Source organism: Microvirga sp. jy35, assembly GCF_056148915.1.
Window position 1 is genome coordinate 55,494 of the sequence record NZ_JBWBEW010000003.1, and the last position, 228,227, is coordinate 283,720.

Annotated in this window: 208 protein-coding genes, 2 tRNA genes and 2 pseudogenes (2 of these 212 cut by a window edge); 137 read left to right on the forward strand and 75 right to left on the reverse strand. The window is 63.9% G+C overall.

Translation table 11 applies throughout. The features are described from left to right. The 9 genes from AC0QTX_RS03590 to AC0QTX_RS03630 all read left to right on the forward strand — a co-directional run. Positions 1–1,157, forward strand: partial view of a chemotaxis protein CheW gene (locus tag AC0QTX_RS03590; protein WP_474602457.1) — the 3' portion only. Its footprint begins 292 nt before the window's first position; 1,157 of the gene's 1,449 nt are visible here — the last part of the coding sequence; its start codon lies off the left edge, out of view; the stop codon is at positions 1,155–1,157. Beyond that, positions 1,154–2,254 carry a chemotaxis-specific protein-glutamate methyltransferase CheB gene (cheB, locus tag AC0QTX_RS03595; RefSeq protein WP_474602458.1) on the forward strand — a complete coding sequence of 367 codons (1,101 nt, stop codon included), beginning with the start codon at positions 1,154–1,156 and terminating at the stop codon, positions 2,252–2,254. The genes AC0QTX_RS03590 and cheB overlap by 4 nt, the downstream gene beginning before the upstream one ends. Then, positions 2,251–3,138: a CheR family methyltransferase gene (locus tag AC0QTX_RS03600; RefSeq protein ID WP_474602459.1), complete on the forward strand. Its 888-nt coding sequence runs from the start codon at positions 2,251–2,253 to the stop codon at positions 3,136–3,138. The genes cheB and AC0QTX_RS03600 overlap by 4 nt, the downstream gene beginning before the upstream one ends. Next, on the forward strand, positions 3,131–5,137 hold the full coding sequence (locus tag AC0QTX_RS03605; protein WP_474602460.1) for a chemotaxis protein CheA: 2,007 nt from the start codon (positions 3,131–3,133) through the stop codon (positions 5,135–5,137). The genes AC0QTX_RS03600 and AC0QTX_RS03605 overlap by 8 nt, the downstream gene beginning before the upstream one ends. After that, the gene (locus AC0QTX_RS03610; RefSeq protein ID WP_474602461.1) at positions 5,134–5,403 is read left to right on the forward strand and encodes a hypothetical protein; all 270 of its coding nucleotides are present in this window, start codon (positions 5,134–5,136) and stop codon (positions 5,401–5,403) included. The genes AC0QTX_RS03605 and AC0QTX_RS03610 overlap by 4 nt, the downstream gene beginning before the upstream one ends. 100 nt (positions 5,404–5,503) lie before the next feature. After that, positions 5,504–5,887, forward strand: coding sequence for a response regulator transcription factor (locus AC0QTX_RS03615; RefSeq protein ID WP_474602462.1), 384 nt, complete (start codon positions 5,504–5,506; stop codon positions 5,885–5,887). A 5-nt stretch (positions 5,888–5,892) separates the two neighbouring features. After that, positions 5,893–6,528 carry a chemotaxis protein CheX gene (locus tag AC0QTX_RS03620; RefSeq protein ID WP_474602463.1) on the forward strand — a complete coding sequence of 212 codons (636 nt, stop codon included), beginning with the start codon at positions 5,893–5,895 and terminating at the stop codon, positions 6,526–6,528. 131 nt (positions 6,529–6,659) lie between these two features. Next, on the forward strand, positions 6,660–9,335 hold the full coding sequence (locus AC0QTX_RS03625) for a hybrid sensor histidine kinase/response regulator (protein WP_474602464.1): 2,676 nt from the start codon (positions 6,660–6,662) through the stop codon (positions 9,333–9,335). A 205-nt stretch (positions 9,336–9,540) separates the two neighbouring features. Continuing rightward, positions 9,541–9,744, forward strand: a complete 204-nt coding sequence (locus tag AC0QTX_RS03630) for a hypothetical protein (protein ID WP_474602465.1) — start codon at positions 9,541–9,543, stop codon at positions 9,742–9,744. Positions 9,745–9,914: 170 nt separating this feature from the next. Here the strand turns inward: AC0QTX_RS03630 and rpmG are convergent, their stop codons facing one another. From rpmG to parE, 6 genes are all read right to left on the reverse strand, one after another. Continuing rightward, positions 9,915–10,082 carry a 50S ribosomal protein L33 gene (rpmG, locus tag AC0QTX_RS03635; protein WP_009491004.1) on the reverse strand — a complete coding sequence of 56 codons (168 nt, stop codon included), beginning with the start codon at positions 10,080–10,082 and terminating at the stop codon, positions 9,915–9,917. A gap of 167 nt (positions 10,083–10,249) precedes the next feature. After that, positions 10,250–10,975, reverse strand: coding sequence for an NUDIX hydrolase (locus tag AC0QTX_RS03640; protein ID WP_474602687.1), 726 nt, complete (start codon positions 10,973–10,975; stop codon positions 10,250–10,252). Continuing rightward, positions 10,953–11,435, reverse strand: coding sequence for a DUF983 domain-containing protein (locus AC0QTX_RS03645; RefSeq protein WP_474602466.1), 483 nt, complete (start codon positions 11,433–11,435; stop codon positions 10,953–10,955). Before AC0QTX_RS03645 ends, AC0QTX_RS03640 begins: the two co-directional genes overlap by 23 nt. Before the next feature lie 15 nt (positions 11,436–11,450). After that, positions 11,451–13,709 (reverse strand): ribonuclease R, encoded by a 2,259-nt coding sequence (gene rnr / locus AC0QTX_RS03650; RefSeq protein WP_474602688.1) that lies wholly within the window; start codon positions 13,707–13,709, stop codon positions 11,451–11,453. A gap of 542 nt (positions 13,710–14,251) precedes the next feature. Beyond that, entirely contained in the window at positions 14,252–14,656 is a 405-nt protein-coding gene (locus tag AC0QTX_RS03655) for a VOC family protein (protein ID WP_474602467.1), read from the reverse strand. Between the two features lie 104 nt (positions 14,657–14,760). After that, complete coding sequence (gene parE, locus AC0QTX_RS03660; RefSeq protein WP_474602468.1) at positions 14,761–16,821, reverse strand: DNA topoisomerase IV subunit B; 2,061 nt, start codon at positions 16,819–16,821, stop codon at positions 14,761–14,763. A gap of 245 nt (positions 16,822–17,066) precedes the next feature. Between parE and AC0QTX_RS03665 the strand changes: the two genes are divergently transcribed. Then, complete coding sequence (locus AC0QTX_RS03665) at positions 17,067–17,255, forward strand: hypothetical protein (RefSeq protein ID WP_474602469.1); 189 nt, start codon at positions 17,067–17,069, stop codon at positions 17,253–17,255. Here the strand turns inward: AC0QTX_RS03665 and AC0QTX_RS03670 are convergent. From AC0QTX_RS03670 to AC0QTX_RS03680, 3 genes are all read right to left on the reverse strand, one after another. Further along, a complete protein-coding gene (locus AC0QTX_RS03670) occupies positions 17,244–17,750 on the reverse strand; it encodes an MgtC/SapB family protein (RefSeq protein WP_474602470.1) in 507 nt (168 codons plus the stop codon). The genes AC0QTX_RS03665 and AC0QTX_RS03670 overlap by 12 nt on opposite strands. 5 nt (positions 17,751–17,755) lie before the next feature. Next, positions 17,756–20,461: a type I DNA topoisomerase gene (topA, locus tag AC0QTX_RS03675; protein ID WP_474602471.1), complete on the reverse strand. Its 2,706-nt coding sequence runs from the start codon at positions 20,459–20,461 to the stop codon at positions 17,756–17,758. A gap of 139 nt (positions 20,462–20,600) precedes the next feature. Next, positions 20,601–22,235, reverse strand: coding sequence for an isovaleryl-CoA dehydrogenase (locus tag AC0QTX_RS03680; protein ID WP_474602472.1), 1,635 nt, complete (start codon positions 22,233–22,235; stop codon positions 20,601–20,603). A 110-nt stretch (positions 22,236–22,345) separates the two neighbouring features. Here AC0QTX_RS03680 and AC0QTX_RS03685 point away from each other — a divergent pair, with 110 nt between their 5' ends. Genes AC0QTX_RS03685 through dprA form a run of 4 tightly spaced genes read left to right on the forward strand, consistent with a single transcriptional unit; the run spans position 22,346 to position 26,396 of the window. Beyond that, the gene (locus AC0QTX_RS03685) at positions 22,346–23,293 is read left to right on the forward strand and encodes an aspartate carbamoyltransferase catalytic subunit (protein ID WP_474602473.1); all 948 of its coding nucleotides are present in this window, start codon (positions 22,346–22,348) and stop codon (positions 23,291–23,293) included. An 8-nt stretch (positions 23,294–23,301) separates the two neighbouring features. Then, positions 23,302–24,594 carry a dihydroorotase gene (locus AC0QTX_RS03690; protein WP_474602474.1) on the forward strand — a complete coding sequence of 431 codons (1,293 nt, stop codon included), beginning with the start codon at positions 23,302–23,304 and terminating at the stop codon, positions 24,592–24,594. 10 nt (positions 24,595–24,604) lie between these two features. Continuing rightward, a complete protein-coding gene (gene plsY, locus AC0QTX_RS03695) occupies positions 24,605–25,207 on the forward strand; it encodes a glycerol-3-phosphate 1-O-acyltransferase PlsY (protein WP_474602475.1) in 603 nt (200 codons plus the stop codon). Positions 25,208–25,211: 4 nt separating this feature from the next. Then, on the forward strand, positions 25,212–26,396 hold the full coding sequence (dprA, locus tag AC0QTX_RS03700; RefSeq protein WP_474602476.1) for a DNA-processing protein DprA: 1,185 nt from the start codon (positions 25,212–25,214) through the stop codon (positions 26,394–26,396). Here the strand turns inward: dprA and AC0QTX_RS03705 are convergent. Next, on the reverse strand, positions 26,393–26,635 hold the full coding sequence (locus tag AC0QTX_RS03705) for a hypothetical protein (protein WP_474602477.1): 243 nt from the start codon (positions 26,633–26,635) through the stop codon (positions 26,393–26,395). The two genes, dprA and AC0QTX_RS03705, sit on opposite strands and share 4 nt — an antisense overlap. Positions 26,636–26,741: 106 nt before the next feature. Further along, positions 26,742–27,668, reverse strand: coding sequence for an AEC family transporter (locus AC0QTX_RS03710; RefSeq protein ID WP_474602478.1), 927 nt, complete (start codon positions 27,666–27,668; stop codon positions 26,742–26,744). Between the two features lie 157 nt (positions 27,669–27,825). Between AC0QTX_RS03710 and arfB the strand changes: the two genes are divergently transcribed. Beyond that, positions 27,826–28,248, forward strand: a complete 423-nt coding sequence (arfB, locus tag AC0QTX_RS03715; RefSeq protein WP_474602479.1) for an alternative ribosome rescue aminoacyl-tRNA hydrolase ArfB — start codon at positions 27,826–27,828, stop codon at positions 28,246–28,248. 7 nt (positions 28,249–28,255) lie between these two features. Here the strand turns inward: arfB and AC0QTX_RS03720 are convergent, their stop codons facing one another. The 3 genes from AC0QTX_RS03720 to epmA all read right to left on the reverse strand — a co-directional run bounded on the left by AC0QTX_RS03720 (position 28,256) and on the right by epmA (position 30,797). Next, on the reverse strand, positions 28,256–28,624 hold the full coding sequence (locus tag AC0QTX_RS03720) for a hypothetical protein (RefSeq protein ID WP_474602480.1): 369 nt from the start codon (positions 28,622–28,624) through the stop codon (positions 28,256–28,258). Positions 28,625–28,686: 62 nt separating this feature from the next. After that, positions 28,687–29,736 carry a lysine-2,3-aminomutase-like protein gene (locus AC0QTX_RS03725; protein WP_474602481.1) on the reverse strand — a complete coding sequence of 350 codons (1,050 nt, stop codon included), beginning with the start codon at positions 29,734–29,736 and terminating at the stop codon, positions 28,687–28,689. Beyond that, positions 29,733–30,797: an EF-P lysine aminoacylase EpmA gene (epmA, locus tag AC0QTX_RS03730; protein WP_474602482.1), complete on the reverse strand. Its 1,065-nt coding sequence runs from the start codon at positions 30,795–30,797 to the stop codon at positions 29,733–29,735. The genes AC0QTX_RS03725 and epmA overlap by 4 nt, the downstream gene beginning before the upstream one ends. Before the next feature lie 141 nt (positions 30,798–30,938). On the opposite strand from epmA, the gene efp reads away from it, so the two are divergent. The 5 genes from efp to AC0QTX_RS03755 all read left to right on the forward strand — a co-directional run bounded on the left by efp (position 30,939) and on the right by AC0QTX_RS03755 (position 35,803). After that, a complete protein-coding gene (gene efp / locus AC0QTX_RS03735) occupies positions 30,939–31,505 on the forward strand; it encodes an elongation factor P (RefSeq protein WP_474602689.1) in 567 nt (188 codons plus the stop codon). 204 nt (positions 31,506–31,709) lie between these two features. Next, positions 31,710–32,894, forward strand: coding sequence for an aminotransferase (locus AC0QTX_RS03740; RefSeq protein WP_474602483.1), 1,185 nt, complete (start codon positions 31,710–31,712; stop codon positions 32,892–32,894). A 228-nt stretch (positions 32,895–33,122) separates the two neighbouring features. After that, positions 33,123–34,130, forward strand: coding sequence for a Ppx/GppA phosphatase family protein (locus AC0QTX_RS03745; protein ID WP_474602690.1), 1,008 nt, complete (start codon positions 33,123–33,125; stop codon positions 34,128–34,130). Next, positions 34,127–34,825, forward strand: coding sequence for an RlmE family RNA methyltransferase (locus AC0QTX_RS03750; RefSeq protein WP_474602484.1), 699 nt, complete (start codon positions 34,127–34,129; stop codon positions 34,823–34,825). The genes AC0QTX_RS03745 and AC0QTX_RS03750 overlap by 4 nt, the downstream gene beginning before the upstream one ends. Positions 34,826–34,867: 42 nt before the next feature. Beyond that, positions 34,868–35,803, forward strand: coding sequence for a Gfo/Idh/MocA family protein (locus tag AC0QTX_RS03755; protein WP_474602485.1), 936 nt, complete (start codon positions 34,868–34,870; stop codon positions 35,801–35,803). 137 nt (positions 35,804–35,940) lie between these two features. Here AC0QTX_RS03755 and AC0QTX_RS03760 read toward each other — a convergent pair whose 3' ends face one another. Continuing rightward, positions 35,941–36,798, reverse strand: coding sequence for a dienelactone hydrolase family protein (locus AC0QTX_RS03760; RefSeq protein ID WP_474602486.1), 858 nt, complete (start codon positions 36,796–36,798; stop codon positions 35,941–35,943). 37 nt (positions 36,799–36,835) lie between these two features. After that, positions 36,836–38,293, reverse strand: a complete 1,458-nt coding sequence (locus tag AC0QTX_RS03765) for a DHA2 family efflux MFS transporter permease subunit (protein ID WP_474602487.1) — start codon at positions 38,291–38,293, stop codon at positions 36,836–36,838. 282 nt (positions 38,294–38,575) lie between these two features. Here AC0QTX_RS03765 and guaB point away from each other — a divergent pair, with 282 nt between their 5' ends. Both guaB and AC0QTX_RS03775 read left to right on the forward strand, forming a co-directional pair. Further along, positions 38,576–40,069 carry an IMP dehydrogenase gene (gene guaB / locus AC0QTX_RS03770; RefSeq protein ID WP_474602488.1) on the forward strand — a complete coding sequence of 498 codons (1,494 nt, stop codon included), beginning with the start codon at positions 38,576–38,578 and terminating at the stop codon, positions 40,067–40,069. 21 nt (positions 40,070–40,090) lie between these two features. Then, on the forward strand, positions 40,091–40,522 hold the full coding sequence (locus tag AC0QTX_RS03775; protein ID WP_474602489.1) for an MAPEG family protein: 432 nt from the start codon (positions 40,091–40,093) through the stop codon (positions 40,520–40,522). Between the two features lie 150 nt (positions 40,523–40,672). Here the strand turns inward: AC0QTX_RS03775 and AC0QTX_RS03780 are convergent, their stop codons facing one another. Continuing rightward, positions 40,673–40,822: a hypothetical protein gene (locus tag AC0QTX_RS03780; RefSeq protein WP_474602490.1), complete on the reverse strand. Its 150-nt coding sequence runs from the start codon at positions 40,820–40,822 to the stop codon at positions 40,673–40,675. Positions 40,823–40,945: 123 nt separating this feature from the next. Here AC0QTX_RS03780 and AC0QTX_RS03785 point away from each other — a divergent pair, with 123 nt between their 5' ends. The 4 genes from AC0QTX_RS03785 to AC0QTX_RS03800 all read left to right on the forward strand — a co-directional run bounded on the left by AC0QTX_RS03785 (position 40,946) and on the right by AC0QTX_RS03800 (position 45,852). Beyond that, positions 40,946–42,250 carry an RsmB/NOP family class I SAM-dependent RNA methyltransferase gene (locus tag AC0QTX_RS03785; RefSeq protein ID WP_474602491.1) on the forward strand — a complete coding sequence of 435 codons (1,305 nt, stop codon included), beginning with the start codon at positions 40,946–40,948 and terminating at the stop codon, positions 42,248–42,250. Positions 42,251–42,489: 239 nt separating this feature from the next. Next, positions 42,490–43,716 carry a calcium-binding protein gene (locus tag AC0QTX_RS03790; protein WP_474602492.1) on the forward strand — a complete coding sequence of 409 codons (1,227 nt, stop codon included), beginning with the start codon at positions 42,490–42,492 and terminating at the stop codon, positions 43,714–43,716. Between the two features lie 216 nt (positions 43,717–43,932). Beyond that, a complete protein-coding gene (gene guaA / locus AC0QTX_RS03795; protein ID WP_474602493.1) occupies positions 43,933–45,489 on the forward strand; it encodes a glutamine-hydrolyzing GMP synthase in 1,557 nt (518 codons plus the stop codon). 3 nt (positions 45,490–45,492) lie between these two features. After that, positions 45,493–45,852 carry an ArsC family reductase gene (locus AC0QTX_RS03800; RefSeq protein WP_474602494.1) on the forward strand — a complete coding sequence of 120 codons (360 nt, stop codon included), beginning with the start codon at positions 45,493–45,495 and terminating at the stop codon, positions 45,850–45,852. Positions 45,853–46,231: 379 nt separating this feature from the next. Here AC0QTX_RS03800 and AC0QTX_RS03805 read toward each other — a convergent pair. From AC0QTX_RS03805 to AC0QTX_RS03815, 3 genes and pseudogenes are all read right to left on the reverse strand, one after another. Beyond that, positions 46,232–46,922, reverse strand: a pseudogene (locus AC0QTX_RS03805) (DUF4336 domain-containing protein). 308 nt (positions 46,923–47,230) lie between these two features. Continuing rightward, positions 47,231–49,126, reverse strand: coding sequence for a TRAP transporter large permease (locus AC0QTX_RS03810; protein ID WP_474602495.1), 1,896 nt, complete (start codon positions 49,124–49,126; stop codon positions 47,231–47,233). 38 nt (positions 49,127–49,164) lie between these two features. After that, positions 49,165–49,794, reverse strand: a complete 630-nt coding sequence (locus AC0QTX_RS03815; protein WP_474602496.1) for a TRAP transporter small permease subunit — start codon at positions 49,792–49,794, stop codon at positions 49,165–49,167. Between the two features lie 296 nt (positions 49,795–50,090). Between AC0QTX_RS03815 and AC0QTX_RS03820 the strand changes: the two genes are divergently transcribed. The 3 genes from AC0QTX_RS03820 to der all read left to right on the forward strand — a co-directional run bounded on the left by AC0QTX_RS03820 (position 50,091) and on the right by der (position 52,819). Beyond that, on the forward strand, positions 50,091–50,681 hold the full coding sequence (locus AC0QTX_RS03820) for an NnrU family protein (protein ID WP_474602497.1): 591 nt from the start codon (positions 50,091–50,093) through the stop codon (positions 50,679–50,681). A gap of 83 nt (positions 50,682–50,764) precedes the next feature. After that, a complete protein-coding gene (locus tag AC0QTX_RS03825) occupies positions 50,765–51,439 on the forward strand; it encodes a tetratricopeptide repeat protein (protein WP_474602498.1) in 675 nt (224 codons plus the stop codon). Between the two features lie 30 nt (positions 51,440–51,469). Then, positions 51,470–52,819 (forward strand): ribosome biogenesis GTPase Der, encoded by a 1,350-nt coding sequence (der, locus tag AC0QTX_RS03830; protein ID WP_474602499.1) that lies wholly within the window; start codon positions 51,470–51,472, stop codon positions 52,817–52,819. 40 nt (positions 52,820–52,859) lie between these two features. Here der and AC0QTX_RS03835 read toward each other — a convergent pair whose 3' ends face one another. Both AC0QTX_RS03835 and AC0QTX_RS03840 read right to left on the reverse strand, forming a co-directional pair. Further along, on the reverse strand, positions 52,860–55,259 hold the full coding sequence (locus AC0QTX_RS03835; RefSeq protein ID WP_474602500.1) for a bifunctional diguanylate cyclase/phosphodiesterase: 2,400 nt from the start codon (positions 55,257–55,259) through the stop codon (positions 52,860–52,862). Positions 55,260–55,544: 285 nt separating this feature from the next. Then, positions 55,545–56,447 carry a DMT family transporter gene (locus tag AC0QTX_RS03840; protein WP_474602501.1) on the reverse strand — a complete coding sequence of 301 codons (903 nt, stop codon included), beginning with the start codon at positions 56,445–56,447 and terminating at the stop codon, positions 55,545–55,547. A gap of 104 nt (positions 56,448–56,551) precedes the next feature. Here AC0QTX_RS03840 and AC0QTX_RS03845 point away from each other — a divergent pair, with 104 nt between their 5' ends. Beyond that, positions 56,552–57,961, forward strand: a complete 1,410-nt coding sequence (locus AC0QTX_RS03845; RefSeq protein ID WP_474602502.1) for an aminotransferase-like domain-containing protein — start codon at positions 56,552–56,554, stop codon at positions 57,959–57,961. Between the two features lie 8 nt (positions 57,962–57,969). On the opposite strand, the gene AC0QTX_RS03850 is transcribed toward AC0QTX_RS03845, so the two are convergent. Beyond that, positions 57,970–59,973 carry a transcriptional regulator gene (locus AC0QTX_RS03850; protein ID WP_474602503.1) on the reverse strand — a complete coding sequence of 668 codons (2,004 nt, stop codon included), beginning with the start codon at positions 59,971–59,973 and terminating at the stop codon, positions 57,970–57,972. Between the two features lie 123 nt (positions 59,974–60,096). On the opposite strand from AC0QTX_RS03850, the gene AC0QTX_RS03855 reads away from it, so the two are divergent. Then, entirely contained in the window at positions 60,097–60,942 is an 846-nt protein-coding gene (locus AC0QTX_RS03855) for a class I SAM-dependent methyltransferase (RefSeq protein ID WP_474602504.1), read from the forward strand. Positions 60,943–61,021: 79 nt separating this feature from the next. Here AC0QTX_RS03855 and AC0QTX_RS03860 read toward each other — a convergent pair whose 3' ends face one another. The 3 genes from AC0QTX_RS03860 to AC0QTX_RS03870 are packed head-to-tail and all read right to left on the reverse strand — an operon-like array spanning position 61,022 to position 64,448. Then, complete coding sequence (locus AC0QTX_RS03860) at positions 61,022–62,515, reverse strand: type IIL restriction-modification enzyme MmeI (RefSeq protein ID WP_474602505.1); 1,494 nt, start codon at positions 62,513–62,515, stop codon at positions 61,022–61,024. Further along, positions 62,497–63,561: a DNA methyltransferase gene (locus AC0QTX_RS03865; RefSeq protein ID WP_474602506.1), complete on the reverse strand. Its 1,065-nt coding sequence runs from the start codon at positions 63,559–63,561 to the stop codon at positions 62,497–62,499. The genes AC0QTX_RS03860 and AC0QTX_RS03865 overlap by 19 nt, the downstream gene beginning before the upstream one ends. Beyond that, the gene (locus AC0QTX_RS03870) at positions 63,558–64,448 is read right to left on the reverse strand and encodes a type IIL restriction-modification enzyme MmeI (protein ID WP_474602507.1); all 891 of its coding nucleotides are present in this window, start codon (positions 64,446–64,448) and stop codon (positions 63,558–63,560) included. The genes AC0QTX_RS03865 and AC0QTX_RS03870 overlap by 4 nt, the downstream gene beginning before the upstream one ends. 551 nt (positions 64,449–64,999) lie before the next feature. On the opposite strand from AC0QTX_RS03870, the gene AC0QTX_RS03875 reads away from it, so the two are divergent. Next, the gene (locus AC0QTX_RS03875) at positions 65,000–65,260 is read left to right on the forward strand and encodes a hypothetical protein (RefSeq protein WP_474602508.1); all 261 of its coding nucleotides are present in this window, start codon (positions 65,000–65,002) and stop codon (positions 65,258–65,260) included. A 102-nt stretch (positions 65,261–65,362) separates the two neighbouring features. On the opposite strand, the gene AC0QTX_RS03880 is transcribed toward AC0QTX_RS03875, so the two are convergent. Continuing rightward, positions 65,363–65,923: a hypothetical protein gene (locus tag AC0QTX_RS03880; RefSeq protein WP_474602509.1), complete on the reverse strand. Its 561-nt coding sequence runs from the start codon at positions 65,921–65,923 to the stop codon at positions 65,363–65,365. Between the two features lie 191 nt (positions 65,924–66,114). Here AC0QTX_RS03880 and AC0QTX_RS03885 point away from each other — a divergent pair, with 191 nt between their 5' ends. Next, a complete protein-coding gene (locus AC0QTX_RS03885; protein ID WP_474602510.1) occupies positions 66,115–67,419 on the forward strand; it encodes an NAD(P)H-dependent oxidoreductase in 1,305 nt (434 codons plus the stop codon). On the opposite strand, the gene AC0QTX_RS03890 is transcribed toward AC0QTX_RS03885, so the two are convergent. From AC0QTX_RS03890 to AC0QTX_RS03910, 5 genes are all read right to left on the reverse strand, one after another. Further along, entirely contained in the window at positions 67,420–68,163 is a 744-nt protein-coding gene (locus tag AC0QTX_RS03890) for an SDR family NAD(P)-dependent oxidoreductase (protein WP_474602511.1), read from the reverse strand. 6 nt (positions 68,164–68,169) lie between these two features. Continuing rightward, complete coding sequence (gene purF, locus AC0QTX_RS03895; RefSeq protein ID WP_474602512.1) at positions 68,170–69,657, reverse strand: amidophosphoribosyltransferase; 1,488 nt, start codon at positions 69,655–69,657, stop codon at positions 68,170–68,172. Between the two features lie 154 nt (positions 69,658–69,811). Continuing rightward, the gene (locus AC0QTX_RS03900) at positions 69,812–70,420 is read right to left on the reverse strand and encodes a CvpA family protein (RefSeq protein WP_474602513.1); all 609 of its coding nucleotides are present in this window, start codon (positions 70,418–70,420) and stop codon (positions 69,812–69,814) included. A gap of 150 nt (positions 70,421–70,570) precedes the next feature. Continuing rightward, entirely contained in the window at positions 70,571–71,587 is a 1,017-nt protein-coding gene (locus AC0QTX_RS03905) for an NADP-dependent oxidoreductase (protein ID WP_474602514.1), read from the reverse strand. 190 nt (positions 71,588–71,777) lie between these two features. Next, positions 71,778–72,467, reverse strand: coding sequence for a hypothetical protein (locus AC0QTX_RS03910; protein ID WP_474602515.1), 690 nt, complete (start codon positions 72,465–72,467; stop codon positions 71,778–71,780). A gap of 21 nt (positions 72,468–72,488) precedes the next feature. Between AC0QTX_RS03910 and AC0QTX_RS03915 the strand changes: the two genes are divergently transcribed. After that, a complete protein-coding gene (locus tag AC0QTX_RS03915) occupies positions 72,489–72,986 on the forward strand; it encodes a hypothetical protein (RefSeq protein WP_474602516.1) in 498 nt (165 codons plus the stop codon). 219 nt (positions 72,987–73,205) lie between these two features. Here the strand turns inward: AC0QTX_RS03915 and radA are convergent, their stop codons facing one another. From radA to rpsF, 7 genes are all read right to left on the reverse strand, one after another. Next, complete coding sequence (gene radA, locus AC0QTX_RS03920; RefSeq protein ID WP_474602517.1) at positions 73,206–74,618, reverse strand: DNA repair protein RadA; 1,413 nt, start codon at positions 74,616–74,618, stop codon at positions 73,206–73,208. Then, positions 74,618–75,784: an alanine racemase gene (gene alr, locus AC0QTX_RS03925; protein WP_474602518.1), complete on the reverse strand. Its 1,167-nt coding sequence runs from the start codon at positions 75,782–75,784 to the stop codon at positions 74,618–74,620. Before alr ends, radA begins: the two co-directional genes overlap by 1 nt. Further along, positions 75,781–77,274 carry a replicative DNA helicase gene (locus AC0QTX_RS03930; RefSeq protein WP_474602519.1) on the reverse strand — a complete coding sequence of 498 codons (1,494 nt, stop codon included), beginning with the start codon at positions 77,272–77,274 and terminating at the stop codon, positions 75,781–75,783. The genes alr and AC0QTX_RS03930 overlap by 4 nt, the downstream gene beginning before the upstream one ends. Positions 77,275–77,699: 425 nt before the next feature. Then, on the reverse strand, positions 77,700–78,266 hold the full coding sequence (gene rplI, locus AC0QTX_RS03935; RefSeq protein ID WP_474602520.1) for a 50S ribosomal protein L9: 567 nt from the start codon (positions 78,264–78,266) through the stop codon (positions 77,700–77,702). Positions 78,267–78,289: 23 nt separating this feature from the next. Beyond that, positions 78,290–79,252: a DUF2232 domain-containing protein gene (locus tag AC0QTX_RS03940; RefSeq protein WP_474602521.1), complete on the reverse strand. Its 963-nt coding sequence runs from the start codon at positions 79,250–79,252 to the stop codon at positions 78,290–78,292. Positions 79,253–79,379: 127 nt separating this feature from the next. Next, the gene (gene rpsR / locus AC0QTX_RS03945) at positions 79,380–79,640 is read right to left on the reverse strand and encodes a 30S ribosomal protein S18 (protein WP_036353512.1); all 261 of its coding nucleotides are present in this window, start codon (positions 79,638–79,640) and stop codon (positions 79,380–79,382) included. Positions 79,641–79,642: 2 nt separating this feature from the next. Beyond that, the gene (gene rpsF / locus AC0QTX_RS03950; protein WP_474602522.1) at positions 79,643–80,044 is read right to left on the reverse strand and encodes a 30S ribosomal protein S6; all 402 of its coding nucleotides are present in this window, start codon (positions 80,042–80,044) and stop codon (positions 79,643–79,645) included. A 563-nt stretch (positions 80,045–80,607) separates the two neighbouring features. Between rpsF and AC0QTX_RS03955 the strand changes: the two genes are divergently transcribed. The 5 genes from AC0QTX_RS03955 to era all read left to right on the forward strand — a co-directional run bounded on the left by AC0QTX_RS03955 (position 80,608) and on the right by era (position 84,354). Beyond that, complete coding sequence (locus tag AC0QTX_RS03955) at positions 80,608–81,366, forward strand: pyridoxine 5'-phosphate synthase (protein WP_474602523.1); 759 nt, start codon at positions 80,608–80,610, stop codon at positions 81,364–81,366. Further along, positions 81,363–81,761 carry a holo-ACP synthase gene (gene acpS, locus AC0QTX_RS03960; protein ID WP_474602524.1) on the forward strand — a complete coding sequence of 133 codons (399 nt, stop codon included), beginning with the start codon at positions 81,363–81,365 and terminating at the stop codon, positions 81,759–81,761. The genes AC0QTX_RS03955 and acpS overlap by 4 nt, the downstream gene beginning before the upstream one ends. Positions 81,762–81,959: 198 nt before the next feature. After that, positions 81,960–82,736 carry a signal peptidase I gene (gene lepB, locus AC0QTX_RS03965; protein WP_474602525.1) on the forward strand — a complete coding sequence of 259 codons (777 nt, stop codon included), beginning with the start codon at positions 81,960–81,962 and terminating at the stop codon, positions 82,734–82,736. A gap of 3 nt (positions 82,737–82,739) precedes the next feature. Further along, positions 82,740–83,450, forward strand: coding sequence for a ribonuclease III (gene rnc / locus AC0QTX_RS03970; RefSeq protein WP_474602526.1), 711 nt, complete (start codon positions 82,740–82,742; stop codon positions 83,448–83,450). Continuing rightward, positions 83,437–84,354 carry a GTPase Era gene (gene era, locus AC0QTX_RS03975; protein WP_474602527.1) on the forward strand — a complete coding sequence of 306 codons (918 nt, stop codon included), beginning with the start codon at positions 83,437–83,439 and terminating at the stop codon, positions 84,352–84,354. The genes rnc and era overlap by 14 nt, the downstream gene beginning before the upstream one ends. Here era and AC0QTX_RS03980 read toward each other — a convergent pair. Next, positions 84,351–86,096 (reverse strand): methyl-accepting chemotaxis protein, encoded by a 1,746-nt coding sequence (locus AC0QTX_RS03980; protein ID WP_474602528.1) that lies wholly within the window; start codon positions 86,094–86,096, stop codon positions 84,351–84,353. The two genes, era and AC0QTX_RS03980, sit on opposite strands and share 4 nt — an antisense overlap. Positions 86,097–86,414: 318 nt before the next feature. On the opposite strand from AC0QTX_RS03980, the gene AC0QTX_RS03985 reads away from it, so the two are divergent. Further along, a complete protein-coding gene (locus AC0QTX_RS03985; RefSeq protein ID WP_474602529.1) occupies positions 86,415–88,190 on the forward strand; it encodes an adenylate/guanylate cyclase domain-containing protein in 1,776 nt (591 codons plus the stop codon). Between the two features lie 51 nt (positions 88,191–88,241). On the opposite strand, the gene AC0QTX_RS03990 is transcribed toward AC0QTX_RS03985, so the two are convergent. Next, a complete protein-coding gene (locus AC0QTX_RS03990) occupies positions 88,242–90,242 on the reverse strand; it encodes an OmpA family protein (protein WP_474602530.1) in 2,001 nt (666 codons plus the stop codon). Between the two features lie 198 nt (positions 90,243–90,440). Here AC0QTX_RS03990 and recO point away from each other — a divergent pair, with 198 nt between their 5' ends. From recO to AC0QTX_RS04005, 3 genes are all read left to right on the forward strand, one after another. Continuing rightward, a complete protein-coding gene (recO, locus tag AC0QTX_RS03995; protein ID WP_474602531.1) occupies positions 90,441–91,172 on the forward strand; it encodes a DNA repair protein RecO in 732 nt (243 codons plus the stop codon). A gap of 66 nt (positions 91,173–91,238) precedes the next feature. Next, positions 91,239–93,485 (forward strand): DNA topoisomerase IV subunit A, encoded by a 2,247-nt coding sequence (gene parC, locus AC0QTX_RS04000; protein ID WP_474602532.1) that lies wholly within the window; start codon positions 91,239–91,241, stop codon positions 93,483–93,485. A gap of 9 nt (positions 93,486–93,494) precedes the next feature. Beyond that, positions 93,495–94,106 carry a glutathione S-transferase family protein gene (locus tag AC0QTX_RS04005; protein WP_474602533.1) on the forward strand — a complete coding sequence of 204 codons (612 nt, stop codon included), beginning with the start codon at positions 93,495–93,497 and terminating at the stop codon, positions 94,104–94,106. Here AC0QTX_RS04005 and AC0QTX_RS04010 read toward each other — a convergent pair. The 6 genes from AC0QTX_RS04010 to hemB form a co-directional block, all read right to left on the reverse strand. Then, positions 94,088–94,249 (reverse strand): hypothetical protein, encoded by a 162-nt coding sequence (locus AC0QTX_RS04010; RefSeq protein WP_474602534.1) that lies wholly within the window; start codon positions 94,247–94,249, stop codon positions 94,088–94,090. The genes AC0QTX_RS04005 and AC0QTX_RS04010 overlap by 19 nt on opposite strands. Then, positions 94,246–94,992, reverse strand: coding sequence for an arginyltransferase (locus AC0QTX_RS04015; RefSeq protein WP_474602535.1), 747 nt, complete (start codon positions 94,990–94,992; stop codon positions 94,246–94,248). The genes AC0QTX_RS04010 and AC0QTX_RS04015 overlap by 4 nt, the downstream gene beginning before the upstream one ends. Before the next feature lie 363 nt (positions 94,993–95,355). Further along, complete coding sequence (locus AC0QTX_RS04020) at positions 95,356–95,835, reverse strand: RDD family protein (protein ID WP_474602536.1); 480 nt, start codon at positions 95,833–95,835, stop codon at positions 95,356–95,358. Positions 95,836–96,042: 207 nt separating this feature from the next. Then, on the reverse strand, positions 96,043–97,284 hold the full coding sequence (locus tag AC0QTX_RS04025; RefSeq protein ID WP_474602537.1) for a threonine ammonia-lyase: 1,242 nt from the start codon (positions 97,282–97,284) through the stop codon (positions 96,043–96,045). 29 nt (positions 97,285–97,313) lie between these two features. Further along, positions 97,314–98,663 (reverse strand): branched-chain amino acid ABC transporter permease, encoded by a 1,350-nt coding sequence (locus AC0QTX_RS04030; RefSeq protein ID WP_474602538.1) that lies wholly within the window; start codon positions 98,661–98,663, stop codon positions 97,314–97,316. 443 nt (positions 98,664–99,106) lie between these two features. Beyond that, positions 99,107–100,150, reverse strand: a complete 1,044-nt coding sequence (gene hemB, locus AC0QTX_RS04035; RefSeq protein ID WP_474602539.1) for a porphobilinogen synthase — start codon at positions 100,148–100,150, stop codon at positions 99,107–99,109. 359 nt (positions 100,151–100,509) lie between these two features. Here hemB and AC0QTX_RS04040 point away from each other — a divergent pair, with 359 nt between their 5' ends. The 12 genes from AC0QTX_RS04040 to AC0QTX_RS04095 all read left to right on the forward strand — a co-directional run bounded on the left by AC0QTX_RS04040 (position 100,510) and on the right by AC0QTX_RS04095 (position 113,617). After that, positions 100,510–101,562 carry an enoyl-CoA hydratase/isomerase family protein gene (locus tag AC0QTX_RS04040; RefSeq protein ID WP_474602691.1) on the forward strand — a complete coding sequence of 351 codons (1,053 nt, stop codon included), beginning with the start codon at positions 100,510–100,512 and terminating at the stop codon, positions 101,560–101,562. Beyond that, a complete protein-coding gene (locus AC0QTX_RS04045) occupies positions 101,562–102,020 on the forward strand; it encodes a DUF6163 family protein (protein WP_474602540.1) in 459 nt (152 codons plus the stop codon). The genes AC0QTX_RS04040 and AC0QTX_RS04045 overlap by 1 nt, the downstream gene beginning before the upstream one ends. Before the next feature lie 267 nt (positions 102,021–102,287). Beyond that, positions 102,288–103,559 carry a L,D-transpeptidase family protein gene (locus AC0QTX_RS04050; protein WP_474602541.1) on the forward strand — a complete coding sequence of 424 codons (1,272 nt, stop codon included), beginning with the start codon at positions 102,288–102,290 and terminating at the stop codon, positions 103,557–103,559. Between the two features lie 385 nt (positions 103,560–103,944). Further along, the gene (gene glyA / locus AC0QTX_RS04055; protein ID WP_474602542.1) at positions 103,945–105,249 is read left to right on the forward strand and encodes a serine hydroxymethyltransferase; all 1,305 of its coding nucleotides are present in this window, start codon (positions 103,945–103,947) and stop codon (positions 105,247–105,249) included. Between the two features lie 120 nt (positions 105,250–105,369). Further along, positions 105,370–105,879, forward strand: a complete 510-nt coding sequence (gene nrdR / locus AC0QTX_RS04060; RefSeq protein ID WP_474602543.1) for a transcriptional regulator NrdR — start codon at positions 105,370–105,372, stop codon at positions 105,877–105,879. A gap of 187 nt (positions 105,880–106,066) precedes the next feature. Then, positions 106,067–107,194 (forward strand): bifunctional diaminohydroxyphosphoribosylaminopyrimidine deaminase/5-amino-6-(5-phosphoribosylamino)uracil reductase RibD, encoded by a 1,128-nt coding sequence (ribD, locus tag AC0QTX_RS04065; protein ID WP_474602544.1) that lies wholly within the window; start codon positions 106,067–106,069, stop codon positions 107,192–107,194. Beyond that, on the forward strand, positions 107,194–107,829 hold the full coding sequence (locus AC0QTX_RS04070; RefSeq protein ID WP_474602545.1) for a riboflavin synthase: 636 nt from the start codon (positions 107,194–107,196) through the stop codon (positions 107,827–107,829). Before ribD ends, AC0QTX_RS04070 begins: the two co-directional genes overlap by 1 nt. Positions 107,830–108,006: 177 nt before the next feature. Beyond that, positions 108,007–108,495, forward strand: coding sequence for a 6,7-dimethyl-8-ribityllumazine synthase (ribH, locus tag AC0QTX_RS04075; protein WP_474602546.1), 489 nt, complete (start codon positions 108,007–108,009; stop codon positions 108,493–108,495). 2 nt (positions 108,496–108,497) lie between these two features. Next, entirely contained in the window at positions 108,498–108,980 is a 483-nt protein-coding gene (nusB, locus tag AC0QTX_RS04080; protein ID WP_474602547.1) for a transcription antitermination factor NusB, read from the forward strand. Positions 108,981–109,138: 158 nt separating this feature from the next. Continuing rightward, entirely contained in the window at positions 109,139–110,125 is a 987-nt protein-coding gene (gene thiL, locus AC0QTX_RS04085) for a thiamine-phosphate kinase (RefSeq protein WP_474602548.1), read from the forward strand. Then, positions 110,100–111,341, forward strand: a complete 1,242-nt coding sequence (locus AC0QTX_RS04090; protein ID WP_474602549.1) for an MFS transporter — start codon at positions 110,100–110,102, stop codon at positions 111,339–111,341. Before thiL ends, AC0QTX_RS04090 begins: the two co-directional genes overlap by 26 nt. 149 nt (positions 111,342–111,490) lie before the next feature. Then, positions 111,491–113,617 (forward strand): sodium-translocating pyrophosphatase, encoded by a 2,127-nt coding sequence (locus AC0QTX_RS04095; RefSeq protein ID WP_474602550.1) that lies wholly within the window; start codon positions 111,491–111,493, stop codon positions 113,615–113,617. Positions 113,618–113,734: 117 nt separating this feature from the next. Here AC0QTX_RS04095 and AC0QTX_RS04100 read toward each other — a convergent pair whose 3' ends face one another. Further along, entirely contained in the window at positions 113,735–114,190 is a 456-nt protein-coding gene (locus tag AC0QTX_RS04100; RefSeq protein ID WP_474602551.1) for an outer membrane protein assembly factor BamE, read from the reverse strand. 103 nt (positions 114,191–114,293) lie between these two features. On the opposite strand from AC0QTX_RS04100, the gene AC0QTX_RS04105 reads away from it, so the two are divergent. The 45 genes and pseudogenes from AC0QTX_RS04105 to lpxB all read left to right on the forward strand — a co-directional run bounded on the left by AC0QTX_RS04105 (position 114,294) and on the right by lpxB (position 160,224). After that, on the forward strand, positions 114,294–114,824 hold the full coding sequence (locus tag AC0QTX_RS04105; RefSeq protein ID WP_474602552.1) for a ubiquinol-cytochrome C chaperone family protein: 531 nt from the start codon (positions 114,294–114,296) through the stop codon (positions 114,822–114,824). A gap of 12 nt (positions 114,825–114,836) precedes the next feature. Then, positions 114,837–115,352: a YceD family protein gene (locus tag AC0QTX_RS04110; RefSeq protein WP_474602553.1), complete on the forward strand. Its 516-nt coding sequence runs from the start codon at positions 114,837–114,839 to the stop codon at positions 115,350–115,352. Positions 115,353–115,492: 140 nt separating this feature from the next. Continuing rightward, positions 115,493–116,527, forward strand: coding sequence for a phosphate acyltransferase PlsX (gene plsX / locus AC0QTX_RS04115; RefSeq protein WP_474602554.1), 1,035 nt, complete (start codon positions 115,493–115,495; stop codon positions 116,525–116,527). A 92-nt stretch (positions 116,528–116,619) separates the two neighbouring features. Next, positions 116,620–117,597: a beta-ketoacyl-ACP synthase III gene (locus AC0QTX_RS04120; protein WP_474602555.1), complete on the forward strand. Its 978-nt coding sequence runs from the start codon at positions 116,620–116,622 to the stop codon at positions 117,595–117,597. A gap of 125 nt (positions 117,598–117,722) precedes the next feature. Next, positions 117,723–118,034 (forward strand): integration host factor subunit alpha, encoded by a 312-nt coding sequence (locus tag AC0QTX_RS04125; RefSeq protein WP_474602556.1) that lies wholly within the window; start codon positions 117,723–117,725, stop codon positions 118,032–118,034. 20 nt (positions 118,035–118,054) lie between these two features. Further along, positions 118,055–118,558 (forward strand): MerR family transcriptional regulator, encoded by a 504-nt coding sequence (locus AC0QTX_RS04130; protein WP_474602692.1) that lies wholly within the window; start codon positions 118,055–118,057, stop codon positions 118,556–118,558. Positions 118,559–118,714: 156 nt separating this feature from the next. Continuing rightward, positions 118,715–118,791 (forward strand) — tRNA-Asp (locus AC0QTX_RS04135). Positions 118,792–119,072: 281 nt separating this feature from the next. Then, positions 119,073–119,438, forward strand: coding sequence for an NADH-quinone oxidoreductase subunit A (locus AC0QTX_RS04140; RefSeq protein ID WP_199049922.1), 366 nt, complete (start codon positions 119,073–119,075; stop codon positions 119,436–119,438). Then, positions 119,429–120,013, forward strand: coding sequence for a NuoB/complex I 20 kDa subunit family protein (locus tag AC0QTX_RS04145; protein WP_474602557.1), 585 nt, complete (start codon positions 119,429–119,431; stop codon positions 120,011–120,013). Before AC0QTX_RS04140 ends, AC0QTX_RS04145 begins: the two co-directional genes overlap by 10 nt. Positions 120,014–120,027: 14 nt before the next feature. After that, on the forward strand, positions 120,028–120,630 hold the full coding sequence (locus tag AC0QTX_RS04150; RefSeq protein WP_474602558.1) for an NADH-quinone oxidoreductase subunit C: 603 nt from the start codon (positions 120,028–120,030) through the stop codon (positions 120,628–120,630). A 20-nt stretch (positions 120,631–120,650) separates the two neighbouring features. Further along, the gene (locus AC0QTX_RS04155) at positions 120,651–121,841 is read left to right on the forward strand and encodes an NADH-quinone oxidoreductase subunit D (protein WP_474602559.1); all 1,191 of its coding nucleotides are present in this window, start codon (positions 120,651–120,653) and stop codon (positions 121,839–121,841) included. Between the two features lie 113 nt (positions 121,842–121,954). Further along, positions 121,955–123,013 (forward strand): NADH-quinone oxidoreductase subunit NuoE, encoded by a 1,059-nt coding sequence (nuoE, locus tag AC0QTX_RS04160; protein WP_474602560.1) that lies wholly within the window; start codon positions 121,955–121,957, stop codon positions 123,011–123,013. Positions 123,014–123,027: 14 nt separating this feature from the next. Further along, positions 123,028–124,329 (forward strand): NADH-quinone oxidoreductase subunit NuoF, encoded by a 1,302-nt coding sequence (gene nuoF / locus AC0QTX_RS04165; protein WP_474602561.1) that lies wholly within the window; start codon positions 123,028–123,030, stop codon positions 124,327–124,329. 8 nt (positions 124,330–124,337) lie between these two features. After that, positions 124,338–126,416, forward strand: a complete 2,079-nt coding sequence (gene nuoG / locus AC0QTX_RS04170; protein WP_474602562.1) for an NADH-quinone oxidoreductase subunit NuoG — start codon at positions 124,338–124,340, stop codon at positions 126,414–126,416. A gap of 12 nt (positions 126,417–126,428) precedes the next feature. Continuing rightward, positions 126,429–127,454, forward strand: a complete 1,026-nt coding sequence (nuoH, locus tag AC0QTX_RS04175; protein WP_474602563.1) for an NADH-quinone oxidoreductase subunit NuoH — start codon at positions 126,429–126,431, stop codon at positions 127,452–127,454. A 12-nt stretch (positions 127,455–127,466) separates the two neighbouring features. Then, positions 127,467–127,955 carry an NADH-quinone oxidoreductase subunit NuoI gene (nuoI, locus tag AC0QTX_RS04180; RefSeq protein ID WP_474602564.1) on the forward strand — a complete coding sequence of 163 codons (489 nt, stop codon included), beginning with the start codon at positions 127,467–127,469 and terminating at the stop codon, positions 127,953–127,955. Between the two features lie 139 nt (positions 127,956–128,094). Continuing rightward, a complete protein-coding gene (locus AC0QTX_RS04185) occupies positions 128,095–128,709 on the forward strand; it encodes an NADH-quinone oxidoreductase subunit J (RefSeq protein ID WP_329796393.1) in 615 nt (204 codons plus the stop codon). A gap of 11 nt (positions 128,710–128,720) precedes the next feature. Next, complete coding sequence (gene nuoK, locus AC0QTX_RS04190) at positions 128,721–129,029, forward strand: NADH-quinone oxidoreductase subunit NuoK (protein ID WP_036353841.1); 309 nt, start codon at positions 128,721–128,723, stop codon at positions 129,027–129,029. Positions 129,030–129,058: 29 nt separating this feature from the next. Beyond that, a complete protein-coding gene (gene nuoL / locus AC0QTX_RS04195) occupies positions 129,059–131,101 on the forward strand; it encodes an NADH-quinone oxidoreductase subunit L (protein ID WP_474602565.1) in 2,043 nt (680 codons plus the stop codon). Beyond that, positions 131,101–132,612: an NADH-quinone oxidoreductase subunit M gene (locus tag AC0QTX_RS04200; protein ID WP_474602566.1), complete on the forward strand. Its 1,512-nt coding sequence runs from the start codon at positions 131,101–131,103 to the stop codon at positions 132,610–132,612. Before nuoL ends, AC0QTX_RS04200 begins: the two co-directional genes overlap by 1 nt. Positions 132,613–132,619: 7 nt before the next feature. Further along, a complete protein-coding gene (gene nuoN / locus AC0QTX_RS04205) occupies positions 132,620–134,059 on the forward strand; it encodes an NADH-quinone oxidoreductase subunit NuoN (protein WP_474602567.1) in 1,440 nt (479 codons plus the stop codon). Positions 134,060–134,061: 2 nt separating this feature from the next. Continuing rightward, positions 134,062–134,892 (forward strand): biotin--[acetyl-CoA-carboxylase] ligase, encoded by an 831-nt coding sequence (locus AC0QTX_RS04210; RefSeq protein WP_474602568.1) that lies wholly within the window; start codon positions 134,062–134,064, stop codon positions 134,890–134,892. Next, positions 134,892–136,565 (forward strand): ribonuclease J, encoded by a 1,674-nt coding sequence (locus AC0QTX_RS04215; RefSeq protein ID WP_474602569.1) that lies wholly within the window; start codon positions 134,892–134,894, stop codon positions 136,563–136,565. Before AC0QTX_RS04210 ends, AC0QTX_RS04215 begins: the two co-directional genes overlap by 1 nt. Positions 136,566–136,592: 27 nt before the next feature. Continuing rightward, on the forward strand, positions 136,593–136,997 hold the full coding sequence (mce, locus tag AC0QTX_RS04220; protein WP_474602570.1) for a methylmalonyl-CoA epimerase: 405 nt from the start codon (positions 136,593–136,595) through the stop codon (positions 136,995–136,997). A gap of 10 nt (positions 136,998–137,007) precedes the next feature. Continuing rightward, positions 137,008–137,343, forward strand: coding sequence for a DUF1467 family protein (locus tag AC0QTX_RS04225; RefSeq protein WP_474602571.1), 336 nt, complete (start codon positions 137,008–137,010; stop codon positions 137,341–137,343). Between the two features lie 392 nt (positions 137,344–137,735). Further along, positions 137,736–139,064: a proline--tRNA ligase gene (gene proS / locus AC0QTX_RS04230; RefSeq protein WP_474602572.1), complete on the forward strand. Its 1,329-nt coding sequence runs from the start codon at positions 137,736–137,738 to the stop codon at positions 139,062–139,064. Between the two features lie 6 nt (positions 139,065–139,070). Further along, positions 139,071–140,360, forward strand: coding sequence for a lipoprotein-releasing ABC transporter permease subunit (locus AC0QTX_RS04235; protein WP_474602573.1), 1,290 nt, complete (start codon positions 139,071–139,073; stop codon positions 140,358–140,360). A gap of 2 nt (positions 140,361–140,362) precedes the next feature. Next, positions 140,363–141,058, forward strand: a complete 696-nt coding sequence (locus tag AC0QTX_RS04240; protein WP_474602574.1) for an ABC transporter ATP-binding protein — start codon at positions 140,363–140,365, stop codon at positions 141,056–141,058. Between the two features lie 7 nt (positions 141,059–141,065). Next, positions 141,066–141,269 (forward strand): hypothetical protein, encoded by a 204-nt coding sequence (locus tag AC0QTX_RS04245; protein WP_474602575.1) that lies wholly within the window; start codon positions 141,066–141,068, stop codon positions 141,267–141,269. 12 nt (positions 141,270–141,281) lie between these two features. Then, positions 141,282–141,554 (forward strand): annotated as a pseudogene (locus tag AC0QTX_RS04250) (hypothetical protein); the annotation flags it as partial. 393 nt (positions 141,555–141,947) lie between these two features. Continuing rightward, positions 141,948–145,421, forward strand: a complete 3,474-nt coding sequence (dnaE, locus tag AC0QTX_RS04255) for a DNA polymerase III subunit alpha (RefSeq protein WP_474602576.1) — start codon at positions 141,948–141,950, stop codon at positions 145,419–145,421. A 184-nt stretch (positions 145,422–145,605) separates the two neighbouring features. Further along, positions 145,606–146,628 carry a 30S ribosomal protein S2 gene (locus tag AC0QTX_RS04260; protein ID WP_474602577.1) on the forward strand — a complete coding sequence of 341 codons (1,023 nt, stop codon included), beginning with the start codon at positions 145,606–145,608 and terminating at the stop codon, positions 146,626–146,628. Between the two features lie 105 nt (positions 146,629–146,733). Beyond that, positions 146,734–147,663 (forward strand): translation elongation factor Ts, encoded by a 930-nt coding sequence (gene tsf, locus AC0QTX_RS04265; protein ID WP_474602578.1) that lies wholly within the window; start codon positions 146,734–146,736, stop codon positions 147,661–147,663. Positions 147,664–147,843: 180 nt separating this feature from the next. Next, positions 147,844–148,557: a UMP kinase gene (gene pyrH, locus AC0QTX_RS04270; RefSeq protein ID WP_474602693.1), complete on the forward strand. Its 714-nt coding sequence runs from the start codon at positions 147,844–147,846 to the stop codon at positions 148,555–148,557. 70 nt (positions 148,558–148,627) lie between these two features. After that, positions 148,628–149,188 (forward strand): ribosome recycling factor, encoded by a 561-nt coding sequence (frr, locus tag AC0QTX_RS04275; protein WP_474602579.1) that lies wholly within the window; start codon positions 148,628–148,630, stop codon positions 149,186–149,188. 89 nt (positions 149,189–149,277) lie between these two features. Next, on the forward strand, positions 149,278–149,985 hold the full coding sequence (locus AC0QTX_RS04280; protein WP_474602580.1) for an isoprenyl transferase: 708 nt from the start codon (positions 149,278–149,280) through the stop codon (positions 149,983–149,985). 2 nt (positions 149,986–149,987) lie between these two features. After that, entirely contained in the window at positions 149,988–150,842 is an 855-nt protein-coding gene (locus AC0QTX_RS04285; protein ID WP_474602581.1) for a phosphatidate cytidylyltransferase, read from the forward strand. Positions 150,843–150,848: 6 nt separating this feature from the next. Continuing rightward, positions 150,849–152,030 carry a 1-deoxy-D-xylulose-5-phosphate reductoisomerase gene (gene dxr / locus AC0QTX_RS04290; RefSeq protein WP_474602582.1) on the forward strand — a complete coding sequence of 394 codons (1,182 nt, stop codon included), beginning with the start codon at positions 150,849–150,851 and terminating at the stop codon, positions 152,028–152,030. Positions 152,031–152,051: 21 nt separating this feature from the next. Beyond that, a complete protein-coding gene (rseP, locus tag AC0QTX_RS04295) occupies positions 152,052–153,215 on the forward strand; it encodes an RIP metalloprotease RseP (protein ID WP_474602694.1) in 1,164 nt (387 codons plus the stop codon). Between the two features lie 167 nt (positions 153,216–153,382). After that, positions 153,383–155,779, forward strand: a complete 2,397-nt coding sequence (gene bamA / locus AC0QTX_RS04300) for an outer membrane protein assembly factor BamA (protein WP_474602583.1) — start codon at positions 153,383–153,385, stop codon at positions 155,777–155,779. A 38-nt stretch (positions 155,780–155,817) separates the two neighbouring features. Beyond that, positions 155,818–156,882 carry a UDP-3-O-(3-hydroxymyristoyl)glucosamine N-acyltransferase gene (lpxD, locus tag AC0QTX_RS04305; RefSeq protein ID WP_474602584.1) on the forward strand — a complete coding sequence of 355 codons (1,065 nt, stop codon included), beginning with the start codon at positions 155,818–155,820 and terminating at the stop codon, positions 156,880–156,882. Positions 156,883–156,922: 40 nt separating this feature from the next. Then, positions 156,923–157,387, forward strand: coding sequence for a 3-hydroxyacyl-ACP dehydratase FabZ (fabZ, locus tag AC0QTX_RS04310; RefSeq protein ID WP_474602585.1), 465 nt, complete (start codon positions 156,923–156,925; stop codon positions 157,385–157,387). Next, positions 157,387–158,196, forward strand: coding sequence for an acyl-ACP--UDP-N-acetylglucosamine O-acyltransferase (lpxA, locus tag AC0QTX_RS04315; RefSeq protein ID WP_474602586.1), 810 nt, complete (start codon positions 157,387–157,389; stop codon positions 158,194–158,196). Before fabZ ends, lpxA begins: the two co-directional genes overlap by 1 nt. Further along, complete coding sequence (locus AC0QTX_RS04320; RefSeq protein ID WP_474602587.1) at positions 158,193–159,059, forward strand: LpxI family protein; 867 nt, start codon at positions 158,193–158,195, stop codon at positions 159,057–159,059. Before lpxA ends, AC0QTX_RS04320 begins: the two co-directional genes overlap by 4 nt. Continuing rightward, a complete protein-coding gene (gene lpxB / locus AC0QTX_RS04325; RefSeq protein WP_474602588.1) occupies positions 159,052–160,224 on the forward strand; it encodes a lipid-A-disaccharide synthase in 1,173 nt (390 codons plus the stop codon). Before AC0QTX_RS04320 ends, lpxB begins: the two co-directional genes overlap by 8 nt. Before the next feature lie 100 nt (positions 160,225–160,324). Here lpxB and gltA read toward each other — a convergent pair whose 3' ends face one another. Next, a complete protein-coding gene (gltA, locus tag AC0QTX_RS04330; protein WP_474602589.1) occupies positions 160,325–161,617 on the reverse strand; it encodes a citrate synthase in 1,293 nt (430 codons plus the stop codon). 169 nt (positions 161,618–161,786) lie between these two features. Next, positions 161,787–163,217: a glutamate--tRNA ligase gene (gene gltX, locus AC0QTX_RS04335; RefSeq protein WP_474602590.1), complete on the reverse strand. Its 1,431-nt coding sequence runs from the start codon at positions 163,215–163,217 to the stop codon at positions 161,787–161,789. Positions 163,218–163,356: 139 nt separating this feature from the next. Here gltX and AC0QTX_RS04340 point away from each other — a divergent pair, with 139 nt between their 5' ends. Next, entirely contained in the window at positions 163,357–164,016 is a 660-nt protein-coding gene (locus tag AC0QTX_RS04340; RefSeq protein ID WP_474602591.1) for a DUF4131 domain-containing protein, read from the forward strand. A 5-nt stretch (positions 164,017–164,021) separates the two neighbouring features. Further along, positions 164,022–165,632, forward strand: a complete 1,611-nt coding sequence (locus tag AC0QTX_RS04345; protein WP_474602592.1) for a ComEC/Rec2 family competence protein — start codon at positions 164,022–164,024, stop codon at positions 165,630–165,632. Here the strand turns inward: AC0QTX_RS04345 and lexA are convergent. Further along, entirely contained in the window at positions 165,610–166,314 is a 705-nt protein-coding gene (gene lexA / locus AC0QTX_RS04350; RefSeq protein WP_474602593.1) for a transcriptional repressor LexA, read from the reverse strand. The genes AC0QTX_RS04345 and lexA overlap by 23 nt on opposite strands. Positions 166,315–166,477: 163 nt before the next feature. After that, a complete protein-coding gene (locus AC0QTX_RS04355) occupies positions 166,478–166,732 on the reverse strand; it encodes a hypothetical protein (RefSeq protein WP_474602594.1) in 255 nt (84 codons plus the stop codon). Positions 166,733–167,488: 756 nt separating this feature from the next. Between AC0QTX_RS04355 and AC0QTX_RS04360 the strand changes: the two genes are divergently transcribed. Together AC0QTX_RS04360 and AC0QTX_RS04365 are read left to right on the forward strand one after the other, a co-directional pair. Next, the gene (locus tag AC0QTX_RS04360) at positions 167,489–169,402 is read left to right on the forward strand and encodes a calcium-binding protein (protein ID WP_474602595.1); all 1,914 of its coding nucleotides are present in this window, start codon (positions 167,489–167,491) and stop codon (positions 169,400–169,402) included. Beyond that, positions 169,386–169,829 (forward strand): hypothetical protein, encoded by a 444-nt coding sequence (locus AC0QTX_RS04365; RefSeq protein WP_474602596.1) that lies wholly within the window; start codon positions 169,386–169,388, stop codon positions 169,827–169,829. The genes AC0QTX_RS04360 and AC0QTX_RS04365 overlap by 17 nt, the downstream gene beginning before the upstream one ends. Before the next feature lie 230 nt (positions 169,830–170,059). Here AC0QTX_RS04365 and AC0QTX_RS04370 read toward each other — a convergent pair whose 3' ends face one another. The 8 genes from AC0QTX_RS04370 to AC0QTX_RS04405 form a co-directional block, all read right to left on the reverse strand. Then, the gene (locus AC0QTX_RS04370; RefSeq protein WP_474602597.1) at positions 170,060–171,361 is read right to left on the reverse strand and encodes a calcium-binding protein; all 1,302 of its coding nucleotides are present in this window, start codon (positions 171,359–171,361) and stop codon (positions 170,060–170,062) included. Between the two features lie 193 nt (positions 171,362–171,554). Further along, positions 171,555–172,811, reverse strand: a complete 1,257-nt coding sequence (locus tag AC0QTX_RS04375) for a molybdopterin molybdotransferase MoeA (protein WP_474602598.1) — start codon at positions 172,809–172,811, stop codon at positions 171,555–171,557. Continuing rightward, positions 172,808–173,284, reverse strand: coding sequence for a cyclic pyranopterin monophosphate synthase MoaC (gene moaC / locus AC0QTX_RS04380; protein ID WP_474602599.1), 477 nt, complete (start codon positions 173,282–173,284; stop codon positions 172,808–172,810). The genes AC0QTX_RS04375 and moaC overlap by 4 nt, the downstream gene beginning before the upstream one ends. Before the next feature lie 37 nt (positions 173,285–173,321). Continuing rightward, on the reverse strand, positions 173,322–174,122 hold the full coding sequence (gene trpC, locus AC0QTX_RS04385) for an indole-3-glycerol phosphate synthase TrpC (RefSeq protein WP_474602600.1): 801 nt from the start codon (positions 174,120–174,122) through the stop codon (positions 173,322–173,324). Positions 174,123–174,133: 11 nt separating this feature from the next. Further along, positions 174,134–175,147, reverse strand: coding sequence for an anthranilate phosphoribosyltransferase (gene trpD, locus AC0QTX_RS04390; RefSeq protein WP_474602601.1), 1,014 nt, complete (start codon positions 175,145–175,147; stop codon positions 174,134–174,136). 5 nt (positions 175,148–175,152) lie between these two features. After that, positions 175,153–175,782 carry an anthranilate synthase component II gene (locus AC0QTX_RS04395; protein WP_474602602.1) on the reverse strand — a complete coding sequence of 210 codons (630 nt, stop codon included), beginning with the start codon at positions 175,780–175,782 and terminating at the stop codon, positions 175,153–175,155. A 58-nt stretch (positions 175,783–175,840) separates the two neighbouring features. After that, positions 175,841–177,361, reverse strand: coding sequence for an anthranilate synthase component I (trpE, locus tag AC0QTX_RS04400; RefSeq protein WP_474602603.1), 1,521 nt, complete (start codon positions 177,359–177,361; stop codon positions 175,841–175,843). Positions 177,362–177,364: 3 nt separating this feature from the next. Continuing rightward, the gene (locus AC0QTX_RS04405) at positions 177,365–179,248 is read right to left on the reverse strand and encodes a peptidylprolyl isomerase (RefSeq protein WP_474602604.1); all 1,884 of its coding nucleotides are present in this window, start codon (positions 179,246–179,248) and stop codon (positions 177,365–177,367) included. A gap of 148 nt (positions 179,249–179,396) precedes the next feature. Here AC0QTX_RS04405 and tpiA point away from each other — a divergent pair, with 148 nt between their 5' ends. The 5 genes from tpiA to AC0QTX_RS04430 all read left to right on the forward strand — a co-directional run bounded on the left by tpiA (position 179,397) and on the right by AC0QTX_RS04430 (position 183,816). After that, positions 179,397–180,164 carry a triose-phosphate isomerase gene (tpiA, locus tag AC0QTX_RS04410; protein ID WP_474602605.1) on the forward strand — a complete coding sequence of 256 codons (768 nt, stop codon included), beginning with the start codon at positions 179,397–179,399 and terminating at the stop codon, positions 180,162–180,164. A gap of 120 nt (positions 180,165–180,284) precedes the next feature. Next, the gene (gene secG / locus AC0QTX_RS04415; protein WP_474602606.1) at positions 180,285–180,701 is read left to right on the forward strand and encodes a preprotein translocase subunit SecG; all 417 of its coding nucleotides are present in this window, start codon (positions 180,285–180,287) and stop codon (positions 180,699–180,701) included. A 105-nt stretch (positions 180,702–180,806) separates the two neighbouring features. After that, entirely contained in the window at positions 180,807–182,435 is a 1,629-nt protein-coding gene (locus AC0QTX_RS04420; protein WP_474602607.1) for a CTP synthase, read from the forward strand. A 59-nt stretch (positions 182,436–182,494) separates the two neighbouring features. Further along, a complete protein-coding gene (locus tag AC0QTX_RS04425) occupies positions 182,495–183,358 on the forward strand; it encodes a VOC family protein (protein ID WP_474602608.1) in 864 nt (287 codons plus the stop codon). A 56-nt stretch (positions 183,359–183,414) separates the two neighbouring features. Continuing rightward, complete coding sequence (locus AC0QTX_RS04430; protein WP_474602609.1) at positions 183,415–183,816, forward strand: DUF350 domain-containing protein; 402 nt, start codon at positions 183,415–183,417, stop codon at positions 183,814–183,816. Between the two features lie 24 nt (positions 183,817–183,840). On the opposite strand, the gene AC0QTX_RS04435 is transcribed toward AC0QTX_RS04430, so the two are convergent. Further along, positions 183,841–184,110: a helix-turn-helix domain-containing protein gene (locus tag AC0QTX_RS04435; protein WP_474602610.1), complete on the reverse strand. Its 270-nt coding sequence runs from the start codon at positions 184,108–184,110 to the stop codon at positions 183,841–183,843. A gap of 325 nt (positions 184,111–184,435) precedes the next feature. On the opposite strand from AC0QTX_RS04435, the gene kdsA reads away from it, so the two are divergent. Further along, positions 184,436–185,284: a 3-deoxy-8-phosphooctulonate synthase gene (gene kdsA, locus AC0QTX_RS04440; RefSeq protein ID WP_474602611.1), complete on the forward strand. Its 849-nt coding sequence runs from the start codon at positions 184,436–184,438 to the stop codon at positions 185,282–185,284. 119 nt (positions 185,285–185,403) lie between these two features. Beyond that, entirely contained in the window at positions 185,404–186,573 is a 1,170-nt protein-coding gene (locus tag AC0QTX_RS04445; protein WP_474602612.1) for an MFS transporter, read from the forward strand. Here the strand turns inward: AC0QTX_RS04445 and queF are convergent. Further along, the gene (queF, locus tag AC0QTX_RS04450; RefSeq protein ID WP_474602613.1) at positions 186,558–187,007 is read right to left on the reverse strand and encodes a preQ(1) synthase; all 450 of its coding nucleotides are present in this window, start codon (positions 187,005–187,007) and stop codon (positions 186,558–186,560) included. The genes AC0QTX_RS04445 and queF overlap by 16 nt on opposite strands. Before the next feature lie 146 nt (positions 187,008–187,153). Here queF and eno point away from each other — a divergent pair, with 146 nt between their 5' ends. The 10 genes from eno (at position 187,154) to AC0QTX_RS04500 (ending at position 196,496) form a co-directional block, all read left to right on the forward strand. Continuing rightward, on the forward strand, positions 187,154–188,437 hold the full coding sequence (eno, locus tag AC0QTX_RS04455) for a phosphopyruvate hydratase (protein WP_474602614.1): 1,284 nt from the start codon (positions 187,154–187,156) through the stop codon (positions 188,435–188,437). Between the two features lie 190 nt (positions 188,438–188,627). Then, entirely contained in the window at positions 188,628–188,942 is a 315-nt protein-coding gene (locus AC0QTX_RS04460; protein ID WP_474602615.1) for an FtsB family cell division protein, read from the forward strand. A gap of 172 nt (positions 188,943–189,114) precedes the next feature. Continuing rightward, complete coding sequence (gene pdhA, locus AC0QTX_RS04465) at positions 189,115–190,176, forward strand: pyruvate dehydrogenase (acetyl-transferring) E1 component subunit alpha (protein WP_474602616.1); 1,062 nt, start codon at positions 189,115–189,117, stop codon at positions 190,174–190,176. Between the two features lie 150 nt (positions 190,177–190,326). Next, complete coding sequence (locus AC0QTX_RS04470; RefSeq protein ID WP_474602617.1) at positions 190,327–191,772, forward strand: pyruvate dehydrogenase complex E1 component subunit beta; 1,446 nt, start codon at positions 190,327–190,329, stop codon at positions 191,770–191,772. Positions 191,773–191,775: 3 nt separating this feature from the next. Beyond that, positions 191,776–192,072, forward strand: coding sequence for a DUF5076 domain-containing protein (locus AC0QTX_RS04475; RefSeq protein ID WP_474602618.1), 297 nt, complete (start codon positions 191,776–191,778; stop codon positions 192,070–192,072). 29 nt (positions 192,073–192,101) lie between these two features. After that, positions 192,102–193,547: a pyruvate dehydrogenase complex dihydrolipoamide acetyltransferase gene (locus AC0QTX_RS04480; protein ID WP_474602619.1), complete on the forward strand. Its 1,446-nt coding sequence runs from the start codon at positions 192,102–192,104 to the stop codon at positions 193,545–193,547. A gap of 86 nt (positions 193,548–193,633) precedes the next feature. Continuing rightward, positions 193,634–194,062, forward strand: a complete 429-nt coding sequence (locus tag AC0QTX_RS04485; protein ID WP_474602620.1) for an endonuclease domain-containing protein — start codon at positions 193,634–193,636, stop codon at positions 194,060–194,062. Next, positions 194,063–195,499: a dihydrolipoyl dehydrogenase gene (gene lpdA, locus AC0QTX_RS04490; RefSeq protein ID WP_474602621.1), complete on the forward strand. Its 1,437-nt coding sequence runs from the start codon at positions 194,063–194,065 to the stop codon at positions 195,497–195,499. A gap of 194 nt (positions 195,500–195,693) precedes the next feature. Beyond that, the gene (locus AC0QTX_RS04495; protein WP_474602622.1) at positions 195,694–195,939 is read left to right on the forward strand and encodes a hypothetical protein; all 246 of its coding nucleotides are present in this window, start codon (positions 195,694–195,696) and stop codon (positions 195,937–195,939) included. Between the two features lie 101 nt (positions 195,940–196,040). Next, positions 196,041–196,496, forward strand: a complete 456-nt coding sequence (locus AC0QTX_RS04500) for a GFA family protein (RefSeq protein ID WP_474602623.1) — start codon at positions 196,041–196,043, stop codon at positions 196,494–196,496. Between the two features lie 31 nt (positions 196,497–196,527). Here AC0QTX_RS04500 and AC0QTX_RS04505 read toward each other — a convergent pair whose 3' ends face one another. Next, entirely contained in the window at positions 196,528–198,483 is a 1,956-nt protein-coding gene (locus AC0QTX_RS04505) for a PAS domain S-box protein (RefSeq protein WP_474602624.1), read from the reverse strand. Between the two features lie 258 nt (positions 198,484–198,741). Between AC0QTX_RS04505 and lipA the strand changes: the two genes are divergently transcribed. From lipA to AC0QTX_RS04520, 3 genes are read left to right on the forward strand one after another with little or no spacing between them, the layout of a single operon-like run. After that, complete coding sequence (lipA, locus tag AC0QTX_RS04510) at positions 198,742–199,701, forward strand: lipoyl synthase (RefSeq protein WP_474602625.1); 960 nt, start codon at positions 198,742–198,744, stop codon at positions 199,699–199,701. A 31-nt stretch (positions 199,702–199,732) separates the two neighbouring features. Then, entirely contained in the window at positions 199,733–200,257 is a 525-nt protein-coding gene (locus AC0QTX_RS04515; RefSeq protein WP_474602626.1) for a P-loop NTPase family protein, read from the forward strand. Between the two features lie 3 nt (positions 200,258–200,260). Next, positions 200,261–200,728, forward strand: coding sequence for a type II toxin-antitoxin system RatA family toxin (locus tag AC0QTX_RS04520; RefSeq protein WP_474602627.1), 468 nt, complete (start codon positions 200,261–200,263; stop codon positions 200,726–200,728). Here AC0QTX_RS04520 and AC0QTX_RS04525 read toward each other — a convergent pair whose 3' ends face one another. Together AC0QTX_RS04525 and AC0QTX_RS04530 are read right to left on the reverse strand one after the other, a co-directional pair. After that, positions 200,729–201,217, reverse strand: coding sequence for a CinA family protein (locus AC0QTX_RS04525; protein WP_474602628.1), 489 nt, complete (start codon positions 201,215–201,217; stop codon positions 200,729–200,731). It abuts the gene before it with no gap. Then, positions 201,214–202,407, reverse strand: a complete 1,194-nt coding sequence (locus AC0QTX_RS04530; RefSeq protein WP_474602629.1) for a bifunctional 2-C-methyl-D-erythritol 4-phosphate cytidylyltransferase/2-C-methyl-D-erythritol 2,4-cyclodiphosphate synthase — start codon at positions 202,405–202,407, stop codon at positions 201,214–201,216. Before AC0QTX_RS04530 ends, AC0QTX_RS04525 begins: the two co-directional genes overlap by 4 nt. A 112-nt stretch (positions 202,408–202,519) precedes the next feature. Between AC0QTX_RS04530 and dusB the strand changes: the two genes are divergently transcribed. From dusB to hflX, 7 genes are all read left to right on the forward strand, one after another. Continuing rightward, a complete protein-coding gene (gene dusB, locus AC0QTX_RS04535) occupies positions 202,520–203,539 on the forward strand; it encodes a tRNA dihydrouridine synthase DusB (RefSeq protein WP_474602630.1) in 1,020 nt (339 codons plus the stop codon). Further along, a complete protein-coding gene (locus AC0QTX_RS04540; protein WP_474602631.1) occupies positions 203,536–204,639 on the forward strand; it encodes a two-component system sensor histidine kinase NtrB in 1,104 nt (367 codons plus the stop codon). The genes dusB and AC0QTX_RS04540 overlap by 4 nt, the downstream gene beginning before the upstream one ends. Positions 204,640–204,648: 9 nt before the next feature. Beyond that, entirely contained in the window at positions 204,649–206,115 is a 1,467-nt protein-coding gene (ntrC, locus tag AC0QTX_RS04545; RefSeq protein WP_474602632.1) for a nitrogen regulation protein NR(I), read from the forward strand. 100 nt (positions 206,116–206,215) lie between these two features. Next, entirely contained in the window at positions 206,216–208,468 is a 2,253-nt protein-coding gene (locus AC0QTX_RS04550) for a sensor histidine kinase NtrY-like (protein ID WP_474602633.1), read from the forward strand. Next, positions 208,465–209,835 (forward strand): nitrogen assimilation response regulator NtrX, encoded by a 1,371-nt coding sequence (gene ntrX, locus AC0QTX_RS04555; protein WP_474602634.1) that lies wholly within the window; start codon positions 208,465–208,467, stop codon positions 209,833–209,835. The genes AC0QTX_RS04550 and ntrX overlap by 4 nt, the downstream gene beginning before the upstream one ends. Positions 209,836–210,069: 234 nt before the next feature. Continuing rightward, positions 210,070–210,324 carry an RNA chaperone Hfq gene (gene hfq / locus AC0QTX_RS04560; RefSeq protein ID WP_009491222.1) on the forward strand — a complete coding sequence of 85 codons (255 nt, stop codon included), beginning with the start codon at positions 210,070–210,072 and terminating at the stop codon, positions 210,322–210,324. Position 210,325: 1 nt separating this feature from the next. Continuing rightward, positions 210,326–211,720 carry a GTPase HflX gene (gene hflX, locus AC0QTX_RS04565; protein WP_474602635.1) on the forward strand — a complete coding sequence of 465 codons (1,395 nt, stop codon included), beginning with the start codon at positions 210,326–210,328 and terminating at the stop codon, positions 211,718–211,720. On the opposite strand, the gene mazG is transcribed toward hflX, so the two are convergent. Continuing rightward, positions 211,715–212,560, reverse strand: coding sequence for a nucleoside triphosphate pyrophosphohydrolase (gene mazG / locus AC0QTX_RS04570; RefSeq protein WP_474602636.1), 846 nt, complete (start codon positions 212,558–212,560; stop codon positions 211,715–211,717). The genes hflX and mazG overlap by 6 nt on opposite strands. 243 nt (positions 212,561–212,803) lie before the next feature. Here mazG and AC0QTX_RS04575 point away from each other — a divergent pair, with 243 nt between their 5' ends. Then, positions 212,804–213,244 carry an OsmC family protein gene (locus AC0QTX_RS04575; protein ID WP_474602637.1) on the forward strand — a complete coding sequence of 147 codons (441 nt, stop codon included), beginning with the start codon at positions 212,804–212,806 and terminating at the stop codon, positions 213,242–213,244. 212 nt (positions 213,245–213,456) lie between these two features. Here AC0QTX_RS04575 and AC0QTX_RS04580 read toward each other — a convergent pair whose 3' ends face one another. The 9 genes from AC0QTX_RS04580 to AC0QTX_RS04620 form a co-directional block, all read right to left on the reverse strand. Continuing rightward, positions 213,457–213,822: a hypothetical protein gene (locus AC0QTX_RS04580; RefSeq protein WP_474602638.1), complete on the reverse strand. Its 366-nt coding sequence runs from the start codon at positions 213,820–213,822 to the stop codon at positions 213,457–213,459. Beyond that, on the reverse strand, positions 213,819–214,619 hold the full coding sequence (locus tag AC0QTX_RS04585; protein ID WP_474602639.1) for an MBL fold metallo-hydrolase: 801 nt from the start codon (positions 214,617–214,619) through the stop codon (positions 213,819–213,821). The genes AC0QTX_RS04580 and AC0QTX_RS04585 overlap by 4 nt, the downstream gene beginning before the upstream one ends. Beyond that, positions 214,616–215,425, reverse strand: coding sequence for a TatD family hydrolase (locus tag AC0QTX_RS04590; RefSeq protein WP_474602640.1), 810 nt, complete (start codon positions 215,423–215,425; stop codon positions 214,616–214,618). Before AC0QTX_RS04590 ends, AC0QTX_RS04585 begins: the two co-directional genes overlap by 4 nt. A 63-nt stretch (positions 215,426–215,488) precedes the next feature. After that, positions 215,489–216,820, reverse strand: coding sequence for a family 1 glycosylhydrolase (locus tag AC0QTX_RS04595; RefSeq protein WP_474602641.1), 1,332 nt, complete (start codon positions 216,818–216,820; stop codon positions 215,489–215,491). Positions 216,821–216,867: 47 nt separating this feature from the next. Further along, positions 216,868–218,418, reverse strand: a complete 1,551-nt coding sequence (metG, locus tag AC0QTX_RS04600; protein ID WP_474602642.1) for a methionine--tRNA ligase — start codon at positions 218,416–218,418, stop codon at positions 216,868–216,870. Positions 218,419–218,476: 58 nt separating this feature from the next. Further along, on the reverse strand, positions 218,477–219,541 hold the full coding sequence (locus AC0QTX_RS04605; protein WP_474602643.1) for a DNA polymerase III subunit delta': 1,065 nt from the start codon (positions 219,539–219,541) through the stop codon (positions 218,477–218,479). Beyond that, the gene (gene tmk / locus AC0QTX_RS04610; RefSeq protein ID WP_474602644.1) at positions 219,531–220,220 is read right to left on the reverse strand and encodes a dTMP kinase; all 690 of its coding nucleotides are present in this window, start codon (positions 220,218–220,220) and stop codon (positions 219,531–219,533) included. The genes AC0QTX_RS04605 and tmk overlap by 11 nt, the downstream gene beginning before the upstream one ends. Further along, positions 220,220–221,431 (reverse strand): D-alanyl-D-alanine carboxypeptidase family protein, encoded by a 1,212-nt coding sequence (locus AC0QTX_RS04615; RefSeq protein WP_474602645.1) that lies wholly within the window; start codon positions 221,429–221,431, stop codon positions 220,220–220,222. The genes tmk and AC0QTX_RS04615 overlap by 1 nt, the downstream gene beginning before the upstream one ends. Positions 221,432–221,556: 125 nt before the next feature. Further along, complete coding sequence (locus tag AC0QTX_RS04620; protein ID WP_474602646.1) at positions 221,557–222,573, reverse strand: septal ring lytic transglycosylase RlpA family protein; 1,017 nt, start codon at positions 222,571–222,573, stop codon at positions 221,557–221,559. Between the two features lie 536 nt (positions 222,574–223,109). On the opposite strand from AC0QTX_RS04620, the gene AC0QTX_RS04625 reads away from it, so the two are divergent. The 5 genes from AC0QTX_RS04625 to AC0QTX_RS04645 form a co-directional block, all read left to right on the forward strand. Further along, a tRNA-Ser gene (locus AC0QTX_RS04625) sits at positions 223,110–223,199 on the forward strand. 397 nt (positions 223,200–223,596) lie between these two features. Next, positions 223,597–225,063: a dihydropyrimidinase gene (gene hydA / locus AC0QTX_RS04630; protein ID WP_474602695.1), complete on the forward strand. Its 1,467-nt coding sequence runs from the start codon at positions 223,597–223,599 to the stop codon at positions 225,061–225,063. 72 nt (positions 225,064–225,135) lie between these two features. After that, positions 225,136–226,584 carry an amidohydrolase family protein gene (locus tag AC0QTX_RS04635; RefSeq protein WP_474602647.1) on the forward strand — a complete coding sequence of 483 codons (1,449 nt, stop codon included), beginning with the start codon at positions 225,136–225,138 and terminating at the stop codon, positions 226,582–226,584. Between the two features lie 7 nt (positions 226,585–226,591). After that, positions 226,592–227,260: an aspartate/glutamate racemase family protein gene (locus AC0QTX_RS04640; protein WP_474602648.1), complete on the forward strand. Its 669-nt coding sequence runs from the start codon at positions 226,592–226,594 to the stop codon at positions 227,258–227,260. 44 nt (positions 227,261–227,304) lie between these two features. Beyond that, positions 227,305–228,227: the 5' portion of an amidohydrolase family protein gene (locus AC0QTX_RS04645; protein WP_474602649.1), read on the forward strand. It continues 529 nt past the right edge of the window; 923 of the gene's 1,452 nt are visible here — the first part of the coding sequence; its start codon is at positions 227,305–227,307; its stop codon lies beyond the right edge, outside the window.

The window sequence follows — 228,227 nt, forward strand, 5'->3', positions numbered from 1 at the left end:
CGTCTCTAGGGGCAGCGACGAACGATGATGTCAATGGAGAGGCATCTGCGCAGCGGATCGATCTGGAGACGCTTCTGGCTAAGGACTTCGGCGGCCTCATCCGCCGGGGGCAGCACAAACAGTTTGCCGCCCCTCAAATGCTTCGGGAGCAGGCCGCTGCCGATAGCCATGACATTGCCCTCGTGTGCTTCGCCGTGGCAGGGCAGGATTTCGCGCTCCCCCTCACGTCGGTCCATGAGGTGGTGGCGCTTCCGGATGACATCGCGGCTGTTCCCCAGACGGATGGAGTCATGCTCGGCGTGATGACCCTGCGCCGACACCTGCTTCCGCTGGTTTCACTTCACGGACTTCTTGGTCTTAAGACCGGCGTACATGGGAACGGCAGATCCCGGGTCGTCGTGGCGCGGATCGGGCAGGGGCTGGTGGGCCTTGCCATCGATGGCATGAGGGAGATTCTGCGCGTCTCCCCCCATATGATTGATCCCGTCCCGATCATCCTCACGCGGGGACAGGCCGAGGCCCAGATCCAAGGCATCTGCCGACTCGAGGGCGGACAGAGGCTGGTCTCGATCCTGTCAACGGAGCATCTGTTCCGCGACCAGACATCGGTCGAGCGGATTTCGCCTCAAACGGAGGAGAGCCACGACATGGACGCAGCCGATGGATTGTCGACTGCCGGCGAACAGTTCATCGTCTTTCAGCTCGGTGGCGAGGAATACGGGCTGCCCATCGCGGCCGTCGACGAGGTGGTGCGCGTACCTGATGCCCTGACGCGGCTGCCCAGGGCTGCCGCCTTCATCGACGGGGTCATGAACCTGCGGGGCCGCGTCGTTCCGGTCATCGACCAGCGCCGCCGGTTCAAGTTCGGCAAGCAGGGGGAGAGGCGGCGGGAACGCATCATAGTCGTCAGAATTGACCACATGACCGCCGGCTTCGTCGTCGACGGCGTGTCGGAGGTGCTCAAGATCCCCCAGAGCCAGCTTCGCCCGACCCCCGACCTCGCCGCGGACGGAAGCCAGGTCATCGATCGCATTGCCAATATCGAGGTTGAAGGGAGAATGATCCTCCTTCTCAACCCGCGCGAACTGCTGAACCGTGCAGAAAAGGATCTGCTCGCAGCGATGGGCGACGGTGATGCGGAGCAACCCGCTTCGTGATCCGGCTGCTCATCGTCGATGACTCTCCCCTGATGCGACGTCTCCTCGGCGGTGTCTTCACGGACGAGGGAGATTTCGAGATCGCCTTCGCCCGCAACGGCGTCGAGGCCCTGGAGCAGCTGAGCGCTTTCAAGCCGGACGTGATCACCCTTGATGTGAACATGCCCGAGATGGATGGCCTTGCCTGCCTCGACCGCATCATGCTGGAGAGGCCCTGCCCGGTGGTGATGGTCTCATCCCTCACCGAAGCAGGTGCGAGCATCACGCTGGAAGCCTTCGGTCTGGGAGCGGTCGACTTCATCACGAAGCCTGATCGTGCGGTCTCTCTCGAGATGGAAACCCTTGCGCCCCAACTTGTCGAGAGGGTCAGGGCGGCGTCGAAGGCCCGTCTGCCGAGCAGCTTGCGACTGGCTGAACGCGTGCGGCTGCGCAGCGGGCTGGCAAACCAGGCACCGGTTGCCGCGCCACGAAGGCGCATGGCTTCCCCACCGGCGAAGCGACCAATCAAGGCCGCGCCCGCCCTTGGAGTCGTGCTGATCGGAACCTCCACCGGGGGACCGCCGGCATTGGATGCTCTGCTGTCCCGGGTGCCCGCGGACTTTCCCTGGCCGATCGTGGTGGCTCAGCACATGCCGGGCTCGTTCACGGGGCCCTTGGCGCGCCGGCTCGACAAGCTATGCGCCCTTGCCGTGACGGAAGTGACCCATGCAATGCCGCTCGCGCCAGGCAACGTCTATATCGGCAAGGGGGATGCGGACGTCATCATCAGCCTTCGACCGGACGGTCCCGTGGTGATGGCGGCCCCTTCGCTGCCGGAGCATCGCTGGCATCCGAGCGTGGATCGGCTGGTCGACAGCGCCATGCAGCACTTTTCGCCCGAGAGCCTGATCGGCGTGCTGATGACCGGGATGGGCAGTGACGGGGCCGAGACCATGGCCAGGCTCCGCGAGAACGGCGGCCGCACCATTGCGGAAGCGGAAGAGAGTGCGGTCGTCTGGGGCATGCCCGGCGAACTGGTTCGTCGCGGTGGCGCCGAGGTCGTCGCGCCTCTGGAGCGGATTGCCGACCGGATCCTGAGCATGGTTGGGCGCTCATGAGCAGAACTCCCGGCGCGACGGACAAGACCGCCAACACCCGTAAGGCGCGCGCGCTCTCCGCCGATGAGCTCCGTCATCTCTGCACCTTTCTTTATCGCCGCACCGGGATGAACTTCGGAGAAAGCAAGCGCTACTACATCGAAAGACGTGTCGCCGACAGAATGGCGGCAACCGGGATGCGTCCTTTCCCGGTCTATCTCTCCCATCTCGAAACCGACGAGAGCGAAGTCGAGCACCTGATCAACATCTTCACGGTCAATGAAACCTATTTCTACCGGGAGGAGCACCAGCTGCGTTGTCTGAGCCGCTCGCTCCTGCCGGGCATCGTGCAGAACAAGAAGCCGGGCGACCTCGTGCGGATCTGGTCCGTGCCCTGCTCGAGCGGCGAGGAGCCCTATTCGATCGCCATCTGGCTCCTCGAGAACTGGCCCCTGGTCGACGCGTATCACATCGAGATCGTCGGCTCCGACATCGATACGCGGGTGCTGCTGGAGGGGCAGGCGGGACATTATGGCGAGCGGGCCCTTTCGCGCCTGCCGCCGGATGTTGTCGAGCGCTACTTCGAACCGGCCCGGGACGGGCAGCGGCAACTGATCCAGGATCTGCGGGAATCCGTGAAGTTCACGTCGGCCAATCTCATCGATACTCCATCCGTCGCCGCGCAGGGCCGGTTCGATATCGTTTTCTGCCGAAACGTCCTGATCTATTTCGACGATGCTTCGCGCCTCCTGGCGGCAAACAATCTCTACAACTCCCTGCACCCGGGAGGGTACATCTGCCTCGGCCATACCGAGTCGATGACCCGGATCTCGAAACGTTTCGATCTTCGCCGCTTCGAGGATGCGATCGTCTACCAGCGGCCAGGGAGTGACCGCGATGGATGATCTCCTTCAGCACTTCATCGTCGAGGCACACGAGCTGATCCAGCAGGCTACGGACGACCTCCTCGCCCTGGAGCGCGAGCCTGGCCGGGCCGCACACCTGGACAGCGCCTTTCGGGCCGTACACACGCTCAAGGGGTCGGTCGGCCTGTTCGACTTCGCCCCGATGGGGCTTGCTCTGCACGCGGCCGAGGATCTGCTGGGAGCCCTCAGGGCCGGCGAGGGGCGCATCGATGGCGACGTGATCGACAGCCTCCTTGAATGCATCGGCCAGACGGAGCGTTGGGTCGTCACGATCGAGCAGACGGGTCAACTGCCGTTGGATGCTGCCGAGGAAGGATATCGCCTGGCACGGCTGCTGCGGTCGCAGCTCGATGATGGTCCCGCCAGTGCAGCTTCCGCAATTCCCGAGGAGGACATGAATTGGATCGGGGAGCTGATGGCCCGGGCCCATGTTCCGGCACCATCGGGGCCACACGGCAAACCTCTCGTGGCTGTCCGGTACACGCCGCGTGCTGATTGCTTCTTCGCCGGCGACGACCCGATCGCACTGCTGCGCTCAGTGCCGGAGCTTGTGGCCGTCCGCCTCTCCAGCCTGGATCCGTGGCCCCCTGCGGCAGAGATCGATCCGTTCGTCTGCAATCTCAGGATCGAGGCGCTTTCCGGTGCGGGGCTCGATGCGGTGAAGGCCGCATTCCGCTTTGTCCCGGATCAGGTGACGATCCATGAGATCGCTCAGGGTCCTGGCGATCGTGCTCTCGCGGCGGAAGCGGCCGATGAGGCTGTAGGGCCGGCCGTAGGCACCGCGGCAGGAGCCAGCGCGCGGATGCTCCGGGTCGATGCGGCGCGGATCGACCGGTTGGCGGACCTTGTCGGTGAGATGGTCGTCGCCAAGAACGCCTTGGCGCACGCCTTGGCGCACTTGGCGGCCCGCACGGGCGACGGATTTGACGGCAAGGATCTTGCCCACGGCCTGCTCGCGAGCCAAGCTGCCATCGACCGTCTCGTGGCTGAGATGCACAGGGCCGTCATGGATGTCCGCATGATGCCCATGAGGGACATCTTCCGGCGCTTTCCCCGTGCCGTTCGCGATATCGCAGGTCAGCTGGGCAAGGCCATCGACTTCTCCATGGACGGGGAGGATGTGGAAGCAGACAAGGCGGTTGTGGAAGGCCTGTTCGAGCCTCTGCTCCATGTTCTGCGCAATGCGGTCAGTCATGGCGCCGAACCGGTAGAACTGCGTCTGGAGGCCGGGAAGCCTCCTAGAAGCAGGATCGTTCTCCGGGCCCGTCGCAATGGCGAGCGGGTCGTGGTTGAGGTCGAGGATGACGGTCGCGGCATCGATCCTGCCGCGATCCGGCGGGCTGCAGCCGAGCGCGGCGTTGCCTCGGCCGATGATCTCGAGCGCATGAGCGATGCCGAGGCCGTTGAGCTGATCTTTGCCCCTGGTTTCTCGACGGCCTCAGAGGTGACGGACCTGTCGGGCCGGGGGGTCGGCATGGATGCCGTGCGCTCCGCCGTGGAGCGCCTGGGGGGGCTGGCCAGCGTTCGAAGCTCACGGGGCCGGGGCACGACGGTTCACATCTCCCTGCCTCTGACGGTCGTCATGACCCAGGTGATGGCTGTCAGGGTCGGTGGAGAGCTCTATGGCATTCCCCTCGACGGGATCGTCGAGACGGCTTTCGTGCCGGCCTCCCGCATCGTTCCTGTCCGGGATGCCGAAGCCTTCGTTCTGCGTGACAGGACGTTGCCGTTGGTCAGGCTCGCCGACCTGCTGGACATCCCGCGTGCGTCAGAGCCGCGTTCAGGGATGAAGGTGGTGGTGATGACGATGGGCGACGAGCTGGTCGGGATTGCCGTGGACGGGTTCGCTGAAAGAATGGACGTTCTGATGCGGCCCATGACGGGGATCTTGGCCGGCATGCCTGGTGTCATGGGCACAACCCTCCTGGGCGACGGCAGCGTTCTCATGATTCTCGACATCCCGGAGCTGATCGGATGAGCGTGCGCCGCGACGGCAATGTCATCGTTCTGGAGGGAGCATGCCGCGTCGAGGACGCGGAACCCTTGCTCGGGTGGCTTCAGGCAGATACAGGCCTCACGGTCGACCTGACCGAAGCGGAACATCTTCACACGGCCGTTCTTCAGGTCCTGATGGCTCTGAGGCCGGCCCTCAGGGGAACCGCCAGGGATGCTTTCATCCGAGAATGGCTTACCCCGGCTTTGTCGGAGCCAGACCCCGTGGGCATGGCTCCCCATGAGGGCTGAGCGGTTGTCATTCTCCTGGCATACTCTAAAAGAGGCGAATAGCCTTCCTCCAAACAGATCCGGTCGTTCCGGGCGGACTTTCCCCTAGCGGAGTACCTGAGTGGCGATAACCGTTCTGATCGTCGACGACAGCAAGCTGGCTCGCATTGTCGCAGGCAAGACCCTGGCGGCTTTGCAGCCCGAATGGGAGAAGGTCGAGGCCGGCAATGCTCACGAGGCCCTCAACATTCTCAGCGAGCGGAAGATCGACGTATCCATGATCGACTTCAACATGCCGGAGAAGGACGGGCTCGAACTGGCGTCCGAGATCCGCTCCACCTACCCGACGATGCCGATTGCGGTGATCACCGCCAACATTCAGGACGAGGTGATCGCCCGGGCCAGGGAGGTGAATGCCACCTTTGTCAGCAAGCCTCTCACGGAGGAGGGCCTGAGAGGGTTCATCTCCGGAGCGGCCCTGCGCCTGCGGGCAGGCGGCGCGTAGCGATCATGGCCCAGGAAATTGCTCTGACGGACCTTGAGCGCGATGCACTGACAGAAGTCGTGAATATCGGCGTTAGCCGGGCCGCTTCGAGCTTGCGCAAAATGATCGGAGAGGAGGTCATCCTCTCCGTGCCGGACATCGAAATCATGGACCCGCAGGATGCCGCCCGGCTGATCGGGGAACGGGAGACGGATGAGCTGGTCGCCATCCAGCAGCAATTCGAGGGTGCGTTCTCAGGCCGGGCCTTGCTGATCTTTCCCAAAGAAACCAGCCTCGATCTCGTTCGCGCCATCATGGGCGAGGATGTGCCGCCCGACGAGATCGCCGAGATGGAGCAGGAGGCCCTGGCCGAGACCGGCAACGTGATCCTGAACGGCTGTCTTGCCACCATGGCGAATATGCTGAATCGCTCCCTCGACGTCTCCCTGCCGGAAGTGCTCCGAGGAGATGGGGCTCGATTGTTCGTCTTTGAAAAGGAGCAATCGGCCAACGGCCTGGTGCTCTTCCTGTACATCAACTTCTCGGTGCGCAACAGGGATATCCGAGGCTACATCGCCATGCTCATGGACCTGCCGTCGCTGACGGCCCTGCAGGCACTCATCGCCGGCTTCATCCACCGCGTGATCGGAGATGAGACTTAAGCCATGTCGTCAGAAAGCAACTCAACCGAACTTTGGCGGGCATGACCGGCCGGATCATTCCATACGCTACGGTCGAACAGACTGTCGAAGCGGCAGCTCATGAACTTCGGCAATTGGCAGGACCGATCTTTTTGGCGCTTGAGCGCTCGGGCTTGTCCATGGTCGCAACAGATCCGCGTCTGCCCGACAATCCCATCGTCTTCGTCAACGAGGCTTTCAGCCTGACGACAGGCTATTCCGCCCAAGAGGCAGTCGGCCGCAACTGCCGATTCCTTCAGCCGCCCGAGCCGGATGAAGAAACCATTTCGCAGATCCGTGACGCGGTCAAAGATGCGCGCGCCATTTCAGTCGAGCTCCTGAACCAGCGCAAGGATGGGGTTCTTTTCTGGAACCATCTTTTCATCACCCCTGTGAGCGACGAGAGCGGCAATCTGCTCTTCTTCCTCTCGACCCAGGTTGATGTCACGCGGATGCATCAGGCGGACGAGATGAAGTCTGCCCTCCAGGCGAGCCAGCAGGAGCTCGACCAAACCAACGAACGGCTGCGCCAAACTCTCACCGTGGCCGGAACCGGCGGCGCCTGGGACTGGGACATCCCTCACGGGCGCTTTACCGCTGACGCACGCTTCGCTGCGCTCCATGGCCTCGATTCGGCCGAGGCCGCGAAGGAATTGCCGGCAGAGGCTTTCTTCAAGGCCATTCACCCTGAAGACCGCATGAGGGTCCGCCTTGCCGTTGCGGGCATCCTCAATGGGGCTGAAATCTTCTCCAAGGAATATCGGCTGCTGGCCTCCGACGGGTCGATCCATTGGGTTCAGGCACGGGGACGCTGCCACTTCGGCCCCGATGACCGGCCACTGCGATTTACCGGTGTGGTTCTCGACGTCACTGAGCAGAAGCACGTCGAGGAGCGACTGCGGATCGCGCAGAGCGCCGGGGGTGTCGGAACGTTCGAGTATGTGCAGGGGTTCGCAACGGTCAGCGTCTCGGAAGAGTTCTGCCGGCTCCTCGGATTGCATTCCACCAACGTTCTGCCGGTCCGCACGATCAACACGCTCGTCATGCCGGGGGATCCGCCCATCATCGGGCAGGATACGGGCGCCGATAGTCCGACCTATGCGGAGTGCCGAATTCAGCACGCAGGCAGCAGGCATCTTCGCTGGCTGGCTCGCAGAGGCGAATATGTCCGCGACATGGAAACAGCGGGCCTGCGCTTCATCGGCGTGATCTATGACATCACCGCCGCGAAGCAATCCGAACAGAGATTGCAGGTACTGAATGAGAGGTTGGAGAGCCGGGTCGAGGAGACGACCCGGGAGCGTGACCGGCTCTGGAGTCTCTCGAGCGATCTCTTCAGCGTGTGTGACGCCGACGGCACTCTCAAGGCCGTCAACCCCGCATGGTCAGATCTGCTGGGCTACCGCGAGGATGAGGTTGTCGGCACCCATTTCGAGGCTTGGATCCATCCCGAAGATCGGGACTCGGGCCGACATCGGCTTCAGGTGCTGAAGCAAGGGGAGCCGATCAAGGACTTCGATGTTCGCATTCGGGCAAGGGACGGATTCTATCACTGGATCAGTTGGACCTTCGCGCCCGCCGGGGACGTGTTCTACAGCGTCGGACGCGATGTCACGCAGCGCAAACACCTGGAGGACCAGCTCCGACAGAGCCAGAAGATGGAGGCCGTGGGTCAGCTCACCGGAGGCATCGCGCACGACTTCAACAATCTCCTGACCGGCATCGTCGGTTCTCTCGACCTCCTGCAAACGCGCATGAAGCAGGGCCGGCTGGAAAGCATCGGTCGTTATATCACGGCAGCGACGACCTCGGCCAATCGCGCAGCTGCCCTGACCCATCGTCTTCTTGCCTTCGCGCGACGGCAGCCTCTCGATCCGAAGCCTGTCGACGCCAATCGGCTCGTCACATCCATGGAGGATCTTCTTCGGCGAACCATCTCCGAATCGATCGAGCTGCAGATCGCACCGTCCGAGAATCTGCCGTTGACCCTGTGCGATCCCAACCAGCTGGAAAGCGCGATCCTCAATCTTGCGATCAATGCCCGGGATGCCATGCCGGAGGGCGGCAAGCTCATCATCGAAACTGGAGTATCGCAGCTGGACAGCCCCCACAGGGCCGCGCAGCAGGACATGAAACCAGGCCGGTACGTGACGATCTGCGTCTCCGACACGGGAACGGGCATGCCGACCGATGTCTTGGCTCAGGTGTTCGATCCATTCTTCACGACCAAGCCGATCGGGGAGGGGACGGGCCTGGGTCTTTCCATGGTCTATGGCTTCGCCAAGCAATCGGAGGGACATGTCCGGATCGACAGCGAGGTTGACCAGGGCACCACCGTGAGGATCTATCTGCCGTCCCATGAAGGCGAGCTGTCCGATGCGGTCGTCGAGCAGCCCTTGATCCAGTCGCACCGGGCGGAAGCAGGCGAGACCGTCCTTGTGGTGGAGGACGAGCCGGTGGTCAGGTCGCTGATCCTGGAGGTTCTGGCCGATCTCGGGTACCAGGCTCTTGAGGCGGTCGACGGCCCGTCCGGTCTCAAGATCCTGGAGTCGAAGCAGCGCGTCGATCTTCTGGTCACCGACGTTGGCCTGCCGGGTTTGAACGGTCGCCAGCTGGCGGACCATGCGCGCCTAGTGAGGCCCACCCTCAAGGTTCTGTTCATCACCGGCTATGCCGAGCAGGCCGCCATGGCGTCCGGGTTTCTGGCAGACGGGATGGAGATGATTACGAAACCCTTCGCCATCGAGGATCTGGCGGCCCGGATCCGCGAGATGATCGAGCGGGATTAGACGGACGGGATGCCTCCGGCAGTCCAGAAGGCGCCGCTGCTGGCATTGGGGCTGCAGAAGGAGAGGCATCATCTGCGCCGCGCCCTCCACGGAAGCCCCAGCCGAGGGATCTTAACGATCTGTTAACCATGTTCAAACATGATCTTAAGACAATACTAAAAGGCTTGCGGCAGGTGCCGTAGGGGCGAGTGCAACAGGGAGCCCAATGAGTACAGAGGGAAATCCGGATCAGAAGGTCATGCGTCCGCGGCTCGACCCGGACGCACGGGAGCACATTGGAGCTCACCTCCAGGCTGTCTTCGCGGAGATCGAGGGGCAGCCGATCCCCGACGATCAGATCAACCTGCTGCTGGCCTTGAGGCGGGTCGAGCGCGAGCTGGGGCGTCAGCAGCCGCCACCCCCTCCATGAGGGATGCGAGACAGTCCATGCCGGCCATGCCCTGAACCCGCTGCTTCCTTCCTCGCAGCGGGTCTGCCCTCTCGAGCGCTCGGGCTCGCTCGCCTTCTGCACCCAAAAGAAAAGGCCGCCTCGCTAAGGAGGCGGCCTTCTGAATAGTCTGAAGCTTGGATGGAAGCCGATTACTTGATCTTGGCTTCCTTGAACTCTACGTGCTTCTTCGCGACCGGGTCGTACTTCTTCAAGTTGAGCTTCTCGGTCATCGTGCGCGAGTTCTTCTTCGTCACGTAGAAATAGCCCGTGTCGGCGGTGGAGACGAGCTTCACTTTGATCGTTGCGGCTTTGGCCATGGTCGGACCTCTTGTTCGGTTCAGTCGCTCGGTTCGCCTGAAGGCTTCGCCGAAACGCAAAGGCCGGGCGAACCCGGCCGGAAAATCGTGCGGTTCCCATGCCCGATTATCGGGAGCCCGTCAAGGGAGAAGGGCGGAACGGGGCGGGATTCCCGCTCCTAAAGGCCTTATAGTTCTTCTCTCACGAAACGGCCGCGCTGCTGGTGGAAGAACGGGACCGGGAGCCGGGGGGCGAATCCGGCGGCGATGCGGGCTTCCAGCTCGCCCAGGATCACCGTGGTGATGGGCGGCAGGTCCAGGGCCTTAGCCTGATCGATCGTCACCCAGGCCAGTTCCACAAGCTCGGCATCCGGCCCGATGACGCCCTCGACCTCGTCAGCGATGGCGGTGCGGTCCACGGCGAAGAATCGGGTGTCGAAGCGCCTGACGCGCTTCGGCGGAGTGATGGCCCGCCCGATGAAGTGCAGGGCTTCGAGGTCCGGATGGACGCCCCGCTCCTGAAAAGCCGTCCAGGCGGTGCCGGCCGGCGCGCGTTCCGGGCTGCCGTATTCCTTGGTGCCGAGCAGGAGGCCCGTCTCCTCGAAGGTTTCCCGGATGGACGCGAGCGCCAGGGCCCGGCACCTCTGGGCAGAGGGACGCGTCACCCTGGCCATGAGAGCCTGCTCGGCGCGGGGGTGGAGAGCGCCTGTCACGGACATGGAGCGGTCGCCGGCCTCGATGCGGCCTCCCGGAAACACGAACTTGCCCGGCATGAACTTGAGCCCCGCATGGCGCTTGCCCATGAGCACCTTCGGGGTCTTCGGCTTGCGGTCGATGATGATGAGGGTCGCGGCGTCGACGGGGCGGAGGACGGGGGTCTTGGGGTTGGTCTCAGCGGAAACGAGGCGATCCATCTTCGCCAGGGTTTCGATATCCGTCACTTGCATTGTCCTCGTCGGCTTCCTGCTTGGCCCGGGCTGCGCCGAAGCCATGCATACCTAGCGCGTATTGCAGCCCCACGACAGCGCCTTTCACCGGCTGAAGCAACGCAAGGCACAGGATGACGGTGAGTGCCGGCCATGTGGCCAGATGCACCCACATGGGCACCTCAAGCCTGGTTTCGGCCATCAGGATCCCGTAGCCGATGAGATGACTGACGATGAAGATCACAAGATAGGGCGGCAGGTCGTCTGCGCGGTGGTGGTGAAACTCCGTCCCGCAGGATTCGCAATGATCGACGACCTTCAGGAAGCGCCCGAAGAGGCGGCCGCGGTTGCAGGCCGGGCAATGGTTCATGAAGCCGCGCCGCATGGCGGGAATGACCTTCACGTCGTCCGTGGTGCTGGCCGCCGCACTCTTGATCGTCAAAGACATCCCTCGTCCTTTCCGTCAGGCGCGCCCGCGCCGCTTGACCTTCACCCTCGTCGGGGAGCGGGCGGAGGCTTCAGCCGCCTTGGCCCGGCGCGCCGGCCGCTTGCCGCCCTTCCTGCCGCCGCCGGTCTTGGCCGTGAAGCGGCCCTTGGTGAGCAGCTCGAACCGAAGCGCGCCCGCCACGGGCGCCGCCTCCACCAGCTTCACCTCCACCTTGTCGCCGAGGCGGTAGGTCTCGCCGGTATCCTCGCCGCGCATCGAGTGGGTGGTCTCGTCGTAGCGGTAGTAGTCGTTGCCGATGGTGGCCGCCGGGACGAAGCCGTCCGCGCCGGTCTCGCTCAGCTTGATGAAGAGCCCCGCCTTCGACACGCCCGAGATCTGCCCATGGAATGTGGCCCCGATCCGGTCGGCCAGGAAGTGCGCGATCAGGCGGTCGATTGTCTCACGCTCCGCCGCCATGGCCCGTCGCTCGGCCGCCGAGATCTTGGCGCTGATCTCGATCAGCTCCGCCCGGGTGGTGCCCTCGGACAGGCCGTCCTTGCCGAACTTCAGGGCCGAGACGAGCGCCCGGTGCACGATGAGATCCGCGTAGCGCCGGATGGGGGAGGTGAAGTGGGCGTAGCGCTTCAGATTGAGGCCGAAATGGCCGTAATTCTCCGCCGCGTATTCGGCCTGCGACTGGGAGCGCAGCACCACCTCGTTGATGAAGAGCTGGTGCTCGGAGCCGTCGACGCTGCGCAGGATGCGGTTGAACAATTCCGGCCTGATCGGCCCCTGTCCGGGGATCTTGAGGCCGATGGAGGCCAGCACCTCGCTCAAGGAGCGCATCTTCTCCAGGGAAGGCTCATCGTGGACCCGGTAGATCAGTTCGGACTGCGCCTGCTCCAGAGCCTCCGCGGCCGCCACATTGGCGAGGATCATGAACTCCTCGATCAGCCGGTGTGCCTCCAGCCGCTCCGGCACGAAGACCCGGTCCACGGTGCCGTCGGGTTTCAGCACGATCTTGCGTTCGGGCAGGTCGAGGAAGAGCGGCTCGCGAATGTCGCGGGCTTTTTTCACGAGCTCGTAGGCGGCCCAGAGGGGCTTAAGGATCGTGTCGCGGATCGGCGTCGTGACCTCGTCCGGGCGGCCGTCGATGGCGGCTTGAGCTTGGCTGTAGGAGAGCTTTTCGGCAGAGCTCATCATCACCCGGTGAAAGCTGTGGCGAAGTTTTCGTCCGTCCGGGCCGATCACCATGCGCACGGCGAGCGCCGGGCGGTCCTCCCGCGGCCTCAGGGAGCAGAGATCGTTGGAGATGCGCTCCGGCAGCATGGGCACGACCCGGTCCGGGAAATAGACCGAGTTGCCGCGCTCCTGCGCCTCCCGGTCCATGGCGGAGCCGGGGCGCACATAGGCGGACACGTCGGCGATCGCGACCGTGACGATGAAGCCGCCGGCATTGTTCGGGTCGTCGTCCGGCACCGCATGGACGGCGTCGTCGTGGTCCTTGGCGTCCGGCGGGTCGATGGTCACGAGGGGCAGGTCGCGCCAATCGTCGCGGCCGTCCAGGGTGGCGGGCTTAGCAGTTGCGGCTTCGTCCAGCACCGCCTTCGGGAACTCGTTAGGAATGTTGTGGGCGAAGATCGCGATGAGGCTCACGGCCTTCTCGGATTTCACGGAGCCGAGGCGCTCCTTCACCTTCGCGGTCGGCAGGCCGAAGCGGCCGTGCTTGATGATCGAGACGGCAATGAGGTCGCCGTCCTGGGCCTCGCCTTCGTCGCCGGGCCTGATCTGCAGTTCCTGATCGCGCGACTTCTTGTCGACGGGGATCAGCCGTCCGCCGCCGTCGGGCAGGCTCCGGAAGATGCCGAGCACCTGGGCCTGCTTCTTGGCGATGATCTTGGTCACGCGGCCGGAATAGCGGTGGATATCGCCAGGGCGGAGCGGCTCGACCCGCAGGAGCGCCCGGTCGCCGACGCCGGCCACCGGCATGCCGGGGCGCGGCTTGCGCGGCGCCACGATGATGATCGTGGGAATCGAGCCGTGCTCCTCCTCGTCCCACTCGGTCGGAACCGCAATCAGCTCGCCATCGCGGTCACGCCTGGTGATGTCGGCCATCACGACCGGCGGCAGCTGACCGGCCTTGTGGACGGTCTTGCCCCGGCGGTCGACAATACCCTCGATTTCCAGATCCTTGAGGATCTGCTTCAGCCAGATGCGGTCGTTGCCCTTGATGTTGAAGTGCTGGGCGATCTCCCGCTTGCCCACCTTGCCCTGGGCTTGGGTGATGAAGGACATGACATCGTCGCGGGAGGGCAGGCTGGTCGGGGTATCGTTACGTTTGGCCAAGGGAGGAGCTCACCAGGTTGATTGGGTCTTGTGGCATGCAAGCTTGGACGCGGCTAGCCGGGCGGCCGTCATTGTCATGACGCATGGAAGCGCCAGGAAGATCCATGCCGGGGGTGAAGCGCGGCTCGGACAAAAAATAAGGCTCCCGATGGGGAGCCTTGAGGGACCGGCCCGTGGGGGCAGATTGAGCCGGTGAGCTTGTACAACGTGCTGGCTAGAGGATGGTTCCAACTTTTTTGGAAAAGTTTTGAGGTCTCTAAATTTACCGTCATGGCCGGGCTTGTCCCGGCCATCCCGATTCGGAAATGCGCTGCGCTCCTCTGATCGGGATCACCGGCACGAGGCCGGTGATGACGGGACGCGTGTCATCCCGGCGAGCGTAGGGAGCGAAGGGGATCCATAACGTTGAGTGCCTGAGTGGATTCCCTTCCCCTCCACTCACACACTCCGGCCGGGAGTGACACTGAGAGTTCTTCCTGTCGGACGCACCGTCACCCCTGGCCACCCGTGAACTGAACCAAGTCCCAGAGGTTGCCATACAGGTCCTCGAACACCGCGACGGTGCCGTAGGAGGCCTGCTTCGGCTCCCGAACAAATCTGATTCCCGCCTCGATCATAGCGGCGTAATCCCGCTCGAAGTCATCCGTCTGGAGGAACAGGAACACGCGGCCGCCGGCCTGATTCCCGATGAAGCTCTCCTGATGGGGGGAGGACGCCCGCGCCAGCAGCAATGACGTCGTGCCGTCGCCTGGAGGGCGGACGATCACCCAGCGTTTGTCCTGCTCCGGCTGGTAGGTATCCTCGACGAGTTCGAACCGCAGCTTGTTGACGTAGAAGTCGATGGCTTCGTCGTAGTCGCGAACCACGAGCGCGATATGGGCAATGCTTTGCTTCAATGTGCCCCCCATGCCTGACACGCCGCAGGCTCATCCGAAAAGTCCCAGCCCATCGTCGTGCCTTCTGCTGACGGTTTCGGGCCGGGACTCTATGGGTGCAGTGCTCAGATATCCAGATCCGCCTCGTCGGCGAAGGCGGCGCGCTCCTGGATGAAGGCGAAGCGGGCCTCTGGCTTGTTGCCCATCAGGCGCTCCACGGCATCGCTGGCTTCGGGCCTCTCGTCGTCCGCCACCACCACCTTCAGAAGCAGGCGCTTCTTCGGGTCCATGGTGGTTTCCTTGAGTTGCCCCGGCAGCATCTCGCCGAGACCCTTGAAGCGGCTGACCTCGACCTTGCCGTTGCCCTTGAACACCGTTTTCATGAGGCGCTCCCGGTCGGCCTCATCCCGGGCATAAGCCGACTTTGACCCCTGCGTCAGCCGGTACAGCGGCGGGACCGCCAGGTACAGGTGCCCATTATCGATGAGCTTCGGCATCTGCCGGTAGAAGAACGTAATCAGCAGGGTGGCGATGTGAGCGCCGTCCACGTCCGCGTCGGTCATGATGATGACCTTCTCGTAGCGCAGATCCACCTCGCGGAACTGGGAGCCGTGGCCGCAGCCGAGCGCCTGGACGAGGTCGGAGATCTGCTGGTTCTGGTGCAGCTTGTCCTTTCCGGCCGACGCCACGTTCAGGATCTTTCCGCGCAGCGGCAGAACCGCCTGACTGGCGCGGTCGCGGGCCTGCTTGGCGGAGCCGCCGGCCGAGTCGCCCTCGACCAGAAAGAGCTCGGAGCCCTTGGCGCCGGCATTGGAGCAGTCGGCGAGCTTGCCGGGCAGGCGCAGCTTGCGGGTCGCCGTCTTGCGGGCGACCTCCTTCTCCTGGCGGCGGCGCAGGCGCTCCTCGGCCCGGTCGATCACCCAGTCGAGCAGCTTGTTGGCCTGCTGCGGCGAGGCGGCAAGCCAGTGGTCGAAGGTGTCGCGGATCGAATTCTCGACGATGCGGCCGGCCTCCACCGTCGCCAGCTTGTCCTTGGTCTGGCCCTGGAATTCCGGCTCGCGGATGAAGACGGAGAGCATGGACGCGCAGGTGGCCATTACGTCGTCGGTGGTCACCGCCGCCATGCGCTTGGCCTGGTTCACGCGCTCGGCGTGCTCGCGCAGGCCGCGCAGCAGGGCGATGCGCAGGCCGTTCTCGTGCGTGCCGCCCTCAGGGGTGGGCACGGTGTTGCAGTACGAGGTCGAGAACCCGTCCTCGTTCGTCATCCAGGCGACCGCCCATTCGAGCGACCCGTGGCTGCCGGGCCGGGTGATCTTGCCGGAGAAGATCTGGTCCGTGACCAGTTCCTTGCCCTCGATGTCGTGGAGCAGGTAGTCCTTCAGGCCGTTGGGGAACTTGAAGGTCGCTTCGGCCGGAACGTTGGCCACACCCTCGACCAGCGACGGGGCGCATTTCCAGCGGATCTCGACGCCGCCGAACAGATAGGCCTTGGAGCGGGCCATCTTGAACAGGCGGCGGGGCTGAAAATGAGCCTCCTTGCCGAAGATCTGCCAGTCGGGCTTGAAGCGCACCTTGGTGCCGCGCCGGTTGAGCACGCGGCCTACGGTCTCGATCTTCCCCTGCGGAATGCCCCGGGAGAAGATCTGCCGGTACAGGGTCTGGCCGCGGGCGACCTCGACCTCGAGGATCTCGGACAGGGCGTTCACCACCGACACGCCGACGCCATGCAGGCCGCCCGAGGTCTCGTAGACCTTCGAGTCGAACTTGCCGCCCGCGTGCAGGGTGGTCATGATCACTTCGAGGGCCGACTTCTTCGGGAACTTGGGGTGCGGATCCACCGGGATGCCGCGCCCGTTGTCGGTGACCGACAGCCAGCCGCCTTCCTCCACCTCCACCTCGATGAAGGTGGCGTGGCCGGCGACCGCCTCGTCCATGGAGTTGTCGATCACCTCGGCGAAGAGGTGGTGCAGGGCCTTCTCGTCCGTGCCGCCGATATACATGCCCGGCCGGCGGCGGACGGGCTCCAGCCCCTCCAGCACCTCGATGGCCGACGCGTCATAGCCGGCCTCTCCCGGCGTGCCCTGTGGGGGCGCCTGGCGGGAGACCTTGACGGCGGCGTTGCGGGCCGTGGCAGGCGCGGCGCGCTTGGCCGCGGCGCCCCCGAAGAGATCGTCGTTGTCTGTCATTGGGACCTTCGTCCGGGATGATGATTCGCGCTTCTTTACACTATTTCTCATCCCGTTTTTATACGAGAACAAAACGGAAACGTGAAGCTGATTTTGGTTCGTAGGCTCTAAAAGTGCCGGTGAGGCTAGCCTGTAAAGGTTACCAACGAACTCCCCCTAAAGGCTGTCTTACGCCCGTCATCCGGAACTGTTTAAATTCCATTCACGTTGAATGGTTAAGCATGAGCTTGACGGGAGATTTAGGCGTGACGACGCGGACAACTTTGGCACCGGCTCAGAAGCTTCACCTCGACCGCGCTGCGCGCAACGCGGGCGAAGCCTTCGCCTTCGACGAGCCCGACAACATTCCGGCCGCGCCGCGTTCATTCAGCGCGAGCCTCGTTTGGCTCGGCATGGCGGCCGTGGCCGTTCTGGGGCTCAGCCTAGTCCTCTAAATCGCTGTCGCGAACGCTTTTACTGCCGCCGAAGACCCGGATGAGCTTTCGTTCGAGCCGCGTTCCATAGGTCAGCAGGAACAGGGTGACGAGAGTGCCCGCGACGGTGATGAACCACGCCCCCAATCCGGCCGTTATTCCCAGGGCGGCCGCAATCCAGACGGTGGAGGCCGTCGTCAGCCCCTGAACCTCCGTCCCGTCCTTGGCTCGCAGGATCGAGCCTGCACCCAGAAAGCCCAGCCCGGTCAGGATGCCCTGCACGACGCGGCTCACCGCATCCTGGGCGAAGTGAAGTCCCTCATAGACCGATCCAGACAGGATCACGATGGCGGAGCCGAGCGCCACCAAGCCAAGCGTCCGCATCCCGATGGGTTTGTTGTGGATGTCCCGGTTGATGCCGATCACCATCCCGGCGATGGTCGCTCCGCAGAGGCGGAGCATGATCTCGACCTGATCGCCGTGTTCCTCCATGAGCCAGAACAGCCATTGATCCATTGCACTCAGCCCGCCTTGGCAGTCTTCTTTGCGGCCGTCTTGGCGGCGGCCTTCTTCGGAGCCGCCTTTTTGGCCGGGCTCTTCTTGGCGGCGGTCTTGGCCGCCGTCTTCTTCGCAGCGGGCGCTTTCGAGGCCGCTTTCCTGGCCGGCGCCTTGCGGCCGCGGGCTGGCTTCTTCGACGGACCGGCTGTCCGGCGCGCCTTCAGGAGCTCGACTGCATCGACCAGCGTCACCGCCTCCGCAGCCATTGTCCGAGGCAGGGTGGCGTTGGTCTCGCCGTCCGTCACGTAGGGTCCGAAGCGTCCGGCCTTCACCACGATGGGCTTGCCCGATTCCGGATCCTCACCCAGGGGACGTCCGGGGTCGGCCGCGCCGCGACGGGCGCCGCCTCCGCCGCTCTCCTTGGTGACGATCAGGTCGATGGCCCGGTTCGCGCCGATCTCCAGCACGTCGTCGCCCGCGCCCAGGTTGGCGTAGGTCTTGCCGTGCTGAACGTACGGCCCATAGCGGCCGATGCTCGCCAGGATCGGCTCGCCCGATTCCGGATGCGTCGCCACCTGACGCGGCAGTGCCAAGAGCTTGAGGGCTTTTTCCAGATCGACCTGGGCCGGCGTCAGCCCCTTGGGCAGGGAGGAGCGCTTGGGCTTTTCACCTTCGCCGAGCTGGACGAAGGGGCCGAAGCGGCCATCGCGCAAGGTGACCTCCAGGCCCGTCTCCGGGTCCTGGCCCAGCACCTTCACGCCAGGCTGGCCGCCGTTCTCGGACGAGCCCTCGCCGTCGCCGTCGACGCCCGTGGCGGCAAGCTGGCGGGTGAATTTGCACTCTGGGTAATTGGAGCAGCCGATGAAGGAGCCGAACTTGCCGAGCTTGAGCGACAGCTGGCCCGTGCCGCAGGTCGGGCATGTGCGCGGGTTGGAGCCGTCTCCCTTGTCCGGGAAGATGTGCGGGCCGAGGAGTTCGTTCAGGGCGTCGAGCACTTCCGTGGTGCGCAGCTCCTTGGTCTCGCCGATGGCGGCCGAGAAGTGGTCCCAGAACTCGCGCATCACCTGCTTCCAGTCGATCTCGTTGTTCGAGACCCGGTCGAGCTGCTCCTCCAGGTCCGCGGTGAAATCGTATTCCACGTAGCGGCGGAAGAAGCTCTCCAAGAAGGCCGTTACGATGCGGCCCTTATCCTCAGGGACAAGGCGCTTCTTCTCGATCTTGACGTATTCGCGGTCGCGCAGGGTCTGGAGCACGGCGGCATAGGTCGAGGGGCGGCCGATACCGAGCTCCTCCATGCGCTTGACCAGCGAGGCTTCCGAATAGCGCGGCGGCGGCTCGGTGAAGTGCTGGGTGGCAGCGATGCGGCGCCGCTCCAACGGGTCGCCCGCCTTCATCGGCGGCAGGCGGCCCTCGTCCTCGTCCGCCTCGTCATCCTTGCTCTCGTTGTAGAGCGTCAGGAAGCCGTCGAACTTGATCACCTGGCCGGTAGCACGCATGTCGAGCTTGCGCGGTCCCACCTGGGCCGTGATGTCGGCGGTGGTGCGCTCCAGCTCGGCCGATTCCATCTGGCTGGCGATGGTGCGGGTCCAGATCAGGTCATAAAGCCGGGCCTGCTCAGGCTCCAGATACTTCGCGACCTGCTTCGGCAGGCGGCCCATATCCGTCGGGCGCACGGCCTCGTGCGCTTCCTGGGCGTTCTTGGCCTTGGTCGTGTACTTGCGCGGCGCGCCGGGCACGTAGCGGTCGCCGTATTCCTTGCCGATCACCCGGCGGGCGGCCTGCACGGCTTCCGGCGCCATGTCGACGCCGTCCGTTCGCATATAGGTGATGAGGCCCACCGTCTCGCCGCCGATGTCCACACCTTCATAAAGGCGTTGCGCGATGCGCATGGTCTGGGCCGGAGCCAGCCCCAGCTTGCGCGAGGCCTCCTGCTGCAGGGTCGAGGTGGTGAAGGGCGGGTAGGGGTGGCGCTTGGCGGGTTTGGCCTCGATGTTGGCCACCGAGAAGGTGGCCAGCTCCAAGTCCTTCTTGAAGGCCTCGGCGTCCCGGCCGTTGCCGATGTCGAGGCGCTGGATCTTCTTGCCGTCGGCTCCCACGAGGCGTGCATCGAACACGCCGCCGTCCTTGGTGGCGAGCGTCGCGATCAGCGACCAGTATTCCCGAGGCTTGAAGGTCTCGATTTCGAGCTCGCGGTCGCAGACAAGGCGAAGCGCCACCGACTGCACGCGTCCGGCCGAGCGGGCTCCGGGGAGCTTGCGCCACAGAACCGGCGAGAGGGTGAAGCCGACAAGGTAGTCGAGAGCCCGGCGGGCGAGATAGGCATCGACCAGGGCCTGGTCGATCTGGCGCGGGTTGCGGAGCGCCGTCTGCACGGCATCCTTGGTGATGGCGTTGAAGGTCACGCGCTCCACCGGCAGGTCCTTCAGCACGCGCTTCTCGCGCAGGGCCTCCAGCACGTGCCAGGAGATCGCCTCGCCCTCGCGGTCCGGGTCGGTGGCCAGGATCAGCTTCTCGGCGCCCTTGATCGCCTTGGCGATATCGGAAACCCGCTTCGAGCCCCTGTCCTCGAGCGTCCAGATCATGCGGAAATCGGCATCCGGGTCGACCGAGCCGTCCTTGGCGGGCAGATCGCGGATATGCCCGAAGGAGGCCAGGACCTCGTACTCCTTGCCGAGATACTTGTTGATCGTCTTGGCCTTGGCAGGCGACTCGACGACGAGGACTTTCATGAACGGACTTCCTAAAAGCGGCAGCGGACCGGTGCCCTCCTGCCAAGACGACAGACGGCGGCCAGAGGCTGACCGCCGCAGGGCGCGATAAGTGGGTGATGAACGCGGACAAGTCAAATCGGACCTGTCCGCACGGTGCTCATATGGCCACGAATGCTCTCTCCAGCAAGGGATTCACGGCTGGCCCGAGATCGTTGGCGCCGATCATCCGGGACGGGGCAGCGAGGCGGGTGAGGGCATAGGTCTCGGCGATGGCAGGGGGTGCGGAGCGTGCCAGCGCGGCCGTGGCAGCCAGGACGAACAGCCGCTCGGCGATGAAACGGGCTCTGGCCTCGGCCTCCGGGGAATGGAGTGCCATGATGAGATCCCGCGCAGCATGGGAGGCCCCCGGAAGGTCCCGGATATCGGCCATTAGGCGTTCCAGCACGGCGGTGGCAGCCTCCGGCTCGCGGGTCTCCGCCCGCAGGATGTCCAGGGCGATCACGTTGCCCGAACCCTCCCAGATCGCGTTGACCGGAGCCTCACGGTAGAGCCGGGGCAGGGCGCTCTCCTCCACATAGCCGTTGCCGCCGAGGCATTCCATGGCCTCGTAGAGAAGGCGCGGCGCCGCCTTGCAGATGCCGAACTTGGCCGCGGGCGTGACGACGCGGGCATAGGCGGCCTCGGGGTCGTCCGTCCCCTGGAGGTCGAAGCTGTGCGCGGCCCGCAGGGCGAGGGCGGTCATGGCCTCGCTCTCAAGGGCAAGGTCCGCCAGCACCATCCGCATGGCGGGGTGGTCGATGAGCTTCTTCTGGAACACGCTGCGATGCCGGGCATGATGCATGGCCAGCGCCAGCCCCATCCGGACGAGGCCGGCGGATGCCACCGCGCAGTCGAGGCGGGTCAGCTGCACCATATCGATGATGGTGCGGATCCCGCGTCCTTCCTCGCCGATCGGCCAGGCGAAGGCCTCGTGGAACTCGACCTCTGAAGAGGCGTTCGAGCGGTTGCCGAGCTTGTCCTTCAGGCGCTGAAGGCGAAGGGCATTGAGGGTGCCGTCTGGCCGGAAGCGCGGAACGAGGAAGCAGGTGAGCCCGCCGGGCGCCTGAGCCAGCACCAGGAAGGCATCGCACATGGGCGCCGACATGAACCACTTGTGGCCGGTCAGGGCGTATGCGTCCCCGGCCTTCGGGTCGGCCCGGGTGGTGTTGACGCGGACATCCGTCCCGCCCTGCTTCTCGGTCATTCCCATGCCGAGGGTCACGGCGCTCTTCTCCCAGAACGGGATGAAGCGGGAATCGTAGGCCCGCGAGCGGATCTTCGGCAGCCACTCGGACAGCCGGTTCGGGGCGGCGGCGAGGGCTGCCACAGAGGCATGGGTCATGGTGATCGGGCAGACATGGCCGCTCTCGACCCCCGCCGCCGTGTGGATCCGTGCGGCCCGCGCCACATGGGCGCGTCTCGACGCCGGCTCGTCCCAGGCGGAGGCGTGGAGCCCGTCCTCCATGCTGGCGCGCATGAGCGCGTGATAGGCCGGGTGGAACTCGACCGCATCGATCCGGTAGCCTCTTGCATCATGGGTGCGCAGCCGCGGCGGGTTCTCGTTGGCGAGGCGCCCGAGATCGAGCCGCTCCGCCGAGCCCCAGGCGGCACCGAAGGCCAGGAGGCCTTCCGCTTCCGGATCGACGCCGTTCGCCCTGAGCGCATCGAGCAGGGGCTGGTTGCTCGCCACGAGGTTGACGTCCCCGAAGGGCGGCGTCTGGTTGAGGACGTCATGGGTTTCGAAAGGGAGCATGCCACCAGCCCTCGCGATAATATCCTTGTATATTCTAGCGCGAGGCGGCCTCCCGCGAAGAGAGCCTGCTTGCCGCCGTTTCCCGGAGCGCCTATAGCCATCGCTTTAAGATGACAGACGCCCCCCGATCCGTTTTCCCCCACCGGCATCTCCTCGGCATCGAGGGGCTGTCTCATTTGGACATTCAGGCGCTGCTCGACCTCGCCGACGAACAGGTCGAGGTGAGCCGGCAGGTCGAGAAGCGGAAGACGACCCTCAGGGGCCGGACCCAGATCAACCTCTTCTTCGAAGCCTCGACCCGCACCCAATCCTCCTTCGAGATCGCCGGCAAGCGGCTCGGCGCCGACGTGATGAACATGCAGGTCGGCTCCTCCTCGGTGAAGAAGGGCGAGACCCTGATCGACACGGCCGTGACGCTGAACGCCATGCGGCCGGACATCATCGTCGTGCGCCATCATGCGGCCGGGGCGGTGCATCTGCTCGCGCAGAAGGTCGACTGCTCGGTGGTCAATGCCGGCGACGGCGCGCACGAGCACCCGACCCAGGCGCTTCTCGACGCGCTCACCATCCGCCGCAACAAGGGCCGCATCGAAGGCCTCACGGTGGCGATCTGCGGCGACATCCTGCATTCACGGGTGGCGCGCTCCAACATGATCCTGCTCGCCGCCATGGGCGCACGGGTGCGCCTCGTGGCGCCCTCGACCCTGTTGCCCCCGGGCATCGCGCGCCTCGGCTTCGAGACCTTCACCAGCATGAAGGAGGGCTTGAGGGACGCCGACATCGTCATGATGCTGCGCCTGCAGCGCGAGCGCATGAACGGCTCCTTCGTGCCCTCCGTGAAGGAGTATTTCCGCTTCTACGGGCTGGATCAGGAAAAGCTCAACTTCGCCAAGCCCGATGCCCTCGTGATGCATCCCGGCCCCATGAACCGGGGCGTGGAGATCTCGTCCGACGTGGCGGACGGGGCGCAGTCGCTCATCCGCGAGCAGGTCGAGATGGGCGTCGCCGTGCGCATGGCGGTGCTGGAGGCTCTGGCGAGCCATCTGCCGAACCGGTGAGAGGCGTCATGAGCAACCAACCCATCCTCTTCAAGAACGCCCGCCTCATCGACCCCGCCAGCGACCGCGAGGAGCGCGGGAGCGTGTTGGTGCGCGACGGCGTCATTCAGGCCGTTGGTCCGCAGGTCGCCGTCGCCGAAGACGCGCAGGTGATCGATTGCAACGACCAGGTGCTGGCACCCGGCCTCGTCGACATGCGCGCCTTCATCGGCGAGCCGGGCGGCCCTTACCGCGAGACCCTGAAGAGTGCCGGCGAGGCGGCCGCCGCCGGCGGCGTCACCACCGTCGTGTCGATGCCGGACACAAGTCCGGTTCTCGACGATCCGGCGGTCATCGATTTCATCGTGCGCCGCGCCCGCGACACCTCCATGGTCAACATCTGCCCGGCGGCGGCCCTCACGAAGGGATTGCAGGGACTGGAGATGGCGGAGATCGGCCGCCTGAAGGAAGCCGGCGCCATCGCCTTCACCGACGGGGCGCGGTCCGTCACGAACGCCCAGGTGATGCGCCGGGCGCTCACCTACGCCCGCGATTTCGACGCGCTCATCATCCATCACGTAGAGGACCCGGACCTTGTCGGGCAGGGCGTGATGAACGAGGGCGAGTTCGCCTCGCGGCTCGGGCTGCCCGGCGTCCCGCGCGAGGCCGAGACGGTGATGCTGGAGCGCGACATCCGCCTCGTGCGCCTCACGGGCGGGCGCTACCACGCGGCGATGATCTCCTGCGAAGACTCGGCCGAGATCGTGCGGGACGCGAAGGCGAGGGGGCTGCCCGTCACCTGCGGGGTCTCCATCAACCATCTGGCGCTCAACGAGAACGACATCGGCGACTACCGCACCTTCCTGAAGCTCTCACCGCCGCTCCGCCACGAGGACGACCGGCAGGCGATGATCGAGGCGCTGGCGGACGGCACCATCGACGTGATCGTCTCGGACCACAATCCACAGGATGTTGAGAACAAGCGCCTGCCCTTCGCGGAGGCAGCCGACGGGGCGGTGGGGCTCGAGACCCTGCTGTCGGCGGCTCTGCGCCTCGTGCATTCGGAACGCATTACCCTGCCGCGGCTGCTGAGGGCCCTGTCGACGAAACCCGCCGAAATCTTGGGGTTGCCGGGCGGGCGGCTGGCGGTCGGCGCCCCGGCCGACCTGATCGTGTTCGATCCGGAGGCCCCTTATGTGCTCGACAAGCGCCGGCTCAAGTCCCTGTCCAAGAACTCGCCCTTCGATGAAGCGCGCCTCGATGGCCAGGTGACCATCACGATGGTGGCCGGCCGGGTGGTTTTTCAACGCGAAACGATGTAACGAGAAGTGAATGTCTGACGAGGCCAATCTCTTGTACCTGCTGGCGGCTCTGCTTTTCGGCTATCTCCTGGGCTCGATCCCGTTCGGCCTGATTTTCACCCGCATGGCCGGCTTGGGCGATGTGCGGAAGATCGGATCCGGCAATATCGGGGCCACGAACGTCCTGCGCACGGGCCGAAAGGGCCTCGCGGCTGCCACGCTCCTGGCCGACGCCCTGAAGGGCACGGCCGCCGTGCTCATTGCCGCGCAATGGGGCCCTCAGTTCGCCATGCTGGCCGCCCTGGGTGCCTTCCTCGGCCACCTCTTCCCGGTCTGGCTCGGCTTCAAGGGCGGCAAGGGCGTCGCCACCTTCATCGGCGTGCTGATCGGCCTCAAGCCCCTGGCGGCTGTGATCTTCTGCCTGATCTGGCTCGGGGTCGCCTTCGCGTCCAAGTATTCCTCGCTCTCGGCCCTGGTTGCCAGTGCGGCGACGCCGATCATCCTGTGGCTCTTGGGCGAGCCCGGCATGGCCGGGATCGCCGTGGTGCTCGTGGCTCTCCTGTGGTGGAAGCATGGCCAGAACATCAGCCGCCTTCTTGCCGGGACCGAAGGCAAGATCGGCCAGAAGGGATAGGCCCATGATCCTGACGGATGAGCAGCGTCTCGACTGGCTTCGCCTCATCCGCTCGGAGAACGTAGGCCCGCGCACCTTCCGCGCGCTGATCAACAAGTATGGCGGGGCCGCGGCAGCCCTCGACGCCCTGCCGGATCTCGCCCGTCGCGGTGGGCGCCTGATGCTCAAGGTGTATAGCCGGGCCGAGGCCGAGAAGGAAATGGCTGCCGCCTCCCGTCTCGGCGTGCGCTTCATCGCCATGGGCGAGCCGGATTACCCGAAGACCCTCCAGGCCGTCGATACCGCGCCGCCTATGATCGGGCTGCGCGGCAGCGCTGCGGTGCTGGCCAAGCCATCCGTTGCCATCGTCGGCTCGCGCAACGCCTCCGCGTCGGGCCTGACCTTTGCCGAGCGCCTCGCGCGCCAGCTGGGCGAGGCCGGCTACGTGGTCGTATCGGGGCTGGCGCGGGGCATCGACACGAGGGCGCACAAGGCGGCCCTGGACACCGGCACCGTCGCGGTGCTGGCCGGCGGACACGACCGGGTCTATCCGGCCCAGAACGAGCCGCTGCTGCAGGCGATCCTCGATCAGGGCGGTGCGGTGATCTCCGAAATGCCCATGGGCTGGGAGCCGCGCGGACGCGACTTCCCCCGCCGCAACCGCATCGTGTCCGGCCTGTCCTACGGGGTCGTGGTGGTGGAGGCCGCCCGCCGTTCTGGCTCGCTGATCACGGCCCGCTTCGCCTTGGAGCAGGGCCGCGAGGTCTTCGCCGTTCCGGGCTCGCCCCTCGATCCCCGTGCCGAAGGCACCAACGACCTCATCCGCGACGGCGCGACCCTCTGCGCAGGCGTCGAGCATGTGACGAGCGTTCTGGAGCCGCTGCTCGCCTCGGGGCCGCGCCTCGACCGGACCGTCGAGGAGCCCCATCATACCCTCGGTTCGGAAGAGCTCTGGGACGAGCTCGATCTGCCGGAGATCGCCCGCGCTCCGGTTCGGCCCATCATGCCCGATGCCGGGATCGAGGAAGAGGCGGAAGAGGAACAGGCCGATCTGATCACGTTCCTTGGTCCGTCGCCGGTCGCGATCGACGATCTCGTCCGACAATCCGGCCTGTCGATCCGCTCGGTTCAGACGGCCCTGCTGGAGCTCGAGATAGCCGGTCGGCTCGAGCGTCACGGCGGCAACGCGGTGTCGCTGCTCAGGTCCTAGCCGCCCTTGTCGCCGGCCTGCACCGTTCGGATGGCCTCCAGCCGCGCCATGTCGAGCAGGTAGGCCAGGAGGTCGAGATTGGCCTTGCGGGCGAGATAGGACAGTTCCGCCGAGAACTCGGCCACATACTGGGCCGTCTCCTCCGGACTCATCCTGCTGCCGATGCGCTCGCCGTCCTCTGCCTCCGGCAGGTCTTTAGCGGACGGGTCTTTACCGGAGGGGCGCAAGGCTTTGGTCATGAGGAATGGGGCTGTCTCACTGTTGCAATTCTCATATTTAGCAGCACAACCGCTAATAAGACAAGTCGTATCATTATACTTGTAATTGCAAAAGATCGCTTGTCCATCAACCCAGAAGGGAGATGAGCACCGGCATGGTGAGCATGGCGAGCAGGGTCTGCAGCGTCAGGATCTCGGCCATGAGCCCGGCATTGCCTCCCATCTGGCGCGCGAGCACGTAAGCCGCACTGGCGGAAGGCACGGAGGCGGCGATGATGGTCACCGTCATGTCGCTGCCGGAAACGCCCATGAGGCCTGCGAGGGCTCCGGCCATGACCGGCATGAGCACGAGCTTGAGGCACGCTGACAGGGCGTGGGGCAGGCCCGGTCGGGCGAGGCGGCGGATGTCGAGGCCGGCGCCGACGATCAGGAGACCTGCCGCGAGCGCCGCCCGGCCGATGAGTTCGATATAGGCCGCGAGCGGCTTCGGCAGGGGAGGCGCCAGCAGGTTGAGGGCAAGCCCCACCGCGCAGGACCAGATGAACGGGTTGGTCACGAAGGAGCGCAGGATGTCCCAGGGGCTCCAGCGCGGCTGGCCGGCAAAGCGGATGAAGACGTAGAAGGCGAGCAGGTTGAGGAGCGGCACCATGGCGGCTATGGCCACGGCGATGAGTGCAATGCCCCGCTGGCCGAACAGGCTGCCGGCGACCGCAAGACCCACGAAGGTGTTCCAGCGCGTCGCACCCTGGAAGATCGAGGTGAAGCTGGGGCCGTCGATGCCGAAATGGCGCTCGAGGAGAGGACGCAGGGCCAGCACGATCACCGCCATGGTGAGGATCGCGCCGACCAGCGCGCCGCCGACGCCAAGGACCGGCACGGAGGACAGGTCCGCCCGCGACAGGGTATCGATGATTAGCGCCGGGAAGAAGATCACGTAGGTGACGCGCTCCAGCCCGGACCATTGCTGCTCGCCCACGAAGCCGGTGGCCCGGCACAGCCAGCCGGTGGCGATGATCAGGAAGGTCGGGATCAGGCTGGCGAGGACGGCGGACATGGGAATCCGGAGCGGGTGGGAGCGGGCAATCCGGCAAATGCAGGGTGCATGAGGGGCTTAAAGCCTGCCGATACGCTCGACAAGCACCGGATAAGCTTGCATTGGAATCCGGTCCCGATACTCCACTTGTCTTTGTTCGCGCTCCGCCAGAGGCCCCATGATCCAGGTCACGAACTCCATCGCGCTCGACGAAGCGGAACTCCAGGAAAGCTTCATCCGCGCCTCCGGCCCGGGCGGGCAGAACGTCAACAAGGTGGAGACCGCCGTCCAGCTGCGCTTCGACGTGCGCAACTCGCCCTCACTGCCGGATTACGTAAAGGAAAAGCTGGAGCGGATCGCCGGCAGTCGCATGACCAACGACGGCGTGCTGATCATCACGGCGCAGCGCTTCCGTTCGCAGGAGCGAAACCGGGAGGATGCGGTGGAGCGCCTCGTGGAGCTGGTCCGCCAGGCCACCGAGCGGCCCAAGCCGCGCCGACCGACGCGGCCGACGCTCGCTTCCAAGAAGCGCAGGCTTGAGTCGAAGGGAAGGCGCGCCGAGATCAAGAAGGGCCGCAGCGGCAAGCCGGCCTTCGACTGACCTTGGATCAGCCCTGAAGAACAATTCCACCGAAGCCGAGAAGATCGGCAAAGACGGCAAACACGACGCCAAGACCCACGAGGACAAGGCCAATCAGAAAGAAGCGGATCGAGCGGTTGTAGCGCTTGAGCTCTAGGGACGAGACCAGCAGCAGATTGGCCAGGGACTTGACCTGAAGAGCAAGGCCAAGGGTGATCAGGGCAACCGAGACCAGATCGGTGTGCATCCATTCTCCAGGAAGAGCCGACCAGCGGCTCAGGAACCCCAGAGAGAAACCGACAACGACGCCGATAGCCGTGACCGAGCCGTTGCGGAACGTGGAGTCGATGCGCTGCGGCTCTTCGCGCCGAACAGTCTCACCCGGATCTCCCGTCATCGTCCGGCTCCCATCCAGAGCGTTTCCTGAGGTGATCTTATCTCAGGATGCGGTCAGCTCCATCACTCCGAGGGAGGATAGACGTGCTCGCCACCTCTGAAGTCTAAAACCGTGTGGCAGCCTCCATTCTCCCGAATGGCATCCGGTCCGATCACGGCCTTCCCATGCCCGCCTGGAATGTCGAGGATGTAGGTCGGCTGGCACAGGCCCGAGATCCTCCCTCGTAGGCCCGCCACAAGGGTGCGGCCCTCCTCGATGGAGAGGCGGAAGTGGCTCGTGCCCGGAGCGAGATCGGGGTGGTGGAGATAGTAGGGCTTGACCCGCGTCTCCACGAAGGCGCGCATCAGGTCGGCCAGCGTGTCGGGATCGTCGTTGACCCCCCTCAGGAGCACCGACTGGCTGATCATCACGATGCCTGAATCCACCAGCCGGGCGCAGGCGGCGCGTGCATCCGCAGTCAGCTCCCGCGGGTGATTGGCGTGAAGCGCCACGTAGGCCGTCTTGCCGCTCGCCTTCAGGGCCGCGATCAAGGCTTCATCCACCCGCTCCGGCTCCACCACCGGCACCCGGGTGTGGAAGCGGACGATCTTGACGTGATCGATGGCGGACAACCGCTGCATGATCTCGGCGAGGCGCCGCGGGGAGAGCACCAGCGGGTCGCCGCCGGTGAGGATCACCTCCCAGATCTCCGGATGTGCGGCGATATAGGCAAAGGACTTGTCCATGGCCTCCGGTGACAAAGTGCCGAGCCCCTGCGGCCCCACCATCTCGCGGCGGAAGCAGAAGCGGCAATAGACCGGGCAGACATGCACGGCCTTGAGCAGCACCCGGTCGGGGTAGCGGTGGACGATGCCCTCGACCGGGCTGTGCGCCAGATCGCCGATGGGATCGTCCCGCTCCTCGGCTGTGGTCACGAGCTCCGACGCATCCGGCACGAACTGGCGGGCGATGGGGTCGTTCAGATCGCTCGGGTCGATCAGGCCGGCCATGGCGGGGCTGATGGCGATGGCGTAGCGCTCGGCCACCGCCTCGATCCCGGGCAGTTCCTTGGGCGGGACCAGACCGGCTTCGACCAGCTCGGCCGGGGTCCGGAGAGGGCGCAGGGCATTCACCGGCCTGTCTCCGGCACAGGCGCCCAGAGCACCTGATCGATCCGGGAGGCGCCTGTGGCGAGCATCGCCAGCCGGTCGAAGCCGAGCGCGATGCCGCTGGCCTCCGGCATGTGGGCGAGAGCCGTCAGGAAGTCCTCGTCCACCGGGTAGCGTTCTCCATAGACCCGCATCTTCTCCGCCATCTCTCCTTCGAAGCGGCGGCGCTGCTCGGCCGCGTCCGTCAGCTCGCCGAACGCATTGGCGAGTTCCACCCCGCAGGCATAGAGCTCGAACCGCTCGGCCACCCGCGGGTCGCGGGCGGTCGGTCGGGCGAGTGCCGCTTCCGCGACCGGGTATTCGTCCAGGATCGTGGCGCGCCCGAGGCCGAGATTGGGTTCGACCCGCTCCACGATGACGCGGCTGAAGAGATCGGCCCAGGTGTCGTCCTCCGCCACGCGAAGGCCTGCGGTCCTCAGGCTCGCGGCGAGCCGATCCCGGCCGGTCCCGCCTTTTCGGTCGATGGAGGCGAGGAGGTCGATCCCGGCGAAGCGCTCGAAGGCTTCCGCCACGCTCAGGCGCTCCGGCTCCAGGAACGGATCGGTCTCGCGGCCGCGATAGGTGAGGGTGCGGGTGCCGGCCGACTCGGCCGCCAAGGCCAGGATCTCCCCGCAATCCCTCATCAGCGTCTCGTAGTTCTCGCCGGCCCGGTACCACTCGACCATGGTGAATTCCGGGTGGTGCAGGGGACCCCGCTCCCGGTTGCGATAGACATGGGCGAAGCACGCGATCCGGGGCTCGCCTGCGGCCAGCAGCTTCTTGCAGGCGAATTCCGGCGATGTGTGCAGGTATAGGGGCACCCTGGACCCGTCGAGGCCGATGGCCTCCGTCACGAAGGCATGGAGATGCGCCTCGTTGCCGGGCGATGTCTGAAGCGTGGCGGTGTCGACCTCCACGAAGTCCCGTTCCGCAAAGAAGCCGCGCAGGGCCGCCTGGATGCGGTTGCGGCCCAGGAGGAAGGGGCGGCGATCCGTGTGGACGTGGGGTCTCCACCAGGGGGAGGGAGCGGCGACAGGCTTATCCATTCCAAAGAGTTCCGCGAGGTCGGACTGGCGATTTGCGCCAAGATAGGCTACTTGCGGCACCGAAAGCGTTTTCGGTGCCACTGGGGCTCGGGCGACCCGACCCTCACGACGCGCCTCTATCTGTCACAAGGAAAGCCTCCCGTGAAGGTCATCGCCTCTACGCTCCGCAAAGGCAACGTCGTCGATATGGACGGCAGGCTCTATGTGGTTCTCACCGCCCAGAACATCCACCCCGGCAAGGGCACGCCGGTCACCCAGCTCGACATGCGCCGCATCTCCGACGGCGTGAAGGTCTCCGAGCGCTACCGCACCACCGAGCAGGTCGAGCGCGCCTTCGTCGAGGACCGGGAGCACACCTTCCTCTATCAGGATGGCGAGGGCTATCATTTCATGAACCCGGAGACCTACGATCAGGTGGTCGTGCCGGAGGACATCATCGGCGACCAGAAGGCCTACCTTCAGGAAGGCATGGCCGTGATGCTCTCCATCCACAACGGCATCGCGATCGCCATCGAGCTGCCGGCCCGCATCACCCTCGAGATCACCGAGACCGAGCCGGTGGTGAAGGGCCAGACGGCCTCCTCGTCCTACAAGCCCGCCATGCTGTCGAACGGCGTGCGCACCCTCGTGCCGCCCCACATCCAGGCCGGCACCCGCGTGGTGATCATGACGGAAGACGGCTCCTATGTGGAGCGCGCGAAGGACTGAGCTTCGTTCTCTCATTCTTGTCATCACCGGCCTTGTGCCGGTGATCTCGACTGGAAGAGCACGGCGCCTTTCAGGATAGGGATGGCCGGCACAAGGCCGGCCATGACGTCCCGCGAGTCCAAACACACCTTGCAGGGCAGGAGGTTTCGGTGAAGGCTCGCCGGGCGTCCTGCCCTTTCTCATTCTGCGGAGTCGAGCGGTTCCATGACCAGCGGTCCTGCCCATCCCATCAACCCTCTCGTCGCCGATGTCGGTAGCCCGCCGATCCCGGAGGCGCAGGCCTGGACCAGACGCTATGACGGGTCGTACGGGCCGCTGATCAACCTCTCCCAGGCGGTGCCGGGCAATGCGCCCCATCCGGAACTCCTGGAGCGGATGGCGGCCATCGCCGGCTCACCCACAGGCTCGCAATACGGCCCGATCAACGGCGATGCGCCGCTTAAGGAAGCCTATGCGGCCGAGATGTCCCGCACCTACGAAGGCCTGATCGCCCCGGAGGACATTGCGGTGACCGCGGGCTGCAACATGGCGTTCTTTGCCGCCATGATGCTGCTCGCCCATCGCAATGAGGCGGTGCTCCTGCCCACCCCCTGGTACTTCAATCACCAGATGAGCCTGGACATGCTCGGCATCGAACCGCGCCCGCTGCCCTGCCGGGCGGAGAACGGATTCGTGCCGCGCATCGAGGATGCGGAGGCGCTGATCGACGGGAAGGTCAGGGCCATCGTCCTCGTCACGCCCAACAATCCGACCGGCGCCGTCTACCCGGCCCATGTGATCGAGAGCTTCGCCCAGCTATGCGCCAGGCGCGGCATTTATCTCGTGATCGACGAGACTTACCGGGATTTTCTGCCGCAAGGCATGAACCGCGCTCATGGGCTCTTCAGCCGCGAGGACTGGCGCGACACGGTCATCCAGCTCTATTCGTTCTCGAAATCCTACGCGATCCCCGGCCATCGCACGGGCGCGATCACGGCGGACATCAAACTCGTCGGGCAGATCGCCAAGATTCTCGACTGCATCCAGATCTGCGCCCCGCGCACCGCTCAGGGCGCGCTGCCCTGGGCCATCGACGGCTTGCGCGACTGGCGCGAGAGCAACCGGGCCGAGATCAACCGCCGTGCACAGGTTTTTCAGGATGCGCTCAAGCCGCTGCCGGAATGGACGATCGAGTCGGTCGGCGCCTATTTCGCGTATCTGCGCCACCCGTTTCCCGAGGCGACCGCGCAGCAGGTCGCGGAGAGGATCGCGACCGAACGGGGCGTCCTGTGCCTGCCCGGAAGCTATTTCGGTCCCGGTCAGGAACGGCATCTGAGAGTCGCCATCGCCAATGTGAGCGCGGATGTTTTAAGTACGCTGACGGAGCGTTTCCGAGGCTTGACCCTCTAGTACCTCCTTGGAGGCAAAACCATAAACTCCGGGGGGCACCCTTGGCAGGACCATGGGGCGATGGTTACTCTCTTGGTCAAACAGGCACGCGAACCGGGTGCCGCGGGGACTTGAGTTTTGACCGTCAAAGCGGACGTGACAGCAGAAGGTGACCGACTGGCCGAGCCGCTCAACGGCTCTTCCAACGGCGCCTCCTGGGCGGCTGACTGCCCTGCGCCGACGGCCAGGATGGAGGCGCGGCGGCGCCATTCGAGAAGCTATGCCGCGCTCGATCTCGGCACGAACAATTGCCGCCTTCTCATTGCGGAACCTGCGCATTTCGGTTTCCGGGTCGTGGACGCATTCTCGCGCATCGTGCGACTGGGCGAGGGGCTCGGCCTCGGCAACCGTCTCAGCGACGGGGCGATAGATCGCACCCTCGATGCGCTGCGGGTGTGCCGCGAGAAGATGGCCGCGAAGGACGTGAGGCGCGCGCGGCTCGTGGCCACCGAAGCGTGCCGGCTCGCCGAGAACGGTCCCGCCTTCATCGAGCGGGTGCGCGAGGAACTCGACCTCGACCTCGAGATCGTCGACCGCAAGACGGAGGCGTATCTCGCCGTCACCGGCTGCGCGTCCCTCGTCGATCCCAAGGCGCAATCCGTCATCGTGTTCGACATCGGCGGCGGCTCCACGGAGATCGCCTGGCTGGACGGCCGGGCACCGCATGCTTTCGCGGATCCGTGCAAGCGGATCCGGGCGTGGGATTCGCTGCCCGTCGGCGTGGTGACCCTCGCCGAACGACATGGCGGGATCGATGTCACGCCCGAGACGTTCGAGGGCATGGTCGAGGAGGTATCCGAGCTTCTCATGGACTTCGCCCTCGTGGCGGCGCAAGCCGGACGCGCCCACAACTTCCACCTGCTCGGAACCTCGGGAACCGTCACCACGGTCGGCGGCATTCACTTGGGACTGGCGCGCTACGACCGGCGCCGGGTCGACGGGATGTGGATGCGCAACGGCGAGATCTCGACGGTGATGCAGAACCTGCTGCATTCCGATTTCAGGCAGCGGGCCGAGAACCCATGCATCGGCAAGGAACGGGCCGATCTGGTTCTGGCCGGCTGCGCCATTTTGGAAGCGATCCGGCGGGCCTTCCCGTCGGAGCGCCTGCGCATCGCAGATCGCGGACTGCGCGAAGGAATATTGATGAACATGATGCGAGAGGATTCTGTGTGGCGAGGGGGCAGCCCACGGTGAGTGCAAAGTCCGGTTCGGGTGTCCGCAATCTTAAGCAGCGCGTGAAGACCGCCAACAAGCGGACCCTCTCTTCCCAGAAATGGCTGGAGCGCCAGCTCAACGATCCTTATGTCGCCCGCGCCAAGCGCGAGGGCTACCGCTCGCGCGCAGCCTACAAGCTTTTGGAGATCGATGAGAAGTACCGCGTCCTGAAGCCCGGTCAGCGGGTGGTCGATCTCGGCGCCGCACCCGGCGGCTGGTCGCAGATCGCCGCCAAGGTGGTCGGCCCTAAGGGCAAGGTGGTGGGCATCGATCTTCTGCCCATCGATCCCATGCCCGGCGTCGAGTTCATCGAGCTCGACTTCCTGGACGAGAGCGCCCCCGGCAGGCTGATCGACATGCTGGGCGGTCCCGCCGACGTGGTGATGTCCGACATGGCGGCCAACACAACCGGCCACAAGAAGACCGATCACCTGCGGATCATCGGCCTCGCCGAGGCCGCGATCTACTTCGCCCGCGAGATCCTGGCCCCCGGCGGCGCCTTTATCGCCAAGGTGTTCCAGGGTGGCACCGAGAACCAGCTTCTGGCCGATCTCAAGCGCGACTTCGCCGTGGTGCGCCACGTGAAGCCGGCAGCAAGCCGGGCCGACTCGGCGGAACTCTATGTGATGGCCACCGGTTTCCGGGGACGGGCGGACGAGACCCCTTCCGCCTGAGGGAAGGCTTTTGCTAAAGCCCTGGATGGAAGGAGCCCTATCATGGCAGTGCATCGGATCGGCATCATCGGCCTCGGCAAGATCGCGCAGGATCAGCATCTGCCGGTGATCAAGGCAAACCCGGATTTCGAACTCCTGGCCGTGTCGAGCACCCGAGGGCTCTCCCATGAGGATGCCAAGTACACCTTCCAGGACTACCGCGAGCTTCTGAAGCTGCCGGACCTGGATGCGGTGTCGATCTGCACTCCGCCGCAGGTTCGGCATCAGATCGCCCGCGAGGCGCTCTTGGCCGGCAAGAGCGTGCTGCTGGAAAAGCCCCCGGCCGCGACTTTAAGCGAGCTCGAGGATCTGAAGGCGCTGGCCGCCAAGACCGGAAAGGTGGTCTTCACCTCCTGGCACGCTCAGTACAACAAGGCCGTCGAGGAGGCCAAGAAGGCGCTTGCCGGCTGGTCGATCAAACGCCTTCTGGTGACCTGGAAGGAGGATGTCCGGCACTGGCATCCGGGCCAGCAGTGGATCTGGGAGGCGGGCGGCTTCGGTGTCTTCGACCCCGGCATCAACGCGCTGTCCATCGTGACCCGCATCATGCCGGAGCCGGTCTTCATCAAGACGTCCAGCCTGGAATTCCCGGCGAACCGCGACGCGCCCATCGCCGCGAACCTCGCCTTCTCCATGAGCCACGGGCAGGGCGATCTCCAGGCCGTCTTCGACTGGCGCCAGACCGGCCCGCAGACCTGGGACATCGAGGTGGAGACGGAAGCCGGCCTAAACCTGAAGCTCACCCATGGCGGCAGCTGCCTGGAGATCGGCGGTCGCCTGATGGTGCAGGAGGAGCCTGCCGAGTACCAGGGCATCTACAGGCGATTCGACGCCCTGCTGACCATCGGCCACTCCGAGGTCGACGACGCCCCCTTCCGCCTCGTAGCCGACGCCTTCATGGTCGGCAAGCGGGTGCAGGTGGACGCATTCGAGGATTAGCTGACCTGACATGGCCGGGCTAGTCCCGGCCATCTCGGTGCGGAAAGGTGCTGCGCCCCAATTCAACGAGATCACCGGCACAAGGCCGGTGATGACGACGAGGGGCAACCGCCCCGGAATGACAGTGGTGTGAGGTTTCAAGCCAAGTTCTTCTTCAAGAACGCCACCGTCCGGCTCCACGCCAGATCCGCGGCCGTCTTGTCGTAGCGCGCCGTGTTGGTGTCGTTGTTGAAGGCGTGGTTGGCGCCCTCGTAAAGGTGGATCTCGTAGGTCTTGCCCGCCTGCTTTAGGGCCGCCTCGTAGGCCGGAATGCCCGCGTTGATGCGCTCGTCGAGGCTCGCATAGTGCAGCATGATGGCAGCGTTGATCTTCGGCACGTCCTCCGCCTTCGGCTGGCCGCCGTAATAGGCGACCCCCGCGTTCAGGTTAGGCTCGTTGACCGCGAGGTTGTTCACCGCGCCGCCGCCCCAGCAGAAGCCGATGGCCCCGACCTTGCCGTTGCCGTCCGGGCGGCCTTTGAGATAGGCCACCGCCGCCTTGCCGTTGGCGATAACGTCGGGCTGCTTCAATTGGCCGATCATCTCGCGGCCCTTGTCCTCGTCGGCGGGCGTGCCCCCCATGGGCGAGAGATAGTCCACACCCAAGGCGATGAAGCCTTCGGTGGCCATGCGCCGGGTGACGTCCTTGATATGCGGGTTCAGGCCGCGGTTCTCATGAATGACGATCACCGTCGGCAGCCTGGCCGAGGCATCCTTCGGCTTCACCAGATAGCCCTTGAGGCCCTGAGCGCCGGGGATGTCCACGGTCTCCGTGGTGATCCGCGGGTCGGTCTCCGGCACGGTCTGGGCCTGGGCGTAGTTGTTCTGCAGGATCGGCAGAAGGGCCGTTGCCGCCGCCGTGCTGCCGGCGAGTGCCGCAAGCTTGTCGATGAAGGAACGGCGGCTCATGCCGCCATGGGTGAAGTCGTCGTAGAGGTCGATGATGCGCTGATCCATGGGAGCCTCCTGGGCGAGAAGCCATGGTAAAGCAATCCTATCGCCGTTCTACCTCCTCACCGAGATTTGTAGTGCCGTCGCCGAGGCCCGTTGCGGGGGGCTTCCGTTCCACGGCCCGGTGCCCCGACATCTCTGCGCCGGCCGTCGGGGACAGGCGGGTGAAGACGAAGCCGGACAGAGCCGAGATGGCGGCGACGGCCCAGAAGGCCGGGCCGAAATCGGCCGCGCTGATCCCGGGCGTGCCGTCCGCCGAAGAGGCCATTTCCAGCACGAAGGCGCCGAACGCGACGCCGATGCTGAGCGAGACCTGCTGCAGGGCGCTTCCCAGGCTGGTGGCGTAGCTCATCTCCCGGTTGGAGATTTCCGCATAGCCGATGGCGTTGAGGCTGGTGAACTGGAGCGAGCGGAAGCAGCCGCCGACGAGCAGGACGATCATGATGAGCCAGTGCGGCGTCTCGGGGGTGAAGAACCCGTTGGCTGCGACAAAAGCGGCCCCGATGAAGGCATTGATCGTGAGCAGCCGGCGGAAGCCCGTCCATTCGAGGATGCGCTTGGCCATGGTCTTCATGAACAGCGCGCCCACGGCCCCGATGAAAGTGAGCGAGCCCGAGGCGAGGGGGCTCAAGCCGAAGCCCACCTGCAGCATCAGCGGCAGGAGGAACGGGATCGCCCCGATGCCGATGCGGAAGAGCGAGCCTCCCACGACGCTCGCCCGGAAGGTGGGCACCTTCAGAAGACTCAGGTGCAGGACCGGGTAGGCGGTACGCTTGGCATGGAAGACGTAAAGAACCAGGCTGGCGGCTCCGATGGCCATGCATCCGATAGACACATCGATCGGGACGAGATGCTGCCCGGTGGTGGAGAAGCCGAGCATCAGCAGGGAGAATCCGACTCCGGTGAGCAGGAAGCCGATGAGGTCGAGGGGCGGCGTGTCGTCTTCCTTGATGTTCGGCACGAACCTCAAGGCGCATACGATCCCGAGGATCCCGATCGGGATGTTGATGAAGAAGATCCAGCGCCAGTGGGCAAATTCCGTGATGAGACCTCCGAGCGGCGGCCCGATGATGGGGCCGATAAGGGCTGGGATCGTGAGTGTTGCCAGCGCCTGCACCACCTCGCTGCGGGCGACGCTGCGCAGGAGCACGAGGCGCCCCACCGGCACCATCATGGCTCCGCCGGCTCCTTGGACGAAGCGGTAGAATACAAAACCTTCGAGGGAATTGGCCCAGGCGCAGGCGAGCGAGCCCGCCATGAACACGCCGATGGCGGCGGTGAAGATCGTCCTCGCCCCGTACTTGTCGGCCATCCAGCCCGAGATCGGGATGAAGATCGCGAGGCTCACCAGATAGGAGGTCAGCGCGAGCTTGAGGGCGATGGGTTCCGTTCCCAGATCCTGCGCGATCATCGGCAGGGACGTGGAGATCACGGTCGAATCCATGTTCTCCATGAACAGGGCCGTCGCGATGATCAGCGGGAGAAGGCGGGATTGACGCATGACCGCCGGACATAGCGCATCGTGCGAAAAAGTGGACCCGGTTTTTCGCTCCAACGATGCGCTGCTTAAAAATTGAGCATTGGACCCAAAAGTGCAAGTCCACCTTTGGGTCCAATGCTCTGGCGCTCGGCAACCTTCTTGCAAAGGCCCAAGGCGCGCATTGCAGATCTTCTGTGGATGCGGCGCTCGGCCCTTTGCGAAAACGAAACCCCGTGCTACGGACCCGTGCCAACTCGCCAAAGCGTTATTTTCTCATCCGCGCAGCACCTCAAGGAGTTGGCCATGGCCTCTGTATTCGCCGATAAGATCATCGAGGGACTGACCTTCGATGACGTGCTGCTCCGGCCCGGCCGCTCCGAAGTTCTGCCCAGCGATGTGGACGTCGCCACCAAGCTCACCAAGACCATCCGTCTCAATATGCCGATCATCGCCTCCGCCATGGACACGGTGACGGAAGCCCGCATGGCCATCGCCATGGCCCAGAACGGGGGGCTGGGCGTCATCCACCGCAATCTCGAGCCTGAGGCCCAGGCCGAGCAGGTGCGCCTCGTCAAGCGCTACGAGTCCGGCATGGTGATGAACCCCATCACCATCCACCCCGACGAGACACTGGCCGATGCGCTGTCCATGATGAAGCATCACGGCATCTCGGGCATCCCGGTGGTCGAGCGCGGCCCCGCGGGCGCCAAGGGCAAGCTCGTCGGCATCCTGACCAACCGCGACGTGCGCTTTGCCAGCAATCCCGGCCAGAAGGTCTCCGAACTCATGACCAAGGACCGGCTGATCACGGTCCGCGAGGGCGTGAGCCAGGACGAGGCTCGCCATCTCCTGCACCAGTTCCGCATCGAGAAGCTCTTGGTGGTCGACGATCACTTCCGCTGCATCGGCCTGATCACCGTGAAGGACATCGAGAAGCAGGTGGCCTATCCGAACGCCGCCAAGGATTCTCAAGGCCGCCTTCTGGTGGCGGCCGCCACCACCACGGGCGAGCAGGGCTTCGAGCGTGCCGAGCGTCTGATCGACGCCGGCTGCGACGTGGTGGTGGTCGACACCGCCCATGGGCATTCCGTGAAGGTGCTCGAGAGCGTCACCCGGGTGAAGAAGCTCTCCAACGCCGTTCAGGTGATCGCCGGCAACGTGGCGACCCGGGAAGGCGCCCAGGCGCTCATCGATGCCGGCGCTGATGCGATCAAGGTCGGCATCGGACCGGGGTCCATCTGCACCACCCGCATCGTGGCAGGCGTCGGCGTGCCCCAGCTCACCGCCATCATGGAGGCCGTCGAGGCGGCGGCAGGGGCCGACATCCCGGTGATCGCCGACGGCGGCATCAAGTTCTCGGGCGACCTCGCCAAGGCGCTGGCCGCCGGCGCCTCCTGCGCCATGGTGGGCTCGCTCCTCGCCGGCACGGACGAGACCCCCGGCGAGGTTTTTCTCTACCAGGGCCGCTCCTACAAGTCCTATCGCGGCATGGGCTCGGTGGGCGCCATGGCCCGTGGCTCGGCCGACCGCTACTTCCAGGCGGAAGTGCGCGACACCCTCAAGCTCGTGCCGGAGGGCATCGAAGGGCAGGTGGCCTACAAGGGCCCCGTGTCGGGCGTCCTGCACCAGCTCACCGGCGGCCTTCGCGCCTCCATGGGCTATGTGGGCGCCGCGACCCTGCCGGAATTCCGCGACAAGGCGCAGTTTATCCGCATCACCTCTGCGGGCCTGCGCGAAAGCCACGTCCACGACGTGACGATCACGCGGGAAAGCCCTAACTACCCGACTCGCAGCTAAGCTTTACGCGAGTTCCGACACATGAGCATCTCCGCCGTCATCCTGCCCGTCCTCGTCCAGGTCGGGCTTACCCTCATACTGCTGTTCTGGATGGGCCGCTCGCGCTTAGCGACGCTCAGATCCGGCGAGCTGAAGGTGAGGGACATCGCGCTGGGCGAGCGCGTCTGGCCCAACCGCATTCTGCAGTTCCAGAACTCGTATCAGAACCAGTTCGAGCTGCCGGTGCTGTTCTATGCCCTCGTGGCCCTGGCGCTGATCACCCGCAAGGCCAATATGCTCTTCGTGGTGATGGCCTGGATGTTCGTGGTAAGCCGGCTGGTCCATGCGGGCATCCACGTCACCTCGAACAAGGTTTCCTGGCGCTTCATGGCCTTCGTGGTCGGCGTGCTGATCCTGGCCGCCATGTGGGTGATCTTCGGCATCCGCATCTTTACGGCGGAGGCTGGCGTTTAGCGGCAGGGGAGTTATAGAAAGCTCTCCAGGAGCCCTCATCCTGAGGAGGACCGTCAGGTCCGTCTCGAAGGACGAGGGCGTCTCCAGTGTTCTCTGGACCCTCCTTCGAGACGCCGCTTCGCGGCTCCTCAGGATGAGGTTGCGAGAGGTTTAGTACTTCCGGCCGCTCTCGAGCTGCGTCTTGGCGTCGAGCTGCTTCATCGGAGGCGGCTGGATGTCGGCAGCCGGGGCCGTGGCGCAGGCGGCGATCGCGAGAGTGAGGCCGAGGGCGACAAGGCCGCGGGTCAGGCGGGTCAACATGAGGTTGGTCTCCAAAAGAGGAATCGTGCGGAATGCACGTGCTCTCTCAAGTCACGTTTGATCCTGACGGAAAATAGGAAACTTTGTGTCGTATCTACGGCCAAGCTCGAGTGTGCTTTTCTCATGACACCTGCCGCCCGCATCTCCGCCGCCATCGAGGTCCTGGCCGATATCGACGCCCGGCGTCGCCCGGCCACCGACGCTCTCAAGGATTGGGGTCTTTCGCACCGCTTCGCTGGGTCCAAGGACAGGGCCGCCATCGCCAGCCTCGTCTACGACGCCCTGCGCCGGAAGGCCTCCGCCGCCTGGATTATGGGCGAGAATACGCCCCGGGCCGTGGTGCTCGGCATGCTGCGGCTGCAGCGCGGGCTCGACGTGGGGGCTGTCGCGGCGCTCTGCTCGGGCGAGCGCTTTGCTCCCGAGGCGCTTTCCGACGACGAGCGTTCCCGGCTGGACATGGCCGATCTCTCCGGCGCACCGGCTCACGTGGCCGGTGACTTCCCCGACTGGATCGCGCCCTCGCTCCAGCGCCTCTTCGGCGATGATCTCGTGCCGGAGATGCAGGCGCTTGCCACCCGGGCGCCCCTGGACCTGCGGGTGAACACCCTGAAAGTGTCATCCCGCGAGGAGGCGCACGATGCCCTGCCGCATCTGGGCGCCGTCGAGACGCCACTCTCACCGCTGGGCCTGCGGATTATGCCGGGCGAGGACGGGCGCGGGCCGGCCGTACAGTCGGAGCCGGAATTCCTGAAAGGCTGGGTCGAGATCCAGGACGAGGGATCGCAGCTCGTGGCCCTCATGTCGGGGGCCAAGCCCGGCGAGCAGGTGGTCGATCTCTGCGCAGGCGGCGGCGGAAAGACCCTGGCGCTCGCCGCCCTGATGGAGAACCACGGGCAGATCTACGCGACCGACAACGATGCGCGCCGTCTCGCGCCGATCCATGAACGCTTGACCCGAGCCGGTGTTCGCAATGTCCAGGTCCGCACGCCCCGGAACAAGGCCGACGCGGTGTCCGATCTCGACGGGCGCATCGACTGCGTCCTCGTGGACGCGCCCTGCACGGGTGTCGGCACCTGGCGGCGCAACCCGGATGCTAAGTGGCGCCTCCGGCCGGGAAGCCTGGAAACCCGGCGCAAGGAGCAGGCGACGGTGCTCGACCGGGCGGCAGGTCTGGTGAAGCTCGGCGGCCGCATCGTCTACATCACCTGCTCGGTGTTGCCCGAGGAGAACGACGATGCGCTCTCGGAATTCTTGGAACGTCATGACGGATTCAAGGCCCTGCCACATCACGAGTTGCCCGGTTCCGCCAGCCTCGGCGCTCTCGCCGATCAGGTCCGCATCACGACCCATGGACTTCAACTGACGCCCCGCCTGACCGGCACCGACGGCTTCTTTGTCGCGATCCTCCAGAAAGGCTCCCGGCCCTGAACCGCGAACTCTCCGGAATTACTCCTGAAGTGCTGCTCAAAGAGGTCAACCGGCAGTATTCGTGCTTAGGACAGGAGGAGGATGAGAAGTAATTCTGGCCACATGATGAATTTGCCTAAGGCTTTGCCAGGTGACTGGCAGGTCTAGGCATTAAGAGACATTGCTGCTCTTCCAAATGCATCTAAGCTCGCCGCAACAAAACAATTCAAAGCGGGGGCGACTGCCAGGGAGATACAACAGTGGCGGTACGCATAGGCACAAATCGTGACGATGCCCTGAGGGGAACGAGATCGAGAGACACCCTCAATGGCCTCGGAGGAGACGACACCATTGTCGGCGGGCGGGGAAACGACGTCCTAAACGGCGGATTGGGCGATGACCTCCTGCGCGGCGGCCCAGGTCGTGATCGCATCAATGGCGGACCCGGAGAAGACTGGGCCGATTATCGGGATGCAGCAACTTCGGTGACGGTGAGCCTCAGCAATCCGGCTGTGAACACCGGAGAGGCCGCAGGCGACCGATATTCGCTTATCGAGCGCATCAGGGGCGGTCGTTTCGACGACGATCTCACGGGCAACTCCCGCGGCAACGTTCTTGAAGGCGTCGCCGGTGCGGATGTTCTCAACGGAGGCCGCGGCTTCGACTTCGCGCGCTACAAGGCGGATCCCACCGGCGTGACAGCCAGCCTCGCGGATCCTTCCTTGAACACGGGGCATGCAGCGGGCGACACCTATATCTCGATCGAGGGCCTCCAGGGGAGCGACTTTGCCGATACGCTTATCGGCAATGCTGCCAACAACGTCCTGGTCGGCGGACGCGGTGCCGATATCCTCAATGGCGGTGACGGGTTCGACTTCGCCCGCTACGATGTCTATCACGACGGCCGTCTCGGCGTGACCGCGAACTTGGCGGATCCCGCATTGAACCAGGGCCGCAACGCAGCCGGTGACAGCTATGTCTCAATAGAAGGTCTTGTCGGCACCCGCTTCGGCGACAGGCTCATAGGCGATGAGGCGTCAAACAACCTGCAAGGGCAGGCGGGAAGCGACAGGCTCAGCGGCAATGGCGGGAATGATACGATCTTCGGCGGTTCGGGAAATGATCGGATCAACGGCGGCTACGGCAACGATGTGTTATGGGGAGATGCGGGGCGGGATTCATTCCAGTTCGACAGCGCTCTGAATGCCGCAGAGAACGTGGACCGGATTAGAGAATTCTCCGTCAAAAACGATACGATCCGCCTCGACGATGCGATCTTCACGGAAGTAGGGCCCACAGGCCGTCTCGCACAGGCGGCCTTCTACAGGGGAGCCGAGGCCCATGACGGCAACGATCGCATCATCTACAACCGCGCGACGGGCGCGCTTTATTACGACCCCGACGGCGACGGGGCTGCCGCCCAAATCCAATTCGCCCAACTGAGCCGAGGGCTTGGACTGAAGAACAACGATTTTATGGTGTTCTAGAAGGCCAGTCTTCCCAGCAATGACCAGAGCCCCGGTTGTCTTCGCGGCAGCCGGGGCTCCTGCTTGACGAGGCCGCGTGTCCGCAACCGGGCCGCCAAGCCATCAAAATCGTGGGACGTGGGAGCCTCAAGCCTCAAAAGGCATGACATCCGCAGCGATATGGGGGTAAAGCACGGGGGCTTTCCGCTCCTTCCCTCAGGGCCCACGCGAGAGACCATGACCCAGACGCACGACAAGATCCTGATCATCGATTTCGGCTCCCAGGTGACCCAGCTCATCGCCCGGCGCGTGCGCGAGGATGGGGTCTATTCTGAGGTGGTTCCGTTCCAGAAGGCGGCGGAAGCGATCCGGACCATGAAGCCGAAGGGCGTGATCCTCTCGGGCGGACCGGAATCGGTCACCACGGATGCATCGCCCCGGGCGCCGAAGGAGGTCTTCGAGGCAGGCTTGCCCGTCTTCGGCATCTGCTACGGCCAGCAGACCATGGCGGCGCAGCTCGGCGGCGAGGTCGAGGGCGGCCACCATTCCGAGTTCGGCCGGGCCGAGATCGAGGTTCTGACTGAGAGCCCGATTTTCCAGGGCGTCTGGCAGGTCGGCAAGAAATATCCCGTCTGGATGAGCCATGGCGACCGGGTGACCAAGCTGCCCGAGGGCTTCGAGGTTCTGGCGGCCTCCGAGAATGCGCCCTTCGCCGTCGTGGCCGACGAGGAGCACAGGTTCTACGGCGTCCAGTTCCATCCGGAGGTGGTGCACACCCCGCAGGGTGCCCAGCTCATCCGCAACTTCGTGCGCGACATCGCCGGGTGCCGGGGCGACTGGACCATGAAGGCCTTCCGCGAGGAGGCCATCGAGCGCATCCGCGCCCAGGTCGGCACCGGCCGGGTGATCTGCGGCCTGTCCGGCGGCGTCGACTCGGCGGTGGCTGCGGTCCTGATCCACGAGGCCATCGGCGACCAGCTCACCTGCGTGTTCGTCGATCACGGCCTGCTGCGCGCAGCGGAAGCCGAGCAGGTGGTGACGCTGTTCCGCGACCACTACAACATCCCGCTCGTCCACGTGCAGGCGCAGGACCTGTTCATCGGCGCGCTCGAGGGCGTGTCCGACCCGGAGGTCAAGCGCAAGACCATCGGCCGGCTCTTCATCGACGTGTTCGACGAGGAAGCCAGGAAGATCGGCGGCGCCGACTTCCTGGCGCAGGGCACCCTTTACCCGGACGTGATCGAGAGCGTCTCCTTCACCGGCGGCCCCTCCGTCACCATCAAGAGCCACCACAATGTGGGCGGCCTGCCTGAGCGCATGAAGATGAAGCTCGTGGAGCCCCTGCGCGAATTGTTCAAGGACGAGGTGCGCGTGCTCGGCCGCGAGCTCGGCCTGCCCGACGCCTTCGTGGGCCGCCACCCGTTCCCAGGTCCGGGCCTCGCCATCCGCGTCCCCGGCGAGATCACCCGCGAAAAGCTCGACATCCTGCGCAAGGCCGATGCGATCTACCTGGAAGAGATCCGCAATGCCGGCCTCTACGACGAGATCTGGCAGGCCTTCGCGGTGCTGCTCCCGGTGAAGACCGTGGGCGTCATGGGCGATGCGCGCACCTACGACCATGTCTGCGCGCTGCGCGCCGTCACCTCTATCGACGGCATGACGGCGGATTTCTACCCCTTCGACATGACCTTCCTCGGCCGCGTCGCCACCCGTATCATCAACGAGGTGAAGGGCATCAACCGCGTCACCTACGACATCACCTCGAAGCCGCCCGGCACGATTGAGTGGGAGTGAGCGATGGCGTCCAAAGGCGCCGTCACCCTCTACGGCATCAGGAACTGCGATACGATGAAGAAGGCTCGCGCTTGGCTTGACGCCAAGGGCGTGGCTTATGCATTTCACGACTACGCGGCCGACGGCATTGACCGGGCGCGGCTCGAGGGCTGGGCGCGAAGCGTCGGCTGGGAAACGCTGCTCAACCGCGCCGGCACGACCTTCCGCAAGCTGCCGGATGCCGACAAAGCAGGTCTCGATGAGGGCAGGGCGCTGGCGCTCATGCTGCACCATCCCTCCATGATCAAGCGCCCGGTGCTCGATTTGGATGGTCGGATTCTGGTTGGCTTCAAGCCGGAGCAATACGAAGCAGCAGTCCGCTAAGGCACCCCTGCTCCCGCCCGTCATCTCTGCTTTTCCCCGTCATGCCCGGCCTTGTGCCGGGCATTTACGTCTTTGCCGCGGTTGAAGACGTGGATGGCCGGGACGAGCCCGGCCATGACGCGCGGTGGGTGTCATCCCCGGCGGCCCACAGGGCCGGGAAGGGGATCCATAGCCCTGAGCTTGTCAATGGATTCCCTTCCCCTCCGCTGGCGCTCCGGCCGGGAATGATACCAGGTCCCGAAGGGCGTGACTCGGGGCTGAGTTTGAGTGGGCTGGCTAGATCGGCTCGGACCAGCGGGACCAGGCTATCGCTCTGGCATTGGACTATGCCGTTGACATATAAAATTGCGCAGCCGAGATATCTCAGCGTGATACGGCTTCACACTACCAGCCATTTGAATGCGCGCCGTAGAAGTGCTTGGCCGTCATTCGTCACAGGCGTCCCATGCGCCATCAACACCTTTTCAACCGGCCATGCGAGGATGCGTTCGACAGCCGTGCGGGCTGCATGACGATTGGTAAAGGCAATACGAAATTTGCGTGGGACGGACGGTTCGGGGCCAATCATCAGGTCCAATTTCGCGACGACCGCGCCAACCTGAAAGCCAACTGGACGGGAGTTGCTGGAGCAGATCAGTGAAGAGTGCGGTGCCGCTCCGGCGGTGAAAGAACACTGCCTCAGTTGTTATCGCGTTGCCCGGCACCACGATATAATCGATCTCTCCCGACCACTCGGGAACAGGAGTTCCGTCCAATATGCCGTCAAACGCGATGTCCTTGCGCTTCTCCCGCAATCCGGGAGCGGCATAGACCCGTGCGTTCGGATAAGCTTCCTTCCAATCGGCGATAAACAGGTGATGCAGCGAGTTGGGTGCAACGAGATAGCGAACCTCGCCGAGCGCATCGACCTCGGCACGAAGGTCCTCGGTTAAAGCGACGGGCGACCATATTAAAAGGTCTCTACTAGGCAGCTTTATGATAGCCATACGGGTCGGATAGTGAAATCCCAGCGTGGCCACCACCTCAGGACCCTCAGCTGTCCATATTTCCTGTCCAAAATCTTTCAGCATGACCGCTCCTGCGTCGAACTCGTTAAATGGTTGGAGACCGGGGTTGCTCGCCGATACCTTCAACAAGGATACGGACAAGGTGCCTTATGTCGTCCTCGCTGAATGGCTCGCCCGAGAGGGCCGTCAGCATGGCTTGGGCGTAGATTCCAAGCAGGATGAGCGACATGCCCATCGGATTGCGCGAATAAGCGCACAGGTCGTGACCTCCGAGGCTTGGTATGACACCCGAGCTGCGCATAGGACTCTCCCCTCCCAAACGAAAAGGCGGGCCGCAAAGCCCGCCTTTGTCTTGTCTCGCGTGAACCGCCTTACTGGATCTTCGGCGGCTCGTCGAAGTTCAGGCCGGGGAGGCCGCCGGGTTCGCTGCCGGGGGCGCCGAGGCCGGGCACGAGGAGCTGGTCGAGCTTCTGCTGCACGGCCGCCGGATCGACCACCGGGCCGGCCGACTTGTAGTGCATCACGATGTTCGGGAAGAGCACGACGATCGCCACCATGATGAGCTGGATCACCACGAACGGAATGGCGCCCCAGTAGATCTGGCCCGTGGTCACCGGCTCCATGCGCTTGCCCGTGAGTCGGTCGGTATACGGCACCTTCGGGGCCACCGAGCGCAGGAAGAACAGGGCGAAGCCGAAGGGCGGGTGCATGAACGAGGTCTGCATGTTCACGCCCAGCATGACGCCGAACCAGATCAGGTCGATGCCCAGCTTCTCGGCCGCGGGGCCGAGCAGCGGCACCACGATGAAGGCCAGCTCGAAGAAGTCGAGGAAGAAAGCCAGCAGGAACACCAGGATGTTGACCACGATCAGGAAGCCCACCTGACCGCCCGGAAGCGAGGTCAGCAGGTGCTCGACCCAGATGTGCCCGTTCACGCCGTAGAAGGTGAGCGAGAACACGCGGGCGCCGATCAGGATGAAGAGCACGAAGGCCGAGAGCTTCGCGGTCGCCTCCGTGGCCTGACGCACGATGGTGAAGTTGAAGCGGTTGGGGTTGTTGTCGAGCCGGCGCTTGATCGCCGCCAGGATGACGGAGCCGAGCGCGCCCATGGCGCCGCCTTCGGTCGGCGTGGCCAGACCGATGAAGATGGTGCCGAGCACGAGGAAGATCAGCAGCAGCGGCGGCACCATGACGAAGGTGGTCTGCTGGGCCATGTTCGACATGAGCCGAAGACCGGTGAACCGCTCGACGATGCCGACGATGAGCGCATAGACGGCGCCAGCAATGACCATCTCCAGCGTCAGCGCCAGATTCTCGTAGCCCTGGTTGTTCAGAGCCACGTAGGCGCCGACGAGAAGAACCGTCAGCACCGCGGACATGGCGATGCGCTTGGCGCCCAGCATCTTGTTCATGAGGGCGCAGATGAGCGCCACCACGGTGCCGACGCAGATCGTCAGGATAACGAAGTCCGCACCGGCCTTGGTGTTGGTCTGCGACAGGACATAGTAGCCGACGAGGCCGGAGAAGACGACCAGGACGCCGAGCTGCCACACGCCCCGCGAGCCGTTGGGTTCGCGAAAGCCCACCGCCTCCAGCGGCAGGCCGGGAGCGGCCTTCGGGTCGATGAGCGAGGCGATGAGCACATAGCCGGCATAGAGGCCCGCGAGGATGATGCCGGGCAGGAACGCGCCCTCGTACATGTCTCCCACCGAGCGGCCGAGCTGATCGGCCATGACGATGAGAACGAGCGAGGGCGGGATGATCTGAGCGAGCGTTCCGGAAGCCGCGATCACGCCCGAGGCGAGGCGCCGGTCATAGCCGTAGCGCAGCATGATCGGCAGGGAGATGAGGCCCATGGAGATCACCGACGCCGCCACGACGCCCGTAGTGGCGGCGAGCAGCGCGCCCACGAAGATCACCGCATAGGCGAGACCGCCGCGAAGCGGTCCGAAGAGCTGGCCGATGGTGTCGAGCAGGTCCTCGGCCATGCCGGAGCGTTCGAGGATGTAGCCCATGAAGGTGAAGAACGGGATCGCGAGCAGCACCTCGTTCGACATGGTGCCGTAGACACGGTCCGGCAGGGCCTGCAGGAGCGGCCATGACAGGTTGATGTTGGCCGGCGCATAGGGAGCGAGCTCGACGGCGATGAAGAAGAACAGGAGGCCGTTGGCCGCGAGGGCGAAGGCGACCGGGTAGCCGAGGAGCAGGAAGATCACCAGCGCGCCGAACATGATCGGTGCGAGGTTCTGGGCAATGAATGCAGCCATGGACGTGAGACTCCGGAATTCTGATCAGGCGAGGGGCGTCAGCGGATGCCGTCGCCCGGAGGCTCGCCGCCCTTGGTCGTGGTGGTGTCGGCCAGCTCCGCGATCAGCCGCTCGGCCTCGGCCTCGGCGGCCGCATGGGCGCCCACATGATCATGCTCGTCGACCAGCTGGCCATTCATGATCGCCACGCGCTTGATGAGCTCGCTCAGCCACTGGAAGGCAAGCGAGATGAAGCCCAGCAGGATGAGGCCCTTGGCCGGCCAGATCAGCAGGCCGCCGGCATTGGAGGAGACCTCGCCGGAGCGATAGGAATTGAAGAAATACGGGAAGGACAAGTACAGCATCAACGCCACGAAGGGGAACAGGAAGAAGAGATGGCCGATCAGGTCGATCGTGTCCCGCCCGCGCTTCGTGAGCTTGTTCGAGATGATGTCGATGCGGATATGCTCGTTGGCCTTCAGGGTCCAGGCGGCGCAGAGCATGAACACGGCACCGAACAGGTACCATTGCAGCTCGAGCCAGGCATTGGACGAGACGCCGAAGATGCGCCGGATGATGGCGTTGATGGCCGAGACCAGAACGGCGACCACGATGGCCCAGGCGGCCACCTTGCCGATGCGTTCGTTGATCGAGTCGATGACACGGGATAGCCCAAGAAGTGCCGTCACCTGTCTCCCCCTTAGAACCTGTTGGTTGAAATGTTGCGGCCTAGCTATCGAACTTGAAGCGGCGCTGCTAGTGCCGTTTAAGTCGTATGCAAGGTTTTGACGGGTCCTAGCCGGGAAATTTTCGTGCCGCAAGGGGCCTGCTGTTAAAAGTTCAAGCAGGCTAAGGCTTTGTGTACGATCTGAAACTTGCGGCCTATGGCCTATGGGCATCTTTGCCGCGTCCCTGGCTTCGCAACGGTCAAGATTGGTTTTCCCGTGGGATCTGGCTATAAGTTCCTACCCTCCGGAGGCTCATCGTGACCCTGCTCATCCTCGGACTTGTGCTCTTTCTCGGCATCCATTCCTTCAGCATGGCGAGAGGGCCCAGGGCCGCTGTCATCGGGAGGATCGGGGAGGGGCCGTACAAGGGGCTGTATTCCCTCCTGTCCCTCGCGGGCATCGTTCTGGTCTCCATCGGCTACGGGCAGTACCGCGCCAACGGGTACATCCCTGTCTGGGACCCGCCTGTCTGGACCCGCCACCTTGCGCTGCTGCTCGTCCTCGTGGCCTTCATCTGCTTCGTGGCCGCCTACCTGCCCGGCCACATCAAGGCCCGTCTCAAGCATCCCATGCTGGCGGGCGTGAAGATCTGGGCGTTGGCGCATCTTCTCGCCAACGGCGACCTCGGGTCGATCCTGCTCTTCGGCTCGTTCCTCGTCTGGGCGGTGCTCGCCCGCATCAGCGCCAAACGCCGGGACGTGGCGGCCCAGCACGGCGGCACTGCGGCGCCGGCAGGCTGGCGCAACGACGTCCTGGCCGTGGTGATCGGCACGGTCGCGTATCTCGCCTTCGTGTTCTGGCTCCATCCCTGGCTGATCGGCGTATCCGTTCTCCCCATGCGGGCATGAAGCCTCTCGCCATGTGCGGTCGTCTATGTTAGGCGACCCTCTTCTATGGAAGGAGGCGGCCCCCGAGCCGCATGAGAGACACGATGGCCCCGAACGACGAGTTCATTCGCGAAGTCGATGAGGAATACCGCCGCGACCAGCTCGCCCAGATCTGGCAGCGCTACAACGGCATCATCATTGCGGTGATCGTTCTGGTCGTGGCCGGCGTCGGCGGCTGGCGCTTCTGGCAGTACCGGCAGCAGAATCTCGCCCAGGAGGCGGCCGTTCGCTACGAGGAGGCTCTTCGCCTCTCCTCCGAGGACAAGGGTCAGGAAGCTCAAGGAGCCCTCAAGAACGTCCTGAAGGAGGATGCCGGCACGGGCTATGCCTTGCTCGCCCGCTTCCGGCTTGCCGCCGAACTCGGCAAGCAGAACGCGGAGAACGGCGCCTCGGCCTATGACGCGCTCGCGGGCGACTCCACCGTGCCCGCGCTCTGGAAGGACCTCGCGCGTCTTCGCGCCGCGTGGCTGCGCCTCGACACCGCCGAACCGGCCGCCCTGCGGCAGGCGGTCGAGCCGCTCGCGGCACCCGCCAATGCCTGGCGCCATTCCGCACGGGAACTCTTGGGGCTATCCGGTCTTAAGGCCGGTGATATGGATTATGCCGGTCGCTGGTTCGACCAGATTGCCGCCGATCGCGAGACGCCCTCAGCCTTGAGGCAGCGCCTTGCCGTCTACACGGCTCTCGTGGCCGGCGGTCCGGTCCAGGTGACCCAGTAAGACAACCGACCCATTAAGATAGGACAAGACATGACGCCCACCGTCGCCATTGTCGGGCGGCCGAATGTCGGCAAGTCGACTCTGTTCAACCGTCTCGTGGGCAAGAAGCTCGCGCTCGTGGACGACCGGCCGGGCGTGACCCGCGACCGGCGCGAGGGCGAAGCGCGCCTCGGCGATCTCGAATTCCGCATCATCGATACGGCGGGGCTGGAGGAGTCCACCGAGGAATCGCTCCTGGGCCGCATGCGCGCCCAGACCGAGGCCGCCATCGTGGATGCCGACGTGATCCTCTTCGTGGTCGATGCCCGCGCCGGGGTTCTCCCCGCCGACCGGCCCTTCGCCGAGATGGTTCGCCGCTCCGGCAAGCCCGTGATCCTCATCGCCAATAAGGCCGAAGGCGGCGCCGGCATGGCCGGGGCCTACGATGCCTTTTCGCTGGGCCTCGGCGATCCCGTGCCGCTCTCGGCCGAGCACGGCGAGGGCCTGGCGGATCTGTTCGAGGCTCTGATGCCTCACTTCCCCCATCCCGACGAGATGGAGAACGAGGAGGATGATCCGAACAAGCCCCTGCAGGTGGCCATCGTCGGCCGCCCGAACGCGGGCAAGTCCACCCTCATCAACCGCATGGTGGGCGAAGACCGCATGCTCACCGGCCCCGAGGCCGGCATCACCCGCGATTCCATCTCCCTCGACTGGGAATGGCGCGGGCGCTCCATCAAGCTGTTCGACACCGCAGGCATCAGAAAGCGCGCCCGGGTCGAGGACAAGCTGGAAAAGCTTTCCGTGGCCGATGCGCTGCGCGCCGTGCGCTTCGCCGAGGTCGTCGTCATCCTGCTCGACGCCACGATCCCGTTCGAGAAGCAGGATCTCACCATCGTCGATCTGGTGGAGCAGGAGGGCCGCGCCCTCGTGATCGGCCTCAACAAGTGGGACCTCGTGGCCGACCAGAAGGGCCTGCTGACCGACCTGAAGGAAAAGGCCACCCGCCTGCTGCCGCAGGTGCGCGGCGCCCCGGTCGTCCCCCTGTCTGGCCTTGCCGGCAGCGGCATCGACCCGCTCATGAAGGCGGTGCTGCACGTGTACGAGAAGTGGAACACCCGCATCTCGACCGCGCGGCTCAACCAGTGGCTATCCGAGGCCATCGATGCCAACCCGCCGCCCGCCGTGTCCGGCCGCCGGATCAAGATCCGCTACATGACGCAGATCAAGTCGCGCCCGCCGCATTTCGCCATCTTCGGCAATCAGCTCGATGCCCTGCCGAAGAGCTACTCCCGCTACCTCGTCAACGGCATCCGCGAGGCCTTCGACCTGCCGGGCACGCCGATCCGCATGTCCCTGCGCATGGGGTCGAACCCGTTCGACAAGGACAAGCGCGGGTAGGGCAGCCGCTGCTGGCGCGGCACGGCTGGTCCGGTCGGGCTCAGTCGCGGGCTGCCCGGAGATGGGGCTTCGGAAGCACCACCACGTTCTTCGAGATCAGCGGCACGAACTCCTCGATGGGCGCCGGCCGGCCGAACAGATAGCCCTGGGCCTCGGTGCATCCCTCCATGTTGAGGAAGCTGAGCTCCTCGGAGGTCTCGACCCCCTCCGCAATGACGGGCAGACCGAGGCCACGCCCGAGCCCGAGCACCGCGCGCACGATTGCGGCAGCCTGCGGATTGTCATGGACCGCATGGATGAAGGATCGATCGATCTTGATCTTGTCGAAGGGAAAGGCCCGCAGATTGGACAGGGAGGAGTAACCGGTCCCGAAATCGTCCATGGCGATGTTGACCCCGAGGGCCTTCAGCTTCTGGAGGGTCTGAAGTGCGCGGTTGGGATCGCGGATCAACGCCGTCTCGGTGATTTCGATTTCCAGCCTTTCGGGCGGAAGCTTCGACTCGTCCAGGGTCTGCCGAACGAACTCCACGAAGCCGTCACTGGTCAGCTGCAGGGCCGAGACATTGACCGCGACGGTGAGCGGCCTCATCCAGCCTGCCGCCTCGCGGCAGGCCGCCCGCATCACCCATTCGCCGATCTTCAGGATCAGCCCGCTTTCCTCCGCGATCGGGATGAAGACGGCGGGTGAGACATTGCCTCGCGTCCGGTGGTGCCAGCGGAGCAGAACCTCGAAGCCGTTCACCTCGCCCGTTCCGACCTGTGCCTGTGGCTGGTAGGCCAGGCTCATCTCGCCGTGCTCGATGGCGTGGCGCAGATCGTGATCGATGCTGCGGCGCTCCCTGATCTGAACGCCCATCGACGCCTCGAAGAAGCGATGGATGCCTTTTCCCTCCGTCTTGGCGCGGTACAGAGCCGTATCTGCGCTGGACAGGAGCTCCGTGCGGTCCCTGGCATCGGACGGGTAAAAGGCGATCCCGATGCTGACCGAGACGAGCCCGGCCGGGATGCCGACCCCCTCGACACCCTTGAGGCTTTTGACCAAGCTGTCGGCAAGATGCTCGACGACGGCAGGGTCGGTAACCTGCGGAACGATGATGGCGAACTCGTCTCCGCCCAGGCGGGCCAGCATCTGGCTGTCCGACAGCACGGAGGAGAAGTTCCTGGCGATGGTCTGGAGCAGCTGATCCCCGGTCGCATGACCATAGAGATCGTTGACCTCCTTGAAACCGTCGAGGTCGAGGCAGAGCAGGGCCAGCCTCTGCCCGGCCCTGCGGTGCAGGCTGATCTCGCGATCCAGCCGCTGGTCGAAGCTCACCCGGTTGTCGAGGCCGGTCAGGGTGTCGTGGTGCGCCAGGAAGCGAATTTGGGCCTCCGCATTCCGGCGGTCGCGGAGATCGCGGAAGGCAACGACGTTGTGGGGATGATTGTTGTAGCTGATCGACCGCGCGATCAGCTCCACGGGAATCAGGGCGCCGCTGCTGTGCCGCAGCTCAGTCTCGACCGGGCTCCCGAAGCTTGCGAACACCGTCTCGCGGGTGGCGCTGTCCGGAACCCACGCGGCGAGGGCCTGCCCGCAGATCTGCTCCGGGCCAGCTCCGGCAAGCCGGGCGAAGCTCTGATTGACGGAAACGATGGTTTCCCCGTCGCAGAGAACCAGTCCCTCGACTGCCGCATCGGTCAGGTCGCGCATTCTCTCCATTTCGAGAAAGCTGCGCCGGCGCTCCCGGATATCGAGGCTCAGCGCCACGAAGGCCAGCAGGAGAATGGCGAGGCTGACGAACGCCACGCCGATGGCGAGCCACTCGGACGGAATGGCCGACGGCGGAATTTCGATGGCGCTGTCGGGTGCGATCGCGACCGCGCCCATGGCCGTGAAGTGGTGGCTGCAGATGGCGAGCGTCAGCAGCAGCGCTCCTGCCAGGCGCGCCGGAGCCGACAGCGTGCGCAGTCCCGTCCACAGGGCGGCAGCGCCAAGCACCCCTCCCAGCAGAATGGACGTGGTCACGAGGGCCGGGTCCCAGGTCACCGTGCCGGCAACCTCGAAAGCCGCCATGCCGGTATAGTGCATCACGGCGATGCCGCCGCCGACGATGGCTCCGCCCAGCCATGGAGCCGCCGGGAGCGGCAGGAGCGCCACGCCGAAGCCGATGCCGGTCAGCATGACCGCCGCCAGCAGGGAGATGACCGTCAGGGTTATGTTGTAGGCGGTAGGCAGGGCGGGCGAGAACGCCAGCATCGCGATGAAATGCGTGGCCCAGATGCCGAAGCCGATCGACGCGGCGGCAATGGCGAGCCAGACCACCTGCCTGTTGTGATCCGATCTGCGAACATGGTGGAGCAGGTTGATGGCCGTCAGGGACGCCAGCGCGCAGACCAAGGCCGCCAGAGCGACGAGGCGCAGGTCGTGCTCCGTAACGATGCAGTTGTAGACGGTCAGCATGGTCAGCCTTCGCGACCCGTCCGCTGCGCGGGGCCATCGCCACCTGCGGCAGCCCGGACGGAAGTCGATTGAAAAGATCGGATTGAAACGGGAAATACCGGATTCTCACCGATACGGCGGGGCGGCATCATGCCTTTGGCCAGCCTCGCCGAAGCAAGCGCCAATCCGCCGTGTCTCTAGGGACAGCGTCCCTGCCGCAGAGTGAAAGATTTCCCCTGCAAGTCAATGAATCCGTCGCCGCCGCGAGAAGCCATACGGATACAGGGTTAACGGGGACGCAACACGTCAGGCTCGCGCATTCCTTGAACGAAGGCCTGCCGTTCCAGGCGTTGCAAAACGCTTCGCCCCCGCCACGCAGGCGATGACCGCCACGTTGACGGCGACCATTCCCCAGCCGACCGTCTCGTTCAGAAGCACTGCCGCCAGCATGAGTCCGAAGAAGGGCTGCAGCAGCTGCAGCTGGGACACGCCCGCGATGCCGCCCAGTGCCAGGCCGCGATACCAGAAGACGAAGCCGATCAGCATGGAAAACAGGGACACGTAGCCAAGCCCGACCCAGGCCGGCATGCCGATCCCGCTCCACGAGGCCGGCAGGTTGAGCAGCATCAGGCCCGCGGTCAGCGGCAGGGAGAGAACGAGCGCCCAGGAGATCACCTGCCAGCCCCCTAAGTGTCGCGACAGCTTCGCGCCTTCCGCGTAGCCGAGCCCGCACAGCACGATGGCGGCGAGCATGAGGAGGCTGCCGACAGGGGACGTCGCCGAGCCCTGCAGCAGGGCGAAGCCCGCCACGAGGCCGGCGCCCAGGCAGGAATAGATCCAGAACGCCGCCCGCGGCCGCTCGCCGCCGCGCAGGATGCCGAAGATCGCCGTCGCCAGCGGCAGCAGGCCGACGAACACGATGGATTGCGCCGAGGTGATGTGCTGAAGCGCCAGCGCCGTCAGCAGCGGAAAGCCGACCACCACGCCGAGCGACACGATGGCGAGGGGCAGGAGATCGCCCCTTGCCGGCCATTTCTGACGCAACCCCATGAGCAGTGCCATCCCGAGGAGCCCGGCGATCGTGGCCCGCGCCAGGGTCAGGAACACCGGGTCGATGTCGAGCACGGCCACACGGGTCGCCGGCAGCGAGCCGCTGAAAATCAGCACCCCGAGAAAACCGCTGATCCACCCCTCGGTCGTCCTGTCCATGCGCCATCCTCCGCCACGTTGCAGTCTCAGGCAGAACGGCATGGCTTTTCCAGAGACAGTGCAGTACGGTTTGGCCGAACTGTCATGGAAAGACGGCCGGTACAGTGGACGATCTCACCCTCACCAACCGCAACGGCACCCTGGTCGAGCGCGTCATGGCGGCGATCCGCCACCGGATCGCCAGCCGCTCCCTGGCGCCGGGCGGCAAGCTCCCGTCCATCCGGGCGCTAGCGCAAACCATGCAGGTGTCGAAATCCACCGTGGTGGAGGCCTACGAGCGGCTCGCCGCCGAGGGCGTCATCCGCTCGCGGCCCGGCTCCGGCTTCTACAGCGCGGCGGCGCTTGCGCCCCTGTCGCTCGCCGAGCTCGCCCCGCGCCTCGACCGGGCGGTGGATCCGTTCTGGGTCTCCCGGCAATCCCTGGAGGCGCGCAGTGAGGTGCTCAAGCCCGGCTGCGGCTGGCTGCCGGGCGCCTGGATGCCCGAGGATGAGATCCGCCGCGCCCTGCGCGGCCTGGCCCGCACGAAGGACGTGACGAGCCTCACCGACTACGGCACGCCGCTCGGCCTCGCCCCATTGCGCGCCTTCCTCTCGCGCCGTCTGGCGGAACAGGGGATCGTGGCCGCGCCCGACGGGATCCTCCTGGCCGATTCCGGCACCCAGGCCATCGACCTCGTGTGCCGGCTGCTGCTCCAGCCCGGCGACACGGTGCTGGTGGACGACCCCTGCTACTTCAACTTCCTGGCCCTGCTGCGCGCCCATCAGGTCACCGTGGTGGGAGTGCCCTTCACGCCGTCAGGCCCGGATCTCGCTGCGTTCGAGCAGGCGCTTGGCCTGCACAAGCCGCGCCTCTACATTACCAATTCCGGCCTGCACAACCCGACGGGCGCCGCCCTCTCCACCGTCACGGCGCACCGCCTCCTGAAGCTCACCGAGCATCACGGCCTGACCGTGGTCGAGGACGACATCTTCGCCGATTTCGAGCACGAGCCCGCGCCACGTCTGGCTGCCCTCGACGGCTTCGAGCGGGTGGTGCGCATCGGAAGCTTCTCCAAAACCCTCTCGGCCTCATTCCGCTGCGGCTACATCGCCGCGAGACCGGACTGGATCGACAAGCTTACGGACCTGAGGATCGCGGCCGGATTTTCCAGCCACCGCCTGTCGGAGGAGCTGGTCGTCGGCGTCCTCGGCAGCGCCGGCTATCGCCGGCACCTGGATGCCTTGTGCGCGCGGCTCGCCAAAAGCATGGCGTCCGTCATCCCGCGCCTTGGGCGGCTGGGCATCGAACCCTGGATCGTCCCGAAGGCCGGCATGCTCCTCTGGTGCCGCCTGCCCGACGATCTCGACGCCGCAGCAATCGCCCGCCACGCGCTCGACGAGGATGTCGTGCTCGCCCCCGGCAACGTCTTCAGCCCCGCGCAATCGGCGAAAAGCTTCATGCGCTTCAACGTGGCCCAATGCAGGGATGAGCGGGTGTTCGCGGTGCTGGAGCGGGCGATGCGGCGGGCCGGGTGACGGCGTTCCTAGCCGTCCATGCCGATCCGGCGGGCGGCCTCGCGGAACAGGGCCTGGTCGTCCGGTCCGAGCTGCATGGCGCTCAGGAAATGGCTTAACCCGTAGCCGGGCAGGGTGGCGCGGATGCCGGCGAGAGTGTCCCGGGCCTCATTGAGCCGCCCGGCGAACGAGAGGGCGAGCGCCGCGATCGCCGCGATGTGAGCGTGCGCGTTCGGCCGGCTCGCCGCGTTCATCCCGCAGACAGCCGCTTCCTCGAACCGGCCCAGCCGGATGAGGGCCATGGCGCGGGAGCCCAGCATGCCGAACAGCAGCGGATCGTAGGGGCTCAAGCGGCGCGACTGGTCCGCGGCCGCAATCGCCGTCTCCGGATCTCCCGCCTGGGAGTGGACGAAGCCCAGGGTGTAGTGGCCCTGGGCGAAGTTCGGGGAGAGATCCACGCTGGTCTCCAGCTCCCGGAGGGTCTGCTCGAAGCTTCCGCGCAGCCACAGGGCCCGCCCCATTGCCCAGTGGGCGGCGGGATCGCGGTCGTCGATCATCAGGCCCTGGCCTGCGGCCCTGAGCGCGTGGTCGACTTCCGACTTGCGCTCGGCCCAGCCCTGGAAGGCGTTCTGGAAATGCGTGAACGACAGGCCCGCATAGGCGCGGGCGAAGGTCGGGTCGATGGCGAGCGCCTGCGCGAAGAAGGCTTGAGCCGCATCGTTGTCCGGTTTGTTGAACCGGTACATGTGCCAGAGGCCGCGATGATGCGCCTCCCAGGCATCTAGCGAATTGGGGGCTTTAAGGATGGCGCGGTTGCGCTCCACCGTCTCGATCTCGCTGGCGACCGTTGCCACGATCCGGTTGCCGATCTCGTCGAGCACCAGAAAGGCGTCGTCGATGGAATGGCTGAGGATGTCTGCCCAGACGATCCGCCCGGTGCGCACCTCGGCGAGCTCCACCTGCACGGCGAGATGGCCCGCGCTGCGGCGGATCGAGCCGCTGACCACGTAGTCCACGTTCAGGAGCCGTCCGGCCTCGTCCGGGGCGACGTTCCGCTCGTGCAGCGCGAAGGTCGAGCCCTGCGAGATGACGAAGAGGCTGCGGAGTTTCGCGAGCCGCGTGATCACGTCGTGCACGAGGGCGTCCGCCACGCCGCCGCGCATGCGCGGCGCGGCGGATTCGTCCGCGAAGGGCATGACCGCGATGGAGCCGTGACGCGCCGGAGCGGGCGCCTCGTCGACAGCCGGGGGCGTGGCCGCGACGATCGCCTGGGCCGGAACCGGGCGAGGGGGCTCGGCCAAGGCCTCCCGCCAGGCCTGACGCAGGGGCGCGCTCTCAAGCCCTTCCGCATGGAACAGCCGGGTGACGGCCTCGAGATGGTCCTTGCCCTCCTGAACCCGCTGCTGGCGCGCGAGCATGCGCAGAAGCCGCCCGTGGACGCGCTCGTCGAGGGGGCAGAGCGCCGCCCACAATTCGAGATAACGCCCGGCCTCCGCCTCGGAGAGGTGATCGACGAGATGCTCCAGCACCCCGGTCTGGATGCTCCTGAACCGGCGGCGCTGCGCCACGAGCCAGGCGCTGAAGGCGGGGCTGCGGTCGAGCTCGAAGCCGTCCAGAAGCTCGCCCGCGAAGCCGTCGGCCATGCGCCACAGGGCCGGCAGGGGCTGGGCCGCGACGCCCTGCGCGGCAATTCCCTCGAGCTGCAGGGCGTCGACGGAGCAGCCCGCCAGGTCGAGGCTCACCGTGTCCCTGTCCGTCATGATCTTTCCGGCTTGTCCCACGAGGCGCCGGATCTTGCTCAAGGACCAGCGCAGCTCGCCGCGCGGATCGTTCGGCACGTCCCAGAGCAGCTCGCAGAGATGGCTGCGCGTGACCGCATGGGGCGCGAGAGCGAGATAGGCGAAGAGGGCGCGCACCTTGCGCGAGGCCGGGAGCGGGATCGGCCCATCGCCGCGCGTGACGGTGAGCGGCCCGAGCATCCGCACGGTGACGGGCGCAGCGCTGGCTATGTCTGCGGTCTGCGTCGATTCCACGGACGCTCCCACGCTGCCTCCCACGTTCTCCTCCACGTGTGGCCGCTACGGTCTCGCCAATGGATCGGTCCTCGCGGTCACAGACACCGAAGGACAGGCCCATCCAACCCCAGGGAGGCCGTCATGGCTGATGCCGCTGTCACGATAAACCAGGAAACCCAACCCGTCCAACCGGACCTCGCCGCCATCAAGGCCCGCCAGCAGGGCGCGTGGTCGTCGGGCGACTACGCCGTCGTCGGAACGACCCTTCAGATCGTCGGCGAGGAATTGTGCGAGGCCATCGACCTGCGCGCCGGACAGCGCGTGCTCGATGTGGCCGCCGGCAACGGCAACGTGTCGCTCGCCGCAGCCCGCCGCTGGTGCGACGTGGTCGCCACCGATTACGTGCCGGCGCTCCTCGTCCGCGCCCGGGAGAGGGCCGAGGCCGAACGTCTGCCCCTGACCGTCCAGACGGCGGACGCCGAGGCCCTGCCGTTCGCGGATGAGAGCTTCGACGTGGTCGTGTCCACCTTCGGGGTGATGTTCACCCCCGATCAGGAGCGCGCGGCCTCCGAGCTGATGCGCGTGTGCCGGAAGGGCGGCAGGATCGGCCTCGCCAACTGGACGCCCGACGGCTTCATCGGCCAGCTGTTCAAGACCATCGGCCGGCACATGCCCCCGCCGGCCGGCATGCGCCCGCCCTCCCTGTGGGGTCAGCGCGAGCACCTCGACCACCTGTTCGGCGTCGGTGCGGCCTCCATCCAGGCGCGCCGGAAACACTTCGTGTTCCGCTACCGCTCCCCCGAGCATTGCCTTGAGGTGTTCAGGACCTTCTACGGCCCGGTCCTCAAGACCTTCGCGGCGCTCCAGCCCGAGGCCCAGGCGGCGCTGAGCAAGGACATCCTCTGGCTCATCGCGGAGTTCAACCGCTCGGGCGACGACACCATGGTGGTGCCGAGCGAATATCTCGAGGTGGTGATCACGCGATAGGCGTGGCGGGGAGGGCGCCTACGCGGGCGCCTTCCGGGGATCATCCGTTCGCGAGAACGCCCCTCCGGGCCAGGAGGGCTTAAGCCACACGCCTGAACTGGAAGGTCCTGCCCCCGTCCAGGGTTGAGACTTCGCCGATGCGAGCGGCGGCGGTGAGGATGGCGGCGATCTTCGGCTCCGCCTTCTTGCCCTGCTTGTAGGTGGCGGCGATCGTCGCAGCGTCCACCGGGCCGCGCGCGGCGGCAAGCGCCGCGAAGACCTCCGCGGCCTGTTCGATGGCGCTGGCAGGGAAGGAGCGCTTCTGCCCCTTCTCCGGCACGACCAACTCGACAGTGGTCTGTGCACCGGCTTCGGCAGCCGCCTGCTTGTCCGCGCCGCGTCCGAAGCGGGGGATCTGGTAGTCGGGCCGCAGCCAATGAACGATCCCGCGCCTCTCCTCCGCCGCGCGCTCGGCGTTCAACGCCACGAGGCGGGACAGGATCTCTTCGTCCGAGAGGTCCTGCGGCCAGCCATAGGCTTGGAACACGAGGGCATCGAGCTTCTCGTGCAACTCCTTTAGGATCAGGATGAACCCGTCGTTCTTGATGCGCTCCTCGTCCGCATCCAGAGCTGCGCCGGCTTTCAGCTTTTCCAGCACATTGTACATCTGTGTCAGCGTGAGCTTAGGTTGCTCTTCCTGGCGAGCTTTACGGAATGCGTCTAGCTCTTCAGCGACTGTGCGGACGCGTATCTTCAACGCATTTTCGCAGATTGGGAAGGGAAAGGGATCGAAGCAACGGGATTTGAGATAGCGTGGTGTCGGCCCAAGGTCCGCACCTTGTGCTAACGCCCACAGTGCATGAATGCTCGATGATAAAATCCCGAGATGATATGCATCAGCAGTAGCGATACATATCAGAGCGTCGTCCGATAAAATCTCTTGTTCCAAAAACTGAAATAGGCGGTGCTTAGAAGTAACCGGTGTGGCAAGAAAGCGGGAAAGCTCAGCAAGGGCTGGACGCATTTCACGACGAGGTTCGCCGAAGAGCCACCAATTAGTGCGGTAGGCTTCGCGATTGTTCAAATCCCGCTCAGGCTTCACCGATGCGAGCACATGCTGGTAGACTTCGGGATATAATCTGCGCACCTCATCGGCCTCGAGGCCGAGAAGATCGATCACCATCATGCCACGCGGGGCCGCCATCAGATCGCGACCGTTGCGATAAGGTCGAATATATTTGTGTAGATCGGGGCGTTTGCCACGTCCAAGATGCTCAGCTTCATGTGGCGTGATAATGAAACCTGCGCCATGGAGCTTCACCCCAGGAGAGCTCAACCCCTCATTAGCACGTAGTGGCACTGATAAGGTGAGATCTGTTCCAATCGATAAATCAGCATTTACGCGGCCTATGCGCTCCGTGAATTCCACCAATGGTGTATCTGTATCGAGCCCCTCCTCCCGTACCACTTTGCGCAAGGCGCCATCGTGCTTCCCTCTTGCCGCTACTGTCATAGCAATACGGACAGACGCCGCATCTTTAGTTGCCTTAGTCCAGGGGTGATCCGGAACCGCCATCAAGAGCGAAAGGGGCACCTTAGCCTCCATGCGCTTCTTGATGACACGATACGAAACGAAAATTCTTGTGTGATTGAGTTCGTGGTAATGAATCCGAAGCGGCGCAATCGCGTGCTCTTGGAAATGAGGATTTCCGCTGCACGGTCCCACCAGTACATCACAAAATCCGCACTCTCGTTGACATGCTTGTGTGCTGCCCAGAGCGCTTCAATATATGGATCGCCTAGTCGAGCCCGAAGAAACTTGCCACCAATAAACGGCGGATTACCGACAATGAAATCCGCCTCTGGCCAGATGGGACGGCGCGGGTTCGGATAGCTCTCCATCCCGTCGCGCACGACGGGCAGCGGGTAGCCATCCCAGGTGAGCACAGCGTTCTTGACCTCGATATTTTTGAACGCCTTCAGGATCGGCTCTGACGGCACACCACCTTTCGTGCGGAAATGCCATTGCAGATAGCCGATCCAGAGCACGAGTTCAGCAATCGCCGCAGCGCGCGGGTTCAACTCCAGGCCGAGGAACTGGTGCGGGTCGACATTGTGCGCCTCAAGGCCTGTGAGCACCTCCTGCCCGCCGAGATCGACGAGGGCTTCCAGCACTTCGCCTTCCAACCGCTTCATCAGCTCAAGCGAGACATAAAGGAAGTTGCCAGTGCCGCAGGCAGGGTCGAGCACTTCGATCTTGCAGAGCCTGGCGTGGAAGGCGCGCACCTCCTCCGCTGCGCCCTTGAGGTCACCGGCCTCGCGCTTGGCTTCGGCGATGGATTGCACCTGTCGCCAATCCTCCCGCAGGGGCTCGATGACGGTGGCGACGACGAGACGCTCCACATAGGTGCGGGGCGTGTAATGGGCGCCGAGGCGCCTGCGCTCGTTCTTGTCGAGGGCCTGTTCGAGGAGCGTGCCGAAGATCGCGGGCTCCACCTCGCGCCAGTTCTTGCCGGCAGCGACGGCGAGTTCGCCAATTTCTTCGACCGCCAGGGGCAGGGCGCGTGCATCGGCAAAGAGATTGCCGTTGAAGCGCAGCACCCGCTCGCGGATCGAGGCGGCAAACACACCTGCATTCATGCTGCGCGAGAGATCCTCCACCAGGGCACAAATTTCTTGGGATCCTTGCGGCATTCCTCCAGCAGCCCCTTGAATGAGTCCTCCGGCAGGAGACCCACATCCTCTGCAAACATCGTGAAGAGGCAGCGCATGAGGAACAGCGCCACGTCCTCCGCCGGATAGCTCTTCGCTTCAAGCGCCTTTGATACGGCGGCCAGCCGCTCGGCGATTTCGCGCGTGGCCTTGGCGGCGATGCGGGTGGGGTCGAGTGAGTGCGGGTCGAGCCAGATGCGCTGCAACCGCTCGCGCACCTCGGCCTTGCGCAGATCCTCCAGATAAATGCGAAAGCCCTGGCGGTCGGGGAACTGCGTGTAGTTCTTGCCCTGGCCCGAGAAATCCGCAAACACCTCGATGCAGTGGCCGACGTCGCAGACGAGGATGAAGGGCGGCCATCCGTGGGACGTAGGTAGCGCCCGGGCGTAATCCTCCGCCTGGCGCTTGGCATTCTTCATCAACGCGTCCCAAGCGCGGTCTGCGCCGCGCTTGCCGCGCTCACCGTCCGGCAGTTCGAAGCCGAACAGATCCGCAGTTCCGGCCACTTCCTTCTTGCCACCCTTCAGGCGGCTCTGCTTGGCCTCCAGCACGAAGGAGCCGCGCCTGTAGAGATCGATGCGTCCAAGGCTTTTCTCGTCATCGCACTGCTTTCGCACCACGCGCTCGAACACGTAGTCGTTGTTCTCGTGTGTCGCGTCGGCAGCCTCGGGCTCCGGCAGATTCAGCAGGCGGCAGAGTCTGATCAGAAAGAGCTGGTAATTGGCACGCTCCTGCCCGCCTTCGCGTCCCTGCCAATAGGCGATGAACTGGTCTACGTTTATTAGAGAAGGATCAGGCGGAAGAGCTAAGGACATTTTATTATATCACGTTTTAAACGTAATATCATTTGCATGCGCGTTAAGGTTGTATGCAAGCGGTTTTACGCCACCTTCGACCTTTCACTAATTGCCAATGCTGGTGCCCTTCAGGAGTGCTGTTCTTATTTTGTTCTTGACAATCCTCCTAACCCCAGCTATATCATTGCCCTAGACCTGCCTCTATCGAGGGGCGCGCTCGCGAGGCGTCGCAGTGTGGAGGCAGGCACGGTCCTGTGGTGCAGCCTCGCAAGCGGCACCGACAGGAGGCCCAGGCTGTGGGCCGGTAGTCGGAATCGGCTCCAGGCCCCGGTCGAGCAGACGGACCCCGCCTGGAGCGGTTACCGGGCTGGTCTCGCCTGAACGCCTAAACAAGCCGTGCGCGAAGAGGCATCCTGGCTCTTCCCTTCACCATCACACATCGAGCCGGGCTGCCCATCGCGCCACCCTCGATTGCCTCAAAGGCTCGGAGCCGAAACGGCTCCTGGGCCCGAAAGGTCATGCCTTTTCCCAAACATTTCAGATAAGCCATTTCTGCACGAGGTTTCATCATGAGCCGTGTTCGCACCATCCTTGAGCGCATGCCCGATGCCGACGATGCCTTAAGGCGCCTCGCCGACGTCATCCAGGTGCCGTCCACCTGCCGCCGGCGCCGGTGCCGCGACCAGGGCCGCTGCCAGGGCGGCTATGGCCCGCCGTGCTATTTCGAGGACCGCAAGCGCTTTGCGGACGCGGTGCTCGAGGACATGCACCAGCACCGGGAGTTCTGGATCGCCCAGCGCACCAGCTTCGAGGCGATCCTGAGGCGGTGAGGCAAGGATTTGGGCCGGCTGTCGTGCGTCCTTCGCTGCGAGCGTCCAACAAAAAAGCCCCTCCGGCACCGGAGGGGCTTGTCCCATATCCTTTCGGACGCGTCAGACGATGGAGAAGTCGTCGTGTGCGATGGTGGTTTTGTTGGCCAGGATAGCGAACTTGACCTGCGAAGCGCCGCCGATGCCGTCCTTGTCGTAGTAAAGGGAGCCGGTTTTTTTGTCGTAGATGATCCGGTCATCCTTGTCGTGAGCCTTCGCGCCGAGATGGAACGCGGTCTCCTTCAGCGCGCCACGGGCGATCTTGGAAAAGACTGCACGGGACAGGCTGATCGTATCGTCCGCCGCCTTGAAATCCATGATCTTGTCGACATTGGTCCTGGCGTTCAGCTTGGTGTCGAAAAAGAAGCCGTCCGGGCCGGTGCCGCCATAGAGCTTGTCGTTGCCGGCACCGCCCGCAAGGGCGTCCCTGCCGCCTCGGCCGTAGATCACGTCGTTGCCTCCTTGGCCGTAGAACCCGTCCATGCGGCTGGTGCCCTTGAGGATGTCGTTTCCGGGCGTTCCGAAGGGAGGGAGAGCCGCTGCGGCTGCACCCCAGAGGGCATCTTGTCCTGCGCCGGCGCTCGGGAGTGTCCAGCCGGTCCGGGAAATCATCTTGGTGCTCATGTGGTCGTCCTCAAATGGATTCTGCCCCTTGGTCGAATCAGCATCGAATAAGAGCGGATGGTGATTAACATAATGCTATTACCTAACGAAAGCGGCGAAGCCATGCGCGTTAGGGTTAGCCTGTTGACAGAGGGGGCGGCAGCTTCGAGCCTTGACGACCGAGGAAAGCCCGAGACGAGAGGCCACGCCCCATGAACCTGTCCGCATTGCTTCGCCAGCGCTCCGACACCGGCAGACCCGTTCGCGTGGCCCTGATCGGCGCGGGCAAGTTCGGCTCCATGTTCCTCGCCCAGGTGCCGACCATTGCGGGGCTGGAGGTCGCGGTGATCGCCGATCTCGACCCGGACCGGGCCAGGCAGGCCTGTCGCACCGTCGGCTGGGACGAGGCGCGGATGGCCGGCACGCGCTTCGTGGCCGAAGGGCTCGAGGCCTGCGGGGCGGATGACGTCGAGGTTGTGATCGAGGCCACGGGACATCCGGAGGCCGGCATCCGCCATGCGCTCAGCGCCATCGAGGCGGGCCGGCACATCGTCATGGTCAACGTTGAGGCGGATGTGCTGGCGGGGCCGCTGCTGGCCGAGAAGGCGCGGGAGCGGGGCGTGGTCTACTCCATGGCCTATGGCGACCAGCCGGCGCTGGTGGCCGAGATGGTCGACTGGGCCAGGGCTGCCGGCTTCACCGTGGCGGCGGCCGGCAAGGGCACCAAGTACCTGCCGCACTACCATCAGGTCACGCCGGACGATGTCTGGACCCATTACGGCCTCACCCCTGAACAGGCCAAGGCCGGGGGCATGAACCCGCAGATGTTCAACTCGTTTCTGGACGGCACCAAGTCCGCCATCGAGATGGCGGCCATCGCCAATGCCTGCGACCTTGACGTGCCGGAGGAGGGCCTGCGCTTTCCGCCCTGCGGGGTCGACGATCTCGCCCAGACCCTGCGCCCCCGCGGCATCGGCGGGCAGCTCGACCGCGACGGCATGGTGGAGGTGGTGTCCTCCCTTGAGCGGGACGGGCGGCCGGTGTTCCGGGATCTGCGCTGGGGCGTCTATGTCGTGCTCAAGGCGCCGAACGACTACGCAGCGGCCTGCTTCAGGCAGTACGGCCTGCCGACGGATTCAACCGGCCGCTATGCGGCCATGTACAAGCCCTTTCACCTGATCGGCCTGGAGCTGTCGATCTCCGTGCTCAGCGCGGCCCTGCGCGGGGAGCCGACGGGCTCGACCCGATCCTGGCGCGGCGACGCGGTGGCGGTGGCCAAGCGGGACCTCAAGGCGGGCGAGATGCTGGACGGGGAGGGTGGCTACACGGTCTATGGCCGCCTTGCAGCAGCCTCCCGCAGCAAGTCGGCGCGCATGCTGCCCATCGGCCTCGCCCATGGGGTGCGCCTCACCCGCGACGTGGCCGCGGGCGCGGTGGTGACGGAGGGCGACGTGGCCTTGGATGCGGAGAGGCTTGCCGTCCGGGTGCGCCGGGAGATGGTCGGCCGCTTCGGGTGATCAGGCCGGCGGCTGCGGCTCGATGACTTTGCCGTCCTGTGTGAAGTCGTAGATCCTGCCTGTCTCGGCCCAGGCGGGCAGGGCGAGCTTCACGATGTGCGGCGCGAGCTCTTCCGGCGTCTTGAGGGTCAGCGGATCCTCTCCCGGCATGGCGGCGCGGCGCATGTTGGTGCGCAAGGGGCCGGGGTTGAGGAGCATGACCTTGACCGGCGTCGTCACCGTCTCGGCCGCGTAGGTGCGCACCAGGGCCTCGAGCGCTGCCTTCGAGACCGCATACACGCCCCAATAGGCCTTGTGCTTGTGGGCGGCGCCAGACGTGATGAAGATCGCACGGCCGGCGTCGGAGGCGCGCAGCAGCGGGTCGAGGGAGCGGATCAGGCGGTAATTGGCCGTGACGTTCACCGCCATCACCTCGTCCCAGACCGGCTGGTCGATATGGGCGATCGGCGCCAGCTCGCCGAGCTGGCCCGCATTGCCGAGCAGGATGTCGAGCTTGCCCCAGCGCTCGTGGATCGCAGCACCCAAGCGGTCGAGTGCCTCGAGGTCCTTCAGGTTCACCGGCACCAGGGTGGCCGAGCCGCCCTTGGCCCGGATCTCGTCGTCGAGGGATTCGAGCGCGCCCTGGGTGCGGGCCAGCGCGATCACATGCGCGCCGGCCTCGGCCAGGGCGAGCGCCGCCGCGCGGCCGATGCCGCGCGAAGCGCCGGTGACGACCGCGACGCGGTTCTGGAGAGGCTTGTCCATGGTTCCTCAGTCGGCTTCGGCGAGAACCGCGAGACGGCGCGGGGTGGCGACGGTGAGGTCCGTCAGCGGCGTCGGGTAATCGCCCGTGAAGCAATGGTCGGTGAACTGGGGCTGTGCGGCGTTGCGGCCCGTCTCGCCCATGGCCCGGTAGACGCCCTCGATGGACAGGAAGGCGAGCGTATCCGCCCCGATGTACTGGCGCATCTGCTCCAGGTCATGGGTGGCGGCGAGCAGCTTCTCCTTCTCCGGCGTGTCGATGCCGTAGAAGTCCGGGTGCGTGATCGGCGGGCTGGAAATGCGGAAGTGGACCTCCTTGGCCCCGGCCTCGCGCATCATGCGGACGATCTTCACCGAGGTGGTGCCGCGCACGAGGCTGTCGTCCACGAGCACGATGCGCTTGCCGGCGATGGCCGCGCGATTGGCCGAGTGCTTCATGCGAACGCCGAGCTCGCGCACCGACTGGGTCGGCTGGATGAAGGTGCGGCCGACATAATGGTTGCGGATGATGCCGAGCTCGTAGGGCAGCCCGCAGGTCTGGGCATAGCCGAGCGCAGCCGGCACGCCGGAATCCGGCACCGGGATCACCACGTCCGCATCGGCAGGGGATTCGAGGGCCAGCTCCCGGCCCATGCCCTTGCGGATTTCATAGACGCTGCGGCCGTTCACGACGGAATCGGGCCGGGCGAAGTAGATGTACTCGAAGATGTCGGGGCGGGGGGGCACCTCCGGCGCGTAGCGGAAGGACTCGATGCCTTCATCCGAGATCACCACGCATTCGCCGTTCTCGATGTCGCGGACGAAGCGGGCGCCGATGATGTCGAGGGCGCAGGTCTCGGAGGCGAGGATGTAGCGGCCGTCGAGCTCGCCCAGCACCAGCGGGCGGATCCCCAAGGGGTCACGGGCGCCGATCAGCTTCTTGTTGGTGAGCGCCACCAGGGCGAAGGCGCCCTCGATCTTCTGGATCGCCTCGACGAAGCGGTCGATGACCCGGTCCTTGCGGCTGCGGGCCACGAGGTGGACGATCACCTCCGTATCCGTGGTGGACTGGCAGATGGCGCCGTCGCGGATCAGGTTGCGGCGCAGGGTCAGGCCGTTGGTCAGGTTGCCGTTGTGGGCCACCGCGAAGCCGCCGCCGTCAAGCTCGGCGAAAAGCGGCTGCACGTTGCGCAGCACCGTCTCGCCGGTGGTCGAGTAGCGGGTGTGGCCGATGGCCGAGATGCCTTCCAGGCGCTCGATGGTCGCCCGGTCGGAGAAGTTGTCTCCCACGAGGCCGAGCCTGCGCTCGGAATTGAAGACCGATCCGTTGAAGGTGACGATGCCGGCTGCTTCCTGCCCGCGGTGCTGCAGGGCATGGAGGCCAAGCGCCGTGATGGCCGCTGCGTCCGGGTGCCCGTAGATGCCGAAGACGCCGCATTCTTCGCGCAGGGTATCGCCGTCGAGGTCGAGGTTCACCTGCTTCGGGGTGACCTGCCACGTCTCAGACAAAGCAGACATCGATCATACCTTTGGGATTCGCGCCTGCACCGGCGCTGCCCTTATGTAGTCGCCCTCGCGCCAAACGCCAACGGCTTTTCTGACGCTGCCGGAAACGTGGTGCCAAGCCCATCGGATGGGTCCCAACAGCGCATTTAACGTGTGGTTTCGATGCTTAGCTGCGCCGCTGGGGTGCCTGCGGCGCGGCCGGAGCGGCGGGTGCCGCAGGGCGCTGAGGATCGGGCTCGGCCGGCTCGGCCGCTTCCGGGGCAGCGTCCTTGTTGCGCAGGCGCTGGATCAGAGCCTCGGCATTCTCCGGCAGCATGGCGATGATATTGTCGCGGGCGTTCTCCATGGCCGGACGGGTCTTGGACTCCGTGGCCCACGGGGGCTCCTTGCCCTGGAGCAGCCAGCTCAGGAAAGCCCAGCCGATCACGCAGATCAGGAAGCCCCGCGCCGCACCGAAGAACAGCCCCAGGGTCCGGTCAAGGGCGCCGATCCGGGAATCGAGGATCAGGTCCGAGATCTGCACCGTGATGATGGAGACGATGATCAGGGTGATGACGAAGATGGCCCCGATGGAGGCAACGAGCGCGACCGTGTTGCTGCTGATGTATTGCTGGGCAATCGGCAGGGCGGTCGGATGCAGGTACCAGGCGGCTGCGGCTGCAACCACCCACGCCACGATGGCGAGAACCTCGCGGGTGAAGCCGCGCACGGCAGCAAGAAGAGCCGAGATCAGGACGATACCGATCACGACGAGGTCCAGAACGGAAAAGGGCATGAGCCGGGCCTACGCAGATGAACAGGAGTGGAGCCGCCTTTGCGGGTTCGAAGCCTGGCTCTATAGCGTTAAGAAAGGCTTTCGTCACCCCAGGGAAGTTGAGCCTGCACGGGAAGGTGGCGGGTTGCCGCCTCCGGCAGGCCTTCGGGCTCAGGCCACCTGCACGATCAGCTTGCCGAAATTCCGGCCCTCGAGCAGGCCGATGAAGGCATCAGGAGCGCTCTCGAGCCCCCGGACGATATCCTCCCTGTGCCTGACGCGCCCCTCGGCGATCCATTGCCCCATGTCCCGGAGGAAGGCGGGACGCTGGTCGCTGAATTCGCGCTGGATGAAGCCGCGGATGGTGAGGCTCTTGGTGAGGACATCGCGCATGAGGACCGGCAGGCGATCCGGCCCTTCGAAGGGGCCCGTGGCGTTATATTGCGCGACGAGGCCGCAGACCGGGATGCGGGCGAAGGTGTTGAGCAGGGGAAAGACCGCATCCCAGACCGTGCCGCCGACGTTCTCGAAATAGACGTCGATCCCGTCCGGGCATGCCGCTCGCAGTTCCTCGGCGAGGGTGGGCGAGCGGTGGTCCAGCGCGGCGTCGAAGCCGAACTCATTTTGGATGAATGCGCATTTCTCAGGCCCGCCGGCGATGCCGACCGCCCGGGCGCCCTTGATCTTCGCGATCTGCCCGACCGCCGAGCCGACAGGTCCGCTCGCTGCAGCCACGACCACGGTCTCGCCCGGCTTGGGCTGTCCGAGGGTCAGCAGACCCGCATAGGCCGTGAAGCCCGGCATGCCGAGCACGCCCAGCGCGGTGGTCACCGGCGCCTGGTCGGGATCGAGCTTGCGCAGGGCCTTTCCGTCGGCGACGGCATGGGACTGCCAGCCGGAATGGGAGAGGACGATATCGCCCGGCTTGTAGTCGGGATGCCGGCTCTCCAGAACCTCGCCGACCGTGCCGCCCTCCATCACCTGACCGATTTCAACCGCCGCCGCGTAGGATCTCGCGGCGCTCATGCGACCCCGCATGTAGGGGTCGAGCGAGAGGTAGCGAACTTTCAGCAGCACCTGACCCTCGCCGGGAGCGGGAATGGGCGTCCGCACAAGCTTGAAATTATCCTGGGAAGGGCGGCCGGTGGGCCGTGAGGCAAGGAGGATCTGGAGGTTCTGTTCGGACAAAGTCGGAACTCCTGGGGTTGGGGCTCGCACGCCGCTCTTCTTTTCTTCTTTGGGCGTGCTCGTGTCGTTTCATTAGGTCGATGCGCCGCCCTGCTCCGTCAAGTCTCAGAGCTTCATTCCGAAGGGCCATACAACAAGAAAGGCTCCGGCGTTCCCGCCGGAGCCTCTCGGATTCTCATAAGAAAGCGTCTTACATGAACAGGAAGTCGTCGGCGGTGAGCGTGGTGCCGGGCTTCACCTTGAGGATCTCGATGCCCTTGCCCTTGCCGGATCCGTCCACGTCCAAGTAAACGAAGCCGTTCTTCTTGTTGTAGAACACGTAGTCGTTCGACCCGTCCGGGGTGTCGTTGATCTTGGTGCCGACGTTGAAGAACTTCTTCTCGAGCTTCTGACCCTTCTTGAAGATCTTGTCGAGGCCGACGGATTTCGTCGAACCCTTGTCGGGCCGACCGCCACCCTTGTCGTCCGGCTTGCCCTTGTCGTCGTCTGCGCCTCTCTTCGACTGCACATCGCTCGTCTTCGGACCCTTCACCTTGAAGGCTTTGAGAGCCGCCAGGCTGATCTGGATCGTGTCCTCGGACTTGAAGTCCTCGATCTTGTCGAAATGACCCTTCTTCACGGGGGTGTTGAACACGAAGGTATCCGCACCGATTCCACCGTAGAGCTTGTCTTTTCCGAGCCCGCCGTTCAGAACGTCGTTGCCCGCATCACCCCAAAGAGTGTCGTTGCCGGTTCCACCGTTCAGCGCGTCGTTGCCCGCTAAACCATAGATCTTATCGTTGCCGCCGTTGCCGCTGATGACATCAGCCCCGGTCGTTCCGGTGACCTTGTTGCCGCGGTCCGAGTCATCCTCCGTCTCGACCTCGTCGGTGACGGTCAACGTGACTTCCCTCACTATCGATTGCAGCTGTCCATCGACCGTTGCAGTCGCTTTAATGAAGACCTTGTAGCTGCCGATATCCTCATCATCGAGAGAGGCCTTCAGCATAATTTTGTCGCCAACAACATCGAAAAAGGCGTGAGTCGTCGGAGTTGCACCATCCAGACCAGTCACGAAGCTGTAGGTGTAGACATCACCTGCATCTTCGTCGACAGCCGCCAAGGTGGCAACTTCCGCTCCTACGTGGTCATCTTCGGAAACAGTTCCGCCCGTTACCAAAATCCCAGTCGGAGCCTCGTTCATATCCGTAACATCAACTCTGACATTGGCAGGCGTAACTTCGGTGTCTTGGGTTCCTATCGCGATGATGTTCAAGTTGAACGATGTGAGACTGCTTTCAAAATTGAAGAGGCAAGCCGTCTTCACACGGATTTTGTCGCCGTCGATCTCAAAACGGCCGTCAAAATCATTAGTGAGCTTGTAGGTGAAAGTTTCACTATTTGCTCCGCCAGTAACTGAGAGGGCTGCAACGACGTCGCTGGGTTTTGGGTTCTCTGCAATCGTGATGACGGATAAAGTATTAATCGTAGCCATAAATGCCCCTTACTAAATCCATTGACTGCTTAATACCTCGTTGAGGGTGCCTTGAAGGAGCAGTCAGAGACGCACTGTTGTAGAATGGCTCTAAGGTGTCAATCTACCTGAACGGCCTAGACGCTTGCATGTATGCAAGTCAGCCTACGATGCCTTCCGCCGCCGCGCCGCGATATTGGCCACGAGATCGGTGATGTGGCCGATGGCCGAGGTGGCCAAGGGGAGCCGTTCGCCCTTCGAGCCTTTGGCCTTGTCCAGTCTCGGCTGCGGAGAGACGGCGCTCGAGAAGCCGAGCTTGGCCGCCTCCTTCAGCCGCGCCTGCTCCTGGGCCACCGGCCTGATCGCCCCGGACAGGCCCATCTCACCGAAATAGACCGTATCCGGCGGCAGGGGATTGCCCGAGAGAGAGGAGACCAGGGCGGCGGCTGCCGCCAGGTCTGCCGCAGGCTCGGTGATGCGCAGACCGCCGGCGACGTTGAGGTAGACGTCGTGCATGCCGAGCTTCAGCCCGCCATGGGCCTCCAGCACCGCGAGCACCATCGAGAGGCGGCTCTGGTCCCAACCGACCACGGCGCGGCGGGGCGTGCCGAGGGACGAGGGGGCGACAAGGGCCTGGATCTCGACGAGCAGCGGGCGCGTGCCCTCCATGCCGGCGAACACGGCCGTGCCGGCCGTCGCCATGTCGCGGCCGGCGAGAAACAGTTCGGAGGGGTTGGGCACCTCGCGTAGGCCTTGGTCGGACATCTCGAACACGCCGATCTCGTCGGTCGGTCCGAAACGGTTCTTCACGGCGCGCATGATGCGGAAATGGTGGCCAGTATCGCCCTCGAACGAGACCACGGCATCGACCATGTGCTCGACCACGCGGGGGCCGGCGATCTGACCGTCCTTGGTGACGTGACCCACGAGAATGACGGCCGTGCCGGTGGTCTTGGCGAAGCGGATCAGCGCCTGGGCAGAGCCGCGCACCTGGGTGACGGTACCGGGCGCGGATTCCACCGTCTCGGTCCACATGGTCTGGATCGAGTCGATGATGGCCAGCGCCGGCGGGCGGCCCTGGCTCAGGGTTGCGATGATGTCCTCGACGTTGGTTTCGGAGGCGAGCTCGACGGGCGCCTGGCCGAGGCCGAGGCGCTCGGCCCGCAGGCGCACCTGGGCCACCGCCTCCTCGCCCGAGATATAGGCTACGCGCTCGCCGCGCATCGCCAGTGCGGCGGAGGCCTGCATGAGGAGCGTGGACTTGCCGATGCCCGGATCGCCGCCGAGCAGGATGATCGACCCATGCACGAAGCCCCCGCCGGTGACCCGGTCGAGTTCGGCGATGCCGGAGGGAGTGCGCGGCGCCTCTTTGGTCTCGCCCTGAAGGCCTTCGAGCGGAAAAATCCGCCCCTTGGCACGGGAGGGGCGCGTGGCGGCCGGTCCTGCCATCGGGCTTGCGGCGCCTGCTTCCTCGACGATGGTGTTCCAGCCGCCGCAGGCCTCACACTTGCCTTTCCAGCGGTTGTAGACCGCGCCGCATTCCTGGCACGTGAAGGCGGGGTGACGCTGCTTGGCCATCAGGCTTCTCCCCCGCGATAGGCACGGGCGTAGCGCACACCGAGATTGGTCAGGATCTCGTAGCCGATGGTGCCGGCGCGGCGGCCGACCTCGTCGATGGTGAGATCGCCGCCGATCAGCGTGACCGTGTCACCGCGTTTCACTTCTGCCTCCGGCACATCCGTGACGTCGATGGTGATCAGGTCCATGGAGACGTTGCCGGCGAAGGGGCAGGGGTGTCCGGCGACCCGTGCCATGCCGGCGAGCAACTCTTCGCCGCTGCTGCCCCGAGCGCTCGCCGAGCGCGGATAGCCGTCCGCATAGCCCACGGAAAGCGTGGCGATGCGGCGCCTCGTTAGTGCAAGCCAGCGGCCGTTATAGCCCACTGTGTGCTCCGCCTCGACCCAGCGCAGCTGCACGATGCGGCCTTCGAGGCCCACCACCGGACGCATTGGGTTGTCCTTATCAGGAGTTGGATTGCCGCCATAGAGGGCATAGCCGGGGCGCACCAGATCGTAGCTGGGCTTGTCGCGCAGAAAGATGCCCGAGGAATTGGGCAGCGAAGCCGGGATCCCGGGAAGGGTCGAGCGGATGGCTTCGAACGCTTCGATCTGCTGGCGGTTGAGCGGGTTGTCGCTCTCCTCGGCGCTCACGAAGTGGCTCATGAGCAGGGCTGTCTCGAAGCTCTTTAGTTCCTGGCGATCCTTCAGTGTCATGCCCTGCGGTACCGTGAGCCCGAGGCGGTTCATGCCGGTGTCGACATGGATGGCGGCCTTCAGCTTCTGCGATTGTGCCCGGCAGAACCCGGCCCATTCCTCGATCTCCTCGAAGGAGCCGAGAACCGGACGCAGATCGAATTGCGCGTAAGTGGGGCAGGTGCCGGCGAAAAGCCCGTTGAGCACATAGATCGTCGCCTCAGGAGCAACCGCTCGCGCGCGGATCGCCTCGCTCAGATGCGCCACGAAGAAGGTGCGGCAGTCGGTGTGTGTGAGAGCCGGCACGGCCTTCTCGATCCCGGTGCCATAGGCATTTGCCTTGACGACGGCGGCCGTCTCCGCGCCGCCCGCATGGTCGCGCAGGGTACGCCAGTTTGCCGCGAGGGCGTCGAGGTCGATGTGGAGAACACCGCCGGCGGCCTGCTCGGGAATGCCGCCGGTGCTGCTGTTCTGAGAGGTATGCCTGGTCAATCGCCAATCCGTTCGGGAAGTTTGTCTTCATCCGCAAGGTCGGTGAAGCGGGTGATGTCGGCCTGGAAGGCCAACTGCACGGTGCCGGTGGGTCCGTGACGCTGCTTGCCGACAATGACCTCGGCCTTGCCGTGAACCTGATCCATTTCCGACTGCCACTTGAAATATTCCTCGGTGCCGGGCTTCGGCTCCTTGTTCTTCAGATAGTACTCGTCGCGGTAAACGAACATGACCACGTCGGCGTCCTGCTCGATCGAGCCCGATTCACGCAGGTCGGAGAGCTGCGGCCGCTTGTCGTCGCGGGATTCCACCTGACGGGAGAGCTGGGACAGGGCGACCAGCGGAACCGACAGCTCCTTGGCGAGGGCCTTGAGGCCGGTGGTGATCTCGGTGAGCTCCTGCACGCGGTTCTCGCCTTTCTTGGAGGAGCCGGAGAGGAGCTGAAGGTAGTCGACGATCAGCACGTCGAGGCCGCGCTGGCGCTTGAGGCGCCGCGCACGGGCGGCGAGCTGGGCGATGGAGATGCCGCCGGTCTGGTCGATGTAGAAGGGGATCGACTGCATCTCGCGGGCAGCCTCGGTGATCTTGTAGAAGTCGTCCTCGCGCATGTCGCCGCGGCGGATCTTGTAGGAGGGCACGCCCGACTGCTCGGCGATGATACGGGTGGCAAGCTGCTCCGCCGACATTTCGAGGGAGAAGAAGCCCACGATGCCGCCGTTGACGGTCTTCAGGTTCCCGTCCTGCTGCTTCTCGGCCCGGTAGGCCTTGGCGATGTTGAAGGCGATGTTCGTCACCAGCGAGGTCTTGCCCATGGCCGGGCGCCCGGCCAGGATCACGAGGTCCGAGGGCTGCAGCCCGCCTAGGGCCTTGTCGAGGTCCTTCAGGCCCGTGGATATGCCCGACAGGGCACCCTCTCTCTTGTAGGCTGCAGCCGCCATGTCGATGGCGGCGGTGAGCGCATCGGAGAAGCGCTGGAAGCCGCCGTCGTATCGGCCGGTTTCAGCAATCGCATAGAGCCGCCGCTCCGCCTCCTCGATCTGGTCCCGAGGCGAGGAGTCCACAGGGGCGTCGAAGGCGGCGTTGACCATCTCCTCGCCGATGTTGATCAGGTTGCGGCGGATCGCGAGGTCGTAGATGGCGCGGCCGTAATCCTCGGCATTGATGACGGTGGTCGCTTCGGCCGCGAGGCGCGCGAGATATTGCGACACGGTGATGCCGCCGAGATCCTGGTCCCCCAGGAAGGTCTTCATGGTGATCGGTGTCGCGACCTTGCCGGCCTTGATCAGGCTCGTGGCGACCTCATAGATCCGCCGGTGCAGATCCTCGATGAAATGAACGGCTTCGAGGAAATCGGAGACACGGTAATAGGCATCGTTGTTGACCAGGATCGCGCCCAGCAGTGCCTGTTCGGCCTCGATGTTGCTGGGAGGCGTCCGAAACTGCGGCTCGGCGGTTTCGAGACGGGCGATCAGGGCGTTGGCGGTGGCCATCCGGCGCTCCGGGAAACAGGAGAAGGGTTAGAGTCTCTTAGACTGCAATTGGTGTCCTAAACGTTGCCTTGCGGACACGAAGTGGGACAAGCATCCGAACTGTCCTCGCTGTCCTCGATTCTCACACCATCCATCTTTTCGCAGGCGTCCTGGCTTGACTCTCCCGCAAGCCTGAAACCCAAAGAAAAAACGCTCCCCGTCGAATCGACGGAGAGCGCCATTTTAGAACAAAACAAGAACTAGAGCAACCGCTCGAGCTTGGTTGCTGCGCCAACGCATCCTGGCGAACGGCAGCTGCGATGGTACCTGCCCGTCATCACCGGCCTTGTGCCGGTGATCCCGAACCGTGGCTCATCGCTCCTCCAATCGAGATGGCCGGGACTGATCCCCGGATCAAGTCCGGGGACGGCCATGACGTGGAGGTCTTAGAGCTCGTCGTCGCCGCCAGCTTCGGCCAGGGCCGCGCCGACCTCGAGGCCGAGGTCGTCGAGGTTGGTCTCCTCGCGGGTCGTGACCGCTTCGCCGCGCGCCTGACGCTCGGCTTCCTCGGGGCTGCGGGCGACGTTGATGGTCACCTTCACCTCGACCTCCGGATGGAGGGCGACCGGCACATTGTGCAGGCCGATGGTCTTGATCGGCTGGTTGATGGCGATCTGGTTGCGGTCGACCGTGAAGCCGTTCTGGGTCATGATCTCGGCGAGGTCGCGGGTGGAGACCGAGCCGTAGAGCACGCCGGTCTCACCGGACTGGCGCAGGATGATGAAGCTCTGGCCGTTCAGCTTCTCGCCGACGGCTTCCGCTTCCTTGCGGCGCTCGAGGTTGCGGGCCTCGAGCTGGGCGCGCTGAGCGTCGAAATGCTTCTTGTTGCCCTCGGTGGCGCGCAGAGCCTTGCCGCGCGGCAGGAGGAAGTTGCGGGCGTAGCCCGAGCGGACCTTCACGGTCTCGCCCATCTGGCCGAGCTTTGCGACGCGCTCGAGAAGAATCACATCCATGGTTGTCTCCTTTAGGTTCGTGATCAGGTGGAAAGGGTTGGTGGTGGATTCGGCCGCGTGCCGAAGCGGCGACGCAGGCCGAAGGTGGAATCGGCAAGGCCGAACAGGGCCAAGGCGACCATCAGGATGCCCTGGGTGACGAAGATCAGGACGTAGAGGGCCGACAGCAGGAACGAGCGGCCGGACCGGCCCCGCGTGCGGTCATGGATGGCGGCCAGCCCCTGCAGGGCGAAGGCCATCAGGAAGGCACCCGACAGAGCCATGCCCAGCGCGCCGATGAAGCCGCCGAAATTCGCCATGATGAGGGCGCCGATCAGGATCAGCCCGGCGGAGCGGGGCATCACCAGCTCCGGCACCGGCGGCCAGGGGCGCGGCAGGCGCTTGGACGCCAGGACGATCCGGGCGGCGGCCCAGAGATAGAGGGCCAGCACCGTGACGAAGCCCTGGGCCGACAGGAAAGGCGTGAGGCGGGCGAAAAGGGAAATCAGCTGCTCCCGGGTCTCGGCTTCGAGAGCTCCTTCGCCCGCGGCTGCGAACTGGGCGTTCACGAAGGCCTCGGCCACGTCGCGGGTATTCTGAGCGAAGGCGCCATAGTCTCCGCCCGTGGAGATCACGCCCGCGGCAATGATGGTGAGCGCGGCCGTCGCCGCGGCCCAGGCCAGCAGGCGCCCGACCGGATACCATTCCATGGTGCCGTCCGGCCCGGGGCGCCCGAGAAGGGCCAGGTAGGACAGCCACCAGGCGGGCAGGGCTGTGATAAGCGCAAAGCCGAGACCGCTCAGCGGCGACAGGATCAGCGCGATCGCGAGGCCGCCCACGAGGGCCGCCACGAGGCCGGAGCGGTGGTCCCAGCCGAGGGACACGATCAGGACGGGAATGGGGGCAAGCAGATACAGCATGGCCGCCAGCGGGGTCGCCTTGACGATCACCGCGGTCAGAAGGGCCGATACGAGGCCCGCGCCTATGCCTGTAGCAATAAAATTCATCGTCTCGCTGTCCCGCTGCTCACCGGCAGGGTTAGAGGCATCCGCCTCAACTGACCCGGCGGGGTTTCACCGCTGGGCGATCTGGTTGGAGAATGGCTGCCCGACGGATCGGGCAGCCGGAGAATTTTTAGCGGATCACGTAGGGCAGCAGGCCTAGGAAGCGGGCGCGCTTGATCGCCTGGGCGAGCTCACGCTGCTTCTTGGCCGACACGGCCGTGATGCGGGACGGAACGATCTTGCCGCGCTCGGAGATGTAGCGGGACAGGAGCTTCGTGTCCTTGTAGTCGATCTTCGGCGCGTTGGGACCCGAGAACGGGCAGGTCTTGCGACGACGGAAGAACGGACGACGGCCGCCGCCAGCGGCGCCACCGGTTGCACCAAATGCCATGATTAAGCCTCCTCGCCTTCGCCGGCGCCGTCAAAGCCGGTGTCGCGCTCGCGGCGCTCACGGTCCTTGCGCTCGTCGCGGTCACGCTTCTGCATCATCACGGACGGCTCGGTCTCGAGCTCTTCCACCTTGATGGTCATGAAGCGAAGGATGTCTTCGTTGATGCGCATCTGTCGCTCCATCTCGGCCACGGCCGGAGCCGGAGCGTTGAGGTTGAACATCGTGAAATGCGCCTTGCGGTTCTTCTTGATGCGGTAGGCGAGGGACTTCACGCCCCACATCTCGGTCTTGTCGACGCTGCCGCCGTTCTGCTCGATGACGCCCTTGTACTGGTCGACCATAGCCTCGACCTGCTGCGGGGTGACATCCTGGCGAGCCATGAAGATATGCTCATAGAGAGGCATAATGGGCCTTTCTCAGGGTTTGAGGACAAGCCTGGCACTGTTTTGACGAGTGTCTCGGCCGTTTCGCGCATCCGATCGGCGCCAAGCCCTTCGAGCCTGCAAGGCCCGAGCGATTGTCGAAGGCGGAGACACGGGACGACGGTTTCGTAAAAACCCTGCATGGCCAAGCCATACCGTCCGTTCAGCCCCCGGCCGGAGCGAACGCGAAGCGGGGGCTATAGTCGATTTGCTTTCTGAATGCAAATGCAAATGGATTGGCACAGTCGTCATCACCGGCCTTGTGCCGGTGATCCCGGTCTGTGAGGCGCAGCGTTCATCACATCGGGATGGCCCGGACTGGTCCTCGGATCAAGTCCGGGGACGGCCATGACGTGAGAGGGTGTCATCCCCGGCGAGCCGCAGGCGAGGGAAGGGGATCCACTTGCACGCTTGGCGCTATGGATTCCCTTTCCCTCCGTTACGCTCCGGCCGGGAATGACACTGCGCCGTGTTTTGCCGTTGATAGCCTCCCCGGCTGACCGGATGACTCTGGTCAAAGGGCGGCCTTAAGCTAAAACACCTTTATGAACGCTCCTCCCCTACGCCTCGGCGTCAACATCGATCACGTCGCCACCGTCCGGAACGCCCGCGGCGGCGCCCATCCCGATCCGATCCGGGCCGCCCATCTGGCGGTTCTCGCCGGCGCAGACGGGATTACGGCCCATCTGCGGGAGGACCGGCGGCATATCCGCGACCAGGACATGGAGCGTCTCAAGCGCCAGCTCTTCGTGCCGCTCAACTTCGAAATGGCGGCGACCTCCGAGATGGTGGGGATTGCCACCCGGCTCCATCCCCACGCGGCCTGCCTCGTGCCGGAAAAGCGCGAGGAACGCACCACCGAAGGGGGGCTCGACATCATCGGCTCCCATGCCCATCTGCGTCCGGTGATCAAGGAACTGAAAGGCGAGGGCATCCGCGTGTCCCTGTTCGTCGAGCCTGATGTGGACGTCATGGATGCCGCCTGTGAACTGCAGGCTCCCGTGGTCGAGCTCCATACCGGCACCTATTGCGAGGCCGTGGTCGAGGGTGACGAGGCGAGGGTCGCGCACGAGCTGGAGCGCCTGCGCCGGGCGGCCGCGCATGGGGCAAGGATCGGCCTTGAGATCCATGCCGGCCATGGGCTCGACCTCAGGTCGGTCCGGTCTGTCGCGGCCATTCCGCAGATCGTGGAGCTCAATATCGGCCATTCCCTCATTGGGGATGCCATCTTCATGGGGCTCGACGAGGCCGTGCGGGCCATGCGCGCCGCCATGGACGAGGGCCGGGCACAGGTGCCGGCATGATCCTTGGCATCGGGTCCGACCTCTGCGACATCCGCCGGATCGAGAAGTCCATCGAGCGCTTCGGCGACCGCTTCACCCACCGCATCTATACGGCGGGCGAGCGGGCGAGAAGCGACCGGCGGGCCGCGCGGGCTCCCTCCTACGCCCGGCGCTTCGCCGCCAAGGAGGCCTGCGCCAAGGCCCTGGGAACAGGCCTGAGCCATGGCGTCTTCTGGCGGGACATGGAGGTGGTGAACCTTCCTGGCGGGCGCCCGACGATGCGCCTGACCGGAGGAGCCCTGCAGCGCCTCCAGGCCATGACGCCCGAGGGGCACAAGGCGGTCGTCCATGTGTCCCTGACGGACGATCCACCCATGGCCCAGGCCTTCGTGATCATCGAGGCGCTGCCGGCCTGAAAGGGGGCTGCGTTGCGGCAGGGCGCGGCTTAGGTTAGAGCATGGCGCGGCAAAGCGGCCTTCCCGGTCGCAAGCAGGTGCCGCAACGACGATATCGAGAGAGGTTTGCACCCGGGGCTGAGTGCAAACCTCTCTCGACTGTCACAGCAGAGGGTGGCGGCAGCCGCTACCCTGTTCAAAGAGCATAGGTCGAGCGACGTGAGCGACAAAACCAGCAAATACGTGGGTAGCACCGTGAAGAACGAAGAAGGCGGCCTCTGGGAAACGATCAAGGTCATCATCCAGGCCCTTTTGATCGCGGTGGTCGTGCGCACCGTGCTCTTCCAGCCCTTCAACATCCCGTCGGGCTCTCTCATCCCGACCCTGCTGATCGGCGACTACCTGTTCGTCTCGAAGTATTCCTACGGCTATTCCAAGCACTCGATCCCCTTCAGCCCGGGCATCTTCTCCGGCCGCATCTTCGGCTCCGAGCCCAAGCGCGGCGAGATCGCGGTGTTCAAGCTGCCGAAGGACAACTCGACGGATTACATCAAGCGCGTGATCGGTCTTCCCGGCGACAAGATCCAGGTGATCAGCGGCGTGCTGCACATCAACGGCCAGCCGGTGCAGCGCGAGCGCGTCGAAGACTACAAGACCACCGACCTTTACGGCCGCACCATCAGCGTTCCCCAGTTCCGGGAGACCCTGCCCGGCGGCGTCACCTATAACGTCATCGAGCGCGACGGCGACCGCGGCTATTGGGACAACACCAATGTCTACACGGTGCAACCCGGCCACTTTCTCATGATGGGCGACAACCGGGACAACTCCACCGATTCCCGCGACGAGGCCAGCGTCGGACAGGTGCCCTTCGAGAATCTGGTGGGTCGCGCAGAGATCATCTTCTTCTCGATCGACGAGACCGCATCCCTCTGGCGGCCCTGGGAATGGCCGCAGAAGATCCGCTGGAACCGTCTCTTCGAGGGGATCCGCTGACCCGTGCCGCGCCGCAAGCCGAACCTCGATGAGCTTCTGAACAAGCTCGGCTACCGCTTTGAGAAACCTGAACTCCTGGACGAAGCGCTGACCCATGTCAGCGCCCCAAAGGCAGCCGGCCAGAGCTATCAGCGGCTTGAATTCCTTGGGGACCGTGTGCTCGGCCTGGCGATCGCCGAGCTGCTCTACCGCACCTTTCCAGGCGCTCCCGAGGGCGAGCTCTCCCGGCGTCTGGCGGAGCTGGTGCGGCGCGAGAGCTGCGCCGAGATCGCCATCGCGTGGGATGTCGGGCCTTATCTCAAGCTCGGCGCCGGCGAGGTGCATTCGGGCGAGCGGCGCAACCAGACCATCCTGGCGGATGTGTGCGAGGCGATCATCGGCGCCGTGTTCATGGATGGCGGCTACGAGGCTGCCCGCGATCTTGTGGCGCGCGCGTTCCAGCCGCTGCTGGAGGCGCCCCGGCGTCCGCTCCGGGATCCCAAGAGTGCCCTTCAGGAATGGGCGCAAGGGCGCGGCCTGCCGCCGCCGACCTATTCAATCGTCGAGCAGACCGGGCCGGACCACGCGCCCAGGTTCCGGGTGATGGTGAAGGTCAAGGGAGCGGAGACCGAGTTCGGTCTCGGAACATCGAGGCGCATCGCGGAACAGGCGGCGGCGCGAAGCCTTCTCTTGAGAGAGGGCGTCTGGACGGAGGAAGAGCATGGAACAGCCTGAGCAAACCAAGACAAAGGCCGGTTTCGTCGCTCTCATCGGCGCCCCGAACGCCGGCAAGTCGACGCTGCTGAATTCGCTCGTCGGCTCCAAGGTCTCTATCGTGTCCCGCAAGGTGCAGACCACGCGGGCGCTGGTGCGCGGCATCGCCATCGAGGGCGAGGCGCAGATCGTGTTCGTGGACACTCCCGGCATCTTCAAGCCGAAGCGCCGCCTCGACCGGGCCATGGTCACCTCGGCCTGGGGCGGTGCGGGCGACGCGGACGTGATCGCGCTCCTGCTCGACGTGCGCAAGGGAATCGACGAGGAGGCCGAGGCCATCCTCGCCAAGCTTTCCGACCTGAAACGCCAGAAGGTCCTGATCCTCAACAAGATCGATCTGATCGAGCGCTCCAGGCTCCTGGAAATGGCGTCCAAGCTGAACGAGCAGGTGCCCTTTATGCACACCTTCATGATCTCGGCGCTCAAGGGCGACGGCATCGAGACCATGAAGCGCCAGCTCGCGCAGATGATGCCGGAAGGTCCCTGGCTCTATCCGGAGGACCAGATTTCCGACGCGCCCCTGCGCATGCTGGCGGCCGAGATCACCCGCGAGAAGATCTACGAGCGCCTGCACGAGGAGCTACCCTACGAGTCGACGGTCGAAACGGATCAGTGGCAGGTACGTCCCGACGGTTCGGTACGGATCGAGCAGACCGTGTTCGTGGAGCGCGACAGCCAGCGCAAGATCGTGCTCGGCAAGGGCGGCCAGACCATCAAGGCCATCGGCCAGGCGGCCCGCAGGGAGATCGCCGAGATCGCCGAGACTCCCGTTCACCTCTTCCTCTTCGTGAAGGTGCGCGAGAACTGGAGCGACGATCCCGAGCGCTACCGCGAGATGGGCCTGGAGTTCCCGCGAGGGGGCTAAGCCCTGTACGCGGTTCTCAGCCCGCCCCAGTGACGGCCGAGAACGCGGATGGGGGCGTCGACCTCCTGCATCATCACGATCTTGCCGCCGCCCATGTCGCGGGCATAGGCCTGAACGATGAACGGACGGGTCGAGCGGGCGGCCGTGATTCCGGCGCGGTCGTCGAAGATCCGCTTGTTGCGAGCGTTCGCCGCATTCCACACGGGATCGCCAACCCGCTGCGACTGCGAGTAGATCCTGTTGTGAACCGGGATATAGCCGTTACGGTCGATGGCCAGACAGAAAGCCATCGTGGAATCCGCGGTCAGGACCTTCTCGAGGATCGGGGGCAGGAGCTTTTCGAAGACCGGGAGGTAGGCCGTGCCGTACTGGACCGGATCCGTGCCGGGAAGCAGGCGGTAATCCGTGTCGAAGACGTCGTCCCGCGAGACCCTGTGGTCGGCGACGGCCTGTTCGATCAGCATCTCCACCTGACGGGCGGTCTCCTGAGCGAGCAGGATGCGGGGACGGTAGCTTGCCTCCACCTGCGCGACGAAACCGTCGATGCGGACACGCGCCTCATCGTTGAGCCTGTCGAAGCTGCAATGCATCCCCATGGAGCTGAGCGCGACGATCTTGGCGCTGACGCGTCCCAGGTGCTGGATATCGATCTCCACCGGCTGACCGGGCCTTGCATCGACATCCGGAGCCGCCGCCATGAGAAGGCCACCGGAGCCGACGTCGATCAGCCGTGAGGAAACGCTGCGCTGGGAGATCCAGAGCGTCGCCGAGCGTTCGACGGGAAACCGGTCCGACCGGCGCCTGTCGCCGATTTCGCTCTGGCGGATGACGGTGACGAAACGCTGCCCGAGGGCCTTCGCCAGCCCGTCCGCTTTCCGGGTCGCCTGATCGGCCTCGTTTGCCCTGTTGCTTGCGTTCAGAGAGATGAAATCCACGTCCCCCGCACGGTCGCTCACCTTGGCGACGCTGGAGGAGGTCACGCCGGCCAAGCGGGATGCCTCGCCGATAGCGGCGTTCTGCTCCCCGACGGCGTTGCGCACCGTGTCGAAGACGGGGCGAACGCCCTGGACTGTCTCCACCACCTCCGTGACGGCGCCCGTCGAAGCCTGGGCCGTTTCGCGCAGGCGGTCGATGCGCTGGCGGATGTCGTCGGCGGCCTTGCCGGTCTGGGTGGACAGCACCTTCACTTCGCTCGCCACCACGGCAAAGCCCTTGCCGGCCTCACCGGCCCGCGCAGCCTCGATGGTGGCGTTCAGCGCCAGCAGGTTCGTCTGGCGGGCCACGGCCGAGATCGTATCCACGATGCCGACGATTTCCGCCGTGGCGGCCGATAGTTGCATGATCAGGCCGCTGGCCTTCTGGGCGGCCTCGATCGCGTTGTCGATCCGCGTGCTGGCATGCTCCATGGAGCGGCCGATCTCGGCCGATGTAACGGAGAGCTCTTCGGTCGATGACGCCAGCGAGAGGCTTTCCGCCGACGCCGTTTTCCCCGAGGAGGCAAGCTCACCGGCATGGTTGCGGATCTCGGCCAGATCCTTCTCCACCGCTGCCACGTCGGACGCCGCGACCGCGATCGCCCGTGTGACGCCCGCAATGGCCTTCAGAACGTCGGCCTCGAGCGAGTCCACCACCTCGGTGTCGAGGCGGCTCTCGCGCAAGACCTGGGGCGTTTCCTCCGATGCAGGCTGAACCGTCTCGTCCAGAGCATCTGCTTGTGGAGCGCGCCGCAGAATACCAAACATCGCCGGGCTTCCATTCTTATCGTGCTTAACCCAGCGTCACTCGGAAACGTTAATGAAGGGACAATGCAGAACGATATTCCTTCGCTGATGGCCGCGCCCCGTACCCGGTCATTCGAGCCTTGACCGCCGCTTTGATCAGGAATCGACGGATGAGAGCGAAAAATCCTTGAATTTGCAGGGTTTCAAGCACTTTCGCGACGAAACCAGATGAGCCGTGGGGCTTTATCATAGAAGGTGAGGGAAAGCCGGTTCGATCCCGGACTCAGCCTTCCTGACGTTGCGTTCCAGCTGTTTCAGCGTCGACGTCCTGGAGAGGCCATGAGCAGCCCTTCTGATCACACGGCGCAAAGACGTCTCGCTGCTGTCCTTGCCGCTGACGTGGTGGGCTATTCCGATCTCATGTCCAAAGACGAGGAGGGGACGCTCAGCCGCCTCAGGGATCTTCGACGGCAGGTCATCGAGCCCCGGATTCGCTCTCATCATGGGCGGCTGGTGAAAACCATAGGGGATGGATTCCTGATCGAGTTTGCAAGTCCCGTCGATGCGGTGCGCTGCGCGGTCGAACTTCAGGAGGCCGTCGCCAAGCCTTCAGGGAAGGCAGATGCCGGTCCCCTTCAGCTTCGCGTCGGCATCAACCTCGGCGACATCATGGTGGAGGAGGATGGCGACATCTTCGGCGACGGAGTGAACATTGCGTCCCGGCTGCAGAAACTCGCGCTGCCCGGAGGCATCTGTCTCTCGGGAAAAGTCTACGACGAGGTGAAGGGCAAGCTTTCCTACGCATTCGAGGATCGGGGGGAACACCAGTTCAAGAACATCGGTCGGGCGATCAGGGTCTTCTGCCTGCTCGAAGGGATGGATACGGCACAGCGGTCGGGCGGGCGGAGGTCCTCGGGCTCCCATAGCGAGGGGCCCTCCATCGCGGTCTTGCCCTTCGTCAACATCAGCAAGGATCCCGAACAGGAATACTTCGCCGACGGCATCGTCGAGGACATCATCGCTGCCCTGTCGCGCTTCAAGTCGTTCTTCGTCATCGCCCGGAACTCGACCTTCGCCTACAAAGGCCGTGCCGTCAGCGTCCAGCAGATCGGTCGGGAGCTTGGCGTGCGCTACGTGCTGGAGGGCAGCGTCAGGCGCTCCGGCTCGCGAATTCGGATTACGGCGCAGCTTGTCGATGCGAGCACCGGGATGCATCTCTGGGCCGAGCATTACGACGGTGTCGCGGAGGACGTGTTCGATCTCCAGGATCAGATCACGGCCAGTGTCGTGGGATCGATCCAGCCATCGATCAGGTCGGCCGAGATCGAGCGGGCCAGGCGCAAGCGACCGGAAAACCTCGATGCCTATGACCTCGTGATGCGAGCGCTACCTTATGTCTGGGCTTTGGAGTACGAAGCCAACAAGGAGGCGGCCCGGCTCCTGGACAAGGCGCTTCTCCTCGATCCGGGTTATCCTCTCGCCATAGCCCTAGCTGCCTGGTGCCGCGGCCAGCGGATCGTCTACAACTGGTCGAAGAACCTTCAGGAGGACAAGCGCGAGACCCTGCGGCAGGCCCAGCTGGCGGCAGGCCTAGCCCACGAGGATCCATTCATCCTCACGGTGCTCGGCGCGGCCCTGACGATCACGCAGGAGTTTCAGCGCGCGGCATCGATGCTGGAGCGGGCGCTGTCGCTGGACCCCAACTCGGCCTGGGCCTGGAACCGCAGCGGCTGGCTGCACAACTACCACGACGATCCGGAGGTCGCGATCCAGCATTTCGAACGGTCCCTGCGTCTGAGCCCGTTCGATCCGATGGCATTCAACTGTGAAATGGGCATAGGCTGTGCGCACTTCATCGCAAAGCGCTACGATCTTGCCGCGCAATGGCAGGAAAAGGCGCTCATGAGCAAGCCGAACACCGCCTGGATCCATCGCACGCTCGCGCCGGCCTATGCCTTGGCGGGTGAACTCGACAAGGCGCGGGAAAGCGTCGGTGAACTGGTGAAGGGGTATCCCGGGATCCGGCTTCTCGACATTCTCCAGGCGATGGCCTTCAGCAAGGAAGCCATGAGCCGGTTCGCCGAGGGGCTGCGGCAGGCGGGCCTGCCGGAATAGAAGGTTCACGAACGGAAACCGGGAGGATGGGCATCCTCCCGGTATTTGGCGTTACTGCTGCTGGTTCTGGCCCTGCAGAAGCGGGGTGATCCGGCGCAGGGTCACGCGGCGGTTCTCCCGTTCGGGAGCCTGCGTGGCCACTTTCAGATACTGTTCGCCGTAGCCCTGTGTCGTCAGGTTCTCTGCCGCAATCTGGAAGCGCTCCGTCAGGATCGTCGCGATGGTCTCGGCACGGCGGTCGGAGAGGGTCAGATTGTCCTCGTCCGCGCCGACCGCATCCGTGTGACCCTCCACCAGGAAGATCTCGTTCGGGTTGCGGGAGATCGCCTCGCGCAGGCCCTCTGCGATCGCGCTGAGGGCATCGATCTGGTCAGGGGGCAGCTCCCAGGAGCCGAACTCGAAGGTGATCGCGTTGAGATCCACCCGGCGCATGCGCTCGCGCAGGGGCTGGCTGCGGCGAACCTCGTCGAGGGTATAGGCCCGCTCGACGCGCTCCACCGGCGGAGCCGTGAAGGCCTCGACGATATCGGCCCGCGATGCCCGCTCGGTCTCGACGATGTATTCCTCGCGCGGGATGGTCACCCTTGCAGGCGGCAGGCGGATGACCTCCTCCTCCATATAGCCGTACCCCGGACGCCGCTCGACGCCGCTGCGCCGGTTCTCGATCAGGACGACCTCGCGTCCCGCAGGCTCGCGCCTCACGCGGCGGATCAGGTTCCCATCCTCGTCGCGCACGGTCAGGATCTCGGAGCCGTCGGGACGGCGCACGATGGTGACCTCCTCGTTCCCGCCGCGCCGCTCCACGCGGACATCGGCATCCCGATAGGCCCGGCGGAAGCGCTGCGTCTCATCGTGGCGGATGATGACCTCATCGCCTTGGCGGATGATCGTGCGGTTGCCCGGCTCCTCAATGATGACTCGGCCACCTTCGCGGCGCTCCCGGCGCTCGCGCCGCAGGTCCTCGATGCGAACGCGGGATGCATCCAGCGGTTGGCCCGCGGCAGGAGCTGCCTGCTGAGGCACAGTCTGGGCCGGTGCAGCAGGAGCCGTTGGCTGGGCTCGCGTCGCAGGCGCAGGGGCCGCGGGAGCTGTGGGCGCAGCGGTCGCCGGAGCGGCGGGAGCAGGTGTCGGAGCTGCCGGTGCAGCCGTTGGTGCTGTGGTCGGAGCAGCGGGTGCTGCAGGGGCGGCTGTCGGGGCCGCAGGCGCCGGAGCCGTCGGGGCCGTGGTCGTGGTGGGCGTGTCCTGCTGACCCGGACGCTGACCGCGCTGGCGGTCCGGTCGCTCGGTGTCACCCTGCCGGGTGGGCCGCTCCGCGTCGCCCGGGCGGGGAGCGCCGGCGGCGGGCCGCTGCTGGGCCGGAGCCGGAGGCGTCGCCGGCTGAGCCGCCGGTGCGGGCGTGGTCGACGGGGTTTCGGCCGCAGGCGCTTGCGGCCGGGGACGCTCGCGCTCGGCCGCAGGACGGTCGCGGTTACGATCACGCTCCCGTTCACGTTCCTGGGCTGCCGGGCGTGCAGGCGTGGCAGGGGTCGCGGGAGTTTCCGCGGCAGGCCGCGTGCGCTCGGCCGGAGCCTGCTGCGCCGGACGTACAGGTTCTGCAGGGGCCTGCTGCGCCGGGCGCGCGGGAGTGGCCGGTGTGGTGCCGGAGGGCGGCGTGGGCCGCTCGGCCGGTTGAGCCGCCCCACGACGCGGAGGCGGAGCATCCTCGGTTTCGGTTGCGCGGGAGCCGCGTGGCGCATCGGGACCGCCACGTTCCGCCGGGCCTGCGCCGCGCGGCGGACGCTGACCACGTTCTTCGGAGGCGCCAGCGGGGCCGCCGGCATCCTGTCCGCCCTGCCTGCGTTCCTGGCCCTGGCGGCCGCCACGGGGCGAGTCGCCTTCCTGCTGTCCCTGCCGCCTTGGACGTGCGCCGGGCGGGAGTTCCTCCTCGGCGCTCGGTCCGGCCTGGGCTACGACAAGGGGCGTCGCGGCTTCCGGCTGGATGGCCGACACGTTCGCCGGCAGCAGCATCAGGGGAAGGGCGGTGCTTGCAAGAAACAGGCTGGAAAGTTTCATGGCTCTCAATTCATCACTAGACACACTAAGGTGTTCGACAATGTGAAGGGGGCAGTTTGGTTCCCCCCGGCGGGCATTCCGGCTTCTGCAACAGAATTTTAGAAGATCGCCGATATCCTTGAAAAACATGGCTGAATGACTGCTGAATGCTTACATCAGGCACTCGGGCGAACCTCTATTCAAAGGCCGTTGGGACTGATGCATTGGACTGACGAAGGCGTCGTTCTCGGCGCCCGCAAGCACGGGGAGTCGAGCATCATTCTCGAGCTGATGACGCGCGAGCACGGCCGGCATCTCGGCCTCGTCCATGGCGGGCGTTCCAAGACCCTCCAGGCCGTGCTGCAGCCCGGGAACACCGTGCAGGCGACCTGGCGTGCGCGGCTCGACGAGCATCTGGGCACCTATCAAGTAGAAGGCCTGAACCTGCGAGCCGCCCGGCTGATGGGATCGTCCATGGCTCTCTATGGCCTGTCGACGCTAGCCCATCTCATGCGCTATTTCCCCGAGCGCGACCCGCATTTCGCTCTCTTCGAGACCCTCACCGTCCTGGTCGATCACTTGGACGACTCCGATCTCGCGCCGGCGCTGTTCGTGCGCTTCGAACTCGCCATGCTCACCGAGCTCGGCTTCGGCCTCGATCTGACCAGCTGCGCCGCCACCGGGACGGACCGGGACCTGACCTATGTGTCGCCCCGGAGCGGCCGGGCAGTCTCGGCGGCGGCCGGGGAGCCTTACAAGGACCGGCTGCTCAAGCTGCCGGGCTTCCTGATCGGCCAGACCAGAGAGAACCGGCCGCGCGAGGAGGACATCAGGGCCGGATTTGCGCTCACCGACTTCTTCCTGCATCAGAACGTCTTCGGCCCCCAGGGGCAGCGGGCGCCGGAGGAGCGGGCGCGTTTCGTCGCACTGGCCACGGCTGGGGACGAATGAGGTTTGTTTCTGTTATGTTCTCTTTTCAGATGATAAGAAGCGATTCGCTATTAAGGAATTCGGGTCATGGGTAAGCCGGTCAATCCGCCGTCAGGGGGCGAGATCGAGAACATCAATCTCAAGGACGCCCTGGAGGAGCGCTATCTCGCCTACGCGCTCTCGACCATCATGCACCGGGCGCTGCCGGACGCGCGCGACGGTCTGAAGCCCGTCCACCGACGCATCCTGCATGCCATGCGGCTCCTGCGGCTCGATCCGAAGTCGGCGCCGAAGAAATGCGCCCGCATCGTCGGCGACGTGATGGGTCAGTTCCACCCGCACGGCGACCAGTCCATCTATGAGGCGCTGGTGCGCATGGCGCAGGACTTCGCCCAGCGCTATCCGCTGGCGGACGGGCAGGGCAATTTCGGCAACATCGACGGCGATGGCGCGGCCGCCATGCGCTACACCGAAGCGCGCATGACGGAAGTGGCGCGCCTGTTGCTGGAGGGCATCGACGAGGACTCGGTCGACTTCCGCGAGACCTACGATCAGGCCAACGAGGAGCCGATCGTGCTGCCGGCCGCCTTCCCGAACCTGCTGGCCAACGGCTCGCAGGGCATCGCGGTCGGCATGGCGACCTCGATCCCGCCGCACAACGCCGCCGAACTCTGCGACGCGGCCCTGCACCTGATCGCGAAGCCGGGCGCCACCTCCGAACAGCTGATGCAGTATGTGCCGGGGCCGGACCTGCCCACAGGCGGCATTATCGTCGACACGCCGTCCGCCATGGCCGAGACCTACCGCACCGGCCGCGGCTCGTTCCGCGTGCGCGCACGATGGGCGAAGGAGGATCTGGGGCGCGGCAACTGGCAGATCGTCGTCACCGAGATTCCTTATGCGGTGCCCAAGTCCCGCCTGATCGAGAAGATCGCCGAGCTGCTGCAGGAAAAGAAGCTGCCGCTTCTGGCCGACGTGCGCGATGAATCGGCGGAAGACATTCGCGTGGTGCTCGAGCCCCGCGCCAAGACCGTCGACCCGATCATCCTGATGGAATCGCTGTTCAAGCTCACGGAGCTCGAGAGCCGCGTTCCGATGAACGTGAACGTGCTCGCCGGCGGCAAGGTGCCGAAGGTTCTAAGCCTTGCCGAGTGCCTGCGCGAATGGCTCGACCATCGCCGCGAGGTGCTGATCCGCCGCTCGGGCTTCCGCCTGGCTGCCATCGACCGGCGCTTGGAGATCCTCGGCGGCCTGCTCATCGTCTATCTCGACCTCGAACGGGTGATCAAAATCATCCGAGAGGAGGACGAGCCGAAGCAGGAGCTGATGCGCGTCTTCAAGCTCACCGAGGTCCAGGCCAACGCCATCCTCGACACGCGCCTGCGCTCCTTGCGCAAGCTGGAGGAGATGGAGCTCAAGCGCGAGCAGAAGAACCTGCAGGACGAGAAGGCGAAGATCGAGGAGCTGCTGGGCTCCGAGAAGGTGCAGTGGAAGACGATCTCCGCCGAGATCAAGGAGGTCCGCAAGACCTTCGGACCCGACACACCGTTGGGCAAGCGCCGCACCACCTTCGCCGAGGCACCGGACACCTCCGACATCGATTTCGCCGAGGCCATGATCGAGCGCGAACCGGTCACGGTCATCGTGTCCGAGAAGGGCTGGATCCGCGCCATGAAGGGCCACCAGGCCGATCTGTCCGCCGTGCAGTTCAAGGGTGACGATGCGCTGAAGACGGCCTTCTTCGCCGAGACTACGTCCAAGATCGTCGTGGTGGCGGACAATGGCCGCTTCTTTACCCTGGAGGCCTCCAAGCTTCCCGGCGGCCGGGGCTTCGGCGATCCGATCCGCCTCATGGTCGACCTGGAGGAGGGCGCCGACTTCATCGCGGCCTTCCCCTACAAGGCCGGCTCGAAGCTACTGGTCGTCGGCACGGACGGCCGCGGCTTCGTGGTGCCGACGGAGGAGATCACGGCGAACACCCGCAAGGGCAAGCAGATCCTCAACCTGGACGCGCCCGCCAAGATGGTGGTCTGCACCGAGGCCGAGGGCGACCACGTGGCGATCATCGGCGAGAACCGTAAGCTCCTGATCTTCCCCATGAAGCAGGTGCCGGAGATGACCCGCGGCAAGGGCGTGCGCCTCCAGCGCTACAAGGACGGCGGCGTCTCCGACGCCAAGGTCTTCAAGCTGAAAGAGGGCCTCACCTGGAAGGACACCTCCGGCCGCACCTGGACGGTTGCCAAGGAGGACCTGCGCGACTGGATGGGCGATCGCACCGAGGCCGGCCGCCTGCCGCCGAAGGGCTTCCCGAAGTCAAACAGGTTCGGGGAATAGGCGGCCGCTATGTCGAGGCTCGTGTTCTACGGCAACAGGGAATCGGGGCATTCATACAAGGTGAAGCTGGCGCTCACCCTGCTGGGCCTCGAACACGAGTATCGACCTGTGGACCTCAGCCTCGAGCGCTGCGACAGGCCTCCCGATTTTCGGGAGGTCAGCCGCTTCGGCGAGGTTCCGGTGCTGGTCGCGGATGGCGAACCGCTCGTCCAGTCGAACGGCATTCTCATGCACCTGGTCCGAACGACAGGGCGGCTGCGGGGCGAGTGCGATCCGGATCGGACGGTCGAATGGCTCTTCTGGGAGGCGAACCGGATCGGCTTCTCGATCTCCAACCTGAGGTTCGCAAGGCACTTCAGGACCGGCACGGCTCCAGATGTCATCGCATGGCTGGAGAACCGCGCCCGGGCCGATCTCGACCGACTGAATAAGGAGTTCAGGAAGAGCGACGGATTTCTCCTCGGCTCATCGATCTCCATTGCGGATATCGCATGCTGCGGCTATCTGTTCTGGCCGGAGCAGACAGGGCTCGATTATAAGAGCTGGCCGCATGTGAGCGCCTGGCTTGACCGCATCCGTGCCGTACCAGGATGGGCGCATCCCTATTCGCTCCTGTCCTGATCGTCCTCGATCTGGATTTCGCCGAACGATCCTGCATCGCTGTCATAATCAAGCGTCAGAACCCCGACGCCGTCATTCCCGCGAAGGCGGGCATCTATAAACATTGTGAGTGCAAAATCGAGTGCTGCAGCGTTCAGGTTCACTCCACCCGCGCCCAGCCCTGCGCCAGCAGCCGCTCCTGCGGCTTGAAGCGGGCCTTGTAGCCCATCTTCTTCGAGCCTTCGACCCAGTAGCCGAGATAGAGGTAGGGCAGGCCCATCGCCTTGGCGCGGCGGATGTGGTCGAGGATCATGAAGGTGCCGAGGCTGCGGTCGTGCTGGTCCGGCTCGTAAAACGAGTAGACCATGGAGAGGCCGTCGCTCATCTCGTCGGTGAGGCAGACGGCGATCAGATCGCCCGAGCCCTTGCCGGTGATGCCGCTGTCGATGCCGCGCCGGCGGTACTCGATGAGCTTCGTGTCCACATGGCTGTCCTCGATCATCATGGAATAGTCGAGCACCGTCATGTCGGCCATGCCGCCATCGGCATGGCGTGTGTCCACGTAGCGGCGGAACAGGGAATATTGCTCGGAGGTCGGGCGGTTGGGCAGCGGTGAGCCGATGAGATCCGCATTATCCTTCAGGACGCGCTTGAGATTTCCCGACGGCTCGAATTCATCCACCAGAACCCGCACCGACACGCAGGCCCGACAGGTGTCGCAGGCGGGCCGGTAGGCGATGGTCTGCGACCGGCGGAAGCCCCCTTGCGTGAGGATCTCGTTCAGCTCCCTCCCGCGCCGTCCCACGATATGCGTGAAGACTTTCCGCTCCTCCTTGCCCGGCAGGTAGGGGCATGCGGACGGGGAGGTGAGATAGAACTGCGGGGCGTCGCGGGGCTGGCTCGTCAATCGGGAAAGCCTTGTGGAGAAACCTTGAGCGCTTCGTCAACGCTTGAAGGATAACATTGGTGTCCCGCACGTCCAGGAAAAGAGGGCGTATGTCACAGGGGTGTGTTTTCAGAACGTTCCGGCCCTGTTGTCATCCCCGGCGCACGAAGCGCGGGAAGGGGATCCATGGCGCTGAGCCTCTGAGTGGATTTTCCTCCCCTCCGCTGCGCTCCGGCCGGGAATGACACTCTGCTGATGGTAACCCCTCACCGTCATGGCCGGGCTTGTCCCGGCCATCCCGATCAGAATTGCGCTAGGGCTCACATGATCGAGATCACCGGCACAAGGCCGGTGATGACGGGGGCGGGTTTCAACTCCGACGGCTCAAGCCCGCACCACCATCATTCCCGTGAGCAGGTCGCGCAGAAAGCGCCGGTCGTCGCGCACGAAACCGACGAACACGTCGCAGGCCCAGAGCAGGAAGGTCGAGATCGCTACGTAGAAGAACAGGGCATGCACGGCAGCCGAGAGCGGGGAGGCGCCGCGTCCGGTGCGCGGATCGATCACGCGCAGGCCCATGTAGCGCATGCCGACCGTAGCCTGGGAGGCGCCGCCGATGGTCACCGCGTTGTAGACGATGAAGATCAGCGCCGTGAGCGGAAGCGCGAAGAACAGCCCCCAGCCGAGGCCCAGGGTGATGATGCCGAGGAAGAAGATCCCGATGGAAATCAGCACGACCCAGAGGGCGATCACGACAAGGTCGATCAGATAGGCCCAGAAGCGCCGGCTGATGACGCCCTCCGTCACCCGGTCGACCTCGTAGGACGGGTAGTTCAGGGTCGGCGGGTAGGGGCGGTTGACCATTATAGTCTCCTTGAAGTTCAACTCATCATTCGTCGTGTGTCTCAGGCCCTTCTCCCTCCCCCTTGTGGGGAGGGGCAGGGGTGGGGGTGCCGGTGCTGGACTAGACCAGCGTGGCGCTCACACCCCCACCTCCAACTCCTCCCCACAAGGGGGAGGAGGGCTCGCTTGTGCCCGATCAACTCCCCACTACCTTCCTGATCCTGACTATCAGAAGGCAGTCGCGGGCAGGCTGCGGGACACGATACGCTGTGGAGCGAGTCCCTCGGCGGCCAGAGCCTCGAACACCTCCAATGTATGTTGTCTGTCGCGCGTTTCGATAGTGATGTCGATGGAAACGCCCTTGGCCGGCACGTCCAGGAACAGGCGGCCGTGCGACACCTCAAGGATATTGGCCCCAAGCTGGCCAAGAAGGCTCGCCACGCGCCCGAGCAGGCCCGGCCTGTCGTTGGAGGTGATGCGGAAGGAGGTGATGCGGTCGTCCCTCTCCAGCTCCCGCACCATCACGGACGCCAGGATCCGGGCGTCGATGTTGCCACCGCAGAGCACGAGGCCCACGCGCTTGCCCTCGAAGCGTTCGGGCTGAGCCATCATGGCGGCGAGACCCGCGGCACCCGCGCCCTCCGCCATGGTCCGCTGCAGGGTGGCATAGGCGTTGACCGCGCGCTCTATCACGGGTTCCTCCACGGCGATGATGTCGGACACGAGATCGCGCACGATGGGCAGCGGCAGCTGCCCGACGGTCTTCACCGCGATGCCCTCGGCCAGCGTCGCGCCGCCGATGGGCTGGTTCTGGCCCAGGATAGCATTGCGGAAGGAAGGGTAGAGGGCGGCCTCCACGCCGATGATCTCGATCGCTGGCTTGAGCGCCTTCGCGGCGACCGCGATTCCGGAGATCAGGCCCCCGCCGCCGATCGGCACGACGATCTGGTCGAGATCCGGCGCGTCGGCCAGCATCTCCAGGCCGATTGTGCCCTGGCCGGCCATCACCTTCGGGTCGTCATAGGGGTGGACAAAGACGAGGCCCTCAGCTTCCGCGATCTCGCGGGCGCGGGCTGCCGCCTCATAGAGCGTCTCGCCGAAGAGGATGACCTTGGCCCCGTAGGAGCGGGTGTTCTCTGCCTTCACCAGAGGCGTGCCCTCCGGCATCACGATGGTCGCCGGGATTCCAAGGCGCCGCGCATGGTAGGCCACAGCCTGGGCATGGTTGCCGGCCGACATGGCGATGACCCCGCGGGCGCGCTCGTCGGATTTCAGGCCTTCCAGCTTCGTTACCGCCCCGCGCTCCTTGAAGGAGCCGGTCGGCTGCATGTTCTCGTGCTTGACGCAGACCGTAGCGCCGGTGAGCTGCGACAGGCGGGGCGCCGGAACGAGGGGCGTTCTCAGAACCTGCCCCTGAATGGTCTGCGCGGCCCGTTCGATATCCTCGATGGTGATGGCGTGATCGGCCACATTCTCCTCCGGAGAGCTATTATACGCCCTTAAACGGGTCTTGGGGTTGGATCTTGGAAACCCAGCAGGCCGCCGGGCCGGAATATGAGGAACACGACCAGCGCCGCATACAGCGCCATGTCGCGCACCTCGATAGGCAGATACGCCGACCACAGGGTCTCGAACAAGCCCACGGCGAAACCTCCTAACATCGCACCGGGGATGGAGCCAATCCCGCCGATGATGGCGGCGATCAGCGCCTTGAGCCCGTACTGGAAGCCGCCGGCGAAGCCGAGGCCGCCGTATTGCGCCACGATCAGCATGCCGGAGAGCCCTGCCATGGCTCCGGCCAAGGCCAGAGTCTGGACGAGAAGGCGAGGGCCGTTCACGCCCATGAGCGCCGCCGCCTTCGCGTCGTCCGCATAGGCCCGCCAGGCCCGTCCGAATCCGGTCGCCTGGACGAGCCAGAGGAGGCCCAAGGCCACGATGAGCCCGATGCTGCTGGTGATGGCGGTGATCGGTGTCAGGCTCACGAGAAAATCCTGTGCACGGGCGAGAGGCCAGGCCTCGGACCAGATCGGCGGCAGCCAGACGGTTACGGGACTCTGCACGAGCCGCAGGTACTCCATGAGGAACAGGGAGAGGCCGACCGTGGCGATCAGGCTGGGCTGCGGACTCTCGGCAGTGATGCGGCCGATGGTAAAGTACCCTCCCACCGCGCTGTGGATAGCCCCGGCGAAGAGCGCGGCGGCAAGACCCGCTGCAAGCCCGAGCACGGGCGCGCTGGTGCCCGAGGCCAGCACGATCGACGCGCCGGCAATGGTGGCGGCCGATCCGATGGCCGCGAGTTCTCCGAACGCGAGATTGATGCGGCCGCTCAGACCGAACACCAGGGCGAAGGAGACGGAGAGCAGGGCGTAGATGGCGGTTCGCGGCAGGCTCACGAGGATCTGCTGCAGCCAATAGGCGGCCGCCATGGGGATCTCGGCCACATCCGCATCCGGCCGGCCGCCGGGATCTCCGGCCGCGCCCTCCGGTGTGTCGAGATAATACCGTTTGAGCATGTAGAGGCTGGCGCCGGAGAGCGGACCCTCCTCGGTGCCGAGGCCCGTGAGCTCCGCCTTGTTGGGCGAGAGTCCCTCGGCGGCGAACTGGCAGATGGCGAACCGCTCCAGCACCGGGCGGTCGGGATATTGCGCGACGTAGTCGATCCGCAGGCTTCGCGCGACCGGCCCCGCGCGCACCCGTTCGACGGTGATCACCGCACCGGGATTCAGAGCCGGCAGGGTCGAGCGGCAGACCCGCGTCTGCTCCGCATCGATGGCGATTCCACAGGCGGCGAGGAGGCTGAGGACCAGCAGGAGAAAGGCGTACAGAGCGATCCTCAGAGGCTGGCTCATCGAATATATGCGCCGCTTTTCCCCTCCCCCTTGCGGGGAGGGGCAGGGGTGGGGGTGGTGCGACCGGGTGAAACCTTCCCGTCATGGCCGGGCTTGTCCCGGCCATCACAATCGGAAGCGAGCAGCGCTTTTCGGATCGGGATCACCGGCACAAGGCCGGTGATGACGAGGTGTGAAAGGCCTCGCCGATCTCCATCGAGCGTATCACTCCGACTGTCCGACTCCCACCCGGCCGCTACGCGGCTGCCCCTCCCCGTCACAAGTCGGGTGTTCCCGAATTGTGCAAGAGCAAGCCCATCTCGGGCAGGCCCGAGCTGGGTGGGGAGGGAAACACCCATAGCCCACTTCATGGGCGAAGTTTTCGGGCTGCGTGAAATGCCCATGAACCAGCCTCTGAAAAGCGGTGAGCCTGACACGGGGCGAAGTCTATGCAGGGTTGTTCGTCAGCCCTGGCTCTTCAGCTTCTCTGCGACCCGGGGAGCAAAGTAGGTGAGGATGCCGTCCGCGCCTGCACGCTTGAAGGCCAGAAGGCTTTCCATCATCGCCCGCTCCCCGTCGATCCAGCCATTGTGGGCCGCGGCCTGGATCATGGCATACTCGCCGGAGACCTGGTAGGCGAAGGTCGGCACGGCGAAGGTGTCCTTCGCCCGGCGCACGATGTCGAGATAGGGCAGGCCGGGCTTCACCATGATCATGTCCGCGCCTTCCTCGAGGTCGAGGGCGATCTCGCGCAGAGCCTCGTCGGAATTGGCCGGATCCATCTGGTAGGTGCGCTTGTCGCCCACGAGGCAGGCGCTGGTGCCAATGGCGTCCCGGAACGGACCGTAGAAGGCCGAGGCGTATTTCGCCGCATAGGCCATGATCTGCACGTCCTGGAAGCCTGCCCCATCGAGGCCTTCGCGGATCGCCGCGACGCGGCCGTCCATCATGTCGGAGGGTGCGATGATGTCGGCGCCGGCCTCGGCCTGGAGCAGGGCCTGGCGCACCAGCAGGGCAACCGTCTCGTCGTTGAGGATCTGCTCGCCTTCCAGCACCCCGTCATGGCCGTGGCTTGTATAGGGATCGAGGGCCACGTCGCAGATGATGCCGATATTCGGCACAGCCTTCTTGATCTCGCGCACCGCCCGGCAGACCAGATTGCGGCTGTTCAGCGACTCGGATCCGGTCGGATCGCGCAAGCTCGGGTCGGTATAGGGAAAGAGCGCGATGGCCGGGATGTTGAGCGATGCGGCCCGCTCGGCCTCGCGCACGGCCTCGCCGATGGTGAGCCGCTCGACGCCCGGCATCGAGCCGACCGGGGTGCGGCCGCTCGCGCCCTCGACGATGAAGACCGGCCAGATCAGGTCGTTGGCCGTCAGCACGTTCTCGCGCACCAGCCGCCGCGCCCACTCGGCCTTGCGGTTGCGCCGCGGGCGGTGAGACAGGGTCAGAGAGGGCGAAAGGGCTTCCTCCGAGGAGGGGCGGGGGAACGGCGACAGCTTCGACATGATCCTCATCCCAGTGCCGGCTTCGCTGCGCCGGCGGCTTTCGAGAGGGGTAGCACATTTAAATCGCTCTAAAAAAGGGTTCGAGGTCGCAGTTCGGCAGGATCCGTGGGAGATTGGGCACGATCCAGCTCTGCAATCAGGGCCGCGCTGCTCTGTCATGCCCTCCACGTGATGGCCGGGCCTGTCCCGGCCATCCCGATCGGAAAGGCGCTACGCTTCTGCATCGGGATCACCGGCACAAGGCCGGTGATGACGAGGTGGGTGTCACGTTCCGCTGCGCTTCGGCCGGGAATGACATGAGCGCATTGACGGCCGGCCCCGGCCTTGTTTTAAGCCTCATCGAGATGAAGGAGTGGTCCATGGACGAGAGCGTCGAAGTCGTCTGCGAGAAGCAGGGGGAGGCCGGGCTCATCACCCTCAACCGTCCCAAGGCGCTCAATGCCCTCAACCTCACCATGGTCCGCGAGATGCGCCGGGCACTCGACGCCTGGGAGCAGGATCCGGCCGTCACCCGAATCGTCGTGCAGGGAGCCGGCGAGAAGGCCTTCTGCGCCGGCGGCGACATTCGGCAGCTCACCGAGGACCTGAAGGCCGGCAGGCGTGAGGAGGCGCTCGCCTTCTGGCGCGAGGAATACCAACTCAACATCCGCATCAAGCGCTACCCCAAGCCCTACGTCGCTCTCATCGACGGGATCGTCATGGGCGGCGGAGTCGGGGTGTCCCTGCACGGCTCCCACCGGGTGGCGGGCGAGCGCTACCTCTTCGCCATGCCGGAGGTCGGGATCGGCTTCTTCCCCGACGTGGGCGGCACCTACGCCCTGCCGCGCCTGCCAGGCCAGACCGGCATGTACCTCGCGCTCACCGGTGAGCGGGTGAAGCGGGCCGATGCCGTCATGCTGGGGCTGGCGACGCACTCGGTGGCGAGCGCGAGCATTCCCACCTTACGGGACGCGCTCATCGCCGGCGAACCGGTGGACGGGGCCCTGGACCGGGCCGCGGCCGACCCGGGCCCGGCGCCGGTCGAGGCTCATCGGGCCGTGATCGATTCCTGCTTCTCGGGCGAGACCGTCGCCTCGATCCTGGAGCGCCTCGACGAGGCTGCCGTGAACGGCTCTGACTTCGCCGGCAAGACCGCCGCCGGCATGCGCACCAAATCGCCGACCAGCATGAACCTCGCCTTCGAGCAGGTGCGCCGGGGCGCATCCCTCGATTTCGAGGAGGCCATGAAGGTGGAGTTCCGCATCGTCTCCCGCATCGGCGACGGCCACGACTTCTACGAAGGGGTCCGGGCGGTCATCATCGACAAGGACAACCAGCCCCGCTGGCTGCCCGCCTCCCTCGATCAGGTGGACAGGGTCGCCATCGAGCGTCACTTCGCGAGCCTTGGGCCGCATGAGCTGGAGGTCGCCTGATGCCCCGCGGCGGCAGCCAGTCGTCCGGCCACGCGGCCCGGGAATATCTCTCCGACAGGATCGAGGAGCGGCCGGCCCCCCAGGGCTTCATGCGCTGGAGCTTCGTGCTCACCTGCTTCATGCGCATCCTGGCGATTCTCTGGATCATGAAGGGCCTGAGCGCCTGGGCCGTCATTCTCGGAATATGGACCCCTGTCGGCCAGTTCGAGGCCCGCTCCACGGGCTATCAGGCAACGATCATCTACTTCGCCCTGATCGACCTGATCGCCGCCGTGGGCCTGTGGATGGCGAGCACCTGGGGGGGAATCATGTGGCTTCTCGCCCTCATGAGCCACCTGATCCTGGCGGCCTTCTTTCCGGGCATCGTCTCCAGCGGGGTGACGACCGTGGCCTTCTTCCTCACGCTCATGGCCGTCTATCTGGCCATATCCTGGCTCGCAGCCCGGGAAGAGCACTGATCCGGCCGAGGCCGGCCCAACGGCCAGGCTCCTCACGCAGAAGTGTATCCGCAGGACAACAGTTCAAGGTTACATCGTCCTCAGGAGCGGTTCGGAGGGGCGAGGGGCGGTCGGCTGTCCCCTTTGCCATAAAACGGCCCCGATGTTCCTCGTTTTCGATACCGTTCTTTAATCCAATCCCGGCACTTATCGCTGGGAGAGGGGGGAGCCGGGCGTCTGTCCGCCACTCCCGCCATGACCACTTCTAACCGGGAAGAGCCTGCGCTCATGTTGTCTCGCCGTACCCTACTGACTGGATCGCTCGCCCTGATCTTCACGCCGGCCACCGGAGCCCTGGCGCAGCAGTTTGCCCAGAACCAGGCCGAGTGGTCGCAGAATTACGAGGCGGTCTCCCGCACCCGCGTTCAGCGGACTTCGACCCCGATGCTCTCGGCAGAGTCGCTCGCCGCCACCGAGCAGATGATCGACTACTACCGCAATATCGCCGCCCGCGGCGGCTGGCAGCCCGTGCAGGGCGTCCAGGGCCTGCGGGTCGGCTCCAAGAGCCCGGCCGTGATGGCCCTGCGCCAGCGCCTCATCGTCACGGGCGACCTGGATCAGGCCGCCGGCGAATCACCCATCTTCGATTCCTACGTCGAAGCAGCCGTTCGCCGCTTCCAGGCCCGCCACGGCATCAGCTCCACGGGCACCGTGACGCCCCCGACAGTCGCCGCCATGAACGTGCCGGTCGAGGTGCGCATCCGCCAGCTCGAGATCAACGTGGCCCGCCTTCGCAGCCTTGTCGGCTCCGGGCTGCCCGGCCGTTATGCGGTTGCCAACATCCCGGCCGCTCTCGTCGAGGCGGTGGAGGGCGGCGTCGTCCACTCACGGCACGCGGCCGGTGTCGGCAAGATCGACCGCCAGTCGCCCCTGCTGAACTCGAAGGTGGTCGAGGTCAACTTCAACCCGTTCTGGACGGCTCCTGCCTCGGTGGTGAAGAAGGACCTCATCCCCAAGATGCAGAAGGAGCCGAACTACCTCTCCGAGAACAAGATCCGCATCTTCAATGCGGCCGGCCAGGAGATTCCCTCGAGCCAGATCAACTGGTTCTCGGACGAGGCGACCCGCTACCGCTTCCGTCAGGATCCGGGCGGGGACCTGAACTCCATGGGGTTCGTGCGCATCAACATCCCGAACCAGCACGGCGTCTACATGCACGATACGCCCTCAAAGGGCATCTTCGGCGACGACTTCCGCTTCGTCTCCTCCGGCTGCATCCGCATCCAGAACGTGCGCGACTACATCGAGTGGCTCCTGAAGGACACCCCCGGCTGGACCCGCGAGCAGATCGACGCAACCTTCAAGTCCGGGGAGCGCATCGACGCCCGTCTGGCTCAAGCCGTTCCGATCCACTGGATCTACGTGACCGCCTGGGCGACACCGGACGGCCTCGTGCAGTTCCGCGACGACATCTACAACAAGGACGGCCTCGGCAACGCCATCCCGGTCGCAAGCCGGGTGCCGACCGAGCCGGACCAAGAGATGTTCCTGCAGAACTGATCCTGTAGAGCCAGCTTCAAACTACACGTCATCACCGGCCTCGTGCCGGTGATCTCGTTTCTGAGAGGCAATGCCCTTCTGATCGGGATGGCCGGGACGAGCCCGGCCATGACGTGGTGGGTGTCATCCCCGGCGGCCATAAGGCCGGGAAGGGGATCCATAGTGCGGAGTGTAGGGGTGGATTCCCTTCCCCTCCGCTGACGCTACGGCCGGGAATGACACTGGAACCGGCCGCGCCTCGACTCGGCGGGCCGTTGCATTCCTGAAGCCTAGTAGGCATGTCCTGTGAGCGGGTTGGCGCGGCAAAGCCCGCCATGTTAAAGGCCAAGGCAGTTAGGATCGAGCGGCCCGTGTCCGGCGGGCACACAGGAAGGCGAGGGTACTCATGAGCGCGAGTGAAGCGGCACACAGCCATCTCTCCAACAGCTTTTTCTCGGCAAGCCTCGCCGACAGCGATCCCGAGATCGCCCGCGCCATCGGGCTCGAGCTCGGCCGCCAGCGCGACGAGATCGAACTGATCGCCTCCGAGAACATCGTCTCCCGCGCCGTCCTCGAAGCACAGGGCTCGGTGATGACCAACAAATACGCGGAGGGCTATCCGGGCCGCCGCTACTATGGCGGCTGCCAGTTTGTCGACATGGCCGAGGAGCTCGCCATCGAGCGCGCCAAGCGCCTGTTCGACTGCCGGTTCGCCAACGTCCAGCCCAATTCCGGCTCCCAGGCCAACCAGGCCGTTTTCATGGCGCTGATGAAGCCGGGCGATACCTTCATGGGTCTCGACCTCGCCTGCGGCGGTCACCTGACCCACGGCTCGCCCGTGAACATGTCCGGCAAGTGGTTCAACGTGGTGAGCTACAAGGTGCGCGAAAGCGACCAGATCATCGACATGGACGAGGTCGTGCAGCTGGCCCGCGAGCACAAGCCGAAGGTGATCGTCGCCGGCGGCTCGGCCTATTCGCGCTTCTGGGATTTCGCCCGCTTCCGCGAGATTGCCGACGAGGTCGGTGCCTACTTCATGGTGGACATCGCGCATTTCGCCGGCCTCGTGGCCGGTGGCGCCCACCCGTCGCCGTTCCCGCATGCTCATGTGGTCACCACGACCACGCACAAGACCCTGCGCGGCCCCCGCGGCGGCATGATCCTCACCAACGAGGAAGACCTGGCGAAGAAGTTCAATTCGGCCATCTTCCCCGGCCTTCAGGGCGGCCCGCTCATGCATGTGATCGCGGCGAAAGCTGTCGCTTTCGGTGAGGCCCTGCGCCCTGAGTTCAAGCTCTATGCCCGATCCGTGGTGGAGAACGCCAAGGTGCTGGCCGACACCATGCTGGCCGGCGGCTATGCCATCGTGGCCGGGGGCACGGACAACCATCTCATGCTGGTGGATCTGCGTCCGAAGAAGCTCACCGGCAAGGCAGCGGAAGCAGCCATGGGCCGCGCCCACATCACCTGCAACAAGAACGGCGTGCCCTTCGATCCAGAAAAGCCGATGGTCACCTCCGGCGTCCGCCTGGGCACCCCGGCCGCCACCAGCCGCGGCTTCGGCGTGGCCGAGTTTAAGCGGGTGGGCGAGCTGATCGTCGAGACCCTGGACGGCTTGGCGAAGAACGGCGACGAGGGCAACACATCGGTCGAGGAATTGGTCAAGACCCGCGTTCACGAGCTGACCCGCCGCTTCCCGATCTATGGCTGAACGAGAGGCTGTAGTGTGTAGCCGGACATTCACCTCCTACGTCATCACCGGCACGAGGTCGGTGATGACGAAGCGGGTTGTGCGAAACAATCACGACTTCGAACTTCGAGTGGAAGGCTAATGCGTTGCCCCTATTGCGGGAGCCTGGACACCCAGGTGAAGGATTCCCGCCCCACGGACGATTCCTCGTCCATCCGCCGCCGCCGCATCTGCCCGGATTGCGGCGGTCGGTTCACGACCTTCGAGCGTGTGCAGCTGCGCGAACTCACGGTGGTGAAGCGCTCCGGACGGCGCGTTCCGTTCGACCGGGACAAGCTCCAGCAATCGGTGGACGTCGCCCTGCGCAAGCGGCCGGTGGAACCGGAGCGCGTGGAGCGCATGATCAACGGCATCGTGCGCCAGCTCGAGAGCATGAGCGACGGTGAGGTGTCGAGCGAGCAGGTGGGCGAGCTCGTCATGGAGGGGCTGAAAGGCCTCGACGACGTGGCCTATGTACGCTTCGCCTCCGTCTACAAGAACTTCCGCGAAGCCAGGGACTTCGAAGAGATTCTTGGCAAGCTGGCCGAAGGCGAGACCGAGGACGACCTCCCTCCGCCGCCGAAGAAAAAGCGCGCCGCGAGCGAGTCATGAACCACCCCGGCGCCAACGGGCGGCAATCTGATAGGATTTCTGAGGATTTGGCCGAAAAAGAATGGAGCGCAGGTTTCCCTCCCCCTTGTGGGGAGGGATCAAGGGTGGGGGTGTTGGCGCCTGACCTTCATAGGCACTCGCTCACACCCCCACCTCCAACTCCTCCCCACAAGGGGGAGGAGGGCTAATGGGGCTTTCTTCGTCAGACCGTCAACACGAGCGCTTCATGCGCCTCGCGGTTGCGCTCGGGTCCCGCCATCTCGGCCTGACCTGGCCCAACCCGTCCGTCGGGGCTGTGCTGGTCGACGAGAGCGGCGAGGTACCCGTCATCGTCGCGCAGGGCATCACCCAGGCGGGAGGTCGGCCCCATGCGGAACGCGTGGCGTTGGAGTCCGCCGGAGAGCACGCCAGAGGCGCGACGCTCTACGTCACCCTCGAGCCCTGCGCCACCCGCAGCAGTCGGAGCCACGGTCCCTCCTGCACCGACCTCATCGTGGAGGCCGGCATCGGCCGGCTGGTGGTGAGCGTGCCCGATCCCAGCCCCCATGCTGCCGGGCAGGGGTCGGAGCGGTTCGGCCTTGCTGGCATACCGATGATTGCTGGCTGTTTGGCCCAGGACGGCGCGAGACTCCATCGCGGGCACACCACGCGCATCACAAAGGGGCGCCCTGCTGTGACCGTGAAGCTCGCCCGGAGCACGGAAGGGTTCGCCGGGGCACGGCATGGCCCTCGTCTGATCCTCACGGGAGAGACAGCACAGGCGAAGGTCCACCTGATGCGCGCCCATGCGGACGCCATCATGGTCGGCGTCGGGACGGTGCTGGCGGACGATCCGCTCCTGAACGTGCGCTTGGCCGGCCTGGAGAGCCGTTCGCCCGTCCGTATTATCGTTGATTCTCAGCTGAGGACGCCGACGACGTCGAAGGTCGCAGCCGGTGCGCGCGAGATTCCAACCTGGATCGTGACGACGGGGGATGCCCCCGCCGACGCCGAAAGGGCGCTCACGGGGCAGGGAGTCGAGGTCCTGCGGGTCTCAAGGGATGAACTCGGCCGCGTTTTCGTACCCGAGGCCCTACAGCTTCTCGGCACACGTGGCATCACGCAGGTGTTCTGCGAGGGCGGCCCGGATCTGGCGGACGCCTTGGCGAAAGACGATCTCATCGACGATCTGGTCCTGATCACGGGCCGCTCCGCGCGGGGACGGGGCGACATTCCGGCGCTCGGCGCGTCGCTGCAGGACCGAATGGATCATCTTAGCTTATGGGCCGAGGAGCAGATCGGCCCCGATCTTTTCATGTTTTGGGAGAGACCCTGATGTTTACGGGTATCGTCACCGATGTCGGTGAAGTAGCGACGGCGGAGGGCTCTCAAGGCACCCTCAAGCGCCTGCGCATCCATGCGTCCTACGACCCCGCCACCATTGCGCTCGGCGCCTCCATCGCCTGCGGCGGGCCCTGCCTCACGGTGGTGGCGGTCGGCCCCCGCGAGGAGGGCTGCTGGTTCGACGTGGATGCCGCCGCCGAGACCCTGGAGCGCACCACCGTCGGCGATTGGCAGGCGGGCACGAAGGTCAACCTGGAGCGCTCCCTGAAGATCGGCGACGAACTCGGCGGCCATATCGTCACCGGGCATGTGGACGGTGTGGCCACCATCGTGGCCAAGGAGGCGATCACCGCCGGCGACGATCCGTGGGGGCCGACAGCCCGCTTCACCCTCAAGGTGCCGCCGGCGCTCGCCCCGTTCATCGCCGAGAAGGGCTCGGTCTGCCTCGACGGCACGTCGCTCACCGTGAACTCCGTCAATGAGGACATGTTCTCCGTGCTCATCATCCCGCACACGCTCAGCGTGACCACCTGGGGCGACCGGCAGGTGGGCGACAAGCTCAACCTGGAGGTCGACCTCATGGCCCGCTACGCGGCGCGGCTTGCGGACGCGCGCCGGGCGGGGTAGGGGAACGCTTAACGTTTCCCGCATTCCATACTCAGCCCTCATCCTGAGGAGGCCGCCAGGCCGTCTCGAAGGATCAGGGCGTTTCCAGTTCTCTCTGGATCCTCCTTCGAGACGCCTGCTCCGCAGGCTCCTCAGGATGAGGGCAGAGAGGCTGTCAGAGTTCTGAACGGATTTCTCATGGTCGCCCATTTCGCCAAGCCGCAAGGCCCCCGTCCGCCGGTTCCCGGTGCCCGCATCCTGGTCGTCGAAGCCCGCTTCTACGACGACATCGCCGACGAGTTGCTGCGCGGCGCCCAAGGGGCCGTCGAGGCCGCGCAGGCCACCATGGACGTGCTGACCCTGGACGGGGCTCTCGAGATCCCGGCCACGATCGCCATTGCGCTCGACGCGGCCGAGAAGGCGGGCAAGCCCTATGACGCCGTCGTGGCCCTGGGATGCGTGATCCGCGGCGAGACCGGCCACTACGACATCGTGGCCGGCGAGAGCGCCCGTGCCCTCATGGACCTGTCGGTCGAGCGCCGCATTCCGCTCGCAAACGGCATCCTGACGGTCGAGAATGATCAGCAGGCCTGGACCCGCGCGAGCGTGAATGAATTGAATAAGGGCGGGGGCGCAGTCGAAGCAGCGCTCGCCGTCCTGCGCATCAAACAGAAACTGGAGGCCTGATCATGACGAAGCCAGCAGAGCGCTCGGCCGCTCGCCTCGCTGCGGTCCAGGCCCTCTACCAGATGGACATTTCCGGCAAGACCGTCATCGACGCGCTCGCCGAGTTCGAGGCCTTCTGGATCGGCCGCGAGGTCGAGGGCATCGAGTTCAAGCCGTCGGACACCACCTTCTTCCGCGACATCCTGTCGGGCGTGGTCAAGAACCAGCGCGACATCGACGTCAGGATCGACAACGCGCTGGCCACCGACTGGCCCCTCAAGCGCGTCGAGGCGGTGCTGCGCGCCATCCTGCGCGCCGGTGGCTACGAGCTGATGTTCCGCAAGGACGTGCCGGCCCGCGTGGTCATCACCGAGTACGTGGACGTGACCCACGGCTTCTACGGCGACGATGAGCCGGGTCTCGTCAATGCGGTGCTCGACAAGGTCGCCCGCGAGGTTCGCCCCGGCGAACTGGAGAAGAAGGCCGCCGGCCAGGGCGGGCGATAAGCGCCAAAACCCACTGGTATTCGTGATGAAGGCCCTCCTCCCCCTTGTGGGGAGGAGTTGGAGGTGGGGGTGTGAGCGAGTGCCTATGAAGGTCAGGCGCCAACACCCCCACCCTTGATCCCTCCCCACAAGGGGGAGGGAAGGAGCCGGGTCTAATTATGAGTGTTCAACGACCTTCGGAAGACAGCCTCATCGCGCGATTCTTCGCTCCCATCGCCGGAGATGGCGCCTTAGGCCTCAAGGACGATGCTGCCCGCCTGACGCCCAAGCCCGGCCATGACCTCGTCCTCACCACGGATGCCCTTGTCGAGCGCGTCCATTTCCTGCCCGAGGACGCCCCCGGCTCCATCGCCCGCAAGGCGCTTGGCGTCAACGTCTCGGACCTCGCCGCGAAAGGGGCGGAACCGGCTGGCTTCCTCCTCAGCCTCGCCCTGCCTGACGGCTGGACGGAGAGCTGGCTCGCCGACTTCGCCGCCGGTCTCGGAGAAGCCTCCCGCGATTTCGCCTGCCCGCTCCTCGGAGGCGATACCGTTAAGGCGAGGGGGCCGCTGACCCTCTCCGTCACGGCGGTCGGGCAGGTTCCGACGGGCCGGATGGTCCTGCGCACAACGGCGCAGGCTGGCGATCTCATCTGCGTCACGGGCACCATCGGTGACGCGGCCTTGGGACTCAAGCTCCGCTTCACCCCAGCCTGGAGCGATGGCCTCGCGCCGGACGAGAAGGCGCATCTCGCCGACCGCTACCTCCACCCCCAGCCAAGACACCCGTTGGCGGGTGCCCTGCGCAACCACGCCAGTGCCGCCATGGACGTCTCGGACGGGCTTGCGGGCGATCTCGCCAAGATGATGAAGGCCAGCGGCGTCTCGGCCATCGTCGAAGCGGATCAGGTGCCGCTCTCGCCTGCGGCGGCCAAGGCCATTCAGGCGTCGCCGGAACTGCTCCACTTGGCCCTCACCGGCGGCGACGATTACGAGATTCTCTGTACCGTTCCGGAAAAGACCCTCGACAGCTTTCTCCAACAGGCCGATAGCATCGGGATCCCCCTGTCCGTCATCGGCCGAGTCGTCCCAGGGCACGACCGGCCGGTCTTTCGGATGAACGGTCTCGAAAGACGCTACGATGTCGGCTCCTACCAGCATTTCTGACACTTCGTTCCATCCGCCTGCCAACAACGATGCCGTCGCCAAGCACAATGCCGTGGTGCTTGCCGTCGCTATGGCGCTGGGCGGGTCGAGCCCTGCGATCGTGGTGTCGCTCGGCGGCCTTGTCGGTCAGGCGCTCGCCTCTAACAAGGAGCTGGCGACCCTTCCCGTGAGCCTGCTCAATCTCGGCTTGGCGCTCGGCACGATCCCGGCCGCCATGCTCATGCGCAAGGCGGGACGCCGGATCGGCTATGTCGTCGGCGCGGGGATCGGCCTCGTTGGCGGCTGCCTGGCGGCTTTCGGCATCGCCTCCTACAGCTTCGTGCTCTTCTGCCTCGGCACCCTGATCATCGGCAGCTACGGCTCCTTCAACCAGAGCTACCGCTTTGCTGCAACGGATGCGGCTTCGGACATCTTCAAGCCCAAGGCAATCTCCTGGGTCATGACCGGCGGACTTGTCGCCGGCGTGGTCGGACCCCAGACCGTCATCTGGACCCGGGATGCGGTCGAGGGGGCTCCCTTTGCCGGAGCCTTCCTGGGGCAGGCGACCCTGGCCTTTCTCTCGATGATCGTCGTGTGGTTCCTGCGGCCTGCGCCGGTGAGCATTGCGTCCACCAAGGCTGGCGGCGGCAGGCCCCTGCTCGAAATCGTGCGGCAGCCTCGCTTCGTCGTTGCGGCAGTCACGGGTCTGGTGTCGTACAGCCTCATGACTTTCATGATGACGGCCGCCCCCTTGGCGATGATCGATTGCGGCCATTCGGTCGGAGCCGCCGCTCTCGGCATCCAGTGGCATATCCTGGCCATGTTCGGCCCGAGCTTCTTCACCGGCGGCCTGATCGCGCGCTTCGGCAAGGGCCCCGTGACGGCGGCCGGGCTGGTGCTGATCGCCCTCTCGGCCGTGATCGGCCTGTCCGGCATCACCATCGCCCATTTCTGGGTCACGCTGATTCTCCTCGGCCTCGGCTGGAATTTCGGCTTCATCGGAGCCACGGCCCTCGTGACCGATTGCTACCGTCCGGAGGAGCGCGCCAAGGTTCAGGCGACCAACGACTTCCTGATCTTCGGTTCGGTCGCGCTTGCTTCGTTCTCGTCAGGAAAGCTTTTGAGCGCCAGCGGGTGGGAGAGCGTGAACTGGCTGGTCTTCCCGCCGGTCGTGATTGCCCTAGCTCTTCTGGCTTGGCAGCAGAGAACGAAGGTGGGCGCACCCGCTAAAGTATAAAGGGCTTCCTGTGGGTTCTTTCCGCAGGATTGTTGCGAACTGCCTAGTTTTTTGCCACCAAATATGAAGTTCGCTGGGGGTAGGGGCCGCTCAAGGCCAGAAAACGAGCCTTGAGGAGCGGCTTTCTGCTTTCCCATAACAAGGATGGCATGATGGCACTCACCCTAATTATCTTGGGCGGGCTTCTTTCGATCGCGTATGGCTTCTGGGCCATCAGCGACGTGATGAAGCGTGACGCCGGTTCTCAGCGCATGCAGGAAATCGCCGGGGCGATTGCCGAGGGCGCAAAGGCTTACCTCCGCCGGCAATACCTCACCATTTCAATCGTGGGCGTCGTCCTGTTCGCAGTGATTGCCTATTTCCTCGGTATTCGCGTCGCCATCGGTTTTGCCATCGGTGCCATCCTGTCGGGCGTTGCGGGCTTCATCGGCATGAACGTGTCCGTACGGGCCAACGTTCGCACAGCCCAGGCAGCCACTCAGTCCCTTGGGGGCGGCCTCGATGTGGCCTTCAAGGCGGGTGCCGTGACCGGAATGCTCGTGGCCGGTCTCGCCCTCCTTGGCGTGGCGCTCTACTACGGCTATCTCACCCGGGTCGACGGTCTGGCCCCGTCCGACCGCGTTGTCATCGACAGCCTCGTGGCGTTGGGCTTCGGCGCCTCGCTGATCTCCATCTTCGCCCGTCTTGGCGGAGGCATCTTCACCAAGGGCGCCGACGTGGGCGGCGATCTCGTGGGCAAGGTCGAAGCCGGCATTCCGGAGGACGATCCGCGTAATCCTGCCACCATTGCCGACAACGTGGGCGACAATGTCGGAGACTGCGCCGGCATGGCGGCCGACCTGTTCGAAACCTATGCGGTGACCGTGGTCGCTACCATGGTTCTGGCAGCGATCTTCTTTGCCGGACAGGCGAATCTCGACACCATGCTGATGTATCCGCTCGGCATCGGCGCCGCCTGCATCGTCACCTCGATCATCGGCACCTTCTTCGTGAAGCTCGGTCAGAACGAGTCCATCATGGGCGCGCTCTACAAGGGGCTGATCGTCACCGGCGTCCTCTCCGCCGTCGCCATCGGCCTCGTGACCTGGCAGATGATCGGCTTCGGAACCATCCCGGGATCGGAGTTCACCGGCCAAGACCTGTTCTGGTGCGCCATCATCGGCCTTGCCGTGACGGCTCTCATTGTCGTCATCACCGAGTACTATACCGGCGTCGGGTTCCGCCCCGTGCGGTCCATCGCCCAGTCCTCGGTCACCGGCCACGGCACGAACGTGATCCAGGGCCTCGCGGTCTCGCTCGAATCCACCGCGCTGCCGACCATCGTCATCATTGCGGGCATCATTGTTGCCTTCAAGCTGGCCGGTCTGTTCGGAATCGCCATTGCGGTGACGGCGATGTTGGGCGTTGCAGGCATGATCGTGGCTCTCGACGCCTTCGGTCCTGTGACGGACAATGCGGGCGGTATCGCCGAGATGGCCGGTCTGCCGAAGGAGGTCCGCAAGTCGACGGATGCCCTGGACGCGGTCGGCAACACCACGAAGGCGGTGACCAAGGGCTACGCCATCGGTTCCGCGGGCCTTGGTGCCCTGGTGCTCTTCGCGGCCTACACCTCGGATCTGAACTACTTCACCCAGAATGCGGCGCAGTATCCCTACTTCCAGGGCGTAGCGCCGAACTTCTCTCTGACCAATCCCTACGTGGTGGTCGGTCTCCTGTTCGGCGGTCTCATCCCCTTCCTGTTCGGCGGCATCGCCATGACGGCGGTGGGCCGGGCAGCCGGTGCGGTGGTCGAGGAAGTGCGCCGTCAGTTCCGCGAGAAGCCGGGCATCATGGCCGGAACGGATCGTCCCGACTACGGACGCGCCGTCGACATGCTGACCCGGGCGGCGATCAAGGAAATGATCGTGCCGTCGCTCCTGCCGGTGCTGGCGCCGATCGTGACCTACTTCGTGGTCTACTGGGTGGCGGGCAAGTCCGAGGCGTTCTCGGCCGTCGGCGCCATGCTGCTGGGCGTGATCGTGACGGGCCTGTTCGTCGCCATCTCGATGACCTCGGGCGGCGGTGCCTGGGACAATGCCAAGAAGTCCTTCGAGGATGGGTTCACGGATGCCTCCGGCACCACCCACCACAAGGGCTCGGAGGCCCACAAGGCGTCCGTCACCGGCGACACCGTCGGCGACCCCTACAAGGACACGGCTGGCCCTGCCGTGAACCCGGCGATCAAGATCACCAACATCATCGCCCTGCTGCTCCTGGCCATCCTGGCCCACTCCTAGAAGCGGCAGTTCTGAATGCAAGAAACCTGCGGCGCGAGCCGCGGGTTTTTTCGTGAGACGTTCGATATGAAAATGGCCGGGATAAGCCCGGCCACCGAGGTTTCCGGAATTTCCGGCTCAGGTCCCGAACGGGTTGAAGCTGCCCACGCCGCGGAAGATCTGTCCGAGGAAGCTCGATTCCTCGCCGCCGGCAGGAGTGGTGCGGCTGATGAAGTCGAAGACCCTGCCATCCTGCAGGCCGTAGAGCGCCACGCGCTCGACCCGGAGTCCACTGTCGAAATAGACTGCCGTCACCTGCTGATCGACGACCTGCTCGCCCATGAACTGAAGGGAGCGACGGGACTTCTGGCTGATGTAGTACCAGTTCCGGTTGCCGACGGTGGATACGGTCGAGGGGGTTCCGAGGGTCTGCAGAACCTGCTCGGCGCTCATTCCCTTCCTTACCTGTGAAATGGCGCGCTCATCCACCACGTAGCCGCGTTGGAATTCCTCGCCCACCGTGCAGGCGGCGACGGACGAAGCGAGAAAGGTTGCTGTAGCCAGGCGCACCAAAAGAGGATGATATCGACGCATCGTACGGTTCTTCCAGAAATGCGGCGCGGATAAGCTTGCGCCTATGGACCGTGATGGCGTAACCCGAGGCTATGATTTTGACAAGCTTTGGAAGGGCAGGGCTTTGATCTTCAGTCTCTTCCGCAAGGATCCCCGGCGCACGACCATCGCAACTCTCTATAAGAGGATTGCGACGGCATCCCGTGAGCCGGGGCTCTACGCGTCACTTGCTGTGCCGGACACTCTCGAGGGACGGTTCGAGGCACTCTCGCTCCACATGATCCTGGTGCTCCGGGCCCTGCGCGAATTGCCGCCGCCAGCCGATGAAGTGGCCAAGGACCTGACCGACGCTTTTTTCCGGGACATGGATGCTTCCCTGAGGGAGATGGGAGTAGGCGATACGGTCGTTCCCAAGCGGATGAAGAAAATCGCCGAATCCTTCTACGGGAGGGCCCAGGCCTATGACGGGCCGCTCAGCGCTTCCGACGAGGCGGATCTCGCATCGGCTCTCGGCCGGAACGCCTATGGCAGCGAGGCACCGGCTAATGCCCTCGCGCGTTATGCTCTTGCGGCTGATCGGGAATTCAAGACGGTCGCTTTCGACGTGATTTTGGAAACGGGGCCCGTCTTCCCCAAGCCCGAAACCTTCGCATAAGGAGGGAAGCTAATGACACCTGAAACCGTGGGCCCGTTGTCGCGGCTCATCGACGTCATGAAGATCCCGCCTCGGGGGCAGGACGTGCATGTGGAAGCAACCGCCGAAGAATGTGCCGCGCTCGCTCAGGACTTCGGGCTTCCGGCAATCCAGTCGCTCAGCGGCGATTATCACCTGAAGACCTCGGCCAAGGGGATCAACGTGACAGGGATGATCAAGGCCTCGATCACCCAGATCTGCGTCACGACCCTGGAGCCGTTCGACTCCGCCATCGAGGAAGAGGTGGAGGTGGACTTCGCCGAGCCCTCAGGAATGCCGGCAGAGCCGCCGACCGACATCCATGAGTATGAACCCCCGGATGAGATCGTTAATGGCCAGATCGACCTGGGCGCTCTCACGGCCGAGTTCCTGGCCCTCGGGCTCGACCCTTACCCGCGAAAGCCGGGTGTCGACTTCACCTATCGGGATCCTTCCGACGAAAAGGATTCGCCCTTTGCAGCCCTGAACAAGCTCCGGGAAGGCAAATAGAGGGCGGGCCGAAGCTCCGTGCGTCACGATTCTTCGCCTCCCGCTGACCTTCCCCAGGGCTCAGAATTCAGTTGCGGAGCCCCCGCAAACCGCTATTTTCCGCCCCCTGTTGAATGACTTAAAAGAAAGAACAACCGTTCATGCCGAAGCCGGTGCGTATTTCGCTTGATGCGATGGGGGGCGACCATGGCCCATCCGTTGTTATCCCAGGCGCTGCCTTGGCCTTGGAGCGTCACCCCGACTTGCGCTTCCTGATGTTCGGCAACGAGGCGGTGATAGCCCCCCTGTTGGATGCACACCCCCGCCTGAAGGCCGCCACGGAGCTGCGTCACACTGAGATGGCAATCTCCATGGACGAGAAGCCGAGCCAGGCGATCCGGATGGGGCGGGGCAAGTCCTCCATGTGGCGGGCCGTGCAGGCGGTTCGCGACGGGGAGGCTGATGCCACGGTCTCGGCCGGTAACACCGGTGCCCTCATGGCTACCGCCAAGGTCTGCCTGAAGACGATGGCGCACATCGAGCGTCCGGCCATCGCCGCCATGTGGCCGACCATGCGGGGCGAGAGCATCGTGCTCGATGTCGGCGCGACGATCGGGGCTGACGCGGGACATCTCGTCGATATGGCCATCATGGGCGCTGCCATGGCCCGGATCGTCTTTGATCTGGAGCGCCCGACCGTCGGGCTCCTCAATGTCGGAACCGAAGAGATCAAAGGGATTGAGGCGGTCAAGGAGGCTGGCCGGATCCTCAAGGAGACAAGCCTTCCGAACCTCGACTATCGCGGCTTCGTCGAGGGAGACGACATCGGCAAGGGAACCGTCGATGTGGTCGTAATCGAGGGGTTCACGGGCAATATTGCCCTGAAGACCGCCGAAGGCACCGCGAAGCAGATCGGCCAATATCTCCGTTCGGCCATGAGCCGGACCCTGATGGCCAAGATCGGCTATCTCTTCGCGAAACAGGCTTTTAACGCTCTTCGGGACAAGATGGACCCGCGCAAGGTCAATGGCGGCGTGTTCCTGGGGCTCGAGGGGGTTGTGGTGAAAAGCCACGGCGGAACCGACGATCTCGGCTTCGCCAGCGCCATCGACGTCGCCTATGACATGGCGCACTTTGAACTGATGAACACAATCCGGAGCATGCTGGAGCATGATCCGGTCGGGCAGACTGCTTAGAGCATGTCCATGCTCTTAAGCTTTTGGAATGGCATGAACTTTTCGGACAAACGGTTTCCAATTGTCCGGATCATGCTGTAGGAAGGCGCATCTTGAAACGCACCCGTTCCATCGTACGCGGCATCGGCTCCTATCTGCCGAGGCGCAAGCTGACGAACCAGGACCTCGAGAAGCTGGTGGATACCTCGCACGACTGGATCGTGCAGCGGACCGGCATCGAGGAGCGTCATATCGCGGAGGACGACGAGACCACCTCGGTGCTCGGCATCAAGGCGGCGGAGGCCGCCTTGGCCGATGCCAGACTGACCGCTGATGACATCGATCTGGTGATCTGCGCGACCTCGACGCCCGACTACACCTTTCCGTCGACCGCGACCATGATCCAGACCGGTCTCGGCATGACCCATGGCGCGGCCTTCGATCTGCAGGCGGTGTGTACGGGCTTCGTCTATGCGGTGGCCACGGCCGATAAGTTCCTGCAATCCGGCTCGCACAAGCGCGCCCTTGTGGTGGGGGCCGAGACCTTCTCCCGGATCCTCGACTGGAACGACCGGACCACCTGCGTGCTCTTCGGCGACGGCGCAGGCGCCCTCGTGCTCGAGGCCCAGGAGGGAGAGGGCACCTCCGCCGATCGCGGGGTTCTGACGTCTCACCTCAGATCCGATGGGCGCTACCGGGACAAGCTCTACGTGGATGGCGGTCCGGGCTCTACGAAGACCACCGGCGTCCTGAAGATGGAAGGTCGCGAGGTCTTCAAGTTTGCCGTCGGCATGGTGGCGGACGTGGTGCAGGACGCCTTCAAAGCCACGGGGACCAGTTCAGAGGAGCTGGACTGGTTCGTGCCGCACCAGGCGAACAGGCGCATCATCACGGCAAGCGCAGACAAGCTGGGGATCGCGCAGGAGAAGGTTGTCATAACCGTCAACAAGCACGGCAACACCTCGGCCGCTTCGATACCGTTGGCTCTGGACGCTGCCCGAAAGGACGGCCGGATCAAGGACGGAGACCTCGTGATGATCGAGGCGATCGGGGGTGGCTTCACCTGGGGAAGCGCCTTGATCCGCTGGTAGGATCAAGGCAATTGAACTCTGGTGGTATCGGTCACTCGTACCTTGGCGGTTGACCGTAGGGTGCCATCTGCATAGCGTCATCACACGACGCAAGACTAACGAACTCAAGTGCGCCGGGGAGCTCAATGGCTGGCAAAACGATAACGAGAGCGGATCTAAGCGAGGCGGTTTATCAGAAGGTGGGCCTGTCGCGGACGGAGTCAGCGGAGCTGGTGGAGCGGGTGCTGGCTGAAATCTGCGATTCCCTGGCCGCCGGCGAGACGGTCAAGCTCTCCTCCTTCGGCTCGTTCATCGTGCGCAGCAAGGGCGAGCGCGTGGGCCGCAATCCCAAGACGGGAGTCGAGGTTCCGATCGATCCGCGCCGGGTCATGCTTTTCAAGCCTTCGAATGTCTTGAAGGCGCACATCAACGGTGAGACCTTCGAAGGCGAGGATTGATCCGGATGGCAAGCGGCGTCATGGACAAGAGCCCCGACGCATTCCGCACGATCAGCGAGGTCGCCGACGACCTCGATATGCCCCAGCATGTGCTGCGCTTCTGGGAAACCCGTTTCAACCATATCAAGCCTCTCAAACGTGGAGGCGGGCGCCGCTACTATCGCCCGGACGACGTCGACCTGCTCAAAGGAATTCGCCACCTCCTCTATAGCGAAGGTTATACGATCAAGGGGGTTCAGCGAATCCTGAAGGAGGAGGGTGTTCGCTTCGTCCAGGGGATCGGCCGGGGAGAGCAGTCCCTAGCCGAGCTTCGTCCCGACCGCGACGTGGTACATCCCGATGAGGAGGGTTCGGCCGCCGAGAGTTCATTGCCGGAAGTGGATGATCTCCCTCCAGCGCCAACCCGCCGCGAACTGCCCAAGGAGGCGCTCCGGGAACTCCAAGGAGCCCTGCAAGAGCTCTATGAATGCGATCGGGTTCTCGCGTCCTTGAGGAGCCACGGAGATGTTGCAGCCGTGGAATAGCCATTCAGGCGGGACGGTCGCAGCCTGAGCTTCTTTTTCGACCTCACCTCCTCGTACGAGGTTTTGATGCAGCAATGGAAAATGAGTGCGTTGCACCCTTGACAGGGGGATAGGGGGCTCTTAAACCGCACCCACACCGCTTCGGCGGTCGATTGCGCGGGCGTAGCTCAGTCGGTTAGAGTGCCGGCCTGTCACGCCGGAGGTCGCGGGTTCGAGCCCCGTCGCCCGCGCCACTCTTCCTCCTAAAATCGATCCGATACGGACCCTCAGGGTTCGTGTGCCTGCCTGAGGCTCGGAGCCAGCTGATGGGCTGGCGCCGGACGGCCGGGGGCTGCATCCTAGTTTGGAATGGTTCTTTTTGCGGCAGTGCAAACACTTGTCACGGAAGGGGATCTCGGCTAAGGCTCCGGCGCAATCAGCGTGATGTCGCAGGGGGGTGTTTTGGGCCTTTCTGAGGCTTAAATGCGTTGCAGACTGCCGGCCAGGGCCGGATTCCTGTCCTTCTAGGTGTCGTATGACGAATCTCCTCGCCGACTACCTGCCTCTTGTCATCTTTATCGGCGTCTCGCTCCTGATCGGGGTGGCGCTGCTCGTGGCGCCGTTCATCGTCGCCTACAGCCGTCCGGACCAGGAGAAGCTGTCCGCCTACGAGTGCGGCTTCAACGCGTTCGATGACGCCCGGATGAAGTTCGACGTGCGGTTCTATCTCGTGGCCATTCTCTTCATCATTTTCGACCTCGAAGTGGCGTTCCTGTTCCCCTGGGCCATTACGTTCGGGAATCTAGGCTGGTTCGGCTTCATCTCCATGATGATCTTCCTTGGAGTCCTGACGGTCGGCTTCATCTACGAGTGGAAGAAGGGTGCCCTCGAATGGGATTGATCTCAGACAATCAGTCGACCCTGGTCGCTCCTGCCCCCCGCGGCATCATCGACCCGAACACCGGCAAGCCTGCCGGTTCGACGGACCCGTACTTCGTCTCCATCAACGAGGAATTGTCCGACAAGGGCTTCCTCGTCACCTCGACCGAGGATCTGATCACCTGGGCGCGCACCGGTTCGCTCATGTGGATGACCTTCGGCCTGGCCTGCTGCGCCGTCGAGATGATGCAGATGTCCATGCCTCGGTACGATGCTGAGCGCTTCGGTTTCGCGCCGCGCGCTTCGCCACGCCAGTCCGACGTGATGATCGTGGCCGGAACGCTCACCAACAAGATGGCTCCCGCGCTTCGCAAGGTCTATGACCAGATGCCGGAGCCGCGTTACGTCATCTCCATGGGCTCCTGCGCCAATGGCGGAGGCTACTATCATTACTCCTACTCCGTGGTTCGTGGCTGCGACCGCATCGTGCCGGTCGACATCTACGTGCCGGGCTGCCCGCCCACGGCTGAGGCACTCCTCTACGGCGTTCTGCTTCTTCAGAAGAAGATCCGCCGCACCGGTACCATCGAGCGCTGAGCAAAGGTCATTGCATGAGTGCTGAGCTCCAAGCCCTGAGCGATCACATCGCCTCGTCCCTCGGCGCGGCTGTCGTGGATCGGGCCATTGCCTATGACGAGCTGACCATCGTCGCCCGTCGTGAGGATATCGTGGGGGTGGCGACCTTCCTGCGGGACGACCCGCAGTGCCGGTTCGTCTGCTTCATCGATATCTGCGGCGCGGATTACCCGGCGCGCGAAGAGCGCTTCGATGTGGTGTACCACTTCCTGGCACCACACCATAACCGCCGTATCCGGGTAAAGGTCATGACCGATGAGGCAACGCCGGTTCCCTCGCTCGTGGGCCTGTTCCCGGCGGCAAACTGGTACGAGCGCGAGGCTTACGATCTCTACGGAATCCTGTTCTCGGGACACCCGGATCTGCGCCGCATCCTCACCGATTACGGCTTCGAGGGGCATCCCCTGCGCAAGGACTTCCCGATGACCGGCTATGTCGAGGTTCGCTACGACGACGGGCAGGGCCGCGTGGTCTACGAGCCCGTCAAGCTCAGCCAGGAATTCCGCAACTTCGACTTCCTCTCGCCCTGGGAAGGCACGGATTACGTGCTGCCGGGCGACGAGAAGGCCAAGGCTTAACGGAGCGGAAAGGGCGACCCATGGGCGAGCATAACATCCGCAACTTCACCATCAATTTTGGCCCGCAGCACCCGGCGGCACACGGCGTTTTGCGCCTCGTGCTGGAGCTGGACGGCGAGGTGGTCGAGCGTGTCGACCCGCATATCGGCCTCCTCCATCGCGGCACTGAGAAGCTGATCGAGTACAAGACCTACGTTCAGGCCAATCCTTATTTCGACCGGCTCGACTACGTCGCTCCCATGAACCAGGAGCACGCCTTCTGCCTTTCCATCGAGAAGCTCCTCGGCATTCAGGTGCCCCGGCGCGCCCAGCTGATCCGCGTCCTGTTCTCTGAAATCAGCCGGCTTCTTTCTCACCTCCTCAACGTGACCACGCAGGCCATGGACGTCGGCGCGCTCACGCCACCCCTCTGGGGCTTCGAGGAGCGCGAGAAGCTGATGATCTTCTATGAGCGCATCTCCGGCTCGCGGATGCATGCCAATTATTTCCGCCCCGGCGGCGTGAACATGGACATCCAGCCGGAGCTGATCGACGATATCGAGGCTTTCTGCGACCCGTTCCTTCAGGTTCTCGACGATCTCGACACCCTGGTCATCGGCAACCGCATCTTCAAGCAGCGCAACGTCGACATTGGGACCATCACGCTGGAGGACTGCTGGAAGTGGGGCTTCTCGGGCCCGATCGTCCGCAGCTGCGGCGTCGCATGGGACCTGCGCAAGTCCCAGCCTTACGAGTGCTACGAGGAGATGGAATTCGACATCCCCGTGGGCAAGAACGGTGACAACTACGACCGTCAGGTCATCCGGATGGAAGAGATGCGCCAGAGCGTGCGCATCATGCGCCAGTGCCTGGATAAGCTCCGGGCGCCGGACGGGCAGGGGCCCGTGACGACCCTCGACGGTAAGGTCGCGCCGCCTTCGCGCAAGGACATGAAGCGCTCCATGGAGGCGCTGATCCATCACTTCAAGCTCTATACGGAAGGCTTCCACGTCCCTGCGGGCGAGGTTTATGTCCCGGTGGAGGCTCCGAAGGGCGAGTTTGGCGTCTATCTCGTATCGGACGGCACCAACAAGGCCTATCGCTGCAGGATCCGAGCACCGGGCTTCGCCCATCTCCAGGGCATGGATTTCATGTGCCGCGGGCACATGCTGGCCGACGTCGCGGGTGTTCTGGGATCCCTGGACATCGTATTTGGCGAGGTCGACCGCTGAGGAATACCTGCTCCGCAGCCGGAGTAGAAAGCCACGCCCTTTGAAGCGTGCTGAATTGGTTCAAGTCGTGTGGCCGGGTTTTTACCCGGTCATGACGATGAGGAGAAGAGTGTATGGCCGTTCGTAAGCTCGCGCCTGATGAATTGCAGCCGGAAAGCTTTGTGTTCTCTCCCGAGAACGAGGCTTTCGTAGATCAGCAGATCGCCAAGTATCCGCCTGGCCGTCAGGCCTCGGCCATCATCGCCGTGCTCGGGAAGGCCCAGGAGCAGGCGGGCGGCTGGTTGCCGCGCAAGGCCATCGAGGCTGTTGCGGCCAGGCTCGACATGCCGGTCATCCGGGTGATGGAGGTGGCAACCTTCTATACGATGTTCAATCTGGAACCTGTTGGAAAGTATTTCATCCAGTTCTGCGGCACGACGCCCTGCATGCTACGCGGGGCCGCTGATATCAAGAAGGTTCTTGAGCGCCGCATTGGGGATGCAAATCACATCCCATCCGATGGCACCTTCTCCTGGCTTGAGGTCGAGTGCCTGGGCGCCTGCTCCAACGCACCAATGGTGCAGATCAACGACGATTATTACGAGGATCTGACGGTCGAGAACTTCGAGAAGCTTCTCGACGATCTCGAGGCCGGTCGCCCGGTGCGGAAGGGCTCGCAGATTGGCCGGAACCGCTCGGAGCCTTTCGAGGCCGTGAACACCCTGCAGGACCCGACTCTGTATGATGGCTCTCTCGTCGGGGCCTGGCGCAAGCGCTTCGATGAGCAGGCGAAAGCTGCCGAGACCGGTGAAGCCGCCGCTGCCTTGGCGAGCGTCCCGGAGCAGGTCAAAGCCGCCAAGCCGACTGCGGGCCGCGCCATCGAAAGCCCTGTCGCGGATACCCCTGCCGAGAGGGCTAAGGAAGGCGAGACGCCGATCAATCCGGTCGACCGCAAGGAAGCGGCCGATCCGTCGACGGCGACCAAGGGCAAGTCTCATACGGAAGAGGGCGCACGGCCTGCCCCGCAGAGCAGCAAGTCCTACGTGGCCTCCCCGACGAAGGACGGCGAGGCTGTGCCCAACAGCCCGACGACGCCGGAAGCCGGTACGCCGCCCGCCCAAGCCGAGACACGCCGCGACGGCAGCGAGAGCAAGCCGGGCGTGACCGTCGACAAAGACAACATGACGTCCTGATGGAGTAATCGGGAATGCTTCAGGACAAAGATCGTATCTTCACCAATCTCTACGGCTTCCACTCGCCGGATCTCAAGGCCGCGAAGATGCGCGGCGCCTGGGACGGAACCAAGTTCCTCCTGGAGCAGGGCCGCGACTGGATTGTCAACGAGATGAAGGCGTCGGGCCTGCGCGGCCGCGGCGGCGCAGGCTTCCCCACGGGCCTGAAATGGTCCTTCATGCCCAAGCAGTCGGACGGCCGTCCGCATTACCTGGTTGTGAACGCCGACGAGTCGGAGCCGGGCACCTGCAAGGATCGCGAGATCATGCGGAACGACCCGCACCTTCTCGTCGAGGGCTGCCTCCTCGCGTCCTTCGCCATGGGGGCGCATGCCGCCTACATCTACATCCGCGGCGAGTACGTAGCCGAGCGTTTCGCGCTCCAGCGGGCGGTGGATGAGGCCTACGAGGCCAAGCTCATCGGCAAGGACAACATCCACGGCTACCCCTTCGACCTCTATGTCCACCACGGCGCAGGCGCTTACATCTGCGGCGAGGAGACGGCGCTCATCGAGAGCATGGAGGGCAAGAAGGGCATGCCGCGCCTGAAGCCGCCGTTCCCGGCCAATATGGGCCTCTACGGCTGCCCCACCACGGTCAACAACGTCGAGTCCATCGCCGTGGCGGGCACGATCCTGCGCCGAGGCGCCTCCTGGTTCTCCGGCATTGGTCGCCCGAATAATGTGGGCACCAAGCTCTTCTGCGTGTCGGGCCACGTGAACAAGCCCTGCAACGTGGAAGAGGCCATGGGCCTCACCTTCCGCGAACTGATCGACCGGCACTGCGGCGGCATCCGCGGCGGCTGGGACAACCTGCTCGGTGTCATTCCAGGCGGATCCTCCGTGCCGATCGTTCCGGCCGAGCAGATCGCCGACGCCTACATGGATTTCGATACGCTGCGGAACCTGAAGTCCGGTCTCGGCACCGCCGCCGTGATCGTCATGGACAAGTCCACCGACATCGTGCGTGCCATCGCCCGTCTCGCGTATTTCTACAAGCATGAGAGCTGCGGCCAGTGCACCCCATGCCGTGAAGGTACGGGTTGGATGTGGCGCGTGCTCAACCGCATGGCCGAGGGCCGCGCCCAGAAGCGCGAGATCGACATGCTCCTCGAAGTCTCGACCCAGATCGAAGGCCACACCATCTGCGCGCTCGGCGACGCAGCGGCATGGCCGGTTCAGGGTCTGATCCGCCACTTCCGTCACGAGATCGAGAAGCGGATCGACGACTACGCGGCGAACCCGCATTCCGAATCCGTCATGATCGCGGCGGAGTGAGATTGAAGATGACCAAAATCATCGTTGATGGCGTCGAAGTCGACGTTCCTGCGGAATACACCCTGCTCCAGGCCGCCGAGGCAGCCGGGGCGGAAATTCCGCGCTTCTGCTACCACGAGCGGCTCTCGATCGCCGGCAATTGCCGCATGTGCCTTGTCGAGGTGAAGGGCGCGCCCAAGCCGGTCGCCTCCTGCGCCTGGGGCGTGCGCGACTGCCGTCCAGGTCCGAACGGCGAGCCGCCGGAGGTCTCCACCAAGTCGCCTACGGTGAAGAAGGCGCGGGAAGGGGTGATGGAGTTCCTCCTCATCAACCATCCGCTCGACTGCCCGATCTGCGACCAGGGCGGACAGTGCGACCTGCAGGACCAGGCCATGGCCTACGGGGTCGACAGCAGCCGCTTCCACGAGAACAAGCGCGCGGTGACCGACAAGTATCTCGGCCCGCTCGTGCGCACCTCCATGAACCGGTGCATTCACTGCACCCGCTGCATCCGCTTCTCGGCGGAAGTGGCCGGCGTGTCCGATCTCGGCGCCCTGTGGCGCGGCGAGGACATGGAGATCACGAGCTATCTCGAGAAAGCCCTCGGCTCCGAGCTGCAGGCCAACGTGGCGGATCTCTGCCCCGTGGGCGCTCTGACCCACAAGCCCGAAGCCTACCACTACCGTCCCTGGGAGCTCACCAAGACCGACTCGGTCGACGTGATGGATGCGGTCGGCTCCTCGATCCGCGTCGATTCCCGCGGCCGTGAGGTCATGCGCATCCTGCCGCGCGTGAATGAGGCGGTGAACGAGGAGTGGATCACCGACAAGACCCGCCAGATCGTGGACGGCCTGCGCCTCCAGCGCCTCGACCGCCCCTTCGTGCGGGAGAGCGGCCGCCTGCGTCCGGCCTCCTGGCAGGAGGCCTTCGCCACAATCGCAAGCCGCGTGAAGGGCACGGACCCCAAGCGCATCGGCGCCATCGTGGGCGATCTCGCCGCGGTAGAGGAGATGTACGCCCTGAAGCTCCTCATGGAGAGCCTCGGCGTCACCAACGTCGACGCCCGTCAGGACGGCAGCGTGCTGACTCCGGTCTATGGCCGCGGATCCTACCTGTTCAACACCACCATCACCGGCATCGAGGATGCGGACGCGATCCTGATCGTGGGTTCAAACCCACGCATCGAGGCCTCTCTGGTGAATGTTCGCATCCGCAAGCGCTGGCGTGCGGCTCCTCCGCCGATCGCTCTCATCGGCGAGCATGCGGACCTCACATACCCTTACGAGTATCTGGGGGCTGGCCCCGAGACACTCTCCGAGCTTGCCGGTGGTCGTCACAGCTTCATCGAGAAGCTCCGCGGCGCCGAGCGTCCGCTGGTGATCGTGGGGCAGGGGGCTCTTTCCCGTCCGGATGGTCTGGCGGTTCTCTCCGCCGTGGCTCAGCTCGCCCGTGACGTCGGCGCGGTGAAGGACGGCTGGAACGGCTTCTCGGTTCTGCACACCGCTGCGTCCCGCGTCGGCGCCCTCGACCTTGGCCTCGTGCCGGGCGAGTGGGGTCTGAACGCCCAGACCATGGCGCAGGGCGAAGTGGACGTGCTGTTCAATCTCGGCGCTGACGAGATCGACATCGCTCCCGGTACCTTCGTGATCTACCAGGGCACCCACGGTGATCGTGGCGCCCACCGGGCCGACGTGATCCTGCCGGCTGCGACCTATACCGAGAAGTCCGGTACCTATGTGAATACGGAAGGCCGTGTGCAGCTCGCCAACCGCGCCGCCTTCGCGCCGGGCGAGGCGCGCGAGGACTGGGCGATCCTGCGGGCGCTCTCCGACGTGCTGGGCCACCGCCTGCCGTTCGACTCGCTGAACGCCCTGCGGGCAAAGCTTTATGCGGCCTATCCGCATTTCGCAGCGGTCGAGACGGTTCAGCCGGCGGACGGTTTCGCCGCGATCCAGGCGCTCGCCAATGTCGGCGGCACCCTGGGACGCGAGCCTTTCGTGAGCCCGGTGAAGGACTTCTATCTGACGAACCCCATTGCCCGCGCCTCCGGCGTCATGGCCGAGTGCTCTGCGCTCGCCCGTGAGCTGAAGCTCGAGGCGGCTGAGTAAGAGGAACGGATCATGGAATTTGGGGACATCCTCCTCGCCGTCGCGATCATGCTGGGCAAGAGCCTGCTCATGCTGGTCGCACTTCTCATCTTCATCGCCTACGCGCTCTATGCCGACCGCAAGGTGTGGGCGGCGGTTCAGCTGCGGCGCGGCCCGAACGTGGTCGGTCCCTGGGGTCTGCTCCAGTCCTTTGCCGACCTTCTCAAGTTCGTGCTGAAGGAGCCGATCATCCCGGCGCCTGCCAACAAGGGCATGTTTCTGCTGGCGCCGCTCCTGATGTGCACCCTGTCGCTCGCGGCCTGGGCGGTCATTCCGCTCAATGCCGGCTGGGCCATTGCCGACATCAATGTGGGCATCCTCTACATCTTCGCGATCTCGTCCCTCGGCGTATACGGCGTCATCATGGGCGGCTGGGCCTCGAACTCGAAGTACCCGTTCCTCGGCGCCCTCCGTTCAGCCGCCCAGATGGTGTCCTACGAGGTGTCGATCGGCTTCGTGATCGTGACGGTGCTCATGTGCGCCGGCACCCTGAACCTGTCGGCCATCGTGGAGGCTCAGAACAGCAGCCTCGGCATCCTGGGCTGGTACTGGCTGCCGCTTTTCCCGATGTTCGTGGTGTTCTTCATCTCCGCCATGGCAGAGACCAACCGTCCGCCGTTCGACCTGCCGGAGGCCGAGTCCGAGCTTGTGGCCGGTTATATGGTGGAGTATTCCTCCACGCCCTACCTGCTCTTCATGCTCGGCGAGTACGTGGCCATCATGACCATGTGCGCTCTCGGGACGATCCTCTTCCTCGGCGGCTGGCTCTCTCCGATCCCGTTCGCACCTTTCACCTGGGTGCCGGGCGTGATCTGGTTCGTTCTCAAGGCGAGCTTCCTCTTCATCCTCATCGCCATGGTGAAAGCCCTGGTGCCCCGCTATCGCTATGATCAGCTCATGCGCCTCGGCTGGAAGGTGTTCCTGCCGCTGTCGCTCGCGATGGTCGTGATCGTGGCGACAGTCCTGATGGCGACCGGCAATGCGCCGGGCGTCCGCTAACGGAGATCGGCCATGCAGCTCGACCGCATCGCCCAATCCCTCCTGCTGAAGGAGTTCATCTCAGGCTTCATCCTGACGGTGAAGTACTTCTTCAAGCCGAAGGCGACCCTCAACTACCCGTTCGAGATGGGTCACCGTGGGCCCCGCTTCCGCGGCGAGCACGCCCTGCGGCGCTATCCCAACGGGGAAGAGCGCTGCATCGCCTGCAAGCTCTGCGAGGCCATCTGCCCGGCCCAGGCCATCACTATCGAGGCTGGCCCGCGCCGCAACGACGGCACCCGTCGCACGACCCGCTACGACATCGACATGGTGAAGTGCATCTATTGCGGGATGTGCCAGGAAGCCTGCCCGGTGGACGCTATCGTAGAGGGGCCGAACTTCGAGTTCTCCGTGGAGACCCGCGAGGAGCTCTACTACGACAAGGCCAAGCTTCTCGAGAACGGGGAGCGCTGGGAGCGCGAGATCGCGAAGAACCTCGCGAAGAACGCTCCCTACCGCTAAGGGCGTCCCGTGCCGAATGAGGGCAGGGGGCAAGCAGCTCCGGCGGGTTGTCCCCGTCGGATTCGGAATCTATAGACAGGCCGCCGGGTTATCCGGGGCCACGTCGGAAGGGGCCGCTCTTTGGCGGCTTGAACTGAGCATGACGGTTACCGCCGCCTTCTTCTACCTGTTCGCGACGATCACGATCGCCTCCGGCTTCATGGTGATTGCCTCGCGCAATCCCGTGCAGTCGGTGCTGTTCCTCATCCTGGCTTTCGTGAATGCGGCGGGCCTGTTCCTGCTCATGGGAGCCGAGTTCCTGGCCATGATCCTGGTGATCGTCTATGTGGGCGCGGTCGCGGTGCTCTTCCTCTTCGTCGTCATGATGCTCGACGTGGACTTCGCGGCGCTCCGCCAGGGTTTCCTGCAGTACCTGCCCATCGGCGGCCTCATCGGGCTGATCCTCCTGCTGGAACTGATCCTCGTGGTCGGCACCTATACCATCGATCCCGGTCTGGTCCGGTCGCCGGCGGTGCCGATCCCGTCTGCCGACGTCATGACCAACACCGAGGCCATCGGCCAGGTGCTCTATACCCGCTACTTCTACTTCTTCCAGGCCGCCGGCCTCATCCTGCTCGTGGCCATGATCGGAGCCATCGTGCTCACCCTGCGCGAGCGGGTAGGCGTGAGGCGTCAGGACATTTCCAAACAGAATGCCCGGACGCAGGAAACCGCCGTCGAGGTGCGGAAGGTTCCCTTCCGTCAGGGTATCTAAGGAGGCACGCCATGGTTATCGGACTGGGTCACTACCTCACCGTCGCCGCCGTCCTCTTCACCCTCGGGGTGTTCGGCATCTTCATCAACCGGAAGAACGTGATCGTCATCCTGATGTCCATCGAGCTGATCCTGCTCGCCGTAAACATCAACATGGTGGCCTTCTCGACCCACCTGAACGACATCGTCGGCCAGGTCTTCGCCATGCTGATCCTCACGGTCGCGGCGGCGGAGGCGGCCATCGGGCTGGCCATTCTGGTGGTCTTCTTCCGCAACCGCGGCTCCATCGCGGTTGAAGACGTCAACATGATGAGGGGCTAAGGCCCGCACGATCGGCGAAGTAAACGCACATGTATCACGCAATCGTCTTCCTGCCGCTCGTCGGCTTCCTCATCGCAGGCCTGTTCGGCCGTGTGCTCGGCGCCCGGCCGAGCGAGATTGTCACCACCGCGCTGCTCTTCGTGGCGGCCGTCCTGTCCTGGGTGTCCTTCATCCAGGTCGGCTTCGGCGACGGTGCCACCCGGGTCCAGGTGGCCCAGTGGATGGCGGTGGGCGATCTCCAGGTGGACTGGGCCTTCCGGGTCGACACCCTGACGGCCATGATGCTGGTGGTCGTCAACACCGTTTCGGCGCTCGTGCACCTCTATTCCATCGGCTACATGCATGAGGATCCGCACCGTCCGCGCTTCTTCGCCTACCTGTCGCTCTTCACCTTCACCATGCTCATGCTGGTGACAGCCGACAACCTCGTTCAGATGTTCTTCGGCTGGGAAGGCGTGGGCCTCGCGAGCTACCTGCTCATCGGCTTCTGGTATCAGAAGGATTCCGCCAACGCGGCCGCCATGAAGGCCTTCATCGTCAACCGCGTCGGTGATTTCGGCTTCCTGCTCGGCATCTTCACGGTCTTCGTCCTGTTCAACGGCGTCACCTTCGACGCGATCTTCCCGCGCGTCGCTGAACTGGCGAATGCCAACTTCACCTTCCTGGGTATCGAGTGGCATGCCCTGACCATCGCCTGCCTGCTGCTCTTCATGGGCGCCATGGGCAAGTCGGCGCAGTTCCTGCTCCACACCTGGCTGCCGGACGCCATGGAAGGTCCGACCCCGGTCTCGGCCCTCATTCACGCCGCCACCATGGTGACCGCTGGTGTGTTCATGGTCGCGCGCCTTTCGCCGATCTTCGAGTACGCTCCGGCCGCCCTGACGGTCGTCACCGTCGTCGGCGGCATCACGGCCTTCTTCGCGGCGACCGTGGGTCTGGTCCAGAACGACATCAAGCGCGTCATCGCCTATTCGACCTGCTCGCAGCTGGGCTACATGTTCGTCGCCCTGGGCGTTGGCGCCTACAGCGCGGGCGTGTTCCACCTGTTCACGCACGCCTTCTTCAAGGCTCTGCTATTCCTTGGCGCCGGCTCGGTGATCCATGCCATGCACCATGAGCAGGACATGCGCCACATGGGAGCGCTCCGCCGCTACATCCCCATCACCACGGCAATGATGGCGATCGGCACGCTGGCCCTTACAGGCTTCCCGTTCACGGCGGGCTACTATTCGAAGGATGCCATCATCGAGGCAGCCTATGCGGCTCGCTCGACCGCCGGCTCCTTCGCCTTCCTGGCAACGGTCGTGGCTGCGTTCATGACCTCGTTCTACTCCTGGCGCCTGTTCTTCCTGACCTTCGAAGGCACCGCGCGCTGGGGCCATGGCCAGCACGGTCACCATGCCCATGCCGCGCATTCCCATGAGGGCGTGGAGCATGACGACCATAACCGGGACGTGGAGCCGGCAAGTCACGCTCAGCACGAGCATGGCCACCATGGGGACCACTCGCCCCATGAGAGCCCGCTCGTGATGCTGTTGCCGCTCATCGTGCTCGCCATCGGGGCCGTCATAGCCGGCGTCGTCTTCCACGATGCATTCATTGGCGAGGGTTATCAGGAGTTCTGGAAGGGTGCCCTGTTCACCCGACCCGAAAACCACATCCTGGAAGAGATGCATCATCTTCCGGGCTGGGTGCCGCTGCTGCCGACGATCATGATGATCCTTGGCTTCCTGCTGGCCGTCTACATGTACATCATCGACGCCAAGCAGCCGGCGAAGCTCGCGGCCGATCACCCGATCCTGTACCGCTTCCTGGTCAACAAGTGGTACTTCGATGAGATCTATGACGCGATCTTCGTTCGTCCCTCCATGGCCATAGGCCGGTTCTTCTGGCGCACGGGCGATCAGCGCATCATCGATGGGCTTGGCCCTGACGGCATCTCGGCCCGCGTCCTCGACGTTACGCGCGGCGTTGTGCGGGTGCAGACCGGCTACGTGTATCATTACGCCTTCGCAATGCTGATCGGCGTTGCGGCTCTCGTGACCTTCTATCTCTTCAGGGGAGCCCGTTAATGCTCGGCTTCGGCATCCTCTCAGGCCTTCTCGTCCTCCCCCTCGTCGGGGCGGCCTTCATCCTGACCCTGCGCGGCGACAGCGAGGCCGTTCGCTCCAACGCCCGTTGGGCTGCGCTTGCCACGACAATCGCGACCTTCCTGCTGTCGCTGGTGGCCTGGGGGCGCTTCGACACGGCAACGGCCTCGTTCCAGCTCGTGGAAAGCCATGTCTGGCTGACCGAGACAATCCGGTTCAAGCTCGGCGTCGACGGCTTCTCCATGCCGCTGATCCTGCTCACCACCTTCCTGATGCCGCTCTGCATCTTGGCCTCTTGGGAGTCGATCGGGCACCGGGTGAAGGAATATTTCGTCGCCTTCCTGGTCCTCGAGACCACGATGATCGGCGTGTTCTGCGCCCTCGACCTTGTGCTGTTCTACCTGTTCTTCGAGGCAGGCCTGATCCCGATGTTCCTCATCATCGGCATCTGGGGCGGCAAGCGGCGCATCTACGCCAGCTTCAAGTTCTTCCTCTACACTCTGCTCGGCTCGGTGCTGATGCTGCTGGCCATCATGGCCATGTACTGGCAGGCGGGCACGACGGATATCCCGACCCTCCTGGCGTTCAAGTTCCCGCCGAACCTGCAGACCTGGCTGTGGCTGGCGTTCTTCGCGTCTTTCGCGGTGAAGATGCCCATGTGGCCGGTCCATACCTGGCTTCCGGATGCGCACGTAGAGGCCCCGACGGCAGGCTCCGTGATCCTGGCGGGCGTACTCCTCAAGATGGGCGGCTACGGCTTCATCCGCGTGTCGCTGCCGATGTTCCCTGAGGCTTCGGAGTATTTCGCACCGCTGGTCTTCGCCCTCTCGGTCATCGCGATCATCTACACCTCGCTGGTCGCCCTGATGCAGGAAGACATCAAGAAGCTCATCGCCTATTCATCGGTGGCGCATATGGGCTTCGTGACCATGGGCCTGTTCAGCATGAACGAGCAGGGCATTCAGGGCGCCATGTTCACCATGATCTCCCACGGGCTCATCTCCGGCGCGCTCTTCCTTTGCGTAGGCGTGATCTATGACCGAATGCACACCCGCGAGATCAAGGCCTATGGCGGCCTCGTCAACCGGATGCCCATGTATGCGGTGGTGTTCCTGATCCTGACCATGGCCAACGTGGCCCTGCCGGGCACCTCGGGCTTCATCGGCGAGTTCCTGACCCTGATGGGAGCCTTCCGATCGAACACCTGGGTGGCCTTCTTCGCCACCACCGGCGTTATTCTCTCGGCGGGCTACGCTCTGTGGCTCTACCGTCGTGTTGTCTACGGAGAACTCGACAAGCCGGCGCTCCAGACGATCACCGACCTGAACCGCCGCGAAATCATCACCTTCGCGCCGCTCATCCTGCTCATCATCTACTACGGCGTGCAGCCCGGTCCCATCCTCGACGCCTTCGCTGTGCCGACCGAGTCGCTTCTCAACAACGTTCAGGCCGCGCTCGCCACCGTGAAAACGGCAGCTGTCGCCGCACACTGAGGTCACGATGAACCCCGCCCTCACCATTCCTGATTTCGGTCCCATGCTGCCAGAGATCCTCATGGCGGCGGGAGCCCTCGTCATGGTCCTGTTCGGCGCCATCCGCGGCGAGCGGCCGGGCTACGGCATGAACATCATCGCCCTGGCGCTTCTCGCCGTCACGTTCGTGGCGGTGCTGATGCTGCCTGGCGAGCGCGTCGAGACCATGGGCGGATCCTTCGTGATCGACGGCTTCGCCAAGTTCATGAAAGCCCTGACGCTCATCGCATCTGCCGGCGGCGTCATCCTCTCGCTGGACTACATGCGCCGCGAGGGCATCAGCCGGTTCGAGTATCCGATCCTGATCGTGCTCTCGACCATCGGCATGATGATGGTGATCTCGGCCAACGACCTGATCGCCCTCTATATCGGTCTCGAGCTGCTGAGCCTGTCGTCCTACGTGATCGCCGCCTTCGACCGGGACAACGTCCGCTCGACCGAGGCCGGCCTGAAGTACTTCGTGCTTGGTTCGCTCTCGTCAGGTATGCTGCTCTATGGCTCGTCACTGGTTTACGGCTTCTCCGGCAGCATCTCGTTCCCGGCCATCGCCACGATCCTGCAGGGCGATGTGGGCATCGGCGCCATCGTCGGCCTCGTCTTCGTAGCCGCTGGCATCGCATTCAAGATCTCCGCCGTTCCATTCCACATGTGGACGCCCGACGTTTACGAGGGCTCGCCGACTCCGGTGACCGCCTTCTTCGCCGCCGCTCCCAAGATGGCCGGCATGGCCATGGCCACCCGCGTGTTCATCGATGCCTTTCCGGGCATCCTGGTGCAGTGGCAGCAGATCATCGTCTTCATCTCGATTGCCTCCATGGTGCTCGGCTCCTTTGCGGCGATCGGCCAGCGCAACATCAAGCGCCTGATGGCCTATTCCTCCATCGGAAACGTGGGCTATGCCCTGATCGGACTTGCGGCCGGTACGGCCGAGGGCATCCAGGGCGTCATTGTCTACATGGCCATCTACCTGGCCATGACGCTCGGTACCTTCGCGGTCATTCTTGGCATGCGCCGCGGCAACGTGATGTATGAGACGGTGGACGATCTCTCCGGGATGGCGCGAACGCATCCGGTGCTCGCCTTCTGCCTCGGCATGATGATGTTCTCGCTCGCTGGCATCCCGCCGCTCGCCGGCTTCTTTGCCAAGTTCGCGGTGTTCAACGCCGCCATCGAGGCCGACCTGGTGGCCCTCGCCATCATCGGCGTCGTGACCAGCGTCATCGGTGCCTACTACTACCTGCGCATCGTGAAGGTGATGTACTTCGATGAGCCGGCCGAGCGCTACGATGCCATGCCGGCGGGCGTGAAGCTGGTGCTTGCCCTCTGCAGCATCTTCGTTGTCCTCTTCGGCATCGTTCCGGCGCCGCTGGTGGCGGCCGCGCGCACTGCCGCGAGCTCGTTGTTCTAACCGTGTACCTGTCGCCCGAGACCGAGTCTGCCGGATACAGGCTGCTCTCCCTTGAGGCGACGGGCTCCACCAATGATGACGCTCTTGAGGCTGCACGCTCCGGCGATCCGGGTCAGCTCTGGATCACATCCGCCGAGCAGCTTGCGGGCAGAGGGCGGCACGGCCGCCAATGGTCTTCGCCTCAAGGCAACCTCTATGCGAGCCTTCTGCTGATCGATCCCTGCGATGTGGCCTCCGCGCCGCAACTCGGCTTCGTGGCTGGTCTTGCCCTGCATGAGGCGGTCGAGGCAGTCACGGGTCTTGCTGCTCCGCGTCTCGCCCTCAAATGGCCGAACGACCTTCTGCTCGACGGAGCCAAGGTATCTGGCCTTCTCCTCGAAGGGCACAGACTTCAGCCCCACGGGGCGCTCGCCATCGTGATCGGCTTCGGTGTGAACGTATCCTTCGCTCCGACCGGTACGCCGTATCCGGCAGCGTATCTGCAGCAGGTGAGGGCGAGCCTGACCCGCGAAGAGGTTTTTCGTGCTCTTTCATCCGCCTTTGCCCGGACGTTCTCGGCATGGCGGGCGTCGTCCCGCATGAATGCGTCGGATCCGTTCGGCGCCGTTCGCAGGCTCTGGCTCGAGCGCGCCGCCGGGGTGGGGCAGGAGGTGAGGCTTCGGCTGCCCTCAGGCGAGAGGCGTGGCGTCTTCGAAGGGCTGGACCAGTTTGGGCGTCTGCAACTCAAGGGCGCCGCTGGCGTGGAACTCATCGACGCGGGCGACCTTTATTTTCCCAATTCGCTGCACGATATAGCCAAGCCCAGCGCTGGCACAAAAAGGTCTCAACATTAATGGCTTCCCACCAGGACGAATTGGTCTTCCTCCCCCTTGGCGGGCTCGGTGAGATCGGCATGAACGCTGCACTCTACGGCTTCGGGCCGGAGAACGACCGGCAGTGGATTCTGGTCGATTGCGGCATGGGTTTTGGCGGGGAGGAGAACCTGCCTGGCATCGACGTCGTCTATCCGGACCTGCGCTTCGTCGAGGAGGAGCGCCACAACCTTCTGGGCATCTTCATCACCCATGCCCACGAGGACCATATCGGAGCCCTCGTCGAGATGTGGCCTCGTCTTGGCGCGCCTGTCTACGCCACGAAGTTTGCCATTGGCCTGCTTGAGACGCGCCGCCTGTCGGAGGTCAACGCGCCGAAGGTCAACCTCAACGAGATCGTGCCGGGCCAGCGCCTGAAGCTCGGCCCCTTCGACGTCGAGTACGTGCCCGTTGCTCACTCGATTCCCGAATCGAATGCCCTCGCCATCCGGACGCCGCACGGACTCGTGGTCCATACCGGTGACTGGAAGCTCGACAGCACCCCTTATCTTGGTAGCCTGACCTCGGAGGAGACATTCCGCGCCCTGGGCGACGAAGGTGTTCTCGCCCTCGTCTGCGACTCGACGAACGTGGTGCGTGAGGGCACGAGTCCGAGCGAGGCCGATGTCTCTAAGAACCTGGCCGCATTGATCAAGGATGCGCCGCACCGGGTGGCAGTCACCACCTTCGCGTCCAACGTCGCCCGCATCCGCTCCGTCGCGGAGGCCGCACGGGAATGCGGACGCGAAGTGATCGTCGTCGGCCGCGCTATGGACAGGGTTGTCGACGTGGCGAAGGAGTGCGGGTATCTCGAAGATCTGCCGGAGTTCCGATCGGCGGAGAACTTCGGCTACATGCCCCGCGACAAGGTTGTCGCCATTCTCACGGGTTCTCAAGGAGAGCCACGTGCAGCTCTGGCCCGCATCGCTCAGGACGAGCACCCGGATATCGCGCTCTCCGCCGGCGACCGGGTGATCTTTTCCTCCCGCGCCATCCCAGGCAACGAGAAGGCGGTCGGCTCCATCATCAATAGCCTGATCGAGCAGGGGATCGAGATCATCACGGATCGGACGGAACTGGTTCACGTCTCAGGCCATCCGCGCCGGGGCGAACTCGCCCAGATGTACCAGTGGACCCGCCCTCGCATCGCGATTCCGGCTCACGGCGAGCCCCTGCACCTGAGCGAGCACGCGAAGTTCGCCCGACAGCAGGGCGTGCCGGAAGTGGTCCGCGCGAAGAACGGGACCCTGGTTCGCCTCGCTCCCGGCCCGGCCGAAATCGTCGACACCGTTCCGGCAGGACGCATTTATCGCGACGGCAATCTTGTAACCGGAGCCGGTGACCGGGCGCTGCCGGAGCGCCGCAAGCTTGCTTTTGCCGGTATCGTGACTGTTGCCCTTGCCATCGACGACCGGGGCGAGCTCGTCGGCGATCCCGTGATCGATGCCATGGGACTGCCGGATAAGAACCGGCAGGGGCGGGATTTGACCGATATCATTGCCGACGCCGTGGCGGACCTGCTCGACGGGTTGCCGAAAGCCAAGCGCCGGGATCCGGAGGCAGTCGAGAACGCCGTTCACCGGACTGTGCGCGCTGCCGTGAACCAGGAATGGGGCAAGAAACCGGCCTGCCACGTGCTTGTGATCGAGGCCTAAAACGGTACAGGCTAAGAGGGAACCGCAATGATCGGACGTCTCAACCATGTGGCCATTGCCGTGCGTGATCTCGCGGCGGCTTCCGAGCTCTACCGGAATAGCCTCGGCGCTCAGGTCTCCCTACCCGAGCCGCTCGAGGAGCACGGCGTCACGGTTGTTTTCATCACCCTGCCCAATACGAAGATCGAACTCTTGGAACCTCTCGGTGCGGAATCCCCTATCGCCCGGTTCCTGGAGAAGAATCCGGACGGCGGCATGCACCACATCTGCTACGAGGTGGACGACATCAACGAAGCCCGGGAACAGCTTGTGAAATCAGGGGCCAGGGTCCTGGGCTCAGGTGAGCCGAAGATCGGAGCTCACGGGAAACCCGTCCTTTTCCTGCATCCCAAGGACTTCAGCGGTACCCTGATCGAACTTGAACAAGCCTGAGGACAAGCTGTTGATAAACTTAGTCAAAGCCCTCTCTGGAGCAGTCTGGTCGACCCTGGCCGTGGTCGCCGTCATTTCTGTGATCGCCGTTACTGTGGCCGTCAACGCTTTTGGCCTGCGGGTCAGCGGCGGCTTGGCCCTCTATTTCGTGATCTGGTGGATCCTCCTCTTCGCTGTTCTGCCCTTCGGCGTTCGCAGTCAGGCAGAAACCGGGGAGGTGGTCCGGGGGAGCGAGCCAGGAGCACCGGCGCTTCCCGCCCTGCGCGAAAAGGCGATCTGGACCACACTGGTCGCTTCGGTGGTGCTGGTGATCGTCGCGGCAGTCTTCCCACTGGCGGGGCTTTAGAGAGCTTCCGAGTGCGTACCAAAAGAAAAAGCAAGGCTTTCGCCTTGCCTGAACTGCCTTATGGCGATTTTAATCCCTGGCTTTCTTAGGCCAGCGCCTGTCTGGCGCTTGGGGATCTTGTTCCTCCCGAAACTCGGACCGCAGCCTTTGACCTTTGAAGGTCTTAAGACGTTAGGATTTTGTTTATAGTCACCTTCCGTTGGGGTGTCACCTTTCTTAGGCAGCCGATGATGCAAATTTCGGCGTTTCATGTATTCATCTTTGGTCTAATTCACCTCGCCGCAGCTCCTGCGAACCGATGACAGCTTGTCTTTTACCCGGGGCCTGTGTTGTGTGCTGGAAATGAGTCGCTACTCAGCTTCTGTTCAGATCGAGACCTTAAAAGGCGTCCAATGCGTTTGAGCCGTTACTTCCTCCCCATCCTTCGCGAGACGCCGAAGGAGGCGGAGATCGTCTCCCACCGCCTGATGCTGCGCGCGGGCATGATCCGCCAGGAAGCGGCCGGCATTTACGCCTGGCTGCCTTTGGGTCTGAGGGTCCTGAACAAGATCAACGCCATCGTCCGCGAAGAGCAGAACCGCTCCGGCGCCATCGAGCTCCTGATGCCGACGATCCAGTCGGCGGACCTCTGGCGCGAGTCGGGGCGCTACGATGCATACGGCAAGGAGATGCTTCGCATCCAGGACCGCCACGAACGCGACATGCTGTTCGGCCCCACCAACGAGGAGATGGTGACGGAAATCTTCCGGGGCTATGTGCGCTCCTACAAGGACCTGCCGCTGAACCTTTATCACATCCAGTGGAAGTTCCGTGACGAGGTGCGCCCGCGCTTCGGCGTCATGCGCTCCCGCGAGTTCCTGATGAAGGACGCCTATTCCTTCGATCTCGACCAAGCCGGCGCCGTCCACTCCTACAACAAGATGTTCGTGGCCTACTTACGCACCTTCGCCCGGATGGGCCTGAAGGCGATCCCCATGCGGGCGGATACGGGCCCGATCGGCGGCAACCTGAGCCACGAGTTCATTATCCTGGCCTCGACTGGCGAGAGCGAGGTGTTCTGCCACGCGGATTATCTGAGCTTCGACATTCCGGCAGCCGACACGAACTTCGACGACATTCCCGGTCTCCAGAGCACCGTCGACAAGTGGACGTCGCTCTATGCCGCCACATCCGAGATGCACGATGCGGGCGCCTTCGACGCGGTGCCCACCGACAAGAAGATGTCCGCCCGCGGCATCGAGGTCGGCCACATCTTTTATTTCGGCACCAAGTACTCCGAGCCCATGGGCGCCAAGGTCATGGGGCCGGACGGGCAGGAGAGGCCTGTCCACATGGGCTCTTACGGCATCGGCCCGAGCCGCCTGATCGCCGCAATCATCGAGGCTAGCCATGACGAGAACGGGATCATCTGGCCTGAGGATGTGGCGCCGTTCGATATCGCGATCCTCAACCTGAAGGCCGGCGACTCCGCCACGGATAGTGCCTGTGAGCGTCTCTACCGCGAGCTCTCCGCCGCCGGCCGCGACGTGCTTTACGACGATCGCGACGAGCGCCCGGGCGGAAAGTTTGCGACCGCCGACCTCATCGGCGTGCCGTGGCAGGTGGTGATCGGGCCGAAGGGGCTCGCCGAAGGCAAGGTGGAGCTGAAGCGACGTGCCACCGGCGAGCGCGAAACACTTTCCCTTGAGGATGTGGCCGCCCGCCTGGCTGGCCATAAATAAGCTCCCATGGCCAAGGCACCGGAAACCAAAGCGGCACCGTCAGGGACAAAACCCTTCTCGCTTTTCGAGTGGATGCTCGCCGGGCGCTACCTACGCACGCGGCGGCGGGAAGGTTTCGTTTCAGTCATCGCAGGCTTCTCGTTCCTTGGCATCATGCTCGGCGTAGCCACGCTGATCGTGGTGCTCTCGGTCATGAACGGCTTCCGCAAGGAGCTGCTCGACAAGATCGTGGGCATCAACGGCCATATCTTCGTGGCGCCGCTGGAAAGCCCGTTGACCGACTACCCGGAGGTGGCCGCGCGCATCGCCGCGGTGCCGGGTGTCCGGCGCGCCATTCCGCTGGTGGAGGGGCAGGCCTTCGGCTCCTCGCAGTACAACGGCAGCGGTGTTCTCGTCCGCGGCATCCGCCCCGAGGACCTGCAGAAGATCGAGCATATCTCCGGCAACATACGTCAGGGCACGCTCGAGAATTTCGAGGAAGGCGAGGGGGTCGCGATCGGCCGGCGTCTCGCCGATGCCCTATCGCTCCAGGCGGGCGATACCTTCACGCTGATCACGCCGCGGGGCGCCTCCACGCCCTTCGGCACGGCGCCTCGGGTGAAGGGATATCCGGTGAAGGCGATCTTCGAGATCGGCATGTCGGAATTCGACTCCACCTTCGTGTTCATGCCGCTCACAGAAGCGCAGAACTACTTCAATCGCCAGGGCGACGTGCAGCTGATCGAGGTCTATCTCGACAATGCCGACCGGGTGGACGAGGCCCGCGCGGCCATCGACGAGGCGGCGGGCCGGCCGATCCTGATGACCGACTGGCGCCAGCGCAACCGAACCTTCTTCGGAGCGCTCGAGGTGGAACGCAACGTGATGTTCCTCATCCTCACGCTCATCGTGCTGGTGGCGGCGCTCAACATCATCTCCGGCCTCATCATGCTCGTGAAGGACAAGTCGGAGGATATCGCCATCCTGCGCACCATGGGGGCCACGCGCGGGGCCATCATGCGTGTGTTCCTGATCACCGGCGCCTCCATCGGTATCGTCGGTACGATCGCAGGATTCGGTCTAGGGCTGTTGCTCGCACTCAACGTGGAAACCATCCGCGATGTCATCTCCCGGCTCACGAGCACCAACCTCTTTCCGGCGGAGCTCTACTTCCTGAGTCGCCTGCCAGCTGATGTGAACCCCACCGAAGTGGCGACCATTCTCATCATGGCGATGGTGCTCTCATTGCTAGCGACCCTCTATCCGTCTTGGCGGGCCGCAAAGCTCGATCCTGTCGAAGCGTTGCGTTACGGATAAGCATGCCGCCAGCCCAGTCCCAGCCCACCCTGCATCTGTCGAAAGTCGAGCGCCGCTACCCACAGGGGGAGAGCTTCCTTGAGGTGCTGCGCGGCGCCGACTTGGCGATCTGGCCGGGCGAGATCGTGGCGCTCGTCGCGCCCTCCGGCACGGGCAAGTCGACCCTGCTCCATGTGGCGGGACTGCTCGAGAAGCCTGATGGCGGCGAGGTCTTCGTCGGCTCGAAGCAGACGGCTGCCATGAACGATCAGGAGCGCACCCGCATCCGACGCGAGGAACTCGGCTTCGTCTACCAGTTCCATCATCTCCTGCCCGAGTTCTCTGCCCTCGAGAACGTCGTGATCCCGCAGCTCATCCGCGGACTTCCGAAACCGGAAGCGCAGGATCGCGGCAGGCAGCTCCTCACCTTCTTAGGGTTGGGCAAGCGCCTCGATCACCGCCCCGGCGAACTCTCCGGCGGCGAGCAGCAGCGCGTCGCCATCGCCCGCGCGGTTGCCAACGCCCCGCGCCTGCTGCTGGCCGACGAGCCCACCGGCAACCTCGACCCGCACACCGCCGACCGGGTTTTTCAGACTTTGGTCGCCATCGTGCGCGCCTCAAAGTTGGCTGCCCTCATCGCCACCCACAACATGGAACTCGCTGCACGCATGGACAGGCGCGTGACCATCCGCGATGGGCTGATCGTGCAGTTGCCATAGACTCAACTTGGGAAATCAGAAGCTCGAACTCGATCAAGCGATCTTCTCAAAACCAGCTCAATCTCTCATTGCAAACGAGAGAATAGATCAGGGCTACGGCCTCCAGGGCGATGCGGCCGGTGAACGCTATAGCTCCGTCGAGGGGTTGGAGGGCTCGAGCCATGGCGATACGCTCTCGGGCGACGGGGTCGGTAACACCCTGTACGGCTAGGGCGGGCACGACCAGCTCTTCGGCTTGTCCGGCAACGACTACCTGCATGGCGACGACGCCTCGGACCTGCTGGAGGGCGGCGAGGGGCTGGACTGGCTGGTGGGCGGGGCAGCGACGGCTTCGAGCCACCGGATCGTGTACGATCAGGGCACAGGCGCCCTGTACTACGATGCGGACGGCTCCGGCAGCCAGGCGCAGGTGCAGTTTGCGCAATTCCAGAAGGATGTCGTGACCGAGAAGTACGCGGCGCTCACCACAGCCCACTTCCAGCTCTTCACCCTCTGACGCTCACACGACCAGACCACCACAGACAAAGAGCCGGTCCCACAGGGCCGGCTCCTCGCGTTTTCAGCCATTAAGACTCTGTTGACTCCGTCCCGAGTGCAGCCTCTGCACAGCCTTTACACAGAACATCCAATGAACAAATATGAACATATTGGGAACACGGAGATTACACTATGCTTCGCTTCATCCTCGAGACCACTGCTGAGATCGCTTCTCTCGCCATGTTCGGCTCGGCCGTGGCAATCTGGGCTCTGGTTCTTTCTCCCATCGCTTGATACCGGGAATCCACAACAACCCACCGCGATTCACAGGAACATAGTCCTCGACGTCCCGGGTTAGGATTTTGAGGGAAGAATCGTGTCACTATGCGTGCCATTGAGTGAGTAGAGTTTCATGGCGCGCATTCTCCACGATATCGGCTTCGTTCACCTGCACGTGCATTCCTCGTATTCGCTGCTCGAGGGTGCCCTGAAGATCGCGCAACTGGCGAAACTCGCCGCCGCCGACAAGCAGCCGGCGCTGGCCCTCACCGATACCAACAATCTCTTCGGCGCCCTCGAATTCTCCGAGAAAATGGCGGGCTCCGGCATCCAGCCGATTGCCGGCGTCCAGCTCTCGGTCTGCTTCGAGGAGGCCGACCCGGTGGCCCGCGTGGTGCCACAGCCCGCCAACATCGTGCTGCTGGCGCAGAATGAGGAGGGCTATCGCAACCTCATGCGCCTGGTGAGCCACGCCTATTTCGGCGTTCCGCTCGGCGAAAACCCGCGCGTTGCCGCTCCCGTTCTGTCGACCCACAGCGAAGGGATCATCGCGCTGACCGGAGGCCTTACGGGTCCCCTCGACAGCGCCCTGCGCAACGGCGGACGCCAGGACCTGGCGCAGGCTCGGCTTGACATACTAAAAGGGGCTTTCGGCCATCAGCTCTATGTGGAAATCCAACGCCATGGATTGGAAGACGAGCGCCTGATCGAAGGGGAATTGCTGACGCTCGCGGAACGCAACGGCCTGCCGATCGTTGCCGCCAACGAACCCTTCTTCTCCTCTGCAAAGGACTACGAGGCGCACGACGCGCTGCTCGCCATTGCGGAGGGACAGATCGTCTCGAACCCTGATCGCCGCCGTCTCTCGCCGGAGCATCATTTCAAGACCCGGCAGCAGATGATGGAGCTGTTTTCCGATCTCCCGGATGCGCTGCAGGCGAGCGTCGAGATCGCCATGCGCTGCGCGACGCGCGTGAAGACCCGCAAGCCGATCCTGCCGAATTTCGGCACAGGTCCCGACGCGGCGTCTCTCGATGAAGGCGAGGAGTTGCAGCGTCAGGCGGAGGAGGGCCTTGCCAAGCGTCTTGCCGCGCATGGTCCGGCGCCCGGACTGACGGAGCAGGTTTATCGCGACCGCCTCGCCTTCGAGGTCGGGATCATCCGCAAGATGCAGTTCCCCGGCTACTTCCTGATCGTGGCGGACTTCATCAAGTGGGCGAAGGACCATGACATTCCGGTTGGTCCCGGCCGTGGTTCCGGTGCGGGTTCGCTCGTCGCCTATGCGCTGACCATCACGGATCTCGATCCCCTGCGGTTCAGCCTGCTGTTCGAGCGCTTCCTGAACCCGGAACGTGTGTCGATGCCCGACTTCGACATCGACTTCTGCGTCGACGGGCGCGAGCGCGTGATCGAGTACGTGCAGCAGCGCTATGGCGAGGAGCAGGTCGCCCAGATCATCACCTTCGGGACGCTTCTCGCCCGCGGCGTGATGCGCGACGTCGGCCGCGTGCTGGAGATGCCTTACGGCCAGGTGGACAAACTCACCAAGCTGGTGCCGCAGAATCCTGCCAATCCGGTGACTCTCGCACAGGCCATCGAAGGCGAGCCGAAGCTGCAGGCCGCCATCGACGAAGAGCCCGTCGTCAAGCGCATGCTCGACATCGCGCAGAAGCTCGAGGGACTGCACCGGCACGCCTCGACCCATGCGGCCGGCGTCGTGATCGGAGACCGTCCGCTCCAGGAACTGGTGCCGCTCTACCGAGACCCGAAGACCGGCATGCGCGTGACTCAGTTCAACATGAAATGGGTCGAGCAGGCGGGCCTCGTGAAGTTCGACTTCCTCGGCCTCAAGACGCTCACCGTCCTGCGCACGGCCGTCGATCTCATCCGCCGCAAGGGAATCGAGGTGGATCTCTCGGCGCTGCCACTCGACGACCGCAGGACTTACGAGATGCTCCAGCGCGGCGAGACGGTTGGCGTGTTCCAGGTGGAATCGGCCGGCATGCGAAAAGCCCTCGTCGAGATGGAGACGGACCGTTTCGAGGACATCATCGCCCTCGTGGCGCTGTATCGTCCGGGCCCCATGGCGAACATCCCGGTTTATTGCGCGCGCAAGTTGGGCAAGGACGAGCATAACAAGAAGGACTGGTACCCGCACGACAAGCTCGAGCCGATCCTGCGGGAGACCTTCGGCATCATCGTCTACCAGGAGCAGGTGATGGAGGTGGCGAAGGTCCTCTCCGGCTACTCGCTCGGTGACGCGGACCTTCTGCGCCGCGCCATGGGCAAGAAGATCAAGTCTGAGATGGATGCGCAGCGCGAGCGCTTCGTGTCCGGTGCGAAGGAGGGCGGCCTCGACAAGGCGAAGGCCAACGAGATCTTCGACCTTCTCGCGAAGTTCGCTGATTACGGCTTCAACAAGAGCCACGCGGCGGCTTACGCGCTCGTCGCGTTCCAGACCGCCTACCTGAAGGCCAATCATCCGGTCGAGTTCCTGGCAGCGTCCATGACGCTCGATCTCGACAACACCGACAAGCTGTCGGAATTCCGCCGTGAGGCGCAGCGCCTGGGCTTCAAGGTGATCCCGCCGTCCATCAACCGATCGGGCGTGGTGTTCGATGTGCAGTACGACGCGGAAGGCACGGGACAGATTCTCTACGCCCTGGCCGCCGTGAAAGGCGTGGGCCGGCAGGCCATCGAGAGCCTGGTCGAGGCTAGGGGGGACAAGCCCTTCAAGGATCTCGCCGATTTTGCCCGGCGCATCAATCCGCGCATGCTCAACAAGCGCACGCTGGAGAACCTGATCGCCGCCGGAGCCATGGACGAGCTGGAGCCGGACCGGGCCAAAGCCTGCGCCTCCATCGACGCCATGATGAGCCTTGCCCAGCAATCTCACGAGGCGGCCAATGGCGGCATGATGGATATGTTCGGAGGTGTTGCCTCAGCCGATGTCCAGCTGCGGATCGGGCCTTACGATCCGTGGCCGGCCGCCGAGAGGTTGCAGCGGGAGTACGACGCGGTCGGCTTCTTCCTGTCCGGGCATCCCCTCGACGAATACGGCGACCTTCTCAAAAAGCTGCGGGTTCAGACGTGGGTGGAGTTCTGCCGCTCGGTGAAGTCCGGCAATTCCGTCGGGCGTGTCGCCGCGACGGTGCTCGATCGCCAGGAGCGCCGGACCAAGACCGGCAACAAGATGGGCATCCTCAGCCTCTCGGATCAGACCGGGCAGTACGAGGCCATCATCTTCTCGGAAGGCCTCATGCGCTTCCGCGACGTGCTGGAGCCCGGCGCTGCGGTCGTCCTGATGCTGCAGGCCGGGATCGAGGGCGAGGAGGTGAGGGCCCGAATCGGCATAGCCGAGCCTCTGGAAGAGGCTCTTGCCAAGCACCAGAAGGGCATGCGGATCTTCCTGCGGGACGAGCGCCCCATCTCCAGCGTCTGCGAGCGCCTGAAGGCGCGTGGCGAAGGCGAGGTGTCCCTGGTCCTGATCCTCGACGACGGCGACCGGGAGGTTGAGGTCAAGCTTCCCGGCAAGTACATGGCCTCGCCACAGATCGCCGGTGCTCTCAGAGCCGTTCCGGGAGTTGTGGACGTTCATATGAACTGAGCTGCCTAAGGCATGCCGTTCGGAGGGTAGGGCAGAGCGCCATTCCCGGCTTGCGTTCGGAGCGGTTTACCCCTATATGCGCCCCCATCCCACACGCGGAATCCCCTCATGATCCCATGAGGAACCCCCGGTGGCCGGCTGGACCGGTCCACTGTTCCGCGGAGGCTTAACCGGAGAATAAACGATGGCGCTTCCTGAATTCTCGATGCGCAGCCTGCTTGAGGCTGGCGCTCACTTTGGCCACCAGGCCCACCGCTGGAACCCGAAGATGGGTCAATACATCTTCGGCACCCGCAACAACATTCACATCATCGATCTCGCCCAGTCGGTCCCAATGCTGCACCGCGCCCTCCAGGCTGTCAGCGACACGGTGGCCAAGGGCGGCCGCGTGCTGTTCGTCGGCACTAAGCGTCAGGCTGCCGATGCGGTTGCCGATGCGGCCAAGCGCTCGGCGCAGTATTACGTGAATGCCCGCTGGCTCGGCGGCATGCTGACCAACTGGAAGACAATCTCCGGCTCGATCTCCCGCCTGCGCAAGGTCGACGAGATCCTCGCCGGCGGCGGCCAGGGCCTCACGAAGAAAGAGCGCCTCATGCTCGCCCGCGAGAAGGAAAAGCTCGAGCGCGCTCTCGGTGGCATCAAGGACATGGGCGGCACGCCCGACCTGATCTTCGTCATCGACACCAACAAGGAGCAGCTGGCGATCCAGGAGGCCAAGCGCCTCGGCATTCCGGTGGCTGCCATCGTCGACACCAACTGCGATCCGGACGGCATCACCTTCCCGGTTCCGGCCAATGACGATGCAGGCCGTGCGATCTCGCTCTACTGCGATCTGGTTGCCCGCGCTGCCCTCGACGGCATCTCCCGCGGCGCCGGCGACATGGGCATCGACATCGGTGCTTCCGAGAACCCGCTGGCCGAGGAGCTCCCGGTCAACGACACTGCGGCTCCTGCCTACGAGGGTGAGCAGTTCGAGCGTCTGGCAGCCCCCCGCGGCGCTCCGGACGACCTGACCAAGCTCAACGGCGTCGGCCCGCAGCTCGAGAAGAAGCTCAACGAGGCTGGCATCTTCCACTACTGGCAGCTCGCTGCCATGCAGCCGGCCGATGCCGCCCAGCTCGACAAGGACCTGAAGCTGAACGGCCGCCTCGAGCGCGATGGCTGGATCAACCAGGCACGCTCGATGATCGAAGCCGCTGCTGCGTAAGCCTTACGGCGCCGCACCCTGCAGCGCCGCTTGAACGAATGATCGAGCCCGGCGTTCCACGAGCGCCGGGCTCCCTCTATGCGTAAACCTTTGAAAGGAACAGCCATGGCGAACATTACCGCTGCGATGGTGAAAGAGCTGCGCGAGACGACCAGCGCCGGCATGATGGACTGCAAGGCCGCCCTCGCCGAGACCAACGGCGACATGGAGGCTGCGATCGACTGGCTCCGCAAGAAGGGCCTCTCGAAGGCTGCCAAGAAGGCCGGCCGCGTGGCCGCCGAGGGCCTCGTGGCCGTCGAGTCGTCAGGCCACACCGCGACCATCCTTGAGGTGAACTCCGAAACCGACTTCGTCGCCCGCAACGACGGGTTCCAGGCCTTCGTCCGCGAAGCCGCCAAGATCGGTCTCATGGGCAACGGCACCATCGAGTCGCTCGAGGCTGCCCACTTCCCCGGCTCGCAGACGACCGTGAAGGACCGCCTGCAGGAGCTCATCGCCACCATCGGCGAGAACATGACCCTGCGTCGGATCACGAAGCTCGAAGTCTCGAAGGGCGTGATCGCTTCCTACGTCCACAACGCCGTGACCGAAGGCCTCGGCAAGATCGGTGTGCTCGTGGCGCTCGAGTCCGAAGGCGATGTGACCGTTCTCGGCACGCTCGGCCGCCAGATCGCCATGCACGTGGCGGCTACCAGTCCGGTGGCTCTCGATGCCTCCGGTGTCGATCAGGCGACCATTGAGCGCGAGAGCGCCATCCTGCGCGACAAGAACGCCGGCAAGCCGGACCACGTCATGCAGAAGATCATCGAAAGCGGCCTGAAGAGCTACTTCAAGGAGGTCACCCTCCTGGAGCAGCCCTTCGTGCACGATCCGTCGAAGACCGTGACCCAGGTCCTCAAGGAAGCGGAGTCCAAGGCCGGCAAGCCGGTCACCCTGAAGGCCTTCGTCCGCTATGCCCTCGGCGAGGGCATCGAGAAGGAGGAGGCTCCGGACTTCGCGGCGGAAGTCGCCGCCCAGGCCGGACTCAAGGCCTAAATCGAACGCATGAGAGCATCGGATTCATAACTGGCTTCCCCATATGGATCCGATGCTCGACCTCCTGGCCGGCGCATCGTTGAGGGCTAGAACCCGGGTCCACATTTTCGCACGATGCGCTAGAACGGCGGCTCCTCAGCCGCCGTTTTCATGAGAGAGTTCGAAAAGAAAGGTCTGATGATGGCAACGTTCCGGCGCATTCTGGTGAAGCTCTCGGGTGAGGCCTTGATGGCCCCCGACGGCTACTGGCTCGACCCTCAGACCCTGTCTTCTCTGGCCGAGGATCTGGCCCAGGCGACCCGCGCCGGCTTCGAGATCGCCGTCGTCATCGGCGGCGGCAACATCATTCGGGGCGCCCGCATGAGCGCCGCCGGCTGGATCGACCGTCCCACGGCCGATTCCATGGGCATGCTCGGCACGGTGATGAATTCTCTCGCGATCGAGACCGCTCTGAACGCCGCCGGCGTTCCGGCGCGCACCATGTCGGCGGTCTCCATGCCGACGATCTGCGAGACCTATGCCCGCCAGCCCGCCCTGCATCACCTCGACAAAGGCCAGGTGGTGGTTCTGGCCGGCGGAACGGGCAACCCGTTCTTCACCACCGATACAGCAGCTGTGTTGCGTGCGGCCGAGCTGCGCTGCGACGCGGTGCTCAAGGCCACCCAGGTGGACGGCGTATACTCGGCCGATCCCAAGAAAGACCCGAACGCGGTCCGATTCGACCGGCTGACACATGACGAGGCCATCGCAAGGGACCTGAAGGTAATGGACACGGCAGCCTTCGCGCTTGCTCGGGAGAGCAGGCTGTCGATCATCGTGGGCTCGGTGCATGCTCCCAGCTCCGTGACGGCTCTTCTCCAGGGGAAAGTGCCGTCTACGGTCGTCGCCCCTTGATCCAAGGGTCTTGATGCTGGACCCTGGGGAGCGTAAGCCCGTTTAGATAGTTCGCGTAAGGACAAAACCCATGGCTACGACCTTTGATATCGCCGATGTGAAGCGCCGCATGCAGGGCGCCATCAACGCATTCAAGAACGACCTGGGCAGCCTCAGGACGGGGCGCGCCTCTCCGAACCTGCTCGACCCGATCCAGATCGATGCCTATGGCGCATCGATGCCGATTTCCCAGGTGGCCACCGTCAACGTGCCGGAACCGCGCCTGCTCAGCGTCCAGGTTTGGGATCGCGGCATGGTCGCGGCCGTGGAAAAGGCCATCCGCGAGTCGGATCTCGGCCTCAATCCGCAGACCGAAGGCCAGGTGATCCGCCTGCGCATCCCCGAAATGAACGAGCAGCGCCGCAAGGAGATGGTGAAGGTCGCACACAAATATGCCGAAGAGGCGAAAGTCGCGGTACGTCACGTGCGCCGCGATGGTCTCGACCTCCTCAAGAAGCTTGAGAAGGACAGCGCAATCAGCGAGGATGACGGCAAGCGGCATGCCGACCAGGTGCAGAAGGCGACGGATCAGTTCGTGACCGAGATCGACAGCATTCTCGTCGCCAAGGAAAAGGAAATCATGCACGTCTGATCCTCAGGCGTGCATCGGAACAGGACATCATGAGCGGCGAAGCCAAAAGGGTGGATCCAGGCTTTGCCTGCACGCAAGCAGGCGAGGGGATGCCGGCCCACGTTGCCATCATCATGGATGGGAATGGCCGCTGGGCTGCTCAACGGGGCCTGCCCCGTTTCGAAGGGCACCGGCGCGGGGTCGAGGCGATCCGCCGTGCCGTGCGTACGGCAGGGGATCTGGGGATCCGGTACCTGACCGTCTACAGCTTTTCCGCCGAAAACTGGCGGCGCCCGGCTGACGAGGTCTCAGATCTCATGGGACTTCTCAAGCGCTTCGTCCGGCACGATCTGGCCGAGCTTCACGCCAACAACATCCGGGTCAGGATCATCGGCGAGCGGGAGGGGCTGGCTTCGGATATCCGCCTCCTCCTGGATGAAGCCGAGCAGATCACCCGTGCCAATACGGGCCTGACCCTGGTGATCGCCTTCAATTACGGCGGGCGTCAGGAGATCGTGAGCGCCATGCGGTCCCTGGCCCGGCATGTGAAGGACGGCGTTCTGGATCCAGCCGACATCGACATGGATAAGGTCGAGGCGGCTCTCGACACTTATGGCATACCGGATCCGGACCTGGTCATCAGGACGTCCGGGGAGCAGCGGGTTTCGAACTTTCTGACCTGGCAGACAGCCTATTCCGAGTTCGTGTTCCTGCCGAGCTACTGGCCTGATTTCGACGAGACCGCCTTCAAAGGCGCTATCGATGAGTATTGCAGGCGTGACCGCCGGTTCGGCGGGCTGAGCGCCCGGGCTGTCTGACAATGGTTGCGGAAGAAGGCTCCTCGCCGCCCGAACCTAAGCCCGTCCCCTCCAAGGAACTGACGACCAGAGTTCTATCCGCCCTCGTGATGGTGGCCGCAGCTCTCCTTACGGCTTATCTGGGCGGCTGGGCCTTCGCCCTGTTCTGGCTGGCGGCAGGAATCGCTACCCTGGTCGAATGGACCGATATGACGAGGATCGAACCTCAGCGCCTCGTTCAAACCATTCTCGGGATGGGCCTTGCGGCATTGACGCTCCTTTTCCTGCTCGGTGTCGGGTTTTGGCTTTTCCTTGCCGTCGGGCTTGTTTTCCTGGCGGTCGGGGCTTTCGCCGTCTCCATCGCTCGCAAACGCATCTGGGCCATATCCGGCTTTATCTATGCATCTCCGATCGTCATCGTTCCGCCGATCGTACGCGATCATCCTGAGCTCGGGATCCTCGGTCTGCTCTGGATGTTCGCGGTGGTTTGGGCAACCGATGTCGCTGCCTACTTCACGGGGCGTACCTTTGGAGGCCCGAAGCTCTGTCCCCCCATCAGCCCCAAGAAGACTTGGTCCGGCTTTATCGGCGGGGTGGTTGCCGCGACTGCATTTGGCCTCCTGGTGGCTTGGATAGGCCAGCGTTATGGTGCCAATCTCCCCCTGACCTTTACTGGCATTGCCGCACTTTCCATCGTAGCGTCCATCGCAAGCCAAGTCGGGGACTTGGGAGAGTCGGCTCTCAAGCGCTATTGCCAAGTCAAGGATTCGAGTCATCTCATTCCCGGTCATGGCGGCGTTATGGATCGGCTCGACGGCTTCTGGGCCGTCTGCCTCATCGTCGCGCTCGTTCTCCCGGCCGTTGGCTCCAGCATATAGGCTTTGATGACCCGTTCCCTTACGATCCTTGGAGCAACCGGCTCGATCGGCCGTTCGACGGCGGATGTGGTGCTGGCTCACCGCGATGAGTTCAGGGTCGAGGCGGTCGTGGGCGGCCGCGATGCCCCGGCCCTGGCGGAGGTTGCCCGCCGTCTCGGGGCAAAATTCGCCGCACTGGCCGACGAGCGCGGAGGTGAGGCCTTGCGGCAGGCACTCTCCGGGACGGGGATCGAGAGCGGAGCGGGACAGACTGCCATATTGGAGGCCGCCGGGCGCGAGGCGGACATTGTCCTCGCGGCCATCAGCGGGACCGCCGGCCTCGCTCCCACCCATGCCGCGCTCAAACCGGGCAGGACCATCGCCTTGGCCAACAAGGAAAGCCTGGTCTGCGCCGGTGATGCCTTCATGGCCGATGCTCGCCGCTTCGGTGCCGAGCTCATGCCGGTCGATTCAGAGCACAACGCCCTTGACCAGGCCCTCGCTGCCGGCCGCAACCGGGATGTTGAAAAGGCGATCATCACGGCGACCGGCGGGCCGTTCCGCACGACTCCAAGAGAGCAGATTGCGAAGGCCAGCGCCAAGGAGGCCTCGGCCCATCCGGTCTGGTCCATGGGGTCGAAGATCAACATCGATTCTGCCACCTTGATGAACAAGGGGTTGGAGCTCATCGAGGCGCATCATCTGTTCAACCTTGATGCGGAGCGCCTCGATGTGCTGGTGCATCCGGAGGCGATCGTTCACGGCCTCGTCCAATGGGTCGACGGAGCCGTAACGGCGGGCCTTGCCCTGCCGGACATGAAGGTTCCGATCGCCAACGCCCTGCGCCAGGGCGGTCGCCTGAAGATGGACTTGCCTCGTCTCGATCTTGCCGCGATTGGCCGTTTAAGCTTCGACCGGCCGGATGAGGCTCGGTTTCCGTGTCTCACTCTGGCTAAGGCTGCACTCAAGGCTGGAGGGTCAATCCCCACGATCCTGAACGCAGCCAATGAGATTGCTGTCGAATCCTACATGGCAGACCGGATCGGATTTTACCATGTTTCCGAGATGGTTGGCGAGGTTTGCTCAATCTTTTCCGGAAGACAGCTTGCAGCGCCAGCCACCGTCGAAGAGGCCTTGGCCATTGACGAGGAGGCCAGGCAGGCCGCACGGCGGCTCATTCCGATCTTCGCTGATGCAGCGCGACTGTAAAATGCTGCGAAAGGGACAATGATGGAGTTTCTCACGGCTATCAGCGGCGCAACAGGCTCCCTGTTCCTGACCCTGATGTCCTTCCTTGTGGTGCTCACGGTTGTCGTGTTCGTCCACGAATTCGGCCATTTCTGGGTCGGCCGGCTGTGCGGTGTGGGTGTCACCGCCTTTTCCATCGGGTTCGGACCCGAACTGATCGGCTGGACGGACAAGAAGGGAACGCGGTGGAAGATCGCAGCAATCCCTCTCGGCGGCTACGTGAAGTTCGTTGGCGACCTCAACGCCGCCAGCGTCCCGGACCAGAGCCAGCTCGAACAGATGCCGGTCGATCAACGAGCTATCAGCTTCCCTCACAAGAGCGTCGCCAAGCGGGCTGCGATCGTGGCGGCCGGGCCCATCGCCAACTTCATCCTGGCGATCGCCATCTTTGCAGGATTCAATTACTTTAATGGGCGAGCGGTGCTGGAACCTCGGATTGAGGCGGTTCAGCCGGGCAGCGCAGCCGAGAAGGCCGGCTTCCAGCCGAAGGATCTGATCCTGAGCGTCGACGGCAGGATCATTCAGACCTTCGCTGACATGCAGCTGATCGTGAGTTCCAGCGCAGGCGAACCGCTCGCATTCACGGTGGAGCGTAACGGCGAAACGGTTGCCCTTACGGCAACGCCGAATTTCGTCGAACGGACCAGCCCTTTCGGCAAGCAGCGGATCGGCCTGCTGGGCGTCGAGGTCTCTCGTGACCCTTCCGCGATCAAGCGCCTGACCTATTCCCCCTGGGGAGCCTTGAAGGCTGCTGTGGTCGAGACCTGGAACCTCGTGGAAAGGACTCTCAACTTCATCCGTCGCCTGGTGATGGGGGTGGAATCGGCCGATCAGCTCTCGGGGCCTATCGGAATCGCCAGAGCCTCCGGAACCGCCTTCGACATCGGCGGGGTCTACAGCCTCGTCAGCCTGATCGGCTTCATGTCGGTCTCCATCGGTCTCATTAACCTTTTTCCCATTCCCCTGCTGGATGGCGGCCACCTTCTGTTCTATGCCATTGAGGCCGTGCGTGGTCGTCCTTTGAGCGAAAAGGCCCAGGAAATCGGTTTCAGAATCGGGTTTGCCCTGGTGGCGATGCTGATGCTGTTCGCCACTTGGAATGATCTTGTTCACCTTGGCACCAGTTTTATGAGCCCGGGATCGTGACAAGGACGCCACGCAGGATAAAAATCGCTACTCTGCTGTGGACGCGCCGTTTGCAATAGCGGCGAAAGTTTGTACAAGCGCTTCACATGGATAAGGTTGGGGGCACTCGTCTCCAGCCTGCGGGGACACCTCCGCAAGGGATATAAAGACAAAGAACGGGCCAGTTGATGATGTCGACGACCACGCCTCGCCGGAAGAAGCCGGCCACCACCGCCGTTATCGCAATCAGCGCGCTGATGGCCGGAATCACTGCCGCGGAGAGCGCCTTCGCGCAGCAGGTGGCCCCAAGAAACCGCCGTGCTTCGGCCGCGCAGGGCCCTGTCGTCAACCGGGTGGTGGTCGAAGGGAACAGGAAGATCGAGAGTGCGGTCTTCCAGGATCAGCTCCAAGCCCGCGCCCGCGCCCCCTACAACCAGGCTGTCATTGATGCTGACGTCGGGCGTATCCTTGAGATCTACCGGCAGTCCGGCCGTGGGCTTGCCCAGGTTACGCCGCGGGTGGTCGATCTCCCCAACGGCACGGTGGACGTGGTCTACACGGTCGTCGAGGGTGACAAGACGGGCGTGAAGGAAATCCGGTTCGTCGGCAACAACCAGGTCTCGTCGAGCCGCCTGCGCGGCGTCATGCAGACGACGGAGACGAACCTCCTGAGCTTCCTCAAGAGCACCGACGTTTATGATCCGGACCGTCTCGCGAATGACCTGGAACTGGTCCGTCGCTACTACCTGAAGAACGGCTATGCCGACTTCCGCATCGTTTCGAACGATGTCACGTTCGACGCCAATGGCGGTGGCTATGTCATCACCATTGCGGTGGAAGAGGGCGAGCAGTACCGGGTGGGCAGCGTGAGCGTCGATCCCCGGCTTCCCGGGGTGGATCCCGCGGCCATCCGCCGGGGAGTCGCGACTTCGGAAGGTTCGGTTTACAACGCCGAAGCCGTCGAGAAGTCGGTTCAGAGCCTCACCGCCAATGTCGCGCGTCAGGGCAACCCCTTCGCCCTGGTGCGCCCAGTCGGCGCCCGCGATCCGTCGACCCGCACGATCAGCCTCACCTATGTGGTCGAGGAAGCTCCGCGGATCTACATCGAGCGGATCAACGTGCGCGGCAACAGCCGCACCCGCGACTACGTCATCCGCCGCGAGTTCGAGCTCGGCGAGGGCGATGCCTATAATCAGGTGCTCGTCGACCGTGCCGAGCGCCGCCTGAACAACCTCGGGTACTTCAAGCGCGTTCGCATCTCCAACGAGCCCGGCTCGTCTGCTGACCGTGTCGTCGTGAACGTGGATGTGGAAGATCAGTCCACCGGTGCGTTCTCGATCTCGGGCGGCTACTCGACGGCAGATGGCTTCATCGGCGAAGTGTCGGTCACCGAGACCAACTTCCTGGGCCGGGGCCAGTTCGTGCGCCTCGCAGGCCAGCTCGGCCAGCGCGCCCACGGCGTCGACTTCTCGTTCACCGAGCCGTACTTCCTCGGCTACCGGATGTCTGCGGGTATCGACCTGTTCTCGAAGTTCAGCGACCAGACCCGCTACTCCCGCTACGAGAACCGCATGACCGGCGGTACGCTGCGCCTGGGTCTTCCGTTCACGGAAGAGTTCACCATCACGGCCCGCTACTCGCTTTATCAGCAGGAGCTGGAGATCCCGAACGATCCTGACCAGCCCTTCAATGACTGCTCGGTTCCGATCCCTGGCTTCACCCCGCTCGCTGGCGGTGGGCTTGCTACCGGTGCGCCGGGCGAGATCGCGTCCCGCACGGGTTGCGAAGGGAACGGCGAGGCTTCGTTGGCGATCAAGCAGTCTCAGGGCGAGTCGATCACCTCGCTGGCAGGCCTGACCTTCAACTACAACACGCTCGACAGCACCAGAAACCCTCGGAACGGCTTCTATGCTGAGGTGAAGACCGACTTCGCGGGCCTCGGTGGTGACTCCCGCTACTTCCGTGTGACCGGTGACGCTCGCTACTACCACGAGCTCTTCGAGGATGTCGTGGGTATTGCCCGTCTCCAGGGCGGCCATATCATGGGCTTCGATAACAACGACGGTGGTGATAATGGCGATCTGCGCATTATCGACCACTTCTTCATGGGGCCGGCTCTGGTGCGCGGCTTCGCGCCCAACGGTATCGGTCCGCGTGACATCTCGAGCTTCGACAGCAGGGCGAATGCCATCGGCGGTACCACCTACTTCGGCGGATCGCTGGAAATGCAATTCCCGATCCCTCTCCTGCCACGTGAGCTGGGCCTGAGGGGTGCCGTCTTCGCAGATGCCGGTACGCTCTTCGGCTACGACGGTCCGACCACTTTTGGCGGGGGTGGAAGCATCCTCGATCCTCTCGAGTGCCGGCCCGTCGGCGACAGGCCGCAGAACTGTATCGAGGTTCTCGACAGCAGCAAGCTGCGCTCGTCTGTTGGTGCCTCGATCCTGTGGACCTCACCCCTCGGCCCGATCCGCTTCGACTATGCGTTCGCACTCTCGAAGGAGGAGGGCGAACTCAGGGATGGCGTTCGTGTGGGCGGCGACCGTACCCAGGCCTTCCGCTTCACGGGCGGCACGCGCTTCTAATCGGAGGGGGCGCCGAAAGGTGCCCTCACTTATGCTTCATGGCTGAATCGAACTTCTTTCCGCAAAGCCAGACGTTGAAACTGCGTCAGGTGGCGGAGATGGCAAATTTAGCGCTCCCCGACGGCACCGACGGGGAGTTTTTGCTTCGTGGGGTTGCCCCTCTCGAAAGCGCAGGTCCGGGCGATCTCGCCTATATGGACAATCCAGCCTATGTCGGAGCGCTGGCGGCGACCCAGGCTGCTGCATGCCTCGTGACGCCACGCTATGCCGCAAAGGTACCGTCTCATACGGTTGCCCTCGTCACGCCCCAGGCCTACCGGGTTTTCGCTCAGGTCCTCGCGATCCTGTTCCCATCCGCCATGCGGCCGGAATCCTCCTTTGCTGCAACTGGGGTCTCCCCAGGCTCCTTCGTGCATCCCTCTGCAAGGCTGGAGCATGGCGTCCGCGTCGATCCGGGCGCCGTAATCGGACCGTACGCGGAGATCGGATCGGGTACCCTGATCGGCGCTCACTCCGTGATCGGTCCCAATGTGAAGATCGGGCGCGACTGCTCCATCGCGGCGAACGTGACCGTCACCCACGCCTATCTCGGCAACCGGGTCATTATCCATCCGGGGGTCAGGATCGGCCAGGACGGCTTCGGCTTTGCCATGGGGCCCCAGGGACATCTGAAGGTGCCGCAGGTCGGGCGCGTCATCATCCAGGACGACGTTGAGATCGGGGCGAATACCACGGTCGACCGGGGTGCAAGCCGCGATACGGTAATCGGCGAGGGCACCAAGATCGACAACCTGGTTCAGATCGCCCATAACGTGGTGATCGGCCGCCACTGCGTGATCGTAGCCCAGGTCGGCATCGCCGGCTCTACTACCGTCGAGGATTTCGCCGCGATCGGGGGGCAGGTGGCCGTGAAGGGCCATGTCCGGATCGGCATGGGGGCTCAGATCGCAGCCACGAGCGGCGTCAATGGCGATGTTCCGCCAGGAGCCCGCTGGGGCGGAATCCCGGCGCGGCCGATGCGGGAGTGGTTCCGCGAAATTACGGCGCTGAAAAAGCTTGCATCCCAGGGCGATTCCGCCAAAGACGACGATGCGTCTTCATAACGTTCATTGAAGACATTCTCTACCGTTCGGAGTTCCCATCATGTCCGAAGCGCCCACCACGCTTCAAACCGCCGATATCATGGAGATCCTGGAGCTGCTGCCGCACCGGTATCCCTTTCTCCTGGTCGACAAGATCATCGAGATCGACGGCGACAACTCGTGCATCGGCATCAAGAACGTCACCTTCAATGAGCCACAATTCACGGGCCATTTTCCGTCGCGTCCGATCTTCCCGGGCGTTTTTCTCATCGAGGCGATGGCTCAGACGGCGGGGGCAATCTGCGTGAAGGCCAAGATGGCCGAACAGGCTAAGCCGAAGCAGGTGTACTTCATGACGATCGACAAGGTGAAGTTCCGTAAGCCTGTGGAGCCGGGTGATCGGATCGAGTTCCACATGCGCAAGCTGAACAACCGGCGCAACATGTGGTGGTACAAGGGTGAGGCAAAGGTGGACGGCATCCTGGTCTGCGAAGCTGAAGTCAGTGCCATGCTGGTGAGCGACTGATGGAAACGTTGATTCATCCGTCCGCCGTCATCGAAGATGGGGCGAAGATCGGTCCAGGCGTTAAGATCGGCCCGTTCTGCACGGTTGGCCCCGAGGTCGAGCTGGGCGAGGGATGCCAGCTCCTGAGCCATGTGGCTCTGGCGGGACGCACCACGATCGGTCCCCGGACACGGATCTTCCCCTTCGCCTCTATCGGCCACATTCCGCAGGACCTGAAATACAAGGGCGAGCCCTCGACGCTGGAGATCGGCGCCGATTGCATGATCCGCGAAGGCGTGACTATGAATCCTGGTACCGAAGGTGGCGGCCTTCGAACGGTCATCGGGGATCGCTGCGCTTTCCTGGCGGGCTCCCATGTGGGACATGACACGAAGGTCGGGAGCGACTGCATCCTCTCCAACAACGTCATGCTGGCCGGCCACGTGACGGTGGGGAATTTCGTGATCTTCGGTGGCGGCTCCGCGGTGATCCAGTTCGCCAGGGTAGGCTCCCATGCCTTCGTGGGTGGGATGTCGGGACTCGAGAACGATCTGATCCCCTATGGCATGGCCATGGGCAACCGGGCGCATCTCGCCGGTCTCAACATCATCGGCCTGCGCCGCCGCGGCTTCACCCGCGAGCAGATTCATGACATCCGCCGTGCCTACCGGCTTCTCTTCGCGGATGAAGGCACCTTGTCTGAGCGTGTCGAGGACGTGGCTGGCGAGTTCGACAGCCATCCATTCGTGCACGAGATCCTCGATTTCATCCGTGCCGGCGGAGACAGGGCCATCTGTACGCCGCGGGATCCCGTCAGTTCAACCGGATGATGCCCCAAGGCCCCATTGCAATCCTCGCCGGGGCCGGGCAGCTTCCCATCCAGCTCTTGATCCATCTGGAGCGGACGGGGCAGGACGTCCGGGTCTTGGCCTTCCGCGGCTTTGCGGAGGCCGAGCTGCAGCGCCGCGCCCATGCCACCGTCGATCTTCTCGATCTCAAGACAATCATGAGCACTCTCGAGGGCTGGCGGCCGCAGGCCGTCTCCCTTGTCGGGGCCGTGCGCCGTCCTGGATTCTCCGCGCTGCTGAGCGCCTACTCCCTGCTTCGCAACATGCACGAGGTGAAGGAGGTCATCGCACGGGGGGACGATCAGGTGCTGCGGGGGGCCGTGATGCTCTTGGAAGAACATGGGCATAGGGTCGTCGGTGCCCACGAATTGGCCCCCGACCTCGTGGCGTCCCGCACGCTCACCGGTACCCGGCAGCCGGGAGCTGATGATCATGAAGCCATCTCCTTTGGGCTCGAACTTCTCGCCTCCCTGTCGGACTTCGATATCGGGCAGGGAGCCGTCGTCGACCGCAGGCATGTTCTGGCCATCGAGGGACCCGAAGGCACCGACCGCATGATCCGTCGGGTGCGGAGCCTGCGCCAGACCTGGTTCGGTCTTCGCCGTCGCGAGGAAGGCGGAGTGCTGATTAAGGCCGCCAAGCGCGGTCAGGATCTGCGGGTCGACATGCCGACCATCGGCCCGAGAACAGTAGCTGAGGCCGCCAGGGCTGGTCTCTCCGGCATTGCCATCGGCGCGGGATCTACCTTTGTGCTCGACCAGGAGGAAACTCTGCGCACGGCCAATCGCCTGGGGCTCTTCCTCAGCGCTGTCGATCTGCCCTGGATGGAGAAGCCTCTTGGCTGAGAACAAGCCGCTGACGATCTGGATCGTGTCGGGCGAGGAGTCTGGCGACCAGCTCGGCGCCAAGCTGATGCGCTCCCTGAAGGCGCGGCTCGGAGCCGAGCGCCTCCACTTCGGCGGCGTGGGCGGGCACGCCATGGAAAAGGAGGGACTGAACAGTCTCTTCCCCCTGGAGGAGATTGCCGTCATGGGCTTCTCCGCCGTGATCGCGCGACTGCCCGCAATCCTGAAGCGGATTCGCATGACGGCAGACGCAGTGATCGCTGCAAACCCCGACATGCTTGTCATCATCGACAGCCCGGATTTCACCCATCGTGTGGCCAAGGCCGTTCGCCAAAGCGCGCCGGGCATTCCTATTGTCGATTATGTCAGCCCCTCCGTCTGGGCTTGGCGCCCTGGGCGCGCTCCGAAGATGCGCGCGTATGTGGATCATCTCTTGGCGCTCCTGCCTTTCGAGCCTGAGGCGCATCGACGTCTGGGAGGCCCGCCAACCACTTACGTCGGGCATCCGCTCATCGAGCGTCTCTCCGAGATCAGGCCCGCGGCCGGGGAGAGGCGGCATGTAGAGGGTCAGCCGCTGAAGCTGCTCGTCCTGCCCGGCAGCCGCCGCTCGGAAGTGAGTCGGCTGATGGAGCCGTTCGGTGCCGCCCTGGCGCTCCTGAAGGAGCGTTCGCCGCATTCCTTCGAGGTGACGATCCCGGCGGTTTCTCATCTTGCGCAGGAGATCAGAACACGGGCCGAGAGCTGGAGCGTGCGACCTCGGATCGTGGAAGGGGAGGCGGCCAAATCGGAGGCGTTCCGGCAAGCTGATGCGGCGCTCGCTGCTTCCGGCACCGTCACGCTGGAACTCGGGATTTCGGGTGTTCCGATGGTCGTGGCCTACCGGGTTTCGAAGATCGAGGAAGTGCTGAAATACCTGATCAAGGCGCCCTCCATCGTACTGACCAACTTGGTTCTCGGTGAGAACGTCATTCCGGAACTCATTCAGTGGGATTGTACGCCGGAGAAACTGGCTGAGGCGCTCCTGCCGCTTCTGAGCGACACACCGGAACGGCAACGGCAGATCGACGCCTTCGGCAAGCTCGACACTCTCATGAAGATCGGGGATGAGGCCCCAAGCGAACGAGCCGCTCGGATTGTGGAAGAGGTGCTGTCGGAGCGCACCTGAGCTTCGATCCAAACTTAGATGTGAGGCGGCGCTGCTACTTGCGGCAAGCATGAAAAAGGGGCCTTTCGGCCCCTTTTCTGTTCAACCCTTGAGACAACGCTTACCCGCGCTGTGCGACCGTGACGTAGTCTCGCTCGGGCGAGCCCGTGTAGAGCTGGCGCGGACGGCCGATGCGCTGGGACGGATCCTCGATCATTTCGCTCCACTGGGCGATCCAGCCGACCGTGCGGGCCAGCGCGAACAGCACCGTGAACATGGAGGTCGGGAAGCCCATCGCCTTGAGGGTGATGCCCGAATAGAAGTCGATGTTCGGGTAGAGCTTCTTCTCGACGAAGTACTCGTCCTTGAGCGCGATCTGCTCAAGCTCCACGGCCACGTCGAGGAGCGGGTCGTCCTTGATGCCGAGCTCGTTGAGAACCTCGTGGGTGGTCTTCTGCATGATGCGAGCGCGCGGGTCGTAGTTCTTGTAGACCCGGTGGCCGAAGCCCATGAGGCGGAACGGATCGTTCTTGTCCTTCGCCTTGGCGATGTACTCCGGAATACGGTCCGGCGTGCCGATCTCCTCCAGCATCTTGAGCGCCGCCTCGTTCGCGCCGCCATGGGCGGGGCCCCACAGGCAGGCGATGCCGGCTGCGATGCAGGCGAACGGGTTTGCACCCGACGAGCCGGCAAGACGCACGGTCGAGGTCGAGGCGTTCTGCTCGTGGTCGGCGTGAAGGATGAAGATCCGGTCGAGGGCCCGCGAGAGCACGGGGTTGACCTTGTACTCCTCAGCCGGAACCGCAAAGCACATCTTCAGGAAGTTTGACGTGTAGTCCAGGTCGTTCTGCGGATACACGAAGGGCTGGCCGATGGAGTACTTGTAGGCCATGGCCGCCAGCGTCGGCATCTTGGCGATCATGCGCATGGAGGCGATCATGCGCTGGTGCGGATCCGAGATGTCCGTCGAGTCGTGATAGAAGGCCGATAGGGCGCCGACGCAGGCGACCATGATGGCCATCGGGTGCGCATCACGGCGGAAGCCGGTGAAGAACCGGTTCATCTGATCGTGCACCATGGTGTGGCGCGTGACGCGGTAGTCGAAGTCCGCCTTCTGTGCAGCTGTCGGCAGCTCACCGTAGAGAAGCAGGTAGCAGGTCTCAAGGAAGTCGCCGTGTTCGGCGAGCTGGTCGATCGGGTAGCCGCGGTAGAGCAGGATGCCCTGGTCGCCGTCGATATAAGTGATCTTCGACTCGGTGGCCGCCGTTGACGTGAAACCGGGATCGTAGGTGAACATCCCGGTCTGGCCATAAAGCTTGGAAATGTCGACGACGCTCGGGCCGATCGTGCCTTCTTTGACCGGCAGCTCCACGGACTTTCCGTCGACTGAAATGGTGCTGTTGCTGGAACTCATTCGTCATGGCCCTTTCAAAAGGAGGCCGGGCAGAACCTAGAGCAACCGGGGGAGCGGAGTAGGCCCTCGGGGCTGCCGAACCAGGGTTTGCCGGTCGGTCGGTTTATGGCGCCTTCGGTAGCTTATCCGTAGATAGGGGGCAAGCACGTCTAAAGGCGAGATTCACCCGCTATGCAGCGGGCGCATCCTTGATCTGGTCGCGCAGCCGCAACAGGGTTTCGTCCTTGCCGAGAACCGCCATGACGTCAAAAAGTCCAGGCGATGTCGCACGGCCGGTCAGCGCCGCCCGGAGAGGCTGCGCCACCTGTCCGAGCTTCGCCCCGAGAGCATCCGCATGCTCGCGCACGACGGCTTCCACACTCTGGGCAGACCAGTCGGAAACGCCATCGAGCTTCTCCGCTAAACCGACGAGGCGTGCGCGGCCATCCGCCAGCAGGCTGGCTGCTTTCTCGTCGAGATGCAGTGGGCGCTGGGCATGGAGGTAATAGGCGCTGTCGAGGAGCTCCACCAGGGTTTTGGCACGCTCCTTCAGGCCTGGCATGGCGGCGATCAGCTTCTGCCGCAGGGCCGGCTTGAAGGTGCGGCCGAGATGGTGCTCATCCTTGTCCAGCTCCGGCAGCAGATCCTCCAGGGCCTGCACCAGCCGCTCGTCATCGGCTTGGCGCATGTAATGCCCGTTGAGGTTCTCGAGCTTGGCGAAATCGAAGCGGGCCGGCGACCGGCCGATGCTGCCGAGATCGAAGGCGTCGATCATCTCCTGGGTGGAGAAGATCTCCTGGTCGCCATGGCTCCAGCCCAGGCGCACGAGGTAGTTGCGCAGCGCCTCCGGGAGGTAGCCCAAGCTGCGGTAAGCCTCGACGCCCAATGCACCGTGGCGCTTGGAGAGCTTGGCTCCGTCGGGTCCGTGGATAAGCGGGATGTGCGCCATCTTGGGCACGTCCCAGCCAAGGGCCTGGTAGATCTGGGTCTGGCGCGCAGCGTTGGTGAGGTGGTCGTCGCCCCGAATGACATGGGTCACCGCCATGTCATGATCGTCCACCACCACGGCGAGCATGTAGGTGGGAGTGCCGTCCGAGCGAAGGAGCACGAGGTCGTCGAGATCCTTGTTCTGCCACACCACGCGGCCTTGAACCTCGTCCTCGACCACCGTCTCGCCCTCATTGGGCGCCTTGAGCCGGATGACGGGCTTCACGTCCTTTGGAGCCTCGGACGGATCGCGGTCGCGCCAGCGGCCGTCATAGCGCAGAGGCCGCCCCTCCTTGCGGGCGCTTTCACGCATCTCCTCCAGCTCCTGCTGGGACGCATAGCAGTAATAGGCGCGGCCCTGGGCCAGCAGGCTGTCGGCGACCTCTTTGTGGCGGGCGGCACGGGAGAACTGATAGACAACGTCGCCGTCCCAATCGAGGCCCAGCCATGTCAGTCCGTCGAGAATGGCCGTAATCGCCGCGTCCGTGGAACGTTCCCGGTCCGTATCCTCGATGCGCAGGAGCATCTTGCCCCCATGGCGCTTGGCGTAGAGCCAATTGAACAGAGCCGTGCGTCCCCCTCCGATATGGAGAAAGCCGGTGGGAGAGGGGGCGAAGCGGGTGACGACGGTCATCGAAGGGAAACCTTGACTGAGAAACCTTGGGTCGCGCGGCTTTGCATCCGCAGCCTTCCGACTCAATCCACAGGGCGGGTTGGGCCGGAGCGTGCGGTCGTCTAGCATGCGTCGAGACCCGCGTTAAGCCGAAGACACCATGGATGACAACCAGGCAAAGCCCCGCATGATGGCGCGTAGTGTCGCGCGGACGGCGGCTTTGCCTCGCTCCTGGGCGGCGAACCTCGAATGGGGCCTCCTCGACGGGCGCGACTGGTTCAGGAAGGCCATCGCTCTTGAGGTCGAGCAGCGCCGGCTCTTTCCCTGGATCTCGGTGTGCTTCGGCATCGGCATCCTTCTGTTCTTCCAGGCCGATGGAAGGGCCTCCCTCTGGGCGCCGGCAGGGGCATTTGCCATCTGCGCTGCATTCGGCGTTGCCCTGCGCCGGAACATGACAGCGCTCATGATCATGATCGCGCTGTCCGCTCTCTTTGCCGGCTTTTCGGCTGGCGTGATCCGAACCCGGAATGTCGCGGCTCCGGTTCTCACGCGTGTCACCATCACGACGCTTGCGGGATTTATCGAGGCGGTAGAGAACCGGGACGAGGGGCGGAGACTTCTCATTCGGGTTGCGGAGATGAAGGATGTTGCGGAGTCTGAGCATCCTCGCCTCGTGCGGGTCTCCCTGCGATCCGGTGCGGATCTGGCGGCCGGGCAGTTCATCACCGGCACGGCTCGCCTGCTGCCGCCACCAGAGGCGGCATGGCCCGGCGGCTACGATTTCGCTCGCGATGCCTACTACAAGGCATCGGGGCCGTAGGCTCCATGGTGGGCCAGGTGCGGCGGGTCGATGCACCGCATTCGCCGGATTGGTCGCTGCAGGTGGCAGCTCAGGTGGACGTGGCCCGCAATGCACTCACCCAGCGTATCGCTACATCCATCGGGGGCGCAGCCGGCGGTGTCGGGGCTGCCCTGGTGACCGGCAAGCGTGGGCTCATTCCGGAGCCTACAAACGACATTCTGCGCGGGGCCGGGATCTATCACATCGTGTCGATCTCGGGTCTCCACATGGTGCTCGCCGCCGGTACCTTCTTCTGGCTGGTTCGCGCGCTTCTGGCGCTGGGTTCAGCGGGCGCGCTTCTCTGGCCGGTGAAGAAGATTGCGGCTGTGGCTACGATGATCGGAGCGACGATCTACTGCGTCTTCTCAGGCTCTGATGTCGCGACCGAGCGCTCGCTCATCATGACCCTGGTGATGTTCGGCGCGGTGCTGGTGGACCGTCCTGCTCTCAGCATTCGCAATCTCTCGATCGCGGCGTTCATCGTCCTTGCCAAGGAGCCTGAGGCTCTGCTGGGGCCCAGCTTCCAGATGTCCTTCGGAGCCGTAGCCGCAATGATGGCTCTGGTGCCGCTGATGCACCGGAAATCGGCCGATGGAAAACCTGCAACTGTTCTCGAACGAGGTCTGCGCTGGGGCGGTCAGGCCATGCTCGGACTCGTGATCACGACCCTGGTGGCCAGCATCGCCACGGCTCCCTTCGCGGCCTATCACTTCCAGTCGCTCAATCCATACGGTCTCGTCGGCAATGCGCTCGCCCTGCCGCTCGTCTCGCTCGTCGTGATGCCGTCGGCCGTTCTCGGCGTGCTGGCATTTCCCTTCGGCCTCGACCGTCCGGTCTGGCAGATGATGGGTGCGGCCGTCGAGCAGGTGCTCGAGGTGTCCGCCTGGGTCGGAAGCTTCAGCGGCTCCACCGTGGTGGTGCCGGCGTTGAGCGTCGGCGCCTTGTCGCTTCTGTGCCTGAGCCTGCTCATCCTGACCATCCCGGCCTCGTCGCTGCGTTTGGTAGCCCTGGTGCCGGCCGGGTTGGGGCTCGCCTTTACGGTGGTGCCGTACCGGTACGATGTCTTCATCGACAGAGAGGGGGCAGGGGCTGCCATTCGCGGCACCAACGGAAAGCTTGCCCTGGTCGGGCGCCCGTCGGGCTTCGTGACCGAGCAATGGCTGCGGGCCGATGGTGACGAAAGGAATGCCGATGATGCCAGCCTCAGGCGTGAGGCACGCTGCGACAGCGCTGGCTGCGTTGTCGTCGCCGGGAATGGACGGTGGATCGCCTTCGTCCAGGATTTTGCCGCCTTCGAGGAGGATTGCCGTCGGGCGAACGTGATCGTCACGCGGCTGCAGGCTCCGACAGCATGCCGGCAGCCTTTCGTTCTGGACGGTGATGCGTTGAAGGAGCGCGGAGCCGCGACACTGCGCTTCGGCCCTGACGTGATCGAGGTCACATCCGTCAGGAAAGGGCGTGAGGTGATCGCCTGGTCAGATGAACGGTCGATCCAGGTCGAAGGATTGCCCGCTCAGGGGCGGCCGAGGATTGCAAGGCCCGTCCCTGAGCAGGATCTTCCGGAAGACGAGGTCAGTACCGGCGAACCAGACTGACGAGCTTGCCCTGGATCTTGACCCGGTCGGGCCCGAGCACGCGGGTCTCGTAAGCCTGGTTGGCGGCCTCGAGGGCAATGGAGGAGCCGCGGCGGCGGAAGCGCTTCAGGGTTGCCTCCTCCTCGTCGATCAGGGCCACGATGATGTCGCCTGTATTGGCCGTGTCCTGGCGGCGGATGACCACGAGGTCGCCGTCGAGGATGCCGGCCTCCACCATGGAGTCTCCGCGCACCTCGAGGGCGAAGTGGTCGCCCTGGGCAAGGAAGTCGCCGGACAGCGTAATCGAGTGGCTGCGGGTCTGAATCGCGGAGATCGGCACACCGGCGGCGATCCGGCCCATGACCGGGATCGCCATCTCGCGGTCCCGCGCATCGGATGCGGGCGTGGGGGCCGCTTTCGCCTTGCCGGCAAGGCCGCCCTCGACCACGCTCGGCGTGAAGCGCCTCTGGCTGCCTGCGCCGCTGGTGCTCTCCGGCAGGCGGATCACCTCCAGGGCGCGAGCGCGGTTCGGCAGGCGGCGGATGAAGCCGCGCTCCTCAAGCGCCGTGATGAGGCGGTGGATGCCGGACTTGGACTTGAGGTCGAGCGCGTCCTTCATCTCGTCGAAGGATGGCGGAACCCCGGTTTCACGCAGCCGCTCATGAATGAAGCGGAGCAATTCGTGCTGTTTGCGCGTCAGCATGGCTGGCCCTTACTGCTCCGCATCGGGAGCGATTCTGAAACAAAGCAAGAACAAGGTAGCCGTTCTTGCTGTGTTCCGCAAGCCTTGAGCTAAGCCATTAGGTCAAATTGTGCATTTTGCTGATGTGCAAGGATGTTCAGCCTCTTCTCGCCCATGCTGGGATCTATTCCTGAACCGCGGAGCCTGGCCCCGGACGGCCAGAAGGCGTGCCGTCAGGATTCAGGCCGTATTTCTTGTAGAAGGCCTGCTTGTCCGCCTCCCGGGCCGCCTGCATTCGCGCCCGCCCGCTCGCCATCCATGCCTTACGGGCCGCGACTCCGCCGATCGCAACCGGAATGGACGCTATCCCCGTCTTGTCGAAGGATGCGGCAATGCCGGTCGCTGCCTGGGTTGCTCCGAGAGCAGAGGCTTCAGCCATGAGTTCAGCATGAGTAGCCGTCGTCGCGGGGCCACGTTGCTGAAGCTGAGAACTTTGAGCGGACCCCTGCGAGATATCGGCCGTCTGGTAGGGCGGAGAGGGTGAGGGGGCCAGCGGCGAGGAGCAGCAGGGTCAACCAACGGGATTTGAACTGTGAGATAGGGTGCATGATAATCCAACATAGGTTCATCCTCAGCGTCATAGATATAGTATTTCATGACATGCCGCTACTGCATAAGGGGGCGACGAACGGATAAGAACCAGGGTCCTCTGCAGTCGAATCGCAGGCAAATAATCCTAATATTGCTCACTCGGCGCGAAATCCTAAGAAACATGCCGAGTATAATATCAGTGGATCATCAGAATACTAACCGAGAGTAATGCTGTATTTTGTAGGTTCACAGAAGAGATTAGGCCAATTTCTTGGGATCCTATATCAACATACAGGTAAGAAGTCGGGCTGCAATTAACCAACAACTTGCTTTCACATTGCTCATAGAGTGAAAATTCGTGTGCCTCTTGCCAAGGCTCCTGCGCCCAAGCCAACAGCGTAAACCAAAGATGAACTTTTATAACATGAAGGGTTGCTTTTCATCCCACTTTGGTGCCATAGCGGTTCTAATATAACATTAAGTAAAATGGCGCGTGGAGAGTGACATGGCAGGCGGTCCAACCCGATGGAATGATGAGGCTTATGTAGCCCAAGGCCGATTCCAGGCAGCCTCCAACATGGCGGTTGCACCGGACGGAACGACCATGATCGTCTGGGAGGAAATCGACGCGAGCGGGATTCGCAGCGTAATCAAAGCCAAGATCGTTTCCTTCGACGGCGAAGTGATCAGAGAACCCTTTCAGGTTAATGTCTTCCCTCAGTCGGAAAGCCCGCAATCCAATTTGCCGTCGACAACAGTTCTGTCCAACGGCAACTTTGCTGTCAGCTGGGACGAATATTATCAGAGTGCCAGTGCCATAAGGCTGCAGATTTTCAACTCGGCGGGTCAGCCGGTCGGCGGCAACAATCTTATTGGTGATATTTCGGGCAGACCGGAGGATTCCGAAGTTATTGCATCGAGCAACGGGCGGGGGTTGGTTGTCTGGGAGGCGGGTGGGCAGATCCACTCCCAGATTTTCAACGCCTCCTCCAGCGTTATGACCACTGAGCTTCAGCAGCAGCTCAGCTCCGGCACTCAGACCGTAGCGGATCCCGTCGGGGTTGGGTTGCCAGATGGGAGCTTCCGGGTCGCCTGGGTTGCGACGTCTCCGGACTTCACTGAAATCAAACTTTCCATTGTTGGATCTGGTCCTCCTGCAACAGTTACCTTCAAAGCCTACAATAATCCAGCTAAGGCTGCCGATGTTGAGCTGACCGCTCTCGGAAGTGACCGCTATTTGATCACTTGGGTCGAAACCAATTCTTCCGGCAACACATCCATTCGCGGCCGCATTCAAAACAACGGTGGCGGTTCTGCCTCCGACGAATTCCAGATCGACACGTCTGCGGCAGGTCGGGAAAGCGCACCTGTGGTCGCGGAGGTGGTTGGTGGCGGCTACGTTGTTGCTTGGGTCGAAACTCTCAACGGCAAGAGCATCATCAAGGCACAGCAATTCGTTGGAACAGACAAGTCGGGTGCCGAGATCATCGTCGGTGCTGCGACTACCAGGGATCAGATTGAGCCCCATATCGTCGCACACAAAGATGGTCGCTTCACGATCTCGTGGGCGGAAACCTATCAACCGCCTAACTCCATTACTGTGGTCCAGAATATCCGCAGTCAAACCTTCGACACCCGCCCAGTGGGGTTCACCTGGAATGGCAGTGATAAGAACGACAACTATGTCGGCACGACCGGCAATGACGACCTCAGGGGAGGAGGCGGCATCAATCGCCTGTCGGGCTACAACGGCAATGATACCCTGAGTGGGGGCACACTCGCAGACACACTCAAAGGCGGCGCTGGCACCGATCTCCTCATGAGCAGTGGAGGCGCTGATCACTTCGATGGCGGCGCTGGCGAAGACCGGGTCGCTTATTGGAATTCCGGAGCCGTTCATGTCGACATGACAAACCCTGGCGTCGGCAAAGGTGACGCGGCTGGCGACAGCTTCGTCGGCATCGAAATCATCGATGGCGGCGCAGGCAACGACACAATTGAGGGCAACGACGATAGGACGAGCTTCTGGGGCGCCGATGGCAACGACAATCTCTATGGCCGCGGCGGCGACGACACCTTACAAGGCGGTAATGGCAACGATTTCCTTGTCGGCGGTGCCGGTGCCGACAAGATGTACGGTGAAGCAGGCATCCGCGATACCGTCAGCTATTATGGTTCCGGAGCGGTTAAGGTCTACTTGCACGATACAACCGGCGGCAGCAATACAGGTGATGCAGCCGGAGACACATACTCCGGCATCGAAACCTTCGATGGCTCCGCCAGCGGCGACGTCTTCGAGGGAGACGGGAATGCCAATCATTTCTGGGGCGACGCCGGAAACGACATGCTGGTTGGCGGAGGCGGAAACGATACCCTGGAAGGCAGCAGCGGCGCCGACACTCTTGTCGGCGGGCTTGGCGCGGATATCCTGAAAGGCAGCGATCCTGACCGCGGCGAGGACTTCGACATAGCGGACTACTCGCAAGCAGGGTTGGGCGTGTTTGCAGAGCCTCGGTGACGACAAGCTCTGGGGCGGCTATGGCAACGACACGCTGTGGGGCGGTGCCGGCAAGGATGTGTTCGTCTTCGACGGCAAGTTGGGTACGTCCTCGACGGATTGCAGGGTCAATTACGATACGATCAAGGATTATGACGTAAAGAATGGCTCGATCTGGCTCGACAACGATCTGTTCAAGTCGAACAAGGCGCTCTATGCCGCGATCAAGAAGGGTAAGGAGACCAATCCGCTGAAGATGGCGAGCAAGTTCTTCACCGTTGGCGATAAGGCGAAGCAGGCGGATGATTACTTCGTGTATGACTCCAAGAAGCGCGTTCTCTACTACGATGCAGACGGCTCCGGCTCCAAGGCCGCCATCGAGATGGCGACCTTCACCAACAACAAGGCGTTGAAGAACTTCAAAGCCACAGAGCTGTTCTTTATTTAACTAGAACGGCAACGTTATATAAGGCGGGGCCGGCTTCTCTCGGGAAGCCGGCCCCGATCTTTTGAGCGCGTAGCCCTATGCGTCGTAGGCTTGGGACGGAGAACGATCGATCCAGGACAAGGCCAGGATCAGGAGGGGTGGCTATCAAGTCTCTTATAGGGCCGTGCTCAAGGCAAAAAGAAACCCGCCCTGGTTTGAGACAGGGCGGGTCCGAAGTGCTCCGGCGTTGATCAGATGATCAGGAAGTCTGCCGCGCTCAGCTTCAGATTCTTGTCCAGCGTCGCGAACCGGATTGCCACGGCCGCCCCGGTCCCGTCCGCATCATAGGAAAGGGCGCCGGTCTTCTTGTTGTAGATGACCCGGTCGTTCGCATCCTTTGCTGCCGTGTGGCTGACGAAAGCACCGGATGCGAGCTTGCCGGGAGCAAGTGCGGTGAAGATCGATCTGTCGAGGAGGATGGTGTCGTCCTTGGTCGAAAACTTGGTGATCTTGTCAATCCCTGTACCCAAGGCCGTATCGAACACAAAGGCGTCGCGCCCGGCACCGCCATCGAGGGCATCGCTGCCCATGCCGCCGCTCAGGCGATCGTTGCCGGCCCCGCCGATGAGCTTATCGTTGCCGGTTCGACCTTCAAGGAGGTCATTGCCTGCGAGTCCATCGAGGGTGTTCTTGCCAGAATGCCCCAGCAGGATGTTGGCGTTCGCCGAGCACTTGAGGTTCACCGTCTTGCCGGCACTGAGAGCCTCGTCGGCAGCAAGACCTTCGAACAGCTTGTCGGTAGATGAAAGCGTCGTGTTCTTCGAAACGACACGGGCGTCGAGGCCTCCGGAATCGATGATGATGTCCACCTTGTCCTTGAACTTGTAGACGTCGTTGCCCTTGCCGCCCTTCAGGATGTTTGGGCCTTCACCGCCGCCGCCGATCAGGGTGTCGTTGCCGTCGCCGCCGTCGAGCACGTCGATCCCGTCGCCACCATCAAGATAGTCGTTGCCTGCATTGCCGTAGAGCAGGTCGCGGCCTAATCCTGCTGTCACTCGCTCGCCCGCTGCACTGCCCACGAAACGGTCGTCGAGGACTCTTGTGGTGTCGGTATTCATCTCAACGATGATGGTCTGGTTGGCTCGGGTCCAGTTCACAAAGGCCGTTTTGGACAGATCAAGATCGACAGCCTCGGAAGCGCTCTTGAAGTGGATCGTGTCATTGCCGGCAATGGATCCGTGAACCTGAGAGACGCCAAAGAAGCTGTTGGCGTTGTAGCTGAGGGTCGTTGCCAGGTTCAGGGGCGCAAATGTCAGAACGTCAATGGCAAGAATCGAGTTAAAATGCGCAGAACCCAGAAGCTCGACAACATCCGACTGAATGTCGGCCAAGTCGCCCGAATTGTTCGTGCCTGAGATGTTGACGTTTGAGACACCGCCATTGACCAGGAAGCGGTCATCACCCCCCAAACCATAGTAAATGTAATCTTCTTCGGCGGTGCCGAAGCTAATGGTAAAAACCTCTCCGTCCGGAGTGCCAACTTGAACTGCCATGTTTGCCCCTAATCATTGTATGGACTTTTGTCTTTATAACATTGCATATGTGAGATGACCGAGCAACTTCAGATTGGACTTGCTAAGCTAGCCGGATTGTCGCCCCACTACATACTCCGCACTTCTTACTGCCTCGCAAGATGGAGGCAGCCACGGGCCTACAGCATCTCCCGAATGAGAATTGTTGAGCCTCTCAACAAAACCGCTCCAACCGAATGATCCGGCATGGCTCCCCAGCAGACGCTGCAGGCGCGTGGGGCTGCCTCACGAGGAGGGCATCGGATCGCTCGAGGATGCTCAGCATCGAGGAATCCTGCAGGAGGTGAGGTGTCACAACTGGAAGCATCAGCCGCGCGGGGCCTTGAGCAAGGCTCAAGGGCACGTCCTGCAGCGCAAGCGAGGCCCGCATATAATCCTGCCGCTCCTTGTTGGGCGGAAGATCGGCTCCGAGGATCGCGTCCTCCGTCGGATCGTCTGCGGCCCGCTGGTCGCCTAGGAGGGCACGGATCGCGGGCATGAGGAACAGCACGGCGCAGACGAGGGACGAGACGGGGTTGCCAGGCAAGCCAAGGAGAAGGGTCGATCCAAGCCTTCCGTGCATCAGGGGCTTTCCCGGCCTCAGGGCCACGCGCCAGAAGCCGAGATCCATGCCCCTGCGGCTGAGAGCCTTTTGCACCAGGTCGTGCTCGCCCACCGAGGCTCCGCCCAGGGTCACAAGAATATCGGCATCCAGGTCCTGCGCTGTCTGGATGCGCTCTTCGAGCGCCTCGAGATCGTCGCGGGCAATGCCGAGATCGATGGCCTCGGCGCCGGCCTTCTCCACCATCAGAATGGTGGCTGGGAGACTAGAGGCGGTGATCTGGTCAGGGCCGACCGGTTCGCCTGCCCGTACCAGCTCGTCGCCGGTGGCCAGAATAGCAACCTTGGGCTTCCGATGAACAGGCAGCATCCCGTGGCCCATGGCTGCCGCAAGAGCAATGTGGCGTGCATCGAGGCGCAGGCCTGCCTGGAGGAGGATGTCGCCGGCACAGAAATCCAGACCGGCACGTCGGATATGGCGGTTCGGCCGGGCAGCCTCCTTCACCGTCACCTGATCGCCAGCACGCTCCGTATCCTCCTGCAGCACAACGGCATCGGCGCCGTCAGGCAAGGGGGCTCCCGTGAAGATCCGTACGGCCTCCATGGGGCCGAGAGCCCCGGAATGGCGCGATCCGGCAGCGCTGGTGCCGATCACTTGGAAGATTGCCGGAACTTCGGTGCACTCGGCGCTGCGCACCGCATAGCCATCCATGGCGGAGGCCGGAAACGGCGGCTGGTCGCGCAGAGCGCTGAGATCCTCCGCAAGGGTGCGTCCGGCACCGGAGGCGAGGGGGACAAGCTCGGTGTCGAGCGGTTTCTCCACGCTCGCCAAAACACGAGACAGGGCATCCTCGACCGAAATCAGGCTCATGGGGCCTCGAAATCTCCAGATCGTCCGCCGCTTTTCCGGCGCAGTCGTACGTTCTCGATCCGCATGCCCTTATCGGCGGCTTTCACCATATCGTAGATCGTCAGGCAGGCGACTGAGACTGCGGTCAACGCCTCCATCTCGACGCCGGTCTGTCCCGAAACCTTCACTTCGGCGCTTACGCGCACGCCAGGAAGGCTATCGTCGAGGGTGCAGTCCACCTTCACCTTAGAGATCAGGAGAGGGTGGCAGAGGGGGATCAACTCGTGTGTGCGCTTGGAAGCCATGATGCCGGCAAGCCGAGCGGTACCGAGCACGTCGCCCTTCTTAGCATCACCTTGGCGGATAAGGGCGACCGTTTCAGGCTGCATGACCACGCTTCCCTCGGCGATCGCCGTGCGGCTCGTGACGTTCTTCTCGGAAACGTCGACCATATTGGCCTCGCCCGCTGCATCGAGATGCGTGAGCTTCGTCATGCGGCCTCGCCCGCTGCATCGAGATGCGTGAGCTTCGTCATGCGGCCTCGCCGAACAGGAGCCTGCGGGTGGCTGCCGCCACGTCCGCCTGCCGCATCAGGCTCTCGCCTACGAGGAAGGTGCGGATATCGACCTTCATCAGGCGCTCGATATCCTGCAGCGTGAAGATGCCGCTTTCGCCGACGACGATGCGGTCGGAGGGGATCAGAGGCGCGAGTGCCTCGCTGACGCCAAGCGAAACTTCGAAGGTGCGGAGATTGCGGTTGTTGATTCCGATCAGCTTGGTGTTGAGCGGTAGAGCACGTTCCAGCTCCGCCCGGTCATGCACCTCGACCAAGACGTCCATGCCGAGATCGTGGGAGGTGTCGATCAAGGCGCGGGCCTCGTCGTCCGTGACGCTCGCCATGATCACGAGGATGCAGTCGGCGCCCCAGGCGCGAGCCTCGCAGACCTGATACGGCTCGAACAGGAAGTCCTTGCGCAGAGCCGGGAGACCCGAAGCCTCGCGGGCTTGGCCGAGATATTCCGGCCTGCCCTGGAAGGAGGGCTCGTCAGTCAGAACGGACAGGCAGGTGGCGCCACCCTGGGCATAGGCACGGGCCAGGCTCGGCGGGTCGAAATCGGCGCGGATCAGCCCCTTGGAGGGGCTTGCCTTCTTCACCTCGGCAATGAGCGCGGGCCGCCCTTCGGCAAGGTGGTTCCCGATGGCCTTGGCGAAGCCGCGCGGGGGTGAGGCCTCGCGGGCCCGGCGCTCGATCTCGGCATGGGGGACGGCCGCCTTCGCTGCAGCGATCTCCTGGCGCTTATAGGCTTCAATCTTGCTGAGAACGTCGCTCATAGGCTGGCCACTCAACCGTTCGAGACCTGGACGAGGCGATCAAGGGTAGCCTTGGAAGCGCCGCTGTCGAGAGCACGGGACGCGCGCTCGAGGCCGTCGCGCAGGTTCGCAGCCTCGTCGGCCACCACCAGGGAGGCGGCGGCATTGAGCAGGGCAACGTCGCGATAAGGCGTGCGGGCGCCGTCGAGGACGGCGCGCAACTGGGCCGCGTTGTGCTCGGGGTCACCGCCGCGCAGTTCATCAAGGGACGCGGTCGGCAGGCCAACCTCCTCGGGCGTCACGGAAAAGCGGCGGATGGCGCCGTTCTCCAGCGCCACCACGAAGGTCGGGCCTGTGGTGGTCATCTCGTCGAGCCCGTCCGAGCCGTGCACCGTCCAGACCTTCTGGGAACCGAGCTCCTTCAGAACCTGCGTGAGGGGCTCTAGCCAAGCCTCTGAGAACACGCCGAGAAGCTGGCGCTTGGCGCCGGCCGGATTGGCCAGGGGGCCGAGGAGGTTGAAGATCGTCCGCGTGCCAAGCTCCACGCGCACAGGCGCCACGTGTCGCATGGCAGCGTGGTGCGTCTGGGCGAACATGAAGCACAGCCTGGTCTCGGACAGGCAGCGCTCCAGACCTTCAGGAGCGAGGCCGAGCTTGACCCCGAGCGCCGAGAGCACGTCCGCCGTGCCCGACTTGGAGGATGCCGCCCTATTGCCGTGCTTGGCAACGGGCACGCCGCAGGAGGCCACGATGATCGAAGCCAAAGTCGAGATGTTGTAGCTGCCTTTGTGGTCGCCGCCGGTGCCGACGATGTCGACAGCCTTGTCGGGAGCATTGACGCGCAGCATGCGCCCGCGCATGGCAGTGACGGCGCCGATGATCTCGTCGAGCGCTTCGCCCCTTACCCTGAGCGCCATCAGGAAGGCCCCACCCTGTGCTGGCGTTACCTCGCCGGAGAGCAGGTCGTCGAAGGCATCCCGTGCCTCGTCCCGCGTCAGCGACGCGCCAGTGGCAACCTTGGCGAGGTAGGATTTGAAGGATTCCATCGCTTTCACTGTCCTGCTGGTGCGGCAGCCCCGCCGGTCGCGTGGTGCTTGGCATTCCAAGCCGCCGCGAGCTCGAAGAAGTTGCGCATGATCGTCACCCCATGCTCCGACAGGATGCTTTCGGGATGGAACTGCACGCCATGGATCGGCAGCGCCCGATGGGACAGGCCCATCACGAGGCCATCAGCGGTCTCCGCGGTCACGAAGAGGTCGTCCGGGCAGGTCTCCCGATCCACGATGAGGGAATGATAGCGGGTGGCCTTGAACGGGCCGTTGATGCCGCGGAAGACCGCCTGTCCGCCGTGCTCCACCTCGGAGACCTTGCCATGCATGGGCAGGGGCGCCCGCGAGACGGTGCCGCCGAAGACCTGGCCGATCGTCTGCAGGCCGAGGCATACCCCGAAGGTCGGGATTGCGGGCGAGGCTCGCGTGACCAGATCGAGGCAAATCCCCGCCTCGTTCGGCGTGCCGGGGCCTGGCGAGATCACGATTGCATCCGGCGGATGGCTAAGCACCTCGTCCGTGGTGACGGCATCGTTGCGCACCACGTCCACGGACGTGGCGAGGGGGCCGAGCAGATGCACCAGATTCCAGGTGAAGCTGTCGTAATTGTCGATGACGAGAACGCGGGTCATGGCGCGCCGACGTTCGCGTATGCGACGCCTCCGGTCAAGGGAACCGTTGGCATGAAGCTCATTGCCCGACCCTTGCCTGGCTGGCAAAGCGCACGGCCTCTTCGGCGGCCCGGAACAGGGCCTTCGATTTGTTGATGCATTCCTGCTGCTCGGAGGCCGGGTCGGAGTCGAAGACGATGCCGGCGCCTGCCTGGACGGCCATGCGACCATCCTTGACGATAGCGGTGCGAAGCACGATGCAGGTGTCCATCTCGCCGTTGGCGCCGAAATAGCCGATGCAGCCGGCATAGGGGCCGCGCTTGTCCTTCTCCAGCTCGTCGATGATCTGCATGGCGCGCACCTTCGGCGCCCCTGAAACCGTACCGGCCGGGAAGCCCGCGATGAGCGCGTCGAGGGCATCGAAGCTCGGGTCCAGACGGCCCTCCACGTTCGACACGATGTGCATCACCTGGCTGTAATATTCGAGGAAGAAGGAATCCGTGACCTGAACGGAGCCCATCTCGGCAACGCGTCCCACATCGTTGCGCCCAAGGTCGAGCAGCATCAGGTGCTCGGCCCGCTCCTTCGGGTCGGCCAGGAGGCTCTCGGCGTGAGCCCGGTCCTCGGCGGCCGTGGCGCCGCGGGGGCGGGTTCCGGCGATGGGCCGTATCGTAACCTTGCCGTCGCGGACACGCACCAGAATCTCGGGCGAGGAGCAGACGATCTGGAAATCCTCAAAATCCAGGTAGCAGAGGAACGGCGCCGGATTGACCCGGCGCAGGGAGCGGTAGAGCGCGAAGGCGGGGAGCGGGAAGGCCGAGTCGAAGCGTTGCGAGAGCACCACCTGAAAAATGTCGCCGGCGCGGATGTAGTCCTTTGCCTTGGCCACCATCGCCTCGAATTCGTCCGGCGTGGTGTTGGACACCGGAGGCTCGAAGTGAATCTGCGTCGGGTCGCTGCGGTCGTCCATGGGCAAGGGGTGCTCAAGCGCCGCCGTCACCTCGTCAAGGCGTGAAAGCGCTGTTTCATAGGCCGCCTTGGCGGAGGTGCCCGCCTGAGGGCGCACGGGGGTGATGAGCGAGATTTCGTCCTTCACCGCGTCGAACACCACCATCACGGTGGGACGGATCAGGATTGCGTCCGGCACCTTCAGCACGTCCGGGTTGGGCTCGGGGAGACGCTCCATGAGCCGAACCATGTCGTAGCCCAGGTACCCGAAGAGCCCGGCCGCCATGGGCGGCAGATCGTCGGAGAGGGGCAGGGCGCTTTCCCTGATAAGGGCGCGCAGGCTCTCCAGGGGCGAAAGCTCCTCCACCCTGAACTCCTGCATGCGGCTCAACGTCTGGCGGTCGATGGACGCAACCCCGTCCTGGCAGCGCCAGACGAGGTCCGGATCGAGCCCGATCATGGAGAAACGGCCGCGTGTCGCGCCGCCTTCGACCGATTCCAGCAGGAAGGCCGAGCCCTTCCGTCCGTGGCGCAGCTTCAGGAAAGCCGCAACAGGGGTCAGCAGATCACCCACAAGGGTGGTCCGCAGGACGCCCGCCTCGCCTGACTCGTAGGCGCTGGAAAACGTGTCGAAGTCGGGCGCGAGCGTCATGGCCTATAATTCGCCGCCGGTGGCCTGGCGCAGGGCCTGCTGGTTGATGGTGACGCCGAGTTCCTGGCGTACCTGTGCGATGTACTGGCCGATCAAGTCGTCGCCGATGCCGGTACGGAGCTGATTCTCGGTGTTCTGCGCCTGCTGGGTGGAAGTCACCAGGGGCGGGACCGTGGCGGAGGTGACCTTGAACACGGCGCGTGCATCCGTGCCGTTGGCCGCCTGGCCTGCCTTGCCGACCGGAACGGCGAAGATCCGGTTCACCGCCTCGGCGGTCAGATCGTCCTTGGCCGTATTCCGGGCGAGATCGGTGGCGGTATTGACCGTGGCGCCGACCTCCTGAGCTATGGCCTCGAGCGCCTCGCCCTTCTCCAGGCGCTCCATCAGCCCACGCGCCCTCTCGGAGAGACGCTGGGCAACCTGATCCTCCCGCCACTGGGTGGCGACCTGATCGCGGACCTCGTCCAGGTTCTTCTCGCGGGAGGGCTCGATGCCGGTCACGTCGTACCAGACATAGCCGGTTCCGGTGCGCAGCGCCTCGTTGTCGACGCCGATATCCGACGCGAATGCTGCCTTCACAACAGCATCTTTCGCAGGGACGTCGACCGGATTGCCGGCCTTGTCGAGGCCGTTGGCATCCACTGCCGGGACCTGGACCAGGGTCAGACCCTTCTCCCTGGCGATGTCCGCCAGGGGCTTGGCGCCGGCGCGGAGATCTTCGATCTCGTCGTGGATCCGTTCGATCTGGCCCTGTGCCCGCTCTACGGCGACCTCCTGTCGGAGCTCCGCAGCGACCTCCTCGAAGGGCCGCACGGCTTCAGGTTGAATTTGAGTCACCCGCACGAGGACCGGTCCAAAGCGCCCGGCAACCGGGGCGCTGACCGCGCCCTGCCCGAGGCTGAAGGCAGCGTCCGCCACTGCCTGATCGAGCATCTCGGCCTTCGTGAACGTTCCGAGTTCCAGATCCTGCGGGGACACGTTGCGCTCCGTCGCGACGGACTCGAAGGTTGCGCCTTCCTTGATCTTTGCGGCGGCAGCCTCGGCTTCGACCTGGGACGGGAAGGTGATCTGCTGGACCGTCCGGCGCTCCGGGCTGCCGTATTTCGCCTTCTGCTGCTCATAGCGCGCCCGGGCGTCGGTCTCGGACACGGCATCCGGCTTCGCGAGAGCGGCGGCATCGAGGGCCATGGCCGTCACGGCGCGGTACTCAGGAGCCCGGAACGCACTTTTGCGCTCACCAAAGAACGTCTCGAGCTGTTCAGCCGTGGGGGCAGGGATGTCGCCGGCCATGGCTGCCGTCAGGAGAAGGTAGGTGCTCGCGCGGCGCTCGTTGCCATAGCGATGGAGAGCCTCCTTTGCCACCATAGGCGCATTGATATCCCCGGCCAGGGCCTCGGCGAGGTGAAGGCGTGCCATGGCAGCACGCTGCTCCTGCACGAAGCCGGCCTCGGAGAGGTTGATGTTGCGCAGGGCCTGATCGAAGAGGGCACGGTTGAACTGGCCATCCGCACCTTTGAAGGCAGGATTGTTGACGATCGAGGCGACCACAAGCTGATCAGACACCGAAAGGCCCATTTCCCTGGCCTTCTCGGCCATGACGGCTTCCGTCACCAGGTTGTTGATCACCTGCTGGTCGAGGCCGAAGGCACGGGCCTGCTCGGGGCTGATGACCGTTCGGAACTGGCGTCCGAGCCGCTGCAGCTCGTTGGTGTAGGCATTGCGGGTCTGCTCGACTGTGATTGTCGTGTCGCCAACCTCGGCCACGGTGGAAGCGGGCGTCGCACGGAAGATGTCGCCGATGCCCCAGATGGCGAAGCTGACAATGAGGGCGCCGAAAAAGATGGTGGCGATGGCTTTGCCGACTATGGTCTGCCCAGCCTTGCGCATGTTCCGAAGCATCGTGAACCCGTTTTCCAAAAAATCGTTAAACCTGCCGATAAACGATCGGGGGCTCTACGAAAAGGGCAAGTCTGGTTGAAAGAAGGCTCGAGCCTCTGCTAGTGCCAAGTTATCAAGCGCGACAGGAGTGCCTCATATGAGCATCGATAGGCCGCGCCCGCTGGTTGCGGGCAACTGGAAGATGAACGGGTTGCGGACCTCGGCCAGGGTGCTGGAGGAGATCCACGCCGGTTATACCCCAGGCCTCAAGGCAAAGGTGGAGCTGGCCGTCTGCCCGCCCGCGACCCTGATCGGCCAACTCGCGCAGCTCTCGGTCGGATCCCGGGTCGCCATTGGGGGGCAGGACTGTCATGCCAAGGAGTCGGGCGCCTTTACCGGAGACCTGTCTGCCGAGATGCTGGCCGATGCCGGTGCGACTTATGTGATCGTCGGCCATTCCGAGCGCCGCCAGTACCATAGGGAAAAGGACACGGATGTCTGCGCCAAAGCGGTGGCCGCCCACCGGGCGGGTCTCACGGCCCTCGTCTGCGTCGGCGAGACTCGGGAGGAGCGCGAGGCCGGCAAGGCTCTTTCCGTGGTGAAGAAGCAACTGCGCGGCTCAATCCCGGTCGATTCGAACAGCCATAACCTTGTGGTCGCCTATGAGCCTGTCTGGGCTATCGGCACCGGCTTGACCCCGACAACAGCCGATGTGGCGGAGGTCCATGCGGCCATCCGTGAGGAACTGAAGCGCCTTGTCGGCAAGGCGGATGCGCCCAAGGTCCGCATCCTCTATGGCGGTTCCGTCAAGCCCTCCAATGCCGCTGAGCTGATGGCGGTGGAGAACGTCAACGGCGCCCTCGTGGGCGGCGCGAGCCTCGTGGCGGCCGATTTCCTGGCCATTGCAGGGGCTTATCTGGGGTAAGTGCGAAAAGGCCGCTTGCGGGTCTTTGATCCTGGGCCCACCTATGCTACAGGCCGCCGCAACGAACGGATTGCGAGCGGCTGTCGCCCTGTGCGCAGCCGCTTGAGGTTTTTGAAAACGATGCAAACAGTTCTCATCATCATCCACCTGATCGTCGTGCTTGCCCTGATCGGCGTGGTTCTCCTTCAGCGCTCCGAGGGCGGCGGCATGGGCCTCGGCGGCGGTGGAGGCGGCGGCGGTGGAGTCTCCGGCTTCATGACCGGGCGCGGCCAAGCCAATGCGCTCACCCGTGCGACCGCGGTCCTGGCAGGTCTCTTCTTCGTGACGAGCATCGCGCTCACCGTCATGGCGACGTCCAACCGGGCTCCACGCTCGATTCTCGATGGCACCGCGCCGGCGGCTCCAGGCCAGCAGGCTCCGGCCGGCGGTCAGGGCGGCGGCAACGTGCTGGAGCAGCTGCAGCGTCTCCAGGGCGATCAGCCGACGGCTCCCGCACCGGGCTCTCCGGCGCCTGCGCCAGCAGCGCCTCAGCAGTAAACGAACCCAGGGCCGGTGCTTCCGGCCCTCTCTTTTTGTGGATGGCTTTTGGGTTGACCGGTTCGCGATTGCGAATCGGCGCCCGATGTTTATGGATAGGGGTCCATGACGCGGTACGTATTCATCACCGGCGGCGTGGTGTCTTCGCTCGGCAAGGGGCTGGCTTCGGCGGCCCTCGGAGCGCTTCTCCAAGCACGCGGTTACAAGGTTCGGCTTCGCAAGCTCGACCCATATCTCAACGTCGATCCGGGGACGATGAGTCCCTATCAGCACGGCGAGGTCTTCGTGACCGACGATGGTGCTGAGACCGATCTGGACCTCGGCCATTACGAGCGCTTCACCGGCGTGCCGGCCACCAAGGCCGACAACATCACCACCGGGCGCATCTATCTCGACATCATCACCAAGGAGCGCCGTGGGGACTATCTCGGCGCGACCATCCAGGTGATCCCGCACGTCACCAATGCCATCAAGGACTTCGTCATCACCGGCAACGAGGGCTTCGACTTCGTCCTGGTCGAGATCGGCGGCACGGTGGGCGATATCGAAGGCCTGCCGTTCTTCGAGGCCATCCGCCAGCTCGGCAACGATCTTCCGAGAGGACAGGCCATCTACGTCCATCTCACGCTGCTTCCGTTCATCCCGTCCGCCGGCGAGCTGAAGACGAAGCCGACGCAGCACTCGGTGGCGGAACTGCGCTCGATCGGCATCCAGCCCGACATCCTGCTGTGCCGCACCGACCGCGAGATCCCGAAGGACGAGCGGCGCAAGCTCGCCCTGTTCTGCAACGTGCGCGAGACAGCGGTGATCGAGGCGCGGGACGCCCGTTCCATCTATGACGTGCCGCTGGCCTACCACGAGGCAGGCCTCGACAGCGAGGTGCTGGCAGCCTTCGGCCTCGACACGGCCAAAACTCCGAACCTGACCCGCTGGACAACGATCTCGGACCGTGTCCACAACCCGGAGGGCGAGGTCAACATCGCCGTCGTGGGCAAGTACACCGGCCTGAAGGATGCCTATAAGTCGCTCATCGAGGCGCTGCACCACGGCGGCATCGCCAATCAGGTAAAGGTGAACCTCGAGTGGATCGAGAGCGAGATCTTCGAGAACGAGGATCCGGCTCCATTCCTGGAAGGCATTCACGGCATCATGGTGCCCGGCGGCTTCGGCCAGCGCGGCGCCGAGGGCAAGATCCGGGCGGCCCGCTTCGCCCGCGAGCGCAAGGTGCCGTATTTCGGCATCTGCTTCGGCATGCAGATGGCTGTTATCGAAGCGGCCCGCTCCCTTGCGGGCATTCAGGATGCGAGCTCCACCGAGTTCGGCCCGACCTCGGAGCCGGTCGTCGGCCTCATGACCGAGTGGCTGCGGGGCAACGAGCTTGAGAAGCGTACTGCCAGCGGCAATCTCGGCGGCACCATGCGGCTTGGCGCCTATCAGGCTTCACTCAAGTCCGGCAGCAAGGTGGCTGAGATCTATGGCGGCACGGAGATCTCCGAGCGCCACCGGCACCGCTACGAAGTGAACATGTCCTATCGCGAACAGCTTGAGGCGAAGGGCCTGCGATTCTCGGGCGTTTCGCCGGACGGCATCCTGCCCGAGATCGTCGAGTACGAGGACCATCCATGGTTCATCGGCGTGCAGTACCACCCCGAGCTGAAGTCCCGTCCGTTCGAGCCGCACCCTCTCTTCAAGAGCTTCATCCACGCGGCCGTGGAGCAAAGCCGGCTGGTTTGATGTTAACCTGAACCGTCGCGCCCTGAACTTTACGGACGCGACTGACAGGAAAGAACCCGATGACCCGCCGGATCGACCACCTCGTTGTTGCTGTTGAAGATCTCGACCAAGCCGGAGCCTTCTATGGGCGCCTCGGCTTTAAGGTCGGCGCCCGCAACCGCCATCCCTGGGGCACCGAGAACCGGATCATCCAATTTTCCGGCTCCTTCATCGAGCTGCTCACCGTGGGCGAGGGCGCGGCTATTGCGCCTCATCAGGCAAGTGCCTTCAGCTTCGGGGCTTTCGTGCAGGGCTACCTGCGCGCCCGCGAAGGCCTGGCCATGCTCGTCCTGGACAGTCAGGACGCCGAGGCCGACGCCGCGCTCTTCGCGGAGAAAGGGATCGGATCCTTCGAGCCGTTCCATTTCGAACGTGCCGGACGCCGGCCCGACGGCAGCGAGACAAAGGTCGCGTTCACGTTGGCCTTCACGTCACCCGAGAATTCTCCCAAGGCAGGCTTCTTCGTCTGTCAGCAGCATTATCCTGAAAACTTCTGGAATCCTGAGTTCCAGCGCCATGACAATCAGGCTATCCGGATCTCGTCCGTTACCCTTACGGCCCCGGAGCCGGAGCGGCTTCGCACGTTTCTTGGCGCCTTTACAGGCGTGCAGCCGGGAAGCCCCGACGGGGACGATCTCTCCTTCCGCTTGCACGAGGGCCACATCGACGTTTTGACCCCGGACGATGCGGCGGAGATCTACGGCTCCATCGAGGCCGAGCTCGATCAGCCTTCCCTCGTGGCCTTCGCTGTTCGGGTCGAGGATATCCAGCGGCAGGCGAGGTGGCTCGATGCGGCGCAGATCCCCTATCAGCATATGGGGAGCAGGCTCATTGTCCCTGCCAGTGCCGCATTCGGCGTCGCGATCGCGTTTGAGCCAACGTAATGTTAACCATATCCCCTTAAGCGGTTGAAAAATAATCAACCCTTGGGGGATTTTCCGTGGCTGCTTCTCTCGCGGGCTTGCCCGACTTCCTGATCTTCTTCGTGCTCGCCGTCGCGCTGGTGGGGCTGTATCTGGCCATCTACACGCTCGCGACAATGCACAACGAGTACGCGCTCATCCGGGAGAACGTGATTTCCGCCGCCACGGCCCTTGGCTTCAGCCTCGTGGGCTTCGCCTTGCCGCTCGCCAGCGCCATCGTTCATGCCCAGACCATCGTCGACTGCCTCGTCTGGGGTCTGGTCGCGCTGGCCGTGCAGATCGTCGTCTACTGGCTGGTGCGGATCGTGATGCCGAACCTTTCGCAGCGGATTGCGGCCGGCGAGATGGCGGCAGCCCTGTTCCTGGGCGCTTCATCCCTGTCCGCCGGCATCATCAATGCTGCCGCAATGACGTTCTGATGGACCAGGCGACAGCCTGTCGCCTCAGGCCTCCAACTCTACAAGTCTGGCGAATTGCAGGATTTCCGCCCGCATGGAGGGCGGTACGAGCATCGGGTTTCTGTGGCGCACCGCGTAGAGCATCGCGATCCGCTCAATCGCCCTGAGATAGAGATCTGGAACCTCGGCCTCGCCCCACTCAAAAGCTTGGTAATCCCGCAGGTTCATGTCGATCTCATGCGCCATCCTGCTCTGGGTGAAGCCAAGGGCCGATCGTATTGCAACGAGTTCCTGCATCTTCTCGTGATCTGACATCAGTGCGCCTCCCACGCGCTGTCGAGTAAATTCTTGTCGTTTTGTTCGTTGCCCGCAGGGAAATTTTCTTAGTTCTTGTTGTTCCTTCTATATTGTTTAGATGATTACCTAAAGTAAAGTTTCTTCCGTCAGACGATGAGGTTGTGCCGATACTTTGGTTAAGGCCATGATATCAAAGCGCTCGCCGTGAAATGCGATCTGCCATGTGCAGGGACGTCGAGAGAGCCTCTCCGGCGTTCGGCAGCGTGACCCATCCCGGCTCATCGAGGCGCGATCAGGCACATCGACACTTTGCCTTTGACGCCAAAAAGGCTAGTGACGGCTCATGACCGACATCAATCAACACCCTGCCGTTGTCGAGGCCGGCTCCGTCCGCTTCGGAAACCACCTGCCGCTCAGCATCATCGCCGGGCCCTGCGCCATGGAAAGCCGCGATCATGCCCTCGAAATGGCGGCTGCGCTCAGCGAGATCGCCGGCAGGCTGGGAATGGGTCTCGTCTATAAATCCTCCTTCGACAAGGCAAACCGGACATCGATCTCCAGCGCCCGTGGCATCGGAATCGACAAGGCGCTCGCCATCTTCTCCGAGGTCAAGGAGAGATACGGACTGCCGGTGCTCACCGATGTCCATGAGAACGATCAGTGCGCGGCCGTTGCGGAGGTGGTCGACATTCTCCAGATCCCGGCCTTTCTCTGCCGTCAGACCGATCTTCTGGTCGCCGCCGCCAGGACCGGCCGGGTGGTCAACGTGAAGAAGGGCCAGTTCCTGGCTCCCTGGGATATGGCGAATGTCGCCGATAAGGTGAAGGCGGCGGGCAATCCGAACGTCATGCTCACGGAACGAGGCGCCTCCTTCGGCTACAATACCCTCGTGTCCGACATGCGCAGCCTGCCTATCATGGCCGAGACGGGCGCTCCGGTGATCTTCGACGCTACCCACTCCGTGCAGCAGCCCGGCGGGAAAGGCTCGACCTCAGGCGGTCAGCGCGTATACGTTCCGGTCCTCTCCCGTGCGGCCGTCGCGGTGGGCGTTGCCGGTGTCTTCATCGAGACGCATCAGGACCCGGACAAGGCACCGTCGGACGGCCCCAACATGGTCCCGCTCAGGGAGCTTGAGGCGCTGCTCGCGCAGCTCAAGGCCTTCGACGCCCTGGCGAAGAACCGGCAGGCTTAAGGCCCGAGGATCCGTTCCATGTGCCATTGCGAGAGCAGGTCTGCATTCCTGCCGCTCGCGTAACGGCGCGGTCGTGTTAGGAAGCTAAAGCTTTTCCACGGTTCCTCCTTCAGGCACCCATGTCATCCCGCAAGCTGATCCTGATTCTTGCCGCCAGCGGCTTTGCCAGTACCTTCTCCGGCCGTGCCGTCGAGCCGATGGTTGGCGTCATTGCCCGGGACCTGAGCTCCACGCCGCAGACGATTGCCCTTCTCTCCGCTGCCTTCGCGCTGCCCTATGCCTTCATCCAGCCCGTCCTGGGACCCGTCGGCGACGCCCTCGGCAAGGAGCGCGTGATGAAGGTGGCTCTGGCAGTGCTCTTCCTTGCCCTGGCCTGCTCCATCTTCGCCCCCGATCCTTCCACCCTCTTCACGCTTCGCATCATTGCCGGTGCCGCTGCCGGCGGGTCGATTCCACTCTCCATCGCGCTGATCGGTGACCGGGTGGACATGGCGCAGCGCCAGGTGGCCCTGAGCCGATACTTCATCGCCGTCATCATCGGACAGTTGGCCGGCTCTTCATTTGCGGGGCTGCTCGCTGAATGGATCGGCTGGCGTGGCGTCTTCTCCCTCTCCACCTTCATGGTCGCCCTGGCCCTTGCCGCTACCGTCGTCGGTTTCAGGGAAGCGCTCCCAGGAGGACAGTTCGATCTTAAGGGCGCGCTCCTGCGTTACCGGGACATCCTCTCAAATCCGCGCGCGCTGACCCTCTTCAGCCTCGTTTTCGTGGAGGCCATCGTCATTTTCGGGATCTTCCCCTATGTGGCGCCCTTGCTCGAAGAGCGGGGCGGGGGCGGTGCCACTGAGGCCGGCTTTGCCCTGGGCGGTTTTGCCATCGGCGGGCTCGTCTACTCCGCGCTCGTCGCCTGGATGCTGAAGCGGCTCGGCATCGGCCGCATCCTTCTGGGCGGCGGCTTCTTTGCCGCCGCCGCACTCGTTGTGGTGGGATTGGGCGGCGACTGGAAGCTCGACGCCGCCGCCATGGTCTTTCTGGGGCTCGGCTTCTACATGCTCCACAACACCTTCCAGGCCCAGGTGACGGAGGTGGCACCAAACGCACGAGCCTCAGCCGTCGCACTCCACGCCTTCTCGTTCTTCTGCGGTCAGGCGTTGGGCGTCGTGCTGATGGGCCTCGGCTTGCGCAACATCGGCCTGACCGGAGCAACGTCCGTTGCCGCTCTGGTCATTCTGGGCGTTGGTGTTGCCGCATCCTTCGCCCTGACGCGGCCGGCTGCTCAACGGGCCCGGTAAGGGGCGACGCCCTGGTCTGGCAGCCAGAGGTTCTTCGGCACCTCGCCAGTCTGCCAGAAAACGTCGATCGGAATGCCCCCGCGAGGATACCAGTAGCCGCCGATGCGCAGATAACGGGGCTCCAGCAGATCGGCCAGGCGCTTGCCGATCGCTACAGTGCAGTCTTCGTGGAAGGCGCCGTGATTGCGGAAGCTGTGCATATAGAGCTTCAGCGACTTGGACTCGACGAGCCATGGCCCGGGCACGTAATCGATCACGATGATCGCGAAATCCGGCTGGCCTGTCACCGGGCAGAGAGAGGTGAATTCCGGTACGGTAAAGCGGGCCAGATAGTCGATGTCGGGGTGCGGGTTCGGTACCCGGTCGAGCTGTGCAGCTTCCGGTGAGTCGGGGAGGGTGCTCGCCTGCCCAAGCTGGAGGGTGGATTCCGTCATAGAATTTCGCCTAGAATCGAGGGGATGGATGCTCTTGCCGTCCTTGCCCGTCTGCTCATTTCGGTCAATAAGCCAACCCATGACTTGAGGCCGCACCCGCTCCCCGGGCTGTCCCGGCCGCACTTCAGCCAGCAGGAGCCTGCTTTATGACAGCAATCATCGACGTCTTCGCCCGCCAGATCCTCGACAGCCGAGGCAATCCCACCGTCGAGGTGGATGTCACCCTAGAAGACGGCTCCATGGGCCGAGCCGCAGTGCCCTCCGGTGCCTCTACGGGCGCCCATGAGGCGGTCGAGCTGCGCGACGGTGACAAGTCGGTCTATCTCGGCAAGGGCGTGCTCAAGGCCGTCGATGCGGTGAACAACGAGATCCTCGACGCCATCGGCGGCATGGATGCGGAAGAGCAGATTGCCATCGACGAGGCCATGATCGAGCTCGACGGCACCCCGAACAAGGCGCGCCTCGGCGCGAACGCCATCCTCGGCGTATCGCTGGCAGTCGCCAAGGCCGCGGCCGAAGCGGCGGCGCTGCCTCTCTACCGTTATGTGGGCGGCACCCAGGCCCGCGTTCTGCCGGTGCCGATGATGAACATCATCAACGGCGGGGCCCATGCGGACAATCCCATCGACTTCCAGGAATTCATGATCCTGCCCGTCGGCGCGCCGACCCTGGCGGAAGCCGTGCGCATGGGTGCCGAGGTATTCCACACCCTCAAGAAGGCGCTGAAGGATGCCGGCCACAACACCAATGTGGGCGACGAGGGCGGCTTCGCCCCGAACCTGCCCTCCGCCGAAGCCGCGCTCGACTTCATCATGAAGTCCATCGAGCAGGCCGGCTACAAGCCAGGCAAGGACATGGTGATCGGCCTCGACTGCGCGGCCACCGAATTCTTCAAGGATGGTGCCTACCATTATGAGGGCACCGGCCAGACGCTGAACCCGCAGCAGCAGGCCGAGTACCTCGCGAAGCTTGTCTCCGCCTATCCCATCGCCACCATCGAGGATGGCATGTCCGAGGACGATTGGGAGGGCTGGAAGGCCGTGACCGACCTCATCGGCGCCAAGTGCCAGCTCGTCGGCGACGACCTCTTCGTCACCAACGTGACCCGCCTGTCACAGGGCATCGGGCAGGGCGTCGCCAACTCGCTCCTCGTGAAGGTCAACCAGATCGGCTCGCTCACCGAGACGATGGCCGCCGTCGATATGGCCCACCGGGCCGGCTACACCGCCGTCATGTCCCACCGCTCGGGCGAGACGGAGGATTCCACCATCGCGGACCTCGCCGTCGCCACCAATTGCGGACAGATCAAGACTGGCTCGCTGGCTCGCTCGGACAGACTGGCGAAGTACAACCAGCTCATCCGCATCGAGGAGGAGTTGGGCTCGCAGGCGAAATATGCCGGTCGGGCGGCCCTGAAGGCGCTTGCCTGATCCGACTAGAACTAAAGGCATCACATTCTGCGTCATGGCCGGGCTCGTCCCGGCCATCCACGTTCTGGGAGCCACCACGCCCAAAACATAGATGCCCGGCACAAGGCTGGGCATGACGCGGAGGATGGCAGCCGCGTTCCCCTGAAGTCCTCAACATCTCCTTAACCATGCAGCTGTAGGATCCAGCCTTATGGTGATCCGCAGACGCGCACGACGATTCCTGATCCCGCTGGTGCTCTACAGCATTTCAGCGGCTGTCGCCGGCTACTTCGTGCATCATGCCCATAGCGGTGCGCGCGGTATCGAGGCCCGACATAAATATGAAGCCCAAGTGGCCGAACTTTCCGGCGAGCTCACGGGTTTAAAGACCCAGCGCTCCGACTGGGAGCGACGCATAGCGCTGCTGCGGAGCGATCAGATTGACAGGGATCTGCTCGAGGAACGAGCGCGCGTAATGTTAGGACGTGTGCATAAGAACGACCTCGTCATCATCACAGGTCCGTAAATCAGCATAGTCCGAAAGTTCTGCTTAACTTGATTCGAGTTAAGAGCGAATAAGACTTACATATCAGATGTTTGCGCTTTTCATTGTGCAGCGCAAAACGGCTTTTAGCCCACTCGATTTCCCTTCCCGTCTGCGCTACAACTTTCGTCGAGGAAACCCTTCGGAGGACCCGATGGCTGTTGCTGCCCGCAAGGCGGGCCGTGCCGGTGCAGGCGCGGCTAACAAGACCACTTCCACAAAAGGCTCCACGCGCGGAGTCGCTGCCAATTCCCCACAATTCGACAAGAACCAGGATCTCTCGGCCTACAACGAGATGCTTCTGATCCGGCGCTTCGAGGAGAAGTCCGGCCAGATGTACGGCATGGGCCTGATCGGCGGTTTCTGCCATCTCTACATCGGCCAGGAGGCTGTCGTCGTCGGCATGCAGATGGCGACGAGGGAGGGCGACCAGGTGATCACCGGCTATCGTGATCACGGTCACATGCTCGCATGCGGCATGGACGCGAAGGGCGTTATGGCCGAACTGACCGGGCGCCGCGGCGGCCTGTCGAAGGGCAAGGGCGGCTCCATGCACATGTTCTCCAAGGAGAAGCATTTCTATGGCGGCCACGGCATCGTCGGCGCACAGGTTTCGCTGGGCACCGGCATCGCGTTTGCCAACCATTACCGCGAGAAGGGCAATGTCTGCCTGACCTATTTCGGTGACGGTGCCGCCAACCAGGGTCAGGTCTACGAGAGCTTCAACATGGCGCAGCTCTGGAAGCTGCCCGTGGTCTACGTGATCGAGAACAACCGTTACGCAATGGGCACCGCGGTGTCGCGCGCCTCGGCCCAGACCGACTTCTCCAAGCGCGGCGTGTCCTTCGGCATCCCGGGCGAGCAGGTGGACGGCATGGACATCCGCGCGGTTTACGCCGCCGGTCAGCGTGCCATCGAGCATGCCCGTTCCGGCAAGGGGCCTTACATCCTCGAGATGCAGACTTACCGCTATCGCGGCCACTCCATGTCCGACCCGGCGAAGTACCGCACGAAGGACGAGGTGGCCCGCATGCGCGAGGAGCACGACCCCATCGAGCAGGTGCGCCGCCGTCTGCTGGAGAGCTGGAAGCTGTCGGAAGACGAGCTGAAGTCCATCGACAGCCGGGTGCGCGAGATCGTCAACGAGGCGGCCGAGTTCGCCACGCACGATCCTGAGCCCGATCCGTCCGAGCTCTACACCGACATCCTTCTCTAGTGCATGGGGCAGAAAAGTGAGAACCGGTTTTCTGATGACCCCATGCTCCATCAAAGAATTGGCTTTGATCGCCTGATCGAAGCCTAGGCGGCGCCTTCGCGCCGCTTCTCCCCGAATCTCGCCGCTGCGACAATCAAAACGAGTCTTTTAATGGCGATCGATATTCTCATGCCTGCCCTCTCGCCCACCATGGAGCAGGGGAAACTGGCCAAGTGGCTGAAAAAGGAAGGCGATCAGGTCAAGCCCGGCGACGTGCTGGCCGAGATCGAGACCGACAAGGCGACCATGGAGGTCGAGGCGATCGACGAGGGCGTCCTCGCCAAGATCCTGGTCTCCGACGGCACCGACAATGTGGCCGTGAACACCCCCATCGCGATTCTCGCCGGCGAGGGGGAGGACGTGTCGGCCGCAGCCTCCTCGGCAAAGGCGCCTGCAACTCCGGAGCCGGAAGCCCAGCAGGCTCCGACGCCCGATATGCAGGCGGAGGGTATGGCCGACCGTCCGGCCCCAGCAGAGCGTCCCGAGCAGGAGGGTCTCTCGACTCCGGCGGCTCCGTCGGTCATCACGAACCGCTCCAGCTACAACGCCATGGCGGAGATCCCCGAAGGGACCGAGCTGGTCAACATGACCGTGCGCGAGGCTCTGCGCGACGCCATGGCCGAGGAGATGCGCAAGGACGAGAGCGTCTTCGTCATGGGCGAAGAGGTGGCCGAGTACCAGGGAGCCTACAAGGTCACGCAAGGGCTGCTGCAGGAGTTCGGCGCCAGACGCGTGATCGACACGCCGATCACCGAGCACGGCTTTGCCGGCGTCGGCGTTGGCGCGGCCTTCACGGGACTGCGTCCCATCGTCGAGTTCATGACCTTCAACTTCGCCATGCAGGCGATCGACCAGATCATCAACTCTGCGGCAAAGACCCTCTACATGTCCGGGGGCCAGCTCGGGGCTCCTATCGTGTTCCGCGGCCCCAACGGCGCTGCGGCCCGCGTGGGCGCCCAGCACAGCCACGACTATGCGGCCTGGTACTCCAACGTTCCGGGCCTCAAGGTCATCGCGCCCTACACGGCGTCCGACGCGAAGGGGCTCCTCAAGAGCGCCATCCGCGATCCGAACCCGATCGTCTTCCTGGAAAACGAGATCCTCTACGGTCAGTCCTTCCCTGTGCCGAAGCTCGACGACTTCACGGTGCCGATCGGCAAGGCGCGCATTCATCGCGAGGGCAAGGACGTGACCATCGTGTCCTTCTCCATCGGCATGACCTACGCGCTCAAGGCCGCGCAGGAGCTGGAGAAGGAAGGCATCGACGCGGAGGTTATCGATCTTCGCACGCTCCGCCCCATGGATAGCGACACCATCGTCGCCTCGGTCATGAAGACGGGCCGCTGCGTGACGGTGGAAGAGGGCTTCCCGCAATCGGGTGTCGGCGCCGAGATCGTCACACGCATCATGGAGAACGCGTTCGACTACCTCGATGCGCCCGTGATCCGCGTGACCGGCAAGGACGTGCCGATGCCGTATGCGGCCAATCTCGAGAAGCTCGCGTTGCCGAACGTGGGCGAAGTGGTGCAGGCGGCGAAGGCCGTTTGCTACAGGTGACGCATGGCTGAGCGGAAATTCGAAGCCCTCAACGTTCCACCCGATGTGCTCGAAAAAGGCGGCGTCGAGATCCTGAGGGCTTCTGTGGTCGAGGGCGAGGTGAGCATCGCTCTGCGCCGCGCCTTCGACGATCCGTTCACCTGGGGCGTGCTCCTGGTGGACCTCGCCCGCCACGCGGCTCGCGTCTACGCTATGGAAACGGAATTCTCCGAGGAGGAGGCTCTGGCCGAGATTGCCGCCGGCATTCAGGCCGAGCTGGACGATCCGAGCGATCCCGGCTCGACGCAAGCCATCAATTAAATTCTCTCAAGTCAGGATTTCAGAACGCCATGCCCATCAACATCCTGATGCCCGCCCTGTCTCCCACCATGGAAAAGGGCAACCTTGCCAAGTGGCTGAAGAAGGAAGGCGACACGGTGAAGTCCGGCGATGTGATCGCCGAGATCGAGACCGACAAGGCCACCATGGAAGTGGAGGCGGTGGATGAAGGCATCCTCGCCAAGATCGTCGTGCCCGAAGGCACCGCGGACGTTCCCGTCAACGAGCTTATCGCGCTGATCGCCGCTGAGGGCGAGGATCCGAAGAGCGTCACGGCCCCGGCTTCCGGCGGCGGTGCGGCAGCGCCTGCGCCCAAGCCGGAGGCTGCACCTGTACCTGCTCCTGCTGCTCCTGCAGCCGCGCCCCAGCCGCAGGCCAACACCATTCAGGGTGACCCGAACGCCCACATGTCATACGCCCGCGTCGATCAGGCTCCCGAGGGGCCAGCGCAGGCAGCAAAGCCCAACGGGGCAGGGCAGCCGCAGGCTTCCGGTAACCGCGTCTTCGCCTCGCCGCTCGCCAAGCGCATTGCCCGTGAGGCCGGGGTCGATATCGCTTCTGTTCAGGGTTCAGGTCCCCACGGCCGCATCGTCGAGAAGGACGTGCGCGCAGCGCTCCAGGGCGGCGGCACGAAGCCTGCACCCGCTCCGGCGGCCTCTGCTGCTCCGGCTCCTGCACCGGCAGCAAAACCTGCGGCTCCCCAGCTCGCCCAGAGCATGGGCGCCGATCAGGTGAAGGCCATGTTCGAGGCCGGCTCCTACGAGGAAGTGCCACTCGACGGCATGCGCAAGACCATAGCCAAGCGCCTCGTCGAGTCCAAGCAGACGGTGCCGCATTTCTATCTGTCGCTCGACTGCGAGCTCGATGCCCTCATGGCCCTGCGCGAGCAGATCAACGCGGCCGCGGGCAAGGACAAGGACGGGAAGCCCGCTTACAAGCTCTCGGTCAATGACTTCGTCATCAAGGCTCTCGCCATCGCGCTCCAGCGCGTGCCCGATGCCAACGCGGTCTGGGCCGAGGATCGCATCCTGAAGATGAAGCATTCTGATGTGGGCGTGGCGGTTGCCATCGAAGGCGGCCTGTTCACGCCGGTCGTGCGCAAGGCCGAACAGAAGACGCTCACCGCCATCTCGGCCGAGGTGAAGGACATGGCGGTCCGCGCCCGCACCCGTCGCCTGAAGCCCGAGGAATACCAGGGCGGCTCCACGGCGGTGTCAAATCTCGGCATGTTCGGCATCAAGAACTTCCAGGCTGTCATCAACCCGCCGCAGGGAACGATCCTCGCGGTCGGCGCCGGCGAAAGCCGAGTCGTGGTGAAGAACGGCGCTCCAGCCGTCGTGCAGGCCATGACCGTGACGCTCTCCTGCGACCACCGCGTGGTCGACGGCGCGCTCGGGGCGGAACTGCTGGCGGCCTTCAAGCAGCTCATCGAGAGCCCGATGGGGATGCTGGTGTGAGGCTAGCCTCAGCCCTTCTCCCTCCCCCTTGCGGGGAGGGGCAGGGGTGGGGGTCGTAACGCATGCTCGCGATAACAGAACCTGCAATGTCGTGGAACCAGCCACCCGCCAAACCGACATCGCCGCGTGCGAAGGCGAATGCGGGAAAGCTGCGTCGCACTTTCACGGAACCCGAACAGCGCCTGTGGTGGCATCTGCGGAACCGTTTGCCACTGAGCGATACCCATTTCCGGCGACAGGTTCCTATAGGCTCCTACATCGCCGACTTCTGTTGCCTCGGCGCCCAGCTCATCATCGAAGTGGATGGCGGCCAACACACAACAGATCAGGCTGTTGCGTACGATAATCGGCGCACAGCCTATCTCACGAGCCAAGGTTTCCATGTCCTGCGCTTCACCAACAATGAAGTGATGCGAAACATGAATTCCGTGCTCGACACCATTCATGCGGCGCTTGTCCGCACCACCCCCACCCCTTACCCCTCCCCGCAAGGGGGAGGGGACTTGGAGACGTAAATGGCAAACCAATACGACATCATTGTCATCGGCGGCGGGCCGGGGGGCTATGTGGCGGCGATCCGCGCGGCGCAGCTCGGGTTCAGGACCGCGGTCGTGGAGCGCGAGCATCTGGGCGGCATCTGCCTCAACTGGGGCTGCATCCCGACCAAGGCGCTGCTGCGCTCGGCCGAGATCTACCACTACATGGAGCACGCCAAGGATTACGGACTGTCTGCGCAGGGGATCGGCTTCGACGCTGCGGCCATCGTGCAGCGCTCACGGGGCGTGTCGGGCCGGCTCAACGGCGGCGTCGGCATGCTGCTCAAGAAGAACAAGGTCGACGTGATCTGGGGCGAGGCCAGCATTTCCAAGCCCGGCGAGGTCGTGGTGTCGGCGCCGAAGAAGCCCGCCATGCAGCCGCAGAATCCGGTGCCGAAAGGCGTCTTGGAACCCGGCACCTATGCCGCCAAGCACATTATCGTCGCGACCGGCGCGCGGCCGCGCGCGCTGCCTGGTATCGAGCCGGACGGCAAGCTGATCTGGACCTATTTCGAGGCCATGGTGCCGCCCACCATGCCAAAGTCGCTCATCGTCATGGGCTCGGGCGCCATCGGCATCGAGTTCGCCTCCTTCTACCGCACCATGGGCGTTGAGGTGACGGTGGTCGAGGTGATGCCGCAGATCCTCCCCGTCGAGGATGCGGAGATCGCCGCTCTTGCCCGCAAGCGCTTCGAGAAGCAGGGCATGAAGATCCTCACCAGCGCCAAGGTCACGAAGGTGGAGAAGGGTGCGAATTCCATCACCGCCACCATCGACGACGGCAAGGCCACGCAGACCATCACCGCGGAGCGAATGATCTCGGCGGTCGGCGTGGTGGGCAACATCGAGAATCTCGGCCTAGAGAAGATCGGTGTGAAGATCGAGCGCGGGGTCGTAGTCACCGACGGTCTCGGCCGCACCAACGTGCCCGGCATCTACGCCATCGGCGACGTGGCAGGTCCTCCCATGCTGGCGCACAAGGCCGAGCACGAGGGCGTGATCTGCGTCGAAACGATCAAGGGCATGCACGCGCACGCCATGGACAAGGCCAAGATCCCGGGCTGCACCTATTGCCATCCGCAGGTGGCATCCGTGGGCCTCACGGAGGCCAAAGCGAAGGAGCAGGGCTACGACTTCCGGGTCGGACGCTTCCCCTTCATCGGCAACGGCAAGGCCATTGCACTGGGCGAGCCCGATGGCCTCGTGAAGACGATCTTCGACAAGAAGACCGGCCAGCTCCTGGGTGCCCACATGATCGGCGCGGAAGTCACCGAGCTGATCCAGGGCTACGTGATCGCCATGAACCTGGAAACCACGGAAGAGGACCTCATCCACGCGGTCTTCCCTCATCCGACCCTCTCCGAGACCATGCACGAGAGCGTCATGGATGCCTATGATCGTGTGATCCACATCTGAGATCACATCGGGCATGTGGGGTGGTCTCTTTCTACTCCCTCACGGCCCTGATCGCATTCCGCATTTCCTGCAGGCCCAGCCGGCCTTTCGCCGGCTGAGTCATTCCATCTGCATCCTTCCATCCGCACTCGCGGTGCCTGTGCTCCTCAGAAAGGACCGCAGAGGGGCTGATCCCGGGTCGCGATCTCGTCTGGTTGGTCAAGCGCCAGGGCTGCGGCACAGCAACGGCGGGCGTCTTCACCGTTCGCCTCTGTCCTCATGCCTGGTGGAACTATCCGATCCTCACGGCTGACGGCTTTCCGGTTCCGCACTCAGACGAGGCCTCTGGGGAGGGTGCAGTGCCCATCGTCATCGACCTCGATAGTGCTGGCGAGAGCGCGCCGGTAGAGGGCGTGGTCGTTCCTAAGATTGCCTCAGGAAAGCCGGACAAGGCTCTGTGATTTGAGAGAGGTGTCAGGCGATAGAATCCCCTCAGGCCCTGCCTTGACAGGAGGTCGTGATACGCGAGAGCGTTCGGAGCACGGGCGCTATGGAGGATGCAATGGCAGGTCGGGATCAAACACATGAAGGCGAGTGCCGGTGCGGGCAGGTGCGGTTTCAAGTCCGTGGTGCTCCCATCCTCACGATGGCATGTCATTGTACGGGCTGCCAACGCATGACCGCCAGCGCCTTCTCGTTGAGTTCACTTTATTCGAGCTCTGCTTTCGAGGTGACACAGGGAGAGCCGGTGATCGGCGGCCTTCACGGTGCCACCCGACACTTATTCTGCCCCCATTGCATGAGCTGGCTGTTCACGCGGCCGGAAGGGCTCGAAGAGTTCGTGAATGTTCGTGCGACGATGCTCGACAATGGGAGGGACTTCACGCCATTCATTGAGACCTATACTTGCGAGGCGCTGCCCTGGGCGAAGACGCCGGCGATCCACAGCTTCGAGAAATTCCCGCCGGTGGAGCGCTATGCCCAGTTGGTTGAGGATTTTGCACGGAGTGCGAGCTGAACGGGCACTCAGGAGGGCTTGCATCGCAAGGTCAGTATTCAGGCACGAACCGGTGCGTGATCAGAGGCACATGGATCTCGCACCGGAACCCTGCTGGATCGAAACTGAGATCCGATCTTGCATGACACTGTGACGGTAGAACGCGCTCGAGCAGGAATGACCCAAAGCCGCTGTGCGCCGGCTGCTCGACAGGAGGGCCATTCTGCTCCACCCATGTGAGATGGAGCTCCCTCTGACCCTCTGTCGTCACTAGCTCCCATTGGACGGCAATGCACCCTTTGCGCACGGACAGCGCTCCGTATTGCGCCGCATTCGCTGTCAGCTCATGGAAAGCCATGCTCAGCGGGATAGCGAGATCTGCCGAGAGATTCACCTCAGGTCCCTCAAGCCTGAAGCGCTCATGCTTCTTCGCCCAGAAAGGCTGAAGCTCGCATTTCAGCATCTCCCGCAAGGGTGCCGTCTGCCAGTAATCCTCCGTCAGAAGGGTCTGGGTCTTGGCAAGGGCGGCAATCCGGGACGAGAAAGATCGGTTGAACTCCCGGATGCTGGTTGTCGTGCGGGCCGTCGCGCCCGCCAGAGCCTGGACGACAGCAAGGGTGTTGCGCACCCGATGATGGAGTTCGCGAACGAGCAAAACCTGGCGTTGCTCGAAGCGCTTCCTCTCATCGATGTCCTGAATGACCCGAACACTGTACTGAAAGCTTCCCTGCTCATTGAAGACCGCTGTCGACGAGACATTCAGCCAGACACTCGATCCATCTTTCCGGATCGAGCGCTTCTCCCACGAGTATGTTTTGAGCTCGCCCGCGACCTGTCGTTCGTAGAGGGCACGCTCGGCTCCAGAGTCATCGGAGTGGATGAGATCGAAGATGCTCAGGTTCAGGAGTTCGCTCCGGGAGTACCCGGTGATGGCAGACAATCCCCTGTTGACGGTCAGAAGTTTACCGCCAGCATTGGTTTCTGCGATGCCGACGCCAGCATGCTCGTGAGTTGCCCAGAGGCGCTCACGACTTTCCCGCTCGGCTCTCGTCTGAACGGCGTTCTCGACGGAGACCGAAGCGATCTGGGCGAGCTGGATCAGGATGGCTTCGTCGTCTGCGGTGAATTCGCCATTCTGCTTGTCCAGTAGCATGAGCACGCCCAGCGTCCCGCCTTGCAGCCCGGTTATGGGGACAGCAAGCACCCCAGGCATTGCCGGGGAGGAGGGCTCCCCGACGTGGGTATCCTGCAGTTCCGGATAGGAGTCGAGTTCCATCTGGGTAAGACGAAGCGGGCGTCCGAGCTGGATCACATGGGAGTATATGCCGGCACCACTCTGGGCCAGGGAGGTCGCAGGATGGTTGCGGTACTTGTCCGAGACCGAGATAACGACGGGATCGCTCGGCCATAAGGCATAGGGGAGCGCGTGGGTGGCGGCCCAATGAGCACCGATGATGAGACGCGCCTGCTCCGTGACCTCATGAAAGATCGACTCGGGAGCATCTGCTGCGGCAATCCTGGTAGACACGGCTGCCAGCGCCTTCAGCTGCTCCTGGTACCGATGAGCCTTTGCCAAAAGGCCTTGCCGCTCCTGCTCCACCAGTATGCGGTCGGTGATGTCGTGGTGAGCCACGACGGAATAGACATGACCGTCATAGTCCAGACGAGAAGCACGAAGCTGGAACCAGCGCATCTGCGTGGGGGAATGGCACGGATACTCGATCGAAAAGGCTGGTTGACCCGCCAGCACTGACCGGATGCCAGCGGCGGCGGTCTTTGCGCAGGCCGCTTCTACTCCGACAGCGCGATCACAGATATCGAGGTAGTTCGTTCCCACATGCCGGACGTCCCTGCCGCTGTTGGCCCGACCGAAGTCGCGCCAAGCCTGATTGATGGCAATGATGGTACCTGATCCATCGAGCACGGCCACAGGACCAGCCAGAGCATCCAGGACCTGTTCTGCAGGCGGAATCGCCTCGATCCCGTTCCGCTTCGACGTCCGGTTCATAGCCTCGTGTCCCAACACCTTGAAGTGAACAGGCTGGTAACGGGTATCAGGGACTTCGGTTCAGGCAGAAACTCAGAAGTTGGCGATCGCGATGCTCTCCTGGGCATTCTGCCGGGCTGAGGGAGGGACATCGGCGCACATAGAGCCCGAAAAGAAGGCCTGCCCCGCGATCTGAGCATTTGCGATTGTGCCCCGAAAGCCTTAAATCAGGCGCACGTCAGGAAGGGGCGGGGTCCCTTCGCCCAAAGGTTTAGCTTCATGGCCGTCGTTCTCGACCTTTTGAACAAGGATCAGCGCCCTCGCCACCCGGAAAAGGCGCATCGGCCGGACCAGCCGGTTCAGCAGCGCAAGCCCGAGTGGATCCGCGTGAAGGCGCCGGGCTCGCCAAAATGGGCCGAGACCAACCGGATCGTGCGCGAGAACAAGCTCGTGACGGTCTGCGAGGAGGCTGGCTGCCCCAATATCGGCGAGTGCTGGGAGAAGAAGCACGCCACCTTCATGATCATGGGTGACACCTGCACCCGAGCCTGCGCCTTCTGCAACGTGAAGACCGGCTTGCCGCAGGCACTCGACGCGAACGAGCCCGAGAGCGTAGCCAAGGCGGTGGAGAAGCTCGGCCTCGAGCACGTGGTGATCACCTCCGTGGATCGTGACGACCTCGCTGACGGCGGTGCGCAGCACTTCGCGGATGTGATCCACGCCATCCGTGCCCGCTCGCTGAAAACCACCATCGAGATCCTCACTCCCGACTTCCTCAGGAAGCCGGGTGCTCTGGAGGTCGTCGTCGCGGCCAAGCCCGATGTGTTCAATCACAACCTCGAGACGGTGCCGTCAAAGTACCTGAAGGTCCGCCCCGGCGCCCGCTATTTCCACTCCATCCGCCTGCTGCAGCAGGTGAAGGAGTTGGACCCGACCATCTTCACCAAGTCCGGCATCATGGTGGGCCTCGGTGAGGAGCGGAACGAGGTGCTCCAGCTCATGGACGACCTGCGCTCGGCGGACGTGGACTTCATGACCATAGGCCAGTACCTCCAGCCGACCAAGAAGCACCACCCGGTGATCCGCTTCGTCACGCCTGACGAATTCAAGGCCTATGAAACCACGGCCTATGCCAAGGGTTTCCTCCTAGTCTCCTCGACCCCGCTGACGCGTTCATCGCATCACGCGGGCGAGGACTTTGCCAAGCTGAAGGCGGCCCGTCTCGCGAAGCTCGGCTGACGAGAAGCTTAGCTAACGACCTGGACGAGGCATGCAGCGCATTCTGGTCATCGGCAGCCCGGGCGCGGGCAAGAGCACCCTGGCGAGCCGCCTCGCAGAGCGCCTCGGCCTGCCTCTGATCCACCTCGACCGTGAATATTTCGGCCCTGGCTGGACGACGCCGACGAAGGCCGAATGGCGCGAGCACGTAAAGGTGCTCGCCGCACGCCCGGCCTGGGTCATGGACGGGAATTACGCCAGCACCTTCGACATCCGCGTGCCCCGTGCGACGGCTGTTGTCTGGCTCGATCTGCCGCGCTGGCGGTGCCTGGGCGGCGCGCTGTGGCGTGTCGCCAAGAACTACGGACGCACCCGGCCGGACCTGGGGCCCGGCTGTGTCGAACGCTTCGATTCTTCCTTCATGCGTTGGATCTGGTCCTATCCGGACAAGATGCGACCGAAGACCGCCCGCATGCTGGAGCGGCTGCGTCCTGACCAGCGCGTTTACGTCCTGCGCTCCCGATCCGACATTCCGGCCCTGGAGGCCGAGCTTGCAACCTTCAGAGAGGCCGCCTGAGCCATGCCGACCTTCCGCACAACCCGGCCCGTGAAGCATACGCCCGATCAGATGTTCGCCCTCGTGGCCGATGTGGAGCGCTATCCGGAGTTCCTGCCCCTTTGCGAGGATCTGCGGGTCATGCGTCGGGTCCAGAGCGGGGAGGGCATCGAGACCCTCGTGGCCACCATGTCGGTGGGTTACAAGGCCATCAAGGAGAGCTTCACCACCCGAGTGACCCTGGATGACCCTCGCCGTAAGATCACGGTCGAGTATGTAGATGGGCCGTTCAAGTATCTGGAGAACCGTTGGACCTTCCGCGAGATCCCCGGAGGCTGTGACGTCGAGTTCTACATCAACTACGAGTTCAAGAGCTTCGCCCTCGGGCTCCTTATGGGCAGCGTCTTCGACAAGGCCTTCCGCAAGTTCACAGAGGCCTTCGAGGAGCGGGCTGACGAGATCTATGGCGTGCCCTCCCGGGCCCGCGCCTGATCAGCCGATCGACTGTTCCAGAAGCGAGAGCGCGTCCTCCACAGCGCGGCGGCGCACGTTCTCCCGCCCCAGGTCGCCATAGCGGCGCTCCAGGTGGACCGTCGGAGACCCTTTGCGAGCCAGGCCGAAATGGACGAGACCGACGGGCTTCGTCGCCGTTCCACCGGTCGGGCCCGCAACCCCGGTGATCCCCACCGCCACGTCTGCTCGGGAATGAGCGAGCGCTCCCTCGGCCATGGCTCGGGCTACCGGTGCGCTGACCGCCCCGTGGGCGGCGATCAGACCGGCAGGGACGCCGATCAGCTCAGTCTTCGCCTCGTTCGAGTAGGTGACGAAACCGCGCTCCACAACGGCGGACGAACCAGAAATCTCGGTCAGCAGGGCGACGACCAGCCCACCGGTGCAGGACTCGGCCGTGGCGATCTTCAGATCCCTCTGGCGATATGCATCGAGAAGGGCGGCGGCGCGGTCTCTCAGGTCCGGGATCATGGGTTCACCTCCGGCAGGCGGATGGTTGCGGCGGTCTGGGCGGCGATGCCTTCCCGGCGGCCGGTGAAGCCCAGCTTCTCGGTGGTGGTCGCTTTCAGCGAGACCTGATCGAGCCGGAGCCTGGCGATTTCGGCAATGCGCTGCCGCATCGCCTCCCGATGAGGCCCAAGCCGCGGTGTCTCGCAGAGGAGGGTGATGTCGAGATGGTCGACGATGCCGCCGCGCTGCCGCACCAGGTTCACCGCATGGGCAAGGAACCGGTCGGAAGAGGCGCCGCGCCATTGCGGGTCGCTGGGCGGGAAGTGCGTTCCGATGTCCCCGTCGGCCAAGGCGCCGAGCAGCGCGTCGGTGAGGGCGTGCAGGACCACGTCCCCATCCGAATGGGCGATGACGCCCCGGTCGTGCGGGACCTTGATCCCGCCGAGCCAGACATGGTCGCCGTCGCCGAAGGCATGGACGTCGAAGCCGGTGCCCAGCTTGGTGATGTACGTCATTGATGAGCCTTTCAGTCGTCGCTCGGCCTCCTGGAAATCGACCGGATGAGTGAGCTTGATGTTCCCGCTCTCACCCTCGAACACATGAACCGGCAGTCCAGCCCATTCCGCAAGAGCGCCATCGTCTGTGAAGGCGTGGATCCCTGCGGCTGCAGCCTTGCGATGAGCCTCGATCAGCAGGCGGAACCGGAAGGCCTGCGGCGTCTGCACGGCCCTGAGGCTGGCCCTGTCAGGGGTCGAGACGACCTCCGACCGGTTGCCGATCATCTTGATCGTGTCGGTCACGGGCGTTCCTGGAACGGCCGCCTCCCAGCGGCGGGCCGCCTGAATCGCTCTGTCGATGAGGTCTGGGCTCGCGAAAGGGCGGGCTGCATCATGGACGAGGACAGTCTCGGGAGCTGAAGAGGCGAGGGCCTCAAGGCCATTCCTGACGGAATCCTGGCGCGTATCGCCGCCATGGACGCATGGCAGAAGTGCCGGCGGGAGGGGTGCAAAGGCCGCGATGCTTGCCTCATAGAGATCCCGGTCGTCAGGGTGGATCACAACCAAGATGTGATCGATGCCGGGATGGGAGAGGAATCGGTTAAGGGTCCGTGCCAGGACCGACTGACCCTGGAGATCCCTGTATTGCTTTGGAATCCCTTCTCCCGCTCGTGATCCACGTCCTGCGGCAACGATGAGGGCGGCAACTGACATATCGGGAAGGGTCTCCGCAATAGGCGCTCTCCTTACAGGGCTGGCGAAAGAAGGCAAATCTCCACGCGGAAGAGCTTGCGCCTCCGCTCAAAATGGCTATCAAATAGGCACAATGGAATTTGATCAAAAAATAGGCGATACTGGCTTCAGCATTGGATCCATCAAGGTGGACTGCGGGGCAATCCTGGCCCCACTGTCCGGCGTGACGGATGTCGCCTTTCGGCGCATCGCCAAGCGGCTGGGGGCTGGCCTCGTCGTTTCCGAGATGGTGGCCTCCGACGAGCTGGTTCAAGGGTCAGAAGAGGCGCAGCTGCGTGCCGAGGGGGCGGGAATCGAGCCGCACGTCGTCCAGCTCGCCGGCTGCGAACCTCGCTGGATGGCCGAGGCCGCTCGGGTGGCCGAAGGGGCAGGGGCACGCATCATCGACATCAACATGGGCTGCCCGGCAAAGCGCGTGATCGGCGGCTATGCCGGATCGGCCCTCATGCGCGATCTGGACCATGCGACCCGCCTGATCGAAGCAACGGTGCAGGCTGCCAGCGTTCCCGTCACGGTGAAGATGCGGCTTGGCTGGGACCATCAGAGCATCAACGCACCAGATCTCGCCCGCAGGGCCGAGGCTTTGGGTGTCAAGGCTGTGACGGTTCATGGCCGTACCCGCCAGCAGTTCTACAAAGGGCAGGCCGATTGGAGCGCCATTGCGCCAGTCGTGGAGGCGGTCGACATCCCGGTCATCGCCAACGGCGATATCGGGTCGTTGGAGGAGGCGCGGCGCTGTTTTGCCGCCTCGGGAGCCGCAGCCGTCATGATCGGACGTTCCGCCGTCGGGCGTCCCTGGCTCGTCGGTCAGATCGGCGCAGCGCTTCAGGGGCGCATCATTCCCGATCCGTCGCCGGAAGAGATGACGGCAATCGCCATCGAGCATTACGAGGGACTGCTCTCCCTCTACGGGGAGAAGACGGGCATCCGCCATGCCCGCAAGCACCTTGCGGCCTATGCGGATGTGGCGCTCGCCTCCGGTTTCCGTGTGCCTCCTGGGATTCGGATGGAGCTGGTCACATCGGAGGATTCGGGAACAGTGATCGGGTTGTTGCGCTCTCTTTACAGCCGCCTCGAGCGAGAAGCTGCATGACAGCTCTTCCGATCAACGACTTGATCATGAATGCGCTGCCGATACCGGTCCTCACGGTGGGGCCGGAGCATCGGATCACCCATGCCAATGCCGCGGCCGAGTCGTTCTTCGAGATGAGCCTGCGCATGATGCAGCGCCAGAAGCTCAGCGACCTGCTGCCCTTCGGTTCTCCGGTGATGGCGCTGGTTGAGGATGTCCGCCAGAGGGGCTCCAGCGTCAGCGAGCATCGGGTGGATATCGGCAGTCCGCGCCTTGGCGCCGAGCGCATCGTGGATGTCTCGGCATGCCCGCTCGGGGACGACAGCGACCATGTGATCGTCATGCTCCAGGAGCGCACCATCGCCGACAAGATGAACCGTCAGCTCACCCATCGCGGAGCCGCCCGTTCCATCACAGCGCTGGGTGCACTGCTGGCCCACGAGATCAAGAATCCCCTCTCAGGGATCCGTGGCGCCGCACAGCTTCTCGAGCAATCGGCCAACGAGGACGACAGGCTGCTGACGCGGCTCATCTGCGACGAGACCGACCGCATCGTGAAGCTCGTGGAGCGCATGGAGGTCTTTGGCGAAGAGCGGCCGGTGGAACGAGGGCCCGTCAACATCCATGGCGTCCTCGAACACGTGAAGCGCCTGGCACAGTCGGGATTCGCCCGCCACATCCGCTTTGCTGAGAACTATGATCCGTCGCTCCCGCCCGTGCTCGGCAACCGGGATCAGCTGATCCAAGTCATCCTGAACCTCGTCAAGAACGCCGCCGAGGCCATCGGCATCGATGCTTCGGACGGGGAAATCATTCTGTCGACCGCGTTCCGCACGGGCGTCAGGCTACAGGTGCCCGGCTCGCAGGAGCGTGTGAGCCTGCCGATCGAGCTGAGCGTCATGGACAATGGACCCGGTATCCCGCCTGAACTGATGAGCGACCTCTTCGACCCCTTTGTGACCACAAAGGTCCAGGGCAGTGGTCTTGGGCTTGCGCTCGTTGCCAAGATAGTGGGCGACCATGGCGGCATCGTCGAATGCGAGCCGGCACCCCGGCGGACCACCTTCCGAATTCTCCTGCCCATGCACCGCGCCGGCGACGGTCGCGGCGCGGATTTTTGAGGCTGACCAATGCCGAGCGGACAGATTCTTCTCGCCGACGACGATGCCGCCATCCGGACCGTCCTGAACCAGGCGCTCTCGCGGGCGGGCTACGAGGTCCGTTCATCGAGCAACGCAGCCACCCTCTGGCGCTGGGTGTCTCAAGGGGAGGGCGATCTCGTGATCACCGATGTGATGATGCCCGATGAGAACGCCTTCGATCTCTTGCCCCGCATCAAGAAGATCCGGCCGGATCTTCCGATCATCGTCATGAGCGCGCAGAACACGTTCATGACCGCCATCAAGGCCTCGGAGCGCGGCGCCTACGAGTATCTGCCCAAGCCCTTCGACCTGAAGGAGCTGGTGGCCGTAGTCGGCCGGGCGCTCTCCCGTCCGCGCACCGCGCCCACCGGTGCGCCTCAGGCGCCGGAAAACGAGGACATCCCGCTCGTCGGACGCTCGCAGGCGATGCAGGAGATCTACCGGGCGCTCGCCCGTCTTATGCCCACGGATCTTACCGTGATGATCACAGGTGAATCCGGAACAGGCAAGGAGCTGGTCGCCAAGGCGCTCCACGACTACGGCAAGCGCCGGCAGGGTCCGTTCGTGGCCGTGAACATGGCGGCAATCCCGCGGGAACTGATCGAATCCGAACTGTTCGGCCATGAGAAGGGTGCGTTCACCGGAGCGACCGCCCGCAGCACGGGACGCTTCGAGCAGGCCGAGGGGGGAACCCTCTTCCTCGACGAGATCGGCGACATGCCGATGGAGGCGCAGACCCGCCTTCTGCGGGTCCTCCAGCAGGGCGAGTATACGACCGTCGGCGGCCGTGTGCCGATCAAGACGAATGTCCGAATCGTGGCCGCGACGAACAAGGACCTGCGCGTCCTCATCCAGCAGGGCCTCTTCCGCGAGGACCTGTATTTTCGCCTGAATGTGGTTCCGCTGCGGCTTCCACCCCTTCGCGAGCGCGTCGAGGACATCCCGGATCTCGTCCGTCACTTCTTCGTGCTGGTGGAAAAGGAGGGGCTTGGCCGGAAGCAGCTCGACGTGGAGGCCATGGACCGGCTGAAGCGCTACCGCTGGCCGGGCAACGTCCGCGAATTGGAAAACCTCGTGCGGCGCTTGGCTGCGCTCTACCCCCAGGACACGATCACCGGAGCGATCATCGACGCGGAGCTCGACTCTCAGCCGCTCCTGCCGCCGCAAGCCGCCGGGAAATCCACCCAGCCTGCGCTGCAAGCATCGGAAGGCTTATCGGATGCCGTGGAACGGCACCTGAACGAATACTTCTCAGGCTTCAGGGATTCGCTTCCGCCTCCGGGCCTCTATCACAGGATCCTGCGCGAGATCGAAGGTCCGCTGATCGGTGCGGCCTTGGCGGCGACCCGTGGCAACCAGATCAGGGCGGCTGAACTTCTCGGGGTCAACCGCAACACATTGCGCAAGAAGGTGCGGGACCTGGACCTCATGGTTGTTCGCTCGAACAGAACCTGACCGGCCTGGGCTGTAATAATTTGACCACAGTGTTGTGTTGGTGCATCACCCCACGACAGGGTGCCGATCCCAGGGCACCCGACCTCGCGGGGCTTCAGGCTTGATCAACCAGGACACCATTGCACAACGTCAGGCGGTGGAACCATCCCAGACCGGGCTGGGATGGCTGGGCTATGGAGCCGTCCTGTCGGCTTTGGCGTCGGCGCTTGCCACGTTCCTGATCCTTGCCGGCGCTACGCCCATTCTGCCGACCCACAATGTCGTCGTGTGGGTGTTCACGCTGAACGGCGTTCTCATCGCCGTCCTCCTTGGGATCGTAGCCTGGCAGACGCGGAAACTGGTGCGGGAGCGCAGGGCAGGGGCTGCAGCGGCGGGGCTCCACGTACGCATCGTTGGGCTTTTCAGCCTGGTGGCCGTTCTGCCTGCCATTCTCGTCGCTGGCGTTGCAACGGTGACGCTGGAGCGCGGCCTTGATCCCTGGTTCACCGGGGCGCTCAAGGACATCATGAACAACACGGTGTCCATCGCACGCTCCTATCGGGAGTTGCAGTGCCGGACACTGGCGCGGGAAACCCAGTTGATGGCGGCCGACCTCAATCGCGCGAAGGTTCTCTTCGATGCCGACCGCAACCTGTTCCGGGAGTTCATGAACTCGCGCGCGGTCTTCCTCGGCTTTCCGCTTGCCATGATCGTCGATCCGGACGGTACGGTGGTCGAGCGGATCGAGGTGAAGAAGGTCGACAACATCCCTCAGCCGACCCAGACCGACCTTCGGGAGGCGAGCTCCCAAGAGGCTCTCTGCCTTTTCACCCGTGGCAGCGGCAACATCTTCCGCTCCGCCTTGAAACTCGATGCTCACGGCGGACGCATCCTCTACGTTGCCCGCGAAGTGGATCCGCGCGCCATCGAGTTCCCCCAGGTGGCCGAGACTGGGGTGGCCTTCTATGAGGCGCTCGACCAGAAGAAGGCAGGTATCCAGATCGCCTTCGCATCCATGTTCACGCTCATCGCCTTGATCGTTCTACTCTCGGCGGTTTGGTTCGGGCTGAACTTCGCAAACCGCTTGGTGGCGCCGATCAGGCGTCTCATTCATGCCACGGACCAGGTGGCTACGGGCAACTTCTATGTCCAGGTTCCGGTCAAAAGGGGTGAAGGGGATCTCGGGCATCTGGGAGAGACCTTCAACAAGATGACCTCCGAGCTGCGGCGCCAGCATGACGGACTCACCACAGCCAGCGAGCTCATGGACAGGCGGCGGCGTTTCACAGAAGCGGTTCTCGCAGGTGTCTCGGCCGGAGTCATCGGCGTGAATGCCCGGGGTATGATCACCATCGTCAATCCTTCGACGGAGGCCCTGCTCGGGTCCTCGAGAGAGGAACTTCTCGGCAAGCCGATCACCATGATCCTGCCGGAGGTCACTTCGCTGGTGGAGGAGATGAGCCATGGACGCCAGCGGCTGATGCAGCAGCAGATTCATATCGCCCGCAGGGGCAAGGAGCGCACGATCAACGTTCGTGTAACAAGCGAGCAGACGCGCAGCGAGAAAAGGGATCTCGTGATCACCCTTGACGACATCACGGATCTCGTGTTGGCGCAGCGGACTTCCGCCTGGGCGGATGTGGCGCGCCGCATCGCTCACGAGATCAAGAATCCCCTGACGCCGATCCAGCTCTCGGCCGAGCGAATCCGCCGGAAATACGGCAAGGTGATCACCACCGACCGTGAGGTGTTCGATCAATGCACGGACACCATCGTTCGGCAGGTCGACGACATCAAGCGCATGGTCGATGAATTCTCGTCATTTGCCCGCATGCCGAAGCCGACCATCGGCAATGAGGATCTGGCTGAGACGATCCGACAGGTGGTCTTCATGATGAAGATCGCCCATCCTGAGATCGAGTTCGTCGATCAATTGCCGCAGGGGCCTCTCGTTGCTCCCTTTGACCGTCGGCTCGTGTCTCAGGCTGTGACCAACATCGTCAAGAACGCGACGGAAGCCATCGCGGCGGTTCCGGAGGCGGAGAGGGGCCAGGGGCAGATCGCCATCCTGCTGGACGTCACGCATCCGGATTACCTGATCTTGGCCGTGACCGACAACGGCAAGGGCTTCCCGGTCGAAGGGCGGCAGCGGCTTCTGGAGCCTTACATGACGACCCGTGAGGGTGGAACCGGCCTGGGATTGCCGATCGTCGCAAAGATCCTGGAAGACCATGGGGGCGGCATGGAGCTTGCCGACAATCCCGCTGGACGGGGGGGGCAGGTTCGCATGTGGATCCCAAAGACGAAACAGATTTCATTGGAAGAGACATCGACCTCTTCCAGCCGGAATGACTCTCGCAGGGCAAACCTATGAGCGCTGATATTCTCGTCGTCGACGATGAAGTCGACATTCGCGAACTCGTGGCCGGCATCCTTGAGGATGAAGGGCACCGCACACGCACGGCAGGGACGTCCGACGACGCCCTGGCCGCCATCGAGACGCGGCGTCCTCACCTGGTCTTCCTGGATATCTGGCTGCAGGGAAGTCGCCTGGACGGTCTCCAAGTGCTCGAGATCGTCAAGAGCCAGCATCCGGACCTTCCCGTGGTGATGATCTCGGGCCACGGAAACATCGAGACGGCTGTATCGGCCATCAAGGCCGGTGCCTACGACTTCATCGAGAAGCCCTTTAAGGCGGACCGCCTCGTGCTTGTGGCCGAACGCGCCCTCGAAGCGTCCCGTCTGAAGCGCGAGGTGCGCGATCTGCGCTCCCGTTCCGTTCAGGCGAGCCGCATTGCCGGCAGATCCATCGTGATCAACCAGTTGCGCCAAGCTGTCGAGCGGGCGGCCCCGACGAATGCCCGCATCCTGATTACCGGCGCGCCCGGTTCCGGCAAGGAGCTGACCGCACGGACCCTTCACGGCCTCTCGACCCGCGCCAATGGCCCCTTCGTGGTGCTGTCGGCCGCAACCATCACGCCCGACACCATGGAGGCTGAACTCTTCGGCACCGAAGGCGGGGCCGGCGGAGGACGACGCGTGGGCGCACTTGAGGAGGCTCATGGCGGCACCCTCTACATCGATGAGATCGCCGACATGCCGCGGGAGACTCAGAACCGCATCCTGCGAGTTCTCGTGGACCAGAATTTTCAGCGTATCGGCGGAACGACCCGGGTGCATGTGGATGTGCGCATCGTCTCGTCGTCAAGCCGCGACTTGCCTGCGGAAATCGCTGCCGGCCGGTTCCGAGAGGATCTGTTCCACCGCCTTGGCGTCATTCCGATCCGGGTGCCGTCCTTGGCAGAGCGCCGCGAGGATGTGCCGGAGCTGATCGAGTTCTTCATGGAGCAGATCTCGTCGACGACGGGCTTGCCGAGGCGGCGCATCGCGGAAGACGCCATGGCGGTGCTGCAGTCGCACGACTGGCCCGGCAACGTCCGTCAGTTGAGAAACAACGTCGAGCGCTTGATGATCCTGACCTCCGGTGATCCCGAAGCAGAGGTCACGGCCGACATGCTGCCCTCGGAGATCGGCGCCCTCGTTCCGAGCACGCCGGGCGGGGTAGGGGGCGAAAAGCTCATGAGCCTGCCGCTCCGTGACGCCCGTGAAATCTTCGAGCGGGAGTACCTCCTGGCCCAGATTGCCCGGTTCAGCGGCAATATTTCCAGGACGGCGGAGTTCATCGGCATGGAGCGCTCGGCGCTGCACCGGAAGCTGAAATCCCTCGGCATCGGTGGCTAAAACCCGCCCCCGATGTTCCCTTAGGCCAAGCCCCTTCCGTCCGGCTGGAACTAAAACCTAGAAATCCACGGGAAAATGCGCTCCGAGGGGGTAGAACCGTCGCGTCCCCCTTGCCGAACGCGGCTGTTCGCCCTGTAATAAGAACGCCGGTCGACGACCGCACGAAAGCGGACAATCATATTCAGGCGGCCCCATAGCCAAGACCGGCGGCGATGGGCTGGCGAGGCAACTTCAATGGCGGGCGATCGCGCGCAGAACCTTCAGGACACCTTTCTGAATTATGTCCGGAAGCAGAAAATACCTCTCACGATCTTTCTCGTGAATGGAGTGAAGCTCCAGGGAGTCGTAACTTGGTTCGATAATTTCTGCGTCCTGCTGCGCAGGGATGGTCACTCCCAGCTGGTTTACAAACACGCCATTTCCACCATTATGCCTGGACAGCCCGTTCAGTTGTTCGATCAGATCGACGAGGCTGGCGAGAAGGCTTGAGGTGACGGAACCACGTACGCCGGGGGAAGAACGTCTCGCTCAGCTTGCCGAACCCGAGAAAGAGGTCGCGGCGGGTACGAGGACGCTTGTTGTCGGGCCATACCTGACGCGCAGGCGGCGCGTTTCCACGGAGTCCGAAGGCGAGGGGGGCAACCCTCGCCCTCCGGAAGCTCGTCTCGATGAGATTTCAGGCCTCGCTCTTGCCATCGACCTGACTATCGTCAACTCGCTCATCGCTCCCCTATCCTCGCCTCGTCCTGCCACCTTTATCGGGAGCGGCAAGGTCGATGAATTGGCCGGAATGATCCGGGCCGAAGAGATCGGGCTCGTTGTGATGGATTGTGCGCTCAGCCCCGTGCAGCAGCGCAATCTCGAAAAAGCCTGGGGCGCCAAGGTCATCGACCGGACAGGTTTGATTCTCGAAATCTTCGGCCGGCGAGCTAGGACGAAAGAGGGTACCCTTCAGGTCGAGCTGGCGCATCTGTCCTATCAGAAGGGCCGGCTGGTCCGCTCCTGGACCCATCTTGAACGCCAGCGCGGCGGCTTTGGCTTCCTTGGCGGCCCTGGTGAAACACAGATCGAAGCCGACAGGCGCATGATCCAGGAGCGGATGAGCCGGATCGAGCGGGATCTGGAGGGCGTCGTCAAAACACGCTCCCTGCACCGGACGAGCCGCCGGCGAGTGCCTTATCCGATCATCGCGCTTGTCGGCTACACGAACGCGGGCAAATCCACGCTCTTCAACCGCATGACGCAGGCCGACGTTCTAGCCGAGAACATGCTGTTTGCGACCCTTGATCCCACATCTCGGGCCATCGATCTTCCCCATGGCGAAAAGGCTATATTGTCAGACACCGTCGGGTTCATCTCGGATCTGCCCACCATGCTGGTAGCAGCCTTCCGGGCCACTCTGGAGGACGTCGTCGAAGCCGATGTGCTGCTGCATGTGCGCGACGTGTCCCATGGCGAAACAGAGGCCCAGGCTGGCGACGTGTCCGTGGTCCTGCGGGAGCTCGGGATCGACCCGGATGACACGCGGCGCATCATCGAGGTCTGGAACAAGGCCGATCTTCTTTCGGAGGAGGACCGGGATCGACTTGCAACCACCTCGCAGCGTACCGGAGAGGAGAGGCGGCCGATCCTCATCTCGGCCCTGACCGGAGATGGGATCCCCGAACTGCTCGCCACCATCGAGCAGCATCTGGCATTGGGCCGTATGACCTACGAGGTCGATGTCGCGGCTGAGGACGGGCAGGGGCTTGCATGGCTCCACGAGAACACCGAGATTCTCGATCGCCAGACGAAGGAGAACGGGCACACCGTGCTTCATGTGCGTCTCGTGGCCGGTAAGGAGCCGCGATTCCTGAACCGCTTTCCCGAGGCCCGCGTCCTATGAAGACGCGCCGGGCTCCCGCTCGGCCATCTTAGCGGCAACCCAGAGCCGCTCCATCTCCTCGAGCGACGCCTCGTCGAGGCTCCGGTCCTGCTGCCCAAGAGCTTGTTCGACAGCCCTGAAGCGGCGCTCGAATTTGGCGTTCGTGCGCCGCAACGCCCGTTCAGGGTCGATGGCGAAGTGACGGGCGAGGTTCGTGACGGAAAACAGCAGATCGCCAATCTCATCCTCGATCCTGTCTCTGTTGCCGGATGAAGATGCTTCCTTAACTTCCTCCAGTTCCTCGTGAATTTTATCGATAACTTGTTCTGCGTCAGGCCAGTCGAAACCTACCTTAGCGGCCTTGGCCGTCAGCTTCTGGGCTCGTGTCAGGGCGGGCAGGGCCGTTGGAATGCCGCCGAGAAAGGAGGACTCATGCACCTCAGGCGGTAAGCCCATTATCTCGCGCTCTGCCTTTCTGTCCGCCTTCTCGTCCGCTTTGATCGAGTCCCAGAGGCTCTTCACCTCCTTAGGAGACAGGTTCTTGGTGCTTCCGAAGACGTGGGGATGTCGCCGGATCAGCTTCTTGGTGATCGCCTCGACTACATCTCCGAACGCGAAGGCACCCTGCTCTTCGGCCATGCGGGCATGAAAAACCACCTGAAGCAGCAGGTCGCCGAGCTCGTCCCGCAGGTCAGCCATGTCGTCGCGTTCTATGGCATCCACGACCTCATAGGCTTCCTCGAGCGTGTATGGCGTGATCGACGCAAAATCCTGCTCCAGGTCCCAGGGGCAACCTGTTTCGGGTGTCCGCAAGGCCGCCATGATCTCCAGAAGGCGCGTGATGTCGGATGAAGGCTTCATGGTGATGTCCTGCTCGCTGAGCCTGTCTCATAGCCCATCGTGCAGAAAAGTGGACCCGGTTTTCCGCACGTTGGGCGCATTCAGGAAGGGGCATCGATCAGGTCCAAAAGTGCAAATCCACTTGTCACGTCCGGTGCTCTAGTCTGAGAACAGAACCAGCGGCCAGCTGGATTTGTGCCATGTCCCTGAAGAAGGGGTGTATGGATCGATTTGCCCACTTTGAGATGATTGAGGAAGAGCAGGATGAAAGCGCGAGTCAAACTTGTCGATGGGATGATGTTCGTGGGGGAATCTGGCAGCGGACATGCCGTGGTGATGGACGGTGCGCCTGAATATGGCGGGCGCAACCTGGGGATCCGCCCCATGGAGATGCTTCTCATCGGGCTAGGCGGCTGTACGGCCTTCGACGTGGTGCAGATCCTCAGAAAAGGCCGGGAGCATGTCTCGGATTGCGAGGTTGAGGTGACGGCAGAGCGAGCGGAGGTGGATCCCAAAGTCTTTACCAAGATCCATCTCGAATACCGGGTCATGGGCAAGGACTTGGCGCCGGCGAAGGTCGAGCGGGCGATCCAGCTGTCCAAGGAGAAGTACTGCTCGGCCTCCATTATGCTCGGAGCCGTGGCTGAGATCACTCATAGCTGGACAGCTTCGAGCGAGGCGGCAGAACCTGAAGCCACATCCTAGAGCAAAGAGCCTGGATGCGTGGCATCCCGCTGCTTCAATTTGAGCAAACTACTTGGTTGGAAGCCAAGCGGTGATCGGCATCGAAGCCGGTCATCGCCAACCGAAATCCTCGACAAGACCCACAGAAAGATCAGTTCGAACCAGAGGGGAGAGGCCAGGACTCATTAATGCATAATTCGCATAAGATATATTATGGAACATAAACTGATCGATCACTCGGCTGTCTCTTCCTGCTGATGGGTATATGATGCCGTGCCGAGGGAGAAAAACCATTGAGCGTATGGCGTGTCTCTTACCAGTTGTCGGTTATAATCCGGCGCGCCGTCACTCCACCACACCGGTCCGCGTTCACCAAGAGCCCGCTTTGCGGCATCAACCCGACCACGAATCTCGGCCAAAGCCTCCGGATCGTCCTTGACGCTGCGGACTGCCCGGCGCGCTGCCATCAGGTCGTGCACGAGGCGCTCACGCTCCTGAGACTCAAGATACGGATTGCTCAGACGCCACAATCGACCGCGAACTACGAAATAGCGCCCATCTGGTGTGTGCGGGTGCTGATCGTTCCGCCGCCTCGTCATGGCGCTTCGACCTGCAATCCGTCATAGGCAGGCTCGATATGCGGCGGCAGTTCGCTCCGCAGCGTCTCATAGTCGAGATCCGTGTGAAGGTTCGTCAGGATGGCCCGCTTCGGCTTGACCTTGGCGATGAAGTCCAGAGCCTCCGACACGGAGAAATGTGACGGATGAGGCGTGTAGCGCAAGGCATCGAGGATCAGGACGTCCAAGCCCTCTAAATGTCGGAGGCTCTCTTCGGGCATCTCGCTCACGTCCGGAGCATAGGCGATGCTCCCGAACCGGAATCCCAGGGTGTCGATGTCCCCATGGACCATCCTGAACGGCATCGCCTCGACGATGCCGCCGGGCCCCGGCACTGTGGTCAGGACCCCGGGCTTCAGATGGTGCATCTTCAGGATTGGCGGGTAGCTGCTCCCGGCGGGGGTCTCAAAGCAGTAGCCGAAGCGGATCAGAAGCAGTTCGCTGGTTATCCGGTCGGCATAGACTGGGATGCGCTGGCGCTGGACGATGGCGAGCGGGCGCAGATCGTCGATCCCGTGAATGTGGTCGGCATGCTCGTGAGTGTAGAGAACCGCGTCCAGACTGCGGACATTGGCACCGAGCAACTGGTCGCGAACGTCCGGGCCGGTATCGACAAGCACGGTCGTGACGTCGCCATCCGGGGCAAACCTCTCCAAAAGCACGGAACAGCGCCTGCGCCGATTCTTAGGGTTGCTCGGATCGCAGGAGCCCCAGCCAACACCCACGCGTGGCACGCCGGCAGAGGATCCGCAGCCCAGGATCGTCAAGCGCAGCGTCATGATGCAAGCGCCTGCCTGAATTCAGCGTCGGCAGCCGCCGCCTTGGCGAACAGCCGATAGAAGTTGGCCGTCGTCAGGTCGGCGATCTCCTGATCGGTCACGCCGAAGACCCCTGCAAGGACGCTGGCTGTATGAGCCACATAGGCAGGCTCATTGGTTTTGCCTCTGTACGGGACGGGAGCGAGATAGGGCGCGTCGGTCTCGACCAATAGCCGGTCCCGAGGAACGGCGGCTGCGATTCGGCGGATCTCCTCCGAATTCCGAAAAGTCAGGATGCCGGAGAATGAGACGTAGAGCCCTAGTTCGACGCCAACATGGGCAAGCTTTTCGCCGGACGAGAAGCAATGGAGAACCGCATCGAAGCGCCCTCGCCTCATCTCCTCGGACAGGATTCCGATCATGTCCTCGTCGGCGTTTCGGGCATGGATCACCAGCGGCAGTCCGGTCTCGCGGGCCGCCTCGATCTGGATGCGGAAGACCCGCTGCTGCACGTCGCGCGGGCTTTTGTCATAATGGTAGTCGAGGCCGGCTTCGCCGATGGCGATGCAGCGCGGATGACGCGACAGCTCGATGAGCCTGTCCGCCGGCACATCCGGCTCCACGGCCGCATTATGAGGGTGGGTGCCGACCGTGCAGAAAACGCTTTCATGCGCCTCTGCCAGAGCCAGATAGGTGTCGAAGCGCTCCACATGGGTCGAGATGGTTACCATCCGACCGACGCCGGCCACTGAAGCGGCAGCCAGAACCTCGGGGAGGCGGCTCTGAAAATCCGGAAAATCCAGGTGGCAATGGCTGTCTACCAACATCGGTGAAGGCGCCCTCCTCTGCGGCTAGCGGCAAGGCTGCATAAATCGGATCGACGCCCTCGTCTACCGATGCCCACCCTGGGCTGTCGCCACGGGTTCGTCGTCCTCCTTCGTTTCCTTGCGACGCATCTTGCGCAGCCGTTCCTGATGTCTGCGGACCTGGATCTCATCGTGTTCCTGGGGCCGGACGACGGGAACGGCGAGGCAAACGCTTTGGGCCGGGAGGACATCGCACCAAGCATGGATCAGTTGCTTGTAGCACCGCCCCACGGGGCGGATATTGCGGTCGAGATCGTAGAGGCCCACGGGTGTGACGCGGTTGTTCTCCTCCCGGAGAGCCACGTCCCAATCCACCTGGTCGGTCAGGGAGTACCAGGTGAAGCCGACAATCGGGACGCCGGTATTGCGGACGTGAAGCACGTTGGCCCATTGCTTCCAGAGCCAATCCACGGCCTCCTGGCCTGTCGGTCCCTCCATGAGGTTCGTCTCGGTGTGCATGACTGGCAGCTTGTAGCGATCGTAGTATTGCCGGGTAATCTCGTCGTAGCCGAATACGTCTCCGGCGGCCCTCGTCAGTCCGTCCGCTGCGACCCTGTGCTCATTGGTGACGTAATAGTCGTTTCCCATGATGCAGTGGTGGCGGAGCGATGAACGGCTCAGGAAGAAGTGGTACTCGTCCCGCGTCATGCCGTTATCCATCAGGAACTCGTACATCTCTGAGTCGACCCGTCGGCCGTAGTTCAGGTCGAGGGACAGGAAGCGTCTGGCGTTCATGATCTCGGCAGGCTTGATGGCAGCCGGGTTCTCGGCGTGGAAATACTCTGACGACTCGCTCTGGATGAACAGGGCATCCGGCCGGATCTTCAGGATCCTTTCCATGGCCAGTACATTGGCCTTTACCATGTGCTTGAGCGCCGTCACGAAAGCCTGGTCGCTGCGCATCTGCTCGTTCCACCAGCCATAGGCTGCCGAGAACTGGGCGCAGATGAACATCTCGTTGATCGGGGTATAGAGCTGAACCCAGGGAAAGCGGCGCGCGAAGTCCTCGGCGTAAGCTGCGAAAAGTTCTGGGAAATCCGGGTTTTGGAAATTGCCGATCCAGTCGGGCACGCCGAAATGGCACAGGTCCACGATGGGGATGAGGTTTCGGCGATGGATCTCGCCGAAGGTCATATCCGCAAACGACCAGTCGTACCGCTCAGGACCGAGAAAGCTTGTATGAAGCGGCGGCCCGTAGCGTAGGACCTGAATGTCGATCTCCTCAAGAAGATCGAAGTCCGTTCGCCAGTGCTTGTAGTGGCCGCACTTCTCCATCTGATCGATGCGGGTGCGGCCATTGTTGATCGTCGGGATGCTGTTCTCGATCCCGGTGGCGAACATGAAACTGGTGTACATCGAACGCTTCCGCTTGGGGCCCTCTCAGGCCGATCAAAGCGGAAGCGTCAGGACGCCTCCGCTTCGAGATAACGCGGGAAAATCGGGGCGGGTTGCGGGAGGGCCGTCCCGGCCGCCAGACGATGCGCCTGCCCAACTGCGGCAAGACCCCTGCCCTCCGGCGGAACAGCCAGCAGATCGAGCAGCTTGGCGGCGGCATTCGGCACGAAGGGCTGGGCCAGAATGCCGACCGCGCGCAGAACCTCGGCCGTTACATAAAGCACGGTATTCATGCGCTCAGGGTTGGTCTTGCGCAGCACCCAGGGCTCCTGAGAGGCGAAATACCGGTTGGCCTCTGCCACCACGGCCCAGATTTCGGCCAGGGTCGTATGAAGGGCAAAGTCCTTCATGGCCGCCCTTGTCTTTGCGGGCAAGGCATCGGCGAGCCAGAGCATGTCCTGGTCGGCCTGTGTGAGCTCGCCCCGCTTCGGCACCGAGGCGTCGCAGTTCTTGGCGATCATGGAGAGCGAACGCTGCGCCAGGTTGCCGAGGTCGTTTGCCAGATCCGCATTGATGCGGTTGACGATAGCCTCGTGGGAGTAGTTGCCGTCCTGCCCGAATGGGACCTCGCGCATGAAGAAGTAGCGGATTTGATCGACGCCGTAGGTGTCGGCCAGGTCGAACGGGTCGACTACGTTGCCGACGGACTTCGACATCTTCTCGCCCTTGTTGAGCAGGAAGCCGTGTCCGAAGACGCGCTTGGGCAGCGGCAGCTCCGCCGACATCAGGAAGGCCGGCCAGTAGACCGTGTGGAAGCGGACGATGTCCTTGCCGATGATGTGAACATCGGCCGGCCAGTAACGCCAGCGCGGATCGCTCTCGTTAGGGAAGCCGCAGCCGGTCACGTAGTTGTTCAGCGCGTCGATCCACACATACATGACGTGCTTCGGATCGCCGGGCACCGGCAGGCCCCAGTCGAAGGTGGTGCGGCTGATAGAGAGATCCTGAAGGCCTGACCGGACGAAGCTCACGATCTCGTTCCGGCGGGTTTCCGGGCTGATGAAGTCCGGATGGGCCTCGTAATGGGCGAGCAGGCGGTCCTGATAGGCGGAGAGGCGGAAGAAATAGCTCTCCTCCTCGATCCATTCGACAGGCGTCCCGGTGGGGGCGCGCCAGCTGCCGTCGGGCTGCTTGGTCAGCTCGGCCTCGTCGAAATAAGCCTCATCCCGCACCGAGTACCAGCCGGAATACTTGGAGAGGTAGATATCCCCCTTCTCCTGCATCCGGCGCCAGAGTTCCTGGGTCGAGGGCACGTGATCCGCATCGGTGGTGCGAATGAAGCGATCATAGGAGCAGTTCAGCCGATCGGCCATGGCCCGGAACTTGGCCGCCATGTCATCCACAAAGGCTTTCGGGGTGGTGCCGTTCTTGTCCGCGGTCTGCTGGATCTTGAGTCCATGCTCGTCCGTGCCGGTCATGAAGAAGACGTCGTAGCCGTCGATACGCTTGAAGCGCGCGATCGCATCCGAAGCGACGACCTCGTAGGCATGACCGATATGAGGGGCCCCATTCGGGTACGAGATAGCCGTGGTGATGTAGAACTTCTGCTTGTCGGCCATGTCGAATCCCCAGTCCTGAACTTCACAAACCCTTCGGCTCCTGCGGACGGCGGAGGCTTCAGGCCGCTCGCCGAACAGCGTCGGCAAGATCGTCGAACATCGTCAGGATGAAGGGCCGGCGGTCGAGGTTGAACACGTCGATCTCGCGCGCCGAACGGCCGATCTTCTCACATACCTCCACCAAAGGTGCAAGGCGGGAGGCGCCGAGCCCTGCCCGCTCGTGCAGCCGTCCGGACACCCAGCGTTGAACGGTTTCCAGAGCGAGTTCGTAGCTGTCGTCCGCATCACGCCGGGCCAGAGCCTCCGCCAGGGCGAGGACCTGCCTGGTGTCGGTTCTCGGCAGCCCGTCGAGGAGCTTCGTGACCTGATCGATGAAGGCTACCTTATCGGCATCGAGCAGTTCAAGGGTGCGGCGGACAGACCCTTCCCCATAGCGGAGGGCCTGATCGACTACGTCCCTGGGAGTGTCAGACCAAGGGGAGCCAAGAGAGGCAATCGCCTCCCTGATCTCCTGGTCCCCCAAAGGGCGCAGGAGCAGGCGCCGGCAACGGGAACGGATGGTTGGGAGAACCCTCTGCGGAGCGTGGCTCACGATGAGGAAGAGCGAGCGCGGCGGCGGCTCCTCGATCACCTTGAGCAGGGCATTGGCGCTCGAGATGGTGAGATCCTCGGCACTGTCCACGATGCAGACGCGATAGCCTCCATTGGCGGCCGTGGAGCCGAACATGTTCAGCGCACGGCGCACCGCATCCACGGGGATTGTCGTCGAAGCCGCCTTCTTGTCCGTGGGCGGAGACCGTCTTAGCACGGCCAGATTGGGATGAGAGAGCGCTGCGACCTGACGGGCCACCTGGGAGTCCTCCGGCACGCTCAGGCTGGCGAGAGACTTCTCACGACTTTTCTGAGGGTCGAGGACTGCGCGAGCGACCCGATAGGCGAGGGTCGCCTTGCCGATGCCCTGCGCCCCGCCGATCAGCCATGCATGGTGCAGGCGGCCGCTACGGATCCCTTCCAGAAAAGCGCCCTCTCCTTCCGCGTGACCGATAAAGGCAAACTGTTTCCGTGGATGCGGTGCCCCTTCAAAGCCATCGGGCTCAATCGGTTCCTGATCGTCACGCGACATCAAGTGGCCTCACTGCATCCTCGGATAGCCGGTTCCGGGTAAGTTGAGGGAGCCTGTCGCGCAATGCCGCCCAGATCGCAGCCTCGACCTCGTCGGGGTCCTGGTCCGCGTTGATCACTACGCACCTCTTCGGCTCGTTCCGCGCGATCGCCAGGAATGCCTGACGCAGCGCTTGGTGGAACGAGGCACCCTCGCCCTCGAAGCGGTCTGCACCCTGCCCCTTACCTGCCTGGCGCTCTCTGGCCCGGGCAAGCCCCACCTCAGCCGGCAGATCGAGGATCAAAGTCAGGTCGGGCTTGACCCCCTGAAGCGTCACCCGTTCGAGCTGGTCGACCACGGTCTTATCGATGTTCCCGGCGGACCCTTGATACGCTCGCGTTGAATCCGCAAAGCGGTCACAGAGGACATGGGTGCCCCGTTTGAGGGCCGGGACTATTGTCCTGTCTAGGTGGTCTATTCGGGCTGCGGCAAATAGCAGGGCCTCCGCGAAAGGCCCAAGGTGCTTGGCATGCCCCTCCAGAATGAATGCTCGGATCTCCTCCGCATGGAGTGAGCCGCCTGGCTCGCGAGTCACGAGAACAGGCTGGGCCGCTTGCCCTAGCCGCTTCCTGAGCTTTTCGATCTGGGTCGACTTGCCCGCGCCCTCCCCGCCCTCGAAGGTGATAAAACAGCCTGCCATCAAATGCTTTCGACGAGACTCGAGAAGGCGCGGCGCACCCAGCCTGTGCTGAACTCCAGCAAGCCATCGAGGGCCCGCTGGCTCAATGTTCCCTGCTGGATATCCGCATTGGCGTATAGAGGCATATCGAGCGCCTGCATGTCACCACGACTGACCTGAAGCCGGGCCACCTCTGCTCCCTTCTGGATCGGAGCCTTCAGAGGACCGGTGTAGACGATGCGTGCGGTCACCCGTTCGCCGTCGCCACGAGGCACAAGTACACGAACAGGCTTCTTCGCCACAAGGGGGAGCGACCGCATGTTCCCACCGAAAACCTGAGCTTCGCCAACGACCTGGCCTTCCGCAAAGAGCTGCTGGGATTCGAAAGCTCTGAATCCCCAGTCCAGGAGCTTCCGGGACTCGGCTGCTCGGTCTCTCGCCGTCTTGAGGCCGTTCACGACCACGATCAGGCGCTGGTCGTTCTGAACGGCGGACCCGATCAGGCCATAGCCGGATTCGTCGATGTTTCCGGTCTTCAACCCGTCCGCTCCGATGTCGGCGAACAGCAGAGGATTGCGGTTCTGCTGGCGGATTTTATTCCAGGTGAATTCACGCTCGCCGAACATCTTGTAGAGGTCCGGATAAGTTTCAATGACGTGAAGTGCGAGCTTGGCCAGATCGCGGACCGTGACCTTCTGCTCGGGATGGCCGTAGCCAGTCGCATTGCGGAAAGTGGACTTCGACAGGCCGATCTGCTTGGCCCGCTCGTTCATCATGCGGGCAAAGTTCTCCTCGTTGCCGGCAATGCCTTCCGCAAGCGCAATGGCGGCATCGTTGCCGGACTGCACGATTAGGCCGCGCAGGAGATCCTCCAATCGGATGGGGGTGTTCACCTTGGCGAACATGGATGAACCACCCGAACCGCTCCCACCCTTCCGCCAAGCGTTTTCGGAGATCATGAACTCGCTGTCGAAATTCAGGCGGCCGTTCTTGATCTCGTTGAAAACGACCTCGGCCGTCATGACCTTTGCCATGCTGGCCGGCGCCGTCGGCTCATCCGCGCTCTTCTCAAAGAGAACCGCATGGCTCGTCGCGTCCATTAGAATGGCCGTGGGAGCCGCCGTCTGGAAACCTTGGGCTCGTGCCTCCTGCGTTCCAGGAGGTGAGAGGAATAGGCTACTGTACACTAAAGCGAAGGCCGCAAGGACACGGGCGGCTTGAGGCTGACGCATATCAAGAAATCTCCAGGCTCTTCTCCCTAGGAGACCCCGAATCTGTAGCGCGTCAATAACAAATCAACATTCAGCCATGCTGGACTGTGTGCGGTGTCACGCGTTCTGGGAAAGGCGTCCTGGGCTCAGCGGAGCACGAACTTCTGCGCAGCGGGAGTGGCAGGCGAGCCACTCCTCTGGAAGCCGGACTGCGCCGTGCGGGCTGGCGTCTCATAGATGCTGGCGACCATGGGACGGGAGGCTGGGGTCAGGCGCTGATCTGTCGAACTGACCTTGGCCACAGGGCTCGCCGCCCCCGGAATTGTTCCGAGGTCGAAGGGGCGCTCGGGCGGCAGTGGCACGTTGCCGGCCAGCGCTCCGGGCATCGCTGAAGGCTGCGAAGCCTGTGCGGGGGCCTGGTAGGCTTGGCTGTCAGGCTCGTAGCTGCGAAGGGCGATGGCCTGTCGGGGGGCGTTCGGCTGCGGAGCAGCCTGGGCGATCATGGTCGGAGCCGTGTTGGTCAGGCTGGCAGGCTGACCGTCCGTCCTCAGGCTCGCCATCAGGATGCGGTCGTCGCTTCCGTTGGTGGACGCCCGGCCCACATACTCCACCCTCACCCGGGCCGTCCCTTGCCGCTTGAAACCGAGAGCCGTAGCGGCCCGCTCGGAGACATCAATGACTCGATTATCATGGAATGGCCCACGATCGTTGACGCGAACGATCATTGAGTGGCCGTTCTGGAGGTTGGTGACGCGGGCATAACTCGGCAGCGGCATCGTTGTGTGGGCGGCTGCGATCGAATCGCGGTCAAAGACCTCGCCGTTCGCAGTCATGCGCCCGTGGAAGTTCGATCCATACCAGGAGGCCAGCCCCTCTGCCGGCCGCTGGGTTGCATTCGGGACGTACGTGCGGCCGGCAACCGTATAGGGCTTGCCGACCATCTCCCGCCCGCCGCCCTTCGGAACAGGCTGGCCGTCGGCGACCACCTTCGGACTTGGGGCGACGCCATATTTGGGATCGATCCCGCCCCTGACATTCGATGAGCAATTAGCCGCCATCAGAGCGATGGCTGTTACGCCGGCAACGCGGAGCAAAGCCCGATGAGTGAAGAATGGGAGCGCTCCCCTCAGCCCGGTATTCGCTTCAGCGCGGTAACAAAGCATGTCGTCTCTCATCCTGTTGTCAGCACGGAGCATGGCCTCTCCCCGATTGCCCGGACATGAAGCCAAAGTGCTTTCGTTGCCCTTAAAGGAAGGTAAAACAGCCGTGCTTGTCAATGGCAAAGCTAGTCGCTCTAGTTTGTTATAACAATTGGTATATAAAAAGCGCAACATTTTCAATTGCATAAAGCGGCCGTTGGCTTCGCAGTGTGACCGCCCTGGGCCTTGGGAGGTCGCCATTCTTCGCTTCCGTTCTCACTCCTGCCTATAGATCCTAAGGCCAATTTTAGAGCGATTTCTTCAATAATTGCAGATGTTTACCTGAAAATCGCCTCTTGGCTACTGCTTCCCTCCAGCGCAGACATTCGGTACGTCAGGCTAGCAGTCTGCCTGTTCCTTGGCAGGGCATAGTTAATGAAGCTGCTCTGCTGTTGGCTCTTTCCCAGGCTTGGGATGATTGCAAAGGTTCTATACGAGTTGACGGACTGAGGCCGGAAGCCTTACAGAGTGGCAGGTTCCGGGCTGGCCTCGGGCTAACAGGAGGGGTGGCCGAGTGGTTTAAGGCAGCGGTCTTGAAAACCGCCGTGGGTGCAAGCCCACCGTGGGTTCGAATCCCACCCCCTCCGCCATCTTATGTCAGGTGCATTCGAAGATCCGAGCGCTGCGCTCCCTCCGAGTTCCGCCTCTTCCTCCCGACCCGACGTCCCTTTTCGAAATTCACCACGCTCCAGCCTCGCCGCAATGGTGGTGTGCCTGCGGATATGGTTTCAAGCTTCATGAGGACCTCGGTTCATCATGAACATCCCCTTTGGGAGATCCGGTCCTGCTGAACGAGGATCTGCTGAATGAGTTTGAGGCTCGTGAGTGCAGAAGCGAAAGGATGATGGTCCCGAGCAATCTGGTCCAGAGTTGAGTGGGAGCAGCTTCGGCATTCCCATCAACTTCTCCTTGCTGAGGTTTGAGCCATCTGCCTACATTGAGCAATCTTCTGATGCTGAATCAGCTCGACATCCTGAGTAGTTGGGAATCCCATCGGTGGAATACGATATCGTCATCAAAGGTGGGAATGTCGTAACCACTGAAAGCACTTTGCCGATCGATCTGGCGATACAGGATGGCGTGATTGCTGCCCTGGGTCTGAATCTTTCAGCGCGCCGTACTATCGATGCAGCCGGAAGGCTTGTTCTCCCTGGCGGTGTGGATGCCCACTGCCACATTCAGCAGCTCTCCGGCGGCGGACTCATGAATGCCGACACATTCGAGACCGCGACCCGGTCCGCAGCCTTCGGCGGCACGACGACCGTCATTTCCTTTGCTGCTCAGCATCGTGGCGACAGCCTGCGCCATGTCGTCGAAGACTACTCGCGGCTTGCAGCGGCCGGTGCAGTGACTGACTATGCCTTTCATCTCTGGATATCCGACCCGACGACGGAGACTCTGGAGCACGACTTGCCCGCCCTGATCGAGACCGGGCATCGTTCGATTAAGATCTTCATGACCTACGATCGTGTTCGCCTTCTCGACGAGCAGGTTCTGGACGTGATGATGGCGGCCCGCAAGCATGGTGCCCTGGTCTGCGCTCATGCGGAAAATCACGGGATGATCAAGTGGATGGCCGACAGACTCGTATCCCGAGGCTACGTCGAGCCAAAATTCCACGGCGTCAGTCATCCGCGGGTCTGCGAGATCGAAGCGTTCGAGCGCCTCATTCGCTTCTCCCAGCTTCTGGATCAGCCGATCATGCTGTTCCATGTGTCAACGGCTGAGGGTGCAGCGGCCATTCGCCGAGCGCGGGGCGAAGGCATCAAGGTCTTCGCCGAAACCTGCCCTCAATATCTGTTCCTGACAGCGCAGGATCTGGATCGGCCTGGCCTCGAGGGCGCCAAGTGGATGTGCAGCCCGCCTCCCCGCTCCGTGTCAGACCAGGAAGCATTGTGGCGTGCGCTGGAACTCGGTGACCTCCAAGTGGTGTCTTCCGATCACGCGCCCTACAGGTTTGATGAAAGCGGCAAATTGGCAGCCGGCGCGAACCCGGATTTCAAGCGGATTGCCAATGGCCTGCCAGGCCTCGAGACACGGTTGCCGCTCCTTTTCGACGCCATGGTGAGCCAAGGAAGGTCGAGCCTGGAGAAGTTCGTTGAACTGACGGCGACGGCACCCGCACGGATTTACGGACTTCATCCGCGCAAGGGCGCAATTGCGGTTGGCGCCGATGCAGATATCGCGGTCTGGGATCCCGACCGTGAAGTCACTCTTGCCGACGACGGGCTGCATGACAATGTCGGCTACAATCCCTTTGCAGGACGCAGACTGAGGGGGTGGCCGGAACTCGTGATGCGCCGGGGCGAAGTGGTCGTTGCGGAGGGCGAGATCCGGGCTCAACCCGGATCAGGCCAGTTGCAGCTGCGTGGCTGCTCCGCCTCGATGCGGCCAACCGGAAAGCTGAGTCCAGAATTCGATCCGGCTGTCAACTTCGGCGCACACTTGCTGTGAACCACCGCTTCCAAATCCCCACGGCCGAAAGGCCTCTCATCCCTCAGCCAATTTGCACCGGTTCGCCACATCATGACTGACAGAGTAACGGTTGTTCGAAAGGCTGCCTGGGTGGTTGCCTGGGATGAGGGCTCTGCTCAGCATGTCTATAGGCAGGATGCCGATGTAGCCTTCTCGGAGGCCGGTATTCTGTACATCGGTCCGTCCTATGCGGGACAGGCAGACGAGGAGATTGCCGGCGGCGGCATCATGGTGATGCCCGGCTTGGTGAACATCCACTGTCATTCGGGGGATGAGCCCATCGCCAAGGGGCTTTTCGAGGATATTGGAACTGCAGCTCTCTGGGGGAACGCTCTCTACGAGTATTCGGCTCTCATCGACGCGGACGAGGATGCGAAGGCCGCGTGCCAGACGGTGATGCTGTGCGATCTCATGCGCAGCGGCGTGACAACGCACCTCGATATCGCCTCGCCCCACTCCAAATGGCTATCCCTGGCAGCCGACAGCGGAATGCGGGCCTATCTCGCTCCCGGTTTCCGCGAAGCGCAATGGCGCATGGCCGACAGCCACCGCCTCGACTTCGAATGGAACAAGGCTCGAGGGCGGGAGCGTTACACCGAAGCTCTGGCTTTTGTAGACCAGGCCCGTGCGCATCCCAGCGGCCGCATCGATGGCGTGATCGCGCCGTCGCAGATCGAGACCTGCTCGGAAGAACTGATAATGGATGCGGTGGCAGAGGCGCGCCGCCGCGGGATGCGGATCACCATCCATGCTGCGCAAACCATGGCCGAGCACGAGGAACTTCTTCGGCGAACCGGGGAGACGGCCCCTGCCATGCTGGAGCGTCTCGGCGTCCTTGGGCCGGATCTCATCCTGGGGCATTGCATCTTTCTCGACCACCATTCCTGGACCCGGCAGCGCAGTCGTGACGATCTCGTCCGGCTCGCCCGAAGCGGCACGTCGGTGGCTCATTGTCCTGTCACTTTCGCGCGCAGCGGCATGACACTTGAAAGTCTTGGCGCCTATCGACGCGCGGGCGTCAATGTCGGCATCGGCACCGACAGCTATCCTTTCAACATGCTGGAAGAACTGCGCGAGGCTCTGATCTGTTCGCGTGTAGCCGGACGTAGCGTCTTCGACCTGGATACAGGCGGCTTGTTTTCCGCTGCGACGACAGGCGGGGCAAAAGCTCTTGGCCGCAGCGATCTCGGGCGGCTGGCTGCGGGCGCCAAAGCGGATTTGTCTCTTGTGGATCTGAACCACCCGGCCATGCAGCCGGTTCATGATCCGCTTCGCAACCTGATCCACTGCGCTGCCGAGCGCGCCATCCGCGACGTCTATGTGGACGGCCAGGCTGTGGTGAAAAATCATCGTATCGCTCACCTGGATTACGAAGGAGCGGTCCGCGAATTGCAGGATGCCCAGAGGCGGGCCTGCCGGCGAGCTGAAGAGGCAGATCCACAGGGACGCCCTCTGTCTGTCCTGGCTCCGTATTCTCTGCCGCTCTCGGCTCAAAGGTAAGACGTCCATGGGATTCTCGGTCTATGTGATCAACCCCAACTCCTCACACATTGTCACGGCTGAAATCGACAAGGCAGTCGCACCGCTGAGGGGTGCAGATGGCCCGGGCATAGTATGCTTGTCCCTGGCCGAAGGTCCGCCAGGGATCCAGTCTCAACGGGATGTGGACGGCGTCATCATGCCCATGCTGCGCAAGGCGTTCGAGTTGGAATCGAGCGCAGGCGCCTTCGTGATCGCATGCTTCTCCGACCCGGGACTTCATGCCCTGCGGGAACAGAGCCGCCGTCGCGTTTTCGGAATAGCCGAATGCGGTGTGCTGACGGCGCTTACCCTCGGGCAGCGCTTCGGCGTGATTGCCATCCTGCCGACCTCGGTACCAAGGCATCTCCGCTATTTTGGTGCGATGGGTGTCATGGAGCGCTTCGCGGCCGATCTACCGATCGGGCTCGGCGTTGCTGAGCTCTCGGACGAGGCACGAACGCTCACTCGCATGGTTGAGGTCGGCCGCACGTTGAGAGCCGTCCATGGGGCTGATGTTCTCGTCATGGGATGTGCCGGCATGGCTCGCTATCGGGCTGCCCTCGAGGAGGCAGTCGGAATTCCGGTCGTCGAGCCGACCCAGGCAGCCGTTGCCATGGCGGTCGGCCACGTTCGCCTCTCGCAAGCAACGTCCTAGCCGCAATCACGCCCCCTCGCTTAACTGAATGAACGGAGCCTGAGATGACCTCTGTTGTCGCCAAGACAACCCTTTTCCGGAACTGCGACTGGATCGTAGCCTGGGACGAGGCTGCCAAATCCCATGTCTATCTTCGCAATGCGGATTTCGTGATCCGAGGCACAGACATCGTGCATGTCGGGGACGGCTATTCCGGCGCGGTCGATGCAGAGATCGACGCCAGCCGGATGATGATCATTCCGGGCTTCGTGGACATTCACAGCCATCCCGGTCATGAGCCCGGCTGGAAAGGCATGCTGGAAGAACTGGGCAGCCCGCGCCTCGGTCAGAGCTCGCTCTACGAGTTCATGCCGGTCTTCCAGATCGGTCCGGAATACACACGTCCGGCATTGCGTGTCGCCGCGTCGGAACTTCTGAAGAGCGGCGTCACCACCATCTGCGATCTCGGCAGGCCGCGCGAGACCTGGGCCGACGAGTATGCGGAAACCGGAATCCGCGCCGTGCTCTGGGGAATGTTCCGGTCCGGTCCCTGGAAGACCACCAACGGACATTCGGTGGAGTACAACCTCGATCCGGCAACCGGTGACCGGTTGCTGCGGGAGGCGATCGAGATAGCTGATACGGCCTCGAAGCATCCGAGCGGGCGCATCACGGGGTACATCGGGCCTGCGCAGATCGATACCTGCACGGAGGGTCAGATCCGCGATGCATTGGATGCTGCCCGTGAGCGGAACCAGCCGATCCAGATCCACGCAGCCCAGAGCATCGTGGAGTTTCAGGAGATCATGCGACGCTATGGCTGCACGCCCATCGAATGGCTGGATAAGATCGGCGCCCTCGGGCCGGACACCATCATCGGCCATTGCATCTTCCTGAACGACCATCCCTGGCTGCATTGGCCTCATGCCAACGATTTCGAACGACTCCAGGATAGCGGGGCTCAGGTCGCCCACTGCCCCGTGGTGTT

Bases quoted from the DNA above. Each gene is read 5' to 3' on its own strand.
- lpxD (WP_474602584.1), top strand. From the start codon at position 155,818: ATGGCTGAATCGAACTTCTTTCCGCAAAGCCAGACGTTGAAACTGCGT.
- AC0QTX_RS04280 (WP_474602580.1), top strand. From the start codon at position 149,278: ATGCCGGCCCACGTTGCCATCATCATGGATGGGAATGGCCGCTGGGCT.
- AC0QTX_RS03990 (WP_474602530.1), bottom strand. From the start codon at position 90,242: ATGAAACTTTCCAGCCTGTTTCTTGCAAGCACCGCCCTTCCCCTGATG.
- plsY (WP_474602475.1), top strand. From the start codon at position 24,605: ATGTCTGACGAGGCCAATCTCTTGTACCTGCTGGCGGCTCTGCTTTTC.
- AC0QTX_RS04260 (WP_474602577.1), top strand. From the start codon at position 145,606: ATGGCGCTTCCTGAATTCTCGATGCGCAGCCTGCTTGAGGCTGGCGCT.
- nuoL (WP_474602565.1), top strand. From the start codon at position 129,059: ATGTATCACGCAATCGTCTTCCTGCCGCTCGTCGGCTTCCTCATCGCA.
- AC0QTX_RS03640 (WP_474602687.1), bottom strand. From the start codon at position 10,975: ATGGATCGCCTCGTTTCCGCTGAGACCAACCCCAAGACCCCCGTCCTC.
- AC0QTX_RS03855 (WP_474602504.1), top strand. From the start codon at position 60,097: ATGGCTGATGCCGCTGTCACGATAAACCAGGAAACCCAACCCGTCCAA.
- AC0QTX_RS04395 (WP_474602602.1), bottom strand. From the start codon at position 175,782: ATGACCCGCGTTCTCGTCATCGACAATTACGACAGCTTCACCTGGAAT.
- der (WP_474602499.1), top strand. From the start codon at position 51,470: ATGACGCCCACCGTCGCCATTGTCGGGCGGCCGAATGTCGGCAAGTCG.
- AC0QTX_RS04145 (WP_474602557.1), top strand. From the start codon at position 119,429: ATGGGATTGATCTCAGACAATCAGTCGACCCTGGTCGCTCCTGCCCCC.
- nuoK (WP_036353841.1), top strand. From the start codon at position 128,721: ATGGTTATCGGACTGGGTCACTACCTCACCGTCGCCGCCGTCCTCTTC.
- AC0QTX_RS04605 (WP_474602643.1), bottom strand. From the start codon at position 219,541: ATGTCGCGTGACGATCAGGAACCGATTGAGCCCGATGGCTTTGAAGGG.
- AC0QTX_RS04530 (WP_474602629.1), bottom strand. From the start codon at position 202,407: ATGTCAGTTGCCGCCCTCATCGTTGCCGCAGGACGTGGATCACGAGCG.
- AC0QTX_RS04020 (WP_474602536.1), bottom strand. From the start codon at position 95,835: ATGGTCAACCGCCCCTACCCGCCGACCCTGAACTACCCGTCCTACGAG.
- AC0QTX_RS04155 (WP_474602559.1), top strand. From the start codon at position 120,651: ATGGGCGAGCATAACATCCGCAACTTCACCATCAATTTTGGCCCGCAG.
- AC0QTX_RS04505 (WP_474602624.1), bottom strand. From the start codon at position 198,483: ATGAACCGGACGTCGAAGCGGAACGGGATCGAGGCGATTCCGCCTGCA.
- AC0QTX_RS04345 (WP_474602592.1), top strand. From the start codon at position 164,022: ATGGTGGGCCAGGTGCGGCGGGTCGATGCACCGCATTCGCCGGATTGG.
- parE (WP_474602468.1), bottom strand. From the start codon at position 16,821: ATGACAGACAACGACGATCTCTTCGGGGGCGCCGCGGCCAAGCGCGCC.
- nuoI (WP_474602564.1), top strand. From the start codon at position 127,467: ATGCAGCTCGACCGCATCGCCCAATCCCTCCTGCTGAAGGAGTTCATC.
- AC0QTX_RS03670 (WP_474602470.1), bottom strand. From the start codon at position 17,750: ATGGATCAATGGCTGTTCTGGCTCATGGAGGAACACGGCGATCAGGTC.
- AC0QTX_RS04140 (WP_199049922.1), top strand. From the start codon at position 119,073: ATGACGAATCTCCTCGCCGACTACCTGCCTCTTGTCATCTTTATCGGC.
- lexA (WP_474602593.1), bottom strand. From the start codon at position 166,314: ATGCTGACGCGCAAACAGCACGAATTGCTCCGCTTCATTCATGAGCGG.
- AC0QTX_RS03690 (WP_474602474.1), top strand. From the start codon at position 23,302: ATGAGCAACCAACCCATCCTCTTCAAGAACGCCCGCCTCATCGACCCC.
- nuoE (WP_474602560.1), top strand. From the start codon at position 121,955: ATGGCCGTTCGTAAGCTCGCGCCTGATGAATTGCAGCCGGAAAGCTTT.
- rpmG (WP_009491004.1), bottom strand. From the start codon at position 10,082: ATGGCCAAAGCCGCAACGATCAAAGTGAAGCTCGTCTCCACCGCCGAC.
- AC0QTX_RS04200 (WP_474602566.1), top strand. From the start codon at position 131,101: ATGCTCGGCTTCGGCATCCTCTCAGGCCTTCTCGTCCTCCCCCTCGTC.
- AC0QTX_RS04040 (WP_474602691.1), top strand. From the start codon at position 100,510: ATGGACGAGAGCGTCGAAGTCGTCTGCGAGAAGCAGGGGGAGGCCGGG.
- AC0QTX_RS04615 (WP_474602645.1), bottom strand. From the start codon at position 221,431: ATGCGTCAGCCTCAAGCCGCCCGTGTCCTTGCGGCCTTCGCTTTAGTG.
- AC0QTX_RS04215 (WP_474602569.1), top strand. From the start codon at position 134,892: ATGGCTTCCCACCAGGACGAATTGGTCTTCCTCCCCCTTGGCGGGCTC.
- AC0QTX_RS03780 (WP_474602490.1), bottom strand. From the start codon at position 40,822: ATGTTGACCCGCCTGACCCGCGGCCTTGTCGCCCTCGGCCTCACTCTC.
- mazG (WP_474602636.1), bottom strand. From the start codon at position 212,560: ATGAAGCCTTCATCCGACATCACGCGCCTTCTGGAGATCATGGCGGCC.
- kdsA (WP_474602611.1), top strand. From the start codon at position 184,436: ATGACCGACATCAATCAACACCCTGCCGTTGTCGAGGCCGGCTCCGTC.
- AC0QTX_RS04445 (WP_474602612.1), top strand. From the start codon at position 185,404: ATGTCATCCCGCAAGCTGATCCTGATTCTTGCCGCCAGCGGCTTTGCC.
- AC0QTX_RS03630 (WP_474602465.1), top strand. From the start codon at position 9,541: ATGAGTACAGAGGGAAATCCGGATCAGAAGGTCATGCGTCCGCGGCTC.
- AC0QTX_RS04525 (WP_474602628.1), bottom strand. From the start codon at position 201,217: ATGATCCCGGACCTGAGAGACCGCGCCGCCGCCCTTCTCGATGCATAT.
- nuoF (WP_474602561.1), top strand. From the start codon at position 123,028: ATGCTTCAGGACAAAGATCGTATCTTCACCAATCTCTACGGCTTCCAC.
- AC0QTX_RS04425 (WP_474602608.1), top strand. From the start codon at position 182,495: ATGACCCGCCGGATCGACCACCTCGTTGTTGCTGTTGAAGATCTCGAC.
- AC0QTX_RS04050 (WP_474602541.1), top strand. From the start codon at position 102,288: ATGTTGTCTCGCCGTACCCTACTGACTGGATCGCTCGCCCTGATCTTC.
- guaA (WP_474602493.1), top strand. From the start codon at position 43,933: ATGACCCAGACGCACGACAAGATCCTGATCATCGATTTCGGCTCCCAG.
- AC0QTX_RS04420 (WP_474602607.1), top strand. From the start codon at position 180,807: ATGACGCGGTACGTATTCATCACCGGCGGCGTGGTGTCTTCGCTCGGC.
- glyA (WP_474602542.1), top strand. From the start codon at position 103,945: ATGAGCGCGAGTGAAGCGGCACACAGCCATCTCTCCAACAGCTTTTTC.
- AC0QTX_RS04360 (WP_474602595.1), top strand. From the start codon at position 167,489: ATGATCGTCTGGGAGGAAATCGACGCGAGCGGGATTCGCAGCGTAATC.
- dusB (WP_474602630.1), top strand. From the start codon at position 202,520: ATGGAATTTGATCAAAAAATAGGCGATACTGGCTTCAGCATTGGATCC.
- hfq (WP_009491222.1), top strand. From the start codon at position 210,070: ATGGCGGGCGATCGCGCGCAGAACCTTCAGGACACCTTTCTGAATTAT.
- AC0QTX_RS03740 (WP_474602483.1), top strand. From the start codon at position 31,710: ATGACCAGCGGTCCTGCCCATCCCATCAACCCTCTCGTCGCCGATGTC.
- AC0QTX_RS04540 (WP_474602631.1), top strand. From the start codon at position 203,536: ATGACAGCTCTTCCGATCAACGACTTGATCATGAATGCGCTGCCGATA.
- AC0QTX_RS04285 (WP_474602581.1), top strand. From the start codon at position 149,988: ATGGTTGCGGAAGAAGGCTCCTCGCCGCCCGAACCTAAGCCCGTCCCC.
- AC0QTX_RS04005 (WP_474602533.1), top strand. From the start codon at position 93,495: ATGTCGAGGCTCGTGTTCTACGGCAACAGGGAATCGGGGCATTCATAC.
- metG (WP_474602642.1), bottom strand. From the start codon at position 218,418: ATGGCCGACAAGCAGAAGTTCTACATCACCACGGCTATCTCGTACCCG.
- AC0QTX_RS03870 (WP_474602507.1), bottom strand. From the start codon at position 64,448: ATGTCCTTAGCTCTTCCGCCTGATCCTTCTCTAATAAACGTAGACCAG.
- AC0QTX_RS03710 (WP_474602478.1), bottom strand. From the start codon at position 27,668: ATGTCCGCCGTCCTCGCCAGCCTGATCCCGACCTTCCTGATCATCGCC.
- tmk (WP_474602644.1), bottom strand. From the start codon at position 220,220: ATGGCAGGCTGTTTTATCACCTTCGAGGGCGGGGAGGGCGCGGGCAAG.
- topA (WP_474602471.1), bottom strand. From the start codon at position 20,461: ATGAAAGTCCTCGTCGTCGAGTCGCCTGCCAAGGCCAAGACGATCAAC.
- AC0QTX_RS04580 (WP_474602638.1), bottom strand. From the start codon at position 213,822: ATGACGAGGCGGCGGAACGATCAGCACCCGCACACACCAGATGGGCGC.
- AC0QTX_RS03685 (WP_474602473.1), top strand. From the start codon at position 22,346: ATGACAGACGCCCCCCGATCCGTTTTCCCCCACCGGCATCTCCTCGGC.
- tpiA (WP_474602605.1), top strand. From the start codon at position 179,397: ATGAGCATCGATAGGCCGCGCCCGCTGGTTGCGGGCAACTGGAAGATG.
- AC0QTX_RS04500 (WP_474602623.1), top strand. From the start codon at position 196,041: ATGGCAGGTCGGGATCAAACACATGAAGGCGAGTGCCGGTGCGGGCAG.
- tsf (WP_474602578.1), top strand. From the start codon at position 146,734: ATGGCGAACATTACCGCTGCGATGGTGAAAGAGCTGCGCGAGACGACC.
- dprA (WP_474602476.1), top strand. From the start codon at position 25,212: ATGATCCTGACGGATGAGCAGCGTCTCGACTGGCTTCGCCTCATCCGC.
- era (WP_474602527.1), top strand. From the start codon at position 83,437: ATGGAACAGCCTGAGCAAACCAAGACAAAGGCCGGTTTCGTCGCTCTC.
- AC0QTX_RS04640 (WP_474602648.1), top strand. From the start codon at position 226,592: ATGGGATTCTCGGTCTATGTGATCAACCCCAACTCCTCACACATTGTC.
- AC0QTX_RS04235 (WP_474602573.1), top strand. From the start codon at position 139,071: ATGGCCAAGGCACCGGAAACCAAAGCGGCACCGTCAGGGACAAAACCC.
- AC0QTX_RS03930 (WP_474602519.1), bottom strand. From the start codon at position 77,274: ATGGCCACCGCCAACGCCCTGATCGCCCGTCTCGAAACCGCCGAGCCG.
- AC0QTX_RS04340 (WP_474602591.1), top strand. From the start codon at position 163,357: ATGGATGACAACCAGGCAAAGCCCCGCATGATGGCGCGTAGTGTCGCG.
- arfB (WP_474602479.1), top strand. From the start codon at position 27,826: ATGATCCAGGTCACGAACTCCATCGCGCTCGACGAAGCGGAACTCCAG.
- AC0QTX_RS04485 (WP_474602620.1), top strand. From the start codon at position 193,634: ATGTCGTGGAACCAGCCACCCGCCAAACCGACATCGCCGCGTGCGAAG.
- AC0QTX_RS04520 (WP_474602627.1), top strand. From the start codon at position 200,261: ATGCCGACCTTCCGCACAACCCGGCCCGTGAAGCATACGCCCGATCAG.
- AC0QTX_RS03620 (WP_474602463.1), top strand. From the start codon at position 5,893: ATGGCCCAGGAAATTGCTCTGACGGACCTTGAGCGCGATGCACTGACA.
- gltA (WP_474602589.1), bottom strand. From the start codon at position 161,617: ATGAGTTCCAGCAACAGCACCATTTCAGTCGACGGAAAGTCCGTGGAG.
- frr (WP_474602579.1), top strand. From the start codon at position 148,628: ATGGCTACGACCTTTGATATCGCCGATGTGAAGCGCCGCATGCAGGGC.
- ribD (WP_474602544.1), top strand. From the start codon at position 106,067: ATGGGGCTTTCTTCGTCAGACCGTCAACACGAGCGCTTCATGCGCCTC.
- AC0QTX_RS04590 (WP_474602640.1), bottom strand. From the start codon at position 215,425: ATGTTGGTAGACAGCCATTGCCACCTGGATTTTCCGGATTTTCAGAGC.
- AC0QTX_RS04100 (WP_474602551.1), bottom strand. From the start codon at position 114,190: ATGCGTCGATATCATCCTCTTTTGGTGCGCCTGGCTACAGCAACCTTT.
- ribH (WP_474602546.1), top strand. From the start codon at position 108,007: ATGGTCGCCCATTTCGCCAAGCCGCAAGGCCCCCGTCCGCCGGTTCCC.
- AC0QTX_RS04045 (WP_474602540.1), top strand. From the start codon at position 101,562: ATGCCCCGCGGCGGCAGCCAGTCGTCCGGCCACGCGGCCCGGGAATAT.
- nuoG (WP_474602562.1), top strand. From the start codon at position 124,338: ATGACCAAAATCATCGTTGATGGCGTCGAAGTCGACGTTCCTGCGGAA.
- AC0QTX_RS03900 (WP_474602513.1), bottom strand. From the start codon at position 70,420: ATGCCCTTTTCCGTTCTGGACCTCGTCGTGATCGGTATCGTCCTGATC.
- queF (WP_474602613.1), bottom strand. From the start codon at position 187,007: ATGACGGAATCCACCCTCCAGCTTGGGCAGGCGAGCACCCTCCCCGAC.
- AC0QTX_RS03800 (WP_474602494.1), top strand. From the start codon at position 45,493: ATGGCGTCCAAAGGCGCCGTCACCCTCTACGGCATCAGGAACTGCGAT.
- guaB (WP_474602488.1), top strand. From the start codon at position 38,576: ATGGCCTCTGTATTCGCCGATAAGATCATCGAGGGACTGACCTTCGAT.
- acpS (WP_474602524.1), top strand. From the start codon at position 81,363: ATGATCCTTGGCATCGGGTCCGACCTCTGCGACATCCGCCGGATCGAG.
- thiL (WP_474602548.1), top strand. From the start codon at position 109,139: ATGAGTGTTCAACGACCTTCGGAAGACAGCCTCATCGCGCGATTCTTC.
- purF (WP_474602512.1), bottom strand. From the start codon at position 69,657: ATGTCTGCTTTGTCTGAGACGTGGCAGGTCACCCCGAAGCAGGTGAAC.
- AC0QTX_RS03840 (WP_474602501.1), bottom strand. From the start codon at position 56,447: ATGGACAGGACGACCGAGGGGTGGATCAGCGGTTTTCTCGGGGTGCTG.
- AC0QTX_RS04480 (WP_474602619.1), top strand. From the start codon at position 192,102: ATGCCCATCAACATCCTGATGCCCGCCCTGTCTCCCACCATGGAAAAG.
- AC0QTX_RS04575 (WP_474602637.1), top strand. From the start codon at position 212,804: ATGAAAGCGCGAGTCAAACTTGTCGATGGGATGATGTTCGTGGGGGAA.
- AC0QTX_RS03760 (WP_474602486.1), bottom strand. From the start codon at position 36,798: ATGGATCAGCGCATCATCGACCTCTACGACGACTTCACCCATGGCGGC.
- AC0QTX_RS03680 (WP_474602472.1), bottom strand. From the start codon at position 22,235: ATGCTCCCTTTCGAAACCCATGACGTCCTCAACCAGACGCCGCCCTTC.
- recO (WP_474602531.1), top strand. From the start codon at position 90,441: ATGCATTGGACTGACGAAGGCGTCGTTCTCGGCGCCCGCAAGCACGGG.
- nuoN (WP_474602567.1), top strand. From the start codon at position 132,620: ATGAACCCCGCCCTCACCATTCCTGATTTCGGTCCCATGCTGCCAGAG.
- eno (WP_474602614.1), top strand. From the start codon at position 187,154: ATGACAGCAATCATCGACGTCTTCGCCCGCCAGATCCTCGACAGCCGA.
- dxr (WP_474602582.1), top strand. From the start codon at position 150,849: ATGACCCGTTCCCTTACGATCCTTGGAGCAACCGGCTCGATCGGCCGT.
- AC0QTX_RS04515 (WP_474602626.1), top strand. From the start codon at position 199,733: ATGCAGCGCATTCTGGTCATCGGCAGCCCGGGCGCGGGCAAGAGCACC.
- plsX (WP_474602554.1), top strand. From the start codon at position 115,493: ATGCCGAAGCCGGTGCGTATTTCGCTTGATGCGATGGGGGGCGACCAT.
- rnr (WP_474602688.1), bottom strand. From the start codon at position 13,709: ATGTCCTTCATCACCCAAGCCCAGGGCAAGGTGGGCAAGCGGGAGATC.
- AC0QTX_RS03880 (WP_474602509.1), bottom strand. From the start codon at position 65,923: ATGAGCACCAAGATGATTTCCCGGACCGGCTGGACACTCCCGAGCGCC.
- proS (WP_474602572.1), top strand. From the start codon at position 137,736: ATGCGTTTGAGCCGTTACTTCCTCCCCATCCTTCGCGAGACGCCGAAG.
- AC0QTX_RS04460 (WP_474602615.1), top strand. From the start codon at position 188,628: ATGGTGATCCGCAGACGCGCACGACGATTCCTGATCCCGCTGGTGCTC.
- AC0QTX_RS03835 (WP_474602500.1), bottom strand. From the start codon at position 55,259: ATGCTGACCGTCTACAACTGCATCGTTACGGAGCACGACCTGCGCCTC.
- AC0QTX_RS03985 (WP_474602529.1), top strand. From the start codon at position 86,415: ATGAGCAGCCCTTCTGATCACACGGCGCAAAGACGTCTCGCTGCTGTC.
- secG (WP_474602606.1), top strand. From the start codon at position 180,285: ATGCAAACAGTTCTCATCATCATCCACCTGATCGTCGTGCTTGCCCTG.
- AC0QTX_RS04130 (WP_474602692.1), top strand. From the start codon at position 118,055: ATGGACAAGAGCCCCGACGCATTCCGCACGATCAGCGAGGTCGCCGAC.
- AC0QTX_RS03775 (WP_474602489.1), top strand. From the start codon at position 40,091: ATGAGCATCTCCGCCGTCATCCTGCCCGTCCTCGTCCAGGTCGGGCTT.
- AC0QTX_RS03810 (WP_474602495.1), bottom strand. From the start codon at position 49,126: ATGGCTGCATTCATTGCCCAGAACCTCGCACCGATCATGTTCGGCGCG.
- AC0QTX_RS03955 (WP_474602523.1), top strand. From the start codon at position 80,608: ATGAACGCTCCTCCCCTACGCCTCGGCGTCAACATCGATCACGTCGCC.
- AC0QTX_RS04185 (WP_329796393.1), top strand. From the start codon at position 128,095: ATGACGGTTACCGCCGCCTTCTTCTACCTGTTCGCGACGATCACGATC.
- pyrH (WP_474602693.1), top strand. From the start codon at position 147,844: ATGGCAACGTTCCGGCGCATTCTGGTGAAGCTCTCGGGTGAGGCCTTG.
- rseP (WP_474602694.1), top strand. From the start codon at position 152,052: ATGGAGTTTCTCACGGCTATCAGCGGCGCAACAGGCTCCCTGTTCCTG.
- trpD (WP_474602601.1), bottom strand. From the start codon at position 175,147: ATGGAATCCTTCAAATCCTACCTCGCCAAGGTTGCCACTGGCGCGTCG.
- nusB (WP_474602547.1), top strand. From the start codon at position 108,498: ATGACGAAGCCAGCAGAGCGCTCGGCCGCTCGCCTCGCTGCGGTCCAG.
- AC0QTX_RS04405 (WP_474602604.1), bottom strand. From the start codon at position 179,248: ATGCGCAAGGCTGGGCAGACCATAGTCGGCAAAGCCATCGCCACCATC.
- radA (WP_474602517.1), bottom strand. From the start codon at position 74,618: ATGGCCAAGCAGCGTCACCCCGCCTTCACGTGCCAGGAATGCGGCGCG.
- AC0QTX_RS04470 (WP_474602617.1), top strand. From the start codon at position 190,327: ATGGCGATCGATATTCTCATGCCTGCCCTCTCGCCCACCATGGAGCAG.
- AC0QTX_RS04355 (WP_474602594.1), bottom strand. From the start codon at position 166,732: ATGGCTGAAGCCTCTGCTCTCGGAGCAACCCAGGCAGCGACCGGCATT.
- dnaE (WP_474602576.1), top strand. From the start codon at position 141,948: ATGGCGCGCATTCTCCACGATATCGGCTTCGTTCACCTGCACGTGCAT.
- AC0QTX_RS03610 (WP_474602461.1), top strand. From the start codon at position 5,134: ATGAGCGTGCGCCGCGACGGCAATGTCATCGTTCTGGAGGGAGCATGC.
- AC0QTX_RS03705 (WP_474602477.1), bottom strand. From the start codon at position 26,635: ATGACCAAAGCCTTGCGCCCCTCCGGTAAAGACCCGTCCGCTAAAGAC.
- AC0QTX_RS03605 (WP_474602460.1), top strand. From the start codon at position 3,131: ATGGATGATCTCCTTCAGCACTTCATCGTCGAGGCACACGAGCTGATC.
- AC0QTX_RS03785 (WP_474602491.1), top strand. From the start codon at position 40,946: ATGACACCTGCCGCCCGCATCTCCGCCGCCATCGAGGTCCTGGCCGAT.
- AC0QTX_RS04320 (WP_474602587.1), top strand. From the start codon at position 158,193: ATGATGCCCCAAGGCCCCATTGCAATCCTCGCCGGGGCCGGGCAGCTT.
- AC0QTX_RS03645 (WP_474602466.1), bottom strand. From the start codon at position 11,435: ATGTCTTTGACGATCAAGAGTGCGGCGGCCAGCACCACGGACGACGTG.
- AC0QTX_RS04595 (WP_474602641.1), bottom strand. From the start codon at position 216,820: ATGTACACCAGTTTCATGTTCGCCACCGGGATCGAGAACAGCATCCCG.
- AC0QTX_RS04030 (WP_474602538.1), bottom strand. From the start codon at position 98,663: ATGAGCCAGCCTCTGAGGATCGCTCTGTACGCCTTTCTCCTGCTGGTC.
- AC0QTX_RS03885 (WP_474602510.1), top strand. From the start codon at position 66,115: ATGAACCTGTCCGCATTGCTTCGCCAGCGCTCCGACACCGGCAGACCC.
- AC0QTX_RS04150 (WP_474602558.1), top strand. From the start codon at position 120,028: ATGAGTGCTGAGCTCCAAGCCCTGAGCGATCACATCGCCTCGTCCCTC.
- AC0QTX_RS03825 (WP_474602498.1), top strand. From the start codon at position 50,765: ATGGCCCCGAACGACGAGTTCATTCGCGAAGTCGATGAGGAATACCGC.
- rplI (WP_474602520.1), bottom strand. From the start codon at position 78,266: ATGGATGTGATTCTTCTCGAGCGCGTCGCAAAGCTCGGCCAGATGGGC.
- AC0QTX_RS04620 (WP_474602646.1), bottom strand. From the start codon at position 222,573: ATGCTTTGTTACCGCGCTGAAGCGAATACCGGGCTGAGGGGAGCGCTC.
- AC0QTX_RS04090 (WP_474602549.1), top strand. From the start codon at position 110,100: ATGTCGGCTCCTACCAGCATTTCTGACACTTCGTTCCATCCGCCTGCC.
- AC0QTX_RS03980 (WP_474602528.1), bottom strand. From the start codon at position 86,096: ATGTTTGGTATTCTGCGGCGCGCTCCACAAGCAGATGCTCTGGACGAG.
- lpdA (WP_474602621.1), top strand. From the start codon at position 194,063: ATGGCAAACCAATACGACATCATTGTCATCGGCGGCGGGCCGGGGGGC.
- AC0QTX_RS04375 (WP_474602598.1), bottom strand. From the start codon at position 172,811: ATGAGCCTGATTTCGGTCGAGGATGCCCTGTCTCGTGTTTTGGCGAGC.
- AC0QTX_RS03875 (WP_474602508.1), top strand. From the start codon at position 65,000: ATGAGCCGTGTTCGCACCATCCTTGAGCGCATGCCCGATGCCGACGAT.
- fabZ (WP_474602585.1), top strand. From the start codon at position 156,923: ATGTCCGAAGCGCCCACCACGCTTCAAACCGCCGATATCATGGAGATC.
- AC0QTX_RS04125 (WP_474602556.1), top strand. From the start codon at position 117,723: ATGGCTGGCAAAACGATAACGAGAGCGGATCTAAGCGAGGCGGTTTAT.
- AC0QTX_RS04435 (WP_474602610.1), bottom strand. From the start codon at position 184,110: ATGTCAGATCACGAGAAGATGCAGGAACTCGTTGCAATACGATCGGCC.
- gltX (WP_474602590.1), bottom strand. From the start codon at position 163,217: ATGACCGTCGTCACCCGCTTCGCCCCCTCTCCCACCGGCTTTCTCCAT.
- moaC (WP_474602599.1), bottom strand. From the start codon at position 173,284: ATGACGAAGCTCACGCATCTCGATGCAGCGGGCGAGGCCAATATGGTC.
- AC0QTX_RS04475 (WP_474602618.1), top strand. From the start codon at position 191,776: ATGGCTGAGCGGAAATTCGAAGCCCTCAACGTTCCACCCGATGTGCTC.
- AC0QTX_RS04070 (WP_474602545.1), top strand. From the start codon at position 107,194: ATGTTTACGGGTATCGTCACCGATGTCGGTGAAGTAGCGACGGCGGAG.
- AC0QTX_RS03745 (WP_474602690.1), top strand. From the start codon at position 33,123: ATGGAGGCGCGGCGGCGCCATTCGAGAAGCTATGCCGCGCTCGATCTC.
- AC0QTX_RS03720 (WP_474602480.1), bottom strand. From the start codon at position 28,624: ATGACGGGAGATCCGGGTGAGACTGTTCGGCGCGAAGAGCCGCAGCGC.
- parC (WP_474602532.1), top strand. From the start codon at position 91,239: ATGGGTAAGCCGGTCAATCCGCCGTCAGGGGGCGAGATCGAGAACATC.
- AC0QTX_RS04095 (WP_474602550.1), top strand. From the start codon at position 111,491: ATGATGGCACTCACCCTAATTATCTTGGGCGGGCTTCTTTCGATCGCG.
- AC0QTX_RS04585 (WP_474602639.1), bottom strand. From the start codon at position 214,619: ATGACGCTGCGCTTGACGATCCTGGGCTGCGGATCCTCTGCCGGCGTG.
- ntrX (WP_474602634.1), top strand. From the start codon at position 208,465: ATGAGCGCTGATATTCTCGTCGTCGACGATGAAGTCGACATTCGCGAA.
- bamA (WP_474602583.1), top strand. From the start codon at position 153,383: ATGATGTCGACGACCACGCCTCGCCGGAAGAAGCCGGCCACCACCGCC.
- trpC (WP_474602600.1), bottom strand. From the start codon at position 174,122: ATGAGCGACGTTCTCAGCAAGATTGAAGCCTATAAGCGCCAGGAGATC.
- AC0QTX_RS03940 (WP_474602521.1), bottom strand. From the start codon at position 79,252: ATGAATTTTATTGCTACAGGCATAGGCGCGGGCCTCGTATCGGCCCTT.
- lipA (WP_474602625.1), top strand. From the start codon at position 198,742: ATGGCCGTCGTTCTCGACCTTTTGAACAAGGATCAGCGCCCTCGCCAC.
- AC0QTX_RS03765 (WP_474602487.1), bottom strand. From the start codon at position 38,293: ATGCGTCAATCCCGCCTTCTCCCGCTGATCATCGCGACGGCCCTGTTC.
- AC0QTX_RS03865 (WP_474602506.1), bottom strand. From the start codon at position 63,561: ATGAATGCAGGTGTGTTTGCCGCCTCGATCCGCGAGCGGGTGCTGCGC.
- epmA (WP_474602482.1), bottom strand. From the start codon at position 30,797: ATGGATAAGCCTGTCGCCGCTCCCTCCCCCTGGTGGAGACCCCACGTC.
- rpsR (WP_036353512.1), bottom strand. From the start codon at position 79,640: ATGGCATTTGGTGCAACCGGTGGCGCCGCTGGCGGCGGCCGTCGTCCG.
- AC0QTX_RS03890 (WP_474602511.1), bottom strand. From the start codon at position 68,163: ATGGACAAGCCTCTCCAGAACCGCGTCGCGGTCGTCACCGGCGCTTCG.
- hemB (WP_474602539.1), bottom strand. From the start codon at position 100,150: ATGTCGAAGCTGTCGCCGTTCCCCCGCCCCTCCTCGGAGGAAGCCCTT.
- AC0QTX_RS04635 (WP_474602647.1), top strand. From the start codon at position 225,136: ATGACTGACAGAGTAACGGTTGTTCGAAAGGCTGCCTGGGTGGTTGCC.
- AC0QTX_RS03755 (WP_474602485.1), top strand. From the start codon at position 34,868: ATGGCAGTGCATCGGATCGGCATCATCGGCCTCGGCAAGATCGCGCAG.
- lpxA (WP_474602586.1), top strand. From the start codon at position 157,387: ATGGAAACGTTGATTCATCCGTCCGCCGTCATCGAAGATGGGGCGAAG.
- nuoH (WP_474602563.1), top strand. From the start codon at position 126,429: ATGGAATTTGGGGACATCCTCCTCGCCGTCGCGATCATGCTGGGCAAG.
- rpsF (WP_474602522.1), bottom strand. From the start codon at position 80,044: ATGCCTCTCTATGAGCATATCTTCATGGCTCGCCAGGATGTCACCCCG.
- AC0QTX_RS03600 (WP_474602459.1), top strand. From the start codon at position 2,251: ATGAGCAGAACTCCCGGCGCGACGGACAAGACCGCCAACACCCGTAAG.
- AC0QTX_RS04240 (WP_474602574.1), top strand. From the start codon at position 140,363: ATGCCGCCAGCCCAGTCCCAGCCCACCCTGCATCTGTCGAAAGTCGAG.
- mce (WP_474602570.1), top strand. From the start codon at position 136,593: ATGATCGGACGTCTCAACCATGTGGCCATTGCCGTGCGTGATCTCGCG.
- nrdR (WP_474602543.1), top strand. From the start codon at position 105,370: ATGCGTTGCCCCTATTGCGGGAGCCTGGACACCCAGGTGAAGGATTCC.
- ntrC (WP_474602632.1), top strand. From the start codon at position 204,649: ATGCCGAGCGGACAGATTCTTCTCGCCGACGACGATGCCGCCATCCGG.
- trpE (WP_474602603.1), bottom strand. From the start codon at position 177,361: ATGACGCTCGCGCCCGACTTCGACACGTTTTCCAGCGCCTACGAGTCA.
- pdhA (WP_474602616.1), top strand. From the start codon at position 189,115: ATGGCTGTTGCTGCCCGCAAGGCGGGCCGTGCCGGTGCAGGCGCGGCT.
- AC0QTX_RS04110 (WP_474602553.1), top strand. From the start codon at position 114,837: ATGACACCTGAAACCGTGGGCCCGTTGTCGCGGCTCATCGACGTCATG.
- AC0QTX_RS04370 (WP_474602597.1), bottom strand. From the start codon at position 171,361: ATGGCAGTTCAAGTTGGCACTCCGGACGGAGAGGTTTTTACCATTAGC.